Genomic DNA, 212,142 nt, shown 5'->3' with positions numbered 1-212,142 from the left:
CTGTCTTCCCGACCATTCCTTTGGGGCCTTAGCTCAGCTGGGAGAGCGCCTGCCTTGCACGCAGGAGGTCAGCGGTTCGATCCCGCTAGGCTCCATAAATACAATATAACATTTTCATTATGGCGGTGTAGCTCAGCTGGCTAGAGCGTACGGTTCATACCCGTGAGGTCGGGGGTTCGATCCCCTCCGCCGCTACCATAGATTTCGGACCTTTAGCTCAGTTGGTTAGAGCAGACGGCTCATAACCGTCCGGTCGTAGGTTCGAGTCCTACAAGGTCCACCACTCGGAGGAATACCCAAGTCTGGCTGAAGGGATCGGTCTTGAAAACCGACAGGGGTGTCAAAGCCCGCGGGGGTTCGAATCCCTCTTCCTCCGCCATTTATATCTAATAATAATAATATTTATATCTCATATCATCGCGGGGTGGAGCAGTTCGGTAGCTCGTCGGGCTCATAACCCGAAGGTCGCAGGTTCAAATCCTGCCCCCGCAACCAAAATGGTCCGGTAGTTCAGTTGGTTAGAATGCCTGCCTGTCACGCAGGAGGTCGCGGGTTCGAGTCCCGTCCGGACCGCCATCTTAAAAGTACATATGTGGCTCGGTAGCTCAGTTGGTAGAGCAACGGACTGAAAATCCGTGTGTCGGCGGTTCGATTCCGTCCCGAGCCACCACTGTTTTATTTTGATTCTGGCGGTTGTGGCGAAGTGGTTAACGCACCAGATTGTGGCTCTGGCACTCGTGGGTTCGATTCCCATCAATCGCCCCATACAAGATCAAATGCGGGTGTAGTTTAGTGGTAAAACCTCAGCCTTCCAAGCTGATGTCGTGAGTTCGATTCTCATCACCCGCTCCATTTTAAATCATGGGCCTGTAGCTCAGCTGGTTAGAGCGCACGCCTGATAAGCGTGAGGTCGATGGTTCGAGTCCATTCAGGCCCACCATGATTTATTATTCCACAGTAGCTCAGTGGTAGAGCTATCGGCTGTTAACCGATCGGTCGTAGGTTCGAATCCTACCTGTGGAGTCTTGGAGAAGTACTCAAGTGGCTGAAGAGGCGCCCCTGCTAAGGGTGTAGGTCGTGTAAGCGGCGCGAGGGTTCAAATCCCTCCTTCTCCGCCATTTATGTTACATATTTCAATATGGCCCGTTGGTCAAGCGGTTAAGACACCGCCCTTTCACGGCGGTAACACGGGTTCGAATCCCGTACGGGTCATCCAATCACCTTGCAAAGCTAGTTGCAAGGTTTTTTATATGAATTTTTTTATAATAAAAACACAATGATTCTAAAAACAATAAAACAAAATATTTCGGTTTCCTCTGTGGAAAAATATGTATGTTTCGTGTGCATGTTACTCGGGTATCATAAAGTATGTTTATAACATTACCCTATAAAACCGATCGGATCATGTGCCAATTGAAAGAAGAAATTAATAAGAAAAATGCCTGAATCTTTTGTTTATTGTATTGTGATATTTGAAAATGTTAGATAAGATAAAATAAAAAAGAGTTCATTATAGTATCAATTTATGTCATAAAATCTCTCGTTTTATATTCTTGCACTAGAAAAATACACCACAAATCTTAGCAATCAACCTCAATAACTTAATTATAATAATTATACTTGGTCAACTTTTTTTGCTCCTTATTATTTACTTTGAAATCAATATTGTTTAGACACATTTATCTTTCATTCATGTGATTTTTTATAATTTCGACTTAATTCGCGATATTTGTCATTAAAAAATATGATTATTTAGCAGGAAATTCTAACTTTTTTTTGAATAAAATATATAAAATTGATGCGATAGGTCAGAAAGGATGAAAGAAATGCCCGTTGCCACCCCGACAGATTTTGAAATTCATTTATTTCACGAAGGAAACCTGTATAAAAGCTACGACATATTTGGAGCTCATGTTACAGAAAACAATGGGGAAAAAGGAATGCACTTTTGTGTATGGGCCCCGCATGCTAAACAAGTTAGAGTGGTTGGCGATTTTAATAATTGGTCAGGTGAAAACCATGAAATGTATAAGGTAAGCCAGGGAGGAATCTGGTCTTTGTTTATTTCCGGAATTCAGACATTCCAGCTTTATAAGTATGAAATTGTCTGCCAAAACGGAAATACATTGCTAAAGTCTGATCCTTATGCTTTTTATTCAGAAAAGAGACCTAAAACAGCGTCAATCACTTATGATTTATCTGGATACATATGGAATGACCGAAAATGGATTCAGAAAAAAAAGATTAAGCCTATTTATCAAAAACCTGTCATGATTTACGAATTCCATTTTGGGTCATGGAAAAAGAAAGATGATGGAAGCCTTTACTCATACCGAGAAATGGCAGACCTTCTCATTCCATATGTGGTTGATTATGGCTTCACACACATTGAGTTAATGCCAATCATTGAACATCCATATGATCGGTCCTGGGGGTATCAGGGGACAGGATATTACAGCGCTACCAGCCGGTTTGGAACTCCTCATGATTTAATGTATTTCATTGACAAATGCCATCAAAACGAAATCGGAGTCATTATGGATTGGGTGCCGGGCCATTTTTGTAAGGATGCACATGGCTTGTATATGTTTGATGGTGAACCGGTCTATGAATATTCAAATGAGCATGACCGCGAGAATTGGGTGTGGGGAACGGCAAATTTTGACCTGGGAAAAACAGAGGTTCACAGCTTTCTGATTTCCAGTGCGATGTTTTGGATTGATAATTTTCATATTGATGGATTTCGAGTAGATGCAGTCGCAAATTTATTATATTGGCCAAATCAAGGAGATGCTGTGGAAAACCCTTTTGCGGTCAATTTTCTAAAAAAATTGAATGAACAAGTATTTAATCAGGATCCCAATTTTTTAATGATCGCAGAGGATTCCACCAATTGGCCAAAGGTAACTCATCCCGTCTATGAAGGAGGGTTAGGCTTTAATTACAAGTGGAACATGGGCTGGATGAATGATGTATTGAAGTACATGGAAGCTGATGTAAGTGAGAGGGGAAATTTGCATAATCTGATAACGTTTTCACTCTTATATGCTTACAGTGAAAACTATATATTGCCCTTTTCACATGATGAAGTCGTTCACGGGAAAAGGTCTCTGTTAAATAAAATGTCTGGGGACTATTGGCAAAAGTTTGCCCAGTACCGCTTATTGCTAGGTTATATGATTGCGCATCCAGGTAAAAAGCTTTTGTTTATGGGCGGAGAATTTGCCCAGTTTGATGAATGGAAAGATTTAGAGCAGCTTGATTGGTTTTTGGATGAGTATGAAATGCATCATAAAGCAGCAATATTTTCAAGAGATCTCATACGTTTGTATCTTAAACAGAAAATCCTTTTTGAAACTGATCATAAGCAAGAGGGATTCGAGTGGATTGATGCAGACAATCGGGAGCAGTCGATTTTTTCATTTATACGTTTTGGTATGAGGCCAAATGAAGCGCTTATCGTCGTTTGTAACTTTACACCTGCTGTATATCATGAATACAACATAGGAGTCCCGTTTGAAACGAAATATACTGAAGTTATGAATAGTGACGATGAGAGATATGGAGGATCTCATCAGATCAATCCAAAGCCGCTTGTAGCTAAGGAAGGCCAAGTTCACAATAAGCCCTTTTTTATTTCCATGACGATCCCTCCTTATGGAATTTCAGTTCTTAGAGCAGTCAAAAAGAGAGGAGCGAAGAAAAAATGAAAAAGCAATGTGTGGCGATGCTGCTCGCCGGTGGGAAAGGCAGCAGACTCAGCTCATTAACACAAAACCTGGCAAAGCCAGCTGTCTCTTTCGGGGGTAAATATCGTATTATTGATTTTACATTGAGCAACTGCACCAATTCAGGGATTGATACAGTTGGAGTTCTTACGCAATATCAGCCTCTCGTCTTAAATTCCTATATCGGAATCGGAAGCGCTTGGGATCTTGATCGTAAAAATGGCGGGGTGACCGTCCTCCCTCCTTACGCAGAGTCCTCAGAAGTGAAATGGTATAAAGGCACAGCCAGCGCCATTTATGAAAATCTTAATTACTTAAAACAATACGATCCAGAGTATGTATTAATCCTATCAGGAGATCATATTTACAAGATGGACTACAGTAAAATGCTGGACTATCACATTGAGAAAAAAGCAGATGCCACAATTTCTGTGATTGAAGTACCGTGGGATGAAGCAAGCCGCTTTGGCATAATGAATACAGATGAAAATCTGGAAATTACCAAATTTGATGAAAAACCGGCCAATCCAAAAAGTAACCTTGCTTCCATGGGCATCTACATTTTTAATTACTCCGTTCTTAAAAATTTTCTTGAGATGGATGCGAGAAACCAGCACTCGAGCCATGATTTTGGAAAGGATATCATTCCACTTCTGCTTGAAGAAAAGAAAAATCTTGTTGCTTATCCTTTCAAAGGGTACTGGAAAGACGTCGGGACAGTTAAAAGTCTTTGGGAGGCAAATATGGATTTACTAGAAGATTCCTCCGGTTTGAATTTATTTGATCATGATTGGCGGATCTATTCAGTTAATCCGAATCATCCTCCGCAATTTATTTCCAGCCAAGCCGAGCTATCAGAATCTTTAGTTAACGAAGGTTGCGTGGTTTACGGCAATGTTACGAAGTCGGTGCTGTTTCAGGGTGTGACGATTGGCGCAAATTCAACTATTTATCAGTCTGTTATCATGCCTAATGTAACGATTGGTGAAAACGTAACGATTGAGAATGCCATCGTGCCAAGCGGGATGACAATACCGGACGGATTTACGGCAAAGCCTGAAAAACAGGGTACAGATGTGTTGCTTATATCCGAGGATTTTGTTGAAAAGACGTTAATATAAAAGGTCAAAAGAGGCAATACAATTTGAGTGGAAATTCTCCAAAAGGAGGAATGGCGTAAAAGCAAAGTAATCAAAATATGAAGCAGGGAGAGGTGCAAATTTGATGAGTAATCAATTATTGGGTATTATTGATGCTACAACACAAAAAGAATCACTTCGGGACTTAACTGTTCAACGCTCTTTAGGGGCAATCCCATTTGCAGGGAGGTACCGCTTGATTGATTTTATCCTTTCCAGCATGGTTAACTCTGGGATTCGAAGCGTGGGTATATTTCCAAAATACCATTATCGTTCATTAATGGACCACTTAGGATCGGGGAAAGAGTGGGATTTAAGCAGAAAAAGGGATGGTCTCTTCTTTTTTCCTTCCCCTCATTTGCATCATGAATACGATGAATTTGGATCGTTTCGACAGTTTTCAGACCATTTGGATTACTTCCACAGAAGCTCTCAAGAGTATGCTGTTATTACGAACAGCCATACTATCTGCAACATTAATTTTCAATACGTGTTAGAAAAGCATCTTGAACTTGATTGTGACATAACCGAACTATATCAAGACGGTCAAAGTCTTCAAATTTATATCATGGCGAAAAGCTTGTTAAAAGATTTAATCTACGGCCATGTTGACCAGGGATTTAAGACGCTGCAGGAAGTCGTCTCCAGTTCGCAAAGCTCATTAACCATTTGCCGTTATGAATACGCGGGATATGCAGCGGTCATTGATACCATTGAAAATTATTTCATTCATAGTTTACAGCTTATTCAGCCTCAATATTGGCAGCAGATTTTCTTACCTCAAATGCCGATTTATACGAAGGTGAAGGATGAACCTCCTACCAAATACTACAACAGCAGCAAGGTGAAAAATTCAATGATTGCCAACGGCTGCTTGATCGCTGGAGAGGTTGAAAATTCGATTATCTTTAGAGGGGTTACGATCGGAGAAGGCACAAAAATTAAAAACAGTATCGTTATGCAAAAGTCTCAAATTGGGGATAATTGTACACTGGAGCAAGTAATTGCTGATAAAGATGTTAGGGTCGGAAACAAAAGCGAAATTGCCGGAACAATGAAAATGCCATATGTATTAAGAAAAGGTCTCGTACAAGGAGCGTTGATGAACTCTTGAAGGTATTATTTACAGTAGCAGAATGTGTACCATTCGTAAAATCAGGCGGGCTGGCCGACGTGGCGGGTGCTTTGCCTAAAGAGTTACTAAAAAAAGGAATCGAAATCGCAGTTATGATACCGAAATACGGATTTATCCCGGCGGACTATTTACAGCGTATGGAGAAGGTTGGAGAATGCACTGTGCAAGTCGGCTGGAGAAGGCAATATTGTGGAATTGAATCGCTCATTCATGATGGTGTTACTTACTATTTTCTTGATAATGAATACTATTTCAAACGGGATTCGTTATATGGTCACTATGATGACGGAGAAAGGTTTGCTTTTTTTTCTAGAGCTGTTTTTGAAGCAGCAAAAGAGATCGGCTTTCAACCTGACATCATACACACACATGACTGGCATACCGCGATGACAAACTATTTGCTGAAGGAAGAATATAACTACACGAGATTTTTTCAGCACACAAAAAGCATATTTACAATCCATAACCTGCAATTTCAAGGATCCTTTCCGAGGGACGTTACCCATGATCTTTTCGGTTTGGATATGTCTCATTTTACGTATGAAAAGCTGGAGTTTCACGGTCTCGTAAACTATATGAAAGCGGGAATTGTTTCAGCCGATTATATTACGACCGTCAGTCCAACCTACCGGAATGAAATTTTAACCGATTATTATGGTGAGAGAATGAATCATGTTCTTCGCTATAGGGAAAAGGATTTAGTGGGAATTTTAAATGGCATAGATGATACAACTTATAATCCGGAAACCGATCCTGTACTTATAAAAAAATTCAGTGTAAACGAATTGGATGGAAAACAGACGAACAAACAAGAGCTTCAGTCCATGTTTGGCTTACAGGAAGAAAAAGACGTGCCGATAATCGCAATTGTCAGTCGTCTTACAAAGCAAAAGGGACTTGATTTGCTGAAAGGCATTATGCATGAAATTCTAGAATTGCCGATTCAATTTATCGTTTTAGGGACAGGGGATCGAGAGTTTGAAGACTACTTCCGTTATTTGGAGTGGGCATATTCGAACAAGTGCAGAGCATATATTGGTTTTGATGAAGGAATTGCACGCAAAATTTATGCTGGCTCGGATATGTTTTTAATGCCTTCAAGCTTTGAACCATGCGGCTTAGGCCAATTAATTGCTCTCAAATACGGAAGCATCCCTATCGTTCGTGAAACGGGAGGGTTAAATGACACCGTTCAATCATATAGAGAAGATACCCGAACTGGGAACGGTTTTTCGTTCGTGAATTTTAATGCTCACGATATGAAGCACACAATTGAGAGGGCATTGTATTTCTATGGCAAAAAGGAAATATGGCATCACATTGTCAAACGTGCAATGGCTGAAGACAATAGCTGGTCAAGGTCTGCAGATTTGTATTTAAATATGTATACAGATCTTATCAGAGGGAGTGGCGGGGATGTTCTCAACTAAGGAAAGGTTTAAAAACTGCTTTGCCAAACGTTTGGAAATGATGTGCGGAAAACGATTACAAGATTCAACGACTCTTGATCAATATCAAACTCTCGGCCAAATGGTACGTGAGCATATCAGTACAAACTGGATTCGGACAAATGAAAAAAACAGGTCATTTCAGGAAAAACAAATGTATTATCTTTCGATTGAATTTCTATTCGGACAATTTCTTGGTCAAAATTTATTAAACTTAGGGGTCCGTGAGACAGTTAAGGAAGGCTTAAAAGACCTTGAGATTTCACTCGATGAGATAGAAAAGGCTGAACCGGACGCTGCGCTTGGTAATGGCGGATTGGGAAGGCTGGCTGCTTGTTTTCTAGATTCATTAGCCACTCTGAATCTACCTGGAAACGGCATGGGAATCCGTTATAAATACGGACTTTTTGAGCAAAGGATTGTCGATGGAAACCAAGTAGAGCTGCCGGAACAATGGCTGAAGTCTGGAAATGTGTGGGGAGTGCGCAACTCCGACCAAGCGATTGATATTCAATTTTGGGGTATCGTGCATCCTGATACATCAAGTGACAGGCTTGAATTCCGCCATGAAAAAGCCATGGTGATTACTGCTATTCCATATGATATCCCTATGATTGGTGCACATACGGATACAGTAAATACATTAAGGCTGTGGAGCGCAGAGCCGTCATCCAATTACAAGGAATATAATTTGCTTACATATAAAAGAGAAACAGAAGCAGTTTCAGAATTTTTGTATCCTGATGATACGTATGACGACGGGAAAATTCTCAGGCTCAAGCAACAGTATTTTCTCGTCTCGGCAAGCTTGCAAAGCATCGTAAAAAGCTATCGGAAAGCACATTCTACGTTGAAGGATTTTCATGAAAAGGTTGCGATTCATATTAACGATACCCACCCTTCACTCGCCATTCCCGAACTGATGAGGATCTTGCTGGATGAAGAAAAAATGGGGTGGGATGAAGCCTGGCATATTACCATTCATACATTTTCCTATACAAATCATACAATTCTTTCTGAAGCACTTGAGAAATGGCCGATCTATTTAATTAAGCCGTTGCTTCCAAGAATTTATATGATCATAAATGAAATTAATGAAAAATTTTGCAGGTGGGTCTGGGAGCAGCATCCGGGAGATTGGAATCGAATTGAAAACCTTGCTGTCATAGCTCACGGTGTTGTGAAAATGGCTCATTTGGCAATTGTCGGAAGCCACAGTGTGAACGGGGTGGCAAAGATTCACTCGGATCTTTTAAAAGAGAAGGAAATGAATCATTTTTATCTGATTTTCCCCGAAAAGTTTAACAATAAAACAAATGGAATTTCCCACAGAAGATGGCTGCTTAAAGCCAATCCGGAGCTCACGAACCTTATTACCGATGCCATAGGTGAAAAGTGGAAGAAGAACCCGGATGAATTAATCAACTTGACGCCATTTGCTTATGATTCATCATTTATCGAAGTTTTTCAAGCAGTAAAAAGAAAAAGAAAAGAAGATTTGATCCGGGTGATTAAGGATTCTACCGGTTTTGTTGTAAATTCTGATAGCATTTTTGACGTTCAGGTGAAACGGCTCCATGCTTATAAGCGGCAGCTGTTAAATGTTCTGCATATTATGCATTTATACAATCATCTAAAAGAGGATCGGTCAGCCGGCCTCTATCCTCAAACGTTTATTTTTGGCGCAAAAGCATCACCAAGCTATTATTATGCAAAAAAAGTGATAAAACTGATTCACTCGGTAGCAGAAATCATAAATAATGACCCTCAGGTGAACGATAAAATCAAGGTTATTTTTCTGCCGAATTATAGGGTTTCAATTGCCGAGCAAATTTTTCCGGCCGCTGATGTAAGTGAACAAATATCAACAGCCAGCAAAGAGGCTTCGGGTACTGGAAATATGAAGTTTATGATGAACGGTGCAATTACACTCGGAACGTTGGATGGAGCGAATATTGAAATTCTTGAACGCGTCGGTCCAGATAATATATATACGTTTGGCTTGCAAGCGGATGAGGTCGTCAGCTATTACGAAAAAGGCGGCTATCGTTCACGTGAATATTACCAGCATGACAGGAGAATCAAAGAGGTTGTCGATCAGTTGATGAATGGCATTTTTGCCGATCAGCCATATGAATTCGAAGCCATATACGATTCGTTACTGGACCATAATGACGAGTATTTTATCCTTAGGGATTTTAGTACCTATGCCGAAGCCCATAAAAAAATTCAAAAAGATTATCAAAATAAAGCCAAATGGGCCGAAAAAGCGATTATAAACATTGCCTGTTCCGGGCACTTCTCCAGTGACGCGACAATCGAACGATATTCTGAGGAGATTTGGAATATCAAGCCAAGGGATACAAGAATCATTTTAAGCCCTTAATACAAAGAGGAATTCCCTAAAGTGGGGATTCCTCTTTGCAATTACTCATCGTACGGCTTTTTTTCGGATGCAGGCAGGTCCCCCCAGCTTACCATTGAATCTGCTTCATCCAGTTGTTCTTCGTATTCCTGGTGTTCATTAGAAGGATAAATTTTCATTGGATTTCCATAAAGATCAGTAGCTGCAAAGTTTTCATAATCTTCTACATAGCCAACATCTTCTTCAGATTCCATATATACGTCATTATACGAAACAGGAGGAGTTTCCATATCTTGCGGTGTTTGCGAATTCCCATAGCTCTCTACCTCTTGATAGGCGTCCTCGGAATCATATCCTGCAATGTTTTTTTCATCATGTTCGAATTTTCCAAATGGCGGGTGCAGCACCTCTTCTTCAACCGGACGATTCTTTGAAACCTCTTCGTCTGGCGTATGCTGCTTGCAAGTGACAGCTGTGGGGATGACAGCAAGTCTGTCCAATGGTATGTCTTGGCCGCATACCTCGCATTTGCCGTATGTTCCTTTTTTGATGTTGTCGAGCGCATGATCAATTTCCCTAAGATGTTCTCTTTCATGTGCGTACAATGCAATATCTTTTTCTCGTTCATACAGCTCGGTAGCCTGATCTCCGGGATGGTTATCGTAGGATGACAATCCGCCGGTTGAATCATAAGGGAAGGACACCGAGGTTCCAAAATTGTTATTATCTTTTAATCGTGACAACAGCTCGTTCTTAGCCGCTTCCAGCTCATTTTTTAATCGATTTTTTTGATCCTCTGTAAGCAATAATTCCACCTCTTTTTTCTAATTGCTTTACAGGTAGTATGAGCTTTTTTTCCGAGAAATAATTCACGAACAAAAAAAGAGCTCGGAGGAAAGCTCTATTAGACAAAATAATCAAGGAGTAATGCAATCGTAAGCAGGACTCCGAAAATTGTATTCGTTTGCGCAGTTGATTTCATCGCATTCATAAGTTCTTTTGGAATTGATTTTTTCTTAAATTCCCTTACGGCTATATAGCTTTTCACCAGGCTGAAAAGGACAAGAAGCGTCCAAGGTGAAAGGATTCCTAAAGCAATAAACAAGACAACTAGCATATTTGCTGCTAAGAAGAAACCAGCTAAAATGTCGGTTGCTCTTTTTCTTCCGACAAGTATTGCCAAGGTTTTTCTTCCGTTTTCTTTATCCCCCTCGAGATCCCGAATGTTGTTCGATAACAAAATGGCGCCGATCAGAATGGAAACAGGAATCGAAATCAAGAAAATATTAGTGTTCCATTCACCTGTTTGAATGTAATAAGAAATTCCCACTAATCCTACGCCCATAAGACCACCTGAAGCCACTTCGCCAAAAGGAGTGTATGCGATGGGAAGTGGCCCTCCTGTGTAAAAATAGCCAATTGCCATGCAAAAAACCCCTATAAGAGCGATCCACCAGCTTGATGAAATACAGATAAAGACACCAAGAAGTGCCGAGAAAATAAAAAGTAAATAAGCAAGATACAGTACAGTCTTTGGTTTTACGCCGTTACGTACGATGGCCCCGCCTATCCCTACCGAATTTTCATTATCTAAGCCTCGGACATAGTCAAAATATTCGTTGAACATGTTGGTTGCAACTTGAATAGAAAGAGAAGCAATCAGCATGGCGAGAAATACCCAAATGTTGATTTGTCCGGATGGTAAAGCCAGCACTGTTCCGATCGTCACTGGAATAAATGCAGCAGTTAACGTGTGAGGCCTTAAAAGCATCCACCAAATCCGCCAGTTTTTATCAGGTTTGATTTTTGACACATTACCTGATAGTGATTGATGTTGCATATCTATTCTCCTTTTTATAAAAATACGTACTCATCCACTCTTAAGTTTAGAAAAACTTTAAAAAGGTGTCAATGGAAGGATGTAAATCATGTTTAAAATTCTTTTCTCCATCTTGAACGAATAAGAGCCAATGCTTTTTTAAAACGGAAAATAGGTTTATAATAAACAGTATATGAACTTAAATCTGCTCCCGCCCGTATTGACAGGCTGATATAAGCAGGTGTATGTTGATGAAAGTAATTTTGGATTTTGGAGGGAGTAATCATGGTGACAGTGATCCAGCATACTTTGCTGCAAGAAGCTTCTCTTGCATTAAATAAAGCAAAAAAAGTCAACCATGCGATCCTATTAAGTTATTCGAAGCAAATTGAGTCGATAGATCCTTTGGCGTTTTTTTCTAATGGCGAGAAGCAGTATGCCGGACAACGTTTTTTTTGGTCAGATTCAAATTCTGATTTGAAGATAATAGGACTTGGAAAAGAAGTGATTTTTCAAGCAGAAGACAATGCAGAAAATAGATTTCGCGTGATTCATGAAAAATGGGAGCGCTTTAAAAATGATTCCTGCCATATACATGATGGTGCTTGTTCGGATATAGCAGCAGTAGGTCCATTACTTTTTGGAGGTTTTTCGTTCGATCCGAAAGAAGAAAAAGCTCCACACTGGAACCATTTTTCCGCCGGGAAATTTTTTGTCCCCGCTTTAATGTTGACGATCTCTTCATCTGGGGCTTTCCTTACCGCAAATCGATGGACTTACGGGGAAGAAGATGCTGAACAGGCTTTACGCAAGCTGCTCAAATCCGTTTCATCCGCAAACGAAGCCGCGTGTTCGACTAAACAACGTACTAAACTAAATTCAATTGAAGAAAAAAATACGAGAGAGTGGATGAATGCGGTTCGTAGCGCAACAGAGGAAATCAAAAAAAAGAATTATGATAAAATTGTGCTTGCCAGAGAGGTATTGGCTACATATGAAGAAAACATTAAGCTGGACCATGTCATTGCCACGCTTTTACATGAGCAAAAAACAAGCTATGTTTATGTTGTAGAAGAAGGTGCACAAAGCTTTATTTCTGCATCACCTGAACGGTTAATCAGAAAAGAAGGAAGCAATGTCTCCTCTTCGTGCATTGCCGGATCAATCAAAAGAGGCAAGACAGATGAAGAGGATGAGCAGCTGGGCAGAGAACTGTTGTCCGATCAAAAAAATCGTATGGAGCACCAAATCGTCGTTAATATGATCAATGACGCTTTTTTAGCTAACTGTACTGCAGTGAAAAAGCCGGAAAAACCAGGCTTATATAAAACGAAAAACATTCAGCACCTGTATACGCCAATTACCGGAACAATTAATGAAAAAGCGTCTCTTTTTGATCTGATTCACAAGCTTCACCCTACACCAGCTGTCGGCGGAGAACCTCGTGAACTTGCGCTGGAGTTTATTAGGAACGTAGAGCCGATGAACAGAGGCTGGTACGCCGCACCTGTAGGCTGGATCGACTGCAAAGACAACGGTGAATTTATCGTTGCCCTCCGTTCCGGTTTGATAGAACGCAATCAGGCGAGGTTGTTTGCCGGATGCGGCATAGTTGAGGATTCTGATCCGGAAAAAGAGTTTGAAGAAACACAAATTAAGCTGAGACCGATGCTTTCCGCTCTTGGAGGAATGTAGTGATGACGAACCCAATTACGAATTATATTGGCTGCTTTATGAATGAGCTTGCTGTCAGCGGAGTTAGCGAAGCGGTCATTTGTCCCGGATCCAGATCAACGCCGCTTGCTATCATGGCCAGCGCCCACCCGGAAATACATACGCATGTGCTTATTGATGAACGCTCGGCGGCATTTTTTGCGCTCGGCTTGGCTAAAGCGAGCGGGAAGCCGGTCATGCTCATATGTACCTCCGGAACAGCAGGGGCAAATTTTTATCCCGCAATTATCGAAGCCAATTACTCAAGAGTGCCGCTTGTCATCGTGACAGCTGATCGTCCGCATGAGTTGAGGGATGCAGGTGCACCTCAGGCCATAGATCAGCAATTTTTGTACGGCAACTTTGTTAAATGGTTCACAGACTTGGCTCTGCCTGAAGAGCGTGAAGAAATGTTACCCTATGTTCGGCGAATTGCGTTAAGAGCCGGAAGTGAGGCTGCAAGGCACCCAAGAGGGCCTGTGCATGTCAATGTTCCATTGAGAGAACCACTAATGCCAGACTTGGAGTCACTTCCTTTCGAAAAAGAAAAAACTGCAAACAAACAGCTGCATATAAGAAACCGTATAGTTGAGACGAAGATCGAATTCTTTGAGACTCTTATTCCAGAGCTTGAGAAACGTAAAGAAGGCTTGATTGTTTGCGGAGAGCTGGCTGATGATGAAACGAGAGAATTTGTTTTAAAGCTTTCCCGGCATTTAAAATACCCAATTCTGGCGGATCCTTTATCCAATTTACGAAATAGCGGTCATGATGCAAGCACAATTATTGACGCATATGATTCATTTTTAAAAGATGAAACAATTCAGGAGTTTATTTTTCCGGAAATTGTCATACGGTTTGGGCCAATGCCAGTATCAAAGCCGCTGTTTCAGCTGTTGCAAAAGCATCCGGAAATTAGCCAAATCGTTGTTGATCCGGGAGGAGGATGGAGGGATCCGACCTTAAATAGCACATGGATGCTAAACAGCAGTGAAGAGGTGTTTATCCAAACAGTTCTTGAACATGCTGAACCAAATGATGATTCAACATGGGTGAAAAAATGGAAGTTTGTAAATGACAGATTTCGTTTTCATTTGAAACGCATGGACCTGGAGGATGATTGGTTTGAGGGCAAGGTTTATCAAGTCCTTCAACCGCTGATTCCTGATAATAGTTCAGTCTTTTTAGGAAACAGCATGCCGATCCGAGATGCAGATACATTTTTTGGAACGGAAAACCGTTCTTATCGGCTGTTTGCAAACCGAGGGGCTAATGGGATTGATGGAGTTGTTTCCACCGCTATTGGGGTCAGAGAGGCGACGAAGAGACCAGTGACTTTAGTGATCGGCGATTTGTCCTTTTACCATGATTTAAATGGTTTGCTCGCTTGCAAAACTCTTAATATTCCATTGACCATTATATTAATTAATAATGATGGCGGAGGTATTTTTTCATTTCTGCCGCAGTCTACTGAAAAAATATATTTTGAATCATTATTCGGCACACCGACAGGGCTCGAATTTGAACATGCGGCAAAACTTTATGGAGGATATTATGTGGTGCCTGATTCATGGGAGCAATTCATTAAAGTCTACAAATCAAGCGTAAATTCCCCTGGCCTGCATGTAATCGAAGTGAAAACAAACCGGGAGAATCGTGTGGAAATCCATCGAAATTTGCTGCAAAAAGTTTCCCGGGAAATAAGAAAAGAGTGGCCGTTTTGAGAATCACTTTAGCAGATGGTGTCACTTATGAATTATACGACAATAATAAAAAGTCAGCTGAAACGATTCTTTTTTTTCATGGATTTACTGGCAGTGCAAAAAGCTGGGAGCCGATGGAGCCGTTGCTGAGCGATAAACGAATCATTAGGATTAGCTTGCTTGGACACGGAGGGACTGACAGCCCGGTTGATAGCAAAAGGTATTCAGCCCATCGCCAGGCACAAGATCTGTTAGAGTTGATCAAATCATTGCAGCTTCACAAAGTTTGTCTGATCGGTTATTCTATGGGGGGCAGGCTCGCACTGTATTTCTCCATGCTTTATCCTGGCCGTGTGTCCAGACTTATTCTGGAAAGCAGTTCTCCAGGACTCATGTCGCTTCACGAACGAAAGGCAAGAATTGCACAAGACCGGAAGCTTGCTGATTTATTAGTCAATGAAGGGCTTTCGAAGTTCATTGATTATTGGGGAAATATCCCTCTGTTTGATTCGCAAAAGCGGTTACCTAAAAGAGTAAGAAATCAACAGCAAACAGAGCGGCTGAATAATAATCCGATCGGTCTTGCAAATAGCTTGTCGGGCTTTGGCACGGGAGCACAGCCTTCCTTATGGGGAAAGCTGCATGAGGTGAAAATTCCTGTCCTGCTCATTACTGGGCAGCTGGATGAAAAGTTTTGCCGCATAAATAAGAAACTCGATAAAAAGCTTGAGAATAGCTGCTTGCAGATATTTGAACATGCAGGCCATACGGTTCATTTGGAATGCCCTGAGGCGTTCGGAAAACTGGTTAATGAGTTTGTCTCATAATATGAAGGAGGTTCAATCATGGGAGTGGAATGGATAAAGGAAAGAGACTATGAAGACGTTATATATGAAAAATATAATGGAATCGCGAAAATAACGATTAATCGGCCGGAAGTACATAATGCTTTTCGTCCAAAAACGGTGACTGAATTAATTGATGCGTTTGCTTATGCAAGAGACGACTCGGAAATTGGTGTTATTGTTCTTGCAGGAGCAGGAGACAAGGCATTTTGCTCAGGAGGAGACCAAAAGGTTCGCGGCCACGGAGGGTACGTCGGAGATGATCAGATTCCCCGCTTGAACGTATTAGATCTGCAGCGCTTGATCCGAGTGATTCCAAAACCGGTAGTGGCAATGGTTTCAGGTTATGCCATTGGAGGCGGCCATGTTCTTCATATCGTATGTGACTTAACGATTGCTGCGGATAATGCCATCTTTGGACAAACCGGACCGAAAGTCGGCAGCTTTGATGCGGGATACGGTTCAGGCTATTTAGCACGTATTGTAGGCCACAAAAAAGCGCGGGAAATATGGTACCTTTGCCGCCAGTACAATGCGGAAGAAGCAAAGGAAATGGGTCTGGTAAACACAGTCGTTCCGCTTGAAAAATTGGAAGAGGAAACGATCAGTTGGTGCGAGGAAATGCTTGAAAAGAGCCCGACAGCCCTTCGTTTTCTTAAGGCTGCTTTTAATGCAGATACCGACGGCTTAGCCGGTTTGCAGCAGTTTGCCGGAGATGCTACTCTTCTATACTACACAACGGATGAAGCCAAGGAAGGCCGTGATTCTTTCAAAGAAAAAAGAAAACCGGACTTCGGCCAATTCCCGCGTTTTCCTTGATCAATCGAAATGTATAAATTGCAAGAAACAGCCTGGTTTGACCTGAGCTGTTTCTTTTTCAATATTTGATAGTTGTGGTGATGAAATATGCAAGTTCAACCCAATTGGTTGAAGCAAAGATCTGAATTGACGCCGGACAGGACAGCAATCATCTTTGCCAACGAACATCTGACGTTTTTCGAGCTGAATCAGAAAGCAAGGAACATGGCTTTTCAACTGCAAACATTCATACGAGCGGCAGAAAGAAATACCATTGCTATATTGCTTGAGAATCATATAGAGACTGTCATCTTCATTCATGCCTGTTTCCTTTCCGGCTGCAAATTGGTATTGTTAAATACGAGGCTGACAAAAGCCGAACGGGATTTTCAAATAAAAAATTCACAGGCGAGCCTATTGGTGACAGAAGAAAAATGGCTGGAAGACCACAGACAAAATTGCGAAACGGTCCTTCTTTCCCACTTGAAATCACTAAAAGCTGATGATGGGGATCTTTTGTTTGAAATAGACTTGGCAGAGACAGCAACGATCATGTATACATCAGGAACGACCGGATCTCCAAAGGGAGTGGAGCAAACCTTCGGAAATCATTATTTCAGCGCAGTTTCATCTGCATTAAACCTTGGACTTTCTGATCACGATAAATGGCTGATTGCACTTCCGCTCTTTCATATCAGCGGGTTATCCGCCTTATTTAAATCGGTCATTTATGGTATGCCGGTTATTTTGCATAAAAGATTTGAAACGGAAGAAATCAATAGATCCATAAATGAGCACCGAGTTACGATGATTTCTGTCGTACAAACGATGCTTACGCAGCTGGTGCAGTCTGTGAACCGAAGCCCGGAGTCATTAAGGTGCGTATTGCTTGGAGGCGGACCAGCCCCCCTTAAGCTTTTGGAAGACAGTAAACAAAAAGATTTCCCCGTGTACCAATCTTACGGAATGACTGAGACAAGCTCGCAAATTGTCACACTTCCGCCTGAGTATAGTTTGGCAAAGCTCGGTTCTGCAGGGAAGCCGCTTTTTTCGTGTGAAATTAAGATCATGAAGGATGGGAAACCATGTGAGCCAAACGAGCATGGTGAGATCACTGTAAAAGGGCCGAATGTAATGAAAAGTTATTTTCATAATCAAAAGGCTACGGAGCAATCTTTTCAAAATGGCTGGTTTTTAACCGGCGATATGGGTTATTTGGATGATGAAGGTTTTCTTTATGTATTGGACAGAAGGTCTGATTTGATTATTTCAGGAGGAGAAAACATTTATCCTGCAGAAGTTGAAGCCGTTCTTCTGGCACACCCCAGCGTAAAGGAAGCAGGGGTTACGGGGACAGAAGACGATAGGTGGGGTAAAGTTCCTTGCGCTTTCATCGTCAGGAGAAGTTGGATCAATGAGGAAGAACTGTTAGAGCATTGCAAAAAAAAATTAGCAAAATATAAAATTCCTAAGCAAATTTATTTTGTAGATGAACTACCGAGGAACGCCTCAAATAAGCTTTTGAGAAACAAATTGAAGAACTTGCTTTAAAAAGGGGGAAACAGCCATACAAATTCGCACATTTACTCTTTACCACGTAACGATGAAGCTGAAATCACCATTTACATCGAGTCTTGAAACGCTGACAGACCGGAAATTCATTATTTTAGAAGCGGAAGACGAGTCTGGAAAAAAAGGCTGGGGAGAGGTTTCCGCTTTTTCCTCCCCTTGGTATACAGAGGAAACTCTCGAGACTTGCTACCACATGCTAAAAGATTTTTTTATTCCCGAGTTGATGGACGGCCAGGTTCACCATCCAACCGAAGTTCCAAAGCTTCTCGAAAAATACAGGGGAAATCGGATGGCAAAAGCAGGCGTGGAGGCGGCTTTTTGGGATCTCTACTCAAAACAAGAGGGACGCACGCTTAGCTCTTGCATTGGCGGCGTGAGAACACAAATACCTGCCGGTGTCGCAGTGGGAATGAACCGAATGGATACGATGTTATCGGAAATTCACGATCATTTGCAGGCAGGTTATAAACGGATCAAAATCAAAATAAAGCCCGGACATGATATAGAACCATTAAAAATTATTCGGGCGCATTTCCCGGGACTGTCAATTATGGCTGATGCCAATTCATCGTATCAGCTTAAGGATATAAGCGGAATTAAGGCACTGGACCAATTTGATTTAATGATGATTGAACAGCCTCTTGCCTATGATGACATCGTGGATCACCGCCACCTGCAAAAGCATATTAAAACGCCCATATGCTTGGATGAAAGCATCCTTAGTGCAGATGATGCGAGAAAAGCAATCGAGCTGGGCAGCTGCAAGGTAATTAATATTAAACCTGCCCGGGTCGGCGGATTGACAGAAGCGCTGAAAATTCATAAGGTTTGTAAAGAAAACAACATTCCGGTCTGGTGCGGAGGAATGGTCGAAACCGGAATCTCCAGAGCCCAAAACATCGCCTTGGCGAGTCTGTCTCAGTTTACTATTCCGGGGGACATCTCTTCTTCCTCTAGGTTTTGGGAAAATGATATTATCGAGCCAAATATAACTGTTGAAAATGGCTATATTCAAGTTCCACAATCTCCCGGCATCGGTTTCGATATAGATCAGTCAAGGCTTAGCAACTGCACTTCAAAAATCGATGTCTTTACAAAACAAAGAATGAGAAAGTAGAAACAGTATTTTTTCGTTTTGCGAAATCTTTTCCATAAACCTAAACTAAAGGTGCTTAGGAAAAATATCCCTTCTCGTCAGCCGGCTTTTCTTGAAAAAGCCGGTTTTTTTGTTTTTAACAATTTGTTCTTGACAGCTGAAAAAAAACAAATTAAATTTGCGTTAGGGAAACTTTTTGTCCTTAACGACTTTTTTATGAGTTTATTTAAATAATTGTCGTTAATCTAAAAAAAACGCATAGAATAATATCATCAATCATGGCTGATCCCAGTTTGGGTTTACTAAACAAGCAGGAAAAAAGAAGGGAGGAGAATACTAGTGAAAAAATTAGTTGCAGCAAGTTTTGCTTTTTTGATCGTATTATGTTTTTTATCAGCATGCGGGAGTAGTACAACATCGGAGAATGCAAACGATAAAATCCGTATCACAGCAACAATTGGCCAAATCGCTGATATTACTAATCATATTGGCGGAGAACATGTAGAAGTCGAATCGTTAATGGGCCCGGGTGTCGATCCCCATCTTTATAAAGCATCACAGGGGGATATCCAAAAGCTTATGGATGCTGATATTGTTTTTTACAACGGATTGCATCTGGAAGGAAAAATGGATGAAGTATTTGAAAAAATATCAAAGGGTAAGCCTGCAATACCTGCTGCCGAATCGATTCCAGACAATCAGCTGCTAGGTAACAAAGAAAATCCGGGTTTACATGATCCCCATGTTTGGTTTAGCATTCCTCGATGGATGTTCGTGGTAGATACGGTTGAAAAGGAGCTTTCCAAATTTCAGCCCGATTTGGCAGAAGAATTCAAGAAAAATGCTGAATCGTATAAACAAGAGCTGAAAGAGCTTGATGAGTATGCAAGAGAGCAAGTCGAAACGATACCGAAAGAAAGCAGGGTATTGGTCACTGCCCATGATGCCTTTCAGTATTTTGGCGAGGAATATGGTGTTGAGGTTATGGGTCTTCAGGGGTTGAGCACGGATTCAGAATATGGGTTAAAGGATGTACAAGAGCTGGTTAATGCTCTCACAGAAAGAAATATTAAAGCGGTGTTTGTGGAAAGCAGCATTTCGGAAAAATCGATAAATGCAGTTGTGGAAGGCGCAAAAGAAAAAGGGCATGAGGTATCAATTGGCGGAGAATTGTACTCTGATGCAATGGGTGAAGCCGGAACCGAAGAAGGAACGTATGCAGGAATGTTCAGGCATAACATAGATACCATTGTCTCTTCATTAAAATAGTTGAAAGGATGACGAAGAATGTATCCGGTAACGGTTGAAAATATGACGGTCGCGTATCATAAAAAGCCTGTTTTGCGGGACATTACATTCAATGTGCCCAGAGGAAAGCTGATTGGAATTGTCGGTCCGAACGGCGCTGGAAAGTCAACTTTGATTAAAGCCATACTGGGCTTGGCTCCAACAGCGTCCGGAAGTGTTCAGATTTTTGGAGAGCCCTACCACAATCAAAGGAAAAAAATCGGATATGTACCGCAAAGAGGTTCTGTGGACTGGGACTTTCCGACAAGTGCTTTAGATGTCGTCCTTATGGGCAGGTACGGACATATTGGCTGGATCAAGCGACCGAAAAAAACGGATATTGAAACAGCTAAAGCCTGCTTACAAAAAGTTGGCATGCTCGATTATCAGGATCGGCAAATCAGCCAGCTTTCAGGTGGACAGCAGCAGCGGGTTTTTTTGGCCAGAGCGCTTGCCCAAGATGCAGAAATTTATTTTATGGATGAACCGTTTGTTGGCGTCGATGCGGCCACAGAAAAAGCGATTATTGCTTTATTGAATGAATTAAAGGAAAAAGGAAAGACGGTATTGGTTGTTCACCACGATCTCCAAACCGTCGAAGAATACTTTGATTGGGTCCTCCTTTTAAATTTAAGAAAAATCGATTTTGGACCGACAGAAAAAGTTTTTCATATTGATAATTTGCAAAAAACGTATGGCGGCAAGCTCGCCTTTTTAGAAGATAAACAAGTAGCCGTTGAGAGAGAATAGGGGTGAAATTCTATGGATTATTTGCTTTTACAGCTGCAAAATCCGAATACACAATGGGTCTTGGCAGGAACTCTCCTATTAGGGATTGCAAGCGGAGTTCTCGGAAGCTTTATTTTGCTGAGAAAGCAAAGCTTGATAGGTGATGCTATGTCACACGCTGCGCTGCCTGGCGTTTGTCTTGCTTTTATAATTACCGGACAAAAGTCGCTGTTCTTCTTTTTAATTGGCGCTGCTGTGGCGGCACTGGCCGGTACCTACTGTATTCAGGCAATTACCCGGCATTCCAAAGTTAAAGAAGACGCAGCAATTGGCATTGTTTTATCCATTTTTTTCGGTATCGGAATTGTCCTTTTGACATTTATCCAGCAAAGGGGAACAGGAAATCAGAGCGGATTGAACTCGTTTCTGTTTGGTCAGGCGGCCTCCTTGGTGAGGGAGGATATTGTGATTATCGGGTTGATTTCTGCCATTCTCCTTTTCATCACCGGCTTGTTCTTTAAAGAATTTAAGCTGATTACGTTTGACTTTGCCTTCGCAAAAGGAATTGGATTGCCGGTATCATTTTTAAACGGATTGCTATTGATATTAATCATATGCGCGGTTGTCATCGGACTTCAAACAGTAGGTGTAATCTTGATGTCGGCTATGCTGATCACGCCGGCGATTGCCGCCCGCTATTGGACAAATCGTTTGCAGACGATGGTCATTCTCTCAGGAGTCATTGGCGGACTAAGCGGGATGCTTGGGACACTGCTCAGCACAACTGCAAAAGGGATGGCGACCGGTCCTCTTATTATCGTTGCGGCTACTTCATTTTTTATCGTGTCTTTGCTGTTTGCTCCAAAGAAGGGCCTTTTCGCCAGGGCATTGCATCAGATAAAACTAAGAAATCAGACGGCGATGGAGCAAGCATTGTTGTCACTTTACGACTTAACAGAAGAAGCTCAATCGTCAAAAGAACAGCTGCCGTTGTTTACCGAAGAGTTTATTAAAAGCAGGCGCAAAATAGGGAGTTTCCTTTTAAAAAGCAGCTTAAAGAGATTGGAGAAAAAGAATTGGATTCATTATGGTGCTGATTCCTCGTGGAGATTAACGACAACCGGAGTAGCCAAAGGGTATGAGCTGGCATTACGTTATCGTTTGTTTGAAATTTATCTTATGCATGAGATGGAATTTCAAAACGCGAATCTGAAAAATGACTCATTTGACTATGAAACTTTGTCTGAAGATATGAAAGCCCGGCTGTTCAACCTTCTCAAGCTCCACAAACTTCAGCCGACCTTATCACCTAAAAAGAGCTTAAAAGGGGGGTGACCAAATGAGCTATGAAGCTTGGATTATTGTTACCGGAATGCTTGTTGGAGTTACCTGTGCATTAATCGGGGCATTTCTCGTATTACGCAGGATGTCCATGCTGGCTGACGCTATTAGTCATACCGTTCTGTTGGGGATTGTCGGCTCTTTTTTAGTCACTCGCACACTTGACGGATTGCCGATGTTTATCGGAGCTGTTATCGTTGGTCTTTTAACGGCATTTTTTGTGCAGCTGCTCAATACAAACGGAGTTCAATCGGATGCAGCCATCGGCGTTGTGTTCACATCGTTGTTTGCGGTTGGAGTCATTTTGCTTTCGGTATATGGGGGAAATGTTCACTTGGATGTCGAGCATACATTAATGGGGGAAATTGCCTTTGTTCCATGGGATACGATTGAATTGTTTGGAAGAGATATTGGTCCGGGCGCTTTTTGGATGCTGGTTATCGTGTTAGTCATTAATGCTGCTATTCTTGCGCTCTTTTATAAAGAGTTTAAATTGGCCGCCTTCGATCCGGAAATGGCACTTGCAATTGGAATACCGGTCCTCGTTTTGCATTATTTGCAAATGGGGATGCTTTCGACTACGACTGTCGCTTCATTTGACTCTGTAGGAGCAATATTGGTGGTTGCGATGCTGATCGTTCCCCCCGCAGCTGCCTATTTACTGACCGATCGATTAATAACGATGCTTTTTTACAGTGCGGGAATTGGGGCACTGTCAGCAATAAGCGGATACTATGCTGCTTATCTATTGAACGTCTCCATCTCAGGTGCTATGACTTCGATGACTGGAGTTTTCTTCATCTTGGCTTTTTTCTTCGCTCCGTCTCACGGCGTGATAGCAAAACGAATGGTTCAGCGCAGGATTCGGCTTCAAACTGTCAAGGAAGGTAAAATGAAAGAAGTTTAATACCATTATCTGAGCAAGGATGACTTGGTGACACTGAGTCATCCTTCGAATTTTTATCTGATTAAAGTTTCTCCTATGAATAATCGCAAGCATCTATCATTTAATTATTTTCATTAATTCGGTATACTAAAGCGTAAACTATAATTATTAATCATGGAGGACAACGTAGCAATGAATAAGATTGATGAAACAAAAGATCTTATTATCAGGACATCAATGACGCTATTTAACCAAAAGGGGTATAGCCAGACTTCCATTCAGGACATTATGGAAGCGACTGGGCTGCCAAAAGGGGCGATATACAGAAGGTTTGAAAATAAAAATGATATTGTCTTAGCGACGTTTGAAAGTTCAGGCCATATACTGCACTCTTATTTTGCAAAAGCAGTCCAATCGGCCAATACTGCTGCAGAGAAAATTATCGCGATGTGTTATGTTTATGAAGACGCAGTGAATAATCCTCCTGTTCCCGGCGGCTGTCCGCTGCTTAATACAGCAATCGAAAGTGATTACGGTTTTCCCGAACTGCATGAAAAAGCTTCTGAAGCATACAATGAAACCCTGCTTTATATAAAATCAATTATTGACGAAGGCATTGGGAACAATGAATTTCATAAAAATGTCGATTCCCTTTCGCTCGCTTCGTTTATTTTTTCAGCAATTGAAGGAGCAATTATGGCTAGTCGTCTGGCTCTTAATAATGATCATATTTCCTATAGTATTCAACAAATCAAAACCCTTCTTAATCATTATTCTGCAGACAAATGAGGCATTGCCAGCCTCTGATACTTGTTCACTAAAGATTCAAGAATGGTAAGCCTGCGGCAGTAAATATCGTGTACAATAAAATATGCGGACCGGACCGTCCGGTCACAATTTTACTAAAAGGGGAATAAAAAATGAATGTCCAAATCGTATTATTCGATGGTTTTGATTTCATGGATGTGATCGGACCTTACGAGGTATTTATGGCTGCCAAGATGTACTCGCAAGAAGTAACTGTTGAATTTGTAAGTGCAGAAGGGAAAAGGCATGTGACTAGCGGGATGAATGGCCCCGGACTTCCCAGCAGCGGCAAAATTGATTTGGAACGAGAAGGGATTCTCGTTATTCCCGGGGTGTTTGCCAGCGTGAACGACAATGGGCCAAATTCGTTCATAGCTTTATTGAAACGGGCGATGGAAACTGATTTGATTCACTTTTTAAGAGAAGCGCTATACAGAACTGACTTAATCGTATCACCGGTTTGCGGCGGAACGCTAATCCTTGCCATGGACGGCTTGTTGGAAGGGCGCCATGCTGTCACACATCATATGGGAATGGAGTTTTTAGGGGCAACCGGCGCTATACCTGTTCATGCACGAGTTGTAGATGATGGCAATGTAGTGAGTGGAGGAGGTGTAACATCGGGGCTTGATCTTGCCTTATATTTGGTAGAACGAGAATTAGGTCCTCGTATTGCTCATGCAATTGAACAGTTGTTTGAGTATGAGCAAAGAGGAACTGTGTGGAAAGCAATCGGAATGGCGCCGATTGACAGCGAAGACAGTCATCCTGAGTCAATTTCTGTCTTGAATGAATCAGTAGTTCCGACTCCCGGAAAGGCAAATATCGAAAAAAACAGGATGTTTGATGGAAAATGGAACACAATCATATCTACTCCAATAGGAAAGCTTCCTGTTATTCTCAACATTACAACTGAGGATGGGCGTATTTACGGAACAGCTCAGCAGGAGGACGAGATTGTAGAATTTGCAAATCCTGTTTTACATAATGATCAGCTGGAGTGGTCCTTGAGTATTCGAAAGCCCATTCGTTTAAACTTAAAGTTTTCGGTTATTGTAACCGGAAGTACAATGAGCGGTTCTGCCAAAGCAGGTTTATTGCCAGCTTCAAAATTAGTTGGAAATCGTATGTAGTAAGGAAAATGATCAACATTTTGCAAATATATAGGAGGTATGAACCGTGTTTCAGCTTTTGCTTTTTCTTCATGTGACAAGCGCACTTTTCCTTGGAAGCTATCTGGTTTTGCCATGGTTAATGAAGCAATGCTACCTGCGTTCTGGTGATGAATTCAAGGGATTTCTTCAATCTGTATTGAAATTCACTCGTTCTGCCCATTATGCCTTAATCGGCCTTTTGATCACTGGGTTTTTGATGATTGTATTACGATCGGCATTTCCATCTGTCCTATGGATCACCATAGCTATTGGATTGCTATTGGGAATTGGCGCCATGATTGGGATGATAGATAAAAAATTTAAACAGATTCTCAAATCTGATCATCCCAAACAGTTGATGAGCGATCAGGCAAGAACGCTAAATCTTTATAGCTGGATGGCCTTTTTTTTCATACTAGCTTCAATTGTTATTATGACCAATCCAAGGCTGCTCGCTTAAAATTAAAATGGGAGATATGAAATGAAATCATTGAGTAAAGGGTTAAACATATTTCTTTTTATTATTTCAGTTATGTGGGTTTTGCATACTTTCTCAAAAAATTTTATGATTGATCCTAATTTTGAACGTTTTTTATCCCGAAAAGATTTTCCAATACAAAACGAAGGTCTTTGGATCCTCATGATTCGGATTCATATCGTGTTGGCACTTATCGCGCTTCTTACGGGACCTGTTGCACTGATAAAAAGAATAAGAGTCAAACGTTTGCCGGTACATCGCTGGTTTGGACGAATTTATGTACTCTCTATCATTCTAAATTATATTCCTGGATTGTACGTTTCATTATTTGCTACCGGAGGGCTCCTTAGCACCGCTGGATTTTTTATTTTAAATACGTTGTGGCTGTGCACAACGCTTATCGGGTACAGAGCGATTAGAAAAAAACGGATGATTCCCCACAGTCAATGGATGCTTCGCAGCTTCTTCCTTTCATTTGCTAATATGACGATCTACATCATCGTAGCAATTTTCCATAATGCTTTGAACTTTCCATATGCCTATTCTTACACAATGGCATCGTGGATGTGTTGGATACTTAATCTGCTGCTTGCCGAAATGATTATTAAGAAGAATTTGAATGTAAAAAGGGCGGCACATTAATCCGCCCTCTTTTTTTCTTATCAATCCTGATAAAGCTCATACTCATACATCGTCTGCCCGATCCATTGATCGATTTCTTTTGGCAGTTCGTTTAAGCATCCAAATTCGTAATCCCACAGGTTGGCAAAGGAATTTACGGCCTTGTGAAAAGAAGGTTCACTAGTGTCTTTGACTTCCTGCTCGAAAGAAGCCAGCAGCATTTCCAGCATTTCTTTGTTCACCGTTTGGCCTCCTTTTAATGTTTCTCTGGCTTAAAGGTTTTGCAATCTGTTTCTTCGCTGGTTTCCGCTTTATCACCAGTGTGGCTGACAACATAAATGGCGTCGGCGGTACATTTATTGCCGTCACCCCAGTAGGAGCAGTTGTTTACTTCACATAGTATTCTTTCCAAATGCAAAACACCTCCTGTTCTTTTTTAGCTTTTCCTCATTCCGGCTGTTTAATGTAGCGTTTGTCATTCATAATCATTTTCCAGAAAAAATAAAAACCAGGAAATAAAATGACAAATCCAACGATATACGACACAAAAAGCGCACGGAAGGTTGCCGGGTCTGTAAAACCGGACTGAATCGTAACGTCGGGATAGATCATGTATGGCAAATGGGCCCTGCCATATACATAGCTTGCCAAAAAATATTGGATCGTAATCGCAACGACAGCAAGCCGCGGCTTACCCAATCGTTTTCCGAGCCGCTTATTTGGCAAAAAAAGAGCCACACCTGCAATGAGAAACATAAGCAAGGACGTAAATAGCAATGGGAGGTCGGTCATCATGCGATCATAAAGCCAAGGCGCTTCTGTTCGAAGTGTGAGCATAATGAAAATAGCCATGACCAGTGAAAGCGGACCGGAAACAAGTGCATTTTTCCGATAAATCAGATAGGCATGCCGTTCTTCAGCGACATTTGAAAAATCGGCAAGTAATAAAGACGAAAGAAAAAGGGTGCTGAATACTGCAAATCCGATAAACGAATACACATTCGGGCTTGAAAATAATTCGGCAGCATTCAGGCTGTAGATACCATTTTCTCTTTCAATAAATGTGCCGTGAGTGACGGGCAAGACAAGTATTAAGAAAGAGGGGATGAGAAATCCGGTGATGCCTGATATATAAGTAAGGGCCTTCTCGTAATCCTTCGCTACATGGGAAAAAACCAAAAATCCGCTTCTTAGTGCCAAAAGGAGCAAAATAATGCTTCCGGGAATAAGCAGCACAGTTCCTAAAACAAAGGTAGCTCCAGGAAAAAAACTAAACAACGCAACGACAATGGCTACGATAAAAACGTTTGTAACCTCCCACGTTGGCGATAAGTACCGGTTTGCAATATTTGTCGCTTTCGTTTTTTCGTTATTGATATAGACCATTGACCAGAACCCTGCACCAAAATCCATACTCGCCATAACAGCGTAAATAAAAACAAACCCCCATAAAACCGTGATTGCCAGGATTACATCTGTGACTCCATTCATCACGACATCAAGCACCTTCTTTCTAATCGATTATGATTGTTCTGATGGCAATTCCTTTTCAACAGGGTGCCGCTTAAAGTAATAGGTAAGCACAAAAATAACTGCCGCTCCCAATATCAGATAGACGATGAGGAACAACGTAAATAAAGCGGCTATGGAACCTGACGTCGTGACAACATCCGCTGTTTTTTGGATGTGATAGATTACCCAAGGCTGCCTTCCTGTACAGGCGAAAATCCAGCCAAATTCGATTCCAAGCATGCTAAGCGGTCCGGCGGTCACGAAGACGAGTAACAGCCATGTTGGAAACCGGTCTTTTTTTAATATTTTTCTCCATGTAAAGCCGATAATGGAATAAAGAATAAGCAGCATTCCGATTCCGACCATACTGTTAAAAAGCGTATGGATGAACAAAGGAGGCCATTCATCTCTCGGAAAATCGTTTAAGCCTTTTACTACTGTGTCAAAGCTGTCGGCTGCCAAAAAACTCAATGCCCAAGGAATTTCGATCGCCCATTTGACTTCTTCTGTTTCTTCATCTGTAAATCCGCCAATCGCAAGCGGTGCATGTGACGTGGTCTCAAATAATCCTTCTGCTCCTGCTAGCTTCTCCGGCTGATATTCGTGAAGGAGCTGGGCAGATTCATGGCCGTTTAAGGCAGTTAAAATCGAAAAAATGCCACCTACGATTAAGCTCATAAGCAAAGCCTTTCTATGAAATCGATACACGCTCTCATTATATTTGCTCTTCAGCATTTTAAAGGCAGATATTGAAGCAATTACGAAAGCGCCAGTCATAAAAGCTGAAACAACAACGTGTCCCGCGGTGGTAAAAAAGCTGGGATTAAAAAAAGCAGCCCATGGATTCACGTCCACGACTTCCCCGTTATCCAGCCGGAATCCCGTAGGTGTCCCTTGGAAGGCATGGACATTCGTAATTAGTACGGCTGATGCGGCGGCCCCAATCAAAACAAACGTAACGGCGATGATTCTCATAAACGGCGTCAGCCTGTCAGCCGCATACACATAGATCGACATAAACAAGGCTTCAACAAAAAATGCATAAATTTCAATTTGAAAAGGAAGAGACATAACCTTACCTATGACCTCCATAAATCCAGGCCAAAGCAAAGCAAGCTGTGTACCGGCAATCGTCCCGGTCGGAATCGCTACTCCCAGCAAAACGGCCTGGCCTTTCGTCCATCGTTTTGCCATAATCGCATAATGCTGATCCTTTGTTTTTTGATATAGAAGCTCGGCTGTTAAAATCATTAAAGGGAGCCCGACTCCAAGAGAAGCAAATATTATATGAAAGCCCATAGTTGTTCCGAATAAGCTTCTTGCCAAAATTAAATCATCCACATCGTTCCCACCCCACCTTTTAATATTGTTAGTGTTTGCAGCAAATAGCGGAATATTCCATTCATTTGACAAAAAAAGCTAAAAGTAATAAAATATATAACGTAATGATTACGATTTAGAAAGGGTGCTTTATTTTGAAACAAAACATCCATCCGCAAAATCATGAAGTCATATTCTATGATGTAAACAGCGGATATAAATTTTTGACCCATTCAACGAAAACTTCAAGTGAAACGATGGAATGGGAAGATGGGAAATTATATCCTGTGATAAAAGTAGAGGTTAGCTCAGATACTCACCCATTTTATACCGGCCGCCAAAAATTCAATGAAAAAGGCGGAAGGGTCGAGCAATTTAAGAAACGTTATAACATGTAAAAAACCAAGCCCTTATGAAGGCTTGGTTTTGTTTTTGTTACAAGGAAATTAAGAAATCTGGAACTGTGATATTTGTTCGTTTGAGAAAGTTCGTTTAATTATTGGGAGAAGGGCATGATTCAAAGCCCCATATGTGTTCTCTAAGATTAAAAGAAGGAAAAGAGCCAGAGAAAAGTCCATCAACGGGGTTCTGAAGGACAAAAAGAAGGGTAAGATCCAGAGAAAAGTCCATCATCAGGGTTCTGAAGGACAAAAAGAGGGAAAAGATCCAGAGAAAAAGTCCATCAACGGGGTTCTGAAGGACAAAAAGGAGGGAAAGACCCAGAGAAAAGTCCATCATCGGGGTTCTGAAGGACAAAAAGAGGGAAAAGAGCCAGAGAAAAACCTTCATAAGAATTCTGAAGGCTTTTTCAATGCTCAACATGGTTGCCTATAAAAAAATGAGCCAGTCCATAGACTGACTCATTTCTACTTAGTTCGAAAGTGCTTTTTTCAGCGTATCAAGGTTTTTTTGCATCAGGCTGAAATAATCTTCGCCGTTTTTCTCATCTTCTTCTGATATGGATTCTAGATTATGAAGCGTAAGACTGTCAGCCCCAATTTCATTTTTGACGATAGTCGAAATTTTGCTTGTGACATTGCTTTCGAAAATGACATATTTAATATCGTGTTCCTTTGCTGTTTCAACAAGTGTTTGAAGCTCCTTCTGTGAAGGCTCCTGGGTTGGTGAAAGGCCTAATACACTGATTTGCTCTATGCCATATCGCTCATGCCAATATCCGTAAGCAGCATGAGAAACTAAAATTTCTTTTTTATCAGCTTTTTTCACAGTTTCTTTAAATTCGGTATCGAGCTGTTCAAGCTCTTTTTTCAACGAATTGAAGTTTTCTGTATACGTTTTTTCATGATCTGGATCCATTTTTGTCAATGAATTCTTAATGTTTTCCGCTATTTGGATTGATAAGACAGGATCAAGCCATACGTGGGGATCTTTATCATGGTGATGTCCTTCTTCTTCGTGTCCTGCTTCACTTTCATGATTATGCTCTGCTTCATCTCCATGATCATGTGCTTCTTCACCCTCATGAGCATGTTCTTCGTCTTCTGATAAAAGTTCAATGCCTTCACCAGCTTTTACGATGTTGACATCATTGCTTTTTAAAGATTCAGCAGCTTTATCGGCAAATCCTTCTTCCCCTACACCTGAATAGATAAATGCATCTCCTTCTGCCATTTCAACGAGCGTTTTGGAGCTCGGTTCATACGTGTGAGCATCTGCATTCGGAGGATAAATGCTTGTTACATCGACATAATCACCGCCAATTTTCTTCGTGAAATCCTCCAGCGGATAAATGGTTGTATATACTTTCAGCTTATCGTCATTGGTTTTTGAGCTGTTTCCTGAATCATTACTGCAGCCGGCAAGTGCAGCAGCAAGTATAAGGGCAGCTGCGAACCCGAATCGTTTCTTCATTATTTATCTCCTCTCAAAATCAGTATGATTCCGATTTGTCATTGTCTGTAGATATTCTATCGTAATGGTTACGATTTGAAAAGAGGTTTTTTAAAATTTATGAATAATAGAGCGGGATAATTCTAATTGTAAAATGACTAAAAAACAAGTTATGTGCTATGATATAAAATAAAAGTTGATGATCTGTGTATAAAGGGAGAGAAATCAAAATGAGCTTATTAGAAGATATTTTGGAATTTAACGAACAATTTGTTGAAAAAAAGGAATATGAAAAATTCGAAACCACAAAATTTCCTAATAAAAAAATGGCTGTTTTAACCTGTATGGACACAAGGCTGGTTGAGCTTCTTCCTCATGCGATGAATGTGAAGAACGGAGATATTAAGCTGGTTAAAAGTGCAGGGGCTCTCGTTTCCCATCCGTTTGGAAGCATAATGAGGAGTTTGCTTGTTGCAATATACGAACTTAAGGCTGACGAAATATGTGTAGTCGGGCACCATGATTGCGGAATGAGCAAGATCGACAGCGGCGCTTTTTTGGAAAAAGCCGTTGAAAGAGGGATTCCAGAAGAACGTATTCAAATGCTTAAGTATGCGGGAGTCGATCTCGATACATGGCTGAAAAGCTTTCATACCTGCGAAGACAGTGTACGGGACAGCGTAGATATGATTAAGAACCATCCGCTGATGCCGCGGGATGTACCTGTTCACGGGCTCGTTATTGATCCGTCCACAGGAAAGCTTGATCTGGTCGTAGACGGGAACAAAAAATAATTACTTCTTTTTTTCCGGCACAGGATCGACCCCGCCTGGATGAAAGGGATGGCACTTTAGAATTCGTTTAATCGTCAGCCATCCTCCTTTGATCACGCCGTGTGTACGAATCGCTTCAATACCGTAATTGGAGCATGTCGGGTAAAATCGGCAGCTTGGGGGAGTAAGCGGTGAAATTGTTTTTTGATACAGCTGTATGAGCATCACGAATAGTTTTCCCAATACGAACACGTCCTTTTAAGCCTCATTATACGAAAAACGAAAAATAAATGCATCACCAATGAATTCAAACATTAATATGTTAAACTTGATAATAAGAATGACAGATAGGAGTGAAGCAATATGCCTTCAGTTGAAAGCTTTGAGCTTGATCATATAGCAGTGAAAGCGCCATATGTCAGGCATTGCGGAGTGCATAAAGTTGGAACAGACGGCGTAGTCAACAAATTCGATATCCGTTTTTGCCAGCCGAACAAACAGGCGATGAAGCCAGATACAATTCATACTCTTGAGCACTTATTGGCATTTACGATTCGCACGCATGCGGAGAACTACAGCCATTTTGATATTATCGATATTTCGCCGATGGGATGCCAGACGGGATACTATCTAGTTGTGAGCGGGGAACCTTCCGTTGAAGAAATTATTGACCTTTTGGATGCAACGATGAAGGAAGCCGTCGAGATCGAGGAAATACCTGCCGCCAACGAAAAACAATGCGGGCAGGCGAAGCTTCATGATTTAGATGGAGCGAAACGATTCATAAGATTTTGGCTGAGCCAAAGCAAAGAAGACCTTTTAAAGGTGTTCGGATAATGACGAAAGGAGCCTTTTTCTTTACATGAGAAAAAGGCTTTTTTTCATAAAAACACCTTGCTTATTGTTTATGCCTTTCGATTTTTTTAATCGGAATATAAAACGGTGGTTTTTGTGCATGATAAAACGGGTATAAGTAAACCAGAATAAACAAGGAGGAAGAGAGCATGTCTGAGAGATTAAATGAAGCAGTCAATAAGCAAGTTGCAAACTGGACCGTTATGTATGTAAAGCTACATAACTATCATTGGTATGTAAAAGGGAAGGACTTTTTCACCCTGCATGAAAAATTTGAAGAGCTTTATACCGAGGCAGCTACATATATCGATGATTTGGCAGAAAGGCTGCTTGCTCTAGACGGCGCTCCAGTCGCTACGATGAAGGAAAGCTTGGAGCTTGCCTCTGTCAAAGAAGCGAATGGAAATGAAAACTCTGAGCAAATGGTTCAGAGTATCTATGATGACTTTTCCATTATCGGCGAAGAGTTGAAAAGCGGAATCGGGCTGGCAGAAGAAGTGGATGATGAAACGACTGGTGACTTGCTGCTTTCGATACACCGCACAATTGAAAAACATAACTGGATGCTAAAAGCGTATCTTGGGAACTAGTCTAGATAGAAGATCGGTCTTAACCGGTCTTTTATTTATGGCTGAATTCCGAAAAATAACGCAAGATTTCATGCTAATTCGACATACTAAAGGAAAAACAAACGATAGGAATGAAGTCGTTGGAGAAAAACACGTATTATGTGTCCCTTGTCGGCCAAATGATATCCCAATCACCGGATGCTTCATCCTGGGACTTCAAAATTTTGGCCACACCTGATGAGATTCGCCAGCTGAGAGCGCTTTTTGACCAATTGTATTCATCCGACGTCAAAGGTTACTTGCGATCTCATATTCCTTTCTTGGAATACCATAATGATCAGCCAAATGATGACACCGACCATACGGCAAATCAAATTTACCGTCTTCTCTATGATTTAGGTGATGAAAATACGCGGGAGTTTATCAATGACGAGGTGCTCAGGTCAGCGAAGAAGGAATAAAGAACATCGGTTTTGGCTCTTCACGGAGGCGGTGATATGGTATGATATAGAAAGGAAGAAGGAAAGGAATTAGAGGGAATTTTTATGTTTACATTTAAGGATTATTATCGAAATACGGTTCATCTTTCCTTTGAAGAGGAGCCTTTTTCTAAAGCTCCCGGCCATGTATGGGTCATATGCCGCTACCGCGGGAGCTGGCTTTTAACGGATCACGGCGACAGAGGGTATGAATTTCCCGGAGGCAAAATTGAGCCGATGGAGAAGGCAGAGCAAGCAGCAGTGCGCGAGGTAAAAGAAGAAACGGGAGCTATTGTGGAAGAGCTGTCTTACATAGGTCAATACAAGGTTTTGGGTAAAGAAAAAATGATTATTAAAAATATATACTTTGCCCGTATCGATAAAATAGAAAAACAATCGACATACTATGAAACAAAAGGACCGGTTTTGCTTAAAGAGCTTCCAGAAAACATTAAAAAAAACCAACGATACAGCTTTGTCATGAAAGACGGTGTTCTTACGCACAGTATGAAACGGCTGGTGCAAAATGGATGGATTACTGAATAGCATTTGACTCGGGACAAACCGGGTTTTTTAATTTTTTAGGAGTGTAGGGTATGTGGATCAACAAAACTAGGTTTCCTTCTTCAAACCAACATGTCCGCTTGTTTGTCGTTACATATTTATCGCAAGGATTAAAGGTGAAGGGATTACTGGCTGAACCTTGCAAAGAAGGAAAGCACGATGGCTTTTTATATCTGCGCGGCGGTATAAAAAGTGTGGGTATGGTTCGTCCCGGTCGAATTATTCAATTTGCTTCACAGGGTTTTGTCGTACTTGCTCCTTTTTACAGAGGGAACCAAGGCGGGGAAGGGAATGAGGATTTTGCCGGAGAGGATCGGGAAGACGCTTTTTCGGCTTTTCGTATGCTTCAGCAGCATCCTAGTGTACATACGGATCGAATACATATTTTTGGCTTCTCGCGGGGCGGTATCATGGGAATATGGACGGCCATCGAAATGAAACACGAGGTTTCTTCCTTTGTTTCTTGGGGAGGAGTAAGTGATATCGCTTGTACCTATAAAGAGCGAAAGGACTTAAGGCGAATGATGAAAAGAGTGATAGGGGGAAATCCAAGCAAAGTGCCGGATGAGTATGATTTTCGCTCCCCTTTTCAAAAGCTTCATCACATGAGAGCTCCTGTATTGCTCATTCACGGTCTTCTCGATAAAAATGTATCGATTGAGCATTCCTATCGTCTTGAACGTGCGCTCGCTGAACATGGAATTCCGGTCACTGCTTGGTACAAGCCTGATTATACACATTATTTTCCCCCGCAAGAAAATCGGAAAATCGTTCGGCAACTCACTGCATGGATGAAAGCTCAGGAAAACGCCGGCGTAATACGTTAATCTAAGTTACAATAGAGGGAAAGAGGAGGAAATGAACATGGGCATGCCGGTTGAGTTGAATACGGTGATTGTAACGAAAGGAAATGAAAAGCGCCTAAATGATGAAAATCTCTTTGTACTTGTGAAAGAAGGCTATCGCCTTTATCCGCTTGACATTCCGTTGGAAGTCAGAAAAACAATTGAAGGCGAAAAAATCGGAACAGCCTATATTGAAAAGCTTGAGCTTGAACAGAAAAAAACACGTTTGACTTATAAATTAGTTTCACTTCATTCAACCAATTAAAGCTGGCGATATGATTCGCCAGCTTTTGTCTTAGTTTGGCCCGCCTTTTTCTTTAATAGCGGAAGGTATATTGGAGAACTTTTTAAAATTCAGCTTAAATTCATTGGCTAAAAATCGGGCTTTTTCCTGATATTCTTCTTGGGAAAACCAGGTTTTTTCCGGAAAGAGCACATCATCGGGAACACCTGGAACATGAATCGGGATATGAAGACCGAATACATCATCTTTAATCATTTCAGTATGATTCAATTCTCCATCAAGAGCTGCCCTCACCATAGTCCTTGTATATTTCAGGCTCATTCTCTTTCCGACTCCGTATCCACCGCCAGTCCACCCAGTGTTAACCAGAAAGACTTTTACGTCATGCTGTTCAATTTTATCGCCCAGCATTTTAGCATAGACATGAGGAGGAAGTGGAAGAAATGGCGAACCGAAGCATGTTGAGAACGTTGTTTCCGGAGATGTAACCCCTCTTTCCGTTCCCGCAAGCTTACTCGTATATCCGCTTAAAAAGTGGTACATTGCCTGTTCCTTTGTTAATTTGCTAATCGGAGGAAGAACGCCGAACGCGTCTGCGGTTAAAAATACAATTGCCTCCGGGTGCCCGGCAATGCTTGGCTTTAAACTATTGTTAATTGCATCGATAGGATAGGCAGCACGAGTGTTTTCTGTGTAAAATGTATCATTGTAGTCCGCGGCATGTGAGATTTCATCGATCATCACATTTTCAAGCACTGAGCCGAAGCGGATGGCATTAAAGATTTGTGGTTCATTCTCTTCGGACAGATTAACACATTTCGCATAGCAGCCGCCTTCAATGTTAAAGACATCTGTATTTGACCATCCGTGCTCGTCATCACCAACCAGCTTTCGGTTTGGATCAGCAGAAAGAGTCGTTTTTCCTGTCCCTGACAGTCCGAAGAAAAGCGCAACATTTCCTTCGGGTCCTACATTTGCCGAACAATGCATCGGTAAAATGCCGCGTTCTGGCAAAAGATAATTCATGACGGAGAAAACGGATTTTTTCATTTCTCCTGCATATTCTGTTCCCCCGATCAAGATGACTCTCCTTTTAAAAGATATGATGATAAACGTCTCTGAATGAGTCCCATCGATTGCCGGATCCGCCTTGAAATTAGGTGCAGAGATAATTGTAAATGAGGTTTCGACGGTCTTGTAGTCAGATGTACCCGGCCGGATAAATAATTGTCTCGCAAATAAATTATGCCACGCTAATTCATTAATAACTGTAATCGGTATGCGATATTTTTCATTAGCTCCTGCAAATCCTTCAAACACAAATAATTCCTCGCGCTGTTTTAAATAATCGGTCACTTTTGTGTAAAGCTTATCAAATGCCGTTTCTGAGAACGGCTGATTTACTGCTCCCCAATCAATGTTTTCCGTTGAGGAAGCTTCTTCAACGATAAATTTGTCTTTAGGCGACCTGCCGGTATATGCGCCAGTCGTCGCTCTAATCGCTCCAGTGGAAGTTAAGATCCCTTCATTTCGAAAAAGAATTTTTTCAACAAGCTTGGGAACGGATAAATTGAATTTCGTGTTTTCGCCGGTTAACAATGATTGCAGCTCACTTTTCATTTCCAATGGAGTCATATTTACCTTCCTTTACACATTATTTTATAGCAAATTTAAAAATAGTATAACACATTAATTTTAATAATCTATACTAATTATGTAGTTCTTTTGAACCTTTTCAACAGAAGAGGTTTGCCATATTGACACAACAAGAAGGATTGCGCTATGATTAGTCATTGAACGGATTCTCTTATCCCGAGCTGGCGGAGGGACAGGCCCAATGAAGCCCAGCAACCGGTTTTCTTATTCAATGAAAACCAAGGTGCTAACCTGTCGCAAGGTTCTATTCATACCTTGATCGATAAGAGTGAAAGGCTTGCAAATGTAGAACCTTTCCTCTAGTAAGGATAAGGTTTTTTGAGCTGTAAAAAACAACTCCAGGTTCATTTGGCAGGCAGAGCTTACCGTAAAATAGACCGAGAGGGAACGAGTTCCGTATCATATAGCAGATTAATACCTTGTATAGGTGTTAATCGTATTTTCAGGAGGAAATTGAATAATGACCAAACAACGTCGTCTTTTCACATCAGAATCGGTTACAGAGGGACATCCGGATAAAATATGTGACCAAATTTCTGATAGTATTTTAGATGAGATTTTGAAAAAGGATCCAAATGCAAGAGTTGCTTGTGAAACTTCTGTCACAACGGGTCTCGTTCTTGTAAGCGGTGAAATCACAACAACAACATACGTAGATATCCCAAAAACGGTCCGTGAAACGATAAAAGAGATTGGCTATACTCGCGCGAAGTATGGCTTCGATGCTGAGACGTGTGCTGTACTTACTTCAATAGATGAGCAGTCTGCCGATATTGCGCAGGGTGTAGACAAAGCATTGGAAGCCCGTGAAGGAACGATGTCAGATGCTGAGATCGAAGCAATCGGAGCAGGAGACCAAGGGCTGATGTTTGGATTTGCCTGCAATGAAACAAAAGAGCTCATGCCTCTGCCGATTTCACTTGCACATAAACTTTCAAGACGTTTAACGGAAGTGAGAAAGGAAGACATCCTTCCGTATCTTCGACCTGATGGAAAAACACAGGTGACAGTTGAATATGATGAAAACGACAAGCCGATCCGGATTGACACCATTGTCATCTCAACTCAGCACCATCCGGAAATATCACTGGAGCAGATCCAGCGCAATATTAAGGAGTACGTGATTACGCCAGTAGTGCCGAAAGAGCTAATTGATGAACAGACAAAATATTTCATTAACCCTACCGGCAGATTTGTGATAGGCGGACCGCAGGGAGATGCGGGTCTTACCGGAAGGAAAATTATCGTTGACACTTATGGCGGCTATGCGCGACACGGCGGTGGAGCGTTTTCCGGTAAAGATGCGACTAAAGTGGATCGTTCTGCAGCTTATGCAGCCCGCTACGTTGCAAAAAATATCGTAGCTGCTGGACTTGCGGAGTCTTGTGAAGTACAGCTTGCATACGCCATTGGTGTTGCCCGTCCGGTATCCATTTCAATCAATACATTCGGAACTGGAAAAGCTTCTGAGGAAAAATTGACAGAGGTCGTTTCAAAGCACTTTGATTTAAGGCCGGCAGGAATCATTAAAATGCTCGACTTGAGACGTCCAATCTATAAACAAACTGCAGCTTACGGACATTTTGGCCGCCATGACCTTGATCTGCCTTGGGAACGAACAGATAAAGCCGAAATTTTGAAGGCTGAAGCACTTTCATAAAGTGAAACTTCAATCAGTGGGGGGCTTTTCTTCCCCCACTGATTGTTAGTTGAACGAACCCTAGTTTTTACGGGCAGTTATCCCTCACCTAGGATTACTCGTTTACATTCAAAACCTTAAGGTGGGGGTCTTACTGCCCGTTAATACGGGATAAATAGTATTAAGAAGAAACGAAAAAAGCCGCTGGTTAGCGGCTTTTCATTTGATTTTGAACGATGAATGTTTTTGACGAATAAATTCTATTCCTGTAAAGTATAAGATATCTGGTTATTAAACTAATAATTAATGGAGGAAAAGCCATGTGTGGGTTTGTAGGAGTTCTAAACCATCGGCCATTATCACAGGTAGATAATCAAAAAGAGATTATTGCCCAAATGAATCGGTCGATTGTTCATCGCGGACCAGATGATGAAGGATATTATCACGATGCTCATGTAGGATTCGGTTTTAGAAGACTGAGCATTATCGACGTTGAAAACGGCAAACAGCCTTTATCATATGAAGACGAAAACTATTGGATCATTTTTAATGGTGAAATATATAACTATATTGAATTAAAAGAAGAATTAACACAAGAAGGGTATACATTTGAGACAGACTCTGACACGGAGGTTCTTCTCGCTACATACTGCAGATACAAAGAAGATGCTGCTTCCCGTTTAAGGGGAATGTTTTCTTTTTTAATATGGGATAAACAAGAAAAACTGTTATATGGTGCAAGAGATCCGTTTGGAATCAAACCTTTATACTATAAGAAAACCGATGGACAGGTCTATTTTGCTTCCGAAAGAAAAAGCTTATCCTCTGTGTCCAACGATTTTTCATTAGATAAAAAAGCTCTACAGCAATACATGTCTTTTCAATTTGTGCCAGAGCCCGATACATTGGACGAAAAAGTAAAAAAAGTAGGTCCCGGCCAGCAGTTTACTTTGCGCCCGGGAGGCGAGCTCCAATTTAATACGTATTGGAAGGTAAGCTTCCAGCCATCTGCAACGGAAGAAGGCAAGCTGATCAAAGAAGTAAGAGATATCATTTACGATTCTGTAAATGTCCATATGAGAAGCGATGTGCCGGTGGGGTCATTCCTGTCAGGCGGTATTGATTCTTCATTTATCGTATCTGTTGCGAAGGAATTCCACCCTGAACTGAAAACATTTTCTGTCGGATTTGAACAGGAAGGCTTCAGTGAAGTGGATGTTGCCAAGGAAACAGCTGAAAAACTTGGGGTAGAGAACTACCACGCGATTATTTCTGCAGAAGAATATATGAATGAGCTGCCGAAAATCATCTGGAATTTGGATGATCCGCTTGCTGATCCTGCTGCTATTCCATTGTATTTTGTTGCGAAAGAGGCGAAAAAGCAAGTAACGGTTGTTCTGTCCGGAGAAGGCGCTGACGAGCTATTCGGCGGTTATAACATTTATCGCGAGCCCCTTTCCTTAAAACCTTTTGAGCGTATTCCATCTATCTTGAAAAAAATGCTGCTTAGGCTGGCATCCGTTATGCCGGAAGGAATGAAAGGGAAAAGCTTTATAGTTAGAGGCTGTACTCCGCTTGAAAACCGTTATATCGGAAATGCGAAAATATTCGAAGAAGAAGCGAAGCAACAGGTTATTAAGCAGTACGATCCAAGCGTGAGCTATCGTGATGTCACCCATCCTTTCTTTGCGGAAAGCAAGGATTACAGTGACGTGAATAAAATGCAGTACGTTGATATTCATACCTGGCTGAGGGGAGACATTTTATTAAAAGCTGATAAAATGACGATGGCCCACTCCTTAGAGCTGCGGGTTCCGTTCTTGGACAAAAATGTGTTTGAGATAGCATCTAAAATACCGGATCATTTAAAAACAAAGGACGGCACAACCAAGTATATTCTTAGAAAAGCTGCCGAGGGAATTGTTCCAGACCACGTGTTAAATCGAAAAAAATTAGGTTTCCCTGTCCCTATCCGCCATTGGCTGAAAAATGAAATGCATGATTGGGCGATCACAATCATTAAAGAGAGTGAAACGGATGCCTATATCGATAAAAGCTATGTGCTAAGGCTTTTAGAAGATCATTGCGCCAATAAAGCGGATTACAGCAGAAAAATATGGACCGTGCTTATCTTCATGATTTGGCACAAAATATTTGTAGAAAAAGAAATGCTTCCTGAAGCAATGAATCATCAGCCTAAAGAAGTCATTTTTGGTTAAAGAAAAACTCACCAGACATGGTGAGTTTTTCTTATGCGTATCTTTTCGTCTCTTTAGGAAAGGCAATTTCTTCACATTCCAGCAATAAATCATTAAAAATCGTGTCCCAGCTTTGGGATTGGGCATATTCTCTGGCGTTTTTCTCAAATATTTTCCGTAATTTTGTATTCTCAAGCAAAAACGCAATGTGTTCGGCGAGTTCTTCCGGATTGTTAGGCTGAGCTAAAAACCCGGTATGCCCATGAGAGATCACATTTTTTACACCGCCTGAATTTGCGCCGATGACAGGCGTGCCAGATGCTAAAGCTTCAAGTGCTGCATTTCCGAATGTTTCAGTAGGGGACGGAAAAACAAACAGGTCCGAGCTCGCATAAATCTCAGATAGCTCTTTACCTTTTTTATAGCCGGCAATCGTCATATTTGGGGGTGCTTGGCTTTCGAGGTGGTGCTTCATCGGACCGTCACCAACAATCAGCCAATGAATGTTTTTTTCAGCTAGCAGCGGGTGTTCTGCAGCTTTTAATAGGGATTTCAAGTCCTTTTCGGGCGCCAGCCGTCCAACATAAGATAATAGGTAGGTATCGTCATTTATTGAATAGTTTTTTTTCACATCAGGGGTAGAATGCGAGGGACTGAAATTCAAACAATCCACTCCTCGTTTCCAAAGAGAGAGATTTTGGAATTTTTTACTTTTTAATTCGTTCAACGTCTCTTCAGAAGGAGCGAAGATTTTCTGGAAGGACTTGTGGAACCAATGCATATATTTCCAGAAAAAACGTGAGAGCAATTGTAAATCATAGTAGGATAAATACTGGTCAAAATTTGTGTGATAGGATCCGACAAGCGGGATATTCCATTTTTTTGCGTAATGAAGCCCGCAAAGCCCCATATTAAATGGAGTCGCAATATGAATCAGATCAGGTTTGAACTGATGAATCTCGGCTTTAATTTGATGAAACTTAGGCAGTGCTAAACGGCATTCCGGATAGAGAAAGAAGGGCAGGCTGGAGAACCTGTGGATATGGTTTGAGAATTTCGTTTCAACTGTACTTTCGGGTGCAAATACGATATAGCTGTGGCCGTTTTTCTCCAAATATTCCGTATACCTTTTCAACGTTTTGGCAACGCCATTGACGTCAGGAACAAATGTATCCGTAAATATCGCAATTTTCATCGCTGACCCCTCCATTTGATGAAATATATCTTTACTTCTATGGTATTAGGAAATTGTGATGGAAATAATAACTTTATGTGAATTTTCGTAAGAGGAATGTAAAAGCTGACGATGTTCTTCTATACAAAGAGGTGGTAAAGCTTTTGCTTAACGTGAGAAAAATGGTAAGGTAATTATGGCGAAGATGGGAATCTCGCCGCCGATTTATATTCCTGTCCTTTTGCAACATATTCTCTGCGAATTCTCTCCATGTCTTTTATATCTTTTTCATTTAAAGGGCGTATGACTTTTGCAGGTCTGCCAAATGCAAGATGCCTTGCGGGGATCCTTTTTCCTGGTGGGACGAGGCTGCCGGCTCCTATGAAGGCTTCTTCTCCGATTTCGGCACCGTCTAAAATAAGAGAGCCCATTCCGATGAGTGATTTTTTCCGCAAAATCGAACTGTGTAATGTCACTTGATGTCCTACTGTTACGTCATCTTCAATGATCAGCGGGCGATTTGGGCTTTGATGAAGACAGCATAGATCCTGAATGTTAACCCGCTTGCCTATTCTCGTTGGAGCAACGTCTCCTCTGATAACGGTTGAAAACCAGATGCTTGAATATTCTTCGATTTTTACATCACCTGTTATAATGGTATGATCAGCGGTGAAAACAGTTTCGTGAATGTCGGGTGTGATCTGCTTAAATGAATATATCATCTAGACAACTTCCTTTCTAAATAAATTTGAGGTGAGATCATGTGGAAATGGTTTGCTGAACAGCCTGTTGCAACAATTGTGATTATTCATGGTGCTTGTGAGTATCACGGCAGATATAAATGGTTAATTGAAATGTGGAGAACCTCGGGCTACAATGTCATCATGGGCGATTTGCCTGGACAAGGAACATCGACACGGGCGAGAGGTCATATCAATTCTTTCAGGGAATACATCGATGAGGTTACCCTGTGGGTGGAAGAAGCGAAAAAAATGGAATTGCCGTTGTTTCTTCTTGGACACAGCATGGGCGGACTCATCGCGATCACATGGTATAAGGAGAATCACAGCTCTCCTGTTAAGGGTATCATTTTATCCTCGCCTTGTCTTGGCGTGCAAGTTAAAGTAAACAAGTTTCTCGATATTGCTTCAAAAGGGTTGAATAAAGTTCTCCCTACCTTTCGTGTTGATTCTGGGCTTACGATCGAAATGGCCACAAGAAATCAAGAGGTTATCCAGGCAGACGAAAATGATTCCCTTTATATTACAAAGGTTTCGGTCAGATGGTATCGCGAGCTTTTGAAAGCAATCGAAGAAACAGCCAAACCCACGGAAGCTTATTTGAATATTCCTTTGCTTCTTATGCAGGCAGGAGACGATAAAGTGGTTGATAAATCAATGGTTATCAATTGGTTTAACCAGTTAAAATCCCACAACAAATCATACCGGGAGTGGGAGGGTTTGTATCATGAAATATTTAACGAACCTGAACGGGAAGACGTGTTTCAGGCAGCGCGCAATTTTACAGATCAATTAATAGACACAGAAAAACAGCAAATAGAGAGGTGAAGCAAATGTCTTCCATTCCTGAACATCCTCTTTCCCTTATGGCTAAGGTATACAGGGGGATATTTCCCAGTGTCCATCAAAATTTGGATGATTGGCGCAAACGGGCAGTACGAATATCAAATCCGGAACTAAAATCACAGGCGCTGGCAAGTTTAAAGGATAAAGCCTTTCACTGTGAGGGCGGGGGGATCTTCGCATTACTTTCTGGGAATGGCCGCGAGTTATGCATAGAGTTTATTACCGCTTATCAAACGATTAGCGATTATTTGGATAATTTATGTGACCGTAGCACATCTCTTGACCCGAACGATTTTGAGATGCTGCATCAATCGATGAAGGATGCGCTTACCGTTGGTGCTCCTTTAAAAAATTATTATAAGTATAGGGACGATCAGGACGATAATGGATATTTACATACACTTGTTTCAACCTGTCAAAAGGTGCTCAGTAAGATAGAGCATTATGAGATCATCAAGCCGTATTTGCTTGAATTGGCAGGATATTATTGTGATCTGCAAGTACATAAGCATGTGGTTATCAATGAAAGGGTTCCCCGGCTAAAAAGGTGGTTTGAGACGTATAAGCAGCATCTGCCTCATATGGAATGGTATGAATTCTCAGCCTGCGCCGGTTCGACGTTAGGTATTTTTTGTTTGGTTGCTTATTCGTTTCAAGATGAATTTGACCAGGCACTTGCCCAAAAGATTTACGAGAGCTATTTTCCCTACATTCAAGGGCTTCATATTCTATTGGATTATTTGATCGATCAAGAAGAAGACCTGGCAGAGGGCGATTTGAATTTTTGCACTTACTATCATTCACGCCCGGAAATGACGAAAAGGCTTATGCATTTTATCGAAAAAGCGGATGAGCATTTAAAAGGCATTCCGCACGAAAACTTTCACCGATTCATAAATAGAGGGCTTTTAGGGGTTTATTTATCAGACGATAAAGTCATTGGACAAAAAGACATGGCGAAGCTGGCAAAAAAGCTAATAAAAGCTGGCGGAAGTACTTCTTTTTTCTTTTACATCAACGGGAGAGCCTATAGAAAATTTCAGAAATTCCGTACGAAAATCTAATTTAAAAGTCCGGGCCTAGTCAGGCTTCGGACTTTTTTCAATAGCAATTACAAAGGGAGGATAATTGGTTTGATTAATATATTGGTACGTCATTACACGTGCCAATCGCGGATCAAGCCCCTCGCAAAAGGCGAGTAATTCCTGTTTTTCTTGTTTGCCTTCCTCATGGCCGTGATACACAACAAGAACGATGATCCCTTTATCCTTTAACAGGTGAAGCAGCTGGCCGACTGCAGATATCGTGGATGCAGCCGATGTTGTAACGGATTTATCGCTGCCCGGCAAATAACCGAGATTAAAAACGGCTGCAGCTACTTGTCCATGGATTATTTCAGGGAGACAGGCTGTCAGGTGTTCATGGCTTTTTAAAAAAAGGGTTGTGTTACCTATTGCTGCTTGATCCAGCTTTGCTTTCGTGTTCACGAGCGCTTGTTCTTGCACATCAAATGCATAGACATGGCCATCTTTTCCGACCAGCGTCGATAAAAAAAGTGTATCGTTGCCATTTCCCATCGTACCATCAATGACGATGTCTCCAGGAACGGCAGCAAGCTCGAGCAGATATTTGCTAAAAGGCAGTATTTTTGGCAAAGTCATGATAATGATTCCTGCTTACGTGAATGATAAAATTTTCCTTGATAGCTTCCTCTTTTTTCGAGCTCGCCATCTATCGCACTCAAAACTTCCCATTTATTGACACTCCACATCGGACCTACCATTAATTCAATCGGACCGTCTCCGGTTATACGATGAATGATCATTTCGGGAGGAAGAATTTCAAGCTGATCACAGACAAGCTGAACGTACTCCGTTTGCGACAAAAACTGCAGCTTCCCTTTTTCGTATTGCTTCACCATCGGTGTTCCTTTTAGCAAATGCAGCAAATGGATTTTTATCCCTTGTACGTCCAACCGGGCAACGGCTTCTGCCGTTTCCATCATCATTTCACGGTTTTCAAGCGGAAGTCCGTTGATAATATGTGAACAGACGCGGATTCCATGCTTTCTCAGCTTGTTGACTCCTTCTACATAGCATTCATAATCGTGGGCACGATTAATCAGCATTGCAGTTCGTTCATGTACCGTTTGCAGCCCAAGTTCAACCCACAAATACGTTCGCTCATTTAGTTCTGCCAAGTACTCGACGACATCATCGGGCAGACAGTCAGGACGTGTTGCTATGGATAAGCCGATCACTCCGTCCAATGAAAGGACCGATTCATATTTTTCCCTCAGAACTTCGACGGGTGCATGAGTATTAGTAAAGGCTTGAAAATAAGCCATGTATTTTCCGTCTTTCCATTTCAAGTGCATCCGGTCTTTAATTTCATGAAATTGGGTCACAAGATCATCGGCACGATTTCCGGCAAAATCACCGGATCCCGCCGCACTGCAAAATGTGCAGCCGCCACGAGCGGCTGTGCCGTCACGGTTGGGGCAGTCAAATCCGCCGTCTAAAGCTACTTTAAAGACTTTATGTCCAAAGATGCTTCGTAAATGATAATTCCACGTATGGTATCTTTTTTCGTTATTCGCATATGGAAAAGGGTTGCTCTGATTCAATCAGAAAACCTCCTTATAGTATGTATCGCATCCCTATATATTAGCACGCCTGTGCAAGGTCCGACAAACCCATGCCTCCATTTTTTTCTATCATGGACTTTTTTGTTCTGGTCAAACTAAAGAGGATATGATGAGGAGGGTATGACCATGGCAACGAGACAATCAGTTGAAGACTTCTTAGCAAAAAGCAGTGAAGTGTATGACAGTGCTTCAGAGCAGTACGAAACGTATTTAAAACAGGAGCATTTTAACGATCCGGAGTACATTGAAGCACAAGTAAAGCTTGAAGATCTCGTGAATGAGCTGAATAAATTGACATTAAGCGCAAACGACCAGCAAAAGGAGCTGCTCTACCGAACTCGTTTGCAGCTTCAATCCCTGCAAAATCAAATGATTTTGAAAAAGTCATATCAAAAATAAGATGAATCCTTAAATAGGGTTCATTTTTTTATTTTAAAAAAAGTTGACACATAAAAGAGATGTATGTATTGTTATGTGTGTATTAGATGAACTAGTACACATAATGGTATTGTTACAAAGAGCAATAATTAATAAATAAAGGAGCAAAAAACATGAAAATGTTAAAGGATGATCATCGGGTATCTTCCATCGCAAAGAAACAGAAAAGAAAAAAGCTTTTCCTAATTCTTTCAGCCCATGCAATCGCCTGTTTATTGCTTTTTTCGTTTGCAGCCGCGGCCATTGGAATACAAAAAAATCTCATTCCGAAATGGCAAGGCAAAGAATCTCTCACAACCATTTCAATTGTCGGATCTGAGCCGCGATAGAAAAAGAATGAATGAAACAGACTTTTCAATAATAAACGCAGCTGGCATTTTTGAAAACGGGAGTGAAATTCATACAGAAAGAAGGGATATTCATGATAGAAATCGATCCGCGAAGCTCTACACCCATTTACGAGCAAATCATCCAGAAAATTAAAGAGCTTTGTTTAAGAGGTATCATGAAACCCGGTGACAAGCTCCCATCGGTACGCGAAATGGCAAGCATGATCATTGCGAATCCCAACACCGTCAGCAAAGCCTATAAAGAGCTGGAAAGAGAAGGCGTTATTGAAACACTGCGTGGTAGGGGTACTTTTATTTCTGAAACGGCGAAAATGTCGCTTGATGAAGGTAAGGTCACAATGATAAAAGAGCAATTAAAGCAGATTATCATCGAGGCGCATTACGCAGGTGTTGACATGACGATGCTTCACGATTGGATAATTGAGATTACAGATGAGGTTAAGGGTGAAACGAATGATTGAGCTTAAAAATATTTCGAAAAAAATGGGCAGCACACAGGTACTGAAAGATATTTCATTCCAATTGGAGGAAGGAGAGATTTTCGGCTTGCTTGGAAGAAACGGTTCCGGAAAAACGACTCTCCTTCGTGTGATTCAGCAAATCATTGCTCCAGACAGCGGAGAGGTATTCTTCAAGGGGATCCGTATAAAGGATCATCCGAAAGTAAAAAGAAATATCGCCTTCATGCCGGTGCAACAGCCCTTTTATGACAAATATAACTACAAGCAGCTGGTTGAGTTGCTGAGAACGATTTATCCCGATTTTGATGTAACCTACGCTAACGAATTGATTAATCGGTATGATATATCGGAAACGACAAAGTTTCGTGAACTGTCTACCGGGCTGAAGAAACAGCTGTCTCTTGTTCTCACACTTGCGATCAAGCCTGCCGTTATATTATTAGATGAGCCTACTGATGGCATTGATGCGGTTACGAGGCATGATGTTCTGCAATTGCTGATTGATGAAGTAGCGGAACGAAACACAACGATTCTGATCACGTCCCATCGGCTGGAGGATATCGAGCGAATGTGCAACCGGATCGGATTTATGGACGATAACGAGCTTAGCCAGGTGATGGATTTAGATGAGCTCAAAGCCGATTATACAAAGCTTCAGGTCGTATTTGAGGATGACGTCAATTTGAAAATCAGAGAACAGGGGATTTCAATTTTAGATAAGGCAGGAGTTTTCTACACCTTGCTTTTGAGAAAAGATGAAGAAGAAAACAAGCGATTTTTAAAGTCCCTCAATCCAAAGGTTTGGAATGAAATCCCGGTTAGTCTGGAAGAAGTCTTTATTGCGAAGTTTGGAGGGAAGCGGAGATGGTAGACCGGGGCTTGCTTTTTAAAGAATGGAAGCAGCATCAGGCCATGCTGCTCGTGATTTGTATCACCACAGTGTTTGCCTATCCGATTTATATATTGTCCGAATATGCGGGATATCGCGGGTGTATGAAAGAATATGATATTGAGAATGGAATTTCATGTCATTTTTTCTTAGACGGAAGTTCACTGCAAATGTTTATTTTAGCTGGAATTATTCTTGCAATTATCCAAATTGGGGTTGAGCGCAATAAAGGAACGATGGATTTTACGTTGAGCCTTCCGTTTCATCGAAAGACGATTTTCCGGTCTAAAGCTTTTATCGGCACACTAATCATTTGGGGATCTCAATTGCTGTCTTTTATTTTTTCGCTTTGTCTAATCGGAATCCTGAGGCCGGACATAGAAAATTTTTATACGGGATATCTGTGGAGCACGTTAACCTGTTTTATGCTTTATATGCTGGTTATGGCTGCAGGAACTATGACCGGAAGCGTCGTAGCGCAAGTAATGGTTGGTTTCACGGCTTCGATTCTACCTTTAATGGTTATCGGCCTGCTTATTGCACACGTTGATTTGGTGATTGGAAACCGGTGGTTAGGGATGATGACAATGGATGCGTTAAATACCATATTAGTCTATCTCACCCCACTGGCCTATTTAAGTACGGAATTCAATGATAAGCCGGTGTTTGTTATGCCAATTATCCTCACTGCCTTGTTTTACTGGATAGGGCTGGTTTGTTTCGATAAGCTTCCGAATGAGAGAGAGGGTTACTTTTTCTTAGCGGAGAAGTTGAATAAACCAGTTCAGGTCCTCGTAATAAGCTTTGGGATATTAGGCTTTGGAATATTCGGTTATTCCTCCAGCCAATCCGTTTTCGGTTATCTGCTGGGAGTGGTAATAGGCGGCGTTATCGGTTTTCTTTTGAGTTACTTTTTGATCTTTAAAAAATCAAAAATATGATTTCAGAAATAAAAAATGAGAGGAGATAAACCTATGATTGAAGTAAAAAACGTCTTTCATTCGTTTAAAATTGGCAAAAAAGGAAGGGAAAATGAGATTCCTGTATTGAAAAACATTTCTCTTTCCGTAAAAAAAGGGGAAATCGCCTGCGTTGTCGGTCGAAGCGGCTCTGGTAAGTCTACGTTGCTTAATCTAATTTCAGGCTACATAAGCCCGACCAAAGGGCAAATCGTAATCGAAGGGACGGATGTGACTTCTTTTAATGAAAAAGAATGGGCCAGATTCCGTCTGGAACATTTCGGTTTTATTTTTCAAAGCTTTCAGTTAATTCCGGGCTTAACGACATATGAAAATATTGAACTGCCGCTTAGCTTAAAAGGTGTCGGCAAAGCTGAAAGGAAAACGAGAGTCGAAGACATGCTGAAACGGGTCGGACTGGAAAACCACAGCGGCCATTATCCAAACGAGCTGTCAGGCGGGCAGCAGCAACGTGTCAGTATTGCAAGAGCACTTATTTTAAATCCTTCGATTATATTGGCAGATGAACCAACAGGAAGCTTGGATTCGGAAACAGAGGAAGAAGTTTTGAGCTTCATCAAACAGCTGAACAGAGAAAGAGGCATCACCTTTATCATCATTACCCACGATGACGAAGTGGCTTCGATTGCAGATACAAAATACCACCTTCACGATGGTGCATTTACAAAAGGAGGGGAATCTGTTGAAGTTTAGTGATCAAATTCGGTTTATCCGAAGAAATATGAAAAAAAACAAATTGCGAGTTTTTATGACCATTTTAGCGACGACGATGTCTTGTGCTTTTCTCATTGTTCTGGCCTCTGTCGGATTTGGAATTCAGAAAATGGCGATGGATGAGATCCTTAGCAATCAGACCGTTACTCAAATTAGTGTGGAAGGAAAAGGCGAACAAGCGGAAGCAGCGTCCAAAGAAGATTTGGCTTCCTATCAGAATCGTGAGCACGTCGCAGCGATTGTAGAAAGAACAGAAGTTTATGAGCCGGTTGAAGCAAATTTAGATAATCGCACGAATAATCAGGCACAAATTGTTTTTACAGACATGGAGGAAGAATTAAAGTCAAACATGGCTTTGGAAAAAGGAAAGATTCCTGAGTCGGCCAATGAAATCGTCGTCGGCTATGATTTCGCAAGTCAGTTGTGGACGAAGCAGGAACAAGAAGATTACAATAAACAAACGGAACAAATATCTGAGACCCAACAAGGGGAAATAGACAAGCCTCAAGGATATCCGGAAGATATAGTTGGGAAAAACATCAAGTTAAAGGTTTCAAAAACGAATCCTGAAACGGGACAAGCGGATCAAGAAAAAACCTATGATTTTAAAGTTGTCGGGGTTACAGAACAGAAAGCACGCGATTGGCAACAAGATTCATCGGTTTACCTTAGCAATGACTTTCAAGGGGATATCGGTAATTTCCTAGGTTTAAGTGAAGAAAATGGGAATATGGCTAAAACATTAAATGTATATGCGGATCAGCTTGAAAATGTCACTGAAGTAACGAATGCACTTAAGGACGATGGATTTCTTGTATTCTCCGTTACTGAGCAGTTGGATCAAATGAATGTATTTTTCACGATTTTTAAAGTCGGTCTTATCTTTGTCGGATTAATTGCAATCATTATCTCTTCCATCGGCATATTTAACACGATGACGATGGCTGTGACAGAAAGAACGCAGGAAATCGGCATTATGAAAGCCGTTGGGGCTGATCCAGGAATCATCAGAAAAATATTTTTGATGGAAAGTACGTTTATCGGCTTGATTGGCTCCGTTATTGGTATCATTATTTCCTATGTGGTCAGCGTAGCTGTTAATTTCATCTTGCCGTTAATCTTGAATAGCACTGTAGAAGGCGGAGTTGGTGAAGATTTTCAAATGACCTTTTCTTATATCCCGATTACACTTGTAATCATTGCGACAGTGATTAGCGTAGGAATTGCGACGCTATCAGGGTTAAACCCGGCGATAAAAGCTACAAGAACGAATGTCCTTACAGCGCTTAGAAGAGAATTGTAAGACCCTTTTTACCCTCTGCTCATTAGAAGCAGGGGGTAAGATTTTTTCGCAGTAAAAGAAAGCTTGTCCTAAATATTGAAAAAATAGGTAATTATGACTGTTAGAAAAATAATTCATTTGAATCAAGATTGAAGCCCTATCTTACACATATAATGGAAGAAACAAGCTTTTTTTGTTTATAATATTAATACATGAAATAATTATTTGCCGCTAACAACAAATCATCGTTTACGAGTAGTGGGCTTTCCGCGTCTATAGAGACTATAGGAAGGTGATGATGATAGAATGCTGCAACATGTACTTATTGCGTGTATGATCGGGGGGATGATGGGAATCCTTGGGCACATAAAGAAGAAAGGAAGAATTGAAAAACCGAGGATGACCAAAAGATTTATTTATCTAGGGTTTATTGAAGACATAATTGTCGGGATGATCGCCTCTGCCCTTCTCGTCTTATCAGCTAATCCCGAGTCAGGTGTTCAGCTTGTCATTTTATCGATAGTTGCCGGATACAGCGGCGAAGCTGTTCTCAGAAGCTTTGATTTTGTAAGGGAACAACAGAACCAAAACACAAATGAACCCAAAAAGAAAGACGAAACTCCACACTAAGACTCGCCTCACACTCTCACTTTTCACTACATTTCCATTCTATACAAATCTGCTTGCACTTATGAACACAATTCTATAAAATACTAGTAAGATTAGCTTATAGTAAGAACATTGAAGAGGAATAGTAAGAAACTGGCTTTTTCTAGAGAATTGGCGGTTGGTGCAAGTCAATATTAAGCTTATTCTGAACTCGCCTCGGAGTTGCAATGTTTCATAAAGCATTGCCGTCCATCAACGTTATTGATATCAAGTGAGTATGCGTTTTTTGTATGCTAACAAGGGTGGTACCGCGGGAAACCCTCTCGTCCCTTTTCAGGGATGAGGGGTTATTTGTTTTTTTGTAATAATCTGAATATTTTTTGCGGAAATCTCCCATCTTGTAATATAAGCAATATGGAAGAAGGAGGTCTTGATTATGAGTTTTTCTCATCAACAAATCGAGAAAAAATGGCAAAAGAAATGGGAAGAAGAAAAAACTTTTGCTACAAAAGAAAATAATCATAAAAAATTTTATGCACTAGACATGTTTCCGTACCCTTCAGGAGCGGGGCTTCACGTTGGCCATCCGGAAGGATACACAGCAACAGATATCGTATCAAGAATGAAAAGAATGCAGGGCTTCGATGTCCTTCACCCAATTGGCTGGGATGCGTTCGGTCTTCCTGCAGAGCAATATGCAATTGATACGGGAAATGATCCAGCGGTCTTTACGAAGAAAAACATCGATACATTCCGCCGCCAAATTAAAGCGCTTGGCTTCTCTTATGATTGGGACCGTGAAGTAAATACAACCGATCCTGAGTATTACAAGTGGACGCAGTGGATCTTCCTTAAGCTTTATGAAAAAGGCTTGGCCTACGTAGACGAAGTGCCTGTGAACTGGTGTCCGGCTCTTGGAACCGTCTTGGCAAATGAAGAAGTAATTGACGGGAAAAGTGAGCGGGGCGGCCATCCGGTTGAACGGCGTCCGATGAGGCAATGGATTCTTAAAATTACCGCTTACGCAGATCGCTTATTAGAGGATTTAGAAGAGCTTGATTGGCCAGAAAGCTTGAAAGACATGCAGCGTAACTGGATCGGCCGCTCTGAAGGAGCCCATGTTCATTTCCAAATTGATGGACATAATGAAAGCTTTACCGCCTTTACAACGAGACCTGACACACTGTTTGGTGCTACCTATTGTGTACTTGCACCAGAGCATCCTTTTATAGAAAAGATTACAACAGCTGAGCAGCAATCTGCTGTAGCGTCATATGTGAAAGAGGTACAAGCAAAAAGCGATCTTGAAAGAACAGATCTTGCTAAATCCAAAACAGGTGTATTTACAGGCGCTTACGCAATCAATCCTGTTAGCGGCGAGAAAATGCCAATTTGGATCGCAGATTATGTCCTTTATTCATACGGTACAGGAGCCATCATGGCGGTACCTGCGCACGACGAACGCGATTATGAATTCGCAAAAGCATTTGAGCTTCCGATCATAGAAGTTGTAAGCGGAGGAAATGTTGAAAAAGAAGCCTATACAGGTGACGGAAAACACGTGAACTCCGGCTTTTTAAACGGACTTGGCAAACAGGAAGCAATAGAAAAAATGATTGAATGGCTTGAAGAAAATAAAGCAGGCGAGAAAAAAACCACCTACAGATTGCGCGACTGGCTGTTCAGCCGCCAACGTTATTGGGGCGAGCCTATTCCGATTATTCATTGGGAGGATGGAACTTCGACAGCGGTACCTGAAGAAGAGCTTCCATTGCTGCTTCCGAAAACAAATGAAATTAAGCCAAGCGGTACGGGAGAATCACCGCTCGCTAATATTAAGGAATGGGTCGAAGTAACTGATCCGGAAACCGGAAAAAAAGGACGCAGAGAAACCAATACAATGCCGCAATGGGCAGGGAGCTGCTGGTACTTCTTGCGGTACATTGATCCGCATAACCCAAGTGAGCTTGCCTCCCCGGAAAAATTAAAAAAATGGCTGCCAGTCGATATATATATTGGCGGAGCCGAGCATGCGGTGCTGCATTTGTTATACGCGAGATTTTGGCATAAATTCCTTTATGATATTGGAGTCGTGCCTACTAAGGAACCTTTCATGAAGCTATTTAACCAAGGAATGATTCTTGGAGAAAATAATGAAAAAATGAGCAAATCTAAAGGAAATGTCGTCAACCCAGATGATATTATTAAATCTCACGGAGCAGATACTCTCCGGTTGTATGAAATGTTCATGGGTCCTCTTGACGCATCAATTGCCTGGTCTACTACAGGGCTGGACGGAGCCCGCCGCTTCCTTGACCGTGTATGGCGTTTGTTTATAGAGGGAGATGACAGCCTTAGCAGCAAAATTAGCGAATCGTCCGAACAGCAGCTGGAGCGTGTCTACCACGAAACCGTTAAAAAGGTCACTGAAAATTATGAAGACCTTCGCTTCAATACGGCGATATCCCAGCTAATGGTATTTGTTAATGAGGCTAATAAAGCTGATAAGCTGCCAAAAGAGTACGCAGAAGGCTTTGTTAAGCTTCTTTCTCCAGTCGCTCCTCACCTTGCTGAAGAGCTTTGGAGCAAGTTGGGCTATACAGAAACAATCAGCTACGAAGCTTGGCCTGCTTACGATGAGAGCAAGCTTGTGGAAGACGTTATAGAAATTGTTATACAAGTCAACGGAAAGCTGAAGGCCAAACTGAATGTCCCGGCTGATGCATCGAAGAAAGAGCTTGAAGACCTCTCGTTAAGCGATCAGGCAATCAAAGACCAAATCGAAGGTAAAACGATCCGAAAAGTTATTGCTGTACCAGGCAAGCTCGTTAATATTGTCGCAAATTAATCAAGTAACCCCTTAAGCAACATGCTTAAGGGGTTCTGTTTTGCGCGATTTTTGTCGAATAATCGATATATTTAATATTTCGTCGATAAGTACTCTATTTTCGCTGATATATTTTAAAAATCGCCGATATATTTGAAATTTCGCTGAAAACTCTAAGCGAATCTTTTCCTACAAAAATAAATATTGCTGTATAAAATAAAACGCTTCCATGATACACTTTATTTTATAAAGGAGCTACATTTGAAAGGGGAGAAAGTTTTGGGAAAATTAAAAGTTGGAGTTATTGGCTGCGGATCAATTGCAACGATTCGTCACCTGCCAGAGTATGCTGCAAATCCCTACACCGAGCTTGCTGCTGTTTGTGATGTGAATCAGGAAAGGGCACAGCAAACAGGTGACCTGTATCAAACAAAGGCTTATACAGATTATCAAGAACTTTTTGCCAATGAGGATCTCGATATTGTTAGCGTTTGCACCCCTAACTACCTTCATGCACAAATATCAATTGCCGGACTGGAAGCAGGGTGTAATGTGCTTTGTGAAAAGCCGATGGCCACAAGCGCAGAGGATGCCCAGATGATGATTGAAGCAGCGAAGCGAAACGGGAAAAAATTAATGATCGCCCACAACCAAAGATTTGTAAAATCTCACCAAAAAGCGAAGGAGCTGATTGCCAAAGGGGAAATCGGCAAGGTTGTCAGCTTTCGAACATCCTTTGGACATCCGGGACCTGAGAATTGGAGTGTAGATGGACAAAACAGCTGGTTTTTCAGAAAACATGAAGCATATATCGGGGCAATGGGTGATTTAGGCGTACATAAGGCAGATTTAATTCGTTTTATTCTAGGCGATGAAGTGAATGAAGTAGCAGGCTTCGTTGACACCTTGTCAAAAAAAGCTGCTGATGTTGATGATAATGCTGTCTGTATTCTGCGAATGGAATCCGGAGCGATCGGAACACTTGCTGCCAGCTGGTCTTATCAAAAGGAAGACAATTCAACTGTGATTTACGGTGAAAAAGCTGTGTTAAGGCTTGAAGATCATCCGGACTATTCTTTAACAATTCATTATCAAAACGGAGAACAGATTTTTTATGATATTGGAGGCATCCAGACGAATGATACAGGAGGCCAATTTGGCTCGCAGGTCATTGACCATTTTGTATGGTGTATTCAAAACGATGAGCAACCTGAATCTCATGGAGAGGATGCGAAAAAATCTATTGAAGTCGTTCTCGCTGCTTTAGAGTCAAGTGAAAGCAAATCCTTCATTCCGTTGCACAGAAATAAAAACCACATAACATGAGGGGGAATTTTCGTGAAAGTTGGCTTGCAGCTTTACACCATTCGCGACTTATTGGCTAAGAATGTGGAGCAGGTAATGGAAAGAGTGTCGTCATTTGGATATGAAGGCGTGCAGTTTGCAGGTTTTTATGATCAATCCTCTGAGGAAATTCTCCGCCTGCTCAAGATGTATTCCTTACATCCTGCAGGCAGCCACGTCGATCTGGAGCTGCTTTCAAAAGAGAAAATACAAGAAACGATGGAGTACCATCATACGATTGGAAACCGTCTGTTGATTGTCCCTTATGTAGAAGAAAACGAACGAAAAACAAAAGATGACTACAAACGGCTGGCGGAGAAGCTGAATATCGCAGGAGAACAGGTTCAGAGAGAAGGCTTCTCGCTTGCTTATCACAACCATGATTTTGAATTTTCCAAAGTGGAAGGGAAGCTGCCCTTAGATCTGTTAACTAAGGAAACAGTACCAGATTATGTTTCCTTTGAGCTTGATGTTTACTGGGCAAAATATGCTGGCTTTGATCCTATTTCGATTATGCTGAAGCTTGGCAGCAGATTGAAATCTCTTCATGTTAAGGATATAGCAAAAAAAGAGGGGAAAACAGTAAGTACTGTGATCGGCAACGGTGAAATTGATTGGCTGAAATTTGCATCCTATGCTGCAAAATTAGAAGTAGAGTGGCTGATTGTTGAGCAGGAGCATTTTGAGAAAGATCCTTTAGTGGAAACAGAGGAAAATTACCTTCGTTTACACTCTATTCTGAAAGAAATGAGGTCTGCACAATGAAACTAGGTGTATTTACTGTATTGTTTGCTGAGAAAACGTTTACTGAAATGCTAGATTACGTGAAGGAATCAGGGCTTGATGCTGTTGAAATCGGTACTGGCGGGTATCCGGGAGACGCACATTGTCCGCTTGATGAACTGTTGGAAAACAGTGAGAAAAGAGAAGCATATATGCAGGAAATTGAAAAAAGAGGCTTGACTGTCAGTGCTTTCAGCTGTCATGGAAACCCTGTTTCACCAGATGCGGAATTTAGAGAGGTCTCCCATCAAACGCTGGTAAAAACGATTGAATTGGCAAAACTGACAAATGTACCGGTCGTCAATTGTTTTTCCGGTACGCCTGGTGCTGATGAAGAGGCGAAACATCCGAATTGGCCGGTAGCTCCGTGGCCGAATGAATATGGCGAAATTCTTGCGTGGCAGTGGGAAAATAAATTAATCCCGTATTGGAAGGAAATTGGCGAAATCGCTGAAAAAGCAAATGTAAAAATCGGCATAGAGCTTCACGGAGGCTTCTTAGTCCATACTCCGCATACGATTCTTAAGCTGAGGGAAGCGACATCTCCTGCCATTGGCGCCAATGTCGATCCGAGCCATTTTTGGTGGCAGGGCATTGATCCGGTCGGAGCGATCAAAATACTGGGCAAAGAAAACGCGATTCACCATTTTCATGCAAAGGATACCTATTTGGATCAGGACAACATCAATCGTTATGGCTTAACGGATATGCAGCCTTATAGCGAGATTCAAACCCGTTCGTGGAACTTCCGGTCAGTCGGCTGCGGACACAGCCTTGAGGAGTGGTCGAATATCATGAGTGCTCTGCGGATTTATGGGTACGACGGAACCGTAAGCATTGAGCATGAAGACCCTCTTATGTCTATTGAAGAAGGGTTTAAGCGCGCGGTTACGAATCTGAAATCAGTGTTATTAACAGAAAGCCCTTCCCAAATGTGGTGGACATAAAGGGAAACTTCAATAAGTGGAGGTGCTAGGATTCTTCGTTTACACTCTTTTTACAGCCCGATAATGCGGCATAAATAGCAAGAGCAGCCTTTCGTTTGTTATAATACATGATGAAAAGGAGCTGAGCGAAAATGAGCGTAAAAGAAATAACACCTGATGAACTAAAGGATCTGCTTGAAAGGGGAGAAACGATAAATATCGTTGATGTACGGGAGGATGAAGAAGTGGCAGAGGGAATGATCCCTGAAGCCGTTCATATCCGTATGGGAGACATTCCTGAAAAGCTGGACTTTTTTGCTGAAAACGAGGACTATATATTTGTTTGCCGTTCCGGGCGAAGAAGCGAAAACGTTTGTCTCTATTTGCAGGAGCATGGCATCAATTCAACGAATATGGTTGGCGGAATGCTCGAATGGTCCGGCGAAACTAAACCTAAGCTGTAAGGTCGGGGTTGTATAAATCTCTCGGAAACGGTGCAAATAAAGCCGGGAATGGTGCAAATAACGCCGGACCGGTGCAATAAACGCCGGACCGGTGCAAATAAAGCCGAGACCGGTGCAAATAAAGCCGGAAACGGTGCAAATTCCCCAGAAACAGTTTAATTCACCTTGGGTCACATATCAATCTTTCCTTAACTTTCTCTCATATTTTGACTTGGACAAAAATAGTCATAATAGTAGAGAAAGGGGAGGGACAAGATGTTGAAGGTTGCCATTTTTGATGAAGAGCATGAAAAAGATCTTCAAAATGAAGTCAATCAATTTTTAAAAGAGTTATCCGATAATCAATTTATTGATATAAAATATACGGTTTCGGCTGTTTGTGATCCAACAGGCGAGCAGCTCTATTGTTTTTCAGCTATGATCATTTACCGTAAATAGAATAGGCTTTGGAGAATTTCTTCTCCAAAGCCTATTTGCTTAAAGCATATTCAGCGGAATTAAGGCCGGCTAGCCGGCCTGTAACGAGTGCAGAAGTAATATTATATCCGCCTGTGTATCCGTGAATATCTAAAATTTCACCGCAGAAATAAAGCCCTTCTTGCTTTTTCGATGCCATTTTCTTCGGATCAATTTCTTTTACCGAGACTCCCCCTCCGGTCACAAACGCTTTTTCAAGCGAAAGTGTGCCATCCGCACGGACAATGAGTTCCTTGCAATCTTGAATGAAGCCTCGGAATTTCTCTTTAGACAAGGTAGAATAGGTGTCCTCGGGCTGAATCTTGTTTCTTTCAAAAAGAAATAATAAATAGCGCTCTTGCATCCATGGTTTCAGCACATTTTTGATGGCTTTTTTTGGCGCTGCTTTTAAATCACTGGTCATCTTTTGTAAAAGCTCTTCTTTATGAATGGCTGGAAAAATATCAATTTTCAGCTTCACTTGGTCCTGTTTTTTCAATTCCTTAACGACAAACTGGCTGCATCGAAGAATAGCGGGACCAGACAGGCCGAAATGGGTGAAAATCATATCCATCACATGCGTCACGACGGGTTTGCCTTTTTTATTCAATACGCTGACACCAGCATCTCTGAGCGATAAACCTTGCAGCGTTTTTTGTTTAATAAAGGGCTCATTCGATGTAATAGGAACCTCGGTGGGGAAAAGCTCAGTAATCCGGTGCCCTGCGGCTTCCGCCCACACGTATCCATCCCCTGTGCTTCCAGTGTGCGGAACGCTTTTACCGCCTACAGCAACGACAACAGCGCCCGCTTTTATTACCTCATCATTCGCAGTAATAATTCCTTTCGCACGCCCATTTTCATACATCACTGATTTCACTTTTTCAGTTGTTCGAATATGTACGCGATATTTCTTAAGCTGATTGAGCAAAACATCCACGACTGTTTGTGCCTTATCGGATACAGGGAACATCCGCCCGTGATCTTCCTCTTTCAGCTTGATTCCGAGATGTTCAAAGAACCTGATAATATCTTCATTATTAAATTCTGAGAAAGCGCTGTATAAAAAACGGCCGTTTCCAGGAATATGCTGAATCAGCTCATCGATTGGCATCCGATTCGTTACATTGCAGCGGCCTCCGCCTGAAATTGCAAGCTTTCTTCCCAATTTGTTACCTTTATCAATAAGGAGCACTCGGGCTTTTTTTTCGCCGGCAGCAATCGCCGCCATCAACCCGGAAGGACCTCCTCCTATTACGATTACGTCATATGCAGACAATCAGGATCCCGTCTTTCTTTGTATATTTGAAATTATAGTATAACGAAAAATGACGGTTTCTAAAAGTTCATGTATGTCACCTTTATTTTCTAAATAGACATTCTTACCAGTTGGCCGCGTACTTATGGTAAAATAGAAAAGTTGAATCTTAGACGAGAAAAATGGTGATTGGCATATGTCGAATAAATTGTTGAGAGGAACGTTTATCTTAACATTAGGTACATATATATCAAGAATTTTAGGAATGCTTTATATCGTGCCGTTTGGGGCAATGGTGGGCGTAACCGGAGGAGCATTGTTTCAATATGGATATAATCAATATACAATCTTTTTAAGTATTGCCACAATGGGTTTCCCTGCTGCTGTATCAAAGTTTGTTTCAAAATATAATTCGATCGGCGATTATGAGACGAGCAGAAAAATGTTTCATGCGGGCATGTCTGTCATGCTCGTTACTGGCATGATCGCGTTTTTGCTGCTTTACATGCTGGCTCCTAACTTAGCTGAAGCCGCTCTTGGCGGCAAGGAGAATAATGGAGTTACCCTTGATGATACGATTTACGTCATTCGCATGGTTAGCCTGGCTTTACTTGTCGTTCCGATTATGAGCTTGGTCAGAGGTTTTTTTCAGGGACATCAAATGATGGGACCAACGGCTGTTTCACAAGTCGTAGAGCAAATCGTAAGGATCGTCTTTTTGCTGTCGGCGACATTTATCATTTTAAACGTGATTAACGGCGGGCTTGTCCTCGCTGTTGGATATGCAACATTTGCTGCGCTAATCGGAGCCTTTGGAAGCTTAATTGTACTTATTTATTATTGGAAGAAAAGAAGCACCTCGCTGCTTGCGATGAAACAAAATACAATCCCATCGGCAAATTTGTCCTATGTCCGAATGTTTACTGAACTATACAGCTATGCACTTCCATTCGTATTCGTCGGTCTTGCGATTCCTCTTTATACGTATATTGATACGAATACGTTTAATAAAGCAATGATCGCTGCAGGTTTTGCGGACATCAGCCAGACGATGGTTGCGATTGTAACCCTTTATGTACCGAAGCTGATTATGATTCCGGTCTCACTTGCGACAGCATTTGGATTAACTCTTATTCCGACAATAACAGAATCATTCACAGAGCGAAATTTCAGGCTGTTAAATAAGCAGATTGACCAAACGATGCAGTTGATCCTCTTTTTGCTATTTCCTGCAGTAGCTGGTTTATCGCTATTATCAGGACCAGCTTATTATTTATTTTACGGATCAGATAATTTACATCCTGAGATGGGACAGCCGATTCTTTTTTGGTATTCGCCTGTTGCCTTGCTTTTTGCTTTGTTTACAGTAAATGCGGCAATATTGCAGGGGATTAACAAGCAAAAATTTGCCGTCGTCAGTCTTTTGATCGGAATATTGATAAAAATTGTGCTGAATGTTCCGTTAATTGGTCTTTTTCAAGGCTATGGTTCTATTTTGGCGACAACCCTCGGCTACGGAGCTTCACTGCTTTACGGATTTATTATGATCAAGCGCCATGCTGGCTACTCGTATAAAAAAGTAGTGAAACGATCTTGCTTGATGTTAATACTGACAGGGGTCATGGGGATTTTTGTCTTGCTCACACAGTGGGGCCTATCATTTTTCCTTTCGTACCAAGAGAGCCTTGCACAAGCGGGGATTATCCTGCTTATCAGTGCGATTGTGGGTGGAGCGGTATATTTGGTTCTCGCTTACCGCCTTCATTTAATCGAAAGAATTTTGGGGGCAAACGTTTCCTCATTAATCAAGCACAGAAGGGGGAAGGAGTAAATGAGACTGGACAAGCTCCTGTCCCATACCGGTTTTGGCTCGAGAAAGGACGTGAAAAAACTCATCAAATCTGGGGCAGTACGTATCAATGAACAAGCGGTCAAGAATTCGGATTCTCAGATTGATTTGGAAATGGAGACGGTGACGGTTCATGGAGAACGGGTGGTTTACCGTGAGTTTATCTATTTAATGATGAATAAGCCTCCTGGAGTCCTTTCAGCTACTGAGGATGCCAGGCAAAAAACAGTCGTCGATTTGCTGGATGAGGGCTGCGGGCATTTTGATTTGTTTCCGGTTGGACGATTGGATAAGGATACAGAAGGTTTGTTGCTGCTCACAAACGATGGAGTACTCGCCCATCAACTTCTTTCACCGAAAAAACACGTAGCAAAGACGTATCTGGTACGTTTAAAGAAACCTTTGGAAGAAGTGGATATCGATCAATTGGAATCCGGGGTATGGATTGATGAGGAATATAAAACCAAGCCGGCGAAGGTTGAAAAGCTTCATAATGAAAACTCGCTCACCGAAATTCATTTAACCATAACGGAAGGAAAATTTCATCAAATTAAGCGAATGGCAAAAGCGGTTCAAAATGAAGTGATTTTCTTAAAGAGATTATCAATGGGAAATGTAAAGCTGGACCCGATGCTTGGCAAAGGAGATTATCGGGAGCTTACACAAAAAGAGCTGGAGCTGCTGCAAGGCTCATAGAATTCATAAAAGACACTCCAAAATAGGAGTGTCTTATGTAATTTCTATGCTTGCAATCTTACTTTTTTCCTTGTTGTCTCCCATTTGCCCCTGCTGGGACTATGAACTAATTCGTTATAAGCCAGCACATTTAAATCACGCTGTATCGTTCTAGGTGTAATGCCAAATTCGTCAACGAGCTCTTGGGTAGTCACCGTACCTTTTTCCTGGATGAACATGTAAACTGATTTGATCCTGGTTAGCATACGGTTTGTTGAAGGTTTCAAAAAACCACTCCCTATCATTATGATCGAATGGACTTGATTCAACCGGGAAACATACAACACCATAATCTAAAGGCGGACAAGACAACATAAATAAGCTGTAACTACTATATAAAAATTTATACATATATTATACACGATTTTCTATAAAAATATATAGGTAAAAAGTTGAATTAACAGAATTTTAATATTATTAACCTTATATAAAAGAAAGTTCATTTATTTTTTCTACCATATAAGATGATGAATTTTTATCATCAGGGATGTAAATAAACCCCGTGTTTACTTTATTATATGAAACTTTTTTCAAGTTAGATTCGTATTTCCCTAAAAGAGGTGATAGAGATGAATGACATTCTTCAAGTTCATATTGATGCTGTTGGCTATGAGAGAAACAACTTATCGGTGATTAACAATATTCATTTTACTGTTGCAGAAGGAGAGTTTGTAGGATTAATCGGACCGAATGGAGCCGGTAAAAGCACGACCATAAAAACCATTTTAGGAATTAATAAATTTCACGAAAGCTCAATCGCGTTTAAGCAAAATGCAAGATATGCCTATGTCCCCGAGCAGCCGAGTTTCTATGATGAGCTGACTCTGTGGGAACATCTTGATATTATAGCTGCGTTGTTCGGAATAAAGGATGATGAGTTTGAAAAGAAGGCGATGGACCTTATACATATGTTTTCGCTTGAGGAAGCGGTCCATGGCTTTCCCAAAGAATTCTCAAAAGGTATGCAGCAAAAGCTGATGCTCATCCAGGCTTTTCTCATAGAACCCGACTTATACATCATTGACGAGCCGTTTATCGGGCTAGATCCCATTTCCTATCGTATGCTTTTGGAAAAGCTGAGAGAAGAACAGAAAAGAGGCGCGGGAATACTGATGTGTACACATGTGTTAGATACGGCTGAAAAAGTATGCGACCGTTTTCTTTTTCTTTCGAAAGGAACGATGATCGTTGAGGGAACACTGGCTGAGCTGAACGAAAAAGCGAGGCTGAAGGATGCGTCGCTTATGGACTGTTTTTATCACACAGTGAAAGGTAATACCAACTGATGGGGAGAAATCTATTCTTGAGCAGGCTGAAAGCCCACAGCGTTTATCAATTGAAGGTCATTCGTTTAGTTATCGATTGGACAGTTGCTCTTTACCTTGTGCTCCCGGCTCTTGGTGTGTTCATTTACCATTACATCGGTATCTACAATGGCAGCGTAGAAATTGTCTGGCTTGAAAATACAGGGTGGCCTTGGTTCTATGCTTCGCTCGCATTGCTTGGTTTATTCGGTTCAATGCATACCTTTTTATTGGAGGCTGATCAACTTTATCTGCTGCAGATGAAGAAGACGGTCAAAGAATTGAAGATCTTTGCGTATTGGTACTCCGTTGCTGTACTATTTTTTAAATGGATATTGATCCTTCTTGTGTATGCGCCATTTTTACTAAAGTATTTTCATTATTCGTTTTACTATACAGCTCTGATCATGGGGGTTTTTTTCGCTGTCAATGTGCTGACAGCAAATCTGAAACGCCATATCTCTCCGTTGTACGTTACGCTATGCCAGCTTGTCGTTTTTGCAGCTGTATACGCTTTAATGACCTATTTGAATAGTTATATACTACTGGCCCTGCTGCTCGTTTTTATATATGGAATCATTTATTATCGTTTAAAAATAACAACTGGAGCGGAAGATTTCTTTGACGACGTTTTCCGGCAAGAGCAGAAAAAATTGTTCTTTACTCACTTCTTCTTTTCATTAAGCCGGGATGTGAATCTAGGTAAACCTTCAAAAAAAATAAAAAGAAAACCGATTCTATTTAAAAATTCCAAGCGAATCTATCAAAAAAGGACAATTGAATACGGGTGTAAAGAACTATTTTTTAAGGTTTTGATTCGGAATAATGAGTATAAATGGAATTTAATGCAAACGATTAGCCTTTTTACTGCTTTAATTATTATTGGTCCTCAGTGGATGAAAATATTAGCCGCATTTTTATTTGCTATATTGTTTCGTTATTTTTTATCAATCATTTATGACAAAGTGATGAATACATCTTTTTTAAGTATCGTTGATCGAATGAGCGATCCCTTTATCGAGGCAAAAGCAAAAAGTGTAGCGATTGTTTATTACCCGGCTCTTGCGTGGTGCCTGATCATTCTATTTGCCACGGCATTCCTGTAGCTTGTATTCCGTTGGAAGATAAAGGTACAATGGGTAAAGCTATTAATTGCCTGAAAGGAGATCCATGATGAATTGGGTAAACGAAGTGTTCAAAAGAAAAGAGGAGCTTGTAAAGGATACGCAAATGCTGCTGCAGATAGAGAGTGTGCTTGATAAAGCAACAGCCGCGCAAAAAAAGCCATTTGGGGCCGGAATTGCCCGCTGCTTACAATTCCTTCTCCAAAAAGCAGAGTCTGACGGGTTTACCGTAAAAAATTTAGACGGTTACGCTGCTCACATTGAATGGGGCGAAGGCGAAGAAATTGTCGGAGTGCTGTGCCATATTGATGTGGTACCCCCAGGTGATAATTGGACAAGCGATCCTTTTTCGGCTGAAATACGAGACGGCAAGATTTTTGCAAGAGGAGCGATCGACGATAAGGGACCGACAATGGCGGCCTATTATGCGCTTAAAATTGTAAAGGAACTGAATCTTTCCTTGAAAAAACGCGTTCGCCTCATTATCGGCACCGATGAAGAAAGTGATTGGAATTGTGTAAAGCACTATTTTAAGCACGAGGAAATGCCTGTCCTCGGATTTGCCCCTGATGCCGATTTTCCCATAATAAATTCCGAAAAAGGGCTTATTGATTTTTACTTAAAAAAAGACAATGATGGAGATACATATAAGAATGGTTCGACTGTGCTGCACTCCTTTTCATCTGGCCTTCGGTTAAATATGGTTCCGGGAATAGCCGAGGCTCGACTTCAAACAAAAAATAAGGAACAGATCAAGCGGGAATTCAATGGTTTTTTAGAAAACGGAAAGCTTTCCGGCAAGATCGAAGAAAAAGAAGATTTACTCTACATTCAGTTAAAGGGAAAGTCTGCCCATGCGGCAGAGCCTGACAATGGAGTGAATGCCGGCCTTGTGCTCGCGGATTTTTTGGTTCGGTTCGATTTGGATGAAAACAGCAAAGCGTTTTTTGAACAAATTCTTTCGTTATTTTTTAATGATACGAGAGGGAGAAAGCTTGGAATTGACTGCAAGGACAGCATAAGCGGGGAGCTGACGCTGAATGTAGGAATTCTCGAATACAACCTCGAACAAGGGGGCAAGGCAGGAGTAAACATCCGCTATCCAGTTTCTGAGACGAGTGATCGGATTAAAAAAGCGTTTGAAGATCTTGACCAGTTCCGTTTAGAGAACTTTCACTACAGCAAGCCTCATCACGTGGCGGAAGACCATCAGCTGATTACTGTCCTAAAAAAAGTGTATGAAGAGCAGACAGGCAAGACAGCGGATTTAATTTCAATTGGCGGGGCGACCTATGCACGATCACTTGAATCCGGTGTAGCTTTTGGTCCTTTATTTCCAGGTAAACCAGATACAGCACATCAATCGGACGAATATATCGAAATTGATGACCTGTTGAAAGCGGCTTCTCTTTACGCACAGGCGATTTATGAACTTGCAAGATAAGCTGAGAAGATCCTGAGATTATGGTAATATAATATAGGATTAACCGTTCTCATACAGAGAGCGGTTTTCGTTTCTAAAATGCTCCCGAAATATCAGGAACCGTAAAATTCTGATGCGGGCTTACAATTAGCGGAGGAGCGCCATAGCACTCCCCGACAATAAAAGTTTCATTTTAAGGAAAGAAGGCTTTTTGATGAAAAACAATTCTGTTTCTGTGGCAGAAGCGAATTCTACAAAAATGTTTTACAGCTACTATTTTTTATTCTTTTTGGGCTATGGCTCCTTTTACCCGTTATTATCAGTGTATTTAAAAGAGTCATCTGGCCTTACGGGAAGTCAAATCGGACTCATACTGTCGCTTTTTCCGGTCGTCATGATTTTTATTCAGCCAATGTGGGGGATTTTCAGCGATATCACAAAGAAACCGACCGCTTTGCTGACCACCGCTTTGATCGGCACAGGCGCTTTTACAATGGTTTTTTCCTTTAGTGATTCATTTGAGTGGTTTATTGTTATATCATTTTTCCTGGCATTCTTTCAAAGTGCGATCATCCCCCTTTCCGACAGCATATCGATCAGCTATGCCCAAAAAGTGAATATCTCATATGGCTCAATCAGGCTATGGGGAGCAATAGGATTTGCTCTTGCAGTATTTATTGCTGGAAGGCTTGCGGAAATCTTTACTCTTTCTATTATTTTTTATCTCTACACATTGTTTTTATTTATTTCAGCTTTACTTGTCATCAGGCTGCCAAAAGAGACGGTACAGATGAAGGTGAATCTGAAAGAAGGAATAAAGAAATTATCAAAAATTCCGCGGTATGTGTTTTTTTTAGTATCCGCATTTCTGATGATGGGTCCGATTTTAGCGCATAATATCTTTTTCGGAATTTTTATCGATGAAATCGGCGGCACTCTTGCGGGAGTGGGAATTGCCTTTTTGTTGGCAGCTGGAAGCGAAGCACCGTTTATGAAAGTGGCCGGGGGATGGATTCAGCGTATAGGCATAGAAAATGTGTTAATCCTCTCCATTATTGTGGCAAGCATTCGATGGTTTTTTTATTTTTTTGATCCCCCGGTCTGGCTTGTTTATGCAACGGCTGTCACTCAGGGTTTTTCTGTTGGCTTATTTATTCCGGCAGCGCTTCAATATGTAAAGCAAATTGCTCCTGTTGAATTAGGGGCGACAGCAATAAGTATATATTCCGCCTTCGGAAACGGACTAGGCAACTGGTTTTGTACATTCGTAGGAGGGATAATATTAGAGAAATATTCTTCCCTGTATGTATATTTATTCTTTGGCATTTTGTCCACGCTTTCTTTATCTATCATGATTGCTGTGAAAATGGTAGGGAAAAATAAGGGCAGAGACTATTCAGCCACCCTTTCTTAGAAGGGTGGCTCCTGATTTTATTGTGTGAATAAATCTCCGGACAAATAACGCTCACCTGTATCTGCCATCATTGCAATCACAATTTGATCGGGTGAGAATTTTTGGGCTGCTTCAATCGCTGCAAAGCATGCAGCTCCTGAGGATGGTCCGACAAGTATGCCTTCTTGTTTCGCGAGCAATCTTGTGATTCGATAAGCATCCTCGTCCTTGATTTTGACGATTTCATCATAAACGTTCTGGTTCAAGATGTCTGGTATAAATCCAGGACTCGTACCGACAAGCTTATGTTTTCCTGGCTCTCCGCCTGATAATACTGGAGATCCGGCTGGCTCAACGACATGAATTGCAAGTTTGGGAAAATGATTCTTTAGCGTTTCCCCAGTACCGGTAATTGTTCCACCCGTCCCGGCAGTAGCAATGAATGCGGCTAACGGCTTTCCGATTTGCTGCTGTGCCTGAATAATTTCAAGTGCGGTGGTAGTCCGGTGTGCATCAGGATTTGCTGGATTTTCGAATTGCATCGGAATATAGCTGTTCGGAATTTTCGCGGCGATCTCTTTTGCTTTTTTTATGCTTCCCGGCATCCGTTCATCTCCGGGAGTCAATACGACTTCAGCGCCATAGGCTTTCAGAAGGTTTATGCGTTCTTTGGTCATTGTATCCGGCATGACTAAAATCGCTTTGTATCCCCTTGCCGCTGCATTCATAGCCAGTCCTATGCCGGTGTTGCCGCTTGTCGGTTCAATGATTGTGGCACCGGGCTTCAAGTCTCCGTTTTTTTCTGCTTCAATGATCATATTGTAGGCAGCCCTGTCCTTTACGCTTTTACTCGGATTAAATGCTTCGAGCTTGATGTAGACCTCCGCTGCATTTTCAGGCTGTAGTTTATTTAAGCGGATCAAAGGCGTATTGCCGATAAGGTCTGCAATATTATCATAAATGGCCACTCACGCTCCATCCCTTCACTAATCTCTTGTATTTTCCTATTATAATACCAATAAAATGGAGAAGATACTGAGGAACTGCTTATAATATTTGCTAAAATAGACTTAGAAGGAGACTTGATATGGATAACAATACCTATCATTACTTTATCGGCATCCCTTTTCCTATGCCGATGGCTGAACAAATCCACGAAAAACTGGTGCAATCACCTGCCTTTTCGTTTGGAAAATATGTGCATCCTGCCGACTATCACTTAACCTTAGTTTTTTTAGGAAAATCTGATGATGCTCAGTTACATATAGTAGCCAAAAATATTAAAGAAATAGCTGGTAAAACAGAAAGGATTCCTCTTCATTTTATGCATACAAACGTGTTTGGCGATGCCAGGCGTCCGCGTATTTTCTTTATCAGGCCAGAGCACTCGGATGCACTTATGGACTTGAGGGAGGAAGTGAAGCAAGTGGCGGAAGAAGCCGGATTCTATATCGAAAAGCGCCCATTTAAACCTCATGTAACAATTGCGAAAAAGTGGAAGCAAGAAGGGTCATATCCGGGAAACGCGGAAGCTGATCAGCTGTTTGACCTTGATATGAAAGATTTATTTGATCGAATTACGATTTTTAAAACTCATCTAAACAAGTCACCGATGTATGAATCAATTTATACTTCTGAATTGAAAGGATCGTCTTTTTAACAATGGGGCAAATTCTGAAATTGTATGATTATATCTCTAGATATGAAATGAACACCAATCAATATACGAATCAATTTATCCGCTTAAAAAAAGAAAGATGGGAGTCTTTGCAAAAAGCGTGTGAGAATGGCTTTTTTACAGAAGAGAAGGACGAATCTGAAAAAACAACGAAAGGCAATATCTTTTCTTTCAAAAGAGGAAAAAAACGTTCCGCAGCTGAGACAGATAAGAAATATGAATGGTTTCATAAAGAATTTTCTGAAGGAACCGGCCTGAATGTTGACTTGCTTACATCAGACAGAAAACGAGCTGAAGCTTTTAAAGAATATATTTATCGTTTTCAGCTGAAATGGGCCAGCTCTACGATAAGCCAGATTTCAAGCATACAGCATGAAGTCTATCTGGATAAGGAGCTGGAAATACTCGCCCAGTCCTTGCCTGATTCCTATTTCATTTTATATAAACCAGTATTAAAGGTTAGAAAAGCGGCTGTCGAATTAACGGTTGTTCTGCTGGCCCCGTTAAAAATTTACTGCGTCGTATTTTTAGAAGGACGAAATGAAAGAGAAAGTGTGTTTTTAGGATCAAAAAATCGTTTTTGGGAGGAACGGTTTCAAAACGGAACACGTAACGTTTTAAATCCTTGTGCCAGCCTTTTTCGGACAGAAAAAGTCCTCGCGAATATTTTAAATGAAAAAGCAATCGACCTGCCGATTGAGAAACTGATTATCAGCCGAACTTCTTATATTGATTATCCGGATTTGCCATTTGGGCTGAGTATAGTAGATAAGAGAAATTGGCGGGAGTGGCTGACAAAGCAGCAGAAAAATACGGCGCCGATTAAGTCAAAACAAATATCTGCGGCAAGACAGCTTCTGTACCACGGGGAATCCCGTTCACATGATAGGAAGGAATGGTTGGACTCTTAGAGCCTGAACATGAATCGAAAAATAGCATAAGCTGTTAATGGGAATGGCTGTGGAAAGAGATGCTGTTTCTTTCCTTTTGTAAAAAAATGAAGTCGATATTATTTTTTCTGCGTTTCGCACCTGCTGATTTGGGTAATGATTTTTCTAGAAGCTGTTTCTTTTTTGAACAGGACTTGCGTTAACCATAAAAAATTGCAGATGGGTGAAGGAGAGAGACCAAATGGTAAGTGTGAAAAGAGAGTTTGAAGCCTATTTGGATCAATTGGATGTTATTACGATATTAGTTCCCGAAAAGCAGAGAAACACGTATACTCCTCCGTTTTATATTGGAAAAGACCCGAATAGCCAATTAAAGGAGCTTTCTGTCGTTTCTTCGGAATCGATTGGAACCCATGTGAAATATATTGTAAAAGTCGGTGCCCCGCTAACACTCGGAGCAACTTACTATCTGTTTTCTTCATCAAAGCAGCGGACCGATTTGCAAACGGGAGCAGTCATACGAACGAAAGAATTTGACGAAGCTTATTATTATGAAGAAAAGCTTGGCTGTATCTACCACGCATCAAAATCAATCTTCAGGCTTTGGGCTCCAACTGCTACCGCTTCAAAAGTAAGATTGAAAAACACAGCAACTGAAGAAGAATTTATTTTTCCAATGATCAGGAAGGATCGTGGTGTTTTTGAGGCAGTCGTGAGCAGAAACATCGAGGGCTGGGAATATCTTTACGAGGTTTGCGTGAATCTTCAGTGGAACCTGACTGTGGATCCTTATGCTGAAGCAGTAACCGCAAACGGAAAAGAGGGAATTGTGATCGATCCGCAAAAAACGGCAGTCACAAGGCACAATCCTGTAATCCTGAAACACCCTACTGATGCGATTATTTATGAAACTCATATTCGGGATTTTTCCATACATCCTAATAGCGGGATATCGAACAATGGTAAATATTTAGCTTTTACTGAGTACGAAACGACCAACAATGAAGGGTATTCTACCGGTGTCGCATACGTAAAAGAAATTGGTGTGACCCATATTGAATTGCTTCCATTTAATGATTTTGGCGGCGTGGATGAAAACAATCCATCTGAATCATACAATTGGGGATACAATCCAATTCATTTTAATGCGCCGGAAGGAAGCTATGCAACGAATCCCGAAGATCCTTACAACAGAATCATTGAATTAAAAAAAGCTATACAGGCTCTCCATAAAAAAGGATTAGGCGTCATCATGGATGTCGTTTACAATCACGTCTACGATCATCTGAAATCTCCCTTTGAGCTTACGGTGCCTGGATATTATTTCAGGTATGACGAAAACGGCACGCCTTCAAACGGAACGGGAGTAGGAAATGATATCGCTTCCGAAAGGCTGATGGCAAGAAGGTACATCATTGACTCAATTGAACATTGGGTAAAGGAATACGATGTGGACGGATTAAGGTTTGACCTTATGGGGATATTGGATATAGAAACGATGATGCAGATCAAAAAAAGATTGAATGAAGTCAAACCGGGCATGTTAATTTTCGGAGAAGGTTGGAATTTGGCAACGCCGCTCGCAGATCATGAGAAAGCGATTATTACGAATTCACATAAGCTTGAGGGGATCGGATTTTTCAACGATAAATTTCGAGACTCGGTAAAAGGGAGTACATTTTCCTTGCAGGATCGGGGATTTGCCTTAGGCAATAGCAGAAAAATTGATCCTTTGAAGCAAGAGATTGCAGGGAAGGGCATCCCGTCAACACAATCTGTTAATTATGTAGAATCGCATGATAATCATACATTTTGGGATAAAATGGCGAAAGCGTGTTCCGAAGAGAACGATCAAACGAAGAGGCTTAGACAGCGGTTAGCTCTCTCAATCGTTTTATTATCACCGGGCATTCCGTTTATTCATAGCGGCCAGGAGTTTTACCGTACAAAATTCGGACATGAAAACAGTTATTGTGCTGGTGATGGTGTCAATCAAATCGATTGGGACAAAAGGGCGGCATTCCATGAGGATATCAGTTACTTTAAGAAAATGGCAGCATTAAGGAAGCAGCATCCCGCCTTCAGGTTTCACTCTTCATTAGAGTCCAATCACCTTGAGTTTTTTGGAGAAAATACACCAGGTCTAATTGCTTACAGGCTTCATTCTCTTGAAACAATTGATGAGTGGAAAGAGATCATTGTCATTCACCACAATCAAAGGGAAAGGGAAATAGTCTCCTTGCCTTCAAACAAGCGGTATACGCTCGTCTGTGACCCTTACTCATTCGATTTGGGAGAGACTACAGTTACCCATTCATTGGAAATTAGCGAAATTGGTACTTATGTCCTTTATCATACGTAGGAATTTTCTTGTTTTACTTGACGAAGCTCTGTAGATAGAGATAATATTTATATGACGGCTATTGCTTAGCACAAAGACTCATCAATAGCTGTCTTTTTTATTTTATTAAAGATTTTGTATAATAAGAGTCCATGCTTCTTGGGTCACTAAAATAATTCAGAAATGATGGGTTGAAAATTGATATGAACTGGTTGGGACAATTACTTGGTAGCGAGTGGGAGCTTTTCCCTGCTGGAGGTGCTACAGGAGATGCTTTTTTAGCAAAACATAACGGACAAAAACTTTTCTTAAAGCGCAACAGCTCACCATTTTTAGCTGTTTTGTCTGCTGAAGGAATTGTACCTAAGCTGGTTTGGACAAAGCGAATGGAAAATGGTGATGTCATAACAGCCCAACATTGGCTGAGCGGAAGAGAACTCAAGCCAAAAGATATGGAAGGAAAACAGGTTGCAGAGCTGCTTAAAAAAATTCATAGTTCCAAAGAGCTGGTGGATATGCTGAAAAGGCTCGGGAAAAATCCGCTGACTCCAGATGCAGTCGTTGAGCAGCTAAAGTATAACTTTACATATTTGCGATACAGCCATCCGCTTCTTGAGCGTGCCCTCCGTTATCTAGAGGGACATATTGAACAAATCCGGCATAGCGAAAAGGTAGTTTGCCATTCAGATTTGAACCATAATAATTGGCTTTTGGCAGATAATGATCAGCTTTATCTGATCGATTGGGACGGAGCAGTGATAGCTGATCCTGCCATCGATCTCGGTCCTTTGCTTTATCACTATATTGCGGAATCTGAGTGGCGAAACTGGTTGTTACAATACGGCGTTGAATTAACAAGCGTACTGCGTTTACGTATGTTATGGTATGTTCTTGCAGATACGCTTTCAAATTTATTCTGGGCTGTATCTAAAGAGAATGAAAATGAATTGCATCAAACCTTGAAAAAAGTGGAAACATTGCTAATAAAGCTCGAGAGTCAGGAGTAGGAATCTATTTCTTTAATCCAATGGGTCAGGTTTTCTTGATGCTCGGAAATATGGCCGTCCATAGAAGCTGCAGATATTCCGGATTGGCTGTACCTGTAGATGTCTCCAAGTATGCTTTTCATGTTTGTATCAAGTTCGGTGTTAACCATTAGAGACTTAATAATTCGTTCCAGCTGTTCGTATTCAGCTGTTGTACCGCAGCAATCTGATAGATGGGCAGCTAATATGTCTTTCAGCAAATGAACTTGATCAAAATAATTCAATCCCATGCTTTCACTTCCCTTCGTTTTCATAAACTTAAACTGTTCTTTTCAAGCGTTATTTATTCATTAGTTCGGTTCCTAAAAAAGGAGCCTATTTATTTTGTTTCTGTGTAAAACTGACCACATTAAGGAAGAATTACATTCAGGGGTGTTTTGATATGAGAATGCGCAATAAGCCATGGGCGGATGATTTTTTAAGAGAAAATTCCGATGTGGTTATTTCTGATCCAGAAACGCTCAATGGGCAATGGGAAAATGTTTTTACTGCAAATCAACCTTTGCACATCGAAGTGGGGACCGGAAAAGGCCAATTTATTACGGGAATGGCAAAACAAAATCAAGATATCAATTATATTGGGATCGAGTTGGCAAAAAGTGTGATCGTAACTGCAGCAAAAAAGATACAGGATATGGGGCTGCAAAATGTTAAAATGATCAACATGAACGCTGATTCACTTACTGATATTTTTGAAGAAGGCGAAGTGGATCGAATCTACTTGAATTTTTCAGATCCTTGGCCGAAAAAACGTCACGAGAAACGCCGTTTGACCCATTCTTACTTTTTAAAGCAATATGAAAAAATACTTGGCGGAAAAGGAGCAATCCATTTTAAAACGGATAACCAAGGGCTTTTTGAATACTCCTTGAAAAGCTTTTCTGAATACGGATTACTTCTGACCGACGTCAGTCTCGATTTGCATAACAGTGGAATAGAAGGAAACATAATGACAGAATACGAAGAAAAATTTTCTTCGAAAGGGCAACGGATTTACCGTGCAGAAGTGGAATGGAGATCGTAATAAAAGCATACGTTACAAAATTTTTTTCAGGCAGGAGCTCCGATCGGCTTCTGCCTGTAATGTTATGGAGAGCCTGAATGAAATGAAAGGCGGGGGTTATTTTGGAACAATTAAAAATTGGATCGATCACACTTACCTGGCTTGACGGAGGCGTCACCCATATGGATGGAGGAGCGATGTTTGGTGTTGTGCCAAAGCCTCTTTGGTCAAAAAAGTATCCGGTTAATGAGCTGAATCAAGTGGAACTGCGAACGGATCCGATACTTGTTCAGAAAAACGAAATCAATCTGCTCATTGATTCGGGAATCGGCAAGGGGAGATTATCTGCAAAACAGATAAGAAACTACGGAGTGACCGAGGAGTCAAATCTCGAAGCATCCTTAAAAGAGATAGGTTTAAGGCCCTGTGATATTCAATACGTATTAATGACTCATATGCATTTTGATCACGCATGCGGTCTCAGCAGTTATGAAGGTGACAAGCTCGTTAGTATGTTTCCAAAGGCGGAAATTTGGACATCTCAGACGGAATGGGAGGAAATGAAACAGCCGAATATCCGTTCTCGAAATACATACTGGAAAGAGAATTGGGAGCCTGTTGAAAATCAAGTCAAAACTTATAGCAAAAAGAAAGAAATCATCAAAGGCATTACTATGCTGCATACAGGCGGCCACAGTGACGGGCACAGCATCATTGTGCTGGAGGATGGCGGAGAAACAGCAGTGCATTTTGCGGATCTTATGCCAACACTTGCTCATAAAAATCCTTTATGGGTCCTTGCTTATGATGACTATCCGATGACTTCGATTTCCGAAAAACAAAGATGGCAGAAGTTCTCTGAAGAGAAAGAAGCGTGGCTGACGTTTTACCACGATGCGTATTACCGTGCCGTTAAATGGGACAGAAACCAGGGAATTTCTGATTCCGTCATTCGGGAAAAAACAAAGCATAAGGAATAAAACTAGTGGGGAATCCTTGCTTCCCCACTAGTTATTCTGCATGTGCTTTTTAAGCGACCGAATCAATAATTTCTACGATCATGCCGGTTTTCGCATGAATCATAACCTCATACTGCTCAAGTTCCCCAAATGCAGAGCGAGTGATCCCGGTTTTATAAACAGGAACAGTTTCGCCATTAATGACGTACGGCTCGGGAACTGAGTATATCCAGGATCCATCAATCGGTCCTCTTTGTTTAAATGCTGATTTGACAATGTGAAGCGCTTTTTCAGAAGAAATATAAGAATTATCTGCGTACTGCTTAACGATAAAAGCAGCAGCCAAGCTTAGGCCGGCACCTAAAAGAATATGGCGTAATTTCATTAGGCTGCACCTCCAATTTCATATTGTTTTTATTATAACGGACAAGATTGGCAATGTTAAGAGAAGGCCTCTTTTGGCTAGAATCTTTTTGCTTCGTTCTGTAAAATAAGGGTTATACATAAGGGAAATGAGGGAAAACAATGAATCAGGAAACGATTGAGCTCTTTCAAACGCTGACGCAATTGCCTGGAGCTTCTGGAAATGAGCATCAGGTTCGGGCGTTTATGAAAACAGAGCTTGAAAAATATTCAGATGAGTTGATCCAGGACAGGCTGGGAAGTATTTTTGGGGTAAAAAAAGGTCCTGAAGGCTCTCCTAAGGTGATGGTTGCCGGACACATGGATGAAGTCGGGTTTATGGTAACATCCATTACAGAAAACGGTATGCTTCGCTTTCAAACGCTGGGCGGCTGGTGGAGCCAGGTCTTGCTAGCTCAACGAGTGACTATATATACGGAAAACGGGCCGGTTCCCGGAGTCATCGGAAGCATTCCTCCCCATCTTTTAAGTGAAGAACAGCGAAACCGTCCGATGCAAATAAAGAATATGCTAATTGATATCGGTGCAGACGATAAAGCAGATGCTGAAAAACTTGGAATTAAACCCGGCCAGCAGGTAGTTCCAGTGTGTCCTTTTACCGTTATGGCAAATCCGAAAAAAATCATGTCAAAGGCATGGGATAATCGGTACGGATGCGGACTAAGCATTGAACTGTTAAAAGAGCTTCAAGGCGAAGATTTGCCCAATACTATATTTTCCGGCGCCACCGTACAAGAAGAGGTAGGTTTAAGAGGAGCGCAGACTGCCGCAAGCCTTATTCAGCCTGATTTGTTTTTTGCGGTAGATGCCAGTCCAGCCAATGATATGGGCGGAGATAAAAAAGAATTCGGACAGCTTGGAAAGGGTACCTTGCTTCGAATCTTTGATAGGACGATGGTGACACATCGAGGAATGCGGGAATTTGTTTTAGATACCGCAGAATCAAACCAGATTCCGTATCAATATTTTGTTTCACCCGGAGGCACTGATGCCGGCCGAGTCCATATCGCTAACACCGGAGTTCCATCCGCCGTTATCGGAATTTGCTCAAGATACGTCCATACTAATTCTTCGATTATCCACATTGACGATTATGCAGCAGCGAAGGAACTACTCGTAAAGCTTGTGCGGGCCGCAGATAAAACAACGTTTGAAACCATTATAGAAAGCGTATAATGAGTATATAAAAGATCCGCCTGTCCCGAGGATCTTTTTTGCATTTTGTTGGTCTTACCACGGATACTTTGATATGATCCGTGTATATGAAGATGGGAAGATAGGTGCCCAATTAGTAACGGAGGGAATCAAATGAAAAATATCGAAACACAAGAAGAGCTGGAGCAAGTCATCCAAGAGGAAAACACGCTGTTGATGTTTTCAGCGGATTGGTGTCCGGACTGCCGTATCATCGAACCGATTTTGCCTGCTGTTGAAGCGGATTTTCCTGAATTTACACTGTACCACGTGGATCGTGACAAATTTATAGATACGTGTGCTGAATGGAATGTTTTTGGCATTCCAAGCTTTCTTGTCTTTAATGAGGGGAAAGAGGTCAATCGTTTTGTCAGCAAAGACAGAAAGACGCAAGCGGAAATCGAGCAATTTTTAACGGAGTCCCTCGCCAAACTATAGAAGGGAGCTGTTTTACTTATGAAAATGACCTCAGTAAAGCTCAGCAGATTACTAAAAGAGCGGCTGCAAAGTGAAAACCTGTCCTTTCATTTTGACAGGGATAAAGATACACTTCGTGTGGAAGATACACTATCCGGCAAAGGCATTACGTTAGATCTGCCCCCTATAATTGCAAAATGGGAACAAAAGAAGGAGCAGGCCATTGAAGAAGTCTTGTATTATGTGAGAGAAGCCCTGAGTGCGATGAAAGGGGAAGGCCAAGAAATAACCGGTAAGGAAAGCAAAGTATTTCCGGTTATCCGTTCCACTTCATTTCCCACCCAATCAAGCAAAGGCGTTCCACTCGTTTTTGATGAGCATACAGCGGAAACAAGAGTCTATTTTGCCCTGGACCTTGGAAACTCTTATCGTCTGATCGACGAACAAATGCTGACAAAGGAAGGCTGGACAAAAAATAGGATCAGAGAAACCGCAGCATTTAACCTTCGTTCCTTGCCAACGGTTGTCAAGGAAGATACGGTTGCCGGAAATACGTTTTATTTTTTCAGAGCCAATGACGGATATGACGCGAGCAGGATTTTAAATGAAGCGATTATCAATGAGTATGAAAAGAAAATAGAAGGTGAGTTTGCTCTATCTGTCCCTCATCAGGATGTACTTATCCTTGCTGATGTTAAAAATGAAGCCGGATATGACATTCTCGGACAAATGTCTATGAGCTTTTTTGCTAGCGGCACTGTGCCGATTACCGCCTTATCATTTTTATATCAAGATGGTAAACTGGAACCTGTTTTCATCATGGCGAAAAGCAAACCTCAAAACAAGTAAAAAGGAGACGTATTATGAATGCATTTTATAATTTGGAGGGTATTGGCGACACGTTGCTAATAACAATCCAAAATGTTGATTCTCCTGATCGACTAATCGAAAGAAACGGCGATGTTGTCAAAATCATTGATCCATCTACAAAGGAAATCGTAGGATATAATATTTTTAATGTTTCATCGTATATGAAAATAACTGATAGAGGACCTGTTCCTCTTTCTGAAACCTTTGTGCAGGATATCAATGAAATTTTCAGCAGGAATCATGTGAAAGACCAGCTTGAACCGGATCTTTCTTCCAAATTTGTCGTAGGGTACATTCTTTCCAAGGAAAAGCACCCGAACGCGGATAAATTAAGCGTCTGTAACGTTGACGTAGGGGATGAAACGCTGCAAATTGTTTGCGGTGCCCCAAATGTCAGCCAAGGTCAAAAGGTAGTCGTTGCTAAGACAGGTGCAGTTATGCCAAATGGTATGGTAATTAAAGATGCTGAGCTTAGAGGGATACCTTCAAGCGGCATGATTTGCTCTGCCAAAGAACTTCAGCTTCCTGATGCTCCGCAAGAAAAGGGAATTCTGGTGCTCAGTGACGAATTTGAGGCCGGAGATGAATTTATGCTGATCGAATCAAGCGGAACCTCCCAAAAAATTTAAGATAAAACCGAATCATTTATAATATAAAGTCATTAAGCATATGTTTAATGGCTTTTTTTCTGTATATCGAACAGACTATTTAAGCTTTCACAGACTTCAAGTTCAGTGGTATACTAAATATCGCCCAAAAAAATCAAGGGAAACAAAGAGAGTGATAGATAGTGAGCTGGTTAACAAAAATATTCAGCCTCGGATCAGGCCAAACCGAGAATTATGAAGAACAACCTTTTGAACATGAGCCGTATGATCGAAAGGAAGAATACGAAGATAAATTAGAGACCGGTCTGCACGATCGATTTCCTAATCAAGGGAAATTTCGTTTTCCTCTGATTAAAGATGACGAAGAGCCGGCTGAACAAGCAGAGCCGACTCAATACAACCCTAAAAATCAATCGAAAGAAACTATAAGCCAACACTCTGCCAATGAAAAAAAGGCATTTAAACCAACGGTTATTCCTTCTCCGATTTACGGATTTAAGCAAAGACAAGAAACACCTATTAAGGATTTTTACCGAACAAGCTTGTCTAAAGAAGAAGAGAGGGATCCGTTGGCCGGAAAGAACTCAAATAGAGACCGGACTTCAGAGAAAAGCGGCCTTGGGCTTTCCTTTGAAGTAGATTCATCTCATGAAGACATTATAGAGACGGAAGAAGCTTTACAGCAGAATGCAGAAAAAGAAGAGCCCACCTTTCCGTTTGTCGAAGCAGAACAATCGGAAGAGGAGTCTCGCCCCCGCACTGAGGTCACTGAAAAGAAAGATGACGAAACCGAGAAACCGCTTCTTATTACGGAAGCATCTGAATCCGCTTTAGATGGTGAACCAGTGGCAGTTAACGATTCAAACAGAGACCGGACTTCAGAGAAAAGAGACCTTGGCCTTTCTTTTGAAGTAGAATCATCTCAAGAAGACAATATAGAGACGGAAGAATCTTTGCAACAGAATGCAGAAAGACAAGAGCCTGCCTTTCCGTTTGTCGAAGCAGAACAATCGGTGGAAGAGCCTGCCCCTCATTTTGAGGTCACTGAAAAGAAAGAAGACCAAGATGAGAAACCGGTTCTAATAAATGAAGAATCCGCATCTGCTATAGATGGTGAGCCGAAAGCTCCCGATACAAAAATCGTCAAGAATACGGATCGGGAATCTCCGACGGTGGTGCAGTCGAAACAAACGCCTATCACCGCATCAGGTCAAAAGAAAGAGGAATCAAGCAATCCGTTTAATGTACTTATGCTTGCTTCCGATAAAAGGAAAGGCGCAGGAGGAAGCGGTTATAAATTTCCTGAATTGTCATTACTTGACGTTCCGGCCGCTCAAAGAGCAGATAATCATAACTGGGTGAATGAACAAAAAGAACTCTTAAATCGAACGTTGAAGAACTTTCATGTGAATGCAACTGTCGTTCGTGTCACTCAAGGTCCGACCGTAACGAGATATGAGGTTCATCCGGAACCGGGAGTAAAAGTAAACAAAATTACCAATCTGGCAGATGACATTAAACTTAGCTTGTCTGCAAGAGACATTCGAATCGAAGCCCCTATTCCAGGCAAAAACACAATTGGAATAGAGGTTCCGAATAAAGAAAGCAAAATGGTCTACATAAGGGAAATGATCAGGAGCAAGGAATTCAGAACGAATGATTCCCCTTTAATAGCGGCTCTTGGAATGGATATTGCGGGAACGCCTGTAGTACTCGATTTAAAAAAAATGCCGCACGGGCTTATTGCAGGCTCTACAGGCTCAGGAAAAAGTGTCTGTCTGAACACAATTTTGGTTAGTTTGCTGTATAAATCAGAGCCGAGTGAGGTAAAACTGCTGTTAATTGATCCAAAAATGGTTGAGCTTGCTCCATATCATGAGATCCCGCACCTTGTCAGCCCGGTCATCACTGACCCGAAAGCTGCGACCGCCGCGTTAAAATGGGTGGTCGAGGAAATGGAGCGGCGTTATCAGCTGTTTGCCCATTCAGGCGTTCGCGATCTGACAAAATTCAATCAAAAAGTCCAGACTGAGCAAATGGGGGAAAAGCTTCCTTACCTTGTTGTTGTCATTGATGAGCTGGCCGATTTAATGATGGTTGCGCCCGGTGATGTAGAGGAGAGCATCTGCAGAATCGCACAAAAGGCAAGAGCCTGTGGTATTCATCTTCTAATCGCTACCCAAAGGCCATCTGTCGATGTGATTACAGGTCTTATCAAAGCGAATATTTCTACGAGGATCGCCTTTTCAGTATCCAGCCAAGTCGATTCTAGGACGATCATCGATGTGGCCGGTGCAGAAAAACTTCTTGGAAAAGGAGATATGTTGTTTCTTGAAAACGGATCTGGCAAGCCTGTCCGGCTGCAAGGGAATTTTGTATCAGACGGCGAGATTGAAAGGGCAGTCAGCCATGTGAGAAAGCAAATGAAGCCATCATATCTTTTTGAACAGGAAGAATTAATGAGCCAAACAGGTGCTTTGGAAGAAGAGGATGAACTGTTTTTAGAAGCCTGCCATTTCGCGTTGGAGCAAGGACATGCCAGTACATCGAGCCTTCAAAGACGCTTTCGCGTTGGATACAACAGAGCTGCCCGTCTGATTGATATGATGGAGCGTGAAGGATTTATTTCTTCGGCCAATGGAAGTAAGCCAAGAGACCTGTTAATTACTAAAACTGATTTCACGCAGTGGGTGGAAAATCAATAGGACGACTGTGAACTTATTGCTAAACGTGTTATGATAGTAGATAGTGCATTTTAAAATATGCTCTTTAAGGGAAAATGTCTTCTCTTTTAATAAGAGTGATATAAACGATAAAACATTTAACTGTGCTCAGCATTTAACCTGTGCCGGTTGCAAATCGAAGTAAACGTCATATACTGAAAATCAGATAGACGTTTGTTGGAGGTACAATTATGACTGTTTATCATTTTGTTGGAATTAAAGGGACAGGTATGAGTGCACTTGCCCAAATTCTTCACGATACCGGAAAGAGGGTCCAAGGATCGGATATTGATAAAAGGCTTTTTACACAGCTAGCGTTAGAAGAAAGAAATATTCCCATTTTGTCATTTGATCCTGAAAATATAGAACCAGGAATGATTGTCATTGCCGGAAACGCATTTCCAGACACGCATCCTGAAATTGAAAAGGCGCAGAAGGATGGAAATCAGGTCATTCGATATCATAAATTTTTAGGCGATTATATGAAGAGCTTTACAAGTGTTGCGGTTACTGGTGCTCATGGAAAAACTTCAACAACAGGGCTGCTTGCTCATGTGATACAAACAGCAAAGCCCGCTTCCTACTTAATCGGGGATGGTACGGGAAAGGGAAGTAAAGATAGTGAGTACTTTGTGTTTGAGGCTTGTGAATACCGGAGACACTTTTTGAGCTATCAGCCTGACTATGCGATTATGACGAATATTGATTTCGATCATCCCGACTATTTCTCAAGCGTAGAGGATGTTTTCGACGCATTTCAAAACATGGCTCTACAAGTAAACAAAGCGATTATAGCTTGCGGAGATGACGATTACCTTCCGAGAATACAAGCTAATGTTCCAGTCGTTTATTACGGACTCGGCGAAGAAAATGATTTTCAAGCACGGAATGTGATTAAAAACACACTGGGCACTACATTTGATGTCTTTGTACGCAACTCATATTATGATACATTTTACATCCCGGCATACGGGACTCACAATGTTTTGAACGCATTAGCGGTGATTGCCCTTTGCCATTATGAATCTGTCAATGTTCAGCTTATTAAAGACTCTCTCAGCACGTTTGGCGGAGTGAAAAGAAGGTTTAATGAAAAAATCGTCGGGAACCAAGTATTAATTGATGATTACGCGCATCACCCGACAGAAATTAACGTAACAATCGAAGCTGCTAGACAAAAATATCCGGATCGGGAAGTTGTTGCTGTGTTCCAGCCGCATACATTTACGAGAACGCAGTCATTTTTGAATGAATTCGCAATTAGCCTTCAAAAAGCGGACTCCGTATATTTATGTGATATTTTTGGATCTGCCAGGGAAAATAACGGAAAACTGTCTATATTAGATCTCCAGAAAAAAATTGACAATGCCCAGCTGATTAATGAGGAGGATACCTCAGCCCTGAAAGCCCATGATCATAGTGTCATTCTTTTTATGGGTGCTGGTGATGTACAAAAATATCTTAGAGCCTATGAAAACGTTGTTCCGTTATCATAATCAGGTATAATTAAAAATCTTGTCTTCCGAAGGAGGCAAGATTTTTTTATTCTGAAAACTGCTTTTTTCCCGGTAGACATTTATAGTAGAATGGTTAGTATAGCTCTCTTTCATACTTAGATGTTTAATGTTTAATTATTTAGGGTATTAGACACACTAACGGTAGTAGAGGAGGTAAGAAATGATTAATATTCTATATTTTAGCGCAGCGTTAATAGCAATCGCCTTTTTTATTTTAGTTATTTATTTAGCTAAAACATTAAACTCATTACAGGCAACTCTGACAAAGGTGGCATCAACCGTTGAAGGCATTGAGGGGCAACTGAAAGGCATAACGTCTGAAACTACTGAACTTTTACATAAGACGAATCAGCTTGCAGAAGATGTTCAAGCGAAATCTGAAAAGCTCAATACAGTTGTACATGCTATTCAAGATGTAGGTACTTCAGTTCATCAATTTAATAATTCAATTAAAAAGGTGTCTACTTCTGTTTCTGCCACCATGGAACAAAATCAAGATAAAATTTCCCAAGTAGTTAACTGGAGTGGAGCTATCGTGCAAATTTGGGAAAAACTAAAAAACAAAAAAGCACGACAAATCCAATAAAGCATTTTCAAATTCAAAGGAGGAAAAATAATGAGCAAAGAAGGAATGAACAGCAAAGATTTTTTACTTGGAACAATTATCGGGGGGATTGTCGGAGCAACGACAGCTCTATTTCTTGCACCTAAATCAGGGAGAGAGCTAAGAGATGACTTTGGCGCCCAAGCTTCAGTTGTGAAGGAAAAAACAGACAAACTTACAAGCGAGGCAAGAGAAAAAGGCGTTGAGTATGTAAGCATTGCAAAAGACAAAACTTCAACAATTTCTCAATTGGTTTCTGATCAATCAACACAACTGATGGACAAAGTAAAGGATTTAAAAAACCGCACAAAAGAACAGCCTCAAAATGAAACAAACGATATTAACAATGTTCAATCTAATGAAACCGTTCAGCCAGTCGAAGAGGCAAAAAATAAATTGGCAGAAGAAGCAAACGAGGCGAAAAAAGAGGCTTAACTGGTAACACGGTAACTCTATAAAGAAATCTCCAGGAGGTTATGATGACGAAGCAGCATATCCAATCAATCGAAGAATTTGATGCGTTAATTGAACAAGATAAGCCATTTGTTTTCTTTAAGCACAGTCTGACATGCCCGATCAGCAAAAATGCCTTTGTGGAATATGAAGCATTTACCAAACAGAACGAGAACGTTCAGAGCTATTATTTACATGTTCAAACGGATCGTGAGCTGTCCAATTATATTGCTGAAAAAACCGGCATAAGGCATGAAAGCCCGCAGGCTCTTGTCTTCGATAATGGAAGCGTAAAGTGGCATGCCTCCCATTCAAAAATTACAGCAGATTCTTTAATGAAAAACTTATAACGTAGTATACCCCGGACAGTAAATGTCCGGGGTACGTTATTAAAAAAATATTTTATCGTGTAATGCCTGTTATATTAGGTTTTTTCACTTTATCACTTAAAAGCGTTTTAGTAATAAAGAAATAGTTAGTGACATTTTACCGCACATTGTTTATAATAATACTTAATTCCAGATGAAATTAAAAGAGCAATCTTTTCATGATAGAAAATACGAGAGGATGAATGAAATGAGCAACGGAGAATTGGAACAATTAAGAAACAAGGCGAATGACCTTAACCTTCAGATTTTAAAGCTTATTAATGAGAGAGGACGAATTGTCCAAGAAATTGGAAAAACGAAGGATGCACAAGGTGTGCACCGTTACGATCCAGTTCGTGAAAGGACGATGCTTGATAACATCATTAAAAATAATGATGGTCCTTTTGAAACATCAACGCTTCAGCATATCTTCAAAGAGATTTTCAAAGCAAGCCTTGAATTACAAGAAGACGATCATAGAAAAGCTCTTTTGGTATCAAGAAAGAAAAAACCGGAAAATACAGTGGTGGAAGTTAACGGTGAAAGAATTGGAGACGGCGATCAATCCTTTATTGTAGGACCATGTGCCGTAGAAAGCTATGAGCAGGTGGCTGCTGTAGCACAAGCAGCGAAAAACCAAGGCGTAAAGATTCTCCGCGGCGGGGCATTTAAGCCGCGTACGAGCCCTTATGATTTCCAAGGTCTTGGCTTAGAGGGCTTGAAAATACTCAGCAAGGTAGCTAAGGAATATGATTTGGCTGTGATCAGTGAAATCGTTAATCCAGCCGATATTGAGACTGCTATCGACTATGTTGATATCATCCAAATTGGTGCGCGCAACATGCAGAACTTTGAACTGTTAAAAGCAGCCGGAGCTGTAAACAAGCCTGTATTATTAAAACGCGGGTTAGCGGCGACCATCCAGGAATTTATTAATGCGGCAGAGTATATTATTTCTCAAGGAAATGACAATATTATTCTTTGTGAGCGTGGTATTCGCACATATGAAACAGCAACTCGTAACACTCTTGATATTTCAGCTGTACCGATTTTAAAGCAAGAAACACATTTGCCGGTTTTTGTTGATGTAACTCACTCTACTGGCCGGAAAGATTTGCTATTGCCTACAGCGAAAGCAGCACTGGCGATTGGAGCAGACGGCGTAATGGCAGAGGTTCATCCAGATCCTGCAGTGGCGCTTTCAGATTCTGCCCAACAAATGAACATTCCTGAATTTGACCAGTGGATCAATGCACTTAAACCATTGGCAGCAGTGAAATCATAGTAACTGGCGTAATATGAGCCAATCTAAGAGCCGTATATAAAGACGGCTCTTTTTTTCACGCTTTGTTACGGAACATCGTTAAATAATTTAATAAAAAGCGGCATACGTTTTCATAACCATGAAAAATGTGTATAATTTCCCCATAGCCGTAACATAAATGGGATATAATAATAGAAAAAATTGATTGATTCTCCAACTTATCGTAAGATAATGAAAGGAGTTAACGGTTTTCGACATTTCTCTACATAATGTAGTTTATGCAATGGAAAGCGTAATGAGTTAAAGGAGTGAAGACGTTGAGTAATGTAACCATTTATGATGTAGCAAGAGAAGCAAATGTTAGTATGGCAACAGTATCGAGGGTTGTCAACGGAAATCCGAATGTAAAGCCGACCACTAGGAAAAAAGTACTTGAAGCGATTGACCGTCTTGGATATCGGCCAAACGCAGTAGCAAGAGGTCTGGCAAGCAAGAAAACGACGACAGTAGGTGTCATTATTCCTGATATTTCGAGCATTTTTTATTCAGAGCTGGCACGAGGCATTGAAGATATTGCAACGATGTATAAGTACAACATTATCCTCAGTAACTCTGACCAAAATGTCGAAAAAGAATTGCATTTAATCAACACAATGCTTGGTAAACAAGTGGATGGAATTCTTTTCATGAGCGGCAATGTGACGAATGAGCATATTGAAGAATTTAAACGTTCTCCTGTGCCGATCGTACTAGCTGCTTCTGTAGAAGAACAAGAAGAAACACCATCAGTAGCAATTAACTATGAGCAGGCGATGTATGATGTAACCACGCTCTTAATTGAGAAAGGCCATCAAGAAATCGGCTTTGTCAGCGGACCGTTAACTGAACCTATTAACAAAATCAAAAAATTAGAAGGCTTTAAGAGAGCTTTGAAAGACGCTGAAATTGATTATGATGAAAATCTGGTGGTCGAAGGCGACTACACGTATGATTCGGGCCTAGAAGCTCTTGAAGCCTTCCAAGAGCTTGGGAAAAAGCCTACTGCTATTTTAGCTTCAACAGATGAAATGGCTCTAGGTGTCATTCACGCAGTGCAAGATAGCGGCCTTTCAATTCCTGAAGATATAGAAATCATGGGATTTGATAATACCAGGCTTTCCTTAATGGTACGGCCTCAGCTTTCCACTGTTGTTCAGCCGACATATGATATTGGAGCTGTAGCCATGAGGCTGTTAACAAAGCTGATGAACAAAGAATCGGTTGAAAACCAGCACGTTGAGCTTCCGCATCGCATCGAATTAAGACAGTCAACAAAGTGATAAACTAGAAAACCCGCGGAGGAATATCACCGCGGGTTTTCTAGTTATTTGATTCTTTATTAGCTTTTTCTTTCGGCCCGCAATTGATAAAGAGTCTTTTGTACCATCTGCTGATTTTTTTCGGTAATTTCTTGTTTTCTTGGAATTTGATTATAGATCCCGTTATTGTCTTCCCACAAGCGGGGAAGCGGAAGAGGGGAATGGTGTTTCCAAGTATTGTACCATTCCTCTGGGATTTTTCCCCCAGGATGAATCCCTTTCATTTCAAGCCAAATTAGGCTCCAGGCTCTAGGAACAACTCTCCACCCATCATAACCTCCTCCTCCAACAGCAATCCATCTGCCATCACAGTACTTGTGGGCGATTTCATGAGCGAGCTTTGGTATTTCTTTATAAATTGTCATCGTGTTAGATAGATGGGTAAGAGGATCAAAGCAATGGGCATCTGCGCCGTTTTGAGTGATTATGACATCAGGCTGATAGAAAGCCGCAATTTCTTCTACAGCAGTCCGGTACACATGAAGGAAAGAATCATTCTCTGTAAACGGCTCTATCGGAAAATTAAAACAATACCCATAGCCTTTTCCGCTCCCCCTTTCGTGTATTTGGCCAGTACCAGGGAAAAGATACTTGCCAGTTTCATGAATAGAGAGAGTGCAAACGCCCGGGTCATCGTAAAATGCAAATTGAACACCGTCCCCATGGTGGGCATCTGTATCAATATATAAGACCTTTGCCTGGTATTTTTTTTGAATATATTTTACTGCCGCAGAAATATCATTGTAAACGCAAAAACCGGATGCTTTTCCTCTTAAGCCATGGTGCAAGCCTCCGCCAAGGTTCACAGCATGTCTAGCTTTCCCTGACATGACATACTCAGCGGCCATAAGCGTTCCCCCGACTAGAAGAGACGCAGCTTCATGCATTCCCGCAAAAACAGGTGTGTCCTCTGTACCTAATCCATAGTTTTCTCCCTCTGCAACCGGCAGCTTTCCTTCTCCCGCAAGCATAACCGCTTGTATATAATCCTCCGAATGAACCAGCCTTAAGTCAGCTTCTGTAGCTGTTCGGGGAGAAATAACCTCGTCTGCTTCAAAAGCGTTAAGGCTCTTTAACAGATCGTAGGCGACTGACACCCTTTGCTGATTAAAAGGGTGGTTTTGGTGGAAATGATACGTCTGATAAGAAGGAGAGTAGATAAAGACACAGTCTTTCATAAATTCTTCTCTTCCCTTTTGTAGAATAGACGGCTCACAAACTTATTTTTTTGACCTTTGTTCATGATCGTTGTCCCCTTTGCTCCGTATACTTCTTAATACATGAATCTATTTTTAAAGCGAAGACGGTCGAACGCTCCAATCTTTTGCTGATCCACATGGCTTCCGATTCTAGCCATCAGGCAGTTTGCCGGATGCGAGCAAATTTCCGGCTCATCAGTTGCAAAATACACGAGCCCTCCGGCATTCATCATTTTTTCCATCATTTTTCGATAATCCCATACACTCATTTTTGTCCCCTTTAAATCCCAATGCCAATAATATTCTGTCGTAATAATCACGTAATTTTCCATAAAAGAATCCATCATACTTACCTGAAGAAGGCTTTTTCCCACCGAGCTTCCGCGAAATTGAGGTGCAACCTCAATCGCGCCCAGTTCAATTAAAAAATCCAGTCGGCCCTCCGACCATCTTTCGAGTGGATCGGGGTAAAGATAAGTCACGTAGCCAACAATGGTATGTTCAAATCTTGCAATAATGACTCGTCCTTCAGTAAGCTTGGCAATGCCGATCAACGCATTATGCTGCTCTTTTGGCGGTCTGAAAGCTGTAAGATCGTTATGAAATTCATAGTCTTCCAGCTTTGCAGATGGTATATGGCCTTCTATGATCAGGGGGCCGTCTTCTGTGGTTAATTCCATCGAATGATAGGTTTTTACATGGTTCATGTACTCACCGCCTAACTTCCCTTAAGTAAATAACCTAACTCTACCATAGCAAAAAATAAAACGTTTTCATATAAATTGTGAAAAAATACTGCTATACTTATCATTAGGTGACAACTTTCAATAAAGGGGATGAATCAAATGAAGTTGGAAGCGCTGCCAATTGTACAAGGGAATTATAATTTATCAAATTACGAGGAAACGTATCGAAATTTTGATTGGAAGGAAGCGGAAACCTATTTTTCTTGGAATAATACCGGGAAAATAAATGCGGCTTTTGAAGCAATTGACCGCCATGCAGAATCACACAGAAAAAACAAAATCGCATTACACTATAAAGATGCAGCTAGGGAAGAAAAATATACGTTTAGAGAAATGAAAAATGAAACCAACCGAGCGGGAAATGTGTTAAAGCAATTTGCGGATGTAAAAAAGGGTGACCGCGTGTTTGTTTTTATGCCGCGTACGCCTGAATTGTATTTTATTCTGCTTGGAGCAATTAAGCTGGGTGCCATTGCAGGCCCGCTTTTTGAAGCCTTTATGAAAGGGGCAGTAAAGGACCGTTTGGAAAACAGCGAAGCGAAGGTCATCGTTACGACACCTGAGCTGCTGGAACGAATTCCGGTTGATGAGCTTCCTCATTTAAAGCATGTACTTGTAGTTGGAACGAATGTGAAAGAGGAAGGAAAGGTCATCGATTATTTATCAAAAGCAGAGAATGCTGGGAAAGAGCTGGAAATTGAATGGGTAGACAAAAAAGACGGTATGCTCCTGCATTATACGTCGGGATCGACTGGTACACCAAAAGGGGTATTGCACGTTCACGAAGCCATGATTCAGCAATACCAGACAGCTCATTGGGTGCTTGATTTAAAAGAGGACGATGTGTATTGGTGTACAGCAGATCCCGGATGGGTCACAGGAACTGTATACGGAATTTTCGGCCCGTGGCTAAACGGAGCGACAAATGTCATCGTCGGCGGGCGATTTAGTCCTGAAAACTGGTATCAAACGATTGAAGATCTTGAAGTTACTGTTTGGTACAGTGCACCCACCGCCTTTAGAATGCTGATGGGCGCAGGTGATGATCTTGTCAAAAAATATGATCTCCGTTCGCTGCGCCATGTATTGAGTGTTGGTGAACCATTGAATCCGGAAGTAATCAAATGGGGTTATGAAGTATTTCAAAAAAGGATTCATGACACATGGTGGATGACCGAAACAGGCAGCCATATCATTTGCAATTACCCGTCTATGGAAATAAAGCCGGGATCGATGGGCAAGCCGATCCCTGGAGTAGAAGCGGCAATCATTGATCATCAAGGGAATGAGCTGCCGCCTTACAGAATGGGAAATCTCGCCGTCAAAAAAGGGTGGCCGTCTATGATGTATGCAATTTGGAGAAACCCTGAAAAGTATGAATCGTATTTTATGCCCAGTGGCTGGTATGTGTCGGGGGATTCGGCATATATGGACGAAGAGGGGTATTTTTGGTTTCAAGGTCGGGTGGACGATGTAATCATGACTTCCGGAGAACGAGTGGGGCCATTTGAGGTCGAGAGCAAGCTGGTCGAGCACCCTTCTGTTGCGGAAGCAGGCGTTATCGGAAAACCTGATCCGGTTCGAGGGGAAATCATTAAAGCGTTTATAGCACTCAGAGACGGTTATGAGCCGTCTGATGAGCTGAAGGAACAAATCCGCCAGTTTGTGAAGCAGGGGCTGGCAGCACACGCCGCTCCAAGGGAAATAGAATTTAAAGATAAGCTGCCGAAAACAAGAAGCGGAAAAATTATGAGAAGGGTGTTAAAGGCGTGGGAATTAAATCTTCCTGCAGGCGATCTTTCATCGATGGAGGATTGACAGACAGCGTTATAAGGAACAGAAAAAACCGGCTCATCAAGTTGAGCCGGTATCTTTCGGTTTCTCTTTTTCTTTTTTCTCGTTGTCGTTTTTCTTTTCCTCTTTTTTCTGGCCAACCAGCTGTGATGGCGCTGATTCCTTTCCTGCCACATCGACTGCAACGACGACGAATTGTCCGTCACCTGCTTTTGCTGATAACGTGTCCTGCGCAGATGGTTTCGCTACTAATTGTTTTGCCCCATTTTCTGCTACACGGTATACCCGATAACCGATCACATCATTGCTTGCGCTTTTGCTCCACGTTATTTGCTGATTGTTCCAAGAAACATGAGGAATTGTTGCCGGATTTCCTCCATCATCCTTCAATTCACGATTCGCTGAAATCACGATTGAGCTGAATTTTTCGCCGCTAAAACGTTTCAGCTCTTTCAATGAATGGATTCCCATGCTGTCTAACGCGTTTTCTTTCAATAAATATCCGGTTTTTACAAATTCACGAGGAGCATTTTTTGGAACTTTATAGGCCTTGCCATCCATGTATACAAATTTGCCCTCTGTCAGGCTGTCGTCGACTTGATTAGGAGCATATTTGCTGTTGAATAAATCTGACGAGACGAGGTCGGCTTTTTGGCAGAGTGATGAAGGGAGCTTTCCGGTCAGCGTGCAGTACGATTTTCTGACCAACCCATTTGGTTGTTTAAACCGTTCGTTTGTTTGCACTAAATCCGGATTGGCTTTATAGGCTCCGTTCATTAATCGTGACCATAATAATACGTTGCGGTTGCCGTAGTTGATTCCCTTATAGCTGATATCCAGTGCTTTTGGTGTATCATAGCCGATCCATGTGCCAAATGTTACGGACGGATTGCTCGCAACAAACCAGGCATCATGATAAAAGTTAGATGTTCCTGTCTTGCCAGCAAAGTCAGAGCTGAAATTCAAATAGCTGTTCATGGAACGAGCTGTGCCATTTGAGATTACGTCTCTCATCATATCAAGCGTTAAATACGCTGTCTGCGGAGTGAATATATCGACCGGCTTGCTTTTGTGCTGATAGATAACGTCTCCGTCAGCGGATTCGATTTTTTCAATCATATACGCATCGATAAACTTGCCGCCATTGGCAAATGTCGTGTAAGCATTCACGTTTTCTTCAACGGATACACCGGTCGTCAAACCGCCCAGGGATAAAGAAGGAAACCCGGTATAATCCTCTTCTTGAAGAGAAGTGAAGCCCATCTTGTTTAAATATTGAACCGGATTGTTTGCCTGGTTTTTCATAAATGTTTTTACGGCCGGAATATTGTAAGAGTTTTGCAGAGCGTTACGAACGGTGACCAGTCCATGGTAACTTCCGTCATAATTCCCTGGTGTATAGCCCCCAGTTGTTGAATATGGAACATCAGCAACCACACTTCCCGGCTGGACAATCCCTTGCTCCATCGCCGGTGCATAATCGAGAAGCGGTTTCATTGATGAGCCATTTTGCCTGACGGAGCGGGTGGCGTGATTAATTTGCTCCCTGTTATAGTCGCGTCCTCCGACAAAGCTGAGAATCCGCCCTGTCTTGTTTTGAATGAGCACTGCACCCGTTTCGACCGGCTCCTTGACTTTTACATATTTTCCGGTGTTAAGGTCTTTTTTCATCACCGCTCTGACGGTTCCATAATACTCAAAGTCTTTCGCTATTTGATTCATATTGTCATAAATGGCTTGATCAACCGTTGTATAGATTCTATAGCCATTATTTCGTAAGGCTGTGTCGGCTTTTTTATAATATACATTATATAAATCATCACTTTTTGCTAGCTCTTCTTTTGTAATCTCATCTGCTTTAGCCATTTGGTCCATAAGAATGTTTCTCGCACGGGACTCAATCTCATTGGTGAGAAAAGGATACTTCTCGTTCATCGACTTGTCTGATTTCGTTAGCGAGGAAGCTAAATTGAATCTTAAAGCATCTTGATATTCCTTATCCGAAATAAACCCACTATCCTTCATCCTCTGAAGCACGGTTTTCATACGATTTAATCCGGGGCTTAAGTCCTCTTTTATTTCTCCTTTATTGGTAAAAGGCGTATAGCCGTATGGGCTTTGCGGCAGCCCGGCAATAAAAGCCGCTTGTGGAATTGATAATTTACTCGCATCGACGCCAAAAAGTCCCTGCGCAGCTGTTTGTACACCAGCAATGTTTCTGCCTGAGCTGTTTCTGCCAAAATCGGCCACATTTAAATAAGCTTGAAGAATTTCATCTTTTTTGAAATATTTCTCAAGCCGGAGCGCAAGCATAATCTCTTTCGCTTTCCTATCAAAAGATGTTTCATTTGTGAGGAATTGGTTTTTTATGAGCTGCTGGGTTAACGTACTCCCGCCAGTTTGAACGGACGAGCCAGTCGCTTCTTGAAGCATGGCGCGGACAATAGCCTTAGGAACAACACCGTGATGTTCATAAAACATCTTGTCCTCTGTGGAGATAACCGCATGAATAAGATGAGGTGAGATTTGGTCTAGGTCTGCTTTTTCGCGATCAACATCAGTTCGGACCTTTCCAAGATATTTTTGATCAGCAAAATAAACCTCCGAGGTCTGCTCAAAATCATGGATGCTTTTCTCCATATCTGCATAGCTTCGAATCGGTTCATCCTTCACTAAAGAAGCAAAATACCCGCCTCCTGCTCCAAGCGTAAAACAAAAGACCACCACGCCGATAATAAAAAATAATAAAGTCAGATTCCATGCAACCGAATATGTAAGCGCAAGGCGGTTTGCGATATTGTGTTTTTTCAATAGCTTTTTAATAGAATCATACATGTTTTTCATACTTTTATACCCCCCGAAATCCAGTTTAGTATATCATATTTTATCGTTTATTTTGGGCCGATTTGTCTAATTTTGAACGAATTTAGCGACTGCTTCTTTTCAATTGGTGCTTTTTTCATGGAAAAGAAAAGGCTCGCCATTTATGATGGCGAGCCTTCGGTATTTTAGTCTAACAGATTATTTTCTTCTAGGAAATCTTGTGCAACACGCTCAACGCTTTGTCCTTCTACGTCAACCTTATAGTTTAATTGGCGCAATGAGTCACTCGTCAATTTTTCTTCTAATGGCTGAAGTATTTTTTCGATCTCGGGGTATTGATCGAGTGTTTCCTGATTGATGGATAAAGCTACGTTATAGGAAGGGAAGAAAGCCCGGTCGTCTTTTAAAATCTTTAAGTTTTGTTCCTCTATCTGCCCATCGGTAGAGTACCCTTCTGTTACGTCAATTTCATCATTGGCAATCGCAGAATAATAAAGGCCTACCTCCATCTCTCTTTGTTGATTGTTTGGCAGATCAAAATTGTATGCTTTTTCTAATCCGGGTAATCCGTCCGGCCGATTTGCAAATTCTGTTTCCATGCCAAATGTCAGCTCATTTGGATGTTCTTTGACATATTTAGCTAGATCACTTAATGTTTCTAATCCTAGTTTTTCCGCAAGCTCTGGCTTCACTGCCATAACATATGTGTTATTTGCCTCGGTTAAATTTGTCCAAGAAATCTTATTCTTTTTATCCAGCTCTTGGACACGCTTCATCGCCTCATTCTTGTCAACGATAGGATCCTCTCCGAGATAGGTTACGAGTGCAGTTCCTACGTATTCCCATGTCATGTCAATCTGCTGCGTTGTCAAAGCCTGCCGCATTGCCGAGCTTCCCAAGTTCTGAATTTCTTCAACTCTGAAACCTTCTTTTTGCAGGATGAAGGTGGTCATTTTTTCAAGTATAAGCTGTTCGGTAAAGGTCTTTGCACCAACTGTGACGGTTTTTCCCCCAGGAGAACACGAGGTCAAAGCGATTAGTAAGGCAAGAGACAGTGCTATTCCTATTAATTTTTTTATCATTATAGTTGGCAAACTCCTTTCCCTATGCGTTTTGAGCCTTTTTAGCAAGACGCAGTCCTTTCGGCACCAATATGAATTCAAGCCATCTGAACAGAAAATCGATGAGGATGGCAAGCAATGTCACAGGAACTGCTCCTGAAATAAGAAAAGAGTTATCGAATAGTCGAATACCGGTGAAAATCCATACCCCGAGTCCGCCGGCGCCAACGAGGTAAGCAAGCGCGGCAGTACCAATATTGATTACAAGTGCAGTTCTTATTCCAGCTAAGATCGATATGAGAGCATTTGGCATTTCGATTCTCCAAAGAATTTGTCTTGGAGTTAATCCCATCCCATGCGCAGCATCAATCGTATCTGGATCTACAGAATCAATTCCCGCAATCGTGTTTTGGATAATCGGCAGCAAAGAGTACACGAATAATGCAATGATTGCTGCTGGTATCCCAATACCTATAAATCCCATCGCGAGGGCAAGAATAGCTAAGCTGGGGATAGTCTGGCCCAAATTGGCAATTCCAATCACGAACCACTCAGATTTGCGGAATTTCGGCCTGGTGACAAAGATTCCGAGCGGAACCGCCACCAATACGGCTGCTGCTCCTGAAACGAGCACAATTGTTAGATGCTGCCCTAACAATTTCGTAAATTGATCAGGAGATTTAGCGATTTGACTGAACATGTTATTGGAAAATGCCCAGAAGAAAAATAATACAAGCAGCGCCCAGAAAATAATTTTTACCACTAAAGCAATACGCTTGTTTATCTTATCCATTTGCTGTTCCTCCTTTACACACTTTCTTTCACTTCACGATGAAGAAACAGTTCAATCAGATCAAGCGTTAAGCTGCCTTTGTTCGCACCTTGTTCGTCTTCCACAATCAGCTGGTCAGCCTCTTGATTTAGCAGCATGGAAATGGCAACGCGAAGCGATAGGTTCTCATTGATGTTTTTTACATCGGGAGATTCGAACGGAGCCTTCAGTGTCAATGCGTCGGCTAGATCTTTTACGGAATAAAGGCTCATGCTTTTCAAAACACGGTCCTGACCGACAAAATCCGCTACAAATGAATTTTTTGGTTTATTCAGCATTTTGACTGGCTCGTCGTATTGCATCATTTTCCCGTCTTTCAGCAAGGCAATTTTGTCTGCCATTTTTACCGCTTCGTCGACGTCATGGCTGACAAAAAGGATTGTTTTCTTCAGTTCCCGCTGAATTTGTAAAAATTCGTCCTGCAGATGGTTGCGGATGATCGGATCGAGTGCGCCGAATGGTTCATCCATCAGCATGATAGGAGGGTCTGCAGCAAGTGCCCTTACAACACCGATTCGCTGCTGCTGACCGCCGGAGAGTTCATGGGGGTACCGATGACGGTATTCATCCGGACTTAAACCGGCAAGATCCATAAGCATATTAAAGCGATCACGTTTCTTTTTTCGATCCCAGCCAAGAAGCCCTGGAACGATCATCACGTTGTCTTCGATATTCATATTTGGGAAAAGTCCGTTGCTTTGAATAACATAGCCTATATTCCTGCGCATTTGAATCTTATTTGATTTCTTCACGCTTTTTCCGTTTACTAAAATATCTCCGTCTGTAATTGACTCTAATTGGTTAACCATGCGTAACAGCGTTGTTTTCCCTGAACCAGAAGGTCCGAGCATAATGACAAATTGTCCGTCTTCTATTGTGAAATTCATGTTTTCAATTACTGTTGTATCTCCGTATACTTTAGTTACATCATTAAAACTAATCATAAAGTCACCTCACACTAGTTTTTTAATCCTTTTGGTGTAAATAAGTTTTGAATCCACCGCAAAATAAGGTCTGCGATTAATGCTAAGATCGAAACTGCTACGGCGCCAGCGAGTACTAGCGTATTGTCTGAGCGCAAAATACCCTGGTAGATAATTCCTCCTAATCCTCCTGCCCCAATAAGGGTAGCGATAGCTCCAACTCCAATATTAAGTACAGTCGCCGTTCTGACACCGGCCATAATAAGCGGCATCGCGTTCGGGAGCTCCACTTTCCATAACCGCTCTGCAGTTGTTAACCCTATTCCTTTTGCTGCGTCACGCAGATTAGGATCAACATTGTTAATAGCGGTGTAGGTGTTACGGATAATTGGCAGCTGAGAATACAAAACGAGCGCAATTACCGCGGGCAAAGTACCGATTCCTTCGTTAATAATCGATAGCACTGGAATCATAATACCGAATAAAGCAATGCTCGGAATTGTCATCAAAATTGAGGCGGTTTGAAGAATTGTAGAAGCTAAGTATTTATTTACGGTACAATAAATACCTAGAGGGACGCCAATGAGAATGGCAATAACGATTGCAATACCGACTAATTGGATGTGCTCCCAGGTGTAGCCTAAGATAAATTGATAATTTTCTGCAAAATAATTAAAAAAGTCCTGAATGATTAAACACCTCCTGTATGTAATTGAACCAGCTTGATACAACATATGGGATAAATGATAGTATCAATATCTACATGATGTATCTCTTTCTATATACCCACAATGGGTAGTATTCTAACATGCAATTTTTTTAGTCACAAATTGCTATTGTGGTACGATATGGCAGGATACCTGAATATACAGAAGTAAAGTTCGCCTAACCAACAGCTATGCAAATAAATCAGACAGATATGGAATAGATAGAGGAATTGACAAAAAGGATGGATGTGTGGTAAAAAGAGTTTAGCTAAATATGGTTAAAGGTTTTGATTGAGAGAAGTAAATTCATTATCCCTGTTTAAGAGAGCTGATGGTTGGTGAAAATCAGTGCATATAAATGAATTGAATTACCCTCATGAACCGCTTTGACGAACAGGCGATGCCTTATTAGTAAAAGAACGGAAGCATTCCGTTATCGTAATTGAGTGTTAAGAATGGCTATTCATTCTTTTCAGTAGGGTGGTACCGCGATAAATGATCGTCCCTTCGTATTTTACGAAGGGGCTTTTTTGCGTGGTTAGTAAGGAAAGATCATAGGAGGAGTTTAAAGATGACAGATTTGTTGAACGATTTATCGAAACGAGGGTTAATTCAGCAGCTTACCGATGAAGAAGGATTAAATAAATTGCTCCAGGATGAAAAAGTGAGTTTGTATTCCGGTTTTGATCCTACAGGGGACAGCCTTCATATCGGCCACCTGCTGCCGATCTTGACTCTCCGCCGCTTTCAGCTTGCAGGCCATCAACCGATTGCGCTCGTAGGCGGAGCGACGGGGCTTATTGGAGATCCGAGCGGGAAAAAAGCGGAGCGAACACTAAACAGTGAGGATATTGTCCTGGAGTGGTCGGATAAAATTAAAGGCCAGCTTTCTCGGTTTTTAGATTTTGAACATGAAGAAAATCCGGCTGCTGTTGTCAATAATTTTGACTGGATCGGCAATATGAGTGTCATCAGCTTTTTAAGGGATGTTGGTAAAAACTTCGGGATAAACTACATGCTGGCGAAGGATACCGTATCTTCAAGAATTGAAACGGGAATCTCGTACACTGAATTCAGCTACATGATTTTGCAATCCCTCGATTTTTTAAATTTGTACAGAAACAACAGTTGTAAGCTGCAAATCGGCGGCAGCGATCAGTGGGGTAATATAACAGCCGGTCTTGAATTAATTAGAAAATCTGAAGAAAATGCCAAGGCGTTCGGCTTGACGATGCCACTTGTGACAAAAGCAGATGGAACGAAGTTTGGAAAAACAGAAGGTCATGCCATCTGGCTCGACAAAGAAAAAACGTCGCCATATGAATTTTACCAATTCTGGATTAACACCGATGACCGTGACGTCGTCAAATACTTGAAATACTTCAGCTTCCTTTCTCATGAAGAAATTGAAGAACTTGAAAAAAGCGTAGAAGAAGCGCCGGAAAAAAGAGAGGCGCAAAAAAAGCTGGCTGAAGAAGTAACCACTTTGGTTCATGGAGAAGAAGCTTTAAATCAAGCGATCCGTATTTCCAATGCCCTTTTTGCCGGAGATATTAAAAAACTTTCCGCAGAGGAAATAGAGCAGGGCTTCAAAGGAGTGCCGTCACTTGAACGCGATGCATCTGAAGAAGGACAGTCACTCGTAGACATATTGGTTGAATCAAAGCTTTCCCCGTCCAAGCGCCAGGCGAGAGAGGACATTTCTAACGGTGCCGTTTCTATTAATGGCGAAAAACAAACTGAAGTCGGATATGTTCTTTCTGAAGAGGATAAAATTGAAAATAAATTTACCGTCCTGCGCCGCGGGAAAAAGAAATATTTTCTGGTTATTTATAAATAAACGAAAAAACCACCACCTTTTTTAGTTTTGTAAAAGGTGGTGGTTTTTTACTTATAAAGTTGATACGAAAAGAATAGTTTATAAGGCAGTAAATGAAAATAAAAACCCTAGAATGTTGAGATGCTCAACTTCTAGGGTTTTGTTCATGTGATCAAAAGCTTAACGTGAGTAGAACTCAACGATCAAAGCTTCATTGATTTCAGGTGCAAGCTCTGAACGCTCTGGAAGGCGAGTAAGTGTGCCTTCAAGCTTTTCAGCGTCAAAAGAAACATATTCTGGTACGAAATTGCTTACTTCAAGCGCTTCTCTAACAGCAGTTAGATTTTGTGATTTTTCACGAAGGCTGATTGTTTGTCCCGGTTTTACTTGGTAAGACGGGATATCAACGCGGCTTCCGTCAACAAGCACATGGCCATGGTTTACCAATTGGCGTGCTTGGCGGCGAGTACGTGCCAAACCTAATCGATAAACGATGTTATCTAAACGTTGATCCAAAAGAATCATGAAGTTTTCCCCGTGCTTACCAGCCATTTTGCCGGCTTTATCAAATAAAGTGCGGAATTGACGTTCATTCACACCATACATATGGCGAAGCTTTTGCTTCTCTTGCAATTGCAATCCATATTCTGATAATTTTTTACGCTGTCCGGGACCGTGGGGACCTGGAGCATAAGGGCGTTTTTCTAATTCTTTTCCTGTTCCGCTAAGAGAAATTCCCAAACGGCGGGAAATTTTCCAGCTAGGACCTGTATAACGAGCCATAATGACTCCTCCTTTGGTTTTATTTTGTGGAAAATAAAAACCGTTTGTTACAATCAACCATGCACATGATGTTTTCATGTATCCTCGCTCCAGCAGCAGAGAGTTACAAGATACACCTTACGAAATCGATAAGGAACAACATGCCACATCGATGCCGAACAAAAAGGCTGCAATATTTCACACAAATTCGATTATATAATTTATAAATGCGTAAGTCAACCACTTTGATAGTTACATTTTGTGATATAGTTACTGTAGAATGAACGAGAGAATCAATCATTATTGGACGATTTCAGGTGGTATAGACAATGAACAAGCAACTAAATGAAAAAACAGCTGCTCTAAAGCAGCGCATGCTGGATTTCCTATTAAAACGGCCGGATGATCAAACTTATGAAGAAGCTTTTCATTGGCTTGCAGTAGCATTGAAAACAATATACTCGCCATTACCGATGATATTATCAGAGTCTTCTAATGATTTGCAACGAGCAGATGTGGAAAATAACCAGCTTTCAGCACAACAGCTGGCTGGACAGCTTAAAGAATCGAATGGCTGTTTTTCACTGCGTACAGATGACGGGGAAACAATTCCATCTGGTCTTCTCTCATTAATTGAGAGCTTTTTAAACAATTGCTATCACCATGAAAAAACGAACAAGGAAAATAACCGTCAAAAGCAAATGTTTGTGCTAACCGAATTGTTTCACTCTCTTATGCAGAAGGAAGATGTGCTGAAGGCGCTCGTAGAAAAACTAAAGCATATTTTTCCGGATCTTTCTTTTTTATTGTTGATTTCACACGATCAGGATCAAAACATAAAAATCCCTGCGAGAGTGCTTAGCTTTGAAGACGATGAGACAAACTCAGTTGCACTAGATGCTTACCTGTCGGGGGAAATAAAGTATGAAGATCAATCGTCCGCTTACTTGCCGATTAAAGGGCTGCAGGGGATCTACGGAGTACTTTATGTCAATACGGGGAATGGCACTGCATTCGCGGATGAAATGATATCCTCTATTTTAATAGTAACTGAAGCGGCGGGTAAAGCATTTGAAAATGCACGTTTGTATGAGCAATCTCAAACCATAATAAAAAATTTACGCCTGATTAATGAAACATCACATCAATTGAATAAGACATTACGATTATCCGAAACAATGAAAGACCTTAGCAAACGGATGATTGATTATTTTGATGCAGATGAGGTGGGTTTTTTTTATATTGATCATCTGGGCGAAACAAAAGGCTTGCCGGGAAGCTCATTTTTCTTTCAGACAAAAGCGGCTCAACCGTATGTCCAATTTGTCAGCAATAAGCTTTCAGAAGAACATAACGGAGTCTTTGTTGGAAATGGCAAGGCTGTGTTCGGTAAAAATGGCTACGGTTCTATGATGAGTGTCCCGATGATCGAGAATTCCAAATTCCGGGGCTACGCAATCGCCTTGAAGAGGCAGGTCTACGCATTTACATTTGATATGTTCAAGCTTTTTCAATCGTTAATTCATCACTCCACGTTAGCGGTAACAAATTCGATGTTGAGAGATAAGCTTGAATACCTTGTAAAAACGGACAAGTTGACGGAACTTTACTCCAGAAGCTATCTTGAGGAGAAAATCAACTACAGCATGAAATACGATAATAGCGGCACGTTTATTTTGATCGACATTGACAATTTTAAAAAGATCAATGATACTTACGGCCATCAAACGGGTGACAATATTCTGATTCAGGTTGCAGGTGTGATTCATGAAAATATTCGCGACCATGATGTAGGGGCAAGGTGGGGCGGTGAAGAGCTTGCTATCTATCTTCCGCATGCTGAATTGCCGACTGGAATAAAGGTAGCAAAGCGGTTAATTCAAGCAGTAAGAAAAAGCACAAATCCTGCGGTCACGATATCAGTAGGTGTTTCCTATTGGTCAGAGGAGTTAATGAAGCCGCTGCAAACCCTGTTCCAACAAGCTGATGAAGCTCTCTATACCGCAAAACGGAATGGAAAGAACAAGATGGTCGTTTTTGATCAATATGAAGAAAAGGCATGAACTAAAGAAATGAAACAATTTCTAGTCCATGCCTTTTCTTATTAAATGAATGCTTCCAGCTTTTGCACAAATGCTTGTAAATAGTGTTCGTCCGTTTCAGTAAAGCGGCTTTTTATCGGGCTGTCAATATCTAATACGCCGATGATTTCACCGTTTTTCAAAATGGGCAGAACGATTTCGGATTGCGACGCTGCATCGCAGGCGATATGGCCCGGAAAAGCGTGGACATCATCTATTCTTTCGATCCTATTATTTGAATAGGCACTCCCGCATACCCCTTTAGTAAAGGGAATTCTGACGCATGCCGGAAGACCTTGAAACGGTCCCAAAACAAGTTCTCCGTCTTTTGCCAAGTAAAAACCAGCCCAGTTTACATCGCCAAGAAATTGATAAAGCAATGCAGAGGCGTTTGCCAAGTTTGCGATAAGGTCTGGCTCGCCCTCAAGCAGTGCCTCGAGCTGTTTAATCACCATGTTGTATTTTTCTTCTAAATTACCTTCGTATTTTTCGACATGAAACACTTGTTTCACTCACTTTCTTCTACAAGATGACATCAAACGGCTGTATAGCGCCAATAATGTCGATATTTTTTCACAGGAACTATGAAAAAAATATTGAATGTTTTTTTAGTAAGGAGGGTGATCAAGAAATGAAATCAGATATTTTACCTACGACGAAAGATAAAATTGTTGATGCTGCCATTCTGCTGTTTAACCAGAAGGGGTTTTCGGGAACTTCCGTGCGAGAAATCGCTAAAGAAGCCAATGTCAACGTTGCCCATATTTCGTATTACTTTAAAGGAAAAGGCGGACTGTTGGAATTTCTTGTTTCCCAGTTTTACGAAGATTATATTCGAATTGTTGAAAAAGGCTACGACAAAGTACATTATATAAGCGCAAAGGAATGTTTGCTGAGTTTGATCTTTGACATTCTATCTTATCAGCATAACCACCGTCAATTAACACGCTTTGTTTATCGGGAAGTGACGATTGACAGTACCCTCAATCGTGAAATTATGACTACGTACTTAACAAAAGAGAAATACATTCTCCAAACGATTATAGAAGAAGGAAAACGAAAAAAAGAATTTATTGGACTGCCTGTCCCGCATTTTATGATTCAATTAAAGTCGCTTCTCACAATGCCTTATTTGCAGCCCCAATACATTTCAGAGGTATTGCATTTGCAGCCGCATGAAGAATACTTTTATAAGGCTTATTTTAAAGAGGTCAAAATTTGGCTGACCAGTATGCTTGAACACAAAAACGAGACAGCAGGTTTCTCTGCTATCCGATAACCGATTCCGAAAATCGATGGTAGCTATACCCGATATCGCTTGCTTGATGGGCATCCGACCCAAAAATAAGCGGGATTTTTTTTTGTAGAGCCGCCTCAATCATCCATTCTTCAAGATAAATGGTCTTAGCTAATTTTTTCCTCAGACCTGACGTGTTAAAGTCAAGCTCCATTCCGGAAGCCGAAATTTCATCCAAGCACAATAAAACCAGGTTCCGTATCCGTTCTGACATTATGTAAGGAAAACGCTCCACATATTTTTTCACGAGGGCGATATGGCCTATTCGGGTTGGCTTATATCGTCCCAGTGGTGTTATAATGGAAGAATAAACCTGTTTGTAATACGCTTCATACACATTTTCAATTGTTCCGTAGATCGATATCAATTCGCCGAAAGTCGAGTCATCGTAATCCATACAAAGAAAGTCACCATTTGCAGGCAGAAAATGCACGGAAAGGATGCTGTCATCGATCTGTGGGCCATAGGTGTCCAGAAATGATGTGATATCCTGTTCGAACCCGTTAATATAATCAACCTCGAGCCCAACCTTAATCTCGATTTGTTGTTTGTATTCTTGTTTGGCTTCGCTAACCTGTTTTAAATACAACTCCATCTGGGACAAAGGCATGGCGCTGTCTTTTTGGGGGACAGGGTCATTAAACCCTTCCGGAAGGGGAGCGTGCTCGGTAAAAGTAATCGATCCGAATCCTTGATTGATCGCTTCCTCAATGTATGCTTTTAGCGGGTCGCTCGAGCCATGAGGGCAAAAAGGAGTGTGAATATGTCCGTCTTGTTTTATCATTTTGGCACCTCGAGTCTAATTCTGTCGTATTGCTGTAAAAAATTTTGAAATTTAGGTCAAAAAATGTTGGTTACATGGTATCATATTAACAATGAAAACGATAGATAAAATATTTACATACACTCAATTTACATAGAAACTATACCCTGACATAACAAGTTTATACAACAAGGGGGCTCATTATGGAGTTAGTCATTGTCTTGTTGGTCGCGCTGCTAATTATTTTTGCGATCAGCTATTTTTTCAGAAGAAAAATTTATAATGAAATTGATCGGCTTGAGGGAGCGAAAATACAGATACTAAATCGCTCTATAACGGAAGAAATGCAAAAAATTAAGCATCTGAACATGACCGGGCAAACAGAAGAATTTTTTGAGCGCTGGAGAAAAGAATGGGATGAAATTGTAACCAGCCATATGCCAAAGGTTGAGGAGCTTTTGTATGAAGCGGAGGAGTATGCGGACAAGTACCGTTTTAAAAAATCGAATCAGGTTCTTGCCCATATCGATGATTTGCTGATTGCCGCGGAATCGAATATAGAAGATATTTTAAGAGAAATTAACGATCTTGTTTCGAGCGAACAAAAGAACCGCAGTGAAATTGAAAATGCAAAAGAAACTTACAAAAAGGCAAGAAAAAATCTTCTAGCCTACAGCCATTTATACGGTGATTTGTACTCGAAATTAGAGTCTGATCTTCAAGGGATTAATGAAGGATTCGCTCAATTCGATAATGAAACAGAGAACGGGAACTATATGGCAGCAAGAGAGATTCTCCAGGCTGAAGTAAAAGAGCTTGAACGGCTTCAGGCGAATATGGATGTTATCCCCAAATTGCTGGCGGAAGTCAAACAAACCTTGCCGAATCAGTTAAACAGCCTAATGGATGGATTTAAGGAAATGACAGATCAAGGGTACAATCTCGAACACTTACAAGTAGACAGAGAGATTGAGGCCCTTCAAAAAGAGCTGGGCCGTGCTGAGCAGGTACTGATTCATGACGTTAAGCTGGATGAAGCAGAAGAACTGCTTCAGGTGATCAATGAAGCAGTGCAAAGCCTTTATGATCACCTTGAGCTTGAGGTTGATAATGGCAGAGAGATATTAACCAAAATGCCGGAGCTGACAGACGCATTTGAACAGCTGAAAAAAGATAAAATACAAACAACCGAAGAAACTGAGCTTGTGAAGGAAAGCTACCAGCTCAGCCGAGATGAAATGCTAAAGGCAGATGCCTTTGATCAACGAATGGAGCAGCTTTCAAAACAATTTGAAGTGTTAAAAAACAAATTTGACCATAAGCACGTGGCTTTTTCCTTATTAAAAGAAGAAATCGGGGATCTAGAAAACCAAATGAATGAAGCAAAAAGGGAACACGATGAATACCGGAAAATGCTTCAGGACCTGAGGAAGGAAGAGCTGCAGGCAAGAGAATCAATCCTCCATTTAAAGCATTCCATTTCGGAAACGAGCAGAAAACTAAAAACGAGCAATGTTCCCGGAGTACCGGAATCACTTAAAACCCTTCTTGAGAAAGCAAGTATACGGGTGAAGGAGGTTCACGAAAAACTTAACGGCCTTCCATTGAATATGGCTGCTGTAAATGAGAGCTTGCTTGAAGCGGAGCAATTGGTTTTTCAAGTGAAAGAACAAACCGATGAATTAGTCGAACGGGTTTTTTTTATTGAAAGAATTATCCAATATGGCAACCGGTTTAGAAGCAGCAACGAGATCCTTTCAGAGCAATTGAATGAGGCAGAAAGAAAATTTCATTCGTTTGATTATGAATCGGCTTACGATATTGCCGTAACAGCTGTTGAAAAAGTGTCTCCAGGATCAACGAGAAGAATTGAGTATTACGAAAAAGAACAGCTGTCCCAATAAACTAATAAGGAAATTGCACCCCAGAGGCCGAACAGGCCTGTAAGGGTGTAATTTTTTTTTGCCGCTATGGAAATGATAGGGTGAAACATGCCAATCTTCATCCCTTTCTCCTTCTCTAAGAATGTTTCACTTTTATTAATGGCATGGATCACGTACACTGGGTAAGAATGAAAGGTGATAAAAATGTTATATTTAGACAATAGTGCAACGACTATCCCCTATGAAGAAGTTATTGATGTGTATGGACAAGTCAGCCGAAAATTTTTCGGAAATCCATCCTCCTTGCATGCAATGGGAACTGAGTCTGAACGATTGCTGCAAACAGCGAGGGATCAGATCATCGAAATTTTGCAAATTCAAGACTATAACGTCTTTTTTACTTCTGGTGGAACGGAAGGAAATAATCTTGCCATAAAAGGGCTTGCATTCTCACGGATGAAGAAAGGGAAACATATTATTTCCACGGCAATTGAGCATCCTTCTGTAATGGAACCACTTGAGCAGCTGCGAGATGACTTTGGGTTTGATGTGACCTTTCTGCCCGTTAATCATGAAGGCAGAATATCCGTTTCTGAGCTCGAAAACGCGATGAGAGATGACACCATTTTAGTCTCCATTATGCATGTTAATAATGAAACGGGTGCCATTCAGCCTATAGAAGCAGTTGGGAAGGTCATCAAAGGTTATCCGAATGTCTGCTTCCATGTTGATTATGTACAAGGAGTTAGCAAAGTTCCGTTATCGTTTGATAAAGCAAATATCGATTTAAGTACGGTTTCAGGTCATAAATTTCATGGCTTAAAAGGGACAGGCGCTCTGCTTGTCAAAAAAGGCGTAAAGCTTTATCCGTTACTCTCAGGAGGCGGGCAGGAAGAAGGCCTTCGTTCGGGAACTCAAAACGTGGCAGGAGCTGTTTCATTGGCGAAAGCGCTGAGACTGTCCTTTCAGAATTTTGCAGGTAATGATCAAACCATGAAGGAAGCGAAAGGCTTATTTTTAAAAGAGCTGTCTGCTATTCCTGGTGTCGAGCTAAATACCCCGCTTGAGAAAAGTGCTCCGCATATTATTAATTTTTCTGTACCCGGGGTGAAAGCAGAGGTTCTGCTTCATATGCTTGAAAGCAAAAACGTTTACGTTTCAACGACATCTGCTTGCTCATCCAGCCTGCATAAGCCGAGCCGGGTGCTTCTTGCAATGGGCAAAACCGAGAAGGAAGCTTCCGGAAGTATAAGAATAAGCATGAGTTTCGGGCAGACAAAGGAAATGGTCCCTGAAGTGATAACTACACTAAAAGAAGCCATAGGGCATTTAAGAGAATTAACGAGGTGAGAACGATGCTGGGAGATACGATTTTAATTCGATATGGCGAAATTTCAACGAAAGGAAAAAACCGAAAAAAATTTATCGAGCATCTGAAGAAAAATGTAAAACTTGCTCTCAGGAATTTCGGTAATATTTCTTATTCTTCCAATAGAGACCGGATGCTGCTTCAATTAAATAATGAAAACCCTGAAGCTATATCACGCCAATTAAAAAAGGTGTTTGGCATTCAATCATTCAGCTTAGCAATTACTTGCAAAAATGATTTGGAAGAAATAAAGAAAAAAGCTTTGCTTTCGATTCAGGAAACCTACACTGCGGGAAAAACCTTTAAAATTTCAACGAAGAGAGCCAATAAGCAATTCGAGCTTGATTCGAATGAAATGAACGCCGAAATCGGCGCTCATATTTTAAAAAATGTTGAGGGAATAACTGTGAATGTGAAAAAACCTGATATTCATCTGCGAATCGAAATCAGAGAAAAAGAGACCTACTTAACGTTTAAGGATGAAATGGGCGCAGGCGGCCTTCCGGTCGGCAGCGGAGGCAAGGCAATGCTGATGCTTTCCGGCGGATTCGATAGTCCGGTCGCAGGCTACAAAGCAATGAAGAGAGGAATTGGCATCGAGGCCGTGCATTTTTTCAGTCCTCCTTACACAAGTGAACGAGCAAAGCAAAAAGTAATGGATTTGACTCAAGAGCTATCTGCTTTTGCAGGATCGATTGCCCTGCATATTGTCCCATTCACTAAAATCCAAGAGCGGATTCAAAAACAAATTCCGGAAAACTATACGATGACTGCGACAAGAAGAATGATGCTGCAAATTACAGATATGATCCGGGAAAAGCAAGGAGGACTTGCAATAATTACCGGGGAAAGCCTGGGTCAAGTGGCAAGCCAAACCCTAGAGAGCATGTATGCAATCAATGCAGTGACGTCGACGCCTATCCTTCGTCCGTTAATTGGTACAGATAAAAATGAAATTATTGAAGAAGCTAGGCTGGTAGGCACCTATGATATCAGCATACGTCCGTACGAAGACTGTTGTACGATATTTACGCCTTCTGCACCGAAGACACGGCCAAAAAAAGAAAAGGTGGAGCATTTTGAAAGCTTTGTCGACTTTGACGAGCTTATGAGAGAGGCTGCCGCCGAAGCAGAAACAATCGTGATTCATCATGTTGAAGATGTAAATAAAGCATTTGCCGGTCTTTTTTAAAGCGGAAAATGAGAATATAGGAATTACAAACAATTACCAGCCGTTCTGTGAATGAAGCCATGTGTTATTACACATTCTATACTCACAAGGAGGTGAGACACATGGCTCAAAATAGATCCAGTAATCAATTAGTAGTTCCAGGTGCTAGTCAAGCTATCGACCAAATGAAGTATGAAATCGCTACTGAATTTGGTGTTAACCTTGGTGCTGAAACAACTTCCCGCGCTAACGGTTCAGTTGGAGGAGAAATCACGAAACGTTTGGTTTCTTTAGCTCAACAACAACTTGGTGGTTCTACACCTCAATAAAAAATTAATTAGAATGGCTGATGGGTGGGGGTTTCCCCACTCTTTTTGTATTTCTCAGAGAGAAGCGTTCGTATGCCTGTTTTTCTATGATAAGATGGAGTAAAATGGTCGAAAAGAAAGAGAAGTGATCGGTTTTGAAGTCTTTATGGTATGGGGGAACCATCTATACAATGGAAAAGGAAGGGCACACCGTCGACTCTGTTGTTGTCGAAGATGGACAAATTTTGGATACGGGCAGTTATCAGGCTATGAAAGAAAAATACATAGATGCAAAAGAGCAGCATTTAAAGGGAGCAACGATGTTTCCGGGCTTCGTGGATAGCCATCTTCACTTGATCGGCCATGGAGAAAAACTCATTCGGCTTGATTTATCAATGTGTACATCCAAGGAGGAAATCATAAAAAAAATTCGACTTGCTGAGACGGATGTAAGCGGGAATGACTGGTTAATAGGGGAAGGCTGGAATGAAAATCGTTTTTCTGATCCTTCATATTTAACGAAGGAAGATTTGGACGAGTTTTTTCCTGATCGGCCTGTCCTGCTGAAACGGATTTGCCGGCACGCAATCGTTGTCAATTCAAAAGCGTTACATGCGGCTGGAATTACAAAACAGACCCCGGATCCGGAAGGCGGAGTAATCGTAAGGAATGAAAACGGCAACCCTGCCGGCCTTTTGCATGATAAGGCTCAAGAATTGGTTTATCAAGTACTGCCGACTGTTGACTCTGCCTATTTAAATCGTGCTCTTCGATCAGCAATACAGGATTGCTATGAAAAAGGACTAACTGGCGGACATAGTGAGGATCTTTCTTACTACGGTCTAGCGGCTAATCCGATGAACGCCTACCAGGAAGTGATCGCAAATGAAGGCCTGCTGTTTCGCGCCCATTTGCTTGTCCATCATCTGGCATTGGACGAATGGCTTCAGTTGGATAAAAAAGAAAGCCCGTATATCGAATATGGTGCTATGAAGCTTTTTGCAGATGGAGCCTTAGGGGGGAGAACAGCGCTGTTAAAGGTGCCGTATCATGATGATCCGGATACGAATGGAGTGGAAATTCATAAGGAAAAGGAGCTTTATGAGCTTGTTGAAAAAGCGAGACAGCATCATATGGAAGTAGCTGTGCATGCCATAGGCGACCTTGCGTTTGAAAAGGTGCTTTCTGTTTTAGAAAAACTCCCTCCGCACAAAGGACGGCATGACAGAATCATTCATGCCCAGGTCGTGAATAGTGAGCTTGTCAAAAAAGCAGCAAAGCTTCCTGTATGTCTTGATTTGCAGCCCCATTTTCTTGCCAGTGACTTTCCTTGGGCGATTGACCGGTTAGGTGAGGAACGTGTGCGTCGCTCATTTGTCTGGAAAACTCTTCTGAAAGCAGGGATACCTTGTGCCGGGGGATCAGATGCACCGATTGAACCAGTCAGCCCGATCCTCGGCATTCAGTCGGCCGTTCTTCGCAAAAGCAGCCAGCCAGGCGACGAAACGGTTTATAATGAAGGCGAATGCTTATCGGTTTTTGAAGCAGTCAGCTTGTATACGAAAGGGAGTGCCGCGATCATTTATAAAGAAAATAAGCGCGGTATGATAAAAAAAGGATATGATGCCGATTTTACTATATTAGATAAAGATCTTTTTCAAATGGAAAAAGAGTATCTTCATCTGGCCACAGTGCAACAAACGGTCATTGCCGGGGAAATTGTTTATCGTCGTAAAAAAGCAGGCGCCTCATAACGGTCGCCTGCTTTTTCAAATCTAGAGAAATGTTCTTTTCACTTTTTGCCAGAAAGAATTATCTTTAAGCTTCACTGTTTTGACTGTCTTACCGTTAATGCCGATATCGAATTGTTTCACATGCTTGATGCTTAACGCTTCATTATCCAGGCCGATAACCGGGTGGGTATTGCCGTCCTGAACTACTTCGAGACGCAGTTTTCGCTGGCTGCTAAGAACAAATGGCGAACCAAGTGTTCTGTATGTATTATTATTTAATGAAGCAAGCTCCGTTACCTGCATACATGCCATTTGCGGATCTACAAGTGCCCCATGGACCGATTTATTATAGCCGCTGCTTCCGGTAGGCGTTGAAATAATCAATCCGTCTCCTCTAAAGGTTTCAAAATGCAAATCATCAATGAACAAATCAATGACGAAGGCTTTTATAATCCCGGAACGGATCGAAATCTCATTTAAACAATGAAATCGGTTTGTGTCGTCAATCGTTATATCTATGACGGGATACTTCCTTACGGAGATTTGATCATTCCGCATTGCTTCAATCATTTTATCCGTTTCATCGATTTGAAAATCGCAGTACAAATAGGGTTGTTTTTTCTGGGAGATGCCAAAATACAGACAGTCATCTCTGAATCCGGTCTTTCTGACAGCCTGCAAAAACGCCCCGTCTCCCCCTATACTAGCAATAATATTAGCGTCTTCGTAATTGTCCACGAGCTTAAACCCATGCTCCACTGCTAGAGATTGCAACTTATCTACTTGTCTTATCGTTGTTTCGTCTTTACTGTGAAAGAAAAATACATTTCGTCGCTGATCCATACGTCTCCTCCATTTTGTAAAATGAATAATATTTTCCCATAATCCCTTAATATGATAAAATACCCTTTGTTTAAGTTTATCATGATTGTATGTACGATTGAAAGATTGAAACCTTTACATTTGCAGTACGTATAGAAAGGAAGAGGAGGAGACTTAGAATGAATGCAAAACGTTGGATTGCTTTAGCCATTGCATTAGGAGTGTTTTTGATTTCCGCAATGATGAGCTTATTTATGGCGATATTTGAATTTTCAAGCAGTGATTTAGCAGCTGATTTAGGAAATGAGTACACGGAAAACGTAATTGAGGAAGGGGCAGTGGACAGTAAAATAGCTGTTCTTGAGGTGAACGGAACGATTCAAGACACCGGCAGTGACGGCGGCGGACTCCTTGATTCATCAGGCTATAATCATAGAGGGTTTCTAAAGATGCTTGATCAGGCAAAGGAAGACAGCTCTATTAAAGGAATTCTCCTTAGGGTAAATTCACCTGGAGGCGGAGTGGTCGAAAGTGCAGAATTACATAAAAAATTAGAGGAAATCAAAGCGGAGACGAAAAAACCGATATACGTGTCAATGGGCACAATGGCGGCTTCCGGAGGATATTATATTTCAACGTCTGCGGATAAAATTTTTGCCGCTCCAGATACGATGACAGGTTCTCTCGGAGTGATTATGCAAGGAACGAATTATGCAGAGCTTGCCGACAGGTTCGGAATTAAATTTGATACCGTAAAAAGCGGCGAATATAAGGATATTATGTCACCTTCAAAAGATATGACTAAAGGCGACCGAGAGATTCTTCAAAAAATTGTTAATAATGCGTATGAAGGTTTTGTTGACGTAATCGAGAACGGACGGAATTTGCCTGAAGATCAGGTGAAAAAAATCGCAGACGGCCGCATTTATGACGGACGTCAAGCGAAGGACTTAAATTTAGTTGATGAGCTTGGATACTACGAAGATGCAATTGCCGCAATGAAAAAAGATAATAAAAATCTAAAGGGTGCATCGGTCGTTGGGTATGAAGAAAATGCCAGCTGGCAGTCGTTACTCTCGATGAGTGCAAGTAAAGTGTTTGGCAAGGAAGCAGAATTTTTAAATTTAACAGGACTGCTGTCACAGGGGAATTCTCCTCGGGCCATGTACTTGTATTCTAAATAAGGAGGGAGAAAGATGGACTCAACATTCGATGATGGAAATCCAGTCAAAGAAGCTTCACATGAGACAGCCCATGATACGCGGAACTTTGAAACAGAGCATGCCTATGCTGGCTTTTGGATCAGGTTTTGGGCGTATTTGCTTGATGGCATAGTTGTTTGGGGCATTACGAATTTAACAGTAGAGCCGCTCTTTACCTTATTGAATCTTGAAAAGAAGGTCGGGCTTTTCACAATATCGCCATATACTGTTTCTATCTCCATATTGTTTTTGCTGTATTTTTTCCTGATGACCTTCTTTTTTCATCAAACGCTCGGAAAAATGGTGTTTGGCCTTAAGGTTATTTCAATAGGTAAGGAAAAAGAGCTGACGTGGAGCTCTCTGTTATTCAGAGAAGTAATCGGGAGATACATTCATAACTTCGCTTTTTTATATATCGTTGTCGGAGTGACGCCGAAGAAACAGGGTATTCATGATTTTTTTGCTGATACAACGGTCATTCACGAAAAACTTTATAAAAAACAATGAACGGAACCTGGCTTTTTAGAGCCAGGTTTATTTTATTTCCATTTGGCGATAATGCTTTGTTGAAAGGATGTGAAAGCTTCTCCTATGTTTTTTTTAGCTTTTGGATTAATTCTTGTTGCCCTGTTATTTGTTATGAAAATTTCAATAACTATAAGATATAAGCATGACAAAGATGATGACAGACTCACGATTGTCATCAGGCTTCTGGGGGGATTGGTGAAAATCAAAAAAGAATTCCCTTCGATAAAGGTGAATAAAGAGGATCAAACGATTGATGTAAAATCAGAATCCAATGTCGGAAAGAAAGAAAGCAAAGGAAAAGTCGGCAGTGAAGATATGCAAAATTACTTCGAACAACTTAATGAAATAAAAAAGCGGGTCGTTCACTTGCAAAAAATAGTCAGACGATTTTTAAAGCATGTTCATGTAACTGAATTCCGATGGAAATCTGTAATCGGAATAAATGATGCTGCATTAACAGGAATCATATGCGGGAGCGCGTGGGCCATCAAAGGTTCGTGTATTGCTTTGCTGGATCAGAATTTAAAATTGAAAATCAGGCCTGAAATTGAAGTGATTCCTTCCTTTTTTCACGCTGAGTCAAAAACGAATCTGACGTGTATATTATCTTTCCGGATGGGACATGCTATGGGTGCAGCGATTCGATTACTTACATATTGGCGAGGGAGCAAGCGAACGCTTGTCAATAAGCCTCAGCCTTTAGAATCTAAAAGCTAGAAAAAAACCATCTCAGGCTGTGTAAGGAGGAAAGAAAATGGCAGATCATCCGATCCAAGGCTTAATGAAAACGGCAATGGAAAACTTAAAAGAAATGATTGATGTCAATACGATTATAGGTGACCCTGTAGAAACTCCGGATGGCAGTGTAATCTTAACTGTATCCAAAGTGGGGTTTGGTTTTGCAGCAGGCGGCAGTGAATTCAACGCCGCAAACCTCCAATCAAAATCTGCTGATGGAGAAAGAAAAGAGCATAAGCTTCCATTCGGAGGCGGCAGCGGAGGCGGGGTATCAATCACACCGATCGCCTTTTTAATTGTAGGATCGACAGGGGTCAGAATGCTTCATTTGGATGAAAATACCCATTTGCTTGAAAAACTGGTTGAATCCGCGCCGCAAGCGATTGAGCGGATCCAAGACATGTTTAAAAAGAACGAAAAAGATCATAGAAGAGATAAAAATCTTCAAGAAGATATTCAATTGTAAAGAAGCCGATTGCATATGCAGTTGGCTTTTTGCCTGAATAACTATAATCATATTGCTTTGCAGAATGGCCTAATCTCTTTTATAGTAGAACTATACATATTGAAGGAGGGTATTGAATTGGCTGAAATTACATTTAAAGGGAATCCTGTAACGCTAATAGGTGAAGAAGTAAAGGTAGGGGATCAGGCACCTGATTTTACAGTATTGTCTAATTCTTTGGAAGAGGTAACACTTTCACAAATTAAAGGAAAAGCTGCTGTTTTATCGGTAGTTCCATCATTGGATACAGGCGTATGCGATGCGCAAACTCGCAAATTTAATGAAGAAGCAGTAAATTTAGGGCCGGTGAATGTATATACAATAAGTGCAGATTTACCATTTGCGCAAAAGCGCTGGTGCGGAGCTAACGGCATTGAAAACGTGGAAACACTGTCTGATCATCGTGAGATGTCTTTCGGTGAAGCGTTCGGTGTCTATATTAAGGAATTGAGGTTGCTCGCCCGTGCCGTTTTTGTTCTGGATGAGAACGGGAAAGTTGTTTACACAGAATACGTTAGTGAAGCAACGAATCATCCTGACTATGAAAAAGCAATAGAGGCAGCTAAATCAGCTGTAAAATAAGGGCACGAAAAGCTTCGGTTTTGACCGGGGCTTTTTTTTTCGCTATGATGAACAATGGATAAAGCTCACCTCTGGCGGGAACGATGGAGGTTAAGGAGAGTAAGCAATGCAAAGAAATAATATTGAACGATTGTACGATTTTATGGATTCAGCTGCCGAATTTATTTCAGAAGATTTGCAGGTATCCTATCTGGAAGCTCTTGCAGAAGCAGGTGAAGTATTCCTGGAAAAATCCCTGCACCTGGACCTATCAGAGGAGAAAGCCGAGAAGATAAAAGAGCTATTACAGAAATATGATGATATTGATGAGCTTGAGGCAGAAACGGTTCGAAAAGCTCTTCAGCTGTCTTTGTTAAAAAGTATGAAAAATTACCATCCAAACCGGCAAATGACACCTGATACGATTGGTTTGTTTATTAGTTATTTATTTAATAAATTCAATCAAGGGACAGAGCCGGTCAGTATAATGGATCCTGCGGTTGGAACGGGAAATCTTTTATTTACCGTTTTGAATCATATGTCCGGCAAGTTGGGCAAAATATATGGGGCAGACATAGATGATATTTTAATACAACTTGCTTTTATACAAGCCGATATGCAAAAGAAAGAAGTCAGCTTTTTTAATCAAGACAGCCTACAGCTCGTTTTTGCCGAGCAAGTGGATACGATCATCAGTGATCTGCCGGTTGGTTATTATCCAAATGACGAAGCCGCAAAGAGTTATCAACTTAAGGCAGATGAAGGTCATTCCTTCTCACATTACTTATTTATTGAACAGAGCCTTAGATATACAAAACCGGGAGGCCATTTGTTTTTTGTTATTCCAAATCAGCTGTTCGTCGGACCGGAAAGCAAAAAGCTCACCTCGTTTTTAACAGAAGAAGCTTATATTTATGCCATATTAAAACTCCCTTCTTCTATTTTTAAAAACGAATCCTTCGGAAAAAGCATACTTGTATTACGGAAAAAAGGAGATAACATTACAGCGCCCAAGCAAATTTTGGCTGCCGATCTTCCTTCATTCTCTGATAAAAATGGCATGGTACGTATAATGAATCAATTGGAACGATGGATTAAGGAAAATACAGACCACAAGACAGAACGGTGAAGTTCTGTCTTGTTTTTTAAGGCTTATGTTTACTCTTTTTTCCAGAAAATAATTTTAAAATGAAAGCACTATCATAACTGATAAGGCTTGCAAAGTATGTTTTTCAATGTTTAAATGAATAAGTCAGATTATTGATAAGTAGTTTTTTACAGATCATTTATACTGCTTGATAGCTTGGAGCAGAACAAATACTTCCTGAAAAATTCAAAAGGGCCAAGCGACATACCCTTGTAAACGTTGAATTTTCATTATATACCTGAGTAAAAGGAGCGACATTCATGTCCAAAATCATTGCAATTAACGCGGGAAGCTCTTCATTAAAATTTCAACTGTTTGAAATGCCCAGTGAAAAAGTCCTTACGAAAGGCTTAGTTGAACGGATCGGTATGGATCAAGGCATATTCACCATTTCTGTAAACGGTGAAAAAAACACGGAAACAACAGACATTTCGAATCATGCCATTGCCGTAAAAATGCTTTTGAAAAAGCTCACTGAGTTTCAAATCATTCAAGATTTAAATGAAATTGACGGAATTGGGCACCGAGTAGTCCACGGAGGAGAAAAATTCAGCGATTCGACTTTATTGACGGATGAAACGATCAGGGAGATCGAAGAGATTTCAGAACTTGCTCCGCTGCACAATCCGGCAAACCTCGTTGGAATTAAAGCCTTCAAGGAAATACTTCCGCAAGTTCCTGCAGTTGCTGTTTTTGACACTGCGTTTCATCAAACAATGCCTGAGCAATCTTATTTATATAGCCTTCCTTATGAATATTATGAGAAATTTGGCATCCGTAAATATGGATTCCATGGAACTTCCCATAAATACGTAACGGAACGTGCTGCTGAACTGCTTGGACGTCCTTTGGAAGAGCTTCGTTTGATATCAGCCCATTTAGGTAATGGTGCCAGCATCGCAGCAGTAGAAGGCGGCAAATCAATTGATACGTCTATGGGCTTCACCCCTCTTGCCGGAGTAGCGATGGGTACACGCTCTGGAAACATTGATCCTGCTTTGATTCCTTTTATTATGGAAAAAACAGGCCAAACAGCGGAAGAAGTGCTGAACGTCTTAAATAAGAAAAGCGGACTACTTGGAATCTCCGGTCTTTCCAGCGACCTTCGTGATATCCATGAAGCAGCCCTTGAAGGAAATCAGCGTGCTGAAGTAGCCCTAGATGTTTTTGCAGAACGAATTCATAAATACATCGGTTCATACGCTGCAAGAATGCGCGGAATTGACGCGATTATTTTTACTGCCGGAATCGGTGAAAATAGCGCCGAAGTTCGTTCACGCGTTCTTAACGGACTTGAGTTCATGGGCGTATACTGGGACCCTGCATTAAATAATACGCACGGTGAAGAAGCATTTATCAACTACCCGCATTCCCCTGTAAAGGTAATCATTATTCCAACAAATGAAGAAGTCATGATTGCCAGAGACGTAGAAAGAATTGCGAAAAAAACGTTGATTTAACAGTGATTTAAACAACCTCCTTTCATGTTATAAACCAGCATGAGAGGAGGTTGTTTTTTATTTGTTGAGAAAATACATATTGCATTTTCTTAGAGATCCGCCGGCATTTTGGCTGCGTAATACATTTAGGAGGAGGCAGGTCTTGTTCGGAAGATCGCCGGAGGAAAATCCGCATGATCTAACAGGCCGGAATCCATGCAACCACACAAGTTTTTCCCACAAGAAACCTCTGAATAACCAATTTCAGAGGCTCCAAAAGATTAGTTGAAAATAGTGATATCAGATGTTGGAGCGAAGTAAGTAACAACCAGAACTACAGGAGAATGTTGTTCAATAGTTGAGCCTGTAGGGACAGTAATGACAAGTTTCCCAGTCCCTGAACCTCCGGGAGTGTAGTCTAATAAATCTTCCATTTGCAGTACACCATTCACATAAACGTTGTAATAACTATTATCTGCAGTTAATGCAGGAAGTGCAGTTGCGTCTGCTCCAGTATCTGTCCAGAAGTCTTCAACAGCAATTGTTAAATTTCCTTTTCCGGTTACAGTTTCTGCAGCCTCGTTAAAAAATCTTTTAACTGTTGGTACTACAGTAACTGTTGAATCAGTAGTAATTGCAGGCTTCATGATTTGAAGTGGCAATCATTTTCCCTCCCTTTCATCAGATCACTTCATATTATGTAAATGTATAGACAGTTGCCTATAAATTTTTTATAAAGGATTAAAAAATAAACAGGCACATTTTTAAACTGAATTGATAAAATGTAGAGGATTTATCCAGGTCGAAGGATGAAGTCAATTGTCCGCAGAAGTCCGAATTGTTTACCTGTCAAAGTGAAGTTTCAGTAGTTCGGAGTGATGAATAAATGAACGATAAAGGAAATGTAAAAAAACCATTGCTTACTATACCGACTGTAGCTTCAGAAGAGGTTCAATTCCATATACCTAAGAAATTAAACATTTATGAGTTTTATACGATTTCAGATGGCCAAAAAAGAATTTACACAGAAGAAGATGGAATCAATGACTTAGGAAAGCAAGTCATACTTGACCCTTGTAAAGTATCATACATGAATCTTTTTATAAACGGAGTGTTGCAGCCTAAGGAAAGCTACGATGTACAGAGCGGAGCCATCATATTGAAAACATCTGACGTACCGACTGAAGGAGCGCCGTTAATCCTGCAAATGATAAAATTATGAACCCCAGTGCATGGTTATGTTTTGTTTTCATTTAGCCTTATAAACAGAATCGTGTATACTGTTTACAAGGCTTTTTATGTATTAATTTTCAGGGGTGAAACAATGAGCGTAGAGGAACACAAAAAAGAAGCGCCCAATCGGGTGTCCTGTCATGTTATAACGGTCAGTGACACTAGAACTTATGAAACCGATAAAAGCGGCAAATTAATGATTGAACTCCTAAAAAAAGCTGGCCATATTGTCATCAGGCGTCACATTGTAAAGGACGAGCTTGAAGCCATAAGAGAATGTGTCCTTGCGGGATGCAGAGATAATGAAACCGATGCTGTTCTTTTAAATGGCGGGACGGGAATTGCCTCAAGAGACGTCACGATAGAGGCGATATCTCCTTTGTTTGATAAAACGATACCCGGGTTCGGCGAGTTATTCAGGATGCTTAGTTATACAGAGGATATTGGTTCAGCAGCGATTCTTTCAAGAGCAGAAGCAGGAGTTATTATGCATACAGCCGTTTTTTCCACACCCGGATCCAGCGGTGCCGTTAAGCTTGCAATGAATAAACTCATCGTACCGGAAATTGCCCATGTGATAAGGGAAATAAGGAAGGATAGGCAATCAAATACTTAACCTTTTTATTCATCCAATCGAGTGGATGAATTTTTTTTATGAAAAGGTTGAAAAAAGAAAAATAACTTGTTAGAGTATATACATATCAAATGCATTTTTATGAATAAAAACTAATTTTTATACACATCTGTGAGAGGGGTCTTCAAAATGGTCCAAAAGAAAAAAGTAGTCCTTGCATATTCAGGAGGTCTTGATACTTCTGTTGCGATAAAATGGTTTCAAGAACAAAATTATGATGTCATTGCATGTTGCCTGGATGTTGGTGAAGGAAAAGATTTAGCGTTTGTTCAGCAAAAAGCACTTCAGGTTGGCGCATCAAAATCGTATGTGATCGATGCAAAAGAAGAGTTTGCCGCTGATTTTGCCATGACTGCATTAAAGGCGAATACGATGTATGAAGGAAAATATCCGCTTGTTTCCGCTCTTAGCCGTCCATTGATTTCCAAAAAGCTGGTCGAGGTTGCGGAGCAAGAAAATGCTCAAGCTGTAGCTCACGGCTGTACTGGAAAAGGAAACGACCAGGTTCGTTTTGAAGTTTCGATCAAATCTCTAAATCCTGATTTAGAAGTGCTTGCACCTGTTCGTGATTGGCAATGGTCACGGGAGGAAGAAATTGAATACGCCCAAAAACACGGAGTTCCGGTTCCAATCAAACTTGACAGCCCGTACAGCGTTGATCAAAACCTTTGGGGCAGAAGCAATGAGTGTGGTGTATTAGAGGATCCTTGGGCTGCACCTCCGGAAGGAGCTTACGATTTGACTCAGCCGCTTGAAAATACGCCGGATACACCTGAAACGATCGAAATTTCGTTTGAAAAAGGTATCCCTGTTGCGCTGAATGGTGTTTCTTATACTCCAGCGAACATCATCTTAAAGCTTAATGAAGTGGCAGGCAAGCACGGTGTCGGAAGAATTGACCATGTGGAAAACCGGCTTGTTGGTATCAAATCAAGAGAAATCTACGAATGTCCGGGTGCTGTTACGCTCTTAAAAGCACACAAAGAGCTCGAAGATTTAACTTTAGTTAAAGAAGTTGCTCATTTTAAACCTGTCATTGAACAAAAAATGGCTGAAGTCATTTATAACGGCTTATGGTTTTCTCCGCTGACTAAGGCTCTTCAAGCATTTTTAGAAGAGACGCAAAAAAATGTGTCAGGCGTCGTGCGCGTAAAACTATTTAAAGGCCATGCTATTGTCGAAGGGCGCAAATCCGAATATTCCCTTTACGATGAAAAGCTTGCAACGTATACAAAAGAAGATGCGTTCGATCATAATGCAGCGATCGGCTTTATTGAGCTTTGGGGCTTGCCTACGAAAGTAAACAGTATGGTGAACAAAAAGGAGCAGGTTAAAGCATGAAAAAGCTGTGGGGAGGCCGATTTCAAAAAACACCAGAAAAATGGGTCGATGAATTTGGAGCTTCCATCTCATTTGACCAGCAACTCGTAGAAGAAGATATTACAGGGTCTCTTGCCCATCTTGCTATGCTGAAAAAAACCGGGATTATTTCCGGAGAAGAAGAGCTCCAGATCAAAAGCGGGCTGGAGCGTCTTCTTGAAAAAGCAAAAAACAACGAGCTTCAGTTTAGCACCGATTATGAAGATATACACTTGAATCTGGAGAAGCTTTTGATTGATGAGATCGGCCCTCTAGGAGGCAAGCTTCATACGGCAAGGAGCCGGAATGACCAAGTAGCGACAGATATGCACCTGTATTTAAAAAAGAATACAGAGATGGTCATAGGGCTGATTGGCGAGTTCCAACACGAGCTAATCAAAAAGGCTGAGCAGCACGTGGAAACGATTTTGCCCGGTTATACCCATCTTCAGCGTGCCCAGCCGATTTCGTTTGCCCACCACCTTATGGCTTATTTTTGGATGTTGGAAAGGGATAAGGAGCGCTTTTCTGATTCCATGAAACGAATCAATAAATCTCCTCTTGGTTGCGGGGCGCTTGCCGGGACAACGTTCCCTATTGACAGGGAATATACCGCCCAGCTTCTTGGCTTTGATTCGATTTATGAAAACAGCCTTGATGGTGTGAGTGACCGGGACTTTATTCTCGAGTTTTTATCGAATAGCAGTCTTTTAATGATGCATCTTTCCAGATTTGCCGAGGAAATTATCTTTTGGTGCTCTCAGGAATTCAAATTCATTGAGCTTGATGATACTTATGCTACTGGAAGCAGCATGATGCCGCAAAAGAAAAACCCAGATATGGCTGAATTAATTCGCGGGAAAACTGGTCGGGTATACGGTAATTTAACCGGACTTCTTACGATCATGAAAGGACTTCCGCTTGCTTATAATAAGGATTTGCAAGAAGATAAGGAAGGTATGTTCGATACCGTGACAACAGTGGTAGGGAGCTTGAAGATTTTTGCCGGTATGATTGAAAGCATGAAAGTCAACGAGAACATAATGAAAACAGCTACGATGCAGGATTTTTCAAATGCAACCGAGCTCGCCGACTACCTGGCGAAAAAAGGAATGCCTTTCCGTGAAGCTCATGAAGTGGTTGGAAAACTTGTTTACACATGCATTGAAGAAAATAAATATTTACTTGATCTTTCATTGAATTCGTTCCGTGAGGCAAGCCATCTCTTTGAAGAGGACGTATTTGAGATACTAGATCCGTATGCGGCAGTTAAGAAGAGAATGAGTGCGGGCGGAACCGGTTTTAAGAAGGTAGAAGAAGCTATTGAAAAGGCAAAATCTATCATGTCAACTGTGAAAGAATAACTTGCCAAAATCGAGCCATCCTTTTAGGGTGGCTTATTTTTTTGTGCTTTAGGAATGATATATTTGCAATTTTGTAGTAAAGTCAAGTTGTAGTGAAAAAGACAAGCTTTGGGGGTGAGGCTAAGATGAGAAGGCATGCTTTGATAACCGCTGGATCAAAGGGGTTAGGCAGGAAAGTGACAGAAGCTTTGCTTGAAAAAGGCTATTCAGTAACAGTCAATTACAGACAGGACGAAGAAGCCGTTAACCAGTTGAAAAAGCAGTTTAGCCAGTACCTTGATCGATTGCAATTTATCAAAGGGGATGCCACACAAAAGGATGACATGCGCCAATTGGTTCAAAAAGCCTTAACCCAATTTGGCAGAGTGGACTTTCTAATAAACAATGCAGGTCCTTATATTTTTCAAAGAAAGAAACTTGCAGACTATACAGACGAAGAATGGTATGAAATGATGGAAGGCAATTTAAGCGCTGTCTTTCACTTGTTCAAGGCGGTCATTCCCGCCATGAGGAGCCAGAGGTTTGGCAGAATCATTACATATGGCTTTCAAGGAGCCGGCCATGCGTCCGGTTGGCTTCACCGTTCCGCGTATGGAGCTGCAAAAACCGGGTTAGTATCACTGACCAAATCAATTGCCATCGAGGAAGCTGATGCAGGCATTACCGCCAATATGGTTTGTCCCGGTGATATCGTTGGCAAAATGAAAGAAGCATCGATTGATTATGCACGTTCTGTAGAGGAAAACAAAACTCCGATTGGCCGCTCAGGTACAGGGCAAGACATAGCAAGAATTATTACGTTTCTTTGTGAGAAAGATTCGGATATGATAACCGGAGCTGTGATTGAGGCTGCAGGAGGACTGGATGTTTTACGAGCTTCCTCGAGCCGTTAATGGTTTTACTCTTAACTTTTCAGGGAAAAAAGTATAAACGATTAAAAAAATGAGGTGTAACAATTGAAAGTATCATTTCATGGCCATTCAGTAGTTGCAGTGGAAACAAAAAGCCACCGAATTATCATTGATCCTTTTTTAACTGGGAATAATTTGACGGATTTAAAACCAGACGATGTCAAGGCGGATGTCATTTTACTTACACACGGACATAATGACCATGTGGGGGACACGGAGTTAATTGCCAAGAATAATGATGCGCTTGTCATTGCTCCAAATGAGCTTGCAGTTTATTTGGGATGGAAAGGCATAAAGGTTCACCCGCTCCATATTGGCGGAGGAAGAGAATTCGATTTCGGCAAAGTCAAATTAACGCAAGCGTTTCATGGTTCTGCTGTGACGGATGAGGAAAATAAAGAAATTATTTATACTGGCATGCCAGCAGGGATCTTGCTGACGGTCGATGATAAAACGGTTTACCATGCAGGTGATACTGGACTCTTTTCTGATCTAAAGCTGATTGGCGAGCTCAACTCAATTGACCTTGCCTTTTTACCGATCGGAGATAATTTTACGATGGGTCCTGATGATGCGAAAATTGCAGCTGAATGGGTTAGAGCAAAAAGAGTGGTTCCGATTCATTATAATACGTTTCCGCCGATCAAACAGGATCCTTATGCCTTTGCCGAAAGCCTGCCCGGCGGTGTAGGAAAGGTAATGGAAGTCGGAGATTCAATCGAATTGTAAGGTGAACCAATTCCGGATTTTTGGGGCAATTAATCCTAATGATGACTGAAAGTTCCCGGGGAGTGGGGCTTTCTGACCGTTTATGCGGGTGCAAACAAGTTCGCTTAACAGGCCTGAAGTTAGGCGGCTTGTTTTTTTTGCCGGGAATACAAGGCAACGTCGTATTGCGGATAATTCTGATTACCTATTATAATACATAGTAAGAATTGATTCTAGAAGGTGAACAGGTTGACAACCAAACACGAACAGATTTTGACATTTATTGACTCTTTGCCAGTGGGAGAAAAGATCTCGGTCAGAAGAATTGCCAAAGAGATGAAAGTAAGTGAAGGCACAGCCTATCGCGCCATTAAAGATGCAGAAAACAAAGGGTTCGTCAGTACAATTGAAAGAGTCGGCACGATTAGAATAGAAAAAAAGAAAAAAGAAAATATTGAAAAATTAACGTATGCAGAAGTCGTTAACGTAATAGATGGACAAGTCCTCGGAGGGAAATCAGGACTTCATAAGACATTGAATAAATTTGTCATTGGGGCAATGGAAATAGATGCAATGATGAGATATACAGGAGCCGGAAACTTGCTGATTGTCGGCAACAGGACTGACGCGCATCGTCATGCTCTGGCGGCTGGCGCAGCGGTGCTTGTGACCGGCGGTTTTGATACGGAGGAAGAGATTATCCGCTTGGCTGATCAGCATGAATTGCCGGTTATCTCGACAAGTTATGATACCTTTACAGTAGCTGCTATGATCAATCGTGCGATTTACGATCAGCTCATAAAAAAAGAGATAGTGATGGTGGAGGATATTTTAACCCCTTTGGAGCGGACAGTCTATCTTTCGCCGACAGACAAGCTGGAGAAATGGTATGAAAAGAATTCGGAAACAAGTCACGGCAGATTTCCCGTTATAGATAAACAGATGCGGATCCATGGAATTTTAACTTCGAAGGACATTGCAGGCTTTGATAAAAATGTCTTGGTTGAAAAAGTGATGACAAAAAAACCAATAACAGTGATCGGAAAAACCTCGGTCGCTTCTGCTGCCCAGCTAATGGTGTGGGAAGGGATCGAAGTATTGCCGGTTATTAACGATCATCAAAAGCTCATCGGAATGATTAGCAGACAGGATGTATTAAAGGCTCTGCAAATGATTCAAAAGCAGCCCCAGGTTGGAGAGAAGCTTGATGACATCGTAGCAGGAGGATTCAAAGAAACTGAAGAAAGCAAGGATACGAGTGGGGCCCGTTATCAGTATGAAGTTGCCCCGCAAATGACAAATCAGCTTGGCACCATTTCTTATGGGGTATTTACGACGATTTTGACCGAGGCCGCCAACCGATATTTGCGATCAAGAAAAAAAGGCGAGGTTGTGATTGAAAATATTACGATCTTTTTTCTAAAGCCTGTTCAAATGGAGGCCGTGATTGAAATCGAACCGAAAATACTTGAAGTCGGCAGGAAGTTCGGAAAATTGGACGTCGAAGTGTTTCATCAGGGAAACATTGTCGGCAAAGCTATGATGATGGTACAGCTCATGGAAAGAAGCTAAAGGGACGATTTTGCCGCCCCTCATGCATGATGGTTCTCTCTTTGCAATTCTTTTTCAAAAATAGGGCTGTAATACCTGTATGCTTTATAGCCAGCCCAAACACTGCCGGCACCGACCAAAATAAACAAGATTCCGATGACTACGGCCAAAGTAGATCGGTTTAATAGAAGCTGATTCAGGCCGAAAGAGACGATAAACAGACCTAGTGACATGCTTGATTTCGAATTTAAAACGTCTTTTTCAATCGAACGTTTCGCACGGATGGCCCGCACTTTATAAAATAAGTAGGCAAAGGCAAAAAGACAAATGATTAACGTAAGAACAAGCATAATTTTTCCCCCAATTGTCAGTCGTCACATTCTTATTTTATCGGTAGTTGTGATTTCTTTCTAGCTGTAAATGTTTTTCTTTTAACCTCGTTGTGTTTAAATGAAATGAAGAAGTCTTTCAAAAAAGGAGCAAACGGATGAAAAGTGAAGTAATAAAAACGATATCATTATATGACACAATAATAATACATAGACATGTAAGGCCAGATCCGGATGCTTATGGTTCCCAGTGCGGGCTTGCGGAACTATTGAAGCAATCGTATCCGCATAAAAAAATTTATGTGGCTGGAACTCCTGAGCCTTCCCTTTCCTTTTTATATCCGATGGATGAAATCGAAGATGAGATTTATAAAGGAGCGCTCGTCATTGTTTGTGATACCGCGAACCAAGCGCGGATTTGCGATTCCCGCTTTGGGAAAGGCGATAAGCTTATTAAAATTGACCACCACCCAAATGAAGACCCTTACGGGGACCTTTTATGGGTAGATACCGAAGCAAGTTCTGTTAGTGAGATGATCTATGAGCTTTACCTTGAAGGAAAAAATGCAGGCTGGGAAATCTCCACGAAAGCCGCTGAGCTGATTTATGCCGGAATCGTCGGAGATACCGGACGTTTTCTTTTTCCAAATACAACGAAAAAGACATTAAAATATGCGGGGGAGCTGATCGAATATCCATTTTCTTCTACAGTGCTGTTCGATCAATTATATGAAACGAAACTGCAAGTGGTTAAACTCAATGGTTACATTTATCAGCATGTTGAATTATCTGAAGCCGGAGTCGCTTCCGTCATTATCAAAAAAGATATTTTGGAGAAATACAAAGTTACCGCAACTGAGGCTTCTCAGCTGGTAGGGACACTCGGAAGCATATCAGGCATTAAAGCGTGGGTATTCTTTGTTGAAGAAGAAAATCAAATCAGAGTAAGATTCAGATCGAAAGGGCCAGTCATTAATGAAATCGCTAAAAAATATAAGGGCGGCGGTCATCCGTTAGCCGCCGGAGCATCGATTTCAGAATGGAGCACTGTCAGTGAAATTATTGACGACCTGGAAGAGCTGTGCAAAGCATTCTAATGGATTCGGGCTTTCTACTTTGAAAGCCTTTTTTGCCTGCTTCTATTTGGCAAAAGAAATCCTGAGCTGAACAGAGAGCCTTGTGTAAATGATGAGCTCCTCTACTTTTACTTGATAGTCATGGCCGTCGCCTTTAAAGCGTTTGTTTTCGATTGAACGCTTTAAAATTTCTTTCGTTTGATAAACACTTTCAATATCCTTTGTGATGACCTCGGATATTTGATCTTTAATTTCCTCTTCAATGGCTAATCGGTCGGGCTGTGAAATTCTGTACTGTTCGGCATTGATCAGGTTCACTTCCACGCTTTGAATCAGCAGCTTCCGTTTATTGTCTTCGTTCAATTTATAGAGGTCGTTCTGAAAAAGCTTAATCTGTTCGTTCAGATCCGAAATGTGCTCTCTTTGCTCCTTTATGAGTGTGACCTGCTTCTGCTGGAATGTACCGTATGTAAAAAGAAAGAAAAACCAGGTAACGATGGCTCCGAAAATCATCCCGGCAAAAAAACGCTCCCAGCTCGGTTTTTTATGATAAGGCGGGATTCTCATGAAGAAATGTGCTCCTGGGTCAGCCATGAAATAATCAGCTGTCCTGTATTGGCACCGCCCATTGCAGATACGATTAAGAGAACCTGTTTAAACATATCCCATGTGTTGCCGGCAAATATGCCCCGCTCAAAGCTGTGGACGGCATCAAACGTACCGCCAATCGCTGCGACGAGCGCCCAGATCTTCAAATTTTTTGCCAAATCGTCAATGACGCTTAGCGGAGGCTGTCCGGATAAATAAGCTCCGATTCCGCCGATAAATGAGCCGCCTAAAAGCACGCCTAACGCGATAAAATAGCAGTTAATAAAGTTTGGGAGAAACGATTCACTCTCATTCATTTTTTTCACCTCGCCTTTTTCTACTATATGGGCTGGGGCAGACAAGTATGATCAGCTTGAATAAGAACGTTTGTTTCTTCTTAACATGCATCATATAATAGTAGGTAAAGGTCATTTTTCTAAAAAGAAGGGAGGGCCAGGATGTCTTTCGTACACTTACAGGTGCAAAGCGGCTACAGCTTGCTTGACAGTGCCGCATCAGTTAAGGATTTGGCAAAAAAGGCTGCTTTGCTCGAGTTTGATTCGATTGCTTTAACAGATTTTCACGTCATGTATGGAGCAGTTGAATTTTACAAAGAATGCAAAAAACACGGGCTGAAACCCATTTTGGGAGTAACGGCTTCTGTCTTTAGCGGAACAGAACAAACCCCCTTTCCGTTGGTGCTGCTGGCGAAAACGAATACAGGTTATCAAAATCTGCTAAAAATCAGCAGCGTCCTTCAATCAAAATCAAAAGAAGGATTAAAAGAAGCATGGCTGAAAAGCTACAGCAAGGATATCATTGCGCTGACGCCTGGAGAAAAAGGATACATAGAACGTTTATTGCTGAACGGGAAAGAACGAGAAGCAGAGGAAGCGGCGATTCACCTAAATTCCATTTTCGGAAATAATCATTTTTATCTTTCTCTTCAGCCCTATAAAACGAATGAGCGATTGTCTGATTTGATTGTGGATTTATCGGAAAAAACCAGGATTCCCATTGTAGCTTCAGGGGATGTCCATTATCTCGAAAAAAAAGATCGTTTTGCATACACATGTTTGAAGGCGATAAAAAACGGCGAGAAAATTTCAGACTATCACGATGTGGACGAACAACTTCACCTCAAGTCATCTGTAGAAATGAGCGAGTTATATCGTGCATATCCACATGCTTTGGAAAATACCGTGCGCATCTCAGAAGTCTGCCATGTTGACTTATCATTAGGCCAGACGAAGCTCCCGGCCTATCCTTTACCTGAAGGAAAATCAGCGGACGGCTATTTAAAAGAGCTCTGTTTAGCCGGGATCGATCAGAGAAAGCTTAACCATTCCCGTTACATGAAACGATTGGAATACGAGCTCGAAATTATTAGTGGCATGGCTTTTAGCGATTACTTTTTAATCGTCTGGGATTTTATGAAGCATGCCCATGAGCAGGGGATTGCGACTGGTCCTGGAAGGGGTTCTGCTGCTGGATCTTTGGTGTCTTACGTACTTAATATTACCGACGTGGATCCGATTGAGCACGACCTGTTATTTGAACGGTTTTTAAACCCTGAGCGGATCAGCATGCCCGATATTGATATTGACTTCCCTGATAATCGAAGAGACGAAGTGATTCAGTATGTAAAGGAAAAATACGGAGTGAGTCACGTGGCACAAATTATTACGTTCGGAACGTTAGCGGCCAAAGCAGCGCTTAGAGATGTCGGCAGAGTGATGGGCATCAGCCCTAAGCAATCGGATGAGCTTGCCAAGATGATTCCTGCGAGACCTGGAATTACATTGGACAAAGCCAGAAGCGAATCGGATAGATTGGATCGGACATTATTGGACTCCCCCTTATATGAACGGATTTTCTCAATTGCAAAGACGATCGAGGGTCTTCCCCGTCACGCCTCTACCCATGCGGCGGGAGTTGTTCTCAGCAAGGAGCCTTTAACAAATGTAATTCCCGTTCAAGATGGCCATGAAGGGGTTTATCTTACACAGTACTCGATGGAGCATCTTGAGGATCTCGGCTTATTGAAAATGGATTTTTTAGGTTTGAGAAATCTCACTTTAATTGAGTCGATAAAAAGGCTGATTGAGAAAGATAAACGAATTGAAATTGATTTCTCACAGGTACCAAAATCGGATGAAAAAACGTTCGAGCTATTAGCAAAAGGGGATACAACAGGAGTGTTCCAGCTCGAATCGACGGGAATGAGAAGCGTGCTGAAAAGGCTGAAGCCCACCGGTTTTGAAGATATTGTCGCAGTGAATGCACTTTACCGGCCAGGACCAATGGAGAATATCCCGGTCTTTATTGATCGGAAGCACGGTAAGCAATCAGTCGATTATCCACATCCCAAGCTAAAGGAAATTTTAAAAGACACGTATGGTGTCATCGTATACCAGGAGCAGATTATGAGAATCGCTTCTGAAATGGCGGGCTTTAAACTGGGTGAAGCAGATCTGCTTAGGCGAGCGGTTTCAAAAAAACAAAAATCGATACTTGATAAAGAACGAGAGCATTTTGTAAACGGCTGCCTGAAAAAAGGCTATGCGGAGAGCGTTGCCCATGAAGTTTATGATTTAATCGTCAAATTTGCAAACTACGGATTTAACAGAAGCCACGCTGTTGCATATAGTATGATCGGATTTCAGCTTGCCTATTTAAAAGCACATTTCCCTTTAAATTTTATGGCAGGCCTTTTAACGAGCGTGATTGGAAATGAGGAAAAGATATCCAACTATCTATTAGAAGCGAAAGATAAGGGACTTGAGTTGCTGGGACCGTCTGTAAATCACAGCGAGTATGCATTTAAGGTCGAAAACGGAAAAATAAGATACAGCCTAAAAGCAATAAAAAACGTAGGGGTTGCGGCAGTAAAAGAAGTGTTTCAAGAGCGAAAAAAGGGGAGATTTACCGATCTTTTTGACTTTTGCTTCCGATTATCGCAATCTGCTTTGAATCGTAAAATGTTGGAATCCCTTGTACTTTCAGGTGCAATGGATGAATTTGGCCAAAACAGGGCAACCCTTCTGGCCTCCCTCGATGTAGCCCTGGAGCATACGGCCTTGTTTGGCGATCAAGGAAACCAGCTCGGCTTGTTTCAAGAGGAAATGTTTGCGATCAAGCCTAAATACACAGTGATGGAAGAGTTCCCTGTTATTGATTTGCTCAACTTTGAAAAGTCAGTTCTTGGCTTTTATTTTTCAAGCCATCCGATTTCCCCGTACCGCGAAAAGTTATCTGCTTCAGGCGCGAGTGAGATCGCTGATTTGCACAAGAAAGGATTCAAGAAAGCAAAAGCAGGTGTATTGTTAAGCAAAATGAAAGTCATCCGTACAAAAAACGGGCAATCTATGGCTTTTCTGCAGCTGAGTGACGAAACGGGAGAGCTTGAAGCCGTCATTTTTCCTGATCAACTTAGAGAGTACAATCATGTACTGATTGAAGGAGCTTTAGTCTTAGCAGAAGGAAGAATGGAATTTAGAAATGAAAAACGGCAGCTTATCGTGAGCAAAGCATATCCAATCGAAAACTTGTCGGCTGATGAACATCCTTCAATGTATATAAAAATTGAAGAGCATATGCATACGAATGAGTTATTGGAAAAGATCAAAGGCGTTTTAATAGGCAATAAAGGAATGACTGAAGTGTATATATACTATGAAAAACAAAAACAAACCGTAAAACTGCATCCAATGTACAATCTAAATGCGTCGCATACTGCATTATACCGATTAAAAGAGCTCGTCGGTGATAAAAATGTCATCATGAAATCGTAGACAGGCAATCCATTCTGCTTTACATTTAATGTGCGCCATTTTTTTGCAGATACATGAATTTTCAGTATACATTTACAGTCCCCTTGAAGGAGTGAAGAAAATGTCTTTGAAAGAAGAAGCACTACATATGCATAAGGTAAACCAGGGAAAGCTGGAATCTAAATCCAAGGTCCAGGTAAGGAATGCAAAGGATTTGAGCTTAGCCTATTCACCGGGAGTGGCTGAGCCTTGTAAATCCATATACGACGATAAGACCAAAGTGTATGATTATACAATGAAAGGCAATATGGTAGCTGTTGTTTCTGACGGTACGGCAGTGCTCGGGCTTGGTAATATCGGGCCGGAAGCCGCACTTCCGGTTATGGAAGGCAAAGCAGTTCTCTTTAAAAGCTTTGCCGGAGTCGACGCCTTTCCTATCTGTTTAGGAACTTCAGACGTAGATAAAATCGTAGAAACGGTAAAGTTGCTCGAGCCTACGTTTGGCGGTGTCAACCTTGAAGATATTGCTGCCCCAAATTGTTTTGTCATAGAGGAGCGCTTGAAGAAAGAAACAAAAATACCGATTTTTCATGATGATCAGCACGGCACGGCGATTGTCACTGTTGCCGGTCTGGTGAATGCACTTAAGCTGTCTGGCAAATCGTTATCCCAGATAAAAGTTGTCGCCAATGGCGCCGGTGCTGCTGGAATCGCTATCATTAAGCTGCTATACCATTTCGGTGTGAGAGATATTGTCATGTGTGACTCAAAAGGAGCTATTTATGAGAACCGCCCGCAAGGCATGAATCCTGTAAAAGCTGAGGTTGCTAAGTTTACGAATACTTTAAAGAAGGAAGGCTCCCTTCAAGATGTAGTAAAAGGTGCGGATGTTTTTATCGGCGTCTCTGTTGAAGGGGCATTGACGAAAGAAATGATTTCTTCAATGGCCAAGGATCCGATTATTTTTGCAATGGCAAATCCGAATCCTGAAATTATGCCTGAGGAGGCTAAAGCTGCGGGAGCAAAAGTTATAGGTACTGGAAGGTCTGATTTTCCGAACCAAGTTAACAATGTGCTGGCTTTTCCCGGCATTTTCCGCGGAGCGCTTGATGCGCGGGCAACCCACATCAATGAAGAAATGAAAATCGCAGCTGTCGAAGCGATTGCTTCCCTAGTTTCTGAGGATGAGCTCAGTCCGGATTATGTTATACCCGCTCCATTTGATGCAAGAGTAGCTCCAGCTGTCGCAAAGGCAGTTGCTAAGGCTGCAATGGAAACCGGGGTCGCTAGAATTGACGTAGATCCTGAAGAAGTTGCTGAGAAGACAAGAAAACTGGCGATCATTGAATAAAATTGCAATTCGGGTTCGCTTTTTTCGCACCCTCGTCTCGTGTTGTCGAGGCAAGTGCGTTGTTTTCCTTAATTTCCTTCTTGTAGTTCTTTTGGAATAAAAAACAAGTATTCCTCCACATTTTGCTCATTTTCACTATTTCATTTGCAAAAATTTCTTATCGAAATATAATGATCATAATTACCGCTCTATAACCTTGATATATCAGCCTTTTCAGCTTCTTATCGAAATTGCGGTAAAGGCTTGTATCAGGTGAAAATGTCGTATGAAGGATGACAGCCTTCGACAAAAAAAGTACAATAGTTTCGGTAAAGTTATCTCATGATCCTTTCAAACGTATCAATCGGCGGAGGAAATGGACATGATGTTATAGAAATACCCTTTTAGGAAAGGGAGGTAGTCACTTGCTAAAGGACTTTTTTACAAAAAAGAAAAAATATGCTTCTGTTCCAGCAGATAAAGTGAACCAGGACGTGCCTGCAGGGATTATGACCAAATGCCCAAGCTGCAAAAAAATTCTTTTAACAAAAGAATTGGACAAAAACTTAAGAGTTTGTATGAACTGCGGCCATCATCTGCAGATGAATGCAAGGCAGAGAATCAGCAGCCTTTTTGATGAGGGATCGTTTCAAGAATTCAATGAAGGCATGCGTTCAAATAACCCGCTTGAATTTCCTGGCTATCTTGAAAAGCTGGAAAAAGACCGTGAAAAGACTTCATTAAATGAGGCGGTCGTCACGGGCGAAGGTAAAATCGAAGGGATTCCGGCAGTCATTGCCGTCATGGACGCTTCCTTCCGTATGGGGAGCATGGGCACAGTGGTCGGAGATAAAATTTCGAAAGCGGCAGAACTAGCAAAAAATAAACGCTATCCCTTACTGATATTTACAGCTTCAGGGGGAGCGAGAATGCAGGAAGGCGTTCTTAGCTTAATGCAGATGGCAAAAACAAGCTCCGAATTAAAATTCTTAAGCAATGAAAAAGGTTTGATCATATCTATTATGACCCATCCTACAACCGGCGGGGTATCTGCCAGCTTCGCTTCTCTTGGAGATATTAATTTGGCTGAACCTGGTGCATTAATTGGGTTCGCAGGAAGGCGAATTATTGAACAGACGATTCGCGAGAAATTGCCGGATGACTTTCAAACCGCTGAATTTTTATTAAAACACGGACAGCTGGATGCAATCGTCCATAGAGCGGAAATGAAAAGCACGCTGGCACAATTGTTAAAGCTTCACCAAACAGGAGGTGAACTGGAATGGTTGGAGAATTAGAATTTGAAAAACCGCTAATTGAACTGCGGGAAAAAATATCGGAGTTAAAAAAATTCACAAAGGATTCAGCTGTTGATCTAAGTGCGGAAATCTCAAGGCTTGAAGCGCGTCTTGTCAAGCTGGAAGATGATATTTACACGAATTTGAAGCCTTGGGACAGAGTCCAAATTGCCAGACATCCGAAGCGTCCCACGACGCTTGATTATGTCGAGCATTTATTTACCGATTTTTTTGAGTGCCATGGCGACCGGCTTTACGGAGATGATGAAGCCCTTGTTGGCGGAATTGCTAAGTTCCAAGGCCTTCCTGTGACCGTAATAGGCCAACAACGAGGAAAAGACACAAATGAAAACATTCGCAGAAATTTTGGCATGCCGCATCCGGAAGGCTACAGAAAAGCTTTACGGCTAATGAAACAAGCTGATAAGTTCGGAAGACCAATCATTTGTTTTATTGATACGAAAGGAGCCTACCCGGGGAAAGCGGCTGAGGAAAGAGGACAAAGCGAGGCAATCGCCCGCAACCTTTTTGAAATGGCCGATTTAACTGTACCGGTTATTTGTATTGTAATCGGAGAAGGCGGCAGCGGCGGAGCTCTTGCACTTGGAGTAGGCAATCATTTGTATATGCTTGAAAATTCGACGTATTCGGTTATTTCTCCAGAAGGTGCTGCAGCTCTTTTATGGAAGGATTCGGGTAAAGCCAAATTGGCCGCAGAAACGATGAAGATCACCGCGGATGATTTAAAGAAACTGGGTATTATAGAATCTGTTATAAAAGAGGTCAGAGGCGGTGCTCATCGTAATATTGAAAAACAGGCTCAACTTATTAAAGATACTTTAACAGAGTCGTTAAAGGAATTGATCAAATTAGATCAAGCTTCTCTTTTGAAACAAAGATATGAAAAATATAAAGCTATTGGCAAAGTATCTGCTGAAAACGAGTTTGCAGAAATAAAGTAAAATAAAGCGTGAGCCATTTAGGCTTCACGCTTTTAGTGCGGTCGAAAAACAGTGATCATATAAATAATTACGTAAAATTTGTTTAAAATATTAAAATAAAATAGTATAATAAAAAAGTCTGTGTAGATTCAATTACATAAAGTTCCCTATTATTATTTGTTTTGGCCCTGTGAAAATGGTATGTTAGAAGTAATAAGAGCTTTCTCGAGGTGACGAATTAGTGAAAAGAATCGGAGTATTAACAAGCGGCGGAGATTCACCAGGAATGAATGCCGCTGTTCGTGCGGTTGTCAGAAAGGCAATCTATCAGGAAGTGGAAGTTTTTGGGATTTACAATGGTTATTCAGGTTTAATCAGTGGGAAAATTGAAAAGCTTGAGTTAGGCTCAGTCGGGGATATTATCCATCGAGGCGGGACTAAGCTATACACTGCAAGATGCCCTGAGTTTAAAACGATTGAAGGCAGAAAAAAAGGAATTGCCCAGTTAGAAAAGTTTGGTATTGAAGGTCTCGTCGTTATAGGCGGAGACGGCTCTTACATGGGGGCTAAAAAGCTGACTGAAATGGGATTCCCGTGTGTGGGTGTGCCGGGGACGATCGATAATGATATTCCTGGAACTGATTTTACCATTGGTTTTGATACAGCGTTGAATACAGTTATTGACGCAATCGATAAAATCAGGGACACGGCGACCTCTCATGAACGTACATACGTAGTGGAAGTAATGGGCAGGCATGCCGGAGATATCGCATTATGGTCCGGACTTGCCGGAGGAGCGGAATCAATTTTAATTCCTGAAGCTGACTATGATATGGGAGACATCGTTTCTAAGCTGAAACGCGGACATGACCGTGGCAAAAAACACAGTATTATTATTGTGGCCGAAGGTGTAGGAAGCGGTGTTGATATCGGGGAAAAAATCGAAAGAGCGACCGGTTTAGAAACCCGGGTTTCAGTACTAGGCTATATTCAGCGCGGAGGGACTCCGACGGCGGCTGACCGTGTATTAGCAAGCAGGCTTGGTGCCTATGCAGTAGAACTCTTGCTTGAAGGAAAAGGTGGACGCTGTGTCGGAATTCAGAGCAATGAACTGGTCAACCATGACATCCTGGAAATATTAGATCAGAAACATTCAGTAGATCAAAACATGTACAAGTTATCGCAAGAGTTATCCATTTAAGGAGGAGTCGACGTATGAGAAAAACCAAAATTGTTTGTACCATAGGACCAGCCAGTGAAAGTGTTGAGACGCTCACTAATTTAATGGAAGCGGGAATGAATGTTGCACGGCTGAACTTTTCCCACGGAGATTATGAAGAGCATGGTGCCCGAATCTCAAATATTCGCAAAGCAAGCGAAAGCATCGGAAAAAACGTAGCACTGCTTCTTGATACGAAAGGTCCGGAAATCCGTACTCATACTATGGAGAACGGGGCGATTGAGCTTAAAGAAGGATCCGAAATCATTGTTTCTATGAAAGAAGTAATCGGAACGACAGAAAAGTTTTCTATCACCTACGAAGGATTAATCGAAGATGTTCATGAAGGCTCCATTATCTTGCTTGATGATGGCTTAATCGGCCTGAAGGTTACAGAAGTGAATAAAGGTTCAGATGAAATTAAAACGACGATTATGAACAGCGGAACGTTAAAAAATAAAAAAGGCGTGAATGTTCCAGGCGTAAGTGTTAATCTTCCTGGAATTACAGAGAAGGATGCAAATGATATTGTGTTCGGAATTGAACAAGGTGTGGATTTTATCGCAGCTTCCTTCGTACGCCGCCCTTCCGATGTATTAGAAATTCGCGAGCTGCTTGAAGAGCATAATGCAACGGATATCCAAATCATCCCTAAAATTGAAAACCAAGAAGGCGTCGACAATATTGACGATATTCTTGAAGTTTCCGATGGACTGATGGTTGCTCGTGGAGATTTGGGTGTTGAAATTCCTGCTGAGGAAGTTCCATTAGTTCAGAAGGAATTAATTAGAAAGTGCAACGCGCTCGGCAAACCGGTAATTACTGCTACGCAAATGCTGGACAGCATGCAGCGTAATCCGCGTCCGACAAGAGCGGAGGCAAGTGACGTTGCTAATGCAATTTTTGATGGTACAGATGCGATTATGCTCTCAGGTGAAACTGCAGCTGGAATTTATCCTGTAGAAGCTGTACAAACAATGCATAATATTGCTTCCCGTTCAGAACAGGCGCTTAATTACAAAGATATTCTTTCTACAAGAAGCCAGCAGGTCGGCATGTCAATTACGGATGCAATTGGACAATCTGTAGCCCATACTGCGATCAATCTTGATGTATCTGCAATTGTAACACCAACCGTAAGCGGCCATACAGCGCGAATGATCAGCAAATACCGCCCGAAAGCTCCGATAGTTGCTGTAACGACGAGTCCTTCTGTAAGCCGTAAACTAGCCTTAGTATTCGGTGTCGTTGCTACAAGCGGCGGCAAGTGCTCAACGACCGATGAGATGATCGAAGGGGCTGTACAGGAGTCTATTAACTCCGGAGTTGTCAACCATGGGGATCTGATTGTTATAACAGCTGGTGTTCCGGTAGGAGAGGCTGGTTCAACAAATCTCATGAAGGTTTATATTGTTGGCGATATTATTGCAAAGGGACAAGGAATAGGCAGAAAATCTGCGTATGGTAATGTTGTCGTTGCAAATAATGCGAAAGAAGCTAATGAAAAAATGACATCAGGCTCTGTGCTTGTAACGCGCAGTACAGACCGTGATATGATGGAAGCACTAGAAAAGGCATCCGCGTTAATTACAGAGGAAGGCGGCCTTACAAGCCACGCGGCGGTAGTTGGCCTCAGCTTAGGTATCCCTGTTATTGTCGGTCTTGAAAATGCTACTTCCATTTTTAACGACGACGATGAAATTACGGTTGATTCAACACAAGGTGCGGTGTATAAAGGACGTACAAGCATCCTATAAAAAACTGTTATGCTTTGCCTGATTATTTCTCTTGTAAACTATAAATGAGGAGGGACAATCCATGAGAAAGTTTTTAATTGTCTTAATTGCTATTCCGATAATAGACATTATCCTCTTTATTCTTTCAGGAGACTTAATCGGGTTTTTACCAACGATTTTGCTCATTTTACTAACAGGGGTACTCGGGGGATTGCTATCTAGAAAACAGGGAGCTGCCGTTTACAGAAAAGTGCAGCGCGATCTTCAGTACGGTAAAATGCCAGGAGATTCGATCGTAGAAAGCCTGTGCATTTTTGCAGGAGGATTACTTTTGATCCTGCCTGGCTTTTTATCGGATCTTATCGGCATTTTGCTGCTTATCCCGTTTACCCGTAGATGGATAAAGCCGTTTATTATCAATTGGTTTAGAAAAAGAGCTGAAAAGAACCGTATAAAAATTATTCAATGAAAACGGCAGCCTGTATATGCAGGCTGCCTTTCATTTTTTTTTGCCGGAAGCAACATATTGCCAAATCTCATATGCGACTCCCGTATTGATAAGGGTTTGAAGAATAACTAATATGACCGGTCCGATAATCAGCCCTAAAAATCCAAACAGCCGAAAACCTGCAAACAAGGCAATCAATGTGGCGAGTGGATCAAGCCCAATCGATTTGCTAAGAATTTTTGGTTCCATGAATTGCCGAATGATTAAAACGGCACTATATATAATACTGATCCCAATTGCGAGAGGAAGCTGGTCCGAAAGCACCAAATATATCGTCCAAGGAACAAATACAAAGCCGGTTCCTAAATACGGAAGCAAATCTACAATTGCAATGAGCAAGGCGACCGTCACTGCGTGTTCCAGCTGTATCAAAAAAAAGCCCGTTAAAACGATTAAAAATGTGATGCCGATCAGCTGAAGCTGTGCTTTGATAAATCCATTAAACGCTTTTTTAAGTTCCGCAACCACCGCTTCTCCGCTGTCAATTACTTGCTTTGGAATAGCCTTTGTCATAATATCTTTTAATTTGTACCAATCCTTGCTGATAAAAAATGTTCCAAGCAGGGAAAAAACGACTGCAGTGGCCGTCCCGGGAATTGAAGTGATCATGAGCGGGATACTTTCGAGAACTCTGGAAATGAAAGTGCCTGAGTTGCTTAGAGCTTGCTCACTGAACCGATCAAATTGACGGATGAGCGATTCCTGCTGTCCGGATTCCAGACCGTAAAAAAATTTCATGGATTGGTTGTAAAGCGGAATGATTTTGTCTGAAAATATTCGCTCCCAAATGAGATAAATCCGATTGAATTGAGTCGGTAAAAAATCTGCCAAATAAGCGGTTCCCGAAATAATTTCTGCAATGAAAATTGACATCAAACCGATGCCTGCCAGCAAAAAAAAGAGCAGAACCAAAGCCACGTTGATGCTTCTTGGAAACATCGTGCGTTTTTCCAAAAGTTCAACAAGGGGATGGATAACCAACGAAATGATGAGCGCTAAATAAAAAGGATAGATATACGAAAAGGAAATATAGAGAAGAAAAAGGCTTCCTATTAATAAAAAAAGCACAATAAATGCTCGATATAGGATAGCTAAATGGGATTGAATCACATCAGCCACCTCCTGGTTCCGGCATGTCCCATATCTCATCCTATTCCCAAAAAAAATGATTATGATAGAGAAGGGGGGATTTAAATGACAATCATAAGCCAAGCCAATTTATTTTTGCTCCTGCTGCTTCTTATAGCGTTGGCTGCCAAAAATAATTCTTTAATAATTGCTGTGTCTGTTTTGTTCGTGATCAAGCTTGTGGGAGCCGGTGACAAATTATTGCCGCTTTTGCAATCAAAAGGAATCAATTGGGGAGTTACAGTGATAACGATTGCCGTCCTTGCCCCAATTGCCACGGGTGAAATCGGCTTTAATCAGCTTTATGAATCGTTAAAATCCTCGTATGCATGGATCGCACTCGGTTCAGGAATTGCAGTTGCGCTTATAGCTAAAAACGGATTAACGCTATTATCTGAAGATCCCCATATTACCGCTGCGCTCGTATTAGGAACGATTTTAGCTGTATCCCTTTTTAAAGGTGTAGCTGTCGGTCCTTTAATCGGTGCGGGAATTGCATACCTTGTGATGCAAGCCGTAAAATTATTCTCCTGAAGCTTTTATTTCATCATTAGAAAATTAGGATATGATTTTTTTAAGAAAACATAAATTAATATAAAAGTGATTTGAATGAGCGAAGATCACTTATAGGAAAGGACAACTAAGCGAAAAAAATAAGCGGGGAAATTATAGTTAAACATTTAACAAATGATCCATTAACGTTTATAATGGGGGTAGGCACCTAGATGGGGTAATGCCTATCTCTAATAAATTGCTGCAAATTTCTAAATTTTTTGTAATACATGAAAATGTAAGCATTTTCTTTTTTGGTAAATCGGGAAATAAAGGGGTTTGTCAGCGGTTTGGTGTTTCGATAAAAAGGGGAAATTTATTGAAAAGGAGAGATTTATATGACTGCAACACGAGGTTTAGAGGGGGTAGTAGCAACTACATCTGCTGTTAGTTCGATTATTGATGATACACTATCATATGTAGGCTACGACATTGATGATTTAACAGAGAATGCTAGTTTTGAAGAAGTAATTTATTTGCTATGGCATTTAAAGCTTCCGAATCAAGAAGAGCTGCAAGAATTAAAGAAGCAGCTGTCTGAAAATGCTGTTCTTCCCGAAGAAATTTTTAATCATTTCAAATCGTATCCAATTGAAAACGTGCATCCAATGGCAGCGATTCGAACTGCTGTATCAATGCTAGGCATGCTTGATGATAATGCCGATGAGATGAACAAGGAAGCGAATTACGAGAAAGCCGTGCGCCTTCAAGCGAAAATACCGGGAATCGTTGCGGCGTTCTCCAGAATCCGTAAAGGTTTAGAGCCTATACAGCCAAAGAAAGATACCAGCCTGGCCGAAAATTTTCTTTATATGCTAAAGGGAAAAGATCCATCGCCGGTTGAAGTGGAGGCTCTAGAAAAAGCTCTTATTCTTCATGCAGACCACGAACTGAACGCCTCTACATTTACAGCGAGAGTGTGTGTAGCAACACTTTCTGATGTTTATTCCGGAATAACAGCAGCGATTGGCGCTTTAAAAGGCCCTCTTCACGGCGGAGCCAATGAAGGGGTCATGAAAATGCTGACTAAAATTGGCAATGTGGAAAATGCAGAGTCTCATATCCAAGCGTTATTTCAAAGAAAAGAAAAAGTAATGGGATTTGGCCACAGAGTATATCGGAATGGGGATCCAAGAGCGAAACATTTGAAGGAAATGAGCAAGCGCCTGACCAATTTAACAGGTGAATCCAAATGGTATGACATTTCTAAAAAAGTAGAGGAAGTCGTCACATTTGAAAAAAAATTACCGCCAAATGTTGATTTTTACTCCGCGTCCGTTTACCATAGCCTTGGAATCGACCATGATTTGTTCACTCCGGTTTTTGCCGTAAGCAGAACATCAGGATGGCTGGCGCATATTCTTGAACAGTATGAAAACAATCGCCTGATTCGCCCGCGTGCAGAATACACGGGTCCGGATTTGCAAAAATATGTTCCTATTGATGAAAGAATCTAGTATGGTAGTAAGAGGTTCTATCATTGATGATTATGAACCTCTTATTTGCAAATAAAATGCACATTATTGTGCAGACCATTGCAAGCCTATTTTTATTCCCTATTACATATCTAGGAGGTTTTATTGTGGCACAAGAAAAAATTTCTGTTTCTAATGGAGTATTAAATGTTCCAAATCATCCGATTATTCCTTTTATTGAAGGAGACGGGACAGGACCTGACATTTGGAATGCAGCTTCACGGGTTTTGGAAGCTGCTGTTGAAAAAGCATACAATGGTGAAAGAAAGATTTCATGGAAAGAAGTGTATGCAGGAGAGAAAGCTTATAATAAAACAGGAGAGTGGCTTCCTGAAGAAACTCTTGAAGTCATCCGCGAATACTTTATTGCGATTAAAGGACCGCTTACTACTCCAGTCGGCGGGGGAATTCGTTCATTAAACGTAGCGCTTAGGCAAGAGCTCGATCTATTCACTTGTCTTCGCCCGGTCCGTTATTTTACCGGCGTTCCTTCTCCGGTAAAACGTCCGGAAGACACAGATATGGTCATTTTCCGCGAGAATACCGAGGATATTTACGCCGGCATTGAATATGCAAAAGGCTCTGATGAAGTGAATAAACTAATCGACTTTTTGAAAAATGAATTAGGCGTTAATAAAATCCGTTTCCCTGAAACTTCAGGACTCGGGATCAAGCCTGTATCTGAAGAAGGTACTCAGCGTCTGGTTCGTGCGGCGATTAACTATGCTATCGAGAACGGAAGAAAATCCGTCACACTTGTTCATAAAGGAAATATCATGAAATTCACTGAAGGCGCCTTTAAGAATTGGGGCTACGAGCTGGCTGAAAAAGAATTCGGCGATAAAGTGTTCACGTGGTCTGAATATGACCGCATTGTAGAAAGCGAAGGCAGGGATGCAGCGAATAAAGCGCAAAGCGAAGCTGAAGCAGCAGGCAAAATTATTATTAAAGACAGCATTGCTGATATATTCTTGCAGCAGATTCTTACAAGACCAAGCGAGTTTGACGTTGTAGCGACTATGAACCTTAACGGAGATTATATTTCAGATGCACTTGCTGCCCAAGTCGGCGGAATCGGAATTGCTCCGGGAGCAAATATCAATTATGAAACCGGACATGCGATTTTTGAAGCGACTCATGGAACGGCGCCGAAATATGCTGGTCTTGATAAGGTAAATCCATCATCAGTCATCCTGTCCGGCGTGCTGCTTCTAGAGCACTTAAATTGGACTGAAGCCGCTGAACTAGTGTTAAAAGCGATGGAAAAAACAATTGCAAGCAAGGTCGTTACCTACGATTTCGCGCGACTTATGGAAGGTGCCACTGAAGTGAAGTGCTCCGAATTTGGAGACGAGCTTATTAAAAACATGGACTAAAGATTGACAAAAACGCGATAAGGGAGATTGGGAGAATGGGAAAGAAGAATCGCAGCAAAGTTTCTGTCATTGGAGCCGGTTTTACAGGAGCAACAACAGCATTTCTAACAGCCCAAAAAGAGCTGGCAGACGTTGTGTTAGTGGATATTCCCCAGCTTGAGAACCCTACTAAAGGCAAGGCGCTGGATATGCTTGAAGCAAGTCCTGTTCAAGGATTTGACGCGAATGTAACCGGCACTTCAAACTATGAAGATACCGCAGGATCCGATATTGTCGTAATTACAGCTGGAATTGCCAGAAAACCTGGAATGAGCCGTGATGATTTAGTGACGACAAATGAAAAAATTATGCGCAGCGTAACACACGAAGTTGTGAAATATTCACCTGATTGTACAATTGTAGTTTTGACGAATCCTGTTGATGCCATGACTTATACGGTGTACAAAGAGTCAGGTCTTCCGAAAGAACGCGTAATCGGGCAATCGGGAGTATTAGATTCTGCGAGATTTAGAACATTTGTCGCTCAGGAGCTTAATCTTTCTGTTAAAGATATTACCGGCTTTGTATTAGGAGGGCATGGTGATGACATGGTTCCGCTCGTCCGCTACTCCTATGCAGGAGGGATTCCGCTACAAACCCTTCTTCCGCAAGAGCGGATTGATCAAATCGTTGAACGGACGAGAAAGGGCGGAGGAGAAATTGTCAGCCTTCTAGGAAACGGCAGTGCATATTACGCTCCTGCGGCATCGTTAGTGGAAATGATTGAAGCCATTTTAAAGGACCAACGCCGCGTTCTTCCGGCCATTGCCTATCTCGAAGGCGAATATGGGTACGATGGCATTTTCCTCGGTGTTCCAACGATTATCGGCGGAAACGGACTAGAAAAAATTATTGAGCTTGAATTAACCGATGATGAAAAAATCCAGCTGAATCGATCAGCTGAATCTGTTAAAAATGTCATGAACGTTTTGTCTCTAACGTAATTGTTAGGCAAGAAGGCTTTTTTAGGCCTTCTTGTTTTTTCCGTGTTAAAGAACGGTTAAAAGTGCAAGTCAAGCTTTGAGAAATAACTGGATGAAACTGCACTTTACATTCAGAAATCACAGAAGTGGTTTCTTTTTTTGCGTAAGAAGCTTCCAAAAATATCATTTGTCGAATTGTGAAGGTTTCGTTAAAATAAAGATAAATAGTGAATTATAGATAGAAAATGGATGTTGGGGAAATTTGAAGCTGGAGGAACAAAATGAGTAAAAACATTTTAGTCGTTGATGATGAAGAATCAATTCTGACTCTTCTTCAATATAACCTAAATCAGTCTGGATATGATGTCCAGACAGCAATGGATGGGGAAGAAGCCCTTCAAAAAGCTGTCGAGCATCATCCGGATCTCATCGTTTTGGATCTCATGCTGCCAAAATTGGATGGTATTGAGGTCTGTAAGCAGCTTAGACAGCAGAAACTGATGATTCCTATTCTCATGTTAACTGCAAAAGACGATGAATTTGATAAAGTGCTTGGCCTTGAACTCGGGGCAGATGATTACATGACAAAACCGTTCAGCCCAAGAGAAGTGGTTGCAAGGGTAAAGGCGATATTAAGGAGGTCTCAGACTGCTTCTTTTCTTCCGGAAAATGATGTGGATGAAGATGTAGAACAAGTGAGAATCGGTGATCTGAGAATACTTCCTGAGCATTATGAAGCCTACTTTTTGTCAGAGCAGCTTGAATTGACACCAAAAGAGTTCGAGCTTTTACTTTACCTTTCACGCCATAAAGGAAGAGTGCTAACGAGAGACCAGCTCTTAAGCGCAGTTTGGAATTACGACTTCGCAGGCGACACGAGAATTGTCGATGTGCATATCAGCCATCTGCGTGAAAAAATAGAAAGAAACACTAAGAAACCGATCTATATAAAAACAATCAGGGGTCTTGGATATAAACTCGAGGAGCCGAAAGCGAATGAATAATTTTCGTTTACGGCTTTTTCTTGCTTTGTTTACTTTGGTTATCGCAGTCTTTATTGCCCTTGGGCTGATATTGGATCTGCTTTTTAACCGATTTTATGAAGAAAAAGCAAACGATCAAATCCGGCATGAAGCAGGGCTTGTTGAATCCTTGCTGGATACAGAAAATCTCAAGTCTGCAGAAAACGAAGATCTCTTAAAAAAAGCAGTTCAGCATTTACAGGGGCAGGCCATGCTTCTGGATGAAAGCGGGAATGTAATTTTTGAGAGCGGACACAATGGAAATCATGATAAAACCATCATAAAAGAAATGCTCGAGCATGAACGTGAATTACCTGGATTTCAAGTGGAAGATTGGGATTCCCGGTTTCTGCATTATGCTGTACCCTTCGATGCGGCAAACGGAGAACAAGGTTATCTGCTGCTCAGCAGTCCTGCATACTCAATGCAAGAGATGGAACGGCAAATGTGGTGGGCGCTGGCAGGGGGATTAGGTGTTGCTTTGTTAATTCTGCTCTTTACAGGTCTGAAAATCACGTCCAGGTATACGACGCCGATCGAATCAGCCACGAAGGTTGCCATGGAGCTTGCTAGAGGAAATTATGATGCAAGAACCTATGAAGAGCATATGAATGAAACGAGCATGCTGAGCCAATCGATTAATATTTTAGCTAGAAATTTACAGGACATGACCCGTGCCCAGCAAATGCAGCAAGACCGATTGCAAACCTTAATCGAGAATATGGGATCCGGACTGATTCTTATCGATGGAAGAGGCTATATTAATTTAGTCAACCGGGCATTTAAGGAGCAATTCCAAATTCAGCCGGAAACATTTTTATATCATTTGTATTATGAGGCCTTTCAGCATGAAGAAGTCATCCATCTGGTAGAAGAAATCTTTATGACGGAATCGAAAGCAAAAAGGCTGATTCATCTTCCGTTTCGCATAGAAAGGCGCTATTTTGAAGTGGAAGGTGCTCCAATTACCGGAAACAATGAGGAATGGAAGGGAATCGTTCTTGTTTTTCATGACATTACAGAAATGAGCAAGCTTGAGCAAATGAGGAAAGATTTTGTTGCCAACGTTTCCCACGAATTAAAAACCCCGATCACATCGATTAAAGGATTCTCGGAAACCTTGCTGGACGGCGCAATGAAGGATGAAAAAACTCTTTCTCATTTTCTTTCAATTATTCTAAAAGAAAGCGACCGTCTGGAATCATTAATCCACGATCTGCTAGAGCTATCAAAATTAGAAAAGCAAGACTTTCATTTGGTTGCTGAAACATGTGACATTAAAGAAATTATTAATGATGTTGCCAATATCCTCTCTTATCGTGCTGAAGAAAAAGGAATTGATATTGTGCTCGAATTGCCTGAGGAGCAAGTGGAGGTAGAAGGAGATCCACACCGCTTAAAGCAAGTTTTTATAAACCTAATGAGCAATGCTGTTGCCTATACATCTGAGAAAGGCTCAGTCAATGTTACGTTAAAACAATTGAAGGATAAGGTCATTGCACAGGTGGCAGACACAGGCATCGGAATAAAAAAAGAACATATCCCAAGAATTTTTGAAAGGTTTTACAGAGTGGATCGCGCAAGAAGTCGCAATTCAGGCGGTACCGGACTTGGGCTTGCCATCGTAAAGCATATCATTGAAATTCACGGAGGCAGAATTGACGTCGAAAGTGAATTAGGAAAAGGCACGATTTTTACGATTGAATTAAATCGAAATCTCTAAGTTTACAAATTGTTAACATTCTTTTCACGGTGAATTAATGAAGGGCTGGTAAGATTATCTTCGAAAACCCCTTCATCCAAGGAGCCATTTTTAGGACGAGAACCTACGTGTTCTCGTCCCTTTTTTCGTTTTTCCCTTCATTTTTCTTTCCTTATGAACTTTGTTAAAATAAAGTGAAACTTCAATCAGCCCCCACCTAGGATTGCTCGTTTACACTCAAAACCTTGAGGTGGGGGTCTTACTGCCCGTTAATACGGGATAAAAGATACGATTAGGGCTTTTTAGGAGGAGAATTGAATGACAGAACAAAAAAAGCTTCTGCTTGTGGACGGCAATAGTTTGGCATACCGCGCCTTTTTTGCGTTGCCGCTTCTAAATAATGAAAAAGGCATCCATACAAATGCTGTGTACGGTTTTACAATGATATTGACGAAAATGCTTGAGGAAGAAAAACCGTCTCATATGCTCGTCGCATTTGATGCGGGCAAAACAACGTTTAGACATAAGACTTTTAAAGAATACAAAGGCGGCCGCCAAAAAACTCCTCCAGAGCTATCTGAACAGATGCCCTTTATAAGAGAGCTGCTAAATGCGTATCAGGTGAAAACGTACGAGCTTGAAAATTTTGAAGCTGATGACATCATTGGTACGCTTGCAAAGTCAGCGGAGAAAGAGGGATATACCGTTAAAATCGTGTCAGGCGACAAGGATTTGACTCAGCTCTCCTCTGAACATACAACCGTTGCCATTACGAAAAAAGGCATTACCGAAGTAGAAAATTATACTCCTGCCCACGTGAAAGAAAAGTACGGGCTTGAGCCGAAACAAATAATTGATATGAAAGGCCTTATGGGAGATTCCTCAGATAATATTCCGGGTGTTCCAGGTGTCGGTGAGAAAACGGCAATTAAGCTGCTGAAACAATTTGATACTGTAGAGAAGCTGCTGGAATCCATTTCCGAAGTATCCGGGAATAAGCTGAAAGAAAAGCTTGAGGAATTTAAAGACCAGGCTGTTATGAGCAAAGAGCTTGCGACCATTACAACAGAAGCCCCGATTGAAGTGGGGGTTGCTGAGCTTACCTATGCCGGACCTGTGATGGACAAGGTAGTTGGCTTATATAAAGAACTGGGCTTTAATACCCTTCTTGAAAAACTCGGTGAAGGAGAGTCTGCTGGTGAAGAAGAAGAGCTGGAGGAAATTCAGGTTGAAATTTGCAGCGAAGTAAAAGAAGATATACTCTTATCTCCTTCGTCACTCGTCGTTGAACAAATGAGTGAACATTACCATGATGAGCCGATTGTTGGTTTCTCGATTGTGAATGATTCTGGTGCCTTTTTCATACCTTCTGAAGCAGGTTTAGCTTCAGAAGCATTTAAAGCATGGCTTGAAGATGAATCGAAGAAGAAATGGATCTTTGACAGCAAGAAGGCTCAAGTCGCTCTTAAATGGCAGGGAGTCCATTTAAAAGGCGCTGAATTCGATGTGCTTCTCGCCGCGTATCTATTAAATCCGGCAAGCTCGTATGAGGATGTTGCCAGTGTCGCAAAAGAGAAAGGGATCCAACTCGTTTCTTCCGATGAAACGGTCTACGGAAAAGGAGCAAAAAGAGCATGTCCAGAAGAGAATTCTCTTGCTGACCACCTTGCTAGAAAAGGGATGGCGATTACCAGGCTGTATGATCGTTTGCTGGACGACCTGAAAAAAAATGAACAGCTGGAGCTTTACGAGGATCTAGAGCTGCCTTTGTCTGTTATCCTTGGAGAGATGGAGAGCGAAGGGGTACAGGTGGACATCGACCGTCTAAAAAACATGGGAGCCGAGTTATCGGCCAAGCTGAAGGAAGTCGAAGAAAAAATCCATGAACTCGCAGGAGAACCGTTTAATGTCAATTCTCCGAAACAGCTTGGTGTCATATTGTTTGATAAGCTTCAGCTGCCTGTCATAAAAAAGACGAAAACGGGCTATTCTACTTCAGCGGATGTGCTGGAAAAGCTGGCTGACCAACACGAAATTGTCCAGTATCTCTTGCATTACCGGCAAATCGGCAAGCTTCATTCTACATACGTTGAGGGATTGTTAAAGGTCATTAAACAGGATACGCACCGAGTTCATACCCGCTTTAATCAGGCGCTTACCCAAACCGGCAGATTAAGCTCTATTGACCCTAATCTGCAAAACATCCCAATTCGCTTAGAAGAAGGGCGTAAAATCCGTCAAGCTTTTATTCCTTCAAAAAAGGACTGGCTGATTTTTGCTGCTGATTATTCTCAAATCGAATTACGGGTTCTCGCCCACATATCAAAGGATGAAAATTTGATAGAGGCCTTTACAAATGATATGGATATTCATACAAAAACGGCAATGGATGTGTTTCATGTCGAAGCTGATGAAGTTACAGCGAATATGAGAAGACAGGCAAAAGCGGTGAACTTCGGCATCGTGTACGGCATCAGTGACTATGGCCTGTCACAAAGCCTTGGTATTACCCGTAAAGCGGCAGGAGAATTTATTACCCGCTATTTGGAAAGCTTTAAAGGCGTAAAAGAGTATATGGATGAATCGATTCAGGAAGCGAAGCAAAAAGGATTTGTAACCACCTTACTTCAAAGAAGGCGTTATATCCCGGAAATCACCAGCCGGAATTTTAATCTGAGAGGCTTTGCCGAACGGACGGCGATGAATACCCCGATTCAAGGAAGCGCAGCGGATATCATAAAAAAAGCTATGATTGATATGGCAGAAGCACTAAAAAAAGAAAAGCTTGAATCAAAGCTATTGCTGCAGGTCCATGATGAATTAATATTTGAAGCACCAAAAGAAGAAATACACATATTAGAAAAGCTCGTTCCGGAAGTCATGGAAAATGCATTGAAATTGGATGTACCTTTAAAGGTGGATTATTCTCATGGACCTTCTTGGTATGATGCTAAGTAAAGTGAGGAAGTGGAAGAAATGCCGGAGTTGCCCGAGGTTGAAACGGTCCGACGCACGCTCGAAGAACTGATCATTGGCAAAGAAATTAGTGAAGTTGAAATCAGATGGCACAAAATAATTAAAAAGCCGGCAGAGCCAGAAGCCTTTGCAAGAGCTCTAGTCGGTGAAACGATTCATTCTGTTGGCAGAAGAGGCAAGTTTCTTTTGCTGAGGCTGGATCATTATGTACTCGTCTCTCACCTCCGGATGGAAGGGCGCTATGGATTGTATAAGCAAAGTGATGAGTATGATCCTCACGTCCACGTGATTTTTCGCTTTGGAGACGGGACTGAATTACGGTACCGCGACGTCAGGAAGTTTGGAACGATGCATTTGTTTTCGCCTGGAGAGGAAACAAAGGAGCTTCCTCTGTCACAGCTTGGTCCAGAACCATTTTCTGATAGGTTCACGCCTGCTTATTTAGAAGAAAAACTAAAAAAAACGGCGCGCTCAATTAAAAATGCTTTGCTTGATCAGACAATTATCGTCGGGCTGGGAAATATATATGTCGATGAAACGCTATTTCGGGCAGGCATTCATCCTGAGACGATTGCGAATCGTTTGTCTCCCATGCAGATCGAAAAATTGCACCGGGAAATCTATTTGACATTAAAAGAAGCGGTTGATGCCGGCGGCAGCACCATTCGCTCGTATGTAAATTCCGAAGGGAAAGAAGGAGCATTTCAGCTTCAGCTCTTTGTGTATGGCAGAAAAGAGGAGCCGTGCAAAACGTGCGGATCTCCAATTAGCAAAATAGTAGTCGGAGGCAGAGGAACCCACTTTTGTGCAAGCTGCCAAAAGCGCTAAACATGGTGCGCGAGGCGAATCATTTATTCAAGCTGTTAAAGCATATGATTTAGAATGTTCAACACACAGATGTTCATTCGTTTTGCTTTAGCAGAAAGGAAGAGTTGAATATGACGTCGTTTGCATCGCTGCTTCTGCTTGCATTTGCCGTTAGCTTAGACAGCTTCTCTGTAGGTTTTACTTATGGGTTGAGAAAAATGAGAATTCCTCTTAAGGCGGTTTTTGTCATTGCCTGCTGCTCGGGATTCATCTTGCTTTTTTCCATGTTTGCAGGGCATTTTCTTACTCAACTGCTGCCTGATCAAGTAACGGAAAAATTCGGAGGAATCATTCTTCTTGTGATGGGAAGCTGGGTAATGTATCAATTTTTCCGGCCAGAAAAAGAACAGGAAACGCTGATTAATGAAAAAACTTTGATGAATCTTGAATTGAAATCGTTAGGAATTGTCATTCATATTCTCCGGAAACCGACCAGTGCGGACATTGATCGTTCTGGTACGATCAATGGTGCAGAGTCTTTTCTTTTAGGTTTGGCTCTTTCAATAGATGCTCTAGGCGCGGGTATCGGGGCATCTATGCTCGGATTTTCTCCGCTGGATATGAGTTTGTCCGTGGCAATCATGAGCTCAAGTTTTCTTCTTGCCGGCATAAAGGCTGGACATGTTTTTTCAAAATGGAGCTGGATGGATAAATTGGCTTGGGTTCCGGGCTTTCTTTTAATTATTATCGGGTTATGGAAGCTTTAAAAGGATGTGAGAAATTTTTGACTATCGTAATAGGTCTGACCGGAGGGATCGCAACTGGAAAGAGTACGGTTGCGGACATGATGAAAAAGGAACAAATTCCGGTAATTGATGCCGATATTCTGGCAAGGGAAGCAGTTGCTAAAGAGAAGCCAGCTTTTAAAAAGATAATTGAAGCATTTGGAAAAGACATTTTAATGGAAAGCGGCGAGTTGAATCGTGTAAAGCTTGGATCGATCGTATTTGCTGATGAACAAAAGAGACAGTTATTAAATCAAATCATCCATCCAGAGGTCAGGAAAGAAATGGTTAATCAACGGGATGATCTCATACAGAGCGGACACAAGCTTGTGGTTTTAGATATTCCTCTGCTTTTTGAAAGCGGCTTGGAGCATTTTGTTGATTATATTTTGGTTGTGTCGGCGTCAGAAGAACTTCAGCTGGATCGTCTCATGAAACGCAATCATTTGTCTGAAGAGCAGGCTAGAAACAGGATAAATGCCCAGCTTCCTCTTGAAGAAAAAAAGAAAAAAGCGGATGCTGTCATTGACAATTCTGGAGAAATAAGCGAAACGAAAGCCCAGCTTTATCGCATATTAAATAAGCTTACGGCGAATTAGAAGAGCACAGATTGCGTGCTCTTTTTTTTATAAAAAACGATGGCAGGTGGATTTTAATGTGTTATACTAATTTGTGAATAATGTGTAAAAAGTATAACATATTAAACGAGGGGGACTAGGAGTGGGTAAGACAAGAGTGGCAATAAACGGATTTGGACGGATCGGCAGAATGGTTTTCAGAAAAGCAATGCTTGATGACAAGCTGCATGTTGTTGCAATTAATGCAAGTTATCCACCTGAAACATTGGCCCATTTAATAAAGTATGACACAAATCACGGAGTATACGGTGCAAATGTGCAGGTTGATGGTGACAGCCTGATAGTGAACAGAAAAAAAGTTTTTTTACTGAATCACAGAGATCCAAAGCAGCTTCCTTGGATGGAGATGGGGATCGATATTGTGATTGAGGCTACAGGGAAATTTAATGAGAAAAAAATGGCACAAGGGCATATAACAGCAGGGGCGAAAAAAGTAATATTAACAGCTCCGGGGAAGAATGAAGATATTACCATTGTGATGGGTGTCAATGAGAAGCAATTTGATCCGGATAAGCATGCGATCATCTCAAATGCATCATGCACTACGAACTGCCTTGCTCCAGTTGTCAAAGTTCTTGACGATTCATTTGGAATTGAGAATGGTTTAATGACTACTGTTCATGCATACACAAATGATCAAAATGCAATTGATAACCCTCACAAAGACCTAAGAAGGGCAAGATCCTGCGGACAATCAATTATTCCTACTACAACCGGTGCAGCAAAAGCTCTTTCAGAAGTCCTTCCCCATTTAAAGGGAAAGCTGCATGGGCTCGCTCTGCGAGTACCGACCCCGAATGTTTCTTTAGTCGATTTAGTAGTAGATGTAAGAACAAATGTATGCGCTGAGGAAATAAATTTTGCTTTTGAGAATGCATCAAAAGGTTCATTTTATGGAATATTGGGAACTACATATGAGCCTCTGGTTTCAATTGATTTCAATTCAAATCCGCATTCCGCTGTGGTCGACTGCTTAACGACAATGGTCATGGAAAAACGCAAGGTGAAGGTCTTGGCATGGTATGATAATGAATGGGGATATTCCTGCAGAGTTGTGGAGCTTGCTACTTTCGTCTCATCCAAAATGAAACAAATGTCAGTGGTTTAACCCGCACGAAGTCATGGGTAAAACTTAATTATGCTTTTCTCCCCTGGACAAAACTTTTGTTGCAAAAATATCACAAACAAAGTATACTATTTTTCGTGATCTTCTCGTTCGCAATTGAATCGTCAATACTTAAAGGGTTAGGACCTCTTAGGACTAACTTTCCCCCGTGGTATTATTTGCGGTCTATTGCTTGGAACTTCACTTCTTTAAATTTTTGTTAAGGGGGGGTCCATGACTATGGAAACAATGGGGCGTCACGTGATCTCGGAATTATGGGGTTGCGATTTTGACAAGCTTAATGACATGGATTTTATTGAAAAAACGTTTGTAAATGCCGCTTTAAAATCAGGGGCTGAGGTTCGCGAGGTTGCATTTCATAAATTTGCGCCTCAAGGAGTAAGCGGAGTTGTTATTATTTCTGAGTCACATCTTACGATTCACAGCTTTCCAGAACACGGTTATGCCAGCATCGATGTTTATACGTGTGGTGATCTTGACCCGAATATTGCGGCTGATTATATTGCTGAAGCGCTAGATGCAGAAACAAGGGAAAACATAGAAATCCCTAGAGGAATGGGGCCTGTTCAAATCAAACAAGCCCGTGTAAACGCGCTATAAAAGGGTTTGATCCCGTTCACATGCAAGAAAATCAAGAAGAACGCAGGAAGAAGGAGCTGGAACCAAGAGCATAAAATGCTTTTGATGTGCCCGGCTCTTTTTTATTTTGTGTACGATATTCCCTTTTTTTCTCCGCTTTTTCTTTTGCGGATTTTTTTGTAAAATAGAAATAGAATGAAAAAGGGGAAAAATACGATGAGTGTAATGAGGTCTATTCAAAGCTTTTTTACAACGAATACGGAAACATCAGACGAGCATTGGGACGAAAGGTTAAAGAGCAGATATTACAAATCGAATGCGAAAAAAACATTGCAGGAGGTTGTTGAAGTATTAAACGCCTTCGAGGGGATTTCAATCACTTCTGTAAGTGAAGACAGAGGGGAGATCAGTGCATCCATCCACAAACCGCGGAAAGGATTCCTGGTGGCTACAGTAGTCTCTGTGCGCCCGTTTGAAACTGCAGTTGATTTTAATGTTTTGACAGAAACCAGCCTTCCCAGTGACTTTGGCAACAGCAAGCGGGTCGTGTACAACTTGTATGAGAGGATAGATCAAAAATTATCCAAATCACAAACCGGTAAAATGTAAAAAAATGAATCGCGATAGTCAGGAGTTGATGTTATGAAGTGCCCTTCCTGTCAACATCAAGGGACAAGGGTGTTGGACTCTCGTCCAGTTGACGAAGGAAAATCTATTCGAAGACGGCGCGAGTGTGAGCAATGCCACTTTCGATTTACGACATTTGAAAAGGTGGAAGAAATTCCATTGATTGTTGTAAAAAAAGAAGGTGTTCGTGAGGAATTCAGCCGTGATAAAATCTTGCGGGGGCTTATTAAGGCTTGTGAAAAAAGGCATGTTGCCTTAACCCAGCTTGAAGATATATGCAATGACATCGAACGTGAGCTGAGGAGCCAGGGAGTGTCGGAGGTTAAGAGCGAGCTGATCGGAGAAATGGTCATGGACAGGCTGGCAAAAGTAGATGAGGTCGCATATGTAAGATTCGCGTCCGTTTATCGCCAATTCAAGGATATTAATGTATTTATTGATGAACTGAAAGACTTAATTAAAAAAGAGCAATAAACTGCAAAAATAAAAGCTTGAAGACATTCCTTCAGGCTTTTTTAAGTTCGTCAGTTTTCATGTCCAGGCAAAACAGTGTAAAATAGAAAGAAGCAACAAAATCGGAAGGTTGACATTGTATGGGAACACATTGGAAAGACATACTGCCTATCGATCCTTATATTGTGAAAAGTAATTCACTACTGCAGGATGCAGATAGACAAATTTTAACATTGCTATATCAGCCGTTAATCGGTCCGATCGCATTCAGCTTATATATGACGATGTGGGGTGAGCTTGAACAGCATAGTATTTGGGCAAAAACGGCAACTCACAAGCACCTTATGGCTATGATGCAGACGAATTTGCATGTTATCTATGAAGAACGGGCAAAGCTAGAGGGAATAGGGCTTCTAAAAACATATTTGGAGGAATCCGCTGAGGAAAAGCTGTTTATTTACGAGTTGCAGGCTCCTCTCAGACCAGTTGATTTCTTTGAAGACGGTATGCTTAACGTTTTTCTTTACAATCGAATAGGAAAAGAAAAATTTCAACAGCTGAAAAAACGGTATTCCCACCCTGCTGTATCGGAAAACGCAGTCAATGTTACAAAACCGTTCAGCGAGGTTTTCTCCTCTGTACAGCCAAGTGAATGGAAGGTGTCTGATGATGTGTTTGATTCGTTGGCGCCTGATGTAGGGGACGAGTTTTTAAAGATTGGAAAAAGCCAATCGATTACAATATCGAAAGACACGTTTGATTTTGAGTTATTTGAGGCAGGTCTTTCTGATACGCTGATTCCGAAACAAGCACTTACGAGATCTGTTAAGGAACTGATTGTTAAACTTTCCTTTTTATATGGAATCGACCCGATGCAAATGCAAAAAGTTGTCATGAGCGCGATTGGCGAAGAGGATAGAATCGAGCCTGAGGCTTTACGTAAGTCAGCTAGTGAATGGTATCAGCTGGAACGTGGACAAGTATTGCCTAATCTTGTTGAAAGGACTCAGCCGTTCCATTTAAGAGACTCTGAAAATGCAAATAGTGAAATAGATTCATTGGATCAAGAGCTGATTGACCAGTTAAACACTATTTCTCCCAGAAAGCTGCTGAAAGACATTTCAGGAGGGGTCGAACCGACTCAATCTGATTTGAAGCTGATAGAGGAAGTCATGCTGGATCAGAAGCTTGAGCCGGGCGTGACAAATGTATTGATATACTATGTGCTGCTGAAAACAGATATGAGGCTTACACGAAATTATGTGTTAAAAATTGCTTCTCATTGGGCACGAAAGCAAATTAAAACAGTCTCTTCGGCGATGCAGCTTGCTATCGAAGAGAACAGAAAATATTTGGAATGGGCAGAAGGAAGGAAAAAAACAGGAAATACCGGCAAGAAAACGATCCGGGAAGAAAAGCTGCCTGACTGGCTGAAGGATAACAAGAAGCAGGAGCCATCATCTTCTGAATCAGCAGTGATCTCAGATAACTCTGAAGAGGAAAAGAGAAAAATGCTTGAAGCTTTTAAAGGGATCAATGGAGAGTAAAAAAGGAGGTGTTGAATGTTGGAGTCTATAAATCAATCATTAAAGGCAGTAACGGGACGAACTGATTTTAAAGAGCGTATGCGTGAGATGAAGAATAAAGTGTTGGATAATCCGCAGGTGAAGCGGTTTATGGACGAGCACAAGCAGGAAATCAATGAGGAAATGATTGAACGAAGCTTAAATAAGCTTTACGAGTTTGTCCAGCAAAACAAATCTTGTGAAGGCTGCCCGAGCTTGGAGCAATGCGGAAACCTGCTTCAGGGTTTTACCCCGGAGCTGACTTTAAACGGAAAAACAATTGATGTAAGGTATGATGTCTGCCAGACGAAACGTAAGGCGGATAAAGAGGCAAAGCAACAAGCGATGATCAAAAGCATGTACATGCAAAAAGATCTATTAAAGGCAACGACTCGGGATCTTGATGGCACAGATCCAAGTCGTAGGTATGTCTATAAACAGCTTACTGCATTTATTGAGAATTATAAAAAGGATAAAAAAGGGAAAGGGATTTACCTCCACGGGAAATTCGGTGTGGGAAAAACCTTTATTTTAGCAGCAATCGCAAATGAGCTCGCTGATAAAAATTGCTCGTCCATGCTGGTCTATGTTCCGGAATTTACGAGAGAGTTAAAAAACTCTCTCAAGGATCAGACAACTGAAGAAAAGCTGCAAATGGTTAAATCAGCCCCTATTTTAATGCTCGATGATATCGGTGCAGAATCGATGTCCAGCTGGGTTAGGGATGAAGTGTTCGGCACCATTCTTCAGCATCGCATGTCGCAGCAGCTGCCAACCTTTTTTTCCTCCAACTTTACCCCGGACGAATTGGAGCACCATTTTACTTATTCCCAAAGGGGAGAAAAAGAAGGGGTCAAAGCAGCAAGACTCATGGAGAGAATTTTGTACTTGGCACAGCCTGTAAAACTAGATGGCGAAAATCGCCGAAAAAATAATTGAAGCAGCTCCTTTCTTTTAAAGAGGAGCTGTTTTTTTTCAAACAGTGAGGCTTGGTGCAGTTTGGATCCGGCATAAATTTAGGTCTATTTTTTTGTTTGTCCCATATACATGTAACAGATGTTGTTAGGGGGGACAAATATGCTGGAAATTATCTTTGAAAACGATCATGATACCGCAGCGTTTTTACAAAATGTAAATATAGCTGCCGCACAAATCCTGTATCCTGTAGTGATCCATAAAGGAACGAACAAAATAGGCATACAAATTTCTGAGCCTTCTATAAGCATTGAAGAATTCGTGAAGCCTTTAGTGGCGCAATTCATTTTAGAATGCAAGGAAAACGAATGTCTTACAGCCATCATTAAAGGAAATTATTATTTTCTCGACCACGAAGAGCAGCAACAAATTCTTCATTTGGCACACAGCGTAATTGAGGGTGATGTCGTCATTCCCTCTCTTCAAGATAAACCTCCCAGAGAGCGTTATATTCATCAAGAATTAGCACAAATTCCTTTGTCATCAGGCAGCTTTTCCATCCGCTCCTTTATGACGTTTCGTTTAGCGCAATATCATGAACGGCTTAGGGAGTATGTGGAGTCCGCGATAGAGGAATACAAGATGGAGCAGGAATACCAAAACTTCATTCAATCGCTCCGAGATTATGTGCATAAAAACGAACCAAAGCTGGAGAAGGTTCATATCGTCCATGATCACCAATTCGCCATATGGGAACTGAGATATATGTCAGAAAAAGAAAAGAAAAAATACATAGACCGGCAGTTTATAAAAGAACACCCAATGTATATTGATTCCCTGTTGTTAGCGCCTCTTGTCAGCATTGCCCCATTGCAAATTGAGATCTACACGAAGGATATTGAACATGCAATGATACAAACGATTCAAAACATTTTTCAAGAAAGAGTCCGCTTATACAGTCTTAAAGCGTTCAAGGAGCGTACGGTTTTTTTTAAGCAATCAAAAGAACCTTCTTGATTTTCGTGAAAAAACGATTTATAATACGGATACACTTGCATAGAAATGTTTTGATAAGGACACGAGTAATTTGTACACCGATTTGTAGAGAGGGAAGCCATCGGCTGAAAGCTTCCTAATCAGGAGCATGTTTCTTACCACCTTTGAACATCAGCTGTAAACGACTAAGTCTAGTAATGGCTGACGGGAGTTCCCGTTACTGATGAAAAGCTGCAGAGAATGGTTTTAGCTCTGCAGGAAAAAGGGTGGAACCACGATTCCGTTAATCAAGCCTCGTCCCTTTCATAGGGACGGGCTTTTTATTTTGCATAAACGCCTGTTCTCTATTAGGGGACGGGCGTTTTTTTATATAAGAAAAGGAGTGACAAAGATGTCAGATATGGTAAAAATCACATTTCCCGATGGCGCAGAGGGGGAGTTTAAAAAAACCACAACAACAGAGGATATCGCGGCATCAATCAGTCCGGGACTCCGGAAAAAAGCTCTGGCCGGGAAATTAAATGGATCGCTCATTGATTTAAAAACGCCAATTGAAGAAGACGGCGCCATTGAGATCGTTACCGATAAATCGGATGAAGCATTGGAAATTATGAGGCACAGCACCGCTCACTTAATGGCTCAGGCGATTAAACGCTTATATGGGAACGTGAGATTAGGAGTAGGGCCTGTCATTGAAAGTGGCTTTTACTACGATATTGATTTGGAGGAGTCTATCACGCCTGAGGATCTTCCAGCAATCGAAAAAGAAATGAAGAAAATTATTAACGAAAATCTTCCGATTGTACGTGTGGAGGTTTCCCGCGATGAAGCGAAGCGGAGGTTTGCAGAAATCGAAGATCCGTTAAAGCTTGAGCTATTGGATGCCATTCCTGAAGGCGAAAAAGTAACCATCTATGAGCAAGGAGAATTTTTTGACCTTTGCCGCGGCGTTCACGTACCATCAACCGGAAAAATCAAAGAATTTAAACTGCTGAGTCTGGCCGGAGCTTACTGGCGCGGAGACAGCAACAACCAAATGCTGCAAAGAATCTACGGTACAGCCTTCTTCAAGAAGGAAGAATTAAAAGAGCATTTGCGCCTGCTTGAAGAAGCCAAGGAGCGCGACCATAGAAAGCTCGGTAAGGAGCTAAAGCTGTTTGCCAATTCGCAAAAGGTTGGCCAGGGGCTTCCACTTTGGCTGCCGAAGGGTGCAACCATCAGGCGCACGATCGAAAGGTACATCGTAGACAAAGAGGTCACCCTTGGCTATGAGCATGTCTATACTCCGGTTTTGGCCAGCGTAGATCTATACAAAACCTCAGGCCACTGGGACCATTATCAGGATGATATGTTCCCGATCATGGAAATGGACAACGAGGATCTGGTTCTTCGCCCAATGAACTGCCCGCATCATATGATGGTCTATAAAAACGACATACACAGCTATCGTGAGCTGCCGATCCGGATTGCCGAGCTTGGCACGATGCACCGTTATGAAATGTCCGGCGCATTGTCAGGCCTTCAGCGGGTTCGCGGCATGACGCTGAATGATGCCCATATCTTTGTACGTCCTGATCAAATTAAAGATGAGTTTATCCGTACTGTGCATTTGATTGAAGAGGTCTATAAGGACTTTGGATTTGAGAATTATTCCTTCCGTTTGTCTTATCGCGATCCAGAAGACAAAGAAAAGTATTTTGATGATGATGAGATGTGGAATAAAGCCCAGGCGATGTTAAAGGATGCAATGGATGAACTCGGCCATGATTATTTTGAAGCAGACGGAGAAGCTGCGTTCTACGGCCCGAAACTCGACGTTCAGGTTAAAACTGCTCTCGGCAAGGAAGAAACCCTTTCTACCGTGCAGTTGGACTTCCTTTTGCCGGAACGCTTTGATTTAACCTATATCGGTGAAGACGGAAAGCAGCACCGCCCAGTCGTCATTCACAGAGGCGTCGTGTCGACAATGGAACGCTTCGTTGCCTTCTTAATTGAAGAATACAAAGGAGCTCTTCCTACGTGGCTTGCACCGGTACAAGCCGAGATTATTCCTGTATCTCCTAGCGTACACCTTGACTACGCAAAGCAGGTGGAAGCTCGTCTGCAGCGCGAGGGAATGCGCGTTGAGGTTGATTTCCGCGATGAGAAGATCGGCTACAAAATCCGTGAAGCACAAATGCAAAAAATCCCGTATATGCTCGTCGTCGGCGATCAAGAATCAAAAGACGGCGCTGTAAACATCCGGAAATACGGAGAGCAAAAGTCCGAAACTGTTTCGCTGGAAGAGTTTGTTGCAAAGATTTCTGGTGAGTTGAAGAAGTAAGTACATGGTCCTTTTCTTTGGCAGGGACAAAAATGCAGGCCTATCCGAAAGCAGAGGATAGGCCTGTTTTCTTATCTGTTTGTACCCGATTAAACGACTATTTTATTAATCTAATTATAATTGTTCTTCAATGTACTCATTTAATTCCATTAATATATCTTCAAATGATTCATCAAGAAATTCACCGGCAATCTTACTGCCAGGAATGTTTCTTGAAATCGGTAATCCTAAGAAATAACTTTCGCACTCCCATATATTTATGATATGTATATCTAGTAGTTCATTGCTTTCATCAGCTATTCCTATTGAAATGGATGAATGGTATCCAGGCTGAAAGGGGTCGCTTCCCTCTATTTCGATTCCAGCTTCAAAATCTAAATTTTTATTGGTGAAAACAGAATTATACTCACTTACCAATTTTTCTAAATGGGCTTTTAATTGCTCTTCAGTACGATTAATCTTTTCCTTCAAATCTGGAGTGAACTCACTTTGTAAATATTTCATCGATCGGCCTCCGATTGATACTACTCACCTTAAATTCGTTGTCTTATCATTAAATTCCTGTAAAAAAAACATCGAAGGAAGTCTCGATGTTTTTCAAGTGAATTTGTCCACGGTCGGATAAATTAAATAATGGGATGAAATATCGTCATAATGGTCGGATTTATTCAAAAAATGGTCGTTATTTAGCTGCTGCAAATGACTCTGCCGCTACGTAAAGAAAGTAGGAGAGCCCTGTCTGATTTGATTCAATCATTTGACGATGAAAATCATCGGTCAAAAAGAATTTGGTTTGCGCTACGAAATCTTCTGCTTCTATGTTTTGACTATGTTCATTTAAGAAGCGGATGTGTTTACTAATTAAGGAGCGCACTTCTGCGTCATCGTGCGTTACCCCGTTCTTTAATGCATCTGCCATGTGTTCCATAAATTGTTGGGCTTCAATAGCAGATTCATTTAATGAATCAACATCTATGTCTTGATCTTCAATTAAATCGTAACCATAATTTTCTACCAGATGAGTGTTTTGCTCTTGTAATGCCTCTTTCCACTCATTTTCACTTTTAAATCCTTTAAACATATCTGATTTTTTCATTTTTTCTCCTTTCATGGCATGATCAATCGTTTCGTCTATCGTCTGCACCAAGCGCTTGGTTTTTCTGATTTGGGCAAGCAGAAGCTCTTTCTGGTTAGATAAAATCGTTACTCGATCAGATTTGCCATCTAAAATATGTTTTATTTTTTTCAGAGGGAAGTCTAGCTCACGATAAAATAAGATTTGCTGCAATCGTTCCAGTTCTTTTATTCCATAAAAGCGATAGCCGGCATCATTCACTTTGTATGGCAATAAAGTGAACCTTCAATCAGTGGGGGTTTTTGCTTGTCCCCCACTGATTGTTAGGTGAACTAATCGGGCTTTTACGGGCAGTTGATCCCCCCATCTAGACTTCTGAGGATACATGAAATCTCCGAGGTGGGGGTCTTACTGCCCGGTGATGCGGGATTAAAGACCGATTTTGTGATAGTGATAAAGCGTTTTGATCGTTACATTTGCTGCTTCTGAGATTTCTGTTACCGTATAAAGTATTTTCATCACCTCTAATAAAGATCGTAAAGTCTCCTCTTAGGGAGGGGTCAAGAGATTCTAATAAATATTTTTCAATTGATAATAAAGTCGCTAAAACGTTAGTAATGTTATTCCAATAAAGGGTGGAATTATCATTAAAGGATGTATTGTTTATATTTTAACTGATCAGTTGAGTATAATCGGGGATTCTGCTATATTTAACTACATGGTTAACGATAATAAAGATCATTTAAATGAAATATTTCATGCTCTAGCTGATTCAACGAGAAGAGAAATGGTCCATATGATGTCTCAAAAAGAAAGGACAGTATCTGAATTAGCAGAGCCTTTTGATATGTCTCTGGCTGCCATTTCGAAGCATTTAAAGGTTCTGGAGCGAGCAAACTTAGTCGAAAGGAAGGTTAATGGAAGAACACACTTATGCCGCTTAAACACCGAATCATTATCTCAAGCTACAGAATGGCTGCGTTTTTATGAGAGATTTTGGAGTAATCGTTTTGATATTCTTGAAAATGAGCTATTGAAAGCAAAAAAGAAAGAACATTAATCTACATATAGGAGGATTAAGGTGAAAAATTTTTCAACAACCACTTTAAAAATGACAAGGATTTTTGATGTAGCACCAGAAAGAGTTTTTGATGCATGGCTGAACCAAGAGATGATGAGAAAATGGTTCTTTACATTAGAAGGGACAAATAAGGTGGCTCAAAATAATCCTCAAGTAGGAGGTACATGGGAAATTGTTGATCATCGAGATGGAAAAGATTATCGAGCGATCGGGGAGTATCTAGAAATTGTTCCTCCAACTAAATTAGTGTTTACTTTTAAGATGCCGCAATTTAGCGAATTAGAAGATACAATTACAGTTGAGCTAAAAGAAATTCAGCAAGGCTGTGAAATGACATTTACACAAAACATCATCGTTCCTCATGAAGAAAATTGGACAAAATCTGATATCGAAAAAGCTCTTAGAGAGTATCACGAAGGCTCTGAACATGGCTGGAATTTAATGTTTATGGGGCTGAAGGAATTAGTTGAGACAGGAAAAGTTAGTTATAAAGGCTAAAAATCGTTCAGAGAACTCGATTATGAACAAATTGGCGCGATTACGAAAAAAATAATCCGTTTTATTTTTTTACCCCCTTCTTAAAATAAGAACAGGGGTTTTGCGTATTTGATGAGGAGTTTTCAAAGCACTGAAGTTTTCACAAAATAAATCTCAAAAGGGAGTGACCCCACACTAGCAGTCACTCCCAGTCTCGTTTATTCGCCAAGAATCGGAAACAGCTCTTCCAAATGGCTGATTTCGTAATCCGGCTTGACTTCCGTTTCATTCGTTTTGCTGTTTCGATTAACCCATACTGTTTTGACACCTGCTCTGGAAGCTCCGAGGATATCCGTGTTCAAATTGTCTCCAACCATAATGGCGTCTTCCTTCGAAAGTCCCATCAGATCGAGACAGTGTTCGAAAATTCCGGGATCGGGCTTTCCTTTTCCAAAATCGCCGGAAATGACAATTTCATTGAAATACGGCGCAAGCTCTGGAACTCCGGCAAGCTTTTCCTTCTGCAGGCTTGGATCGCCGTTTGTCAAAAGCAAAAGCTCGTACTTTCCTTTCAGTTGATCAAGCACAGCGAATGTTTCGTCATAGACGTACGGCCGCCTTCTGCGTTCGTCAGCAAAAAACTGGGCTAAGTAAGCCCCGAATTCCGGATCGTCAATGCCGGCAGCCTTCAAGCCATTTGTCCAAGCATTTCTTCTGTATTCGGGTGCGATTTTGTTTAACTTCTTAAAGCCTTCGCTGATTGGTTCACTAAAATTGGACCAAAGACCTTCGAAAGGATTGATGCCGATCATGACTGTGTACGGGTAAGTTTCATATGTCATATACAGGTCTCTTGCCGCCTCGCGCACAGTTTCTTCAAATTCTTTCGGATCAAGTCCATACTTCTTTTCTGCTTCAAGACATGTGTGATAAAAAGTTGTACTTACGCTTTTCTCATCCCATAAAAGGGTATCATCCAAATCAAAAAATACGGCTCTCATATTCGTCTCCTCAGGTTTATTCTATATTCGTTGTTTATTTTACAATAGGTGGTGAGGATGATAAAGGTGAAATTTTTCTGGCAATTCTTTTTATCCCGTATTAACGGGCAGTAACCCCTCACTGATTGAAGGTTCACTTTATTATCTGTGGGATAATCTAAAAAAAATAAATAATTTCATTCACTAAAAAATTTACTGTTCAAATATTTTACTGTTTCAAGATCTGAGGAAGTTCGTAATGAAAAAATATGCTGATATTTTTCATGGCCTTTTCCAGTAATCACAACCCAATCCTGTTTACTGCACAGATTTAGAGCAAAAGTAATAGCTTCCGTTCGATCTGGAATGATTATACCTTTTTCATTACCGAATTCTTTATTTAAAATTTCGAGTGAAGCTCTCATTTCTTCATGAGGTACGCCATTTAAATCATCAAATGTTAAAATATATTTATCACTTAGTTCAGATGAAATTTTGAGCATTTCTTTTCTCTTACTGACGTCCCTATTACCTCTAAATCCATAAACATGAAAAAGTCTGTTAGCTCCACAGTCTTTAGCAGTCTTTAAACAATGAAATATCGCATCTGCTGTATGTGCATAGTCTATAACTATCATTGCTCCGTTTTTATACTTATAATTTTCAAATCGACCTGGGACTCCTTGAAAACTTTCAATTGCTGAAACGATTTTATCTTTTCTTATTCTAAACTGCTCGGCAACTGCAAATGCCATTACGGCATTATATAAGTTATGTAAACCTGCCATTGGAAGTTGAATTTCAAATTCCTCTGAGTGATCTGAGATCCTTGTACTTGTTATATGTGCGGAATGTATTTTAAGATCTGAGCCAGGAGATTTCCCTATTGTGTATACCTCCCTCTCTCCTTGATCTTTCAATATATTCGCCAACTTCTCTCCCCAGATATCATCTATATTAATAATTGCTTGTCCATTACTTTTAATTTTTTTAAAAAGACTTGCTTTAGATTCAAAGTAATTTTCCATGGATGTATGATAGTCCAAATGATCATGAGTTAAATTTGTAAATATGCAAATATTAAATTCCATGCCTTCTGCTCGATATTGAGATAACCCGTGGGATGAAAGCTCCATAATAACAACTTCATCTTTACTTTTAGAAAGCAGATCATTTAATACTAGAGAACTTGGTGTGGTATTAACGGCTGCTATTTGTTCTCCATTAATAACGTAATGAATTGTTCCAATTAAGGAACAAGAAAAGCCATTTTGTTCAAGAATATGTTTAATTAAAAAACTTGTAGTAGTTTTACCATTTGTCCCGGTTAAACCAATCATTATTTTATCGTTCGAAGGATTTCCATAAAACTCTTTCGCAATGATACCTAATGCTTTTCTAGTGTTATCAACTTTTATATAAGGCACAGAAAGGTTACTTATTTCTTCTTCTCCGACAACAGCAACAGCACCTTTCGATACAGCTTCTTGAATATAGGAATGACCATCTGCAGTATTGCCCTTGATTGCTACGAATAAATACCCGTCTTGGACGTTTTTGGAAGTATCGGTAACACCTCTAATTTTTCTATCGGCGATTAATTTTATATTGCCATCATCATTCCCTATTCCTTTAATCAAAGGATGCAAATTCATAAAGGCATTTACTCCTCAATACATTTTTTAACGTTATTATCGACATTAAAAATTAAATTATGTGAAATTTGTGTAGAATTGAAAGTGCAATATACTCTTAAAATTATTATTCTATTGATAAAAATTAGTCAGAGACGGTGTTGTTTTTTCATTTTTCAAGGGAGGGTGATTTTCAATGAAATAAAATCATATGCAATTCATAAAACGATCAATTATCACACCAGTATCCGGAGCCCGAGTTCCTGTTCCATTAGGGTACTTTATTCACTGCTGCAATCAGGATATGAAACGAAAATCCCTTGCATCTCCAATTCTTCCATGCTAAACTAAAAAAGTTGCATTAAAGAAGTGTTTCTTGACTGTTTATCTAACTTCGTGTAAACTAAGTGAGAATTGAATATACATCACAAGAAGAAGCACCCGCTTCTCACCTGATTGACACATTCTTGTAGTTGGCAGGTTAACCGTACATTTTTAATTATTTCCTTAAATGTTCGAGTGTGGGTGCCGTCTGTGGTGCCCGCACTTTTTGTTTGCCTGTAAAGATACAATGAAAAAGTCAAAAGCTAAAGTTGTGAATCAATTCAAACATTCTATGGAGGTGGCTAATTATTAGCAAAGATCAATTGGTTAATGAGGGTATCCGTGCACGTGAAGTACGTTTGATTGGGCAAAATGGCGATCAGTTGGGAATTAAATCCCGCCAGGAAGCGCTAGAAATTGCCGGTCGGGCAAATCTTGACCTTGTATTAGTTGCTGCAAATGCCAAACCGCCTGTATGCAGAATCATGGATTACGGGAAGTTTAGATTTGAACAGCAGAAGAAGGATAAAGAAGCACGTAAAAATCAAAAAATCATTAACTTAAAAGAAGTTCGGTTAAGTCCCACAATCGACGAGCATGACTTTAATACGAAGTTGCGCAACGCCATTAAATTCCTGCAAAAAGGGGATAAAGTGAAAGCTTCGATCCGCTTTAAAGGTCGTGCGATTACCCATAAAGAAATCGGCCAGCGCGTTTTGGATCGTTTTTCTGAAGCATGCGAGGAAGTGGCGACAGTTGAAACGAAACCGAAAATGGACGGCCGCAGCATGTTCTTAATGTTAGCGCCTAAAAACGAAAAGCAATAAGGAGGAAACATCTATGCCAAAAATGAAAACTCATCGTGGATCTGCTAAGCGTTTTAAAAGAACAGGTTCCGGAAAGTTGAAACGTTCTCATTCATTCAGAAGCCATATGTTTGCCAACAAGTCACAAAAACAAAAAAGAAAGCTTCGTAAAAGTGCCATGGTGAGCGCTGGAGATTTCAAACGCATCAAGCAAATGCTTGCTAACATGAAATAATTCGAAAATTAGTAGGAGGGAATTCCAATGCCTAGAGTAAAAGGTGGAACAGTTACACGTAAACGCCGTAAAAAGGTTCTTAAATTAGCCAAAGGTTATTTTGGTTCAAAACATACATTATACAAAGTTGCTAATCAGCAAGTTATGAAATCATACAATTACGCTTTCAGAGATCGCCGTCAGAAAAAACGCGATTTCCGTAAGCTTTGGATCACTCGTATTAATGCAGCAGCGCGAATGAACGGTCTTTCTTACAGCCGTTTAATGCATGGCTTAAAGCTTGCTGAAATCGAAGTGAACCGCAAAATGCTTGCTGATCTTGCAGTGAACGATCTTTCTGCATTCAATCAGCTTGCTGATGCAGCAAAATCAAAACTTAAATAATGACGAAAAGCCACTCGATTTGGGTGGCTTTTTCAGTTTTAAATGACTCCGAGGTGACGTTCCTTGTATTATATCGCTCTATTCATCGTCCTTATCAATCTTTATGGGTACACTTTGATGGGAATTGATAAAAAAAGGGCACGCGAACACAAATGGCGGATTTCCGAGTCGCATCTTTGGGTGGTATGCCTGCTTTTTGGATCAGCTGGCATCGGTGCCGGCATGTATTACTTCCGGCATAAAACGAAGCACATAAGCTTTCGGCTCGGAGTCCCGGTGTGCTTTATTTTGCACGTGGGGCTTGGTGTTTATTATTTCATGTTCTATTAGACCAAATCAGATGCTGATCTGGTCTTTTTTGTATGCCGGGCAAAGAGCAAACTCATCTTTTAAGATTGAATACAGCTTTAAATCACGTTTTTGAAGTGATTCTTTATCTAACAATTGCATAGAAAAAATATCACGATCTGTGATGCCTAACAATTTCTTTCTTCTTGATGTGAATGACCTTCTACCACTTTTATGGACTTTATCATTCCACAGTGTATATTCTTGATACATCTAAATTACTCCGTTAACTGAACAGGTTCTTTCATAATTTCATAAGTCCTATAGAAAAAGAGAGCAGCCGAAATAGTGACTTCTTTCTAAAAATAAAATGAATAAAATAGTGCTTTTTTATTCACCTGTAATAACGTGTATGTTTCAAAGGATTTGGACTTCTTGAATTTCTCTGAATCTGTGTATTGTGAACTAAAAATGAATAGAGTATGCAATAGAAAAAACATCCAAGTTCAAAGGGCTTGCTTGGTTCCGTCAGCCGTGCATACACAAGATCTTATGTTGGTGTTATTGGCTAAGGAGTATATCCGTCACGATATTATGATGAAAGTTATGAGTAAGCACTCTTCAGAAGAAAAAATGAATCAGATTTGGAAAGGTGATTCAGATCTCTTCTATATTGTGACGAATGAGCTTTTAAATAAAAAAAGTAAAAAAGGAGAAGACTAATATGTTTTTGCAAATATTTTTAATTGGCATCTTATCTGGTCTCTCTCCTGGACCAGACTTTTTTCTTGTGATGAAAAATAGCTTAGGATTTGGTCGGCGTTTAGGGATTGCAACAGCGTTAGGTATTGCTTCAGCCTTATTTGTTCATATAACATACACGATTTTAGGTTTCACTTATATTATTGAAAAATTACCGAGTATATTTATAACTATTAAATTAGCAGGTTCCCTTTATTTATTATGGTTAGGATTCCATGCCATTAAATCTGTTAAGCAAAATAAAGAACAATCCGGCACTGGATCAAAAGCAAGAATTGGATAAGAACGTAAAACAAGGTTTTCGTGAGGGGTTTATATGTAATGTATTAAATCCGAAAGCTGCACTCTTTTTCTTAAGTGTTTTTCCCAATTTATTTCAGCTGATACGGCTAGTTGGATTTATGGAACTGAAATCGTTATAGCAGTCGGTCTATGGTTTACGTTTATTTCGACCGTCATTTCTTATCAAAAATTTAGAACTTTTTATGAACGATACAGCCATTGGTTCGATCGAGGCTTAGGGGTTATTTTGATTTATTTTGCAGTATTTATTGTCTATTCAACTATTCATGGATAAGGAGAAATGACACATGGAAAAAGAATTATTTTTAGAGAACAGTTATCAGACAAGTTAGTTGTAAAACCGTTATTAAAGAAATTAGCGATAATAAAGTAATTTTAAACCAGACTGTTTTTATCCAACTGGCGGGGGACAACCGTTTGATACAGGTGTTTTAAAGCAAGGAGATTATGAATTCGAAGTTACACAAGTAAAAAGAGAACAGGGTGAAATTGTTCATTACCTAGATGATGCTACAAACCTATCTGTAGGAGAGGTAACAGCCCAAATCAATTGGGATCGACGATACAGATTTATGAGGTACCATACTCTTTTACATGTCATTGCGGGCCATCTTTATAATGAATTCGGAGCTTTAGCTACAAGTAATGAGATTTATGAGGATAATCGAGTGAGAATTGATATTAAATTTGAAGGGGCTGTTCCAGAAGACTATTTCGCTATAATGGAAAAAGATATTCATGAAATTATAGAAGAAAATCATTTGATTTCAACTCGCAGCCTTCCAAGAGAAGAGGTTGAGAAAACCCCAGGCTCCACCAAGACTGTTATCAATTTACTGCCATCCTCCATACAAACTATTAGGTTTGTAGCTATCAGTGATCTAGATGAACAAGCGTGTGGCGGCACTCACGTGTAATCAACAAAAGAAATAGGTGCATTTTCAATCAATAAAATCAAAAATAAGGGTCCACATATAAAAAGAATTGGTATAACTATTACTGACTAAAAACAAGGTGAAATTAAATGAATCTAAAGAGAGGACAGTGTGCTATGTCGGATCGTGTAAGTGTAAGGGAGGAAGGAGATCGCCTTCCTATTTTTTCTTCCGTTATATACAAGATATACTGGGCCTTATAAAAAATTTTCTTATCTAAAAAGCAATTAGTCGAATGAGTCTGCCGTGTTTCTGTATAATAAGGATCATAAAGAAAAGGGAGGTTATACATAAATGGCTAAACTGGATGAAACATTGAAAATGCTTAAGGAGTTAACTGACGCAAAAGGGATTCCTGGAAATGAAAGCGAACCGAGAAAGGTCATGAGGTCATATATCGAACCTTTTTCTGATGAAGTGACGACGGACCGGCTGGGAAGCCTAATTGCGAAAAAGACCGGAAAAGAAGGCGGCCCAAAAATTATGATCGCCGGTCACTTGGACGAAGTAGGTTTTATGGTGACGCAAATTGATGACAAGGGCTTCATTCGCTTTCAAACGACTGGCGGATGGTGGTCACAGGTGATGCTTGCCCAGCGTGTAACAATTGTAGGGAAAAAAGGAGACATCACAGGTGTCATCGGCTCGAAGCCTCCGCACATTTTGCCTCCTGAAGCACGAAAAAAGCCTGTGGACATCAAGGATATGTTTATAGATATCGGTGCAACAAGCAGGGAAGAAGCGATGGAGTGGGGTGTACTGCCCGGTGATCAAATCGTTCCGTATTTTGAATTCACTGTAATGAACAATGAAAAATTTCTTCTAGCCAAAGCTTGGGATAACCGGATCGGCTGTGCGATCGCCATTGATGTTTTGAAAGGCCTGAAGGGTGTGGATCATCCGAACGTTGTCTACGGGGTAGGAACAGTTCAGGAAGAGGTCGGGCTCCGCGGGGCAAAAACTGCGGCAAATACGATTCAGCCTGACATCGGGTTTGCTGTTGATGTAGGGATAGCTGGGGATACTCCGGGGATATCAGAGAAAGAAGCACAAAGCAAAATGGGGAAAGGGCCGCAAATTATCCTTTACGATGCCTCAATGATTTCTCATAAAGGTCTTAGGGAGCTTGTAGTCGGAGCAGCTGATGAAACCGGAATCCCGTATCAGTATGAATCAATTGCCGGAGGAGGCACAGACTCAGGTTCGATTCATTTGACAGCAAACGGAGTTCCTGCACTCTCTATCACAATTGCTACCCGTTACATTCATACACATGCGGCTATGCTTCATCGCGATGATTATGAAAATGCGGTCAAACTGCTTGTTGAAGTGATCAAACGGCTTGATAGCGAAACTGTTCACAAGCTTACCTATGAAGACTGATAGCTCCTCTCCTTTTTTAGGAGAGGTTTTTAAATTTTATCCATGAACACGCTTACAATGTTGTGGTATAGTGAAAAGAGAACAAGCAAAAGGGGGATGGTGTTATGAACGCGATCACAATTGTAATTGCTTCAATGTGTATCTTAATGATCGCTTACCGTTTATATGGGACATTTATGGCGGTAAAAGTAATGAAACTCGATGATGCAAAACCAACGCCTGCGCATACATTTGAGGATGGCAAGGATTATGTGCCGACGAATAAATGGGTATCCTTCGGTCATCATTTTGCGGCAATTGCTGCAGCGGGACCGCTTGTTGGTCCGATACTGGCCGCGCAGTTTGGATATTTGCCAGGGCTGCTGTGGCTTTTAATCGGAGCTGTAATTGGGGGAGCCGTACATGACGCTGTTGTTCTATTGGCTTCCATGCGCAAGAAAGGAAAATCGCTTTCAGAGGTGGCGAAGGATGAGCTCGGACCGGTGGCGGGCTTTTGCACTGGTCTTGCCATGTTATTTATTATCGTCATCACAATGGCGGGATTATCCATGGTTGTCCTTCATGCGTTAGAAAGAAACCCATGGGGAACCTTTGCCGTGGGAATTACAATCCCAATTGCAATGGGGGTAGGGATTTACTACAAAAAAACAGGGAATTTAAAGCTTGCTTCTACCGTAGGATTTATATTATTAATGATCGGTGTTTTTTTAGGTCCGGCAATTCAAGGGACGGCATTGGGAGATCTGTTGACTCTTGATACGAAAGTGCTTGCAATTGCACTTCCGGTTTATGCTTTTTTTGCGGCGGCGCTTCCTGTGTGGCTTTTGCTTGCGCCTCGGGATTATTTAAGCAGTTTTATGAAGATTGGAGTTTTTATTGCTCTAATCATTGGTGTATTTATCGTTAATCCATCGATTCATTTTCCGGCATTTACTCAGTTTGTAAATGGAGGCGGACCAGTGCTTGCGGGACCTGTTTGGCCGTTTATTTCGATCACGATCGCCTGCGGAGCGATTTCGGGATTTCACGCATTCGTTGGATCCGGAACAACGCCAAAAATGCTGAACAAATGGAGTGATATTAAAGTCGTCGGCTTCGGTGCAATGCTTGTAGAGTGCCTTGTCGGAATCATGGCTTTGATCGCTGCAACTGCCTTGCAGCCGGCAGACTATTTTGCGATTAATTCTTCACCTGAAGTTTTCAGCACTCTTGGGATGACTGTCCAGCATCTGCCAGAGCTTAGCCGGGAAATTGGACTAGACTTGGAAGGAAGAACAGGTGGTGCGGTTACACTGGCGGTAGGCATGAGCTACATTTTCACAGGGCTCCCATTTTTCAGCAATCTTGCCTCATTCTTTTTCCAATTTGTTATTATGTTCGAAGCTGTGTTTATTTTAACAGCGATTGATGCGGGAACTAGGGTGGCAAGATACTTGATTCAAGACTTTTTCGGCGAGGTCTATAAACCGTTGAAAAAAACCGACTCTATTCCGGCTTCTATTTTTGCGAGTGCTTTAGCTTGCTTTATGTGGGGGTATCTTCTTTATTCAGGTGATATTGGATCGATTTGGGCCTTATTTGGTGTTTCCAACCAGCTGATGGCTTCAGTAGGGCTGATTATCGGTGCAACGGTGATTTTGAAAATTGCCGATAAACGGCGTTATATGCTGACGTGTCTTATTCCGCTTGCTTATTTATACGTAACAGTCAATTATGCCGGCTACTGGATGGTGAAAAATGTGTATCTGAATCCGGAAGCTGCTGGATACAGTGTATTAAACGGAATTTTATCGATCATTATGCTCGCGCTCGGCCTTGTCATTATGGGAACAGCAATTAAGAAATGGGCAGAAATCTTGAAAAATCCTGATCTTCGTTATGAAGCATCGATTCCAGGATAAAAAAATTAAAGCCGCTCCTATTAATGGAAGCGGCTTTAATCTGTTATTCAGGCTTTAATCCGTTTTCAAGTGTTTCCAGCATTTCGCTTTTGTCGGTATCCGATGCATGCTGCCATAAGACCTCAAACAAAACACCAAGTCCGGGAAGCATTTTTTCCTCGCCGCTTTGGATGGCGTCAACAATCGTGTGTTCGATCTGCTCTTGATCATTTCCTGTGACATTGGCAATGACGGCTTTTCTCAAATTTAAATCCATCACAATCTTCTCCTTTTATGTAGCTTTTATAGATGTATTGTTTCTCATATTCAGGTTTATTATGTATGTAACTTAAGATAAGATAGAATAAGCTTAACCGTGAACGAAAAAGGAGAAAAGAAACGTGAAATACATTGAATCGGCGAAAAATCAAAAAGTGAAAGAGTGGAAAAAGCTTCACACAAAAAAAGAGCGCGACAGAACAAACACCTTTTTAGTCGAGGGCTTTCATCTGGTAGAAGAGGCCTTAAAATCAGAGGGAGCTGTCAAAGAACTCATTTTGACGGATCAAACGAACCTGCCGAAAGATTTGAATCCTCAGATTAATTGTTACGTTGTAAGCGAAGATGCCTTTTTAGCAATTTCAGAAACAGAAACCCCGCAGCAGATTGCGGCTGTTTGCCAAATGCAGCGTTCACCTGAAGTGAAGGGGGAAAAATGGTTATTAGTAGATGCTGTACAGGATCCCGGCAATCTAGGGACGATCATTCGGACAGCTGATGCTGCGGGGATCGATGGAGTGATTCTCGGCAAAGGGACGGTTGACGCGTATAATTCGAAAACACTTCGCTCGGCGCAAGGGTCGCATTTTCATCTTTTGCTTGAAAAAAGAGATCTTCTCGAATTTACAGATCAATTAAAAAAGCAGGGAATATCTATATTCGGCACCGCTCTTCAGGATGCGGTCAGCTATAATCAAATCAACCCCAGCGATCAATTTGCTTTAATCGTTGGAAACGAAGGGGCTGGTGTAGATCCTGAGTTATTGGAAAAGAGCGACCAAAATTTATATGTACCGATTTATGGGCAATCGGAATCGTTAAATGTTGCCGTTGCTGCAGGAATTTTGCTCTATCATCTAAATGGGTAAGGTTTGGTATTGCAACTAAATCACTCTTTCACTATAATAAAGGTAATATTTTAAAAACCGTGATAGAGGACTTGTTATTATTCGTCTCCATACAGGGAATAAATGCCGCTGACTGAAAGCATTTTATGGAAAAAATAATAACTTTTCACCTCTTGAGTTGTCACCGGGACCACATCGTTTGTGTAAAGGTGAACCGGAAGAGCAATCTTTCGTTATGTCAATGAAGCTACCAAAGGCATGTCTTTGGTTTAAGGGTGGTACCGCGGCCACAAACGTCCCTTTTTTTGAAGAGGGGCGTTTTTTTGTTGAATAAATAATTACGGTTTTAAGCATAAGGAGGATGAAACAATGAAGGAAGAGTTAAAACAGCTTGAAAAAGAAGCTCTTGATAAAATCACTTCGGCGGACTCTTTAAAAGAAGTCAACGAAGTGCGAGTAGCCTATCTTGGAAAAAAAGGGCCGATTACCGAGGTTCTGCGCGGGATGGGCAAGCTCTCAGCGGAAGAAAGACCTGTCATGGGGGCGCTCGCCAATGAAGTTCGGGAATCGATTGCTTCAGCCATTTCTGAAAAAAACGAAGCGCTTGAGCAAGCAGAAATCGCAAAGAAATTGGAAGAGCAAGCCATTGATGTCACACTGCCCGGAAGCCCTGTCAAATTAGGGGCAAGACACCCGCTGACGATCGTGACAGAGGAGCTCGAGGATTTATTTATCAGCATGGGATATACGGTAGAAGAAGGACCTGAAGTAGAAACCGATTACTACAATTTTGAAGCATTAAATCTGCCAAAAGAGCACCCGGCACGCGATATGCAGGACAGCTTTTATATTACGGCGGACACCCTGCTTCGTACACAAACATCCCCGATTCAAGTTCGCACACTTGAGAAGCATAAAGGGAAAGGTCCTGTAAAAATTATCTGCCCCGGCAAGGTGTACCGAAGAGATAATGATGATGCCACTCATTCCCATCAGTTTAATCAAATCGAAGGGCTCGTTGTCGATAAAAACATCAGTATGAGTGATCTGAAAGGGACGCTTGAATTATTTGCGAAAAAAATGTTTGGTGAAGACCGCGAAATCAGATTGCGTCCAAGCTTTTTCCCGTTTACAGAACCATCTGTTGAGGTGGACGTATCGTGCTTTAAATGCGGCGGCAAAGGCTGCTCGGTTTGTAAGCAAACAGGCTGGATCGAAGTGCTCGGCGCCGGCATGGTACACCCGAATGTGCTGGAAATGTCAGGATTTGATTCGAACGAGTACCAAGGATTTGCGTTCGGGATGGGACAGGAGAGAATTGCCATGCTGAAGTACGGCATTGATGATATTCGCCATTTTTACACAAACGATATCCGGTTTTTATCTCAATTCAAGCAGGCGTAAAAGGAGGAGAAATCCATGTTAGTTTCATACAGGTGGCTAGGAGATTATGTCAATCTGGAAGGAATGACACCAGATCTGTTAGCTGAAAAAATTACGAGAAGCGGCATCGAGGTGGAAGCTGTTGAATGGAAGGGTGACGGTATCAAAGGTCTGGTTGTCGGACACGTCCTTGAATGCGAGCAGCACCCGAATGCCGATAAATTAAATAAATGTTTAGTAGACCTTGGAGAGGAAGAACCTGTTCAAATCATCTGCGGCGCGCCGAATGTCGCTAAAGGACAAAAGGTTGCTGTCGCCACAGTTGGTGCAGTTCTCCCTGGGAATTTCAAAATTAAAAAAGCCAAGCTCAGAGGCGAAGTTTCGAACGGAATGATCTGCTCGCTCCAGGAGATCGGATTTGAAGGCAAACTCGTACCGAAAAATTACGCGGAGGGAATCTTTGTTTTTCCGGGCGATGCAGAGACAGGCACCGACGCTATTGAGGCTCTTATGCTTGATGACGCAGTCTTGGAGCTGGGACTTACTCCGAATCGTTCGGATTGCTTAAGCATGTTCGGAGTTGCTTATGAAGTAGCTGCGATTTTAGATCGTGAGGTTAATCTTCCTGAAGCTTTATATGAAAACAGCTCGGAAAAAGCCTCCGATTATATCTCTGTAAAGGTTGAGGATCCATCGGCTAATCCGCTCTACACGGCAAAAGTGATCAAAAATGTGAAAATCGGTCCATCGCCGCTTTGGATGCAAACGAAGCTGATGAACGCTGGTATCAGGCCGCATAATAACGTCGTTGATGTGACGAACTTCTGCATGCTGGAATACGGGCAGCCGCTCCATGCGTTTGATTATGATGCTTTCGGCTCTTCTGAAATTGTCGTTCGCAAGGCTTTTCAAGATGAAGCGATTCAAACGTTGGATGATCAAGAACGTACATTGTCTGAACGCCACTTGGTCATTACAAACGGTTCTGTTCCAGCAGCTGTAGCGGGAGTAATGGGCGGAGCAGATTCTGAAGTAACAGATCAGACAACAACCGTACTGCTCGAGTCAGCATATTTTGACGGTCAAACCGTTCGTCAGGCATCGAAGGACCTCGGACTGCGAAGCGAATCAAGCATGAGGTTTGAAAAAGGATTGGATCCAAGCCGGGTACGGTTAGCTTCAGATCGCGCGGCTGCGTTACTTGCTGCATATGCCGGCGGTGAAGTTCTTTCAGGTACCGTGGAACAAGACAGCCTTACGATAGAGGCTAATAATGTGCATGTGTCTGTTGAAAAGGTCAACAATGTCCTTGGCATGTCGATTTCAAAGGAAGAAATCGTTGATATTTTTCGCAGACTCGGCTTTTCAACAGGAGAAGCAGACAATGTGCTGATCGTGACCGTGCCTTCAAGAAGAGGAGATATTACGATTGAAGAAGACCTCATTGAAGAGGTTGCAAGGCTCTACGGCTATGACAACATTCCGTCGACTTTGCCTGTTATCAGCTCTCTATCAACAACCGGTTTAACGCCATATCAGGCAAACCGCAGAAAGGTCAGAAGATTTTTGGAAGGCGCAGGATTGTCCCAAGCGATTACGTATTCGTTAACGAATGAGCGGAAAGTAGAAGCCTTTGCCCTTCAGAAATCGTATCAAACGAAGCTGTCTATGCCGATGAGTGAAGAACGCAGCATTTTAAGGCACAGCTTACTTCCTCATTTGGCTGATACTGCGGCCTATAATCTTGCAAGGCAGGCGGATTCAGTCGCGCTCTATGAAGTCGGCTCAGTTTATTTGTCCGAAGAAGAAGGGGCTAAGCCAGTAGAAAAAGAGCATGTCGCAGGTCTTGTTACCGGGTTGTGGCACAAACAGCTGTGGCAGGGCGAGAAAAAAGCAGCCGATTTTTATGTCATAAAAGGAATCACAGAGGGCTTGTTCAGCAAGCTTGACGTACTCGACGAGATTGAATATGTACAGGCGAACAAAAAAGACCTCCATCCGGGCCGCACGGCTGAAATTTATTTTAGGAAGAAATCAATCGGCTTTGTCGGGCAGCTTCACCCTAGCTATGAAAAAGAGCTCGACTTGAACGAAACCTACGTCTTTGAGCTTGACCTGAATGCTCTGCTCACTGTAGAAACAGGCGGACTTTTGTACACGACAATTCCAAGATATCCATCGGTGACAAGGGATATAGCACTCGTCGTTGATCAAACAATATCAAGCGGACAGCTGGAAAAAGTTATTTCAGAAACAGGAGGAACTCTTCTTAAAGAAGTAAAGGTATTTGATGTATACGAAGGCGAGCATGTCGAAGCAGGCAAAAAATCAATCGCCTTTTCATTGACCTACCTGAACCCTGAGCAAACGCTAACTGAAGAAGAAGTAACAAACATCCATCAAAACGTACTGAATACGTTGGAAGAAACATATCAAGCAAAATTAAGACATTAAAGGAAGCTTGCCGGGTAGACCCTGGCAAGCTTTTTTGCTTATAAATTTATAAATTTAAGCAAGCGACATAATAAAACGAATCCATTTTGAAAAAAGTTTGATCAAAATGGATTCTTATCGTTTTAATAAGCATTCAGTTTTATTATGTTACTGCAGCTTTAATAGGACTAAATTTTTTGTCTATATTCTTTTTCTTTGAGTTCATACATAGCTGCTTTATAACTAATAACATCTAAATAATTAAGATACTCATTAATTTTATTCTTTACTCTTGATTTATGTTGCATCATCATTTCTTTTCTTTGTAATAATGTATCATCTCCTAATTCGTAAAGTTCGAAATACTTCCTTATGTTGGCGATAGACATTCCAGTCAATCTTAGAATACGAATGAAATTTATCGACTCAATATTTTCATCGTTATATATTCTTCGACCACTAGAATCACGAGAAATATTTTTTAAAATCCCTTCTTTTTCATAATATCTAAGTGTATTAGCAGACACATTTAAATGATTCATCACATATTTCATCGAATATGTCATATAACTCTCCTCTTTTCAGTTATAGTTACTATACATTGAATCGTATCAAAAAGGAAAATAAAATACCAAAAACATCTGTTTAATCATGTTTTACTTATAAAAATATTAGCGCTTGACTTATAGTAACAATAATAATTTACCATGAAGTAGAACTTCTAATATCTAATAAAGGAGATGCTATGATGTCAAATATTAAAGACAAAGTCATTATCATTACCGGCGCCAGTAGTGGTATTGGAAAGGCAACCGCAACTTTGTTGGCAGAGCAAGGTGCTCACGTTGTTGTTGGCGCAAGAAGAAAACAAAACCTTGAAGAATTGGTCGCTTCCATCACTTTAAATGGCGGTTCAGCTAGCTATCAGGTAACAGATGTGTCAAAACGCTACGATGTTGAAAATTTGGTGAAACACGCTGTAAATACCCACGGAAAAGTTGATGTACTCATAAACAATGCTGGCGTTATGCCCATTTCCCCCCTTGACGACCTGCGCGTTGAGGATTGGGAGCGGATGATCGACATTAACATTAAAGGGGTTTTGTACGGCATCGCAGCAGCACTACCCGTCTTCCGCAAACAGGGTATTGGGCATTTCGTCAACACCGCTTCTACAGCAGGACATAAGACTGTACCAAACCAATCAGTCTATTCCGGCACGAAGTATGCCGTACGTGCCATCTCTGAGGGGTTGCGTCAGGAAGCTGGCAATAATCTTCGTGTAACGATCATTTCGCCTGGCATGACGCGGACAAGCTTTTCGGAAAGTGTGACAGATTCGGAGATAAAAATTCAGTTAGAAGAATACCGGGACATTGCAATGTCACCGAAGGCGATCGCACGCGCTATCGCCTTCGCGATCGATCAGCCGGTCGATGTTGATGTAAGCGAGGTTATCGTCCGTCCTACTGCGCAGGGCTAAATCAATCTTTAACTCGTAACGGTATGTATGTTCTGTTACGAGTTTCTTTCTGATTTAAGAGTAATGCACCTAAAGAAACTGTTAATGTAATATTTAAAGAAATAAGCATAAATCGTTACAGTGTTGTTGGTAAAATGCTTAATGATCAATAAGGTTCGGATAAAATGAAACTTCATTCAGTGGGAGATATATTAAACAAAGGGAGGTTGAGGAAAATGGATCTTATTATGATGTTTTTCTTCCTATTGATTGGAATTAGTTCAGTTTTGAATATCCTTTTTAAGATGACAGGAAAAAGAGATTGGCTTATATCATTGTTATTAAGTGCTGTTTTATCAATTATATACGTTGCAATTTTAAGGTGAAATGAAAGAGAAAAAAATTTTTAAAAGCTATCACAACGCAAAGAGAAAGGAACCAATTTTGATTAACGCGTGTAAAAAAACGAGATATCTTGTGGAATAAACAAAAAAAAATCAAACCCGAGGTCTGACCTTTTTCTCATATCATCATTCCTTTTTCAATATACCTAAATATTTTTTCCAAGGCCCAACATCTGCTCTGTATCTCTCGGCCATTACTCGTACGATTTGAGAAATGTGCGTTAAATCATGAACCACCCAAGTAGAAAGCAATTCTCGTAACTTCACTACACCAAGTACAGGGTGTGAACCTGTCAATTCAAGGTGCAATCCAGGTTCAATAAGGCCTTTAAGCTTGGTTATATTTTGTGATCTAATCGTATTAAATTCAAGTAATTTTTGTTCAATCGATCTTACAGCCCTGTTATTTAGATGTGAATAACGATCAAATGGGGTGAATGGTTTACTGTCACCTTCTTGAAGAATAAATTCTAATCTGGGTATCCAATTTGTTTTCTCTCCCTCAATCAGGTGATCAATCACTTCAGAGACATTCCATGTTCCTTCGCCTTCATTGCATTCCAGCCATCCATCAGATAGCCCCGATAAAAAATACTCCAATGTTTGAGGTGTACGCTCCAGAATCTCAATAGCTTCTTTCAAATTAAAATTCATAGACCTGCTCCTCCTATATATAAAATTTCACTGCCATTGATTCGGTTCGACATCTTTAATAGATTGCTGGTCAAAAACGAATCAGCCCCGTCCCTTCTTTTCAGCCAACAGCTTGGCTTTATTGGTATTGGCAAAATGCAGCTTTGTAAAAGACGCCAATGCGTTTACGCCTTTTTGTTCAATGAGCCGTGCCGCAGCCTGGTCGACAAGAGCGCCTGCTCCTTTTGGAATCGTAAACCCCGATTTCTTTTCGAGCTTTTTCATTTCCATTAAAAAGGAATATCTCGCGATGATCGAGGCTGCTGCTACAGAAAGGTGGATTCCTTCTGCCTTCGTGCTGAAATATACGTTTTCTTTCATTATTTTTTTACCGCTAAGATGCTTGAAATAAACGTCTGGTTCCGCGAATTGGTCGATAAGGATTGCATCTGGCGTTTCGCCTGCTAATTTTTCCAATACATTTCCTATTGCCTGGTTGTGCAGAATCGCTTTCATTTTTCCTTGGCTCATTCCTTTTTGCTGCAGGTCATTGTATTTTTCATTTTTCAGCACGAGCAGGCTGTAAGGAATGGTTTTAATTAAATCCTTGGCGATTGTGATTATTTGCGGGTCCTTTAGGTTTTTGCTGTCTTTAACGCCCAGCTCCTTCACCAGCTGAAGCTGAGATTTACTGACATAAGCAGCAACAACAGTGATCGGCCCGAAATAATCTCCTGTCCCCACTTCGTCGGAGCCCACAACGGATAGACTTGCAATTTGTTCCGGCGGGGAATAAGGGGTCGTTTTTCTCGCTTTTTTTTCTTTCGGCTGTGACGGTACGCCTTCCCAGCGGCTGCTTTCTGTTTCTGCTTGTTTTCCTTGAAAAAGGACTTTTCCTGAGAGGTACGCGGTGACGGTGCAGCCAGGCAATTTCGCTTGAAAGCTTGTATGCGCCGGAGCCGGGGTTACTAAATGGTTGCGGTAATACTGCCGCATTTGCAATATGCGGTCTTTATTTATTTTTAAAACGAAATGAGCCAAAATAGTTATTCTCCTTTATCCTGTCAAATCATTGTCTATAAAGTGTATCATATCTGAAAGGGCTCGTCTTTCCAATAAAACAGTAATCATGTTATGATAGAATCTAGGATTCTCACGGAATGGAGGAGAAAACTTGTCTGACGGTCAAAAAATAAGAACATCAGTTGACATATATGGCCAGCAATTCAAAATTGTTGGTGAAGAAACAAAAAGCCACATGAGGCATGTAGCCTCAATTGTGGATGATAAAATGCGTGAAATAAATGAGAAAAATCCTCAACTTGATATAAATAAATTGGCTGTCTTAACAGCTGTTAATGTCGTACATGATTACTTAAAACTAAAAGAAGAGTATGAAAAACTCGAGCATCAACTAAGAGAAAAGGATTGAACAACCTATGCTAGATATTATCCTGTTGATCATGCTTATCATAGGGGCTATAGCTGGCCTGAGAAGAGGCTTTATCCTGAAGCTTCTCCATCTGATAAGCTTTATTGCTGCGTTCCTGATTGCCCGCCAGTTTTATGATGATCTTGCTCCGCAAGTTCGTTTATGGGTTCCGTACCCTGATTTTGGCGAAGGGCAGGAGGCGCTGGCTTTTTTTAGCGGAAATATGGAATCAAGCTATTATAATGCCATTTCTTTTGTCATTATTTTTATTTTGGCTGTAATTGCTCTTCGGATTATTGCGTCGATGCTCGATTTTGTGGCCATGCTTCCCGTCTTAAAACAAGTGAATAAGCTTTTAGGCGGAGTACTTGGATTTCTCGAAGTCTATTTATTTTTGTTTGTGTTTTTATTTATTGCGGCTTTGATTCCTGCACCGCAAATCCAAGATGCTTTACAAGGCAGTTCACTATCGAACTTGATCATTAATCACACTCCATATCTGTCAGAATTGATAAATACTTTATGGCTCCAGTACGGAGGTGTAACTTCTCTTCGGTAGAGAAGTTTTTTTAAATAGATTATTAGAGGTGTTTCATTGATGCATAAAAAGGACATCATAAAGTTATTGGAAACGATCGCTGTATATATGGAATTAAAAGGGGATAATCCGTTTAAAATATCAGCTTTTCGGAAAGCGGCCGCGGCGCTCGAACAGGATGACAGAAGCTTATCTGAAATCGATGATATGCTGTCCTTGCCGGGAATCGGAAAAGGAACGTATACAATTATTAGAGAATATATGGAAAGCGGAACGTCATCCACTCTGGATGAACTAAAGAAAGAGGTGCCGGAAGGGCTTTTGCCTTTATTAAAACTCCCGGGGCTTGGAGGAAAGAAAATTGCCAAGCTATATAAGGATCTCGGGGTTCGAAATGCGGAAGATTTAAAGGCGGCCTGTGAAGAGAATAAAGTCCAAGGGCTCGCCGGATTCGGAAAAAAAACGGAAGAAAAACTCCTTGTTCTGCTTGGTGAAGCGGGAAAAAGACCGGAAAGGTACCCGATTGGCTTTGCCCTGCTTGTGGCTGATGAGATCGAAAAGCATTTGGCTGCGTTTCAAGGCGTGATTCAATCTTCCCGTGCCGGCAGCTTGCGCAGAATGCGTGAAACCGTTAAGGATTTGGATTATATTATTTCAACAGACAATCCGCAATTGATCCGTGATCAATTGCTGGCATTGCCGCGTATTAAAGAAGTCGTAGCTGCTGGAGAAACAAAAGTGTCGGTGAATATGGATTTTGAGGATGAAATCGGTGTTGACTTCCGAATAGTGTCAAACGAACAGTTTGCGACGACCCTCCATCATTTCACTGGATCAAAAGACCATAATATTAAAATGAGACAGATCGCAAAAGAGCGCGGTGAAAAAATAAGCGAGTATGGAGTAGAGTCGCTGGAGACAGGAACGATTCAAACCTTTTCGAGCGAGAAGGAATTTTTCCGCCACTTCGATCTTCCGTACATTCCTCCAGAAATCAGAGAAAGCGGACAAGAAACCGACCATTACAATGAAAGCTTGAGTCTCATTTCAAAAGAGGATATAAAAGGCGATCTTCATATGCACAGCTCCTGGAGTGACGGCGCATTTTCGATTCGTGAGATGGCGGAAGCCTGTATAGCAAAAGGCTACGAATATATGGCGATTACCGACCATTCAAGATATTTGCGTGTTGCTAATGGATTAACTCCGGAAAGACTGAGGCTGCAGGGAGAAGAGATTGACAGGCTTAATCAAGAGCTCGAAGGATTTCATATTTTCAAAGGGGTGGAAATGGACATTCTTCCGGACGGTACGCTTGATTATGACGACGAGCTGCTGGAAACAAGAGATTTTGTTATTGCTTCAATTCATTCTAGCTTTTCACAGCCACAGCATGTCATTATGAACCGATTAAAAAATGCACTCAAAAATAAACACGTCCATTTAATCGCCCATCCAACCGGAAGACTGATCGGCAGAAGATCCGGTTACGAAATCGATATTGATGAGCTTATTGAGCTTGCGAAGGAGACCGGAACAGCTCTCGAGTTGAATGCAAATCCAGCGAGGCTTGATTTACGGACGGAGCATTTGATCAAAGCAAACCAAGCCGGCGTAACGATTGCAATTAATACAGATGCCCACAATGTAGCAATGCTGAACGACATGGCTGCCGGCGTTTCTGCTGCCAAAAAAGGCTGGACCCCAAAAAGCAGTGTATTGAATACACGGTCTCTGGACGAAGTACGTGAATTTTTGAAAAGATAAGTGCAAGGAGGCTTTAAAAATATTGCAGCATAAAGCGTTACAATCACTTGAATTTCATAAAGTAAAAGAACAGGCAAAAGCCCATGCTTCTTCATCTCTGGGAAAAGAAATGCTGGAACAGCTCCAGCCATCCCAATCAGCGGAAGAAGTGACAAAATGGCAGGATGAAGTAGATGAAGCCATGACCGTTATCCGCTTGAGAGGGCACGCTCCTTTTGGCGGATTGACGGACATCAGGCCGAGTTTAAAACGGTCGGTGATCGGCAGTGTGTTAAGCCCTGCTGAACTAACAGAGGTATCTTCGCTTCTTTATTCTGTCAAGCAAATGAAGCATTTTTTGGATTCGCTGTATGAAGACGGAGTAGAAATTGAGAGAATGAAAGAGTATTCAGACCAGCTGATTCCGTTATCTGCGCTTGAAAAGGATATCAATATGTGTGTAGATGACCATGGGGAAGTGCTCGACCATGCATCAGACACACTACGCGGAATAAGGACGCAGCTTCGGACGATTGAATCCCGAATTAGAGACCGGCTCGAATCGATGCTGCGTTCTTCGTCTGCCCAAAAAATGCTGTCAGATGCGATTATCACGATTCGAAATGAACGGTTTGTCATACCTGTAAAACAAGAGTACCGGGCAAGCTACGGAGGAATTGTGCACGATCAATCCGCTTCGGGAGCCACGCTTTTTATTGAACCACAGGCGATTGTCGACATGAACAATACGATCCAGCAGGCAAAAGTAAAAGAAAAGCAGGAGATTGAACGGATTCTTAAGTATTTGACAGAAAAGGTGGCCGAACACTCAAGTGACCTGTCACAGGACGTAACCATCATGCAAACGCTGGATTTCATCTTTGCCAAAGCAAAGTATGCCAAACAAATAAAAGCAACGAAGCCTCAAATTAATGAGGAGGGTTATGTGCTACTTAAAAAAGCCCGACATCCATTGCTGCCAGCGGATGAGGTAGTTCCTAACGATATTGAGCTGGGCGGAAGCTACTCGACGATTGTTATCACCGGCCCGAATACTGGAGGAAAAACGGTAACCTTGAAAACACTGGGGCTGCTGACACTCATGTCACAAGCAGGTCTTCACATTCCTGTAGAAGACGGGTCGGAAGCTGCGGTTTTTGAACAGGTATTTGCCGATATTGGCGATGAACAATCAATTGAGCAAAGCCTGAGTACCTTTTCTTCTCATATGGTAAACATTGTTGATATTTTAGCGAAGATGAATGACAAAAGCCTTGTTTTATTTGACGAGCTCGGAGCTGGCACGGATCCTCAGGAAGGTGCAGCCCTCGCCATTAGCATACTTGATGAAGTTCATACGACGAATGCGAGGGTCATTGCAACAACCCACTATCCAGAGCTTAAAGCATACGGCTATAATCGTGAAGGGGTAATGAATGCGAGTGTCGAATTTGACATTGAGACGCTTTCGCCGACTTATCGGCTTTTGATTGGCGTGCCGGGCCGAAGCAATGCCTTTGAAATTTCAAAACGGCTTGGTATGTCGGAAGCGCTCATTCAAAGAGCCAAAGCGGAAATGTCCAGTGAGCACAATGAAGTGGATACTATGATTGCTTCACTGGAAGACAGCAAAAAACTGGCAGAACTAGAACTGAAGGAAACAGAAACTTACCGAAAAGAAGCAGAAAAGCTTCATAATGAATTGCAATCACAAATCATCGAATGGAATCAGAAGAAGGATAAGCTTCTTGAAGAGGCTGAAAAAAAGGCGATTGATAAAGTCGCTGAAGCTTCTAAAGAAGCAGAGGAAATCATCAAATCGCTGCGTGCCATTCGCGATGACCAAAAAGCCTTTAAAGACCACGAGCTGATTGAAGCGAAAAAAAGGCTGGAGGAAGCTATCCCGGTTTTTTCAAAATCGAAGAAACCAGAAAAAACAGCTCAAACAAAGAAAGAGCTGAAAGCCGGAGATGAAGTAAAAGTCTTGAGCTTCGGGCAAAAGGGAACCCTTCTTGAAAAAACAGCAGATAATGAATGGAACGTACAAATCGGAATCTTAAAGATGAAGGTGAAAGAAAAGGACTTGGAATTTGTGAAATCAAATTCTGTTCCTCAACAGGAAAAAGCCCTTTCGACGATTAAAGGAAAAGATTATCACGTGTCTCTCGAGCTCGACCTCAGAGGCGAGCGCTATGAACATGCTCTGAGCCGTGTTGAAAAATATCTCGATGATGCAGTATTAGCAGGCTATCCGAGAGTATCGATCATTCACGGAAAAGGAACGGGAGCCTTGAGAAAGGGCGTCCAAGAACTCCTGAAATCCCATAGAAACGTGAAAAATACCCGTTTTGGCGAAGCAGGGGAAGGCGGATCAGGGGTTACCATTGTCGAATTAAAATAATCGCCAGTTACAACATCGAACAAATCAAATGGAGGTCTTGACCCCTTCAAACATTAAAAGATAAAAAGGGAGCACGTAGAAATGACAAATTCTTTCTGGAGCAATGAATTAGTACAGATTGCCGCCTATTACAGCGTGGCGGTCTTATGCCTCGTTTTATTTTTAGCTATTTTTGAATTGGTCACTTCCTACAAAAATTGGGAAGAGATCCAAAAAGGAAATCTTGCCGTGGCAATGGCGACAGGCGGTAAAATTCTCGGAATCGCCAACGTCTTTCACCATAGCATTCTTCAGCACGATTCATTGCTCCAAATGATCGGGTGGGGAGTATATGGATTTGTCATGCTGCTTATCGGCTATTTCATTTTTGAGTTTTTAACGCCGAGATTTAAAATTGATAAAGAAATCGAACAGGATAACCGTGCGGTCGGCTTGATTTCCCTCGTTATTTCTCTGGCATTATCGTTTGTAGTCGCCGCCGGTATTTAAAGGAGCCTTTTGATGGAAAAATTGGCGAAGGTCTTATTTGCAGCATGCGGATTATTTGTGATAATTGGAATTATTTATTTGTTGTTTTATGCATAAAATAAAGGGGTTGGAGCTTTATCTCCAACCCCTTTTGATACTTTTGGGAAGGAGGAAAATGAATAAAGTAAAAGGAGAAGTAAGGAAATGGGCTGCTTGATGGGAATAATGATTATTTTATCCTCCGTCATTAATTAGGGCTATCACGTCATGCTTTTTACATCATGTTCATCATCGGTTCATTTCTAGTCGCCGCCGGAATTAATATAAAGAAAAACGATAATACACGCTGATTTAACTGTTGCTATAAAAAATTTCGTATCAATACCTATTTTCATCTGCTATACTAAGTATCAAATGAAAGAGCGCGACAAGGAGGCATACTATGAAGGTTGAAAAGCCTTGGTTAAACAGCTATCCTGACGAACTTCCCCACGATTTGGCATACGAAAACAAACCGCTGCACTCTTTTTTAACAGACACCGCAAACACCTTTCCCGATCATCAATCTATTTACTTTCTTGGCAAAAAAATGACGTTTCGTGAAGTCCACGAAGCAGCGTTAAAGTTTGCTGCATACTTGCAAAAAATCGGCATCAAAAAAGGCGACCGGATTGCTCTCATCTTGCCAAACTGCCCCCAAGCCGTGATTTCATACTACGGCATTCTCTTTTCTGGAGGCATTGTCGTGCCAACAAATCCGTTATTTACGGAAAGAGAGCTGGAATATCAATTAAAGGACAGTGAATGTACGGCGATCATTTCACTCGACTTACTATATCCGCGCATCATAAAAATGAAAGCGTTAACAAAAATTTCCCATCTTATTTTCACAAGCATCAAAGATTATTTGCCCTTCCCGAAAAATAAGCTGTACCAAATCAGCCAGAGGAAAAACCTTCTGGTTCATATTAAAGAAAATGAGGAAACTCATCTTTTCCAAAGTATCATCAAAAATACGGCAGAAAGTTTACATTCGGTTGATATTGACCCGCTTCATGATATTGCGGTTTTGCAATATACAGGCGGAACAACCGGCCTTCCAAAGGGAGCAATGCTGACCCATCAGAACATTGCCGCCAACACGAAGATGTGCGCGGAATGGCTTTCCAAATTAAAGAAAGGATCGGAATCGATTTTAGGGATTGTACCTTTTTTTCACGTCTACGGAATGACCACTATCTTAAATCTAAGCGTTTTGCAAGCATTTCAAATGATTCTGCTTCCAAAATTTAATGCGCTTGACGCGTTGAAAACGATTCATAAGCTGAAACCAAGCCTTTTTCCGGGTGCACCGACGCTCTACATCGCTCTTTTAAACCACCCGGAAGTGTACAAATATGATTTATCCTCCATTGACACCTGTATCAGCGGATCCGCCGCACTGCCTGTCGAAGTCAAGCATCAATTTGAAAAGGTCACCGGCGGAAAGCTTGTCGAGGGTTACGGCTTATCAGAAGCTTCGCCAGTGACCCACGCGAATTTCATGTGGGGCAAAAACAAGCCGGGGAGCATTGGCTGCCCTTGGCCAGGAACAGATGCTGCCATTTACTCGGAGGAAACAGGCGAAGCGCTTCCTCCTTATGAACGAGGCGAATTAATTGTTAAAGGGCCCCAAGTGATGAAGGGATATTGGAATAACCCCGAAGAAACAGCAAATGTATTGAGGGATGGCTGGCTTTTCACCGGAGATATCGCTTATATGGACGAAGAGGGCTTCTTTTATATTGTCGACCGAAAAAAAGATTTGATTATCGCTAGCGGCTATAACATTTACCCGCGTGAAATCGAAGAGATATTCTATGAGCACGAGGCCATCCGGGAAGTAGTCGTTGCCGGGATTCCTGATTCCTACCGTGGAGAAACTGTGAAAGCCTATGTTGTGTTAAAGCAACATGCGACATTGACAGAAAAGGAACTAGATGAGTATGCGAGAACACACCTTGCATCATACAAAGTGCCAAGAGTTTACGAGTTTCGCGATGAACTGCCGAAAACAACGGTAGGAAAAATATTAAGAAGAGCATTAATTGAAGAAGAGAAAGAGAAGATGAACCAAACGAAATAACATGAGCCGCCAGGCTGTCAATGAGCCGTCTCATCTTGACAATCAAGGCGTTTCTTTTTAGTATAAAGATGAATGAATAACCATTCATTTTTTCTGAAAGGAACGAGAAATTGTGAACGAAAAACGACCAAAGTATATGCAGATCATCGACGCTGCTGTCATCGTAATCGCAGAGAACGGCTACCATCAGGCGCAGGTTTCAAAAATCGCCAAGCAGGCAGGTGTGGCAGACGGAACCATTTACCTCTATTTTAAAAGCAAAGAGGATATTCTGATCTCAGTGTTCAGAGAAAAAATGGGGCAATTTATCGAAAGAATGGAAAAAGAAATTCAAAGCGAACATACTGCAGAAAAGAAATTATCACGGCTGATTAAACAGCATTTTTCGTTGCTTTCTGAAAATCAACATCTGGCTATTGTCACCCAGCTCGAGCTTAGACAGTCAAATCTTGCGCTCCGTCAAAAGATTAATGAAATTTTAAAAGGGTATTTATTTATCTTGGACGATATTATTCAAGCGGGGAAAGAATCAGGAGAGTTTAAACAATCACTTGATGTCCGTTTGGCAAGGCAAATGATCTTTGGAACGATTGATGAGACGGTGACCACGTGGGTAATGAATGACCAAAAATATTCATTAGATGGACTTGCAGAAGACATACATCAGCTGTTGATTTACGGGTTCCACGCAGCGAATAATCAGGAGGAGATACTTCAATGAAAAACGTAACGTTAGAAGTCGAAGAACGAATCGCAGCTATTACAATGAACCGTCCAACGGCAAATGCTTTATCTACAGGGCTTTTGGAAGAATTATCAGAATGTCTGGATCAAATTGAAGCTAACTCTGACGTCCGTGCGATCATTATTTGCGGGGAAGGCAGATTTTTTTCGGCTGGTGCCGACATAAAGGAATTTACTACTCTTGCAAATGAGTCCGATTATACAGACTTGGCTGAAAAAGGCCAGCAAATCATGGAAAGGATCGAATCATTTCCAAAGCCAATCATTGCCGCTATTCACGGAGCAGCACTTGGCGGAGGGCTGGAGCTTGCGATGGCTTGCCATATTCGGATTGCAGAAGGCGGTGCCAAGCTCGGAATGCCAGAGCTAAACTTAGGTATCATCCCCGGTTTTGCCGGAACACAGCGGCTCCCGAAATATGTTGGCACTGCGAAAGCTCTGGAAATGATAGGGACAGCTCAACCGATCAGCGGCAAAGAGGCTTATGAATCAGGTCTTGTTACAATACTTGTAAACGACCGGGAAGAAGCTTTGATTAAAGCCTATGAATTAGCCGAGCAATTTGCCGAAAAAAGCCCGAAAACGTTGGAATTCGTTTTGGAACTTCTTCATGCAAACAAAATCTATACTTACGAAGGAGCATTAAAGCTGGAAGCGAAGCGATTCGGCGAGGTTTTTCAATCTTCGGATTCGAAGGAAGGAATCCAGGCATTCCTTGAGAAAAGGAAACCTAACTTTAAAGGCGAGTAATAGATGTAACGACTCGGAGGGGGAATGTGATATGAACATCTTTGTCTTAATGAAGCGGACATTTGACACAGAGGAAAAAATTACAATTCGAGCTGGTGAGATCGACCAACAAGACGCAGAGTTTATTATTAATCCCTATGATGAATATGCAGTTGAAGAAGCCATTCGCCTGAAAGAAGCTCACGGTGGAGAAATTACGGTTGTGACGGTCGGCGGGGAAGATGCGGAAAGGGAGCTTCGAACTGCTTTGGCTATGGGGTGCGATAAGGCCGTTTTGTTAAATATCGATGGTGAACTGGAGGATCCGGATCCTTTCTCCACTTCAACCATACTTTATCACTATTTGAAGGAAAAGCAGTTTGACCTTATTTTAGGGGGAAACGTAGCTATTGACGGCGGCTCAGGCCAGGTCGGCCCGCGACTGGCAGAGCTGCTGCATATCCCTTGCGTCACAACCATTACGAAGCTATCTGTCAACGGCAAAGACGCAGAAATAGAACGAGATTCTGAGGGTGATCTTGAAAAAGTAACTGCACCCCTGCCGCTCCTTGTAACCGCTCAGCAAGGTTTAAATGAACCGAGGTATCCGGCGCTTGCGGGAATCATGAAAGCAAAGAAAAAGCCCCTGGAAGAACTTGAGCTTGATGATCTTGATCTCACAGATGAAGACGCTGCGGCGAAAACAAAAACGATTGAACGCTTCTTGCCGTCTAAAAAAAAATCTGGACGATTTCTGGATGGAGATGCAGGCAAACAAGCAAAACAACTGGCAGCTTTGCTAAGAAGCGACGCGAAAGTCATCTAACAAGGGGGATCAATATGGGGAGAAAAGTAGTGGTTTTAGGGGAAATAAGGGATGGATCAATTCGCAACGTAACCTTTGAAGCTATTGCAGCAGGGAAAATCATTGCAAATGGCGGAGAAGTAATTGGTTTACTCATTGGTGAAAGCGTTTACGAATATGGGGGAGAGATGATCAAATATGGAGCGGATCGCATCATTGCGATAGAACATGAGAAGCTCGTGTATTATACACCGGACGGCTATGCTCAAGCAATCGAAGTGATTATTGAAAAAGAAAAACCAGATGCCATTCTTACCGGACATACCTCAATCGGCAAGGATATTATGCCAAAAATTGCTGCTAAGCATGAGAAAGGATTGCTTTCTGACGTGATCGATCTCGAAGAAACTGGCGGGAATCTCGTATTTACCAGGCCGATTTATTCGGGAAAAGCCTTTGAACGAAAAATTGCATTAGATCAGCTTGTTTTGGCCACAATCAGGCCGAACAACATGTCTCCATTAGAACAGGATGAAAAACGAAAAGGTACGATTGAAAAAGTAGAAGTCGAGATAAAGGATGTAAGGACAAAGGTCCAAGCCATCGTCAAAAAAACCGCAGAAGGCGTGGATTTATCCGAGGCGAAAATCGTCGTTGCCGGCGGCAGGGGAGTCAAGAGCGCAGACGGATTTAAGCCTTTGCGGGAGCTCGCAGAAGTATTAGGAGCCGCTGTCGGTGCCTCTAGAGGAGCGTGTGACGCAGAGTATTGCGATTACTCTCTGCAAATTGGGCAAACCGGCAAGGTGGTTACCCCGGAGCTCTATATTGCCTGCGGGATATCGGGGGCAATCCAGCATCTGGCCGGCATGTCGAATAGCAAAGTGATTGTAGCGATTAATAAGGACCCGGACGCAGATATCTTCCGAGTCGCGGACTATGGAATCGTAGGCGACTTGTTTGAAATTGTTCCGCTGTTAACAGAAGAATTCAAACAGCTAAAAATCCATAAATAGTATGATGTTTTAAACGGAAAGCTTTGGTGTGAATATGCTGGAGAATGGGTATAGTATTACCAAGCAATTTAATAGCGTAACGATTACGGTTAATGCTATACTAAAATCCATAATTTAAATTGGAGGTATGAGTAAATGGCTATCGTAAAAGCTACTGACCAAAGCTTTTCAACAGAAACAAAAGAGGGAGTCGTTCTTGCAGACTTTTGGGCACCTTGGTGTGGACCTTGTAAAATGATCGCGCCTGTTCTTGAAGAACTTGATCAGGACTTGGGAGATAAATTAAAAATCGTAAAAGTCGATGTAGATGAAAACCAAGAAACAGCCGGCAAATATGGAGTGATGAGCATTCCAACGCTGCTTATCCTTAAAGACGGCGAAGTTGTTGAAACATCAGTTGGCTTTAAGCCAAAAGAGGCATTGCAAGAATTAGTAAACAAACATCTGTAAGAGTTTTTCAGGGCGATTCCAATAGGAGTCGCTTTTTCTATGCATTTTTCCAAACAAACATTCGGAAAAATGGTACACTACTCTTATTGGGGAGAGAAAGTCCCCTATTTCGCAAAGCAAGGAAGTGTTCTTCGTGAATCATAAAATAAAAGAGAAGCTCGCACTTCTTCCTGACCAGCCCGGCTGTTATTTAATGAAAGACAGGCAAGGGACCATTATTTATGTAGGAAAAGCAAAAATTTTAAAAAACAGAGTGCGCTCCTACTTTACAGGTTCCCATGATACAAAAACCCAGCGTCTCGTAAGCGAAATTACAGACTTTGAATATATTGTCACCTCCTCTAATATAGAAGCGCTCATTTTGGAAATGAACCTGATCAAAAAATACGATCCAAAATATAATGTCATGCTGAAGGATGACAAAACCTATCCTTTTATTAAAATAACCGCCGAGAAGCATCCTCGTCTGATCGTTACCCGCAATGTCAAAAAAGATAAAGGGCGTTACTTCGGCCCTTATCCAAACGTTTACGCGGCGAGAGAAACAAAGAAGCTGCTAGACCGGCTGTACCCGTTACGAAAATGCACCACGCTGCCTGATCGGGTCTGCCTTTACTATCATATGGGACAATGTCTCGCACCGTGTGTCTACGATGTAGAAGAAGAAACGAATAAAAAACTGGTCGATGAAATTACAAAATTTCTAAAGGGCGGCTTCAACCAAATAAAAAAAGAATTAGAAGGAAAAATGCACGAGGCTGCTGAAAACCTTGAATTTGAGCGGGCAAAGGAATTACGCGATCAGATCGCCCATATTGATTCCACGATGGAAAAACAAAAAATGGCGATGACGGACCAAGTCGACAGGGATGTATTTGCCTATGCATACGATAAAGGCTGGATGTGCGTTCAAGTCTTTTTCATCAGGCAAGGCAAGCTGATCGAACGGGATGTCAGCATGTTCCCAATGTACCGGGAAGCGGATGAAGAGTTTCTAACTTTTATCGGACAATTTTACAGCAAAAACAATCACTTTTTGCCGAAGGAAATTTTACTTCCGGATAGTGTAGATATTCAGCTGGTAGAACAGCTGTTAAATACGTCTGTCCTGCAGCCGAAAAAAGGAAAGAAGAAGGATCTGCTCATGCTTGCGCATAAAAATGCCAAACTGGCGCTAAAAGAAAAATTTTCATTGATCGAACGGGATGAAGAGAGAACAATCGGTGCCGTCGAAAAATTGGGCGAGGCGCTGAACATTTATACCCCGTTTCGAATTGAAGCCTTTGATAACTCAAATATTCAAGGAACCGATCCGGTATCGGCCATGATCGTGTTTTTGGATGGAAAACCGAATAAAAAAGAATATCGAAAATATAAAATTAAAACCGTCACAGGACCTGATGATTATGGTTCCATGAGAGAAGTCATCCGCAGAAGGTATACCCGAGTGTTAAAAGAGGAGCTTCCTCTGCCTGATTTAATCCTGATTGACGGCGGAAAAGGACAGATCAACGCAGCGGTTGATGTGCTTCAAAATGAGCTGGGCCTTGACGTTCCCGTAGCGGGATTGGTTAAGGACGACAAGCATCGAACATCAAACCTGATCATCGGTGATCCTCTGGAATTGATTCAACTGGATAGAAACAGCCAGGAATTTTATTTGCTTCAGCGCATTCAAGATGAAGTCCACCGGTTTGCGATTACCTTTCACCGGCAGCTTCGCGGAAAGTCTGCCTTTCAATCTGTGCTGGATAACATCTCAGGGATCGGCGAAAAGCGGAAAAAGCTGCTGATGAAAACATTCGGATCTGTCAAAAAAATGAGAGAAGCTACGATAAAAGACTTTCAAGATGCGGGCATCCCGCTAAAAACCGCAGAGCTTTTAGTGGATGAACTAAAAAAACAAAATTGATATTGGGCTGAAAGTTTGCTACAATGTGAGTGAATTTAATAGATCGTTTATGAAGATAGAGGTGCGAACTTCAAGAGTAAGCCTTTCGAGAATGGTGGATTCTAAGAAAAAGGCAGAAAGGGAAGGATCGCCGAAGTGAATTCTGTCCATCAACAGAATTTGCTGGCTTTGCATTTAAGAAATGCAGGGCTGTCAGGAAATGACTCCTGGAGGGCTATCTCATTGTCCGGACTTGTCACTAGTTTCGTAAAAGCAATGAGAGAATCTACTCTTATTGCTTTTTTTTCTGGCAAGAAAAGGCGTCGTCCCGAGTGCATTCCTTACATAACGGTCACTAATTAATCATAAGGGTGGTAGCAATGGGTCTTATCGTACAAAAATTCGGCGGAACCTCAGTCGGTTCAGCTGAAAAAATTCTGCATGTAGCAAACCGTGTCATTGAAGAAAAAAAGAAAGGTAACGATGTCGTCGTTGTCGTTTCTGCAATGGGCAAGTCAACTGATTTACTCGTCAATCTTGCCCGTGATATTACAAAGAGTCCATCACAAAGAGAAATGGATATGCTTCTATCAACAGGCGAGCAGGTGACAATCTCGCTATTAACAATGGCGCTTACTGAAAAAGGATATGATGCGATATCTTATACGGGCTGGCAAGCAGGCATTCAAACTGAAAGAGTACACGGCAATGCCCGAATCACAGATATCAAAACGGATAAAATAGACCAGCAGCTAAAAGAAGGAAAAATTATTGTAGTCGCAGGATTCCAAGGGATGTCTTCCGATTCTGAGATCACAACGCTTGGAAGGGGCGGATCAGACACAACTGCCGTCGCTCTGGCCGCAGCACTGAACGCTGAGAAATGCGATATATACACAGACGTCCCAGGTGTATTTACAACCGATCCCCGCGTCGTGAAATCAGCAAGAAAATTGGATGCCATTTCCTATGATGAGATGCTGGAACTGGCGAATTTGGGTGCCGGAGTCCTCCATCCAAGAGCCGTTGAATTTGCAAAAAACTATGAAATTCCGCTCGAAGTTCGGTCAAGCATGGAATCTGTACCAGGAACAAGAATAGAGGAGGCTGCTTCAATGGAAGAAAATTTAATTGTCAGAGGGATTGCTTTTGAAGATCAAATCACGAGAGTAACCATTACCGGTCTAACTACCGGCTTAACGACACTGTCCACTATTTTTACAACGCTTGCGAAACGCAGCATCAATGTCGATATCATTATTCAATCGGCGACAAGCGAAAACCATACATCGATTTCCTTCTCAGTAAAAACCGATGATTTAGAAAAAACAGTAGAAGTGCTCGAAGACTACAAGGATGCGCTGAAATTCAAAAAAATTGAAACGGAAAACAAGCTCGCGAAGGTATCAATCGTTGGTTCAGGGATGGTTTCAAACCCAGGAGTCGCCGCAGAAATGTTCGCCGTGTTAGCAAGAAAAAATATTCAAGTGAAAATGGTAAGCACATCAGAAATTAAAGTATCTACAGTGATCGATCAAGAGGATATGGTAAAAGCGGTCGAAGCATTGCACGACGCATTCGATCTCGCCAAGCAATCCTCCGCTGTGTTGTAGACACAGGCGATAATCGTTTGATTGGAGCTATTACTTGGTTGAATTGTGCAAAAAAGGATCAGGTCGGTGCAATTAAGTGGATAAGGGTGCAAAAAAGTAGCTGAACGGTGCAATTAAGTGGATAAGGGTGCAAAAAAGGATCTGGTTGGTGCAATTAATTGGCTAACGGTGCAAAAAAGACCGTGATCGGTGCAATTAATCGATAACCCGTACAAAATTGGTCCACTAAATCAATCGAACGATACACTAATAGATCTTGCCCGTTGACACAAAATATTTTACCGTGCCCTAAAAAAGAAAGCGTCCGGGAGAAAATTTCCCGGACCGCTTTTTTAATATCCACCTTCACTTTTTCATACGCGGTCCTTCAAATCCCATTTCACCGTCAGTTCCACTTTATCGGTTCGTTTTTTAATTTGTTCGTAGGATTCCGCTATATTGTTATTTAACATTTGAATTTGTTCCGCGATAAATCCTGCTTCCAATTGAAAATTTGGTTCTTTTTGATGTTTTAGTCGATTGGAAACAAGAGGGCCATCAAGCGTGAATTCTATTCTGTTCTTTTTTGCTTCAACTAGGACAAGGTTTCCCCATCCTGCTTCTTGAAAAAAAGCCGGGATATCATTCCATGAGTCAAGGGGGAATTTTCTGGCGATATTTTTGCCTGCCCAGTACATCATAGAGGGATATTCACTACCGAGTAAATCCGGTATTAATACTTCTTTGATTAGTTCATAGGCAAAAGCGGACACTTCCATTTCTTTGAATTTTTCGATTTTTGTTTCGTAATTACTCAAGATTGCATATCTCCCCTCTCACATGAGTTTATTATATCGTATATCAGCCATTTGATCATTCAGCTGCCTAATGATTCTCAAAAAATATTAAAATTATATCTTAATAAAATAAAAATGAAACTGAATTGATAGTATTTTTTAAAAAATAAATTATGTACGCGTTTTCTTGACGCTTTTTTAACATAGGAGTAAAATGAAATTGTCAAAAAAATCTTCAGTAAGTGCTTACATTTCCTGAAGAGAAAAATTTATTTTCAATTAATTCGTAGTTTTCAAACTAGGGGGTAAGACTATGGAGGGGAACAGAGAGTTTTTGTATCGAAGATTGCATTCCTTACTTGGTGTAATACCTGTGGGTGTGTTCTTGATACAGCACCTTGTGGTTAACAATTTCGCCACAAGAGGGCCCGAAGCATTTAATAATGCAGCCCATTTTATGGAGAATCTGCCGTTCAGATATGTGTTGGAGGCATGTATCATTTTTATTCCTTTGATCTATCATGCAGTATACGGGGTTTATATTGCATTTACGGCAAAAAACAATGCGAACCAATTTGGCTTTGCGAGAAATTGGTTATTTGTATTTCAGCGAATCTCCGGCATTATAACCTTAATTTTTGTCAGCTGGCACGTATGGCAGACTTATCTTGCCGCGCAATTATTCGGTGAGGAAGTCAATTTCAATATGATGGAGAATATCCTGAGCGATCCGTTCTTTCTAGGCTTTTATTTAGTCGGTGTCGTATCCACTATTTTTCATTTTTCTAACGGATTGTGGTCATTTGCTGTTACGTGGGGAATTACCGTTACTCCCCGTTCTCAACGAATCAGTACATACGTGACATTGGCAGTTTTTATAGCGCTTACTTATGTAGGAGTAAGCAGCATCTTTGCGTTTGTGTAATTAATAGATCACTAGAGGGAGAAGGGGTAGAGCATGAGCAATTCTAGTATAGTCATAGTCGGCGGCGGATTGGCCGGGTTAATGGCAACGATCAAAGCAGCTGAAGCAGGAACAAGAGTCAAGCTCTTTTCGATTGTTCCCGTCAAGCGTTCGCATTCTGTATGTGCACAGGGTGGAATTAACGGAGCAGTCAATACGAAAGGGGAAGGCGACTCTCCTTGGGAACATTTCGATGATACCGTATACGGCGGTGACTTTTTAGCGAACCAGCCTCCGGTAAAAGCGATGTGCGATGCAGCTCCCGCAATTATTCATTTGCTAGATCGCATGGGTGTGATGTTCAACCGGACACCGGAAGGCCTGCTTGATTTCCGCCGATTTGGCGGAACGCAGCATCACAGAACAGCGTATGCCGGAGCGACGACGGGGCAGCAGCTGCTATATGCACTTGATGAGCAGGTTCGCAGATACGAAGTGGCGGGACTTGTCACGAAATATGAAGGCTGGGAATTTCTCGGGGCAGTTTTGGACGAAGATAACGTCTGCCGCGGAATTTCAGCACAAAATTTAACGACGATGGAAATTGAAACGTTTCGTTCGGATGCTGTCATCATGGCAACAGGAGGACCGGGGATTATCTTTGGGAAATCGACAAACAGCATGATTAATACCGGATCTGCAGCATCTATCGTTTATCAGCAGGGCGCTTATTACGCGAATGGAGAATTTATTCAAATCCATCCGACGGCGATCCCCGGCGACGATAAGCTCAGATTAATGAGTGAATCAGCCCGGGGCGAAGGCGGAAGGGTGTGGACGTATAAAGACGGAAAACCTTGGTATTTCCTTGAAGAAAAATATCCGGCATACGGAAATCTCGTCCCCCGTGATATTGCAACAAGGGAAATCTTTGATGTCTGTGTCTCCCAAAAGCTCGGCATTAATGGGGAGAACATGGTTTATCTTGATCTCTCCCATAAAGACCCGAAAGAGCTTGATATCAAGCTGGGCGGAATTATCGAGATTTATGAGAAATTTATGGGTGATGATCCGCGCAAGCTGCCAATGAAAATATTCCCTGCTGTCCACTATTCAATGGGCGGACTTTGGGTCGATTACGATCAAATGACGAACATTCCAGGCCTATTTGCTTCCGGAGAATGTGATTATAGCATGCACGGCGGCAACCGTCTTGGCGCCAATTCTCTTCTTTCTGCGATATACGGAGGTATGGTGGCGGGGCCAAAAGCAGTTGAATACATCAATGGGCTCGAGAAGTCAGCTGAAGACCTTTCATCCTCGCTTTATGATTCGTTTAAAAAGCAGGAGGAAGAAAAATGGGAAGGCATTATGGGCATGGACGGCGAGGAGAATGCTTATGTGCTTCATAAAGAGCTGGGAGAATGGATGACTGATAACGTGACAGTCGTCCGCAACAATGACAACCTGTTAAAAACCGATGACAAGATTCAGGAATTAATGGAACGATACAAAAAAATCAACATCAACGATACGGTAAAATGGAGCAACCAAGGTGCGGTATTTACGCGTCAGCTAAACAACATGCTTCAGCTTTCCAGAGTAGTCACTCTTGGCGCCTATAACCGCAATGAGAGCCGGGGCGCGCATTACAAACCGGATTATCCGGATCGCAATGACGAAGAATGGCTGAAAACAACAATGGCGAAGCATGCAGGCGACAATGAAGCGCCGGAATTTTACTACGAAGATGTGGATGTTTCTCTTATCACTCCGCGTAAACGGGACTACTCCAAGAAGAAGGAGAGTAAAGTATGAGTGAAAATAAAACGATCCGATTTATTATCACACGACAAGACACTGCTGAGGGCAGTCCATATAAAGAAGAATTTGAAATCGAATATCGTCCGAATATGAACGTCATATCGGCGCTGATGGAAATTAGGAGAAATCCTGTAAATGTAAAAGGAGAAAAAACGGCTCCTATCACATGGGATATGAACTGCCTGGAAGAGGTTTGCGGCGCTTGTTCGATGGTCATCAACGGCAAACCGCGCCAATCGTGTACCGCTTTAATTGACCAGCTGGAGCAGCCGATCAGGCTCGAACCTATGAAAACTTTCCCAGTTGTTCGTGACTTACAGGTTGATCGCAGCCGCATGTTCGACTCATTGAAAAAGGTAAAGGCATGGATACCCATTGACGGCACCTATGATTTAGGACCCGGACCGAGAATGCCGGAAAAAAGACGGCAATGGGCGTACGAGCTATCAAAATGCATGACATGCGGAGTATGCCTGGAAGCTTGTCCAAACGTAAACGATCGGTCGAAATTCATGGGACCTGCACCTTTGTCACAGGTCAGGCTGTTTAATGCCCATCCAACCGGAGCAATGAACAAATCAGAGCGCTTGAATGCGATAATGGACGAAGGCGGCTTGGCCAGCTGCGGAAATTCGCAAAACTGCGTCCAATCGTGCCCGAAAGGCATTCCATTAACAACAAGCATTGCCGCTCTTAATCGCGACACCAGCCTGCAGGCATTCCGGAATTTCTTCGGAAGCGACAAAGCGGAATAAAGCTTGACACCTCTTCCATAATTGAAGAGGTGTTTTTATTCCAAAAAATTAGGTCATAACAATTGATGCTTTCTCCTTGATTCACGTCACCACCTTGATAGCAGTTACATATGATATCAGGACTATATCGAAACCCATTCGTTTCCGATCAGCTCTCACCTTAGCAAGGAGGGTAACAATACTTGAAGGAGAAAGAATATCAATCTAAGCCGCTACTAACGAAAAGAGAAAGAGAAGTGTTCGAGTTGCTCGTTCAAGACAAGACAACAAAGGAAATTGCAAGTGAGCTTTATATTAGTGAAAAGACCGTACGCAATCATATTTCTAATGCAATGCAGAAGTTGGGCGTGAAAGGTCGTTCACAAGCTGTTGTTGAGCTTCTTCGAATGGGTGAGCTAGAGCTCTAAATGATACCGGTAATCCTTCTGCAGCGTAGAAGGTGCCGGTTATTTCATTTTAGTGGAAAAAAATATTCATTATAGGTATAAACTCCCGGTAATCGCTGTCATTTTTTCTAATTTATCTTGCATTTTACTTAAAAAAGCTACAGAATAGGTGTAGCATAAATTAAATCGGTTTCAAGTGAGGTCATCGTAATGCATGATAGCAAATCGTTTGAGAACATAGCAGATATAGAAAAATCAATGCGCCACATCTCAGCCATCATTAAACAAAAAGGCAGAGAAATCCTTAATCAATATACAATCACTCCTCCTCAGTTTGTAGGTCTGCAATGGCTTTACGAATTTGGAGATATGACTATAGGCGAGCTTTCCACTAAAATGTATTTGGCCTGCAGCACAACGACAGATTTAGTAGACAGAATGGAAAAGAATAACCTTGTTGAAAGGGTAAAGGATCCATCCGACCGCCGGGTTGTCAGAATTCATCTGCAGCCGGAAGGGGAACGGATTATTCAAGAAGTAATCAAGAAAAGACAAGAATACTTACAAAGTATGCTATCTTCTTTCACAACGGAAGAAGTAGACATATTTGAAAGATCGCTCGTAAAGCTGCAGCAAGAAATGAAAAGAAAATGAGGCGGTTTTTTTGGATCAACCGATAGGGGTTATTGATTCAGGTGTAGGCGGATTAACGGTAGCAAGAGAAATGATCAGACAGCTGCCAAATGAAGAGATCATCTATCTCGGGGATACAAACAGGTGCCCGTACGGTCCCAGAAAAAAAGAAGAAGTCCTTGCTTACACGTGGGAAATGACCCAATACTTAGTCAAGAACTATAACATAAAGATGCTTGTGATCGCATGCAATACAGCAACAGCTATTGCACATGAACAAATTAGCAAATCTGTTGAAATTCCAGTGGTTGGCGTGATCGAGCCTGGTGCGAGAACAGCCATTAAAGTAACGAAAAACCTCAACATCGGAGTCATTGGCACAGAGAATACGATTAAAAGCGGAGCCTACGAAGAAGCGCTTCATTCGTTAAATAGCAAGCTAAAGGTGAAAAATGTCGCCTGTCCCATGCTCGTTCCGTTTGTCGAAAGCGGTATTTTTCTAGAGAAAACAGCTGATGAGGTTGTAAAAGCTTCTCTTTCGCCATTTAAACGCTCTGAAATTGACACGCTTATTTTAGGCTGCACACATTATCCCATTTTGAAGGAAACGATGCAAAAAGTGATGGGAGAAGCGGTTTCTATTATTTCTTCTGGAGATGAAACTGCAAGAGAAGTAAGTACGATTCTTTCGTATAAAGGTCTTCTTAATCAATCGAAGGCTCTTAAGGCGCACCAATTCTTCACGACGGGCGATCGCGACGGCTTCAAAAAAATTGCCTGCAGGTGGTTTGGCTATGAATTGGAGTTTGTTGAGAAAATCAGTTTAGAAGGCGCATTGCTAAAACCATAGAAATGGATCCGAATAAGCGGGTCCTTTTTTTTATTGAAAGAAAGGTCTAATTCAAAAATAGGCTCGTATACATAGTAGTACAAACTGCCTTAGGAGGGAAAAGTATGCTGAAAAAAAGGACCTTTGGAATGGCTGCTTCAGTATGTACTGCTATGCTGCTGCTTTCTGGATGCGGACTATTTCAATCTGATAATGCTTCGGAGGAAATCGATCCGCCGGAGCATGATATAACCTATGAGGACAACGCCGAGGAAATGGAACAGGCTAAGTCTGAAGAGACTGCCGAAAATGGCGGAGAAGCTTCAGAAGAGCAAGCTGAAATAGTAAAGACGGAAATCTATTTAATTGATAAGAATGGGTACGTCGTTCCGCAAACGCTGCCACTGCCAAAAAATGAAGGGATCGCCAAGAAGGCTCTTGAATATTTGGTAACCGGAGGACCGATCACTGAGCTCCTTCCAAACGGATTTAGGGCAGTGATACCACAAGACACAACCGTTAGTGTTGATATAAAGGATGGAACAGCGATTGCAGACTTTTCCAATGAATTTAAAAACTATCAGCCAGAGGACGAACAAAAAATCCTGCAATCGATCACATGGACACTGACCCAATTTCCTACTGTCGATAAAGTGAAAATTCGAATGAATGGGCATGATTTAAAAGAAATGCCAGTCGGCGGAACTCCTATTACCGAGGATTTGAGCAGAGAAGACGGGATTAACTTGGATACAGCAAGCGTCACGGATTTTACCGCGACAAGACCGCTCACCGTTTATTATATCGGTCAATCTGATGATGCAACCTATTATGTTCCTGTTACAGAAAGGGTGTCAAAATCTGAAACAAATGATATAAAAGCAGCGGTAGAGAAGTTGGCAGAAGGACCGGATGCCGGAAACAAAGGCCTCTTGTCTGAATTCTCAGGTGATCTTGAGCTTGCTAGTGACCCTACACTTACAGATGGTGACCTTACCCTTGACTTTAACGAAGAAATTTATGGAAGTGCTGACGAGGAAAAGAAAGTGATTTCAAGTCACGTGTTAAACAGTATCGTATTAACGATGACCGAGCAGCCCGATATAAAAAGCGTATCACTTATGGTCAATGGAAAAGCTGATCTGGAAACAGAAGAAGGTAACAAGCTTTCAAAGCCAGTGACAAGACCCGTACAAGTGAATACGACTGGTTTTTAACCATGAAATTTTGATATACTAATAAAAAAGAGGTAAGCGAATCCGCTGCCTCTTTCGTTATTTCATTTTTGTACGGAGGGAACTCATGAGAATTGATGGGAGAGAAGCGAATCAGCTTCGTCCAGTTTCACTTGATTTACATTTTATTAAACATCCGGAAGGCTCAGTCTTGATTTCTTGCGGAGAAACGAAAGTCATATGCAATGCATCGATCGAAGACCGCGTGCCTCCTTTTTTAAGAGGAGAAGGGAAAGGCTGGATCACCGCAGAATACAGCATGCTGCCCAGAGCAACGAACGAGCGGACCATTCGTGAATCTTCAAAAGGCAAGGTATCAGGCCGAACGATGGAAATTCAGCGATTGATAGGACGAGCCTTGCGTTCTGTAGTAGATCTTGAGCTTTTAGGAGAGCGGACCATATGGATCGATTGTGACGTCATTCAGGCGGATGGAGGCACAAGAACGGCGTCTATAACAGGAGCCTACGTTGCAATGGTCATTGCCATTTCCAAGTTAGTCGAAAGCAAGGGAATAAAAATGCCGGTCACTGATTATTTAGCCGCGATCTCCGTAGGGATTGGCAAAAACTCGGAACTTCTGTTAGATTTAAATTATCAAGAGGATTCGGACGCACAAGTTGACATGAACGTCGTTATGACGGGTACGGGAAAATTCGTAGAGCTTCAAGGCACAGGAGAAGAAGCAACCTTTTCACGTCAAGAGCTAAACTCATTACTGGATCTTGCCGAAAAAGGGATTCATGATCTAATCAACATCCAGAAAAAAGCACTAGGAGAACTGATCTCTGAAACAAAATAGAACTAAAAGGGATGATGAGATTGAAAGAAGTAATTATCGCCACGACCAATGCCGGAAAGCTGAAGGAATTCAAAGAAATGTTGGAGCCGATTGGCTATCATGTCAAATCTCTTGCAGATATTGGATATCGTCAAGAAATTGAAGAAACCGGCCATACGTTTGAAGAAAACGCGGTTTTAAAAGCAGAAACAATCTCAAAGCAATTTCATGAAATCGTAATTGCGGACGATTCCGGATTATCTGTCGATTATTTAGGCGGCAGCCCCGGCGTCTACTCTGCCCGCTATGCGGGAGAAATGAAGGATGACACAGCCAATCTGAATAAAGTGCTGAGAGAACTGGAAGGAATCGAAAAAGAAGACCGTTCCGCCCGTTTCCGATGTGCTCTCGCCGTAAGTATCCCCGGAGAAGAAACCAAAACGGTTGAGGGAGTCGTCGAAGGTTACATTGCGACAGAACCTGTGGGCGAAAACGGATTCGGTTATGATCCAATCTTTATTGTGAAGGACAAAACCAAAACAATGGCAGAGCTGACAAGCGAAGAAAAAAACAAAATCAGCCACAGAGCTGAGGCGCTGAAGAAGCTGTCTGCCTTACTAAGCTCATAGAAGGAGAGAGGGGGAGCCGGTTTGAACATACTCATCATTAGCGACAGCCACGGGGATGAAGAAATCCTCAAGATCATTTCCGAACGCCACAAAGACGATGTTGATCTAATGCTCCATTGCGGAGATTCTGAGCTCTCACCTACCCATCCTTACCTGAAGCCTTATTTAGTTGTCAAAGGGAACTGTGACTTTGAAAAAGGCTTTGAAAAGGAACGTGTGATGCCAATCGAGGATAAAAAACTCTATTTTACACACGGGCACCTGCACGGGATCAAAGAATCCTTAATGAAAATCAACTACCGGGCCCAGGAGCTCGGAGCGGATGTCATCTGCTTCGGCCACTCCCACAACCCGGGCAGTGAATTGTTTGACGGGCGCCTATTTATCAACCCCGGCAGTATCCTGCTTCCGAGAATGCGAAAAGAACGCAGCTACGCCATTCTTTCCTACAGAGAAAATTCAGCAGCCGTTCACTTCTATGACGAAAACGGACACGAAATTAAGGATTTAAGGAATAACTTTCAGCTGGAATAAAAAAAGGTGAGGAAGAATTTTCTTCCTCATTTCACTCATAAAAAATGAAAAATGTTATTGACTTTTGATTGCATTCTTAATATAATAAATCTTGTCGCTGATAATAAGCAGATGATACATACCAATCATGTCCCAGTAGCTCAGCAGGATAGAGCAACGGCCTTCTAAGCCGTCGGTCGGGAGTTCGAATCTCTCCTGGGACGTACCAAAATTAAGAGCCAAAATCCTTGATTTTATAAGGATTTTGGCTCTTTTGCTTTTTATTTATTCATCAACCTTATAGACTTTAAAAACAGCATTTGGGGCAGGATTGGGGCAGAAAATTTTTGCTTACTTTTGAGAATTAATTTTCTTATCAAAAAATGTGTCAAAATGAGTTGCAGATTTTTGGTAAGCCTCTTCCATTACATGACCGTAAATAGACATGGTTGTATCCAATTTCGTATGTCCTAGTCGTTCCTGAATAATTTTGGCATGTACACCTTCATTTATAAGATGAGTGGCAGATGTATGCCTTAGTGAATGGAACCGAATATGCTTGATTTTATGTCTAGTTGTGAATCGTTTCCACCATTGACTAATAGAGTCGGGGCGAAGTGGTTTTCCAAACTCATTTCCAAATAAAAATAAATGGTCTTCCCATTGCCATTGTGACCCGACTTTGAATTTTTCTTGTTTCCGAATATGGATCAATTTTTCTTGTTTCCGAATATGGATCAATTTTTTTATCATATTCATTATTTGTTCTGGTACAGAAATATGTCTTTGCCGTTCATTTTTAGTAGATTTTACAACGACACCTTTTCCTTTCACTTCTGTTATAGCTTGCTCAATATATATAGAACCTTTTTCAAAATTCATATGAATGTCTTCAAGTGCAGCTAATTCTCCTTCACGTGCACCTGTGACGAATGCAAGTGATACTAATACTTGCCACCTGAAGTCAACCTTTTCTAATTTTTCAAAGATGGTTTGAATTTCTTCTTTGGTGTATACTTCACTTTTTTTATTCCGAACTTTTGGCGTATTAACGGGATCAGCTGGATTTTCTTTAATCAGCTTCCATTCCGTTGCTCTAGCAAGTAAATTGTTGAATGCCTTATAACAATTATTAATTCTAGAAGAGGAAAGAGGCCCAGGTTTTCCATCCAATCGAGCGCCGGGGCCTTGTAACAGTGTTTTAAACTCCTCTTCGGAGGCTGCTTGTAACCGGCTAATTGTCCGAGCAAGAACTTCGTCAAAATCTCCATTAAAACTTATCGCTATCTCCGATGTGAGTTTGTAAGGACCGAATCGTTCTCGAAGATCCTCTCCGTGGACACAAACACAGAGTTCCTTAAGAAATGCCTGTTCGTAGTAATTCGCCGGATCAATCGTATAGTCGTAATTTGCAACTGCTATGCCTGCATCGCGAACCAAAGAGTGATAATTTCGAGACATTGCTTTAGTAAGCGTCTTTAACTCCGTCAACTCTTCGTCACTCAACGTACCATTGAACATAACTAAAAGGTCCAGATCCGACTTAACCGCCACTGCTTCACCTAGAACATTTCTTGATTTTAAGCATTTTGAAAGGTTATTAAAAGACACTTCACATACCTCAGGGGGGTAAAGTAATATATTGTTGAGGAGGTGAAGGTTGAAATCGATTAATGTTGTTGATCAGATGGTGAAAGAAAAAGTCACCATTCAGATAAAATGAAAAATAATTTAATAAAAAGATTACATTAAATTGAAGGACAAATAAGAAAAAAATCAAGGTACTGTAAAAAAGGAGGGTTTTTTTCATGCTGAAAAAACAGGTTATATTGTCTTTAATTGCAACTCTTTTCTTAGTACTTGGTGCCTGCGCCAACGCTAATGATGAAAACACAAAAAACAATGAACACGCAGAACATGAGGAAAAAACGGAAGATATGGAAGGAATGGATCATGATAACATGAACCATTCTAGCTCAGGTGAAGTTCCTGAAGGTTTAAAGGAAGCAGAAAATCCAACCTATAAAGTTGGAAGTCATGCAATTATCGAAACAGATCACATGGCAGGTATGAAGGGGGCTGAGGCAACGATTGTAGGTGCATATGATACGACCGTTTATACGATTTCATATACCCCGACAACTGGTGGAGAAAGAGTGGAAAATCATAAATGGGTGATTCATGAAGAGTTACAAGATGCTGGTGAGGCACCATTAAAGACTGGAACAAAAGTTAAAGTAAATGCAGATCATATGGAAGGTATGGACGGGGCCACTGCTGAAATTGATTCAGCCGAAAAAACGACTGTATATATGGTTGATTTCACTCCGACTAATGGTGGCGAAGAAGTGAAAAATCATAAATGGGTAACAGAAAGTGAGCTATCGGCTAAATAAAGTTTGAACAAATTACAACCTAGCACCTATCTTCAATAAAGATGGGATAGGTGCTTAAGCTAAAGAAACCCATAATTTGTAATACATTGAAAAGATTAACCTAGTACTCAAGACTTAACAATTGTTAAGGACAAAATTTAATGTCATTCAGATTATGTTTATCGAAAGTTTTATGGCCAAATGCCTATTTTTAAATTTTTTAAAAATATTACTTTACATACCTTAGGGGGGTATAGTAATATGTAATTAAGGAGGTGATCCAATGTCAGTTAATTTAGAAAGCCTTGATCATATGGTTGAAGTCGATGAATGCTGTTCATCAGATGGTGAAAGAAAAAGTCATCATTCAGATAAAGTGAAAAATAATTTAGTATCAAGATTAAATCGAATTGAAGGACAAATTCGTGGAATAAAAGGATTAATTGAAAAAGATACGTATTGTGATGATGTCATTACTCAAATATCTGCGACTCAATCTGCTATAAATAGTGTTGCTCGAATTTTACTTGAAGGACATATGAAGACATGTGTTCTAGAGAAAATACAAGAAGGAGATACGGAAATTTTAGATGAGGTAATGGTGACCATTCAAAAATTAATGAAAAAATAAAAAAGGAGACTATGCGATATGGAAAAAATAACTCTAAGTGTACAAGGTATGTCATGTGGCCATTGTGTCCAATCAATTGAAGGTAGTGTAGGGGAATTAACCGGAGTTTCTGCTGTTAATGTAAGCTTAGATTCAGGAACTGTTGATGTGGAATTTAATCCAAATGAAGTTACCCTTGATAAAATCAAAGAAACAATCGATGACCAAGGTTATGATGTCCAATAAAAATTATAGACGTGCTGATTAAAGGCACAATTTCTTTTAACTAATAATATACTATACCTATGTATAGTATTAAGAATAAAGTTGGGTTACTTTCGTGGTAGAAGATCAAGGTTATGAGGTGGGTGAGTTAATCGCCTAACGATCATAGCTGTCATTAAGGAACTGAAATAGCGTGCTGTCTCGGCGGCACGTTTTATTCCCAAAAATATATACCCCACCAGAGTATGTGGTGATAGGAGTGAAAGGTTATGAGTGATAAAAAAGAAACAACACTTCAGATAGCCGGTATGACATGTGCTGCTTGTGCAGTAAGAATAGAAAAAGGTCTAAAAAAAATAGATGGAGTAGAGGATGCGAACGTAAATTTCGCATTAGAAAAATCAAAAGTAACCTTTGATCCGTCTAAAACAAATGTACATCAATTTAATGAAAAAGTGCAATCTTTAGGATATAAAGTAATGAGTGAGAAAGTTGAATTTGATATAAGTGGCATGACGTGTGCTGCTTGTGCTAATAAAATTGAAAAACGTTTAAATAAGTTAAATGGCGTCCAAACCGCAACGGTAAACTTTGCTCTAGAATCTGCTCTTGTAGAATATAACCCTGATGAAGTGTCGGCTGCGGATATGAAGGAAGCCATCAAAAAATTGGGCTATCGTTTAGAACTAAAGAAAGAAGCTCAAGGTGAAAAGGTTGATCATAGACAAAAAGAAATTGAAAAGCAAAAAGGAAAATTTATTTTCTCTGCGATCTTATCCATCCCTTTACTTTGGGCGATGGTCAGTCATTTTGAATTTACTTCTTTTATTTGGCTGCCTGAGATGTTCATGAATCCTTGGGTTCAACTCGCGCTTGCAACTCCAGTTCAATTTTTAGTTGGCGGGCAATTTTACGTAGGTGCTTATAAAGCATTACGGAATAAAAGTGCAAACATGGATGTTTTGGTTGCGCTTGGCACCTCTGCAGCTTATTTCTACAGTATTTACTTAAGTATTATATCAATAGGCTCTGATGCACATATGGTCGAATTATATTTTGAAACAAGTGCTGTGTTAATCACTCTTATTATATTAGGTAAACTGTTCGAAGCAAAAGCAAAGGGACGCTCATCTGAAGCCATTAAGAAGCTTATGGGTTTACAGGCGAAAACGGCTACAGTGGTAAGAGACGGGGAAGAATTGACTATACCCATTGAAGAGGTAATCGCTGGTGATATCGTCTATGTGAAACCAGGTGAAAAGGTACCTGTAGATGGAGTGATCTTTGAAGGAAGATCTGCCCTTGATGAGTCAATGATTACAGGCGAAAGTATTCCTGTCGATAAAACAGTTGGAGAGGCAGTCATAGGATCCACGATAAATAAGAACGGATTTTTAAAGGTAAAAGCAACAAAGGTGGGAAAAGAAACGGCCTTAGCTCAAATCATCAAAGTAGTCGAAGAAGCTCAAGGATCAAAAGCACCAATTCAGCGTTTAGCCGATGTGATCTCAGGAATTTTTGTCCCAATCGTAGTTGGAATAGCCATTGTGACATTTCTAGTTTGGTACTTAGTTGTAAGTCCCGGAGAATTTGCAGTAGCTCTTGAAAAGTTAATTGCCGTACTAGTTATCGCATGTCCATGTGCACTAGGCCTAGCCACTCCTACTTCCATTATGGCAGGGTCTGGCCGAGCTGCTGAATATGGAATTTTGTTTAAAGGCGGAGAGCATCTTGAAACGACTCATAGATTGGATACCGTGATCCTTGATAAAACGGGAACTGTAACAAATGGAAAACCAACACTTACAGATGTTATTCTGTCAAACGGATCTGAAGAAATGGAATTTTTAAAGTTAGTCGGTGCAGCAGAAAGAAATTCCGAACATCCGTTAGCTGAGGCAATTGTCGAGGGCATTAAAGAAAAAGGTATTGAACTAGAAACGTCTGAACATTTCGAAGCGATTCCTGGCTTTGGAATCGAATCGAAAGTTGAAGGCAAATCCTTGCTTATCGGAACGCGCCGGCTTATGGAGAAAAACAACATTAACGTTGGAGACATAATGCCTACAATGGAAAACTTAGAAAAGCAAGGTAAGACCGCAATGCTAGTCGCAATTGATCTTCAATTTGCTGGATTGATTGCCGTTGCAGATACCATTAAAGAAACCTCTCAAAAAGCGATTGAAAGGTTAAAAAAGATGGGGCTTGAGGTTGTGATGATTACAGGAGATAACAAGCAGACAGCTCAAGCTATTGCAAATGAGGTCGGTATTGACCATGTGATCGCAGAAGTTCTGCCAGAAGGAAAGGCAGAGGAAGTGAAAAAGCTTCAAAAAGCAGGAAAGAAAGTGGCGATGGTCGGTGACGGTATTAACGATGCGCCAGCGTTAGCTACTGCAGATATTGGTATGGCAATCGGTACGGGTACTGATGTAGCCATGGAGGCTGCTGATATCACCTTAATCAGAGGAGACTTAAATAGTATTGCTGATGCCATCTTTATGAGTAAAATGACCATTCGAAATATCAAGCAAAATCTTTTTTGGGCCTTTGCTTATAATGCATTAGGCGTTCCGATTGCGGCACTAGGGTTTCTTGCCCCATGGCTTGCGGGAGTCGCAATGGCATTTAGTTCCGTTTCAGTTGTGTTAAATGCACTCAGATTACAAAGGATTAAGTTAAAAGGATAATCAATCTAATAAATTGAGAGGAATGTTTTTATGAAACAAAAAACGATTTTGACCTGGGGGATTTCAGCCATTGTTTATCTCGGGTTAGTCATTGGCGGATATACAGTATATGCAAGTGTGGATAGTAATAACGGTCACACAGATACCCACTCCGCAGAAACGGCTAAAGAAGAACATACCGGTGATCATGCTAGTCAAGAAAACGATGGTGCAGATTCAGAGCATTCCGATCATGGAGCTCATGAGGAAAGCCAAGTGGCCACAAACGTAAAATATGAAAATGGTTTAATTTCCATTAATCTAAAGGATAAAGACCAAAATGCACCTGAATTAGAGATCTCTCACGAAAAAATC

Annotated in this window: 206 protein-coding genes, 14 tRNA genes, 2 pseudogenes, 2 riboswitches and 4 other annotated features (1 of these 228 running past the window's edge); of the genes and pseudogenes, 176 read left to right on the top strand and 46 right to left on the bottom strand. The window is 41.4% G+C overall.

Going from position 1 to position 212,142, the window contains the following annotated elements:
- Positions 1-22 precede the first annotated feature (22 nt).
- The 18 genes from JOC74_RS19230 to JOC74_RS19145 all read left to right on the top strand — a co-directional run bounded on the left by JOC74_RS19230 (position 23) and on the right by JOC74_RS19145 (position 9,836).
- Positions 23-95: transfer RNA gene (locus JOC74_RS19230), tRNA-Ala, on the top strand.
- A 26-nt stretch (positions 96-121) separates the two neighbouring features.
- A tRNA-Met gene (locus tag JOC74_RS19225) sits at positions 122-198 on the top strand.
- An 8-nt stretch (positions 199-206) separates the two neighbouring features.
- Positions 207-283 (top strand) — tRNA-Ile (locus JOC74_RS19220).
- A gap of 3 nt (positions 284-286) precedes the next feature.
- Positions 287-379: transfer RNA gene (locus JOC74_RS19215), tRNA-Ser, on the top strand.
- 39 nt (positions 380-418) lie between these two features.
- Positions 419-495 (top strand) — tRNA-Met (locus tag JOC74_RS19210).
- 4 nt (positions 496-499) lie between these two features.
- Positions 500-576, top strand: a tRNA-Asp gene (locus JOC74_RS19205).
- Between the two features lie 18 nt (positions 577-594).
- A tRNA-Phe gene (locus tag JOC74_RS19200) sits at positions 595-670 on the top strand.
- 19 nt (positions 671-689) lie between these two features.
- Positions 690-765: transfer RNA gene (locus JOC74_RS19195), tRNA-His, on the top strand.
- Positions 766-778: 13 nt separating this feature from the next.
- A tRNA-Gly gene (locus tag JOC74_RS19190) sits at positions 779-852 on the top strand.
- Between the two features lie 11 nt (positions 853-863).
- Positions 864-940: transfer RNA gene (locus tag JOC74_RS19185), tRNA-Ile, on the top strand.
- Between the two features lie 11 nt (positions 941-951).
- A tRNA-Asn gene (locus JOC74_RS19180) sits at positions 952-1,023 on the top strand.
- Between the two features lie 4 nt (positions 1,024-1,027).
- Positions 1,028-1,118: transfer RNA gene (locus tag JOC74_RS19175), tRNA-Ser, on the top strand.
- Between the two features lie 22 nt (positions 1,119-1,140).
- Positions 1,141-1,212, top strand: a tRNA-Glu gene (locus tag JOC74_RS19170).
- A gap of 614 nt (positions 1,213-1,826) precedes the next feature.
- A complete protein-coding gene (glgB, locus tag JOC74_RS19165; protein WP_053603900.1) occupies positions 1,827-3,710 on the top strand; it encodes a 1,4-alpha-glucan branching enzyme in 1,884 nt (627 codons plus the stop codon).
- A complete protein-coding gene (locus JOC74_RS19160; protein ID WP_053603899.1) occupies positions 3,707-4,849 on the top strand; it encodes a glucose-1-phosphate adenylyltransferase in 1,143 nt (380 codons plus the stop codon). The genes glgB and JOC74_RS19160 overlap by 4 nt, the downstream gene beginning before the upstream one ends.
- Before the next feature lie 100 nt (positions 4,850-4,949).
- The gene (locus JOC74_RS19155; protein WP_098945234.1) at positions 4,950-5,981 is read left to right on the top strand and encodes a GlgC family sugar phosphate nucleotidyltransferase; all 1,032 of its coding nucleotides are present in this window, start codon (positions 4,950-4,952) and stop codon (positions 5,979-5,981) included.
- Positions 5,978-7,432: a glycogen synthase GlgA gene (gene glgA / locus JOC74_RS19150; protein ID WP_053603898.1), complete on the top strand. Its 1,455-nt coding sequence runs from the start codon at positions 5,978-5,980 to the stop codon at positions 7,430-7,432. Before JOC74_RS19155 ends, glgA begins: the two co-directional genes overlap by 4 nt.
- Complete coding sequence (locus JOC74_RS19145; RefSeq protein WP_053603897.1) at positions 7,419-9,836, top strand: glycogen/starch/alpha-glucan phosphorylase; 2,418 nt, start codon at positions 7,419-7,421, stop codon at positions 9,834-9,836. The genes glgA and JOC74_RS19145 overlap by 14 nt, the downstream gene beginning before the upstream one ends.
- Positions 9,837-9,877: 41 nt before the next feature.
- On the opposite strand, the gene JOC74_RS19140 is transcribed toward JOC74_RS19145, so the two are convergent.
- Both JOC74_RS19140 and JOC74_RS19135 read right to left on the bottom strand, forming a co-directional pair.
- Positions 9,878-10,621 (bottom strand): TraR/DksA C4-type zinc finger protein, encoded by a 744-nt coding sequence (locus JOC74_RS19140; protein WP_053603896.1) that lies wholly within the window; start codon positions 10,619-10,621, stop codon positions 9,878-9,880.
- A 98-nt stretch (positions 10,622-10,719) separates the two neighbouring features.
- Entirely contained in the window at positions 10,720-11,655 is a 936-nt protein-coding gene (locus JOC74_RS19135; RefSeq protein ID WP_082363966.1) for a 1,4-dihydroxy-2-naphthoate polyprenyltransferase, read from the bottom strand.
- Between the two features lie 264 nt (positions 11,656-11,919).
- Here JOC74_RS19135 and JOC74_RS19130 point away from each other — a divergent pair, with 264 nt between their 5' ends.
- From JOC74_RS19130 to JOC74_RS19065, 14 genes are all read left to right on the top strand, one after another.
- Positions 11,920-13,329: an isochorismate synthase gene (locus tag JOC74_RS19130; protein WP_053603894.1), complete on the top strand. Its 1,410-nt coding sequence runs from the start codon at positions 11,920-11,922 to the stop codon at positions 13,327-13,329.
- A gap of 2 nt (positions 13,330-13,331) precedes the next feature.
- Positions 13,332-15,071, top strand: a complete 1,740-nt coding sequence (gene menD, locus JOC74_RS19125; RefSeq protein ID WP_053603893.1) for a 2-succinyl-5-enolpyruvyl-6-hydroxy-3-cyclohexene-1-carboxylic-acid synthase — start codon at positions 13,332-13,334, stop codon at positions 15,069-15,071.
- Complete coding sequence (gene menH, locus JOC74_RS19120; RefSeq protein WP_082363963.1) at positions 15,059-15,877, top strand: 2-succinyl-6-hydroxy-2,4-cyclohexadiene-1-carboxylate synthase; 819 nt, start codon at positions 15,059-15,061, stop codon at positions 15,875-15,877. Before menD ends, menH begins: the two co-directional genes overlap by 13 nt.
- Before the next feature lie 18 nt (positions 15,878-15,895).
- Entirely contained in the window at positions 15,896-16,714 is an 819-nt protein-coding gene (menB, locus tag JOC74_RS19115; protein ID WP_053603891.1) for a 1,4-dihydroxy-2-naphthoyl-CoA synthase, read from the top strand.
- Positions 16,715-16,801: 87 nt separating this feature from the next.
- On the top strand, positions 16,802-18,244 hold the full coding sequence (locus tag JOC74_RS19110) for an o-succinylbenzoate--CoA ligase (protein ID WP_053603890.1): 1,443 nt from the start codon (positions 16,802-16,804) through the stop codon (positions 18,242-18,244).
- A gap of 16 nt (positions 18,245-18,260) precedes the next feature.
- Complete coding sequence (gene menC / locus JOC74_RS19105; protein ID WP_082363961.1) at positions 18,261-19,382, top strand: o-succinylbenzoate synthase; 1,122 nt, start codon at positions 18,261-18,263, stop codon at positions 19,380-19,382.
- A 318-nt stretch (positions 19,383-19,700) separates the two neighbouring features.
- Positions 19,701-20,630, top strand: a complete 930-nt coding sequence (locus JOC74_RS19100; protein WP_053603887.1) for a metal ABC transporter solute-binding protein, Zn/Mn family — start codon at positions 19,701-19,703, stop codon at positions 20,628-20,630.
- Positions 20,631-20,648: 18 nt separating this feature from the next.
- The gene (locus JOC74_RS19095) at positions 20,649-21,398 is read left to right on the top strand and encodes a metal ABC transporter ATP-binding protein (protein ID WP_053603886.1); all 750 of its coding nucleotides are present in this window, start codon (positions 20,649-20,651) and stop codon (positions 21,396-21,398) included.
- A gap of 12 nt (positions 21,399-21,410) precedes the next feature.
- Entirely contained in the window at positions 21,411-22,712 is a 1,302-nt protein-coding gene (locus JOC74_RS19090) for a metal ABC transporter permease (RefSeq protein ID WP_053603885.1), read from the top strand.
- Positions 22,713-22,716: 4 nt separating this feature from the next.
- Complete coding sequence (locus JOC74_RS19085) at positions 22,717-23,625, top strand: metal ABC transporter permease (RefSeq protein ID WP_053603884.1); 909 nt, start codon at positions 22,717-22,719, stop codon at positions 23,623-23,625.
- A gap of 171 nt (positions 23,626-23,796) precedes the next feature.
- A complete protein-coding gene (locus JOC74_RS19080) occupies positions 23,797-24,393 on the top strand; it encodes a TetR/AcrR family transcriptional regulator (protein WP_053603883.1) in 597 nt (198 codons plus the stop codon).
- A gap of 131 nt (positions 24,394-24,524) precedes the next feature.
- The gene (locus JOC74_RS19075; protein ID WP_053603882.1) at positions 24,525-25,544 is read left to right on the top strand and encodes a DJ-1/PfpI family protein; all 1,020 of its coding nucleotides are present in this window, start codon (positions 24,525-24,527) and stop codon (positions 25,542-25,544) included.
- Between the two features lie 46 nt (positions 25,545-25,590).
- Positions 25,591-26,025: a hypothetical protein gene (locus JOC74_RS19070; protein WP_053603881.1), complete on the top strand. Its 435-nt coding sequence runs from the start codon at positions 25,591-25,593 to the stop codon at positions 26,023-26,025.
- Positions 26,026-26,046: 21 nt separating this feature from the next.
- A complete protein-coding gene (locus tag JOC74_RS19065; protein ID WP_225970357.1) occupies positions 26,047-26,685 on the top strand; it encodes a DUF2306 domain-containing protein in 639 nt (212 codons plus the stop codon).
- A 20-nt stretch (positions 26,686-26,705) separates the two neighbouring features.
- On the opposite strand, the gene JOC74_RS19060 is transcribed toward JOC74_RS19065, so the two are convergent.
- Genes JOC74_RS19060 through JOC74_RS19045 form a run of 4 tightly spaced genes read right to left on the bottom strand, consistent with a single transcriptional unit; the run spans position 26,706 to position 29,517 of the window.
- A complete protein-coding gene (locus JOC74_RS19060) occupies positions 26,706-26,906 on the bottom strand; it encodes a hypothetical protein (RefSeq protein WP_053603880.1) in 201 nt (66 codons plus the stop codon).
- Positions 26,907-26,920: 14 nt separating this feature from the next.
- Complete coding sequence (locus JOC74_RS19055; RefSeq protein ID WP_082363958.1) at positions 26,921-27,076, bottom strand: DUF1540 domain-containing protein; 156 nt, start codon at positions 27,074-27,076, stop codon at positions 26,921-26,923.
- 35 nt (positions 27,077-27,111) lie between these two features.
- Positions 27,112-28,155, bottom strand: a complete 1,044-nt coding sequence (locus JOC74_RS19050) for a cytochrome d ubiquinol oxidase subunit II (RefSeq protein WP_053606080.1) — start codon at positions 28,153-28,155, stop codon at positions 27,112-27,114.
- Positions 28,156-28,185: 30 nt separating this feature from the next.
- Positions 28,186-29,517, bottom strand: a complete 1,332-nt coding sequence (locus tag JOC74_RS19045; RefSeq protein ID WP_053603879.1) for a cytochrome ubiquinol oxidase subunit I — start codon at positions 29,515-29,517, stop codon at positions 28,186-28,188.
- 134 nt (positions 29,518-29,651) lie between these two features.
- On the opposite strand from JOC74_RS19045, the gene JOC74_RS19040 reads away from it, so the two are divergent.
- Complete coding sequence (locus tag JOC74_RS19040; RefSeq protein ID WP_053603878.1) at positions 29,652-29,894, top strand: type B 50S ribosomal protein L31; 243 nt, start codon at positions 29,652-29,654, stop codon at positions 29,892-29,894.
- Between the two features lie 133 nt (positions 29,895-30,027).
- Positions 30,028-30,330 (top strand): hypothetical protein, encoded by a 303-nt coding sequence (locus tag JOC74_RS19035; protein WP_192841144.1) that lies wholly within the window; start codon positions 30,028-30,030, stop codon positions 30,328-30,330.
- A 36-nt stretch (positions 30,331-30,366) separates the two neighbouring features.
- On the opposite strand, the gene JOC74_RS19030 is transcribed toward JOC74_RS19035, so the two are convergent.
- Positions 30,367-31,368, bottom strand: a complete 1,002-nt coding sequence (locus JOC74_RS19030; protein WP_053603877.1) for a metal ABC transporter substrate-binding protein — start codon at positions 31,366-31,368, stop codon at positions 30,367-30,369.
- 209 nt (positions 31,369-31,577) lie between these two features.
- On the opposite strand from JOC74_RS19030, the gene JOC74_RS19025 reads away from it, so the two are divergent.
- Positions 31,578-32,141, top strand: a complete 564-nt coding sequence (locus JOC74_RS19025; RefSeq protein ID WP_053603876.1) for a beta-class carbonic anhydrase — start codon at positions 31,578-31,580, stop codon at positions 32,139-32,141.
- Here the strand turns inward: JOC74_RS19025 and yidD are convergent, their stop codons facing one another.
- Positions 32,142-32,345, bottom strand: coding sequence for a membrane protein insertion efficiency factor YidD (yidD, locus tag JOC74_RS19020; protein ID WP_053606078.1), 204 nt, complete (start codon positions 32,343-32,345; stop codon positions 32,142-32,144).
- A 138-nt stretch (positions 32,346-32,483) separates the two neighbouring features.
- Between yidD and JOC74_RS19015 the strand changes: the two genes are divergently transcribed.
- From JOC74_RS19015 to JOC74_RS18990, 6 genes are all read left to right on the top strand, one after another.
- Positions 32,484-32,957, top strand: a complete 474-nt coding sequence (locus JOC74_RS19015) for an S-ribosylhomocysteine lyase (protein WP_053603875.1) — start codon at positions 32,484-32,486, stop codon at positions 32,955-32,957.
- Positions 32,958-33,124: 167 nt separating this feature from the next.
- Complete coding sequence (locus JOC74_RS19010) at positions 33,125-33,565, top strand: Dps family protein (protein ID WP_053603874.1); 441 nt, start codon at positions 33,125-33,127, stop codon at positions 33,563-33,565.
- Positions 33,566-33,684: 119 nt separating this feature from the next.
- Entirely contained in the window at positions 33,685-34,005 is a 321-nt protein-coding gene (locus JOC74_RS19005; protein WP_098945231.1) for a hydrolase, read from the top strand.
- Between the two features lie 84 nt (positions 34,006-34,089).
- Positions 34,090-34,569, top strand: a complete 480-nt coding sequence (ytkD, locus tag JOC74_RS19000) for an RNA deprotection pyrophosphohydrolase (protein ID WP_053603872.1) — start codon at positions 34,090-34,092, stop codon at positions 34,567-34,569.
- A 50-nt stretch (positions 34,570-34,619) separates the two neighbouring features.
- Positions 34,620-35,414, top strand: a complete 795-nt coding sequence (locus JOC74_RS18995) for an alpha/beta hydrolase family protein (RefSeq protein ID WP_053603871.1) — start codon at positions 34,620-34,622, stop codon at positions 35,412-35,414.
- Between the two features lie 37 nt (positions 35,415-35,451).
- Positions 35,452-35,697, top strand: coding sequence for a DUF2584 domain-containing protein (locus JOC74_RS18990; RefSeq protein WP_053603870.1), 246 nt, complete (start codon positions 35,452-35,454; stop codon positions 35,695-35,697).
- Positions 35,698-35,727: 30 nt separating this feature from the next.
- On the opposite strand, the gene pckA is transcribed toward JOC74_RS18990, so the two are convergent.
- Positions 35,728-37,311 carry a phosphoenolpyruvate carboxykinase (ATP) gene (pckA, locus tag JOC74_RS18985; RefSeq protein ID WP_053603869.1) on the bottom strand — a complete coding sequence of 528 codons (1,584 nt, stop codon included), beginning with the start codon at positions 37,309-37,311 and terminating at the stop codon, positions 35,728-35,730.
- 169 nt (positions 37,312-37,480) lie between these two features.
- A riboswitch (SAM riboswitch) is annotated at positions 37,481-37,601 on the top strand.
- Positions 37,602-37,792: 191 nt separating this feature from the next.
- On the opposite strand from pckA, the gene metK reads away from it, so the two are divergent.
- On the top strand, positions 37,793-38,992 hold the full coding sequence (metK, locus tag JOC74_RS18980; RefSeq protein WP_053603868.1) for a methionine adenosyltransferase: 1,200 nt from the start codon (positions 37,793-37,795) through the stop codon (positions 38,990-38,992).
- A 299-nt stretch (positions 38,993-39,291) separates the two neighbouring features.
- The gene (gene asnB / locus JOC74_RS18975) at positions 39,292-41,190 is read left to right on the top strand and encodes an asparagine synthase (glutamine-hydrolyzing) (protein WP_053603867.1); all 1,899 of its coding nucleotides are present in this window, start codon (positions 39,292-39,294) and stop codon (positions 41,188-41,190) included.
- A gap of 31 nt (positions 41,191-41,221) precedes the next feature.
- Here the strand turns inward: asnB and JOC74_RS18970 are convergent, their stop codons facing one another.
- Together JOC74_RS18970 and JOC74_RS18965 are read right to left on the bottom strand one after the other, a co-directional pair.
- Positions 41,222-42,364 carry a glycosyltransferase family 4 protein gene (locus tag JOC74_RS18970; RefSeq protein ID WP_053603866.1) on the bottom strand — a complete coding sequence of 381 codons (1,143 nt, stop codon included), beginning with the start codon at positions 42,362-42,364 and terminating at the stop codon, positions 41,222-41,224.
- Between the two features lie 173 nt (positions 42,365-42,537).
- Entirely contained in the window at positions 42,538-43,065 is a 528-nt protein-coding gene (locus JOC74_RS18965; RefSeq protein ID WP_053603865.1) for a gamma carbonic anhydrase, read from the bottom strand.
- 39 nt (positions 43,066-43,104) lie between these two features.
- Between JOC74_RS18965 and JOC74_RS18960 the strand changes: the two genes are divergently transcribed.
- Entirely contained in the window at positions 43,105-43,911 is an 807-nt protein-coding gene (locus JOC74_RS18960) for an alpha/beta hydrolase (RefSeq protein ID WP_053603864.1), read from the top strand.
- A gap of 5 nt (positions 43,912-43,916) precedes the next feature.
- Positions 43,917-44,993 (top strand): tetraprenyl-beta-curcumene synthase, encoded by a 1,077-nt coding sequence (gene tbcS / locus JOC74_RS18955; protein ID WP_053603863.1) that lies wholly within the window; start codon positions 43,917-43,919, stop codon positions 44,991-44,993.
- A gap of 15 nt (positions 44,994-45,008) precedes the next feature.
- Here tbcS and mnmM read toward each other — a convergent pair whose 3' ends face one another.
- Positions 45,009-45,590, bottom strand: coding sequence for a tRNA 5-(aminomethyl)-2-thiouridylate-methyltransferase MnmM (gene mnmM / locus JOC74_RS18950; protein WP_053603862.1), 582 nt, complete (start codon positions 45,588-45,590; stop codon positions 45,009-45,011).
- Positions 45,587-46,555: a tRNA modification radical SAM protein MnmL/YtqA gene (gene mnmL / locus JOC74_RS18945; RefSeq protein WP_053603861.1), complete on the bottom strand. Its 969-nt coding sequence runs from the start codon at positions 46,553-46,555 to the stop codon at positions 45,587-45,589. The genes mnmM and mnmL overlap by 4 nt, the downstream gene beginning before the upstream one ends.
- Before the next feature lie 147 nt (positions 46,556-46,702).
- On the opposite strand from mnmL, the gene JOC74_RS18940 reads away from it, so the two are divergent.
- The 14 genes from JOC74_RS18940 to JOC74_RS18875 all read left to right on the top strand — a co-directional run bounded on the left by JOC74_RS18940 (position 46,703) and on the right by JOC74_RS18875 (position 59,081).
- Positions 46,703-46,975 carry a YtzC family protein gene (locus JOC74_RS18940; RefSeq protein WP_053603860.1) on the top strand — a complete coding sequence of 91 codons (273 nt, stop codon included), beginning with the start codon at positions 46,703-46,705 and terminating at the stop codon, positions 46,973-46,975.
- Positions 46,976-47,127: 152 nt separating this feature from the next.
- On the top strand, positions 47,128-47,343 hold the full coding sequence (locus tag JOC74_RS18935) for a hypothetical protein (RefSeq protein ID WP_053603859.1): 216 nt from the start codon (positions 47,128-47,130) through the stop codon (positions 47,341-47,343).
- A gap of 92 nt (positions 47,344-47,435) precedes the next feature.
- A complete protein-coding gene (locus JOC74_RS18930) occupies positions 47,436-47,825 on the top strand; it encodes a GntR family transcriptional regulator (RefSeq protein WP_053603858.1) in 390 nt (129 codons plus the stop codon).
- The gene (locus JOC74_RS18925; protein WP_053603857.1) at positions 47,818-48,696 is read left to right on the top strand and encodes an ABC transporter ATP-binding protein; all 879 of its coding nucleotides are present in this window, start codon (positions 47,818-47,820) and stop codon (positions 48,694-48,696) included. The genes JOC74_RS18930 and JOC74_RS18925 overlap by 8 nt, the downstream gene beginning before the upstream one ends.
- Positions 48,690-49,655, top strand: a complete 966-nt coding sequence (locus JOC74_RS18920) for a hypothetical protein (protein ID WP_211086253.1) — start codon at positions 48,690-48,692, stop codon at positions 49,653-49,655. The genes JOC74_RS18925 and JOC74_RS18920 overlap by 7 nt, the downstream gene beginning before the upstream one ends.
- 33 nt (positions 49,656-49,688) lie before the next feature.
- Positions 49,689-50,387, top strand: coding sequence for an ABC transporter ATP-binding protein (locus tag JOC74_RS18915; protein WP_053603855.1), 699 nt, complete (start codon positions 49,689-49,691; stop codon positions 50,385-50,387).
- Positions 50,377-51,711 (top strand): ABC transporter permease, encoded by a 1,335-nt coding sequence (locus tag JOC74_RS18910; protein ID WP_053603854.1) that lies wholly within the window; start codon positions 50,377-50,379, stop codon positions 51,709-51,711. Before JOC74_RS18915 ends, JOC74_RS18910 begins: the two co-directional genes overlap by 11 nt.
- 285 nt (positions 51,712-51,996) lie before the next feature.
- Entirely contained in the window at positions 51,997-52,320 is a 324-nt protein-coding gene (locus JOC74_RS18905; protein ID WP_053603853.1) for a DUF4257 domain-containing protein, read from the top strand.
- A gap of 102 nt (positions 52,321-52,422) precedes the next feature.
- Positions 52,423-52,633, top strand: a binding site (T-box leader).
- 102 nt (positions 52,634-52,735) lie between these two features.
- On the top strand, positions 52,736-55,147 hold the full coding sequence (gene leuS, locus JOC74_RS18900) for a leucine--tRNA ligase (protein ID WP_053603852.1): 2,412 nt from the start codon (positions 52,736-52,738) through the stop codon (positions 55,145-55,147).
- Between the two features lie 258 nt (positions 55,148-55,405).
- The gene (locus JOC74_RS18895) at positions 55,406-56,452 is read left to right on the top strand and encodes a Gfo/Idh/MocA family protein (protein WP_053606077.1); all 1,047 of its coding nucleotides are present in this window, start codon (positions 55,406-55,408) and stop codon (positions 56,450-56,452) included.
- A gap of 12 nt (positions 56,453-56,464) precedes the next feature.
- Positions 56,465-57,235 (top strand): sugar phosphate isomerase/epimerase family protein, encoded by a 771-nt coding sequence (locus JOC74_RS18890; protein WP_053603851.1) that lies wholly within the window; start codon positions 56,465-56,467, stop codon positions 57,233-57,235.
- Positions 57,232-58,200 (top strand): sugar phosphate isomerase/epimerase family protein, encoded by a 969-nt coding sequence (locus JOC74_RS18885; protein WP_053603850.1) that lies wholly within the window; start codon positions 57,232-57,234, stop codon positions 58,198-58,200. Before JOC74_RS18890 ends, JOC74_RS18885 begins: the two co-directional genes overlap by 4 nt.
- A 131-nt stretch (positions 58,201-58,331) precedes the next feature.
- Positions 58,332-58,643: a rhodanese-like domain-containing protein gene (locus JOC74_RS18880; protein ID WP_053603849.1), complete on the top strand. Its 312-nt coding sequence runs from the start codon at positions 58,332-58,334 to the stop codon at positions 58,641-58,643.
- Between the two features lie 255 nt (positions 58,644-58,898).
- Entirely contained in the window at positions 58,899-59,081 is a 183-nt protein-coding gene (locus tag JOC74_RS18875) for a sporulation protein Cse60 (RefSeq protein ID WP_053603848.1), read from the top strand.
- A gap of 31 nt (positions 59,082-59,112) precedes the next feature.
- Here the strand turns inward: JOC74_RS18875 and JOC74_RS18870 are convergent, their stop codons facing one another.
- Positions 59,113-60,378: a BaiN/RdsA family NAD(P)/FAD-dependent oxidoreductase gene (locus JOC74_RS18870; RefSeq protein ID WP_098945230.1), complete on the bottom strand. Its 1,266-nt coding sequence runs from the start codon at positions 60,376-60,378 to the stop codon at positions 59,113-59,115.
- 175 nt (positions 60,379-60,553) lie between these two features.
- Between JOC74_RS18870 and murJ the strand changes: the two genes are divergently transcribed.
- On the top strand, positions 60,554-62,188 hold the full coding sequence (gene murJ / locus JOC74_RS18865; protein WP_053603846.1) for a lipid II flippase MurJ: 1,635 nt from the start codon (positions 60,554-60,556) through the stop codon (positions 62,186-62,188).
- On the top strand, positions 62,189-62,902 hold the full coding sequence (locus tag JOC74_RS18860; RefSeq protein ID WP_053603845.1) for a pseudouridine synthase: 714 nt from the start codon (positions 62,189-62,191) through the stop codon (positions 62,900-62,902). It begins immediately after the preceding gene.
- A gap of 44 nt (positions 62,903-62,946) precedes the next feature.
- Here the strand turns inward: JOC74_RS18860 and JOC74_RS18855 are convergent, their stop codons facing one another.
- Complete coding sequence (locus JOC74_RS18855) at positions 62,947-63,168, bottom strand: DeoR family transcriptional regulator (protein ID WP_053603844.1); 222 nt, start codon at positions 63,166-63,168, stop codon at positions 62,947-62,949.
- A gap of 342 nt (positions 63,169-63,510) precedes the next feature.
- Between JOC74_RS18855 and JOC74_RS18850 the strand changes: the two genes are divergently transcribed.
- The 4 genes from JOC74_RS18850 to JOC74_RS18835 all read left to right on the top strand — a co-directional run bounded on the left by JOC74_RS18850 (position 63,511) and on the right by JOC74_RS18835 (position 68,206).
- Positions 63,511-64,227, top strand: a complete 717-nt coding sequence (locus tag JOC74_RS18850) for an ABC transporter ATP-binding protein (RefSeq protein WP_053603843.1) — start codon at positions 63,511-63,513, stop codon at positions 64,225-64,227.
- A 17-nt stretch (positions 64,228-64,244) separates the two neighbouring features.
- Positions 64,245-65,351: an ABC transporter permease gene (locus JOC74_RS18845; RefSeq protein WP_053603842.1), complete on the top strand. Its 1,107-nt coding sequence runs from the start codon at positions 64,245-64,247 to the stop codon at positions 65,349-65,351.
- Between the two features lie 67 nt (positions 65,352-65,418).
- On the top strand, positions 65,419-66,813 hold the full coding sequence (gene pepV, locus JOC74_RS18840; RefSeq protein WP_053603841.1) for a dipeptidase PepV: 1,395 nt from the start codon (positions 65,419-65,421) through the stop codon (positions 66,811-66,813).
- Positions 66,814-67,006: 193 nt separating this feature from the next.
- Complete coding sequence (locus tag JOC74_RS18835; RefSeq protein ID WP_225970356.1) at positions 67,007-68,206, top strand: MFS transporter; 1,200 nt, start codon at positions 67,007-67,009, stop codon at positions 68,204-68,206.
- Between the two features lie 17 nt (positions 68,207-68,223).
- Here the strand turns inward: JOC74_RS18835 and cysK are convergent, their stop codons facing one another.
- Positions 68,224-69,153, bottom strand: a complete 930-nt coding sequence (gene cysK / locus JOC74_RS18830) for a cysteine synthase A (RefSeq protein WP_053603840.1) — start codon at positions 69,151-69,153, stop codon at positions 68,224-68,226.
- 119 nt (positions 69,154-69,272) lie between these two features.
- On the opposite strand from cysK, the gene thpR reads away from it, so the two are divergent.
- From thpR to JOC74_RS18810, 4 genes are all read left to right on the top strand, one after another.
- Positions 69,273-69,845 (top strand): RNA 2',3'-cyclic phosphodiesterase, encoded by a 573-nt coding sequence (gene thpR, locus JOC74_RS18825; protein WP_053603839.1) that lies wholly within the window; start codon positions 69,273-69,275, stop codon positions 69,843-69,845.
- Between the two features lie 2 nt (positions 69,846-69,847).
- The gene (locus JOC74_RS18820) at positions 69,848-70,774 is read left to right on the top strand and encodes a hypothetical protein (protein WP_211086252.1); all 927 of its coding nucleotides are present in this window, start codon (positions 69,848-69,850) and stop codon (positions 70,772-70,774) included.
- Between the two features lie 220 nt (positions 70,775-70,994).
- Positions 70,995-73,115 (top strand): type I pullulanase, encoded by a 2,121-nt coding sequence (gene pulA, locus JOC74_RS18815; RefSeq protein WP_053603837.1) that lies wholly within the window; start codon positions 70,995-70,997, stop codon positions 73,113-73,115.
- Positions 73,116-73,297: 182 nt separating this feature from the next.
- Positions 73,298-74,101, top strand: a complete 804-nt coding sequence (locus tag JOC74_RS18810) for a phosphotransferase family protein (protein WP_053603836.1) — start codon at positions 73,298-73,300, stop codon at positions 74,099-74,101.
- On the opposite strand, the gene JOC74_RS18805 is transcribed toward JOC74_RS18810, so the two are convergent.
- On the bottom strand, positions 74,092-74,370 hold the full coding sequence (locus JOC74_RS18805) for a YtzH-like family protein (RefSeq protein WP_053603835.1): 279 nt from the start codon (positions 74,368-74,370) through the stop codon (positions 74,092-74,094). The genes JOC74_RS18810 and JOC74_RS18805 overlap by 10 nt on opposite strands.
- 152 nt (positions 74,371-74,522) lie before the next feature.
- On the opposite strand from JOC74_RS18805, the gene trmB reads away from it, so the two are divergent.
- Both trmB and JOC74_RS18795 read left to right on the top strand, forming a co-directional pair.
- A complete protein-coding gene (gene trmB, locus JOC74_RS18800) occupies positions 74,523-75,164 on the top strand; it encodes a tRNA (guanosine(46)-N7)-methyltransferase TrmB (RefSeq protein ID WP_053603834.1) in 642 nt (213 codons plus the stop codon).
- 101 nt (positions 75,165-75,265) lie between these two features.
- Positions 75,266-76,123, top strand: a complete 858-nt coding sequence (locus JOC74_RS18795) for a YtnP family quorum-quenching lactonase (RefSeq protein WP_053603833.1) — start codon at positions 75,266-75,268, stop codon at positions 76,121-76,123.
- A gap of 49 nt (positions 76,124-76,172) precedes the next feature.
- On the opposite strand, the gene JOC74_RS18790 is transcribed toward JOC74_RS18795, so the two are convergent.
- Positions 76,173-76,487 carry a PepSY domain-containing protein gene (locus JOC74_RS18790; RefSeq protein WP_053603832.1) on the bottom strand — a complete coding sequence of 105 codons (315 nt, stop codon included), beginning with the start codon at positions 76,485-76,487 and terminating at the stop codon, positions 76,173-76,175.
- Positions 76,488-76,627: 140 nt separating this feature from the next.
- Between JOC74_RS18790 and JOC74_RS18785 the strand changes: the two genes are divergently transcribed.
- The 11 genes from JOC74_RS18785 to ccpA all read left to right on the top strand — a co-directional run bounded on the left by JOC74_RS18785 (position 76,628) and on the right by ccpA (position 87,862).
- Positions 76,628-77,701, top strand: a complete 1,074-nt coding sequence (locus tag JOC74_RS18785) for a M42 family metallopeptidase (protein WP_053603831.1) — start codon at positions 76,628-76,630, stop codon at positions 77,699-77,701.
- A gap of 132 nt (positions 77,702-77,833) precedes the next feature.
- On the top strand, positions 77,834-78,157 hold the full coding sequence (locus JOC74_RS18780; RefSeq protein WP_053603830.1) for a thioredoxin family protein: 324 nt from the start codon (positions 77,834-77,836) through the stop codon (positions 78,155-78,157).
- 18 nt (positions 78,158-78,175) lie between these two features.
- Positions 78,176-78,985: a DUF1444 domain-containing protein gene (locus tag JOC74_RS18775; protein WP_053603829.1), complete on the top strand. Its 810-nt coding sequence runs from the start codon at positions 78,176-78,178 to the stop codon at positions 78,983-78,985.
- Positions 78,986-78,999: 14 nt separating this feature from the next.
- Entirely contained in the window at positions 79,000-79,635 is a 636-nt protein-coding gene (ytpR, locus tag JOC74_RS18770; protein WP_053603828.1) for a YtpR family tRNA-binding protein, read from the top strand.
- Positions 79,636-79,796: 161 nt separating this feature from the next.
- Positions 79,797-82,319, top strand: coding sequence for a DNA translocase FtsK (locus JOC74_RS18765; protein WP_053603827.1), 2,523 nt, complete (start codon positions 79,797-79,799; stop codon positions 82,317-82,319).
- Positions 82,320-82,528: 209 nt separating this feature from the next.
- A complete protein-coding gene (murC, locus tag JOC74_RS18760) occupies positions 82,529-83,833 on the top strand; it encodes a UDP-N-acetylmuramate--L-alanine ligase (RefSeq protein ID WP_053603826.1) in 1,305 nt (434 codons plus the stop codon).
- A gap of 181 nt (positions 83,834-84,014) precedes the next feature.
- On the top strand, positions 84,015-84,440 hold the full coding sequence (locus JOC74_RS18755) for a DUF948 domain-containing protein (RefSeq protein ID WP_053603825.1): 426 nt from the start codon (positions 84,015-84,017) through the stop codon (positions 84,438-84,440).
- A 30-nt stretch (positions 84,441-84,470) separates the two neighbouring features.
- Positions 84,471-84,893, top strand: a complete 423-nt coding sequence (locus tag JOC74_RS18750) for a YtxH domain-containing protein (protein WP_053603824.1) — start codon at positions 84,471-84,473, stop codon at positions 84,891-84,893.
- Positions 84,894-84,937: 44 nt separating this feature from the next.
- Entirely contained in the window at positions 84,938-85,261 is a 324-nt protein-coding gene (ytxJ, locus tag JOC74_RS18745) for a bacillithiol system redox-active protein YtxJ (RefSeq protein WP_053603823.1), read from the top strand.
- Positions 85,262-85,487: 226 nt separating this feature from the next.
- Positions 85,488-86,564, top strand: coding sequence for a bifunctional 3-deoxy-7-phosphoheptulonate synthase/chorismate mutase (locus JOC74_RS18740; RefSeq protein WP_053603822.1), 1,077 nt, complete (start codon positions 85,488-85,490; stop codon positions 86,562-86,564).
- A gap of 296 nt (positions 86,565-86,860) precedes the next feature.
- Positions 86,861-87,862, top strand: coding sequence for a catabolite control protein A (gene ccpA / locus JOC74_RS18735; RefSeq protein WP_053603821.1), 1,002 nt, complete (start codon positions 86,861-86,863; stop codon positions 87,860-87,862).
- Positions 87,863-87,921: 59 nt separating this feature from the next.
- Here ccpA and JOC74_RS18730 read toward each other — a convergent pair whose 3' ends face one another.
- A complete protein-coding gene (locus JOC74_RS18730; protein ID WP_053603820.1) occupies positions 87,922-89,079 on the bottom strand; it encodes an acetoin utilization protein AcuC in 1,158 nt (385 codons plus the stop codon).
- Between the two features lie 95 nt (positions 89,080-89,174).
- Positions 89,175-89,807, bottom strand: coding sequence for a GNAT family N-acetyltransferase (locus tag JOC74_RS18725; protein ID WP_053603819.1), 633 nt, complete (start codon positions 89,805-89,807; stop codon positions 89,175-89,177).
- Between the two features lie 138 nt (positions 89,808-89,945).
- On the opposite strand from JOC74_RS18725, the gene acsA reads away from it, so the two are divergent.
- A complete protein-coding gene (gene acsA, locus JOC74_RS18720) occupies positions 89,946-91,664 on the top strand; it encodes an acetate--CoA ligase (RefSeq protein ID WP_053603818.1) in 1,719 nt (572 codons plus the stop codon).
- 36 nt (positions 91,665-91,700) lie between these two features.
- On the opposite strand, the gene JOC74_RS18715 is transcribed toward acsA, so the two are convergent.
- The 5 genes from JOC74_RS18715 to JOC74_RS18695 form a co-directional block, all read right to left on the bottom strand.
- Positions 91,701-94,484, bottom strand: coding sequence for a transglycosylase domain-containing protein (locus JOC74_RS18715; RefSeq protein WP_053603817.1), 2,784 nt, complete (start codon positions 94,482-94,484; stop codon positions 91,701-91,703).
- Between the two features lie 164 nt (positions 94,485-94,648).
- On the bottom strand, positions 94,649-95,545 hold the full coding sequence (locus tag JOC74_RS18710) for a glycine betaine ABC transporter substrate-binding protein (RefSeq protein ID WP_053603816.1): 897 nt from the start codon (positions 95,543-95,545) through the stop codon (positions 94,649-94,651).
- Between the two features lie 22 nt (positions 95,546-95,567).
- Positions 95,568-96,317, bottom strand: coding sequence for an ABC transporter permease (locus tag JOC74_RS18705; protein ID WP_053603815.1), 750 nt, complete (start codon positions 96,315-96,317; stop codon positions 95,568-95,570).
- Between the two features lie 14 nt (positions 96,318-96,331).
- Positions 96,332-97,300 (bottom strand): ABC transporter ATP-binding protein, encoded by a 969-nt coding sequence (locus JOC74_RS18700; protein ID WP_053603814.1) that lies wholly within the window; start codon positions 97,298-97,300, stop codon positions 96,332-96,334.
- 14 nt (positions 97,301-97,314) lie between these two features.
- Positions 97,315-98,013 (bottom strand): ABC transporter permease, encoded by a 699-nt coding sequence (locus JOC74_RS18695; RefSeq protein ID WP_082363953.1) that lies wholly within the window; start codon positions 98,011-98,013, stop codon positions 97,315-97,317.
- A 251-nt stretch (positions 98,014-98,264) separates the two neighbouring features.
- Positions 98,265-98,496, top strand: a binding site (T-box leader).
- Between the two features lie 61 nt (positions 98,497-98,557).
- Here JOC74_RS18695 and tyrS point away from each other — a divergent pair.
- Positions 98,558-99,826: a tyrosine--tRNA ligase gene (gene tyrS / locus JOC74_RS18690; protein ID WP_053603813.1), complete on the top strand. Its 1,269-nt coding sequence runs from the start codon at positions 98,558-98,560 to the stop codon at positions 99,824-99,826.
- A 159-nt stretch (positions 99,827-99,985) separates the two neighbouring features.
- On the opposite strand, the gene rpsD is transcribed toward tyrS, so the two are convergent.
- The gene (rpsD, locus tag JOC74_RS18685; protein WP_053606074.1) at positions 99,986-100,588 is read right to left on the bottom strand and encodes a 30S ribosomal protein S4; all 603 of its coding nucleotides are present in this window, start codon (positions 100,586-100,588) and stop codon (positions 99,986-99,988) included.
- 308 nt (positions 100,589-100,896) lie between these two features.
- On the opposite strand from rpsD, the gene JOC74_RS18680 reads away from it, so the two are divergent.
- Entirely contained in the window at positions 100,897-102,630 is a 1,734-nt protein-coding gene (locus tag JOC74_RS18680) for a sensor domain-containing diguanylate cyclase (protein ID WP_053603812.1), read from the top strand.
- A 41-nt stretch (positions 102,631-102,671) separates the two neighbouring features.
- Here JOC74_RS18680 and msrC read toward each other — a convergent pair whose 3' ends face one another.
- The gene (gene msrC / locus JOC74_RS18675) at positions 102,672-103,151 is read right to left on the bottom strand and encodes a free L-methionine (R)-S-oxide reductase MsrC (RefSeq protein WP_053606073.1); all 480 of its coding nucleotides are present in this window, start codon (positions 103,149-103,151) and stop codon (positions 102,672-102,674) included.
- Between the two features lie 140 nt (positions 103,152-103,291).
- On the opposite strand from msrC, the gene refZ reads away from it, so the two are divergent.
- Positions 103,292-103,927, top strand: a complete 636-nt coding sequence (refZ, locus tag JOC74_RS18670; RefSeq protein WP_098945304.1) for a forespore capture DNA-binding protein RefZ — start codon at positions 103,292-103,294, stop codon at positions 103,925-103,927.
- Here refZ and hisJ read toward each other — a convergent pair.
- Positions 103,917-104,729, bottom strand: coding sequence for a histidinol-phosphatase HisJ (gene hisJ, locus JOC74_RS18665; protein WP_053603810.1), 813 nt, complete (start codon positions 104,727-104,729; stop codon positions 103,917-103,919). The two genes, refZ and hisJ, sit on opposite strands and share 11 nt — an antisense overlap.
- A gap of 182 nt (positions 104,730-104,911) precedes the next feature.
- Between hisJ and ezrA the strand changes: the two genes are divergently transcribed.
- The 5 genes from ezrA (at position 104,912) to JOC74_RS18640 (ending at position 111,193) form a co-directional block, all read left to right on the top strand.
- Positions 104,912-106,612 carry a septation ring formation regulator EzrA gene (gene ezrA / locus JOC74_RS18660; protein WP_053603809.1) on the top strand — a complete coding sequence of 567 codons (1,701 nt, stop codon included), beginning with the start codon at positions 104,912-104,914 and terminating at the stop codon, positions 106,610-106,612.
- Positions 106,613-106,795: 183 nt separating this feature from the next.
- On the top strand, positions 106,796-107,941 hold the full coding sequence (locus tag JOC74_RS18655; protein ID WP_053603808.1) for a cysteine desulfurase family protein: 1,146 nt from the start codon (positions 106,796-106,798) through the stop codon (positions 107,939-107,941).
- A gap of 5 nt (positions 107,942-107,946) precedes the next feature.
- The gene (gene thiI / locus JOC74_RS18650; protein ID WP_053606072.1) at positions 107,947-109,152 is read left to right on the top strand and encodes a tRNA uracil 4-sulfurtransferase ThiI; all 1,206 of its coding nucleotides are present in this window, start codon (positions 107,947-107,949) and stop codon (positions 109,150-109,152) included.
- A gap of 101 nt (positions 109,153-109,253) precedes the next feature.
- Positions 109,254-109,460, top strand: coding sequence for an alpha/beta-type small acid-soluble spore protein (locus JOC74_RS18645; RefSeq protein WP_053603807.1), 207 nt, complete (start codon positions 109,254-109,256; stop codon positions 109,458-109,460).
- 134 nt (positions 109,461-109,594) lie between these two features.
- Positions 109,595-111,193 (top strand): amidohydrolase, encoded by a 1,599-nt coding sequence (locus JOC74_RS18640; protein ID WP_053603806.1) that lies wholly within the window; start codon positions 109,595-109,597, stop codon positions 111,191-111,193.
- A gap of 21 nt (positions 111,194-111,214) precedes the next feature.
- Here JOC74_RS18640 and JOC74_RS18635 read toward each other — a convergent pair whose 3' ends face one another.
- Complete coding sequence (locus JOC74_RS18635) at positions 111,215-112,015, bottom strand: NAD kinase (protein WP_053603805.1); 801 nt, start codon at positions 112,013-112,015, stop codon at positions 111,215-111,217.
- A gap of 158 nt (positions 112,016-112,173) precedes the next feature.
- Between JOC74_RS18635 and sppA the strand changes: the two genes are divergently transcribed.
- The 7 genes from sppA to JOC74_RS18600 all read left to right on the top strand — a co-directional run bounded on the left by sppA (position 112,174) and on the right by JOC74_RS18600 (position 118,135).
- Positions 112,174-113,178, top strand: a complete 1,005-nt coding sequence (gene sppA, locus JOC74_RS18630; RefSeq protein WP_053603804.1) for a signal peptide peptidase SppA — start codon at positions 112,174-112,176, stop codon at positions 113,176-113,178.
- Positions 113,179-113,190: 12 nt separating this feature from the next.
- Entirely contained in the window at positions 113,191-113,703 is a 513-nt protein-coding gene (locus JOC74_RS18625; RefSeq protein ID WP_053603803.1) for an RDD family protein, read from the top strand.
- Positions 113,704-113,919: 216 nt separating this feature from the next.
- Complete coding sequence (locus tag JOC74_RS18620; protein ID WP_211086251.1) at positions 113,920-114,441, top strand: DUF2953 domain-containing protein; 522 nt, start codon at positions 113,920-113,922, stop codon at positions 114,439-114,441.
- A 37-nt stretch (positions 114,442-114,478) separates the two neighbouring features.
- Positions 114,479-114,928 carry a GerW family sporulation protein gene (gene ytfJ / locus JOC74_RS18615; RefSeq protein ID WP_053603801.1) on the top strand — a complete coding sequence of 150 codons (450 nt, stop codon included), beginning with the start codon at positions 114,479-114,481 and terminating at the stop codon, positions 114,926-114,928.
- Between the two features lie 117 nt (positions 114,929-115,045).
- On the top strand, positions 115,046-115,549 hold the full coding sequence (gene tpx / locus JOC74_RS18610; protein ID WP_053603800.1) for a thiol peroxidase: 504 nt from the start codon (positions 115,046-115,048) through the stop codon (positions 115,547-115,549).
- Positions 115,550-115,655: 106 nt separating this feature from the next.
- Positions 115,656-116,657, top strand: a complete 1,002-nt coding sequence (locus tag JOC74_RS18605; RefSeq protein ID WP_053603799.1) for a class I SAM-dependent methyltransferase — start codon at positions 115,656-115,658, stop codon at positions 116,655-116,657.
- A gap of 278 nt (positions 116,658-116,935) precedes the next feature.
- Positions 116,936-118,135, top strand: coding sequence for an acetate kinase (locus JOC74_RS18600; RefSeq protein WP_053603798.1), 1,200 nt, complete (start codon positions 116,936-116,938; stop codon positions 118,133-118,135).
- Positions 118,136-118,395: 260 nt separating this feature from the next.
- Here the strand turns inward: JOC74_RS18600 and JOC74_RS18595 are convergent, their stop codons facing one another.
- Positions 118,396-118,776, bottom strand: a complete 381-nt coding sequence (locus JOC74_RS18595; RefSeq protein WP_053603797.1) for a DUF4183 domain-containing protein — start codon at positions 118,774-118,776, stop codon at positions 118,396-118,398.
- A gap of 224 nt (positions 118,777-119,000) precedes the next feature.
- On the opposite strand from JOC74_RS18595, the gene JOC74_RS18590 reads away from it, so the two are divergent.
- The 7 genes from JOC74_RS18590 to JOC74_RS18560 all read left to right on the top strand — a co-directional run bounded on the left by JOC74_RS18590 (position 119,001) and on the right by JOC74_RS18560 (position 125,895).
- Positions 119,001-119,336: a DUF4183 domain-containing protein gene (locus JOC74_RS18590; RefSeq protein ID WP_053603796.1), complete on the top strand. Its 336-nt coding sequence runs from the start codon at positions 119,001-119,003 to the stop codon at positions 119,334-119,336.
- A 102-nt stretch (positions 119,337-119,438) separates the two neighbouring features.
- The gene (locus JOC74_RS18585) at positions 119,439-119,963 is read left to right on the top strand and encodes a MogA/MoaB family molybdenum cofactor biosynthesis protein (protein WP_211086250.1); all 525 of its coding nucleotides are present in this window, start codon (positions 119,439-119,441) and stop codon (positions 119,961-119,963) included.
- A gap of 147 nt (positions 119,964-120,110) precedes the next feature.
- Entirely contained in the window at positions 120,111-121,322 is a 1,212-nt protein-coding gene (locus JOC74_RS18580; RefSeq protein WP_053603794.1) for an argininosuccinate synthase, read from the top strand.
- Positions 121,319-122,704 (top strand): argininosuccinate lyase, encoded by a 1,386-nt coding sequence (argH, locus tag JOC74_RS18575; RefSeq protein WP_053603793.1) that lies wholly within the window; start codon positions 121,319-121,321, stop codon positions 122,702-122,704. Before JOC74_RS18580 ends, argH begins: the two co-directional genes overlap by 4 nt.
- A 125-nt stretch (positions 122,705-122,829) precedes the next feature.
- Positions 122,830-123,597, top strand: coding sequence for an SDR family oxidoreductase (locus JOC74_RS18570; protein ID WP_053603792.1), 768 nt, complete (start codon positions 122,830-122,832; stop codon positions 123,595-123,597).
- Between the two features lie 63 nt (positions 123,598-123,660).
- A complete protein-coding gene (locus JOC74_RS18565; protein ID WP_053603791.1) occupies positions 123,661-124,344 on the top strand; it encodes a metal-dependent hydrolase in 684 nt (227 codons plus the stop codon).
- Between the two features lie 228 nt (positions 124,345-124,572).
- Complete coding sequence (locus tag JOC74_RS18560) at positions 124,573-125,895, top strand: DRTGG domain-containing protein (protein WP_053603790.1); 1,323 nt, start codon at positions 124,573-124,575, stop codon at positions 125,893-125,895.
- 20 nt (positions 125,896-125,915) lie between these two features.
- Here JOC74_RS18560 and JOC74_RS18555 read toward each other — a convergent pair whose 3' ends face one another.
- Positions 125,916-126,224: a YtpI family protein gene (locus JOC74_RS18555; protein ID WP_053603789.1), complete on the bottom strand. Its 309-nt coding sequence runs from the start codon at positions 126,222-126,224 to the stop codon at positions 125,916-125,918.
- Between the two features lie 137 nt (positions 126,225-126,361).
- Between JOC74_RS18555 and JOC74_RS18550 the strand changes: the two genes are divergently transcribed.
- Positions 126,362-127,300 carry a DHH family phosphoesterase gene (locus JOC74_RS18550; RefSeq protein WP_053603788.1) on the top strand — a complete coding sequence of 313 codons (939 nt, stop codon included), beginning with the start codon at positions 126,362-126,364 and terminating at the stop codon, positions 127,298-127,300.
- 42 nt (positions 127,301-127,342) lie between these two features.
- Here the strand turns inward: JOC74_RS18550 and ytrI are convergent, their stop codons facing one another.
- Positions 127,343-127,846 carry a sporulation membrane protein YtrI gene (gene ytrI / locus JOC74_RS18545; RefSeq protein ID WP_053603787.1) on the bottom strand — a complete coding sequence of 168 codons (504 nt, stop codon included), beginning with the start codon at positions 127,844-127,846 and terminating at the stop codon, positions 127,343-127,345.
- A complete protein-coding gene (gene ytrH, locus JOC74_RS18540) occupies positions 127,843-128,184 on the bottom strand; it encodes a sporulation membrane protein YtrH (protein ID WP_053603786.1) in 342 nt (113 codons plus the stop codon). The genes ytrI and ytrH overlap by 4 nt, the downstream gene beginning before the upstream one ends.
- Positions 128,185-128,325: 141 nt before the next feature.
- Between ytrH and dnaE the strand changes: the two genes are divergently transcribed.
- From dnaE to JOC74_RS18505, 7 genes are all read left to right on the top strand, one after another.
- Positions 128,326-131,661 carry a DNA polymerase III subunit alpha gene (gene dnaE / locus JOC74_RS18535; RefSeq protein WP_053603785.1) on the top strand — a complete coding sequence of 1,112 codons (3,336 nt, stop codon included), beginning with the start codon at positions 128,326-128,328 and terminating at the stop codon, positions 131,659-131,661.
- Between the two features lie 100 nt (positions 131,662-131,761).
- Positions 131,762-132,991 carry an NADP-dependent malic enzyme gene (ystJ, locus tag JOC74_RS18530; protein WP_053603784.1) on the top strand — a complete coding sequence of 410 codons (1,230 nt, stop codon included), beginning with the start codon at positions 131,762-131,764 and terminating at the stop codon, positions 132,989-132,991.
- A gap of 404 nt (positions 132,992-133,395) precedes the next feature.
- Positions 133,396-134,268, top strand: a complete 873-nt coding sequence (gene accD / locus JOC74_RS18525) for an acetyl-CoA carboxylase, carboxyltransferase subunit beta (protein ID WP_053603783.1) — start codon at positions 133,396-133,398, stop codon at positions 134,266-134,268.
- Positions 134,253-135,230 carry an acetyl-CoA carboxylase carboxyl transferase subunit alpha gene (accA, locus tag JOC74_RS18520; RefSeq protein ID WP_053603782.1) on the top strand — a complete coding sequence of 326 codons (978 nt, stop codon included), beginning with the start codon at positions 134,253-134,255 and terminating at the stop codon, positions 135,228-135,230. The genes accD and accA overlap by 16 nt, the downstream gene beginning before the upstream one ends.
- Positions 135,231-135,450: 220 nt before the next feature.
- Positions 135,451-136,410, top strand: coding sequence for a 6-phosphofructokinase (pfkA, locus tag JOC74_RS18515; RefSeq protein WP_053603781.1), 960 nt, complete (start codon positions 135,451-135,453; stop codon positions 136,408-136,410).
- 14 nt (positions 136,411-136,424) lie between these two features.
- A complete protein-coding gene (pyk, locus tag JOC74_RS18510; protein WP_053603780.1) occupies positions 136,425-138,185 on the top strand; it encodes a pyruvate kinase in 1,761 nt (586 codons plus the stop codon).
- A 61-nt stretch (positions 138,186-138,246) separates the two neighbouring features.
- Complete coding sequence (locus JOC74_RS18505) at positions 138,247-138,633, top strand: FxsA family protein (RefSeq protein WP_053603779.1); 387 nt, start codon at positions 138,247-138,249, stop codon at positions 138,631-138,633.
- A gap of 30 nt (positions 138,634-138,663) precedes the next feature.
- On the opposite strand, the gene ytvI is transcribed toward JOC74_RS18505, so the two are convergent.
- Positions 138,664-139,782, bottom strand: coding sequence for a sporulation integral membrane protein YtvI (ytvI, locus tag JOC74_RS18500; RefSeq protein WP_053603778.1), 1,119 nt, complete (start codon positions 139,780-139,782; stop codon positions 138,664-138,666).
- A 90-nt stretch (positions 139,783-139,872) separates the two neighbouring features.
- Between ytvI and JOC74_RS18495 the strand changes: the two genes are divergently transcribed.
- From JOC74_RS18495 to thrS, 18 genes are all read left to right on the top strand, one after another.
- Positions 139,873-140,334 carry a DUF441 domain-containing protein gene (locus JOC74_RS18495; RefSeq protein ID WP_053606071.1) on the top strand — a complete coding sequence of 154 codons (462 nt, stop codon included), beginning with the start codon at positions 139,873-139,875 and terminating at the stop codon, positions 140,332-140,334.
- 356 nt (positions 140,335-140,690) lie between these two features.
- Positions 140,691-141,809, top strand: coding sequence for a citrate synthase (gene citZ, locus JOC74_RS18490; RefSeq protein WP_053603777.1), 1,119 nt, complete (start codon positions 140,691-140,693; stop codon positions 141,807-141,809).
- Between the two features lie 125 nt (positions 141,810-141,934).
- Complete coding sequence (icd, locus tag JOC74_RS18485) at positions 141,935-143,203, top strand: NADP-dependent isocitrate dehydrogenase (protein WP_053606070.1); 1,269 nt, start codon at positions 141,935-141,937, stop codon at positions 143,201-143,203.
- Positions 143,204-143,238: 35 nt separating this feature from the next.
- Positions 143,239-144,186, top strand: a complete 948-nt coding sequence (gene mdh, locus JOC74_RS18480) for a malate dehydrogenase (protein WP_053603776.1) — start codon at positions 143,239-143,241, stop codon at positions 144,184-144,186.
- A gap of 260 nt (positions 144,187-144,446) precedes the next feature.
- The gene (locus tag JOC74_RS18475) at positions 144,447-145,169 is read left to right on the top strand and encodes a response regulator transcription factor (protein WP_053603775.1); all 723 of its coding nucleotides are present in this window, start codon (positions 144,447-144,449) and stop codon (positions 145,167-145,169) included.
- Positions 145,162-146,910, top strand: coding sequence for a two-component system histidine kinase PnpS (pnpS, locus tag JOC74_RS18470; protein ID WP_053603774.1), 1,749 nt, complete (start codon positions 145,162-145,164; stop codon positions 146,908-146,910). Before JOC74_RS18475 ends, pnpS begins: the two co-directional genes overlap by 8 nt.
- A gap of 297 nt (positions 146,911-147,207) precedes the next feature.
- Entirely contained in the window at positions 147,208-149,847 is a 2,640-nt protein-coding gene (gene polA / locus JOC74_RS18465) for a DNA polymerase I (protein WP_211086249.1), read from the top strand.
- An 18-nt stretch (positions 149,848-149,865) separates the two neighbouring features.
- Positions 149,866-150,693 (top strand): DNA-formamidopyrimidine glycosylase, encoded by an 828-nt coding sequence (gene mutM, locus JOC74_RS18460; protein ID WP_053603772.1) that lies wholly within the window; start codon positions 149,866-149,868, stop codon positions 150,691-150,693.
- Between the two features lie 110 nt (positions 150,694-150,803).
- Complete coding sequence (ytaF, locus tag JOC74_RS18455; RefSeq protein ID WP_053603771.1) at positions 150,804-151,439, top strand: sporulation membrane protein YtaF; 636 nt, start codon at positions 150,804-150,806, stop codon at positions 151,437-151,439.
- 17 nt (positions 151,440-151,456) lie between these two features.
- Positions 151,457-152,056, top strand: a complete 600-nt coding sequence (gene coaE, locus JOC74_RS18450) for a dephospho-CoA kinase (protein WP_053606069.1) — start codon at positions 151,457-151,459, stop codon at positions 152,054-152,056.
- A 121-nt stretch (positions 152,057-152,177) separates the two neighbouring features.
- Positions 152,178-153,203, top strand: a complete 1,026-nt coding sequence (locus JOC74_RS18445; protein ID WP_225970355.1) for a glyceraldehyde-3-phosphate dehydrogenase — start codon at positions 152,178-152,180, stop codon at positions 153,201-153,203.
- A 237-nt stretch (positions 153,204-153,440) separates the two neighbouring features.
- Positions 153,441-153,821 carry an adenosylmethionine decarboxylase gene (gene speD, locus JOC74_RS18440; RefSeq protein WP_053603770.1) on the top strand — a complete coding sequence of 127 codons (381 nt, stop codon included), beginning with the start codon at positions 153,441-153,443 and terminating at the stop codon, positions 153,819-153,821.
- 195 nt (positions 153,822-154,016) lie between these two features.
- Positions 154,017-154,409 (top strand): hypothetical protein, encoded by a 393-nt coding sequence (locus tag JOC74_RS18435; protein WP_053603769.1) that lies wholly within the window; start codon positions 154,017-154,019, stop codon positions 154,407-154,409.
- A 33-nt stretch (positions 154,410-154,442) separates the two neighbouring features.
- The gene (nrdR, locus tag JOC74_RS18430; RefSeq protein WP_053603768.1) at positions 154,443-154,901 is read left to right on the top strand and encodes a transcriptional regulator NrdR; all 459 of its coding nucleotides are present in this window, start codon (positions 154,443-154,445) and stop codon (positions 154,899-154,901) included.
- Positions 154,902-155,020: 119 nt separating this feature from the next.
- Complete coding sequence (locus tag JOC74_RS18425) at positions 155,021-156,427, top strand: replication initiation and membrane attachment family protein (RefSeq protein WP_053603767.1); 1,407 nt, start codon at positions 155,021-155,023, stop codon at positions 156,425-156,427.
- Between the two features lie 18 nt (positions 156,428-156,445).
- Positions 156,446-157,384, top strand: a complete 939-nt coding sequence (dnaI, locus tag JOC74_RS18420; RefSeq protein WP_053606067.1) for a primosomal protein DnaI — start codon at positions 156,446-156,448, stop codon at positions 157,382-157,384.
- A gap of 138 nt (positions 157,385-157,522) precedes the next feature.
- Positions 157,523-158,377 carry a putative sporulation protein YtxC gene (gene ytxC / locus JOC74_RS18415; protein WP_053603766.1) on the top strand — a complete coding sequence of 285 codons (855 nt, stop codon included), beginning with the start codon at positions 157,523-157,525 and terminating at the stop codon, positions 158,375-158,377.
- Positions 158,378-158,418: 41 nt separating this feature from the next.
- Positions 158,419-158,661: a binding site (T-box leader), on the top strand.
- Between the two features lie 86 nt (positions 158,662-158,747).
- A complete protein-coding gene (gene thrS, locus JOC74_RS18410; RefSeq protein WP_053603765.1) occupies positions 158,748-160,679 on the top strand; it encodes a threonine--tRNA ligase in 1,932 nt (643 codons plus the stop codon).
- A 114-nt stretch (positions 160,680-160,793) separates the two neighbouring features.
- Here the strand turns inward: thrS and JOC74_RS18405 are convergent, their stop codons facing one another.
- Both JOC74_RS18405 and JOC74_RS18400 read right to left on the bottom strand, forming a co-directional pair.
- Positions 160,794-161,183, bottom strand: coding sequence for a hypothetical protein (locus JOC74_RS18405; protein WP_053603764.1), 390 nt, complete (start codon positions 161,181-161,183; stop codon positions 160,794-160,796).
- Between the two features lie 178 nt (positions 161,184-161,361).
- Positions 161,362-162,027: a MerR family transcriptional regulator gene (locus JOC74_RS18400; RefSeq protein WP_098945229.1), complete on the bottom strand. Its 666-nt coding sequence runs from the start codon at positions 162,025-162,027 to the stop codon at positions 161,362-161,364.
- Between the two features lie 445 nt (positions 162,028-162,472).
- Here JOC74_RS18400 and JOC74_RS18390 point away from each other — a divergent pair, with 445 nt between their 5' ends.
- A complete protein-coding gene (locus JOC74_RS18390) occupies positions 162,473-162,814 on the top strand; it encodes an ArsR/SmtB family transcription factor (protein WP_053603763.1) in 342 nt (113 codons plus the stop codon).
- Positions 162,815-162,865: 51 nt separating this feature from the next.
- Entirely contained in the window at positions 162,866-163,333 is a 468-nt protein-coding gene (locus JOC74_RS18385; RefSeq protein ID WP_245213055.1) for an SRPBCC family protein, read from the top strand.
- A gap of 197 nt (positions 163,334-163,530) precedes the next feature.
- Here the strand turns inward: JOC74_RS18385 and JOC74_RS18380 are convergent, their stop codons facing one another.
- Positions 163,531-164,313 carry an HAD family hydrolase gene (locus JOC74_RS18380; RefSeq protein ID WP_053603761.1) on the bottom strand — a complete coding sequence of 261 codons (783 nt, stop codon included), beginning with the start codon at positions 164,311-164,313 and terminating at the stop codon, positions 163,531-163,533.
- Between the two features lie 176 nt (positions 164,314-164,489).
- Positions 164,490-165,947, bottom strand: coding sequence for a UDP-N-acetylmuramoyl-L-alanyl-D-glutamate--2,6-diaminopimelate ligase (locus JOC74_RS18375; protein WP_053603760.1), 1,458 nt, complete (start codon positions 165,945-165,947; stop codon positions 164,490-164,492).
- A gap of 402 nt (positions 165,948-166,349) precedes the next feature.
- Positions 166,350-166,485, top strand: a sequence feature (ribosomal protein L20 leader region).
- A gap of 70 nt (positions 166,486-166,555) precedes the next feature.
- Here JOC74_RS18375 and infC point away from each other — a divergent pair.
- The 4 genes from infC to JOC74_RS18355 all read left to right on the top strand — a co-directional run bounded on the left by infC (position 166,556) and on the right by JOC74_RS18355 (position 168,005).
- On the top strand, positions 166,556-167,077 hold the full coding sequence (gene infC, locus JOC74_RS18370) for a translation initiation factor IF-3 (RefSeq protein WP_082363950.1): 522 nt from the start codon (positions 166,556-166,558) through the stop codon (positions 167,075-167,077).
- A gap of 13 nt (positions 167,078-167,090) precedes the next feature.
- A complete protein-coding gene (gene rpmI, locus JOC74_RS18365; RefSeq protein ID WP_053603758.1) occupies positions 167,091-167,291 on the top strand; it encodes a 50S ribosomal protein L35 in 201 nt (66 codons plus the stop codon).
- Positions 167,292-167,318: 27 nt separating this feature from the next.
- The gene (gene rplT, locus JOC74_RS18360) at positions 167,319-167,675 is read left to right on the top strand and encodes a 50S ribosomal protein L20 (protein WP_053603757.1); all 357 of its coding nucleotides are present in this window, start codon (positions 167,319-167,321) and stop codon (positions 167,673-167,675) included.
- Between the two features lie 72 nt (positions 167,676-167,747).
- Positions 167,748-168,005, top strand: coding sequence for a DUF1294 domain-containing protein (locus JOC74_RS18355; RefSeq protein ID WP_082364342.1), 258 nt, complete (start codon positions 167,748-167,750; stop codon positions 168,003-168,005).
- 6 nt (positions 168,006-168,011) lie between these two features.
- On the opposite strand, the gene JOC74_RS18350 is transcribed toward JOC74_RS18355, so the two are convergent.
- Complete coding sequence (locus tag JOC74_RS18350) at positions 168,012-168,236, bottom strand: hypothetical protein (protein ID WP_053603756.1); 225 nt, start codon at positions 168,234-168,236, stop codon at positions 168,012-168,014.
- Between the two features lie 198 nt (positions 168,237-168,434).
- Between JOC74_RS18350 and JOC74_RS18345 the strand changes: the two genes are divergently transcribed.
- From JOC74_RS18345 to cstA, 6 genes and pseudogenes are all read left to right on the top strand, one after another.
- Entirely contained in the window at positions 168,435-168,686 is a 252-nt protein-coding gene (locus JOC74_RS18345; RefSeq protein ID WP_211086248.1) for a hypothetical protein, read from the top strand.
- A gap of 1 nt (position 168,687) precedes the next feature.
- A pseudogene (locus JOC74_RS18340) lies at positions 168,688-169,302 on the top strand (LysE family translocator).
- A gap of 124 nt (positions 169,303-169,426) precedes the next feature.
- Positions 169,427-169,576 (top strand): annotated as a pseudogene (locus JOC74_RS24370) (alanyl-tRNA editing protein); the annotation flags it as partial.
- A gap of 120 nt (positions 169,577-169,696) precedes the next feature.
- The gene (locus tag JOC74_RS24365) at positions 169,697-169,945 is read left to right on the top strand and encodes an alanyl-tRNA editing protein (protein WP_376773415.1); all 249 of its coding nucleotides are present in this window, start codon (positions 169,697-169,699) and stop codon (positions 169,943-169,945) included.
- Positions 169,946-170,257: 312 nt separating this feature from the next.
- Positions 170,258-171,346, top strand: coding sequence for a M42 family metallopeptidase (locus JOC74_RS18330; RefSeq protein ID WP_053603754.1), 1,089 nt, complete (start codon positions 170,258-170,260; stop codon positions 171,344-171,346).
- 104 nt (positions 171,347-171,450) lie between these two features.
- Positions 171,451-173,247 carry a carbon starvation protein CstA gene (cstA, locus tag JOC74_RS18325; RefSeq protein ID WP_053603753.1) on the top strand — a complete coding sequence of 599 codons (1,797 nt, stop codon included), beginning with the start codon at positions 171,451-171,453 and terminating at the stop codon, positions 173,245-173,247.
- A gap of 43 nt (positions 173,248-173,290) precedes the next feature.
- Here cstA and sspI read toward each other — a convergent pair whose 3' ends face one another.
- Positions 173,291-173,503, bottom strand: coding sequence for a small acid-soluble spore protein SspI (sspI, locus tag JOC74_RS18320; protein WP_053603752.1), 213 nt, complete (start codon positions 173,501-173,503; stop codon positions 173,291-173,293).
- A 124-nt stretch (positions 173,504-173,627) separates the two neighbouring features.
- On the opposite strand from sspI, the gene JOC74_RS18315 reads away from it, so the two are divergent.
- The 3 genes from JOC74_RS18315 to pheT all read left to right on the top strand — a co-directional run bounded on the left by JOC74_RS18315 (position 173,628) and on the right by pheT (position 178,190).
- The gene (locus JOC74_RS18315; RefSeq protein ID WP_053603751.1) at positions 173,628-174,374 is read left to right on the top strand and encodes a TrmH family RNA methyltransferase; all 747 of its coding nucleotides are present in this window, start codon (positions 173,628-173,630) and stop codon (positions 174,372-174,374) included.
- Positions 174,375-174,722: 348 nt separating this feature from the next.
- Positions 174,723-175,757 carry a phenylalanine--tRNA ligase subunit alpha gene (pheS, locus tag JOC74_RS18310; RefSeq protein ID WP_053603750.1) on the top strand — a complete coding sequence of 345 codons (1,035 nt, stop codon included), beginning with the start codon at positions 174,723-174,725 and terminating at the stop codon, positions 175,755-175,757.
- 15 nt (positions 175,758-175,772) lie between these two features.
- Positions 175,773-178,190, top strand: a complete 2,418-nt coding sequence (gene pheT / locus JOC74_RS18305) for a phenylalanine--tRNA ligase subunit beta (RefSeq protein WP_211086247.1) — start codon at positions 175,773-175,775, stop codon at positions 178,188-178,190.
- A 167-nt stretch (positions 178,191-178,357) separates the two neighbouring features.
- On the opposite strand, the gene JOC74_RS18300 is transcribed toward pheT, so the two are convergent.
- Positions 178,358-178,735: a MerR family transcriptional regulator gene (locus JOC74_RS18300; RefSeq protein WP_053603748.1), complete on the bottom strand. Its 378-nt coding sequence runs from the start codon at positions 178,733-178,735 to the stop codon at positions 178,358-178,360.
- Between the two features lie 182 nt (positions 178,736-178,917).
- Here JOC74_RS18300 and JOC74_RS18295 point away from each other — a divergent pair, with 182 nt between their 5' ends.
- On the top strand, positions 178,918-179,652 hold the full coding sequence (locus JOC74_RS18295) for an SDR family oxidoreductase (protein WP_211086246.1): 735 nt from the start codon (positions 178,918-178,920) through the stop codon (positions 179,650-179,652).
- 509 nt (positions 179,653-180,161) lie between these two features.
- Here JOC74_RS18295 and JOC74_RS18290 read toward each other — a convergent pair.
- Complete coding sequence (locus tag JOC74_RS18290; protein ID WP_053603745.1) at positions 180,162-180,689, bottom strand: DinB family protein; 528 nt, start codon at positions 180,687-180,689, stop codon at positions 180,162-180,164.
- An 81-nt stretch (positions 180,690-180,770) separates the two neighbouring features.
- The gene (gene rnhC, locus JOC74_RS18285; protein ID WP_053603744.1) at positions 180,771-181,709 is read right to left on the bottom strand and encodes a ribonuclease HIII; all 939 of its coding nucleotides are present in this window, start codon (positions 181,707-181,709) and stop codon (positions 180,771-180,773) included.
- Positions 181,710-181,842: 133 nt separating this feature from the next.
- Here rnhC and zapA point away from each other — a divergent pair, with 133 nt between their 5' ends.
- From zapA to JOC74_RS18220, 13 genes are all read left to right on the top strand, one after another.
- Positions 181,843-182,100: a cell division protein ZapA gene (zapA, locus tag JOC74_RS18280; RefSeq protein WP_053603743.1), complete on the top strand. Its 258-nt coding sequence runs from the start codon at positions 181,843-181,845 to the stop codon at positions 182,098-182,100.
- Positions 182,101-182,107: 7 nt separating this feature from the next.
- Complete coding sequence (locus JOC74_RS18275) at positions 182,108-182,659, top strand: CvpA family protein (RefSeq protein ID WP_053603742.1); 552 nt, start codon at positions 182,108-182,110, stop codon at positions 182,657-182,659.
- 39 nt (positions 182,660-182,698) lie between these two features.
- Entirely contained in the window at positions 182,699-184,405 is a 1,707-nt protein-coding gene (gene polX / locus JOC74_RS18270; RefSeq protein WP_053603741.1) for a DNA polymerase/3'-5' exonuclease PolX, read from the top strand.
- A 22-nt stretch (positions 184,406-184,427) separates the two neighbouring features.
- The gene (locus JOC74_RS18265) at positions 184,428-186,785 is read left to right on the top strand and encodes an endonuclease MutS2 (protein ID WP_053603740.1); all 2,358 of its coding nucleotides are present in this window, start codon (positions 184,428-184,430) and stop codon (positions 186,783-186,785) included.
- 81 nt (positions 186,786-186,866) lie between these two features.
- Positions 186,867-187,274 (top strand): DUF350 domain-containing protein, encoded by a 408-nt coding sequence (locus JOC74_RS18260; protein WP_053603739.1) that lies wholly within the window; start codon positions 186,867-186,869, stop codon positions 187,272-187,274.
- A gap of 421 nt (positions 187,275-187,695) precedes the next feature.
- On the top strand, positions 187,696-189,378 hold the full coding sequence (locus JOC74_RS18255) for an AMP-binding protein (RefSeq protein ID WP_053603738.1): 1,683 nt from the start codon (positions 187,696-187,698) through the stop codon (positions 189,376-189,378).
- A 112-nt stretch (positions 189,379-189,490) separates the two neighbouring features.
- Positions 189,491-190,099, top strand: a complete 609-nt coding sequence (fadR, locus tag JOC74_RS18250; RefSeq protein WP_053603737.1) for a fatty acid metabolism transcriptional regulator FadR — start codon at positions 189,491-189,493, stop codon at positions 190,097-190,099.
- Positions 190,096-190,872, top strand: a complete 777-nt coding sequence (locus JOC74_RS18245; protein ID WP_053603736.1) for an enoyl-CoA hydratase — start codon at positions 190,096-190,098, stop codon at positions 190,870-190,872. The genes fadR and JOC74_RS18245 overlap by 4 nt, the downstream gene beginning before the upstream one ends.
- Before the next feature lie 31 nt (positions 190,873-190,903).
- The gene (locus JOC74_RS18240; protein ID WP_211086245.1) at positions 190,904-191,677 is read left to right on the top strand and encodes an electron transfer flavoprotein subunit beta/FixA family protein; all 774 of its coding nucleotides are present in this window, start codon (positions 190,904-190,906) and stop codon (positions 191,675-191,677) included.
- A gap of 14 nt (positions 191,678-191,691) precedes the next feature.
- On the top strand, positions 191,692-192,669 hold the full coding sequence (locus tag JOC74_RS18235) for an electron transfer flavoprotein subunit alpha/FixB family protein (protein ID WP_053603734.1): 978 nt from the start codon (positions 191,692-191,694) through the stop codon (positions 192,667-192,669).
- 135 nt (positions 192,670-192,804) lie between these two features.
- The gene (gene trxA, locus JOC74_RS18230) at positions 192,805-193,119 is read left to right on the top strand and encodes a thioredoxin (protein ID WP_053603733.1); all 315 of its coding nucleotides are present in this window, start codon (positions 192,805-192,807) and stop codon (positions 193,117-193,119) included.
- Between the two features lie 133 nt (positions 193,120-193,252).
- A complete protein-coding gene (uvrC, locus tag JOC74_RS18225) occupies positions 193,253-195,031 on the top strand; it encodes an excinuclease ABC subunit UvrC (protein WP_053603732.1) in 1,779 nt (592 codons plus the stop codon).
- A 48-nt stretch (positions 195,032-195,079) separates the two neighbouring features.
- A riboswitch (Lysine riboswitch) is annotated at positions 195,080-195,256 on the top strand.
- 134 nt (positions 195,257-195,390) lie between these two features.
- Positions 195,391-196,623: an aspartate kinase gene (locus tag JOC74_RS18220; protein ID WP_053603730.1), complete on the top strand. Its 1,233-nt coding sequence runs from the start codon at positions 195,391-195,393 to the stop codon at positions 196,621-196,623.
- 154 nt (positions 196,624-196,777) lie between these two features.
- Here the strand turns inward: JOC74_RS18220 and JOC74_RS18215 are convergent, their stop codons facing one another.
- On the bottom strand, positions 196,778-196,972 hold the full coding sequence (locus tag JOC74_RS18215; RefSeq protein WP_211086244.1) for a hypothetical protein: 195 nt from the start codon (positions 196,970-196,972) through the stop codon (positions 196,778-196,780).
- A gap of 4 nt (positions 196,973-196,976) precedes the next feature.
- On the bottom strand, positions 196,977-197,381 hold the full coding sequence (locus tag JOC74_RS18210) for a YslB family protein (protein WP_082364341.1): 405 nt from the start codon (positions 197,379-197,381) through the stop codon (positions 196,977-196,979).
- 331 nt (positions 197,382-197,712) lie between these two features.
- Here JOC74_RS18210 and JOC74_RS18205 point away from each other — a divergent pair, with 331 nt between their 5' ends.
- The 11 genes from JOC74_RS18205 to JOC74_RS18155 all read left to right on the top strand — a co-directional run bounded on the left by JOC74_RS18205 (position 197,713) and on the right by JOC74_RS18155 (position 206,112).
- On the top strand, positions 197,713-198,324 hold the full coding sequence (locus tag JOC74_RS18205) for a succinate dehydrogenase cytochrome b558 subunit (RefSeq protein ID WP_053603728.1): 612 nt from the start codon (positions 197,713-197,715) through the stop codon (positions 198,322-198,324).
- A 33-nt stretch (positions 198,325-198,357) separates the two neighbouring features.
- Complete coding sequence (gene sdhA / locus JOC74_RS18200) at positions 198,358-200,121, top strand: succinate dehydrogenase flavoprotein subunit (protein ID WP_053603727.1); 1,764 nt, start codon at positions 198,358-198,360, stop codon at positions 200,119-200,121.
- On the top strand, positions 200,118-200,882 hold the full coding sequence (sdhB, locus tag JOC74_RS18195) for a succinate dehydrogenase iron-sulfur subunit (RefSeq protein WP_053603726.1): 765 nt from the start codon (positions 200,118-200,120) through the stop codon (positions 200,880-200,882). The genes sdhA and sdhB overlap by 4 nt, the downstream gene beginning before the upstream one ends.
- A gap of 182 nt (positions 200,883-201,064) precedes the next feature.
- Complete coding sequence (gene gerE / locus JOC74_RS18190; protein WP_053603725.1) at positions 201,065-201,289, top strand: spore germination transcription factor GerE; 225 nt, start codon at positions 201,065-201,067, stop codon at positions 201,287-201,289.
- Between the two features lie 189 nt (positions 201,290-201,478).
- A complete protein-coding gene (locus JOC74_RS18185) occupies positions 201,479-201,922 on the top strand; it encodes a MarR family winged helix-turn-helix transcriptional regulator (protein ID WP_053603724.1) in 444 nt (147 codons plus the stop codon).
- A gap of 10 nt (positions 201,923-201,932) precedes the next feature.
- The gene (racE, locus tag JOC74_RS18180; RefSeq protein WP_053603723.1) at positions 201,933-202,751 is read left to right on the top strand and encodes a glutamate racemase; all 819 of its coding nucleotides are present in this window, start codon (positions 201,933-201,935) and stop codon (positions 202,749-202,751) included.
- Positions 202,752-202,855: 104 nt separating this feature from the next.
- A complete protein-coding gene (locus tag JOC74_RS18175) occupies positions 202,856-203,947 on the top strand; it encodes a GerMN domain-containing protein (protein ID WP_053603722.1) in 1,092 nt (363 codons plus the stop codon).
- Positions 203,948-204,032: 85 nt separating this feature from the next.
- Positions 204,033-204,767 (top strand): ribonuclease PH, encoded by a 735-nt coding sequence (rph, locus tag JOC74_RS18170; protein WP_053603721.1) that lies wholly within the window; start codon positions 204,033-204,035, stop codon positions 204,765-204,767.
- A gap of 11 nt (positions 204,768-204,778) precedes the next feature.
- Positions 204,779-205,375, top strand: coding sequence for an XTP/dITP diphosphatase (locus JOC74_RS18165; RefSeq protein WP_098945225.1), 597 nt, complete (start codon positions 204,779-204,781; stop codon positions 205,373-205,375).
- A 21-nt stretch (positions 205,376-205,396) separates the two neighbouring features.
- Positions 205,397-205,909: a metallophosphoesterase family protein gene (locus JOC74_RS18160; RefSeq protein ID WP_053603720.1), complete on the top strand. Its 513-nt coding sequence runs from the start codon at positions 205,397-205,399 to the stop codon at positions 205,907-205,909.
- Positions 205,910-206,038: 129 nt separating this feature from the next.
- Positions 206,039-206,112, top strand: a tRNA-Arg gene (locus JOC74_RS18155).
- A gap of 127 nt (positions 206,113-206,239) precedes the next feature.
- Here the strand turns inward: JOC74_RS18155 and JOC74_RS18150 are convergent.
- The gene (locus JOC74_RS18150; RefSeq protein WP_148564327.1) at positions 206,240-207,499 is read right to left on the bottom strand and encodes a tyrosine-type recombinase/integrase; all 1,260 of its coding nucleotides are present in this window, start codon (positions 207,497-207,499) and stop codon (positions 206,240-206,242) included.
- A gap of 197 nt (positions 207,500-207,696) precedes the next feature.
- On the opposite strand from JOC74_RS18150, the gene JOC74_RS18145 reads away from it, so the two are divergent.
- From JOC74_RS18145 to JOC74_RS18125, 5 genes are all read left to right on the top strand, one after another.
- Complete coding sequence (locus JOC74_RS18145) at positions 207,697-208,284, top strand: YdhK family protein (RefSeq protein ID WP_053603718.1); 588 nt, start codon at positions 207,697-207,699, stop codon at positions 208,282-208,284.
- Between the two features lie 262 nt (positions 208,285-208,546).
- On the top strand, positions 208,547-208,894 hold the full coding sequence (locus JOC74_RS18140; RefSeq protein WP_053603717.1) for a metal-sensitive transcriptional regulator: 348 nt from the start codon (positions 208,547-208,549) through the stop codon (positions 208,892-208,894).
- Positions 208,895-208,912: 18 nt separating this feature from the next.
- Entirely contained in the window at positions 208,913-209,119 is a 207-nt protein-coding gene (gene copZ / locus JOC74_RS18135; RefSeq protein WP_053603716.1) for a copper chaperone CopZ, read from the top strand.
- A gap of 248 nt (positions 209,120-209,367) precedes the next feature.
- Positions 209,368-211,788: a heavy metal translocating P-type ATPase gene (locus JOC74_RS18130; RefSeq protein WP_053603715.1), complete on the top strand. Its 2,421-nt coding sequence runs from the start codon at positions 209,368-209,370 to the stop codon at positions 211,786-211,788.
- A gap of 30 nt (positions 211,789-211,818) precedes the next feature.
- On the top strand, positions 211,819-212,142 hold the start of the coding sequence (locus JOC74_RS18125) for a DUF8832 domain-containing protein (RefSeq protein WP_053603714.1). The gene runs 528 nt beyond the window's last position; only the first 324 of its 852 coding nucleotides appear in the window; its start codon is at positions 211,819-211,821; its stop codon lies beyond the right edge, outside the window.

Source organism: Bacillus capparidis, assembly GCF_017832095.1.
GTDB classification, from domain to species: Bacteria; Bacillota; Bacilli; order Bacillales; family Bacillaceae; genus Bacillus; species Bacillus gobiensis.
This window is presented reverse-complemented; position numbering and strand designations above follow the sequence as displayed.

What these genes read in the sequence shown, in the direction of transcription:
- JOC74_RS18700 (WP_053603814.1), bottom strand. Translation starts at nt 97,300, where the DNA reads ATGATTAGTTTTAATGATGTAACTAAAGTATACGGAGATACAACAGTA.
- JOC74_RS18210 (WP_082364341.1), bottom strand. Translation starts at nt 197,381, where the DNA reads ATGGAAGTGTCCGCTTTTGCCTATGAACTAATCAAAGAAGTATTAATA.
- JOC74_RS19130 (WP_053603894.1), top strand. Translation starts at nt 11,920, where the DNA reads ATGGTGACAGTGATCCAGCATACTTTGCTGCAAGAAGCTTCTCTTGCA.
- JOC74_RS18260 (WP_053603739.1), top strand. Translation starts at nt 186,867, where the DNA reads ATGACAAATTCTTTCTGGAGCAATGAATTAGTACAGATTGCCGCCTAT.
- JOC74_RS18905 (WP_053603853.1), top strand. Translation starts at nt 51,997, where the DNA reads ATGCTGCAACATGTACTTATTGCGTGTATGATCGGGGGGATGATGGGA.
- menB (WP_053603891.1), top strand. Translation starts at nt 15,896, where the DNA reads ATGGGAGTGGAATGGATAAAGGAAAGAGACTATGAAGACGTTATATAT.
- pepV (WP_053603841.1), top strand. Translation starts at nt 65,419, where the DNA reads ATGAATTGGGTAAACGAAGTGTTCAAAAGAAAAGAGGAGCTTGTAAAG.
- JOC74_RS18935 (WP_053603859.1), top strand. Translation starts at nt 47,128, where the DNA reads ATGAAAATGTTAAAGGATGATCATCGGGTATCTTCCATCGCAAAGAAA.
- JOC74_RS19075 (WP_053603882.1), top strand. Translation starts at nt 24,525, where the DNA reads ATGAATGTCCAAATCGTATTATTCGATGGTTTTGATTTCATGGATGTG.
- JOC74_RS18730 (WP_053603820.1), bottom strand. Translation starts at nt 89,079, where the DNA reads ATGAAAGACTGTGTCTTTATCTACTCTCCTTCTTATCAGACGTATCAT.
- JOC74_RS18755 (WP_053603825.1), top strand. Translation starts at nt 84,015, where the DNA reads ATGATTAATATTCTATATTTTAGCGCAGCGTTAATAGCAATCGCCTTT.
- JOC74_RS18550 (WP_053603788.1), top strand. Translation starts at nt 126,362, where the DNA reads ATGAAAAGTGAAGTAATAAAAACGATATCATTATATGACACAATAATA.
- JOC74_RS19145 (WP_053603897.1), top strand. Translation starts at nt 7,419, where the DNA reads ATGTTCTCAACTAAGGAAAGGTTTAAAAACTGCTTTGCCAAACGTTTG.
- accA (WP_053603782.1), top strand. Translation starts at nt 134,253, where the DNA reads ATGGTTGGAGAATTAGAATTTGAAAAACCGCTAATTGAACTGCGGGAA.
- mdh (WP_053603776.1), top strand. Translation starts at nt 143,239, where the DNA reads ATGGGAAAGAAGAATCGCAGCAAAGTTTCTGTCATTGGAGCCGGTTTT.
- dnaE (WP_053603785.1), top strand. Translation starts at nt 128,326, where the DNA reads ATGTCTTTCGTACACTTACAGGTGCAAAGCGGCTACAGCTTGCTTGAC.
- JOC74_RS18300 (WP_053603748.1), bottom strand. Translation starts at nt 178,735, where the DNA reads ATGACATATTCGATGAAATATGTGATGAATCATTTAAATGTGTCTGCT.
- JOC74_RS18240 (WP_211086245.1), top strand. Translation starts at nt 190,904, where the DNA reads ATGAACATCTTTGTCTTAATGAAGCGGACATTTGACACAGAGGAAAAA.
- murJ (WP_053603846.1), top strand. Translation starts at nt 60,554, where the DNA reads ATGTCGAATAAATTGTTGAGAGGAACGTTTATCTTAACATTAGGTACA.
- yidD (WP_053606078.1), bottom strand. Translation starts at nt 32,345, where the DNA reads ATGCTCATACAGCTGTATCAAAAAACAATTTCACCGCTTACTCCCCCA.
- JOC74_RS18875 (WP_053603848.1), top strand. Translation starts at nt 58,899, where the DNA reads ATGTTGAAGGTTGCCATTTTTGATGAAGAGCATGAAAAAGATCTTCAA.
- trmB (WP_053603834.1), top strand. Translation starts at nt 74,523, where the DNA reads ATGAGAATGCGCAATAAGCCATGGGCGGATGATTTTTTAAGAGAAAAT.
- JOC74_RS19080 (WP_053603883.1), top strand. Translation starts at nt 23,797, where the DNA reads ATGAATAAGATTGATGAAACAAAAGATCTTATTATCAGGACATCAATG.
- JOC74_RS18860 (WP_053603845.1), top strand. Translation starts at nt 62,189, where the DNA reads ATGAGACTGGACAAGCTCCTGTCCCATACCGGTTTTGGCTCGAGAAAG.
- JOC74_RS18750 (WP_053603824.1), top strand. Translation starts at nt 84,471, where the DNA reads ATGAGCAAAGAAGGAATGAACAGCAAAGATTTTTTACTTGGAACAATT.
- JOC74_RS18725 (WP_053603819.1), bottom strand. Translation starts at nt 89,807, where the DNA reads ATGAACCATGTAAAAACCTATCATTCGATGGAATTAACCACAGAAGAC.
- rph (WP_053603721.1), top strand. Translation starts at nt 204,033, where the DNA reads ATGAGAATTGATGGGAGAGAAGCGAATCAGCTTCGTCCAGTTTCACTT.
- JOC74_RS18405 (WP_053603764.1), bottom strand. Translation starts at nt 161,183, where the DNA reads ATGAAATATTTACAAAGTGAGTTCACTCCAGATTTGAAGGAAAAGATT.
- JOC74_RS18940 (WP_053603860.1), top strand. Translation starts at nt 46,703, where the DNA reads ATGGCAACGAGACAATCAGTTGAAGACTTCTTAGCAAAAAGCAGTGAA.
- cstA (WP_053603753.1), top strand. Translation starts at nt 171,451, where the DNA reads ATGAACGCGATCACAATTGTAATTGCTTCAATGTGTATCTTAATGATC.
- tbcS (WP_053603863.1), top strand. Translation starts at nt 43,917, where the DNA reads ATGTCTTCCATTCCTGAACATCCTCTTTCCCTTATGGCTAAGGTATAC.
- JOC74_RS18970 (WP_053603866.1), bottom strand. Translation starts at nt 42,364, where the DNA reads ATGAAAATTGCGATATTTACGGATACATTTGTTCCTGACGTCAATGGC.
- JOC74_RS18385 (WP_245213055.1), top strand. Translation starts at nt 162,866, where the DNA reads ATGACAAGGATTTTTGATGTAGCACCAGAAAGAGTTTTTGATGCATGG.
- JOC74_RS18605 (WP_053603799.1), top strand. Translation starts at nt 115,656, where the DNA reads ATGCAAAGAAATAATATTGAACGATTGTACGATTTTATGGATTCAGCT.
- JOC74_RS19135 (WP_082363966.1), bottom strand. Translation starts at nt 11,655, where the DNA reads ATGCAACATCAATCACTATCAGGTAATGTGTCAAAAATCAAACCTGAT.
- JOC74_RS18775 (WP_053603829.1), top strand. Translation starts at nt 78,176, where the DNA reads ATGAAAATGACCTCAGTAAAGCTCAGCAGATTACTAAAAGAGCGGCTG.
- pckA (WP_053603869.1), bottom strand. Translation starts at nt 37,311, where the DNA reads ATGACTCCATTGGAAATGAAAAGTGAGCTGCAATCATTGTTAACCGGC.
- JOC74_RS18590 (WP_053603796.1), top strand. Translation starts at nt 119,001, where the DNA reads ATGAACGATAAAGGAAATGTAAAAAAACCATTGCTTACTATACCGACT.
- ytxC (WP_053603766.1), top strand. Translation starts at nt 157,523, where the DNA reads ATGCTGGAAATTATCTTTGAAAACGATCATGATACCGCAGCGTTTTTA.
- speD (WP_053603770.1), top strand. Translation starts at nt 153,441, where the DNA reads ATGGAAACAATGGGGCGTCACGTGATCTCGGAATTATGGGGTTGCGAT.
- JOC74_RS18600 (WP_053603798.1), top strand. Translation starts at nt 116,936, where the DNA reads ATGTCCAAAATCATTGCAATTAACGCGGGAAGCTCTTCATTAAAATTT.
- pyk (WP_053603780.1), top strand. Translation starts at nt 136,425, where the DNA reads ATGAGAAAAACCAAAATTGTTTGTACCATAGGACCAGCCAGTGAAAGT.
- JOC74_RS18625 (WP_053603803.1), top strand. Translation starts at nt 113,191, where the DNA reads ATGGACTCAACATTCGATGATGGAAATCCAGTCAAAGAAGCTTCACAT.
- JOC74_RS18680 (WP_053603812.1), top strand. Translation starts at nt 100,897, where the DNA reads ATGAACAAGCAACTAAATGAAAAAACAGCTGCTCTAAAGCAGCGCATG.
- JOC74_RS18290 (WP_053603745.1), bottom strand. Translation starts at nt 180,689, where the DNA reads ATGAATTTTAATTTGAAAGAAGCTATTGAGATTCTGGAGCGTACACCT.
- JOC74_RS18570 (WP_053603792.1), top strand. Translation starts at nt 122,830, where the DNA reads ATGAGAAGGCATGCTTTGATAACCGCTGGATCAAAGGGGTTAGGCAGG.
- JOC74_RS18925 (WP_053603857.1), top strand. Translation starts at nt 47,818, where the DNA reads ATGATTGAGCTTAAAAATATTTCGAAAAAAATGGGCAGCACACAGGTA.
- JOC74_RS18740 (WP_053603822.1), top strand. Translation starts at nt 85,488, where the DNA reads ATGAGCAACGGAGAATTGGAACAATTAAGAAACAAGGCGAATGACCTT.
- murC (WP_053603826.1), top strand. Translation starts at nt 82,529, where the DNA reads ATGACTGTTTATCATTTTGTTGGAATTAAAGGGACAGGTATGAGTGCA.
- JOC74_RS18235 (WP_053603734.1), top strand. Translation starts at nt 191,692, where the DNA reads ATGGGGAGAAAAGTAGTGGTTTTAGGGGAAATAAGGGATGGATCAATT.
- thpR (WP_053603839.1), top strand. Translation starts at nt 69,273, where the DNA reads ATGGATAACAATACCTATCATTACTTTATCGGCATCCCTTTTCCTATG.
- JOC74_RS18915 (WP_053603855.1), top strand. Translation starts at nt 49,689, where the DNA reads ATGATTGAAGTAAAAAACGTCTTTCATTCGTTTAAAATTGGCAAAAAA.
- JOC74_RS18655 (WP_053603808.1), top strand. Translation starts at nt 106,796, where the DNA reads ATGTTATATTTAGACAATAGTGCAACGACTATCCCCTATGAAGAAGTT.
- JOC74_RS18965 (WP_053603865.1), bottom strand. Translation starts at nt 43,065, where the DNA reads ATGATATATTCATTTAAGCAGATCACACCCGACATTCACGAAACTGTT.
- menD (WP_053603893.1), top strand. Translation starts at nt 13,332, where the DNA reads ATGACGAACCCAATTACGAATTATATTGGCTGCTTTATGAATGAGCTT.
- argH (WP_053603793.1), top strand. Translation starts at nt 121,319, where the DNA reads ATGAAAAAGCTGTGGGGAGGCCGATTTCAAAAAACACCAGAAAAATGG.
- JOC74_RS18380 (WP_053603761.1), bottom strand. Translation starts at nt 164,313, where the DNA reads ATGAGAGCCGTATTTTTTGATTTGGATGATACCCTTTTATGGGATGAG.
- sdhB (WP_053603726.1), top strand. Translation starts at nt 200,118, where the DNA reads ATGAGTGAAAATAAAACGATCCGATTTATTATCACACGACAAGACACT.
- thrS (WP_053603765.1), top strand. Translation starts at nt 158,748, where the DNA reads ATGTCAGATATGGTAAAAATCACATTTCCCGATGGCGCAGAGGGGGAG.
- JOC74_RS18790 (WP_053603832.1), bottom strand. Translation starts at nt 76,487, where the DNA reads ATGAAATTACGCCATATTCTTTTAGGTGCCGGCCTAAGCTTGGCTGCT.
- ytkD (WP_053603872.1), top strand. Translation starts at nt 34,090, where the DNA reads ATGTTTACATTTAAGGATTATTATCGAAATACGGTTCATCTTTCCTTT.
- mutM (WP_053603772.1), top strand. Translation starts at nt 149,866, where the DNA reads ATGCCGGAGTTGCCCGAGGTTGAAACGGTCCGACGCACGCTCGAAGAA.
- JOC74_RS18350 (WP_053603756.1), bottom strand. Translation starts at nt 168,236, where the DNA reads ATGTATCAAGAATATACACTGTGGAATGATAAAGTCCATAAAAGTGGT.
- nrdR (WP_053603768.1), top strand. Translation starts at nt 154,443, where the DNA reads ATGAAGTGCCCTTCCTGTCAACATCAAGGGACAAGGGTGTTGGACTCT.
- mnmM (WP_053603862.1), bottom strand. Translation starts at nt 45,590, where the DNA reads ATGACTTTGCCAAAAATACTGCCTTTTAGCAAATATCTGCTCGAGCTT.
- JOC74_RS18960 (WP_053603864.1), top strand. Translation starts at nt 43,105, where the DNA reads ATGTGGAAATGGTTTGCTGAACAGCCTGTTGCAACAATTGTGATTATT.
- JOC74_RS18205 (WP_053603728.1), top strand. Translation starts at nt 197,713, where the DNA reads ATGGAGGGGAACAGAGAGTTTTTGTATCGAAGATTGCATTCCTTACTT.
- JOC74_RS18835 (WP_225970356.1), top strand. Translation starts at nt 67,007, where the DNA reads ATGAAAAACAATTCTGTTTCTGTGGCAGAAGCGAATTCTACAAAAATG.
- ytrI (WP_053603787.1), bottom strand. Translation starts at nt 127,846, where the DNA reads ATGAGAATCCCGCCTTATCATAAAAAACCGAGCTGGGAGCGTTTTTTT.
- ytpR (WP_053603828.1), top strand. Translation starts at nt 79,000, where the DNA reads ATGAATGCATTTTATAATTTGGAGGGTATTGGCGACACGTTGCTAATA.
- JOC74_RS19110 (WP_053603890.1), top strand. Translation starts at nt 16,802, where the DNA reads ATGCAAGTTCAACCCAATTGGTTGAAGCAAAGATCTGAATTGACGCCG.
- JOC74_RS18245 (WP_053603736.1), top strand. Translation starts at nt 190,096, where the DNA reads ATGAAAAACGTAACGTTAGAAGTCGAAGAACGAATCGCAGCTATTACA.
- JOC74_RS18375 (WP_053603760.1), bottom strand. Translation starts at nt 165,947, where the DNA reads ATGAATTTGCATCCTTTGATTAAAGGAATAGGGAATGATGATGGCAAT.
- JOC74_RS18715 (WP_053603817.1), bottom strand. Translation starts at nt 94,484, where the DNA reads ATGAAAAACATGTATGATTCTATTAAAAAGCTATTGAAAAAACACAAT.
- JOC74_RS19010 (WP_053603874.1), top strand. Translation starts at nt 33,125, where the DNA reads ATGTCTGAGAGATTAAATGAAGCAGTCAATAAGCAAGTTGCAAACTGG.
- glgB (WP_053603900.1), top strand. Translation starts at nt 1,827, where the DNA reads ATGCCCGTTGCCACCCCGACAGATTTTGAAATTCATTTATTTCACGAA.
- JOC74_RS18220 (WP_053603730.1), top strand. Translation starts at nt 195,391, where the DNA reads ATGGGTCTTATCGTACAAAAATTCGGCGGAACCTCAGTCGGTTCAGCT.
- JOC74_RS19030 (WP_053603877.1), bottom strand. Translation starts at nt 31,368, where the DNA reads ATGAAGAAACGATTCGGGTTCGCAGCTGCCCTTATACTTGCTGCTGCA.
- JOC74_RS18140 (WP_053603717.1), top strand. Translation starts at nt 208,547, where the DNA reads ATGTCAGTTAATTTAGAAAGCCTTGATCATATGGTTGAAGTCGATGAA.
- JOC74_RS18695 (WP_082363953.1), bottom strand. Translation starts at nt 98,013, where the DNA reads ATGTTGTATCAAGCTGGTTCAATTACATACAGGAGGTGTTTAATCATT.
- JOC74_RS18920 (WP_211086253.1), top strand. Translation starts at nt 48,690, where the DNA reads ATGGTAGACCGGGGCTTGCTTTTTAAAGAATGGAAGCAGCATCAGGCC.
- JOC74_RS18990 (WP_053603870.1), top strand. Translation starts at nt 35,452, where the DNA reads ATGGGCATGCCGGTTGAGTTGAATACGGTGATTGTAACGAAAGGAAAT.
- JOC74_RS18995 (WP_053603871.1), top strand. Translation starts at nt 34,620, where the DNA reads ATGTGGATCAACAAAACTAGGTTTCCTTCTTCAAACCAACATGTCCGC.
- pulA (WP_053603837.1), top strand. Translation starts at nt 70,995, where the DNA reads ATGGTAAGTGTGAAAAGAGAGTTTGAAGCCTATTTGGATCAATTGGAT.
- JOC74_RS18130 (WP_053603715.1), top strand. Translation starts at nt 209,368, where the DNA reads ATGAGTGATAAAAAAGAAACAACACTTCAGATAGCCGGTATGACATGT.
- JOC74_RS18295 (WP_211086246.1), top strand. Translation starts at nt 178,918, where the DNA reads ATGTCAAATATTAAAGACAAAGTCATTATCATTACCGGCGCCAGTAGT.
- sdhA (WP_053603727.1), top strand. Translation starts at nt 198,358, where the DNA reads ATGAGCAATTCTAGTATAGTCATAGTCGGCGGCGGATTGGCCGGGTTA.
- ezrA (WP_053603809.1), top strand. Translation starts at nt 104,912, where the DNA reads ATGGAGTTAGTCATTGTCTTGTTGGTCGCGCTGCTAATTATTTTTGCG.
- JOC74_RS18330 (WP_053603754.1), top strand. Translation starts at nt 170,258, where the DNA reads ATGGCTAAACTGGATGAAACATTGAAAATGCTTAAGGAGTTAACTGAC.
- JOC74_RS19090 (WP_053603885.1), top strand. Translation starts at nt 21,411, where the DNA reads ATGGATTATTTGCTTTTACAGCTGCAAAATCCGAATACACAATGGGTC.
- JOC74_RS18820 (WP_211086252.1), top strand. Translation starts at nt 69,848, where the DNA reads ATGGGGCAAATTCTGAAATTGTATGATTATATCTCTAGATATGAAATG.
- JOC74_RS18880 (WP_053603849.1), top strand. Translation starts at nt 58,332, where the DNA reads ATGAGCGTAAAAGAAATAACACCTGATGAACTAAAGGATCTGCTTGAA.
- pheT (WP_211086247.1), top strand. Translation starts at nt 175,773, where the DNA reads ATGTTAGTTTCATACAGGTGGCTAGGAGATTATGTCAATCTGGAAGGA.
- JOC74_RS18425 (WP_053603767.1), top strand. Translation starts at nt 155,021, where the DNA reads ATGGGAACACATTGGAAAGACATACTGCCTATCGATCCTTATATTGTG.
- JOC74_RS18145 (WP_053603718.1), top strand. Translation starts at nt 207,697, where the DNA reads ATGCTGAAAAAACAGGTTATATTGTCTTTAATTGCAACTCTTTTCTTA.
- JOC74_RS18585 (WP_211086250.1), top strand. Translation starts at nt 119,439, where the DNA reads ATGAGCGTAGAGGAACACAAAAAAGAAGCGCCCAATCGGGTGTCCTGT.
- JOC74_RS19065 (WP_225970357.1), top strand. Translation starts at nt 26,047, where the DNA reads ATGAAATCATTGAGTAAAGGGTTAAACATATTTCTTTTTATTATTTCA.
- rpsD (WP_053606074.1), bottom strand. Translation starts at nt 100,588, where the DNA reads ATGGCTCGTTATACAGGTCCTAGCTGGAAAATTTCCCGCCGTTTGGGA.
- JOC74_RS18475 (WP_053603775.1), top strand. Translation starts at nt 144,447, where the DNA reads ATGAGTAAAAACATTTTAGTCGTTGATGATGAAGAATCAATTCTGACT.
- JOC74_RS18930 (WP_053603858.1), top strand. Translation starts at nt 47,436, where the DNA reads ATGATAGAAATCGATCCGCGAAGCTCTACACCCATTTACGAGCAAATC.
- JOC74_RS18710 (WP_053603816.1), bottom strand. Translation starts at nt 95,545, where the DNA reads ATGATAAAAAAATTAATAGGAATAGCACTGTCTCTTGCCTTACTAATC.
- metK (WP_053603868.1), top strand. Translation starts at nt 37,793, where the DNA reads ATGACCAAACAACGTCGTCTTTTCACATCAGAATCGGTTACAGAGGGA.
- JOC74_RS19015 (WP_053603875.1), top strand. Translation starts at nt 32,484, where the DNA reads ATGCCTTCAGTTGAAAGCTTTGAGCTTGATCATATAGCAGTGAAAGCG.
- JOC74_RS18580 (WP_053603794.1), top strand. Translation starts at nt 120,111, where the DNA reads ATGGTCCAAAAGAAAAAAGTAGTCCTTGCATATTCAGGAGGTCTTGAT.
- JOC74_RS19050 (WP_053606080.1), bottom strand. Translation starts at nt 28,155, where the DNA reads ATGAATGGAGTCACAGATGTAATCCTGGCAATCACGGTTTTATGGGGG.
- ystJ (WP_053603784.1), top strand. Translation starts at nt 131,762, where the DNA reads ATGTCTTTGAAAGAAGAAGCACTACATATGCATAAGGTAAACCAGGGA.
- JOC74_RS18175 (WP_053603722.1), top strand. Translation starts at nt 202,856, where the DNA reads ATGCTGAAAAAAAGGACCTTTGGAATGGCTGCTTCAGTATGTACTGCT.
- pnpS (WP_053603774.1), top strand. Translation starts at nt 145,162, where the DNA reads ATGAATAATTTTCGTTTACGGCTTTTTCTTGCTTTGTTTACTTTGGTT.
- sspI (WP_053603752.1), bottom strand. Translation starts at nt 173,503, where the DNA reads ATGGATTTAAATTTGAGAAAAGCCGTCATTGCCAATGTCACAGGAAAT.
- sppA (WP_053603804.1), top strand. Translation starts at nt 112,174, where the DNA reads ATGAATGCAAAACGTTGGATTGCTTTAGCCATTGCATTAGGAGTGTTT.
- JOC74_RS18275 (WP_053603742.1), top strand. Translation starts at nt 182,108, where the DNA reads ATGCTAGATATTATCCTGTTGATCATGCTTATCATAGGGGCTATAGCT.
- JOC74_RS18885 (WP_053603850.1), top strand. Translation starts at nt 57,232, where the DNA reads ATGAAACTAGGTGTATTTACTGTATTGTTTGCTGAGAAAACGTTTACT.
- JOC74_RS18635 (WP_053603805.1), bottom strand. Translation starts at nt 112,015, where the DNA reads ATGGATCAGCGACGAAATGTATTTTTCTTTCACAGTAAAGACGAAACA.
- rpmI (WP_053603758.1), top strand. Translation starts at nt 167,091, where the DNA reads ATGCCAAAAATGAAAACTCATCGTGGATCTGCTAAGCGTTTTAAAAGA.
- JOC74_RS18810 (WP_053603836.1), top strand. Translation starts at nt 73,298, where the DNA reads ATGAACTGGTTGGGACAATTACTTGGTAGCGAGTGGGAGCTTTTCCCT.
- JOC74_RS18255 (WP_053603738.1), top strand. Translation starts at nt 187,696, where the DNA reads ATGAAGGTTGAAAAGCCTTGGTTAAACAGCTATCCTGACGAACTTCCC.
- thiI (WP_053606072.1), top strand. Translation starts at nt 107,947, where the DNA reads ATGCTGGGAGATACGATTTTAATTCGATATGGCGAAATTTCAACGAAA.
- JOC74_RS18505 (WP_053603779.1), top strand. Translation starts at nt 138,247, where the DNA reads ATGAGAAAGTTTTTAATTGTCTTAATTGCTATTCCGATAATAGACATT.
- hisJ (WP_053603810.1), bottom strand. Translation starts at nt 104,729, where the DNA reads ATGATAAAACAAGACGGACATATTCACACTCCTTTTTGCCCTCATGGC.
- citZ (WP_053603777.1), top strand. Translation starts at nt 140,691, where the DNA reads ATGACTGCAACACGAGGTTTAGAGGGGGTAGTAGCAACTACATCTGCT.
- JOC74_RS18785 (WP_053603831.1), top strand. Translation starts at nt 76,628, where the DNA reads ATGAATCAGGAAACGATTGAGCTCTTTCAAACGCTGACGCAATTGCCT.
- JOC74_RS18390 (WP_053603763.1), top strand. Translation starts at nt 162,473, where the DNA reads ATGGTTAACGATAATAAAGATCATTTAAATGAAATATTTCATGCTCTA.
- JOC74_RS19025 (WP_053603876.1), top strand. Translation starts at nt 31,578, where the DNA reads ATGAGCTTATTAGAAGATATTTTGGAATTTAACGAACAATTTGTTGAA.
- polX (WP_053603741.1), top strand. Translation starts at nt 182,699, where the DNA reads ATGCATAAAAAGGACATCATAAAGTTATTGGAAACGATCGCTGTATAT.
- asnB (WP_053603867.1), top strand. Translation starts at nt 39,292, where the DNA reads ATGTGTGGGTTTGTAGGAGTTCTAAACCATCGGCCATTATCACAGGTA.
- JOC74_RS19160 (WP_053603899.1), top strand. Translation starts at nt 3,707, where the DNA reads ATGAAAAAGCAATGTGTGGCGATGCTGCTCGCCGGTGGGAAAGGCAGC.
- JOC74_RS18345 (WP_211086248.1), top strand. Translation starts at nt 168,435, where the DNA reads ATGAATAGAGTATGCAATAGAAAAAACATCCAAGTTCAAAGGGCTTGC.
- JOC74_RS19095 (WP_053603886.1), top strand. Translation starts at nt 20,649, where the DNA reads ATGTATCCGGTAACGGTTGAAAATATGACGGTCGCGTATCATAAAAAG.
- polA (WP_211086249.1), top strand. Translation starts at nt 147,208, where the DNA reads ATGACAGAACAAAAAAAGCTTCTGCTTGTGGACGGCAATAGTTTGGCA.
- JOC74_RS18850 (WP_053603843.1), top strand. Translation starts at nt 63,511, where the DNA reads ATGAATGACATTCTTCAAGTTCATATTGATGCTGTTGGCTATGAGAGA.
- JOC74_RS18645 (WP_053603807.1), top strand. Translation starts at nt 109,254, where the DNA reads ATGGCTCAAAATAGATCCAGTAATCAATTAGTAGTTCCAGGTGCTAGT.
- copZ (WP_053603716.1), top strand. Translation starts at nt 208,913, where the DNA reads ATGGAAAAAATAACTCTAAGTGTACAAGGTATGTCATGTGGCCATTGT.
- JOC74_RS18805 (WP_053603835.1), bottom strand. Translation starts at nt 74,370, where the DNA reads ATGGGATTGAATTATTTTGATCAAGTTCATTTGCTGAAAGACATATTA.
- JOC74_RS18555 (WP_053603789.1), bottom strand. Translation starts at nt 126,224, where the DNA reads ATGCTTGTTCTTACGTTAATCATTTGTCTTTTTGCCTTTGCCTACTTA.
- leuS (WP_053603852.1), top strand. Translation starts at nt 52,736, where the DNA reads ATGAGTTTTTCTCATCAACAAATCGAGAAAAAATGGCAAAAGAAATGG.
- acsA (WP_053603818.1), top strand. Translation starts at nt 89,946, where the DNA reads ATGAAGTTGGAAGCGCTGCCAATTGTACAAGGGAATTATAATTTATCA.
- pheS (WP_053603750.1), top strand. Translation starts at nt 174,723, where the DNA reads ATGAAGGAAGAGTTAAAACAGCTTGAAAAAGAAGCTCTTGATAAAATC.
- ytaF (WP_053603771.1), top strand. Translation starts at nt 150,804, where the DNA reads ATGACGTCGTTTGCATCGCTGCTTCTGCTTGCATTTGCCGTTAGCTTA.
- ytrH (WP_053603786.1), bottom strand. Translation starts at nt 128,184, where the DNA reads ATGAATGAGAGTGAATCGTTTCTCCCAAACTTTATTAACTGCTATTTT.
- JOC74_RS18435 (WP_053603769.1), top strand. Translation starts at nt 154,017, where the DNA reads ATGAGTGTAATGAGGTCTATTCAAAGCTTTTTTACAACGAATACGGAA.
- ytfJ (WP_053603801.1), top strand. Translation starts at nt 114,479, where the DNA reads ATGGCAGATCATCCGATCCAAGGCTTAATGAAAACGGCAATGGAAAAC.
- JOC74_RS18165 (WP_098945225.1), top strand. Translation starts at nt 204,779, where the DNA reads ATGATGAGATTGAAAGAAGTAATTATCGCCACGACCAATGCCGGAAAG.
- rplT (WP_053603757.1), top strand. Translation starts at nt 167,319, where the DNA reads ATGCCTAGAGTAAAAGGTGGAACAGTTACACGTAAACGCCGTAAAAAG.
- trxA (WP_053603733.1), top strand. Translation starts at nt 192,805, where the DNA reads ATGGCTATCGTAAAAGCTACTGACCAAAGCTTTTCAACAGAAACAAAA.
- JOC74_RS18185 (WP_053603724.1), top strand. Translation starts at nt 201,479, where the DNA reads ATGCATGATAGCAAATCGTTTGAGAACATAGCAGATATAGAAAAATCA.
- tyrS (WP_053603813.1), top strand. Translation starts at nt 98,558, where the DNA reads ATGACAGATTTGTTGAACGATTTATCGAAACGAGGGTTAATTCAGCAG.
- JOC74_RS18705 (WP_053603815.1), bottom strand. Translation starts at nt 96,317, where the DNA reads ATGGATAAGATAAACAAGCGTATTGCTTTAGTGGTAAAAATTATTTTC.
- ytxJ (WP_053603823.1), top strand. Translation starts at nt 84,938, where the DNA reads ATGACGAAGCAGCATATCCAATCAATCGAAGAATTTGATGCGTTAATT.
- JOC74_RS18780 (WP_053603830.1), top strand. Translation starts at nt 77,834, where the DNA reads ATGAAAAATATCGAAACACAAGAAGAGCTGGAGCAAGTCATCCAAGAG.
- JOC74_RS19085 (WP_053603884.1), top strand. Translation starts at nt 22,717, where the DNA reads ATGAGCTATGAAGCTTGGATTATTGTTACCGGAATGCTTGTTGGAGTT.